The sequence below is a fragment of the Brachybacterium sp. J144 genome (assembly GCF_036321705.1).
Lineage (GTDB): Bacteria > Actinomycetota > Actinomycetes > Actinomycetales > Dermabacteraceae > Brachybacterium.
Window position 1 is genome coordinate 1 of sequence record NZ_JAZDCG010000001.1, and the last position, 229,108, is coordinate 229,108.

Annotated in this window: 201 protein-coding genes, 1 pseudogene and 1 riboswitch (1 of these 203 cut by a window edge); of the genes and pseudogenes, 125 read left to right on the forward strand and 77 right to left on the reverse strand. The window is 72.7% G+C overall.

Annotation, left to right across the window (positions count from 1 at the left end; all coding sequences use genetic code 11):
* Positions 1-49: 49 nt before the first annotated feature.
* From pyrH to V1260_RS00050, 10 genes are all read left to right on the forward strand, one after another.
* Entirely contained in the window at positions 50-805 is a 756-nt protein-coding gene (gene pyrH / locus V1260_RS00005; RefSeq protein ID WP_329744736.1) for a UMP kinase, read from the forward strand.
* Between the two features lie 121 nt (positions 806-926).
* Entirely contained in the window at positions 927-1,448 is a 522-nt protein-coding gene (gene frr / locus V1260_RS00010) for a ribosome recycling factor (RefSeq protein ID WP_329745080.1), read from the forward strand.
* A gap of 175 nt (positions 1,449-1,623) precedes the next feature.
* Positions 1,624-2,508: a phosphatidate cytidylyltransferase gene (locus tag V1260_RS00015; protein ID WP_329744737.1), complete on the forward strand. Its 885-nt coding sequence runs from the start codon at positions 1,624-1,626 to the stop codon at positions 2,506-2,508.
* The gene (gene rlmN / locus V1260_RS00020; RefSeq protein ID WP_329744738.1) at positions 2,505-3,785 is read left to right on the forward strand and encodes a 23S rRNA (adenine(2503)-C(2))-methyltransferase RlmN; all 1,281 of its coding nucleotides are present in this window, start codon (positions 2,505-2,507) and stop codon (positions 3,783-3,785) included. Before V1260_RS00015 ends, rlmN begins: the two co-directional genes overlap by 4 nt.
* A 66-nt stretch (positions 3,786-3,851) precedes the next feature.
* Positions 3,852-4,289, forward strand: a complete 438-nt coding sequence (locus tag V1260_RS00025; protein WP_329744739.1) for a DivIVA domain-containing protein — start codon at positions 3,852-3,854, stop codon at positions 4,287-4,289.
* An 86-nt stretch (positions 4,290-4,375) separates the two neighbouring features.
* Complete coding sequence (locus tag V1260_RS00030; protein ID WP_329744740.1) at positions 4,376-4,924, forward strand: DivIVA domain-containing protein; 549 nt, start codon at positions 4,376-4,378, stop codon at positions 4,922-4,924.
* Positions 4,921-6,126, forward strand: coding sequence for a 1-deoxy-D-xylulose-5-phosphate reductoisomerase (gene dxr, locus V1260_RS00035; RefSeq protein WP_329744741.1), 1,206 nt, complete (start codon positions 4,921-4,923; stop codon positions 6,124-6,126). The genes V1260_RS00030 and dxr overlap by 4 nt, the downstream gene beginning before the upstream one ends.
* Before the next feature lie 2 nt (positions 6,127-6,128).
* Positions 6,129-7,469: a M50 family metallopeptidase gene (locus tag V1260_RS00040; protein ID WP_329744742.1), complete on the forward strand. Its 1,341-nt coding sequence runs from the start codon at positions 6,129-6,131 to the stop codon at positions 7,467-7,469.
* Between the two features lie 134 nt (positions 7,470-7,603).
* The gene (gene ispG / locus V1260_RS00045; protein ID WP_329744743.1) at positions 7,604-8,761 is read left to right on the forward strand and encodes a flavodoxin-dependent (E)-4-hydroxy-3-methylbut-2-enyl-diphosphate synthase; all 1,158 of its coding nucleotides are present in this window, start codon (positions 7,604-7,606) and stop codon (positions 8,759-8,761) included.
* Positions 8,762-8,769: 8 nt separating this feature from the next.
* Complete coding sequence (locus tag V1260_RS00050; RefSeq protein ID WP_329744744.1) at positions 8,770-9,624, forward strand: GNAT family N-acetyltransferase; 855 nt, start codon at positions 8,770-8,772, stop codon at positions 9,622-9,624.
* A gap of 9 nt (positions 9,625-9,633) precedes the next feature.
* Here the strand turns inward: V1260_RS00050 and V1260_RS00055 are convergent, their stop codons facing one another.
* Complete coding sequence (locus V1260_RS00055) at positions 9,634-11,037, reverse strand: hypothetical protein (protein ID WP_329744745.1); 1,404 nt, start codon at positions 11,035-11,037, stop codon at positions 9,634-9,636.
* A gap of 109 nt (positions 11,038-11,146) precedes the next feature.
* Here V1260_RS00055 and V1260_RS00060 point away from each other — a divergent pair, with 109 nt between their 5' ends.
* Positions 11,147-12,931 (forward strand): proline--tRNA ligase, encoded by a 1,785-nt coding sequence (locus tag V1260_RS00060; RefSeq protein ID WP_329744746.1) that lies wholly within the window; start codon positions 11,147-11,149, stop codon positions 12,929-12,931.
* A 40-nt stretch (positions 12,932-12,971) separates the two neighbouring features.
* Here V1260_RS00060 and V1260_RS00065 read toward each other — a convergent pair whose 3' ends face one another.
* Complete coding sequence (locus tag V1260_RS00065; RefSeq protein WP_329744747.1) at positions 12,972-14,045, reverse strand: DUF4439 domain-containing protein; 1,074 nt, start codon at positions 14,043-14,045, stop codon at positions 12,972-12,974.
* Positions 14,046-14,170: 125 nt separating this feature from the next.
* On the opposite strand from V1260_RS00065, the gene rimP reads away from it, so the two are divergent.
* From rimP to truB, 7 genes are all read left to right on the forward strand, one after another.
* On the forward strand, positions 14,171-14,752 hold the full coding sequence (gene rimP / locus V1260_RS00070; protein WP_329744748.1) for a ribosome maturation factor RimP: 582 nt from the start codon (positions 14,171-14,173) through the stop codon (positions 14,750-14,752).
* A gap of 1 nt (position 14,753) precedes the next feature.
* Positions 14,754-15,740, forward strand: coding sequence for a transcription termination factor NusA (gene nusA / locus V1260_RS00075; protein WP_329744749.1), 987 nt, complete (start codon positions 14,754-14,756; stop codon positions 15,738-15,740).
* Positions 15,741-15,878: 138 nt separating this feature from the next.
* Complete coding sequence (locus tag V1260_RS00080; protein WP_329744750.1) at positions 15,879-16,205, forward strand: YlxR family protein; 327 nt, start codon at positions 15,879-15,881, stop codon at positions 16,203-16,205.
* 73 nt (positions 16,206-16,278) lie between these two features.
* Positions 16,279-19,197, forward strand: coding sequence for a translation initiation factor IF-2 (infB, locus tag V1260_RS00085; protein WP_329744751.1), 2,919 nt, complete (start codon positions 16,279-16,281; stop codon positions 19,195-19,197).
* A gap of 62 nt (positions 19,198-19,259) precedes the next feature.
* Positions 19,260-20,354 (forward strand): TRM11 family SAM-dependent methyltransferase, encoded by a 1,095-nt coding sequence (locus V1260_RS00090; protein WP_329744752.1) that lies wholly within the window; start codon positions 19,260-19,262, stop codon positions 20,352-20,354.
* A complete protein-coding gene (gene rbfA, locus V1260_RS00095) occupies positions 20,351-20,872 on the forward strand; it encodes a 30S ribosome-binding factor RbfA (RefSeq protein ID WP_329744753.1) in 522 nt (173 codons plus the stop codon). The genes V1260_RS00090 and rbfA overlap by 4 nt, the downstream gene beginning before the upstream one ends.
* Positions 20,869-21,855 (forward strand): tRNA pseudouridine(55) synthase TruB, encoded by a 987-nt coding sequence (gene truB, locus V1260_RS00100; protein WP_329744754.1) that lies wholly within the window; start codon positions 20,869-20,871, stop codon positions 21,853-21,855. Before rbfA ends, truB begins: the two co-directional genes overlap by 4 nt.
* A gap of 366 nt (positions 21,856-22,221) precedes the next feature.
* Here the strand turns inward: truB and V1260_RS00105 are convergent, their stop codons facing one another.
* Positions 22,222-23,733 (reverse strand): L,D-transpeptidase family protein, encoded by a 1,512-nt coding sequence (locus V1260_RS00105; protein ID WP_329744755.1) that lies wholly within the window; start codon positions 23,731-23,733, stop codon positions 22,222-22,224.
* A 249-nt stretch (positions 23,734-23,982) separates the two neighbouring features.
* Here V1260_RS00105 and V1260_RS00110 point away from each other — a divergent pair, with 249 nt between their 5' ends.
* The 6 genes from V1260_RS00110 (at position 23,983) to V1260_RS00135 (ending at position 30,724) form a co-directional block, all read left to right on the forward strand.
* Complete coding sequence (locus V1260_RS00110) at positions 23,983-24,999, forward strand: bifunctional riboflavin kinase/FAD synthetase (protein WP_329744756.1); 1,017 nt, start codon at positions 23,983-23,985, stop codon at positions 24,997-24,999.
* Positions 25,000-25,143: 144 nt separating this feature from the next.
* Positions 25,144-25,413, forward strand: coding sequence for a 30S ribosomal protein S15 (gene rpsO, locus V1260_RS00115; protein WP_329744757.1), 270 nt, complete (start codon positions 25,144-25,146; stop codon positions 25,411-25,413).
* Positions 25,414-25,636: 223 nt separating this feature from the next.
* Positions 25,637-27,907, forward strand: a complete 2,271-nt coding sequence (locus tag V1260_RS00120) for a polyribonucleotide nucleotidyltransferase (protein ID WP_329745081.1) — start codon at positions 25,637-25,639, stop codon at positions 27,905-27,907.
* A gap of 141 nt (positions 27,908-28,048) precedes the next feature.
* A complete protein-coding gene (locus V1260_RS00125; RefSeq protein WP_329744758.1) occupies positions 28,049-29,380 on the forward strand; it encodes a M16 family metallopeptidase in 1,332 nt (443 codons plus the stop codon).
* Positions 29,381-29,441: 61 nt separating this feature from the next.
* On the forward strand, positions 29,442-30,257 hold the full coding sequence (dapB, locus tag V1260_RS00130) for a 4-hydroxy-tetrahydrodipicolinate reductase (RefSeq protein WP_329744759.1): 816 nt from the start codon (positions 29,442-29,444) through the stop codon (positions 30,255-30,257).
* An 8-nt stretch (positions 30,258-30,265) separates the two neighbouring features.
* Positions 30,266-30,724, forward strand: a complete 459-nt coding sequence (locus V1260_RS00135; RefSeq protein ID WP_329744760.1) for a hypothetical protein — start codon at positions 30,266-30,268, stop codon at positions 30,722-30,724.
* 73 nt (positions 30,725-30,797) lie between these two features.
* Here V1260_RS00135 and V1260_RS00140 read toward each other — a convergent pair whose 3' ends face one another.
* Positions 30,798-31,112, reverse strand: coding sequence for an AzlD domain-containing protein (locus V1260_RS00140; protein WP_329744761.1), 315 nt, complete (start codon positions 31,110-31,112; stop codon positions 30,798-30,800).
* Positions 31,109-31,855 (reverse strand): AzlC family ABC transporter permease, encoded by a 747-nt coding sequence (locus V1260_RS00145; protein ID WP_329744762.1) that lies wholly within the window; start codon positions 31,853-31,855, stop codon positions 31,109-31,111. Before V1260_RS00145 ends, V1260_RS00140 begins: the two co-directional genes overlap by 4 nt.
* Positions 31,856-31,928: 73 nt before the next feature.
* Between V1260_RS00145 and V1260_RS00150 the strand changes: the two genes are divergently transcribed.
* The 11 genes from V1260_RS00150 (at position 31,929) to V1260_RS00200 (ending at position 44,983) form a co-directional block, all read left to right on the forward strand.
* Positions 31,929-32,654: an HAD-IA family hydrolase gene (locus V1260_RS00150; RefSeq protein WP_329744763.1), complete on the forward strand. Its 726-nt coding sequence runs from the start codon at positions 31,929-31,931 to the stop codon at positions 32,652-32,654.
* A gap of 125 nt (positions 32,655-32,779) precedes the next feature.
* Positions 32,780-35,407, forward strand: coding sequence for an asparagine synthase-related protein (locus tag V1260_RS00155; protein WP_329744764.1), 2,628 nt, complete (start codon positions 32,780-32,782; stop codon positions 35,405-35,407).
* Between the two features lie 52 nt (positions 35,408-35,459).
* Positions 35,460-36,389 (forward strand): 4-hydroxy-tetrahydrodipicolinate synthase, encoded by a 930-nt coding sequence (gene dapA / locus V1260_RS00160; protein ID WP_329744765.1) that lies wholly within the window; start codon positions 35,460-35,462, stop codon positions 36,387-36,389.
* Positions 36,386-38,086 (forward strand): ribonuclease J, encoded by a 1,701-nt coding sequence (locus V1260_RS00165; protein WP_329744766.1) that lies wholly within the window; start codon positions 36,386-36,388, stop codon positions 38,084-38,086. The genes dapA and V1260_RS00165 overlap by 4 nt, the downstream gene beginning before the upstream one ends.
* A 71-nt stretch (positions 38,087-38,157) precedes the next feature.
* Positions 38,158-41,040, forward strand: coding sequence for an FtsK/SpoIIIE family DNA translocase (locus V1260_RS00170; protein WP_329744767.1), 2,883 nt, complete (start codon positions 38,158-38,160; stop codon positions 41,038-41,040).
* Positions 41,041-41,105: 65 nt separating this feature from the next.
* Positions 41,106-41,699 carry a CDP-diacylglycerol--glycerol-3-phosphate 3-phosphatidyltransferase gene (gene pgsA, locus V1260_RS00175; RefSeq protein WP_329744768.1) on the forward strand — a complete coding sequence of 198 codons (594 nt, stop codon included), beginning with the start codon at positions 41,106-41,108 and terminating at the stop codon, positions 41,697-41,699.
* Positions 41,696-42,193 carry a CinA family protein gene (locus tag V1260_RS00180; protein ID WP_329744769.1) on the forward strand — a complete coding sequence of 166 codons (498 nt, stop codon included), beginning with the start codon at positions 41,696-41,698 and terminating at the stop codon, positions 42,191-42,193. Before pgsA ends, V1260_RS00180 begins: the two co-directional genes overlap by 4 nt.
* 263 nt (positions 42,194-42,456) lie before the next feature.
* The gene (locus tag V1260_RS00185) at positions 42,457-42,762 is read left to right on the forward strand and encodes a helix-turn-helix domain-containing protein (protein WP_329745082.1); all 306 of its coding nucleotides are present in this window, start codon (positions 42,457-42,459) and stop codon (positions 42,760-42,762) included.
* A 1-nt stretch (position 42,763) separates the two neighbouring features.
* Positions 42,764-42,988: a DUF3046 domain-containing protein gene (locus V1260_RS00190; protein WP_329744770.1), complete on the forward strand. Its 225-nt coding sequence runs from the start codon at positions 42,764-42,766 to the stop codon at positions 42,986-42,988.
* Positions 42,989-43,223: 235 nt separating this feature from the next.
* Positions 43,224-44,327 carry a recombinase RecA gene (recA, locus tag V1260_RS00195; RefSeq protein WP_329744771.1) on the forward strand — a complete coding sequence of 368 codons (1,104 nt, stop codon included), beginning with the start codon at positions 43,224-43,226 and terminating at the stop codon, positions 44,325-44,327.
* 2 nt (positions 44,328-44,329) lie between these two features.
* Positions 44,330-44,983: a regulatory protein RecX gene (locus V1260_RS00200; RefSeq protein WP_329744772.1), complete on the forward strand. Its 654-nt coding sequence runs from the start codon at positions 44,330-44,332 to the stop codon at positions 44,981-44,983.
* 27 nt (positions 44,984-45,010) lie between these two features.
* Here V1260_RS00200 and V1260_RS00205 read toward each other — a convergent pair whose 3' ends face one another.
* The 4 genes from V1260_RS00205 to V1260_RS00220 form a co-directional block, all read right to left on the reverse strand.
* Complete coding sequence (locus V1260_RS00205; RefSeq protein ID WP_329744773.1) at positions 45,011-45,877, reverse strand: amino acid ABC transporter permease; 867 nt, start codon at positions 45,875-45,877, stop codon at positions 45,011-45,013.
* Positions 45,874-46,521, reverse strand: a complete 648-nt coding sequence (locus V1260_RS00210) for an amino acid ABC transporter permease (RefSeq protein ID WP_329744774.1) — start codon at positions 46,519-46,521, stop codon at positions 45,874-45,876. The genes V1260_RS00205 and V1260_RS00210 overlap by 4 nt, the downstream gene beginning before the upstream one ends.
* A gap of 68 nt (positions 46,522-46,589) precedes the next feature.
* Positions 46,590-47,477, reverse strand: a complete 888-nt coding sequence (locus tag V1260_RS00215) for a glutamate ABC transporter substrate-binding protein (RefSeq protein ID WP_329744775.1) — start codon at positions 47,475-47,477, stop codon at positions 46,590-46,592.
* Positions 47,478-47,508: 31 nt separating this feature from the next.
* A complete protein-coding gene (locus tag V1260_RS00220; RefSeq protein ID WP_329744776.1) occupies positions 47,509-48,291 on the reverse strand; it encodes an amino acid ABC transporter ATP-binding protein in 783 nt (260 codons plus the stop codon).
* Positions 48,292-48,450: 159 nt separating this feature from the next.
* Between V1260_RS00220 and miaB the strand changes: the two genes are divergently transcribed.
* Entirely contained in the window at positions 48,451-50,061 is a 1,611-nt protein-coding gene (gene miaB / locus V1260_RS00225; RefSeq protein WP_329744777.1) for a tRNA (N6-isopentenyl adenosine(37)-C2)-methylthiotransferase MiaB, read from the forward strand.
* Between the two features lie 112 nt (positions 50,062-50,173).
* Here the strand turns inward: miaB and V1260_RS00230 are convergent, their stop codons facing one another.
* Positions 50,174-50,659 (reverse strand): YbjN domain-containing protein, encoded by a 486-nt coding sequence (locus tag V1260_RS00230; protein WP_329744778.1) that lies wholly within the window; start codon positions 50,657-50,659, stop codon positions 50,174-50,176.
* 199 nt (positions 50,660-50,858) lie between these two features.
* Between V1260_RS00230 and miaA the strand changes: the two genes are divergently transcribed.
* Together miaA and dapF are read left to right on the forward strand one after the other, a co-directional pair.
* Positions 50,859-51,821, forward strand: coding sequence for a tRNA (adenosine(37)-N6)-dimethylallyltransferase MiaA (gene miaA, locus V1260_RS00235; RefSeq protein WP_329744779.1), 963 nt, complete (start codon positions 50,859-50,861; stop codon positions 51,819-51,821).
* 9 nt (positions 51,822-51,830) lie between these two features.
* Positions 51,831-52,688: a diaminopimelate epimerase gene (dapF, locus tag V1260_RS00240; RefSeq protein WP_329744780.1), complete on the forward strand. Its 858-nt coding sequence runs from the start codon at positions 51,831-51,833 to the stop codon at positions 52,686-52,688.
* Between the two features lie 29 nt (positions 52,689-52,717).
* On the opposite strand, the gene V1260_RS00245 is transcribed toward dapF, so the two are convergent.
* Positions 52,718-53,332 carry a class I SAM-dependent methyltransferase gene (locus tag V1260_RS00245; RefSeq protein WP_329744781.1) on the reverse strand — a complete coding sequence of 205 codons (615 nt, stop codon included), beginning with the start codon at positions 53,330-53,332 and terminating at the stop codon, positions 52,718-52,720.
* Between the two features lie 156 nt (positions 53,333-53,488).
* On the opposite strand from V1260_RS00245, the gene hflX reads away from it, so the two are divergent.
* Both hflX and V1260_RS00255 read left to right on the forward strand, forming a co-directional pair.
* Positions 53,489-55,090, forward strand: coding sequence for a GTPase HflX (gene hflX, locus V1260_RS00250; RefSeq protein ID WP_329744782.1), 1,602 nt, complete (start codon positions 53,489-53,491; stop codon positions 55,088-55,090).
* Between the two features lie 35 nt (positions 55,091-55,125).
* On the forward strand, positions 55,126-57,162 hold the full coding sequence (locus V1260_RS00255) for an ATP-dependent DNA helicase (RefSeq protein ID WP_329744783.1): 2,037 nt from the start codon (positions 55,126-55,128) through the stop codon (positions 57,160-57,162).
* Positions 57,163-57,237: 75 nt separating this feature from the next.
* On the opposite strand, the gene lexA is transcribed toward V1260_RS00255, so the two are convergent.
* Positions 57,238-57,933: a transcriptional repressor LexA gene (gene lexA / locus V1260_RS00260; RefSeq protein ID WP_329744784.1), complete on the reverse strand. Its 696-nt coding sequence runs from the start codon at positions 57,931-57,933 to the stop codon at positions 57,238-57,240.
* Between the two features lie 175 nt (positions 57,934-58,108).
* On the opposite strand from lexA, the gene V1260_RS00265 reads away from it, so the two are divergent.
* Both V1260_RS00265 and nrdR read left to right on the forward strand, forming a co-directional pair.
* On the forward strand, positions 58,109-58,525 hold the full coding sequence (locus tag V1260_RS00265; RefSeq protein WP_329744785.1) for a peptidoglycan-binding protein LysM: 417 nt from the start codon (positions 58,109-58,111) through the stop codon (positions 58,523-58,525).
* Between the two features lie 28 nt (positions 58,526-58,553).
* Positions 58,554-59,012 carry a transcriptional regulator NrdR gene (gene nrdR, locus V1260_RS00270; RefSeq protein ID WP_329744786.1) on the forward strand — a complete coding sequence of 153 codons (459 nt, stop codon included), beginning with the start codon at positions 58,554-58,556 and terminating at the stop codon, positions 59,010-59,012.
* A gap of 212 nt (positions 59,013-59,224) precedes the next feature.
* On the opposite strand, the gene V1260_RS00275 is transcribed toward nrdR, so the two are convergent.
* Positions 59,225-61,474 (reverse strand): HelD family protein, encoded by a 2,250-nt coding sequence (locus V1260_RS00275; protein ID WP_329744787.1) that lies wholly within the window; start codon positions 61,472-61,474, stop codon positions 59,225-59,227.
* 138 nt (positions 61,475-61,612) lie between these two features.
* On the opposite strand from V1260_RS00275, the gene V1260_RS00280 reads away from it, so the two are divergent.
* Positions 61,613-62,584, forward strand: coding sequence for a proteasome assembly chaperone family protein (locus tag V1260_RS00280; RefSeq protein ID WP_329744788.1), 972 nt, complete (start codon positions 61,613-61,615; stop codon positions 62,582-62,584).
* Between the two features lie 272 nt (positions 62,585-62,856).
* The gene (locus V1260_RS00285) at positions 62,857-63,060 is read left to right on the forward strand and encodes a cold-shock protein (RefSeq protein ID WP_010551414.1); all 204 of its coding nucleotides are present in this window, start codon (positions 62,857-62,859) and stop codon (positions 63,058-63,060) included.
* 177 nt (positions 63,061-63,237) lie between these two features.
* Here V1260_RS00285 and V1260_RS00290 read toward each other — a convergent pair whose 3' ends face one another.
* A complete protein-coding gene (locus V1260_RS00290; protein WP_329744789.1) occupies positions 63,238-64,080 on the reverse strand; it encodes a spermidine synthase in 843 nt (280 codons plus the stop codon).
* A gap of 190 nt (positions 64,081-64,270) precedes the next feature.
* On the opposite strand from V1260_RS00290, the gene V1260_RS00295 reads away from it, so the two are divergent.
* From V1260_RS00295 to V1260_RS00360, 14 genes are all read left to right on the forward strand, one after another.
* The gene (locus V1260_RS00295; RefSeq protein WP_329744790.1) at positions 64,271-64,750 is read left to right on the forward strand and encodes an SAV_6107 family HEPN domain-containing protein; all 480 of its coding nucleotides are present in this window, start codon (positions 64,271-64,273) and stop codon (positions 64,748-64,750) included.
* A 72-nt stretch (positions 64,751-64,822) separates the two neighbouring features.
* The gene (gene dinB, locus V1260_RS00300; protein ID WP_329744791.1) at positions 64,823-66,112 is read left to right on the forward strand and encodes a DNA polymerase IV; all 1,290 of its coding nucleotides are present in this window, start codon (positions 64,823-64,825) and stop codon (positions 66,110-66,112) included.
* A gap of 142 nt (positions 66,113-66,254) precedes the next feature.
* Positions 66,255-66,659 carry a DUF3040 domain-containing protein gene (locus V1260_RS00305; RefSeq protein WP_329744792.1) on the forward strand — a complete coding sequence of 135 codons (405 nt, stop codon included), beginning with the start codon at positions 66,255-66,257 and terminating at the stop codon, positions 66,657-66,659.
* Between the two features lie 499 nt (positions 66,660-67,158).
* The gene (gene mraZ / locus V1260_RS00310) at positions 67,159-67,590 is read left to right on the forward strand and encodes a division/cell wall cluster transcriptional repressor MraZ (protein ID WP_329744793.1); all 432 of its coding nucleotides are present in this window, start codon (positions 67,159-67,161) and stop codon (positions 67,588-67,590) included.
* A gap of 188 nt (positions 67,591-67,778) precedes the next feature.
* Positions 67,779-68,774 (forward strand): 16S rRNA (cytosine(1402)-N(4))-methyltransferase RsmH, encoded by a 996-nt coding sequence (rsmH, locus tag V1260_RS00315; protein WP_329744794.1) that lies wholly within the window; start codon positions 67,779-67,781, stop codon positions 68,772-68,774.
* 1 nt (position 68,775) lies between these two features.
* Positions 68,776-69,291 carry a hypothetical protein gene (locus tag V1260_RS00320; RefSeq protein ID WP_329744795.1) on the forward strand — a complete coding sequence of 172 codons (516 nt, stop codon included), beginning with the start codon at positions 68,776-68,778 and terminating at the stop codon, positions 69,289-69,291.
* 2 nt (positions 69,292-69,293) lie between these two features.
* Entirely contained in the window at positions 69,294-71,093 is a 1,800-nt protein-coding gene (locus tag V1260_RS00325) for a peptidoglycan D,D-transpeptidase FtsI family protein (protein WP_329744796.1), read from the forward strand.
* A complete protein-coding gene (locus V1260_RS00330; protein WP_329744797.1) occupies positions 71,090-72,688 on the forward strand; it encodes a UDP-N-acetylmuramoyl-L-alanyl-D-glutamate--2,6-diaminopimelate ligase in 1,599 nt (532 codons plus the stop codon). The genes V1260_RS00325 and V1260_RS00330 overlap by 4 nt, the downstream gene beginning before the upstream one ends.
* Positions 72,689-72,690: 2 nt before the next feature.
* Complete coding sequence (locus tag V1260_RS00335) at positions 72,691-74,163, forward strand: UDP-N-acetylmuramoyl-tripeptide--D-alanyl-D-alanine ligase (protein ID WP_329744798.1); 1,473 nt, start codon at positions 72,691-72,693, stop codon at positions 74,161-74,163.
* A complete protein-coding gene (mraY, locus tag V1260_RS00340; RefSeq protein WP_329744799.1) occupies positions 74,160-75,305 on the forward strand; it encodes a phospho-N-acetylmuramoyl-pentapeptide-transferase in 1,146 nt (381 codons plus the stop codon). The genes V1260_RS00335 and mraY overlap by 4 nt, the downstream gene beginning before the upstream one ends.
* Positions 75,302-76,819, forward strand: coding sequence for a UDP-N-acetylmuramoyl-L-alanine--D-glutamate ligase (murD, locus tag V1260_RS00345; RefSeq protein WP_329744800.1), 1,518 nt, complete (start codon positions 75,302-75,304; stop codon positions 76,817-76,819). The genes mraY and murD overlap by 4 nt, the downstream gene beginning before the upstream one ends.
* A gap of 13 nt (positions 76,820-76,832) precedes the next feature.
* A complete protein-coding gene (gene ftsW, locus V1260_RS00350) occupies positions 76,833-78,218 on the forward strand; it encodes a putative lipid II flippase FtsW (RefSeq protein ID WP_329744801.1) in 1,386 nt (461 codons plus the stop codon).
* Position 78,219: 1 nt separating this feature from the next.
* Positions 78,220-79,311: a UDP-N-acetylglucosamine--N-acetylmuramyl-(pentapeptide) pyrophosphoryl-undecaprenol N-acetylglucosamine transferase gene (locus V1260_RS00355; protein ID WP_329744802.1), complete on the forward strand. Its 1,092-nt coding sequence runs from the start codon at positions 78,220-78,222 to the stop codon at positions 79,309-79,311.
* Between the two features lie 35 nt (positions 79,312-79,346).
* Positions 79,347-80,954, forward strand: a complete 1,608-nt coding sequence (locus V1260_RS00360; protein WP_329744803.1) for a UDP-N-acetylmuramate--L-alanine ligase — start codon at positions 79,347-79,349, stop codon at positions 80,952-80,954.
* A 76-nt stretch (positions 80,955-81,030) separates the two neighbouring features.
* Here V1260_RS00360 and V1260_RS00365 read toward each other — a convergent pair whose 3' ends face one another.
* Positions 81,031-81,261 carry a hypothetical protein gene (locus tag V1260_RS00365; RefSeq protein WP_329744804.1) on the reverse strand — a complete coding sequence of 77 codons (231 nt, stop codon included), beginning with the start codon at positions 81,259-81,261 and terminating at the stop codon, positions 81,031-81,033.
* Between the two features lie 10 nt (positions 81,262-81,271).
* On the opposite strand from V1260_RS00365, the gene V1260_RS00370 reads away from it, so the two are divergent.
* The 12 genes from V1260_RS00370 (at position 81,272) to V1260_RS00425 (ending at position 94,433) form a co-directional block, all read left to right on the forward strand.
* Positions 81,272-82,141 carry a cell division protein FtsQ/DivIB gene (locus V1260_RS00370; protein ID WP_329744805.1) on the forward strand — a complete coding sequence of 290 codons (870 nt, stop codon included), beginning with the start codon at positions 81,272-81,274 and terminating at the stop codon, positions 82,139-82,141.
* A gap of 210 nt (positions 82,142-82,351) precedes the next feature.
* Positions 82,352-83,662: a cell division protein FtsZ gene (ftsZ, locus tag V1260_RS00375; protein WP_329744806.1), complete on the forward strand. Its 1,311-nt coding sequence runs from the start codon at positions 82,352-82,354 to the stop codon at positions 83,660-83,662.
* Positions 83,659-84,393 carry a peptidoglycan editing factor PgeF gene (gene pgeF, locus V1260_RS00380; protein ID WP_329744807.1) on the forward strand — a complete coding sequence of 245 codons (735 nt, stop codon included), beginning with the start codon at positions 83,659-83,661 and terminating at the stop codon, positions 84,391-84,393. The genes ftsZ and pgeF overlap by 4 nt, the downstream gene beginning before the upstream one ends.
* A 188-nt stretch (positions 84,394-84,581) precedes the next feature.
* A complete protein-coding gene (locus V1260_RS00385) occupies positions 84,582-85,070 on the forward strand; it encodes a cell division protein SepF (protein WP_329744808.1) in 489 nt (162 codons plus the stop codon).
* A gap of 6 nt (positions 85,071-85,076) precedes the next feature.
* Positions 85,077-85,364, forward strand: a complete 288-nt coding sequence (locus tag V1260_RS00390; protein WP_329744809.1) for a YggT family protein — start codon at positions 85,077-85,079, stop codon at positions 85,362-85,364.
* Between the two features lie 134 nt (positions 85,365-85,498).
* Positions 85,499-86,185, forward strand: coding sequence for a DivIVA domain-containing protein (locus V1260_RS00395; RefSeq protein ID WP_329744810.1), 687 nt, complete (start codon positions 85,499-85,501; stop codon positions 86,183-86,185).
* An 86-nt stretch (positions 86,186-86,271) separates the two neighbouring features.
* On the forward strand, positions 86,272-86,787 hold the full coding sequence (gene lspA, locus V1260_RS00400) for a signal peptidase II (protein ID WP_329744811.1): 516 nt from the start codon (positions 86,272-86,274) through the stop codon (positions 86,785-86,787).
* Positions 86,784-87,710 (forward strand): RluA family pseudouridine synthase, encoded by a 927-nt coding sequence (locus V1260_RS00405; protein WP_329744812.1) that lies wholly within the window; start codon positions 86,784-86,786, stop codon positions 87,708-87,710. Before lspA ends, V1260_RS00405 begins: the two co-directional genes overlap by 4 nt.
* Before the next feature lie 66 nt (positions 87,711-87,776).
* Positions 87,777-88,508 carry a hypothetical protein gene (locus V1260_RS00410; RefSeq protein WP_329744813.1) on the forward strand — a complete coding sequence of 244 codons (732 nt, stop codon included), beginning with the start codon at positions 87,777-87,779 and terminating at the stop codon, positions 88,506-88,508.
* A 172-nt stretch (positions 88,509-88,680) separates the two neighbouring features.
* Positions 88,681-92,253 carry a DNA polymerase III subunit alpha gene (dnaE, locus tag V1260_RS00415; protein WP_329744814.1) on the forward strand — a complete coding sequence of 1,191 codons (3,573 nt, stop codon included), beginning with the start codon at positions 88,681-88,683 and terminating at the stop codon, positions 92,251-92,253.
* A gap of 20 nt (positions 92,254-92,273) precedes the next feature.
* Positions 92,274-93,188, forward strand: a complete 915-nt coding sequence (locus V1260_RS00420; RefSeq protein ID WP_329744815.1) for an endonuclease/exonuclease/phosphatase family protein — start codon at positions 92,274-92,276, stop codon at positions 93,186-93,188.
* 54 nt (positions 93,189-93,242) lie between these two features.
* The gene (locus tag V1260_RS00425; protein ID WP_329744816.1) at positions 93,243-94,433 is read left to right on the forward strand and encodes an acyl-CoA dehydrogenase family protein; all 1,191 of its coding nucleotides are present in this window, start codon (positions 93,243-93,245) and stop codon (positions 94,431-94,433) included.
* Positions 94,434-94,496: 63 nt separating this feature from the next.
* On the opposite strand, the gene V1260_RS00430 is transcribed toward V1260_RS00425, so the two are convergent.
* From V1260_RS00430 to V1260_RS00450, 5 genes are all read right to left on the reverse strand, one after another.
* Complete coding sequence (locus V1260_RS00430) at positions 94,497-95,525, reverse strand: ATP-dependent 6-phosphofructokinase (RefSeq protein ID WP_329744817.1); 1,029 nt, start codon at positions 95,523-95,525, stop codon at positions 94,497-94,499.
* Positions 95,526-95,751: 226 nt separating this feature from the next.
* Positions 95,752-97,326 (reverse strand): flotillin family protein, encoded by a 1,575-nt coding sequence (locus tag V1260_RS00435; RefSeq protein ID WP_329744818.1) that lies wholly within the window; start codon positions 97,324-97,326, stop codon positions 95,752-95,754.
* 145 nt (positions 97,327-97,471) lie between these two features.
* Positions 97,472-98,335, reverse strand: coding sequence for a carbohydrate ABC transporter permease (locus V1260_RS00440; RefSeq protein ID WP_329744819.1), 864 nt, complete (start codon positions 98,333-98,335; stop codon positions 97,472-97,474).
* 4 nt (positions 98,336-98,339) lie between these two features.
* Positions 98,340-99,254 carry a carbohydrate ABC transporter permease gene (locus V1260_RS00445; protein ID WP_329744820.1) on the reverse strand — a complete coding sequence of 305 codons (915 nt, stop codon included), beginning with the start codon at positions 99,252-99,254 and terminating at the stop codon, positions 98,340-98,342.
* Complete coding sequence (locus V1260_RS00450; protein ID WP_329744821.1) at positions 99,254-100,594, reverse strand: ABC transporter substrate-binding protein; 1,341 nt, start codon at positions 100,592-100,594, stop codon at positions 99,254-99,256. Before V1260_RS00450 ends, V1260_RS00445 begins: the two co-directional genes overlap by 1 nt.
* A 397-nt stretch (positions 100,595-100,991) precedes the next feature.
* Here V1260_RS00450 and V1260_RS00455 point away from each other — a divergent pair, with 397 nt between their 5' ends.
* Positions 100,992-102,308 (forward strand): MFS transporter, encoded by a 1,317-nt coding sequence (locus V1260_RS00455; RefSeq protein ID WP_442878102.1) that lies wholly within the window; start codon positions 100,992-100,994, stop codon positions 102,306-102,308.
* Positions 102,309-102,555: 247 nt separating this feature from the next.
* Here the strand turns inward: V1260_RS00455 and pgi are convergent, their stop codons facing one another.
* Positions 102,556-104,280, reverse strand: a complete 1,725-nt coding sequence (pgi, locus tag V1260_RS00460) for a glucose-6-phosphate isomerase (RefSeq protein ID WP_329744822.1) — start codon at positions 104,278-104,280, stop codon at positions 102,556-102,558.
* Positions 104,281-104,376: 96 nt separating this feature from the next.
* Here pgi and V1260_RS00465 point away from each other — a divergent pair, with 96 nt between their 5' ends.
* From V1260_RS00465 to V1260_RS00490, 6 genes are all read left to right on the forward strand, one after another.
* Positions 104,377-105,306, forward strand: coding sequence for an ABC transporter permease (locus V1260_RS00465; protein ID WP_329744823.1), 930 nt, complete (start codon positions 104,377-104,379; stop codon positions 105,304-105,306).
* Positions 105,296-106,252 carry an ABC transporter permease gene (locus tag V1260_RS00470; RefSeq protein ID WP_329744824.1) on the forward strand — a complete coding sequence of 319 codons (957 nt, stop codon included), beginning with the start codon at positions 105,296-105,298 and terminating at the stop codon, positions 106,250-106,252. Before V1260_RS00465 ends, V1260_RS00470 begins: the two co-directional genes overlap by 11 nt.
* A complete protein-coding gene (locus V1260_RS00475) occupies positions 106,249-108,123 on the forward strand; it encodes an ABC transporter ATP-binding protein (protein WP_329744825.1) in 1,875 nt (624 codons plus the stop codon). Before V1260_RS00470 ends, V1260_RS00475 begins: the two co-directional genes overlap by 4 nt.
* A gap of 336 nt (positions 108,124-108,459) precedes the next feature.
* Positions 108,460-110,382 carry a translational GTPase TypA gene (gene typA / locus V1260_RS00480; RefSeq protein ID WP_329744826.1) on the forward strand — a complete coding sequence of 641 codons (1,923 nt, stop codon included), beginning with the start codon at positions 108,460-108,462 and terminating at the stop codon, positions 110,380-110,382.
* 4 nt (positions 110,383-110,386) lie between these two features.
* Positions 110,387-110,812 carry a hypothetical protein gene (locus tag V1260_RS00485; protein WP_329744827.1) on the forward strand — a complete coding sequence of 142 codons (426 nt, stop codon included), beginning with the start codon at positions 110,387-110,389 and terminating at the stop codon, positions 110,810-110,812.
* Positions 110,809-111,387, forward strand: a complete 579-nt coding sequence (locus tag V1260_RS00490) for a CDP-alcohol phosphatidyltransferase family protein (protein ID WP_329744828.1) — start codon at positions 110,809-110,811, stop codon at positions 111,385-111,387. Before V1260_RS00485 ends, V1260_RS00490 begins: the two co-directional genes overlap by 4 nt.
* Here the strand turns inward: V1260_RS00490 and V1260_RS00495 are convergent.
* The gene (locus tag V1260_RS00495; RefSeq protein ID WP_329744829.1) at positions 111,326-111,598 is read right to left on the reverse strand and encodes an acetyltransferase; all 273 of its coding nucleotides are present in this window, start codon (positions 111,596-111,598) and stop codon (positions 111,326-111,328) included. The two genes, V1260_RS00490 and V1260_RS00495, sit on opposite strands and share 62 nt — an antisense overlap.
* 144 nt (positions 111,599-111,742) lie before the next feature.
* Between V1260_RS00495 and fdxA the strand changes: the two genes are divergently transcribed.
* The 6 genes and pseudogenes from fdxA to pflA all read left to right on the forward strand — a co-directional run bounded on the left by fdxA (position 111,743) and on the right by pflA (position 118,153).
* Positions 111,743-112,060 carry a ferredoxin gene (gene fdxA, locus V1260_RS00500; protein ID WP_329744830.1) on the forward strand — a complete coding sequence of 106 codons (318 nt, stop codon included), beginning with the start codon at positions 111,743-111,745 and terminating at the stop codon, positions 112,058-112,060.
* Between the two features lie 11 nt (positions 112,061-112,071).
* A complete protein-coding gene (dapC, locus tag V1260_RS00505) occupies positions 112,072-113,244 on the forward strand; it encodes a succinyldiaminopimelate transaminase (RefSeq protein ID WP_329744831.1) in 1,173 nt (390 codons plus the stop codon).
* 29 nt (positions 113,245-113,273) lie between these two features.
* Positions 113,274-114,671, forward strand: a complete 1,398-nt coding sequence (locus V1260_RS00510; protein WP_329744832.1) for a citrate synthase — start codon at positions 113,274-113,276, stop codon at positions 114,669-114,671.
* A 174-nt stretch (positions 114,672-114,845) separates the two neighbouring features.
* On the forward strand, positions 114,846-116,960 hold the full coding sequence (locus tag V1260_RS00515) for a pyruvate formate lyase family protein (protein ID WP_329744833.1): 2,115 nt from the start codon (positions 114,846-114,848) through the stop codon (positions 116,958-116,960).
* A 145-nt stretch (positions 116,961-117,105) separates the two neighbouring features.
* Positions 117,106-117,288 (forward strand): annotated as a pseudogene (locus tag V1260_RS00520) (glycine radical domain-containing protein); the annotation flags it as partial.
* 7 nt (positions 117,289-117,295) lie between these two features.
* Complete coding sequence (gene pflA, locus V1260_RS00525; RefSeq protein ID WP_329744835.1) at positions 117,296-118,153, forward strand: pyruvate formate-lyase-activating protein; 858 nt, start codon at positions 117,296-117,298, stop codon at positions 118,151-118,153.
* 32 nt (positions 118,154-118,185) lie between these two features.
* Here the strand turns inward: pflA and V1260_RS00530 are convergent, their stop codons facing one another.
* The 3 genes from V1260_RS00530 to V1260_RS00540 all read right to left on the reverse strand — a co-directional run bounded on the left by V1260_RS00530 (position 118,186) and on the right by V1260_RS00540 (position 121,187).
* Complete coding sequence (locus tag V1260_RS00530) at positions 118,186-119,061, reverse strand: hypothetical protein (RefSeq protein ID WP_442878104.1); 876 nt, start codon at positions 119,059-119,061, stop codon at positions 118,186-118,188.
* 94 nt (positions 119,062-119,155) lie between these two features.
* The gene (gene dapD / locus V1260_RS00535) at positions 119,156-120,148 is read right to left on the reverse strand and encodes a 2,3,4,5-tetrahydropyridine-2,6-dicarboxylate N-succinyltransferase (RefSeq protein ID WP_329744837.1); all 993 of its coding nucleotides are present in this window, start codon (positions 120,146-120,148) and stop codon (positions 119,156-119,158) included.
* Between the two features lie 124 nt (positions 120,149-120,272).
* Positions 120,273-121,187 (reverse strand): hypothetical protein, encoded by a 915-nt coding sequence (locus V1260_RS00540; RefSeq protein ID WP_329744838.1) that lies wholly within the window; start codon positions 121,185-121,187, stop codon positions 120,273-120,275.
* Between the two features lie 81 nt (positions 121,188-121,268).
* Between V1260_RS00540 and V1260_RS00545 the strand changes: the two genes are divergently transcribed.
* From V1260_RS00545 to V1260_RS00565, 5 genes are all read left to right on the forward strand, one after another.
* Positions 121,269-123,038 (forward strand): FAD/NAD(P)-binding protein, encoded by a 1,770-nt coding sequence (locus V1260_RS00545; protein WP_329744839.1) that lies wholly within the window; start codon positions 121,269-121,271, stop codon positions 123,036-123,038.
* An 83-nt stretch (positions 123,039-123,121) separates the two neighbouring features.
* Positions 123,122-124,252 carry a succinyl-diaminopimelate desuccinylase gene (gene dapE / locus V1260_RS00550; protein ID WP_329744840.1) on the forward strand — a complete coding sequence of 377 codons (1,131 nt, stop codon included), beginning with the start codon at positions 123,122-123,124 and terminating at the stop codon, positions 124,250-124,252.
* Positions 124,249-125,037, forward strand: coding sequence for a TIGR00730 family Rossman fold protein (locus V1260_RS00555; RefSeq protein WP_329744841.1), 789 nt, complete (start codon positions 124,249-124,251; stop codon positions 125,035-125,037). Before dapE ends, V1260_RS00555 begins: the two co-directional genes overlap by 4 nt.
* Entirely contained in the window at positions 125,034-125,195 is a 162-nt protein-coding gene (locus V1260_RS00560) for a hypothetical protein (RefSeq protein WP_329744842.1), read from the forward strand. The genes V1260_RS00555 and V1260_RS00560 overlap by 4 nt, the downstream gene beginning before the upstream one ends.
* 77 nt (positions 125,196-125,272) lie before the next feature.
* Positions 125,273-125,443 (forward strand): DUF3117 domain-containing protein, encoded by a 171-nt coding sequence (locus tag V1260_RS00565; protein ID WP_329744843.1) that lies wholly within the window; start codon positions 125,273-125,275, stop codon positions 125,441-125,443.
* A 314-nt stretch (positions 125,444-125,757) separates the two neighbouring features.
* On the opposite strand, the gene V1260_RS00570 is transcribed toward V1260_RS00565, so the two are convergent.
* A complete protein-coding gene (locus V1260_RS00570; protein ID WP_329744844.1) occupies positions 125,758-126,411 on the reverse strand; it encodes an O-methyltransferase in 654 nt (217 codons plus the stop codon).
* A 122-nt stretch (positions 126,412-126,533) separates the two neighbouring features.
* Here V1260_RS00570 and V1260_RS00575 point away from each other — a divergent pair, with 122 nt between their 5' ends.
* Positions 126,534-126,950: a twin-arginine translocase TatA/TatE family subunit gene (locus tag V1260_RS00575; protein ID WP_329744845.1), complete on the forward strand. Its 417-nt coding sequence runs from the start codon at positions 126,534-126,536 to the stop codon at positions 126,948-126,950.
* A 91-nt stretch (positions 126,951-127,041) separates the two neighbouring features.
* Here V1260_RS00575 and V1260_RS00580 read toward each other — a convergent pair whose 3' ends face one another.
* The 4 genes from V1260_RS00580 to V1260_RS00595 are packed head-to-tail and all read right to left on the reverse strand — an operon-like array spanning position 127,042 to position 131,769.
* Entirely contained in the window at positions 127,042-128,190 is a 1,149-nt protein-coding gene (locus V1260_RS00580; RefSeq protein ID WP_329744846.1) for an Mrp/NBP35 family ATP-binding protein, read from the reverse strand.
* Entirely contained in the window at positions 128,187-128,879 is a 693-nt protein-coding gene (locus tag V1260_RS00585; protein WP_329744847.1) for a DUF1003 domain-containing protein, read from the reverse strand. The genes V1260_RS00580 and V1260_RS00585 overlap by 4 nt, the downstream gene beginning before the upstream one ends.
* A complete protein-coding gene (locus tag V1260_RS00590; protein WP_329744848.1) occupies positions 128,879-130,210 on the reverse strand; it encodes a magnesium transporter MgtE N-terminal domain-containing protein in 1,332 nt (443 codons plus the stop codon). The genes V1260_RS00585 and V1260_RS00590 overlap by 1 nt, the downstream gene beginning before the upstream one ends.
* Entirely contained in the window at positions 130,207-131,769 is a 1,563-nt protein-coding gene (locus tag V1260_RS00595; protein WP_329744849.1) for an aminopeptidase P family protein, read from the reverse strand. Before V1260_RS00595 ends, V1260_RS00590 begins: the two co-directional genes overlap by 4 nt.
* 37 nt (positions 131,770-131,806) lie before the next feature.
* Between V1260_RS00595 and V1260_RS00600 the strand changes: the two genes are divergently transcribed.
* Complete coding sequence (locus tag V1260_RS00600) at positions 131,807-132,706, forward strand: PHP domain-containing protein (protein ID WP_329744850.1); 900 nt, start codon at positions 131,807-131,809, stop codon at positions 132,704-132,706.
* Entirely contained in the window at positions 132,688-133,317 is a 630-nt protein-coding gene (locus V1260_RS00605; protein ID WP_329744851.1) for a MarC family protein, read from the forward strand. The genes V1260_RS00600 and V1260_RS00605 overlap by 19 nt, the downstream gene beginning before the upstream one ends.
* Positions 133,318-133,481: 164 nt before the next feature.
* On the opposite strand, the gene V1260_RS00610 is transcribed toward V1260_RS00605, so the two are convergent.
* The 4 genes from V1260_RS00610 to V1260_RS00625 all read right to left on the reverse strand — a co-directional run bounded on the left by V1260_RS00610 (position 133,482) and on the right by V1260_RS00625 (position 137,953).
* A complete protein-coding gene (locus tag V1260_RS00610; RefSeq protein WP_329744852.1) occupies positions 133,482-135,290 on the reverse strand; it encodes a DEAD/DEAH box helicase in 1,809 nt (602 codons plus the stop codon).
* 68 nt (positions 135,291-135,358) lie between these two features.
* Positions 135,359-137,005, reverse strand: a complete 1,647-nt coding sequence (locus tag V1260_RS00615; RefSeq protein ID WP_329744853.1) for a metallophosphoesterase family protein — start codon at positions 137,003-137,005, stop codon at positions 135,359-135,361.
* Positions 137,006-137,012: 7 nt separating this feature from the next.
* A complete protein-coding gene (locus V1260_RS00620) occupies positions 137,013-137,234 on the reverse strand; it encodes a DUF3107 domain-containing protein (RefSeq protein WP_329744854.1) in 222 nt (73 codons plus the stop codon).
* A 65-nt stretch (positions 137,235-137,299) separates the two neighbouring features.
* On the reverse strand, positions 137,300-137,953 hold the full coding sequence (locus V1260_RS00625) for a TetR/AcrR family transcriptional regulator (RefSeq protein ID WP_329744855.1): 654 nt from the start codon (positions 137,951-137,953) through the stop codon (positions 137,300-137,302).
* 135 nt (positions 137,954-138,088) lie between these two features.
* On the opposite strand from V1260_RS00625, the gene V1260_RS00630 reads away from it, so the two are divergent.
* Complete coding sequence (locus V1260_RS00630) at positions 138,089-141,295, forward strand: PD-(D/E)XK nuclease family protein (RefSeq protein WP_329744856.1); 3,207 nt, start codon at positions 138,089-138,091, stop codon at positions 141,293-141,295.
* Entirely contained in the window at positions 141,292-144,639 is a 3,348-nt protein-coding gene (locus tag V1260_RS00635) for an ATP-dependent DNA helicase (RefSeq protein WP_329744857.1), read from the forward strand. The genes V1260_RS00630 and V1260_RS00635 overlap by 4 nt, the downstream gene beginning before the upstream one ends.
* A gap of 123 nt (positions 144,640-144,762) precedes the next feature.
* Here V1260_RS00635 and V1260_RS00640 read toward each other — a convergent pair whose 3' ends face one another.
* Positions 144,763-145,728 (reverse strand): phosphotransferase, encoded by a 966-nt coding sequence (locus V1260_RS00640; RefSeq protein WP_329744858.1) that lies wholly within the window; start codon positions 145,726-145,728, stop codon positions 144,763-144,765.
* Positions 145,729-145,777: 49 nt separating this feature from the next.
* Between V1260_RS00640 and nudC the strand changes: the two genes are divergently transcribed.
* The 3 genes from nudC (at position 145,778) to V1260_RS00655 (ending at position 149,535) form a co-directional block, all read left to right on the forward strand.
* Positions 145,778-146,689 (forward strand): NAD(+) diphosphatase, encoded by a 912-nt coding sequence (gene nudC, locus V1260_RS00645; protein ID WP_329744859.1) that lies wholly within the window; start codon positions 145,778-145,780, stop codon positions 146,687-146,689.
* Between the two features lie 102 nt (positions 146,690-146,791).
* On the forward strand, positions 146,792-148,942 hold the full coding sequence (locus V1260_RS00650; RefSeq protein WP_329744860.1) for an ATP-dependent DNA helicase UvrD2: 2,151 nt from the start codon (positions 146,792-146,794) through the stop codon (positions 148,940-148,942).
* Positions 148,943-149,232: 290 nt separating this feature from the next.
* Positions 149,233-149,535 carry a WhiB family transcriptional regulator gene (locus V1260_RS00655; RefSeq protein ID WP_329744861.1) on the forward strand — a complete coding sequence of 101 codons (303 nt, stop codon included), beginning with the start codon at positions 149,233-149,235 and terminating at the stop codon, positions 149,533-149,535.
* Positions 149,536-149,641: 106 nt separating this feature from the next.
* Here V1260_RS00655 and V1260_RS00660 read toward each other — a convergent pair whose 3' ends face one another.
* The gene (locus tag V1260_RS00660) at positions 149,642-149,800 is read right to left on the reverse strand and encodes a DUF5679 domain-containing protein (protein ID WP_010551122.1); all 159 of its coding nucleotides are present in this window, start codon (positions 149,798-149,800) and stop codon (positions 149,642-149,644) included.
* 530 nt (positions 149,801-150,330) lie between these two features.
* Here V1260_RS00660 and V1260_RS00665 point away from each other — a divergent pair.
* Positions 150,331-150,963, forward strand: coding sequence for a M48 metallopeptidase family protein (locus V1260_RS00665; RefSeq protein WP_329744862.1), 633 nt, complete (start codon positions 150,331-150,333; stop codon positions 150,961-150,963).
* An 80-nt stretch (positions 150,964-151,043) separates the two neighbouring features.
* On the opposite strand, the gene V1260_RS00670 is transcribed toward V1260_RS00665, so the two are convergent.
* Both V1260_RS00670 and V1260_RS00675 read right to left on the reverse strand, forming a co-directional pair.
* Positions 151,044-151,631: an NUDIX hydrolase gene (locus tag V1260_RS00670; RefSeq protein WP_329744863.1), complete on the reverse strand. Its 588-nt coding sequence runs from the start codon at positions 151,629-151,631 to the stop codon at positions 151,044-151,046.
* Positions 151,621-153,198: a zinc-dependent metalloprotease gene (locus tag V1260_RS00675; RefSeq protein WP_329744864.1), complete on the reverse strand. Its 1,578-nt coding sequence runs from the start codon at positions 153,196-153,198 to the stop codon at positions 151,621-151,623. The genes V1260_RS00670 and V1260_RS00675 overlap by 11 nt, the downstream gene beginning before the upstream one ends.
* 136 nt (positions 153,199-153,334) lie before the next feature.
* On the opposite strand from V1260_RS00675, the gene V1260_RS00680 reads away from it, so the two are divergent.
* From V1260_RS00680 to ettA, 4 genes are read left to right on the forward strand one after another with little or no spacing between them, the layout of a single operon-like run.
* Entirely contained in the window at positions 153,335-154,468 is a 1,134-nt protein-coding gene (locus V1260_RS00680; RefSeq protein ID WP_329744865.1) for a YlbL family protein, read from the forward strand.
* The gene (locus V1260_RS00685; protein WP_329744866.1) at positions 154,465-155,154 is read left to right on the forward strand and encodes an HAD family hydrolase; all 690 of its coding nucleotides are present in this window, start codon (positions 154,465-154,467) and stop codon (positions 155,152-155,154) included. Before V1260_RS00680 ends, V1260_RS00685 begins: the two co-directional genes overlap by 4 nt.
* 1 nt (position 155,155) lies before the next feature.
* Positions 155,156-156,004 carry a hypothetical protein gene (locus V1260_RS00690; RefSeq protein ID WP_329744867.1) on the forward strand — a complete coding sequence of 283 codons (849 nt, stop codon included), beginning with the start codon at positions 155,156-155,158 and terminating at the stop codon, positions 156,002-156,004.
* The gene (gene ettA, locus V1260_RS00695; protein WP_329744868.1) at positions 155,926-157,608 is read left to right on the forward strand and encodes an energy-dependent translational throttle protein EttA; all 1,683 of its coding nucleotides are present in this window, start codon (positions 155,926-155,928) and stop codon (positions 157,606-157,608) included. The genes V1260_RS00690 and ettA overlap by 79 nt, the downstream gene beginning before the upstream one ends.
* A gap of 93 nt (positions 157,609-157,701) precedes the next feature.
* On the opposite strand, the gene V1260_RS00700 is transcribed toward ettA, so the two are convergent.
* Positions 157,702-159,450 (reverse strand): hypothetical protein, encoded by a 1,749-nt coding sequence (locus V1260_RS00700; RefSeq protein ID WP_329744869.1) that lies wholly within the window; start codon positions 159,448-159,450, stop codon positions 157,702-157,704.
* Positions 159,451-159,739: 289 nt separating this feature from the next.
* Between V1260_RS00700 and glgP the strand changes: the two genes are divergently transcribed.
* Together glgP and V1260_RS00710 are read left to right on the forward strand one after the other, a co-directional pair.
* The gene (gene glgP, locus V1260_RS00705; RefSeq protein ID WP_329744870.1) at positions 159,740-162,298 is read left to right on the forward strand and encodes an alpha-glucan family phosphorylase; all 2,559 of its coding nucleotides are present in this window, start codon (positions 159,740-159,742) and stop codon (positions 162,296-162,298) included.
* 39 nt (positions 162,299-162,337) lie between these two features.
* Positions 162,338-163,654 carry an ABC transporter substrate-binding protein gene (locus V1260_RS00710; RefSeq protein ID WP_329744871.1) on the forward strand — a complete coding sequence of 439 codons (1,317 nt, stop codon included), beginning with the start codon at positions 162,338-162,340 and terminating at the stop codon, positions 163,652-163,654.
* Positions 163,655-163,667: 13 nt separating this feature from the next.
* Here the strand turns inward: V1260_RS00710 and V1260_RS00715 are convergent, their stop codons facing one another.
* Positions 163,668-164,600 carry an acyl-CoA thioesterase gene (locus V1260_RS00715; protein ID WP_329744872.1) on the reverse strand — a complete coding sequence of 311 codons (933 nt, stop codon included), beginning with the start codon at positions 164,598-164,600 and terminating at the stop codon, positions 163,668-163,670.
* Positions 164,601-164,632: 32 nt separating this feature from the next.
* Here V1260_RS00715 and V1260_RS00720 point away from each other — a divergent pair, with 32 nt between their 5' ends.
* A complete protein-coding gene (locus tag V1260_RS00720; RefSeq protein WP_329744873.1) occupies positions 164,633-165,148 on the forward strand; it encodes an acyl-CoA thioesterase in 516 nt (171 codons plus the stop codon).
* A gap of 48 nt (positions 165,149-165,196) precedes the next feature.
* On the opposite strand, the gene V1260_RS00725 is transcribed toward V1260_RS00720, so the two are convergent.
* From V1260_RS00725 to V1260_RS00750, 6 genes are all read right to left on the reverse strand, one after another.
* The gene (locus tag V1260_RS00725; protein WP_329744874.1) at positions 165,197-165,640 is read right to left on the reverse strand and encodes a globin; all 444 of its coding nucleotides are present in this window, start codon (positions 165,638-165,640) and stop codon (positions 165,197-165,199) included.
* Positions 165,641-165,705: 65 nt separating this feature from the next.
* Positions 165,706-166,647, reverse strand: a complete 942-nt coding sequence (locus V1260_RS00730) for a mechanosensitive ion channel family protein (protein WP_329744875.1) — start codon at positions 166,645-166,647, stop codon at positions 165,706-165,708.
* Between the two features lie 103 nt (positions 166,648-166,750).
* Positions 166,751-169,300, reverse strand: a complete 2,550-nt coding sequence (pepN, locus tag V1260_RS00735; protein ID WP_329744876.1) for an aminopeptidase N — start codon at positions 169,298-169,300, stop codon at positions 166,751-166,753.
* A gap of 66 nt (positions 169,301-169,366) precedes the next feature.
* Entirely contained in the window at positions 169,367-170,020 is a 654-nt protein-coding gene (locus V1260_RS00740) for a DUF402 domain-containing protein (protein ID WP_329744877.1), read from the reverse strand.
* 178 nt (positions 170,021-170,198) lie between these two features.
* Positions 170,199-171,293, reverse strand: a complete 1,095-nt coding sequence (locus V1260_RS00745; protein ID WP_329744878.1) for a fatty acid desaturase family protein — start codon at positions 171,291-171,293, stop codon at positions 170,199-170,201.
* A 63-nt stretch (positions 171,294-171,356) separates the two neighbouring features.
* On the reverse strand, positions 171,357-173,168 hold the full coding sequence (locus tag V1260_RS00750; RefSeq protein ID WP_329744879.1) for a sensor histidine kinase: 1,812 nt from the start codon (positions 173,166-173,168) through the stop codon (positions 171,357-171,359).
* 38 nt (positions 173,169-173,206) lie between these two features.
* On the opposite strand from V1260_RS00750, the gene V1260_RS00755 reads away from it, so the two are divergent.
* Positions 173,207-173,887, forward strand: coding sequence for a response regulator transcription factor (locus tag V1260_RS00755; RefSeq protein WP_329744880.1), 681 nt, complete (start codon positions 173,207-173,209; stop codon positions 173,885-173,887).
* Positions 173,888-173,903: 16 nt separating this feature from the next.
* Here V1260_RS00755 and V1260_RS00760 read toward each other — a convergent pair whose 3' ends face one another.
* Positions 173,904-175,220: a serine/threonine-protein kinase gene (locus V1260_RS00760; protein WP_329744881.1), complete on the reverse strand. Its 1,317-nt coding sequence runs from the start codon at positions 175,218-175,220 to the stop codon at positions 173,904-173,906.
* Positions 175,221-175,229: 9 nt separating this feature from the next.
* On the opposite strand from V1260_RS00760, the gene V1260_RS00765 reads away from it, so the two are divergent.
* Complete coding sequence (locus tag V1260_RS00765) at positions 175,230-176,597, forward strand: hypothetical protein (RefSeq protein ID WP_329744882.1); 1,368 nt, start codon at positions 175,230-175,232, stop codon at positions 176,595-176,597.
* Positions 176,598-176,629: 32 nt separating this feature from the next.
* Here V1260_RS00765 and V1260_RS00770 read toward each other — a convergent pair whose 3' ends face one another.
* Positions 176,630-178,510 (reverse strand): ABC transporter ATP-binding protein, encoded by a 1,881-nt coding sequence (locus tag V1260_RS00770; protein WP_329744883.1) that lies wholly within the window; start codon positions 178,508-178,510, stop codon positions 176,630-176,632.
* Positions 178,507-180,375, reverse strand: a complete 1,869-nt coding sequence (locus V1260_RS00775) for an ABC transporter ATP-binding protein (protein ID WP_329744884.1) — start codon at positions 180,373-180,375, stop codon at positions 178,507-178,509. Before V1260_RS00775 ends, V1260_RS00770 begins: the two co-directional genes overlap by 4 nt.
* Before the next feature lie 91 nt (positions 180,376-180,466).
* Here V1260_RS00775 and V1260_RS00780 point away from each other — a divergent pair, with 91 nt between their 5' ends.
* The 5 genes from V1260_RS00780 (at position 180,467) to V1260_RS00800 (ending at position 184,363) form a co-directional block, all read left to right on the forward strand.
* Positions 180,467-181,084 (forward strand): mycothiol-dependent nitroreductase Rv2466c family protein, encoded by a 618-nt coding sequence (locus V1260_RS00780; protein WP_329744885.1) that lies wholly within the window; start codon positions 180,467-180,469, stop codon positions 181,082-181,084.
* Between the two features lie 63 nt (positions 181,085-181,147).
* On the forward strand, positions 181,148-181,618 hold the full coding sequence (locus V1260_RS00785; RefSeq protein ID WP_329744886.1) for a ribose-5-phosphate isomerase: 471 nt from the start codon (positions 181,148-181,150) through the stop codon (positions 181,616-181,618).
* Positions 181,618-182,751, forward strand: coding sequence for an Fpg/Nei family DNA glycosylase (locus V1260_RS00790; protein ID WP_329744887.1), 1,134 nt, complete (start codon positions 181,618-181,620; stop codon positions 182,749-182,751). Before V1260_RS00785 ends, V1260_RS00790 begins: the two co-directional genes overlap by 1 nt.
* Complete coding sequence (locus V1260_RS00795) at positions 182,748-183,821, forward strand: alpha/beta fold hydrolase (protein WP_329744888.1); 1,074 nt, start codon at positions 182,748-182,750, stop codon at positions 183,819-183,821. The genes V1260_RS00790 and V1260_RS00795 overlap by 4 nt, the downstream gene beginning before the upstream one ends.
* A gap of 5 nt (positions 183,822-183,826) precedes the next feature.
* Positions 183,827-184,363: a GNAT family N-acetyltransferase gene (locus V1260_RS00800; protein ID WP_329744889.1), complete on the forward strand. Its 537-nt coding sequence runs from the start codon at positions 183,827-183,829 to the stop codon at positions 184,361-184,363.
* Positions 184,364-184,378: 15 nt separating this feature from the next.
* On the opposite strand, the gene V1260_RS00805 is transcribed toward V1260_RS00800, so the two are convergent.
* The 6 genes from V1260_RS00805 to V1260_RS00830 all read right to left on the reverse strand — a co-directional run bounded on the left by V1260_RS00805 (position 184,379) and on the right by V1260_RS00830 (position 191,454).
* A complete protein-coding gene (locus tag V1260_RS00805) occupies positions 184,379-184,813 on the reverse strand; it encodes an ankyrin repeat domain-containing protein (protein ID WP_329744890.1) in 435 nt (144 codons plus the stop codon).
* Positions 184,814-184,854: 41 nt separating this feature from the next.
* A complete protein-coding gene (locus V1260_RS00810) occupies positions 184,855-187,062 on the reverse strand; it encodes an ATP-binding cassette domain-containing protein (RefSeq protein ID WP_329744891.1) in 2,208 nt (735 codons plus the stop codon).
* Positions 187,063-187,069: 7 nt separating this feature from the next.
* Entirely contained in the window at positions 187,070-187,663 is a 594-nt protein-coding gene (locus V1260_RS00815; RefSeq protein ID WP_329744892.1) for an ECF transporter S component, read from the reverse strand.
* 46 nt (positions 187,664-187,709) lie between these two features.
* Positions 187,710-187,815: riboswitch (TPP riboswitch) on the reverse strand.
* 34 nt (positions 187,816-187,849) lie between these two features.
* Complete coding sequence (locus V1260_RS00820; protein WP_329744893.1) at positions 187,850-188,416, reverse strand: hypothetical protein; 567 nt, start codon at positions 188,414-188,416, stop codon at positions 187,850-187,852.
* Entirely contained in the window at positions 188,413-190,458 is a 2,046-nt protein-coding gene (locus V1260_RS00825) for a M13 family metallopeptidase (RefSeq protein WP_329744894.1), read from the reverse strand. The genes V1260_RS00820 and V1260_RS00825 overlap by 4 nt, the downstream gene beginning before the upstream one ends.
* A 174-nt stretch (positions 190,459-190,632) precedes the next feature.
* Complete coding sequence (locus V1260_RS00830) at positions 190,633-191,454, reverse strand: hypothetical protein (protein WP_329744895.1); 822 nt, start codon at positions 191,452-191,454, stop codon at positions 190,633-190,635.
* Between the two features lie 84 nt (positions 191,455-191,538).
* On the opposite strand from V1260_RS00830, the gene V1260_RS00835 reads away from it, so the two are divergent.
* Complete coding sequence (locus V1260_RS00835) at positions 191,539-192,618, forward strand: ADP-ribosylglycohydrolase family protein (RefSeq protein ID WP_329744896.1); 1,080 nt, start codon at positions 191,539-191,541, stop codon at positions 192,616-192,618.
* Positions 192,615-193,331: an endonuclease/exonuclease/phosphatase family protein gene (locus V1260_RS00840; RefSeq protein ID WP_329744897.1), complete on the forward strand. Its 717-nt coding sequence runs from the start codon at positions 192,615-192,617 to the stop codon at positions 193,329-193,331. The genes V1260_RS00835 and V1260_RS00840 overlap by 4 nt, the downstream gene beginning before the upstream one ends.
* A 36-nt stretch (positions 193,332-193,367) precedes the next feature.
* On the opposite strand, the gene V1260_RS00845 is transcribed toward V1260_RS00840, so the two are convergent.
* The gene (locus tag V1260_RS00845) at positions 193,368-194,162 is read right to left on the reverse strand and encodes a PIG-L family deacetylase (RefSeq protein ID WP_329744898.1); all 795 of its coding nucleotides are present in this window, start codon (positions 194,160-194,162) and stop codon (positions 193,368-193,370) included.
* A complete protein-coding gene (locus tag V1260_RS00850) occupies positions 194,159-195,373 on the reverse strand; it encodes a glycosyltransferase (RefSeq protein WP_329744899.1) in 1,215 nt (404 codons plus the stop codon). Before V1260_RS00850 ends, V1260_RS00845 begins: the two co-directional genes overlap by 4 nt.
* 150 nt (positions 195,374-195,523) lie before the next feature.
* Between V1260_RS00850 and V1260_RS00855 the strand changes: the two genes are divergently transcribed.
* Positions 195,524-196,123 carry a class I SAM-dependent methyltransferase gene (locus V1260_RS00855; protein WP_329744900.1) on the forward strand — a complete coding sequence of 200 codons (600 nt, stop codon included), beginning with the start codon at positions 195,524-195,526 and terminating at the stop codon, positions 196,121-196,123.
* A 21-nt stretch (positions 196,124-196,144) separates the two neighbouring features.
* Here V1260_RS00855 and V1260_RS00860 read toward each other — a convergent pair whose 3' ends face one another.
* The 3 genes from V1260_RS00860 to V1260_RS00870 form a co-directional block, all read right to left on the reverse strand.
* Positions 196,145-196,786 (reverse strand): response regulator transcription factor, encoded by a 642-nt coding sequence (locus V1260_RS00860; protein WP_329744901.1) that lies wholly within the window; start codon positions 196,784-196,786, stop codon positions 196,145-196,147.
* Positions 196,774-198,111, reverse strand: a complete 1,338-nt coding sequence (locus tag V1260_RS00865; protein ID WP_329744902.1) for a sensor histidine kinase — start codon at positions 198,109-198,111, stop codon at positions 196,774-196,776. Before V1260_RS00865 ends, V1260_RS00860 begins: the two co-directional genes overlap by 13 nt.
* 90 nt (positions 198,112-198,201) lie before the next feature.
* Positions 198,202-198,558 carry a hypothetical protein gene (locus V1260_RS00870; RefSeq protein ID WP_329744903.1) on the reverse strand — a complete coding sequence of 119 codons (357 nt, stop codon included), beginning with the start codon at positions 198,556-198,558 and terminating at the stop codon, positions 198,202-198,204.
* Positions 198,559-198,723: 165 nt separating this feature from the next.
* Here V1260_RS00870 and V1260_RS00875 point away from each other — a divergent pair, with 165 nt between their 5' ends.
* Positions 198,724-199,143, forward strand: a complete 420-nt coding sequence (locus tag V1260_RS00875; RefSeq protein WP_329744904.1) for a VOC family protein — start codon at positions 198,724-198,726, stop codon at positions 199,141-199,143.
* A 20-nt stretch (positions 199,144-199,163) separates the two neighbouring features.
* Here the strand turns inward: V1260_RS00875 and V1260_RS00880 are convergent, their stop codons facing one another.
* A complete protein-coding gene (locus V1260_RS00880; RefSeq protein WP_329744905.1) occupies positions 199,164-199,919 on the reverse strand; it encodes a phosphotransferase in 756 nt (251 codons plus the stop codon).
* A gap of 86 nt (positions 199,920-200,005) precedes the next feature.
* The gene (locus V1260_RS00885; protein WP_329744906.1) at positions 200,006-200,845 is read right to left on the reverse strand and encodes a spermidine synthase; all 840 of its coding nucleotides are present in this window, start codon (positions 200,843-200,845) and stop codon (positions 200,006-200,008) included.
* A gap of 36 nt (positions 200,846-200,881) precedes the next feature.
* Between V1260_RS00885 and V1260_RS00890 the strand changes: the two genes are divergently transcribed.
* Both V1260_RS00890 and V1260_RS00895 read left to right on the forward strand, forming a co-directional pair.
* Positions 200,882-201,469, forward strand: a complete 588-nt coding sequence (locus tag V1260_RS00890) for an AAA family ATPase (protein ID WP_329744907.1) — start codon at positions 200,882-200,884, stop codon at positions 201,467-201,469.
* Complete coding sequence (locus V1260_RS00895) at positions 201,466-202,188, forward strand: DNA alkylation repair protein (RefSeq protein ID WP_329744908.1); 723 nt, start codon at positions 201,466-201,468, stop codon at positions 202,186-202,188. The genes V1260_RS00890 and V1260_RS00895 overlap by 4 nt, the downstream gene beginning before the upstream one ends.
* Before the next feature lie 4 nt (positions 202,189-202,192).
* Here the strand turns inward: V1260_RS00895 and V1260_RS00900 are convergent, their stop codons facing one another.
* The 6 genes from V1260_RS00900 to V1260_RS00925 all read right to left on the reverse strand — a co-directional run bounded on the left by V1260_RS00900 (position 202,193) and on the right by V1260_RS00925 (position 208,879).
* Complete coding sequence (locus V1260_RS00900) at positions 202,193-203,209, reverse strand: endonuclease/exonuclease/phosphatase family protein (protein ID WP_329744909.1); 1,017 nt, start codon at positions 203,207-203,209, stop codon at positions 202,193-202,195.
* Positions 203,206-203,643: an MmcQ/YjbR family DNA-binding protein gene (locus tag V1260_RS00905; RefSeq protein WP_329744910.1), complete on the reverse strand. Its 438-nt coding sequence runs from the start codon at positions 203,641-203,643 to the stop codon at positions 203,206-203,208. The genes V1260_RS00900 and V1260_RS00905 overlap by 4 nt, the downstream gene beginning before the upstream one ends.
* A gap of 12 nt (positions 203,644-203,655) precedes the next feature.
* The gene (locus V1260_RS00910) at positions 203,656-204,426 is read right to left on the reverse strand and encodes a hypothetical protein (RefSeq protein WP_329744911.1); all 771 of its coding nucleotides are present in this window, start codon (positions 204,424-204,426) and stop codon (positions 203,656-203,658) included.
* Between the two features lie 408 nt (positions 204,427-204,834).
* Positions 204,835-205,146, reverse strand: coding sequence for a putative quinol monooxygenase (locus V1260_RS00915; protein ID WP_329744912.1), 312 nt, complete (start codon positions 205,144-205,146; stop codon positions 204,835-204,837).
* A gap of 7 nt (positions 205,147-205,153) precedes the next feature.
* Positions 205,154-205,702 (reverse strand): type 1 glutamine amidotransferase domain-containing protein, encoded by a 549-nt coding sequence (locus V1260_RS00920; protein ID WP_329744913.1) that lies wholly within the window; start codon positions 205,700-205,702, stop codon positions 205,154-205,156.
* Between the two features lie 498 nt (positions 205,703-206,200).
* A complete protein-coding gene (locus V1260_RS00925; protein WP_329744914.1) occupies positions 206,201-208,879 on the reverse strand; it encodes an excinuclease ABC subunit UvrA in 2,679 nt (892 codons plus the stop codon).
* Between the two features lie 224 nt (positions 208,880-209,103).
* On the opposite strand from V1260_RS00925, the gene V1260_RS00930 reads away from it, so the two are divergent.
* Positions 209,104-210,297 carry an alcohol dehydrogenase catalytic domain-containing protein gene (locus V1260_RS00930; RefSeq protein ID WP_329744915.1) on the forward strand — a complete coding sequence of 398 codons (1,194 nt, stop codon included), beginning with the start codon at positions 209,104-209,106 and terminating at the stop codon, positions 210,295-210,297.
* Positions 210,298-210,504: 207 nt separating this feature from the next.
* Here V1260_RS00930 and hxlA read toward each other — a convergent pair whose 3' ends face one another.
* Together hxlA and hxlB are read right to left on the reverse strand one after the other, a co-directional pair.
* On the reverse strand, positions 210,505-211,128 hold the full coding sequence (hxlA, locus tag V1260_RS00935; protein WP_329744916.1) for a 3-hexulose-6-phosphate synthase: 624 nt from the start codon (positions 211,126-211,128) through the stop codon (positions 210,505-210,507).
* Positions 211,129-211,181: 53 nt separating this feature from the next.
* Positions 211,182-211,754, reverse strand: a complete 573-nt coding sequence (gene hxlB / locus V1260_RS00940) for a 6-phospho-3-hexuloisomerase (RefSeq protein ID WP_329744917.1) — start codon at positions 211,752-211,754, stop codon at positions 211,182-211,184.
* Positions 211,755-211,846: 92 nt separating this feature from the next.
* On the opposite strand from hxlB, the gene V1260_RS00945 reads away from it, so the two are divergent.
* Positions 211,847-212,698: a helix-turn-helix transcriptional regulator gene (locus V1260_RS00945; protein ID WP_329744918.1), complete on the forward strand. Its 852-nt coding sequence runs from the start codon at positions 211,847-211,849 to the stop codon at positions 212,696-212,698.
* Positions 212,699-212,781: 83 nt separating this feature from the next.
* Here the strand turns inward: V1260_RS00945 and nhaA are convergent, their stop codons facing one another.
* Entirely contained in the window at positions 212,782-214,662 is a 1,881-nt protein-coding gene (gene nhaA, locus V1260_RS00950) for a Na+/H+ antiporter NhaA (protein WP_329744919.1), read from the reverse strand.
* Positions 214,663-215,247: 585 nt separating this feature from the next.
* Between nhaA and dnaK the strand changes: the two genes are divergently transcribed.
* The 4 genes from dnaK (at position 215,248) to V1260_RS00970 (ending at position 219,496) form a co-directional block, all read left to right on the forward strand.
* Positions 215,248-217,101, forward strand: coding sequence for a molecular chaperone DnaK (dnaK, locus tag V1260_RS00955; RefSeq protein ID WP_329744920.1), 1,854 nt, complete (start codon positions 215,248-215,250; stop codon positions 217,099-217,101).
* Complete coding sequence (locus V1260_RS00960) at positions 217,101-217,778, forward strand: nucleotide exchange factor GrpE (RefSeq protein ID WP_329744921.1); 678 nt, start codon at positions 217,101-217,103, stop codon at positions 217,776-217,778. Before dnaK ends, V1260_RS00960 begins: the two co-directional genes overlap by 1 nt.
* 208 nt (positions 217,779-217,986) lie before the next feature.
* Positions 217,987-218,979, forward strand: coding sequence for a DnaJ C-terminal domain-containing protein (locus V1260_RS00965; RefSeq protein ID WP_329744922.1), 993 nt, complete (start codon positions 217,987-217,989; stop codon positions 218,977-218,979).
* Between the two features lie 79 nt (positions 218,980-219,058).
* A complete protein-coding gene (locus tag V1260_RS00970; RefSeq protein ID WP_329744923.1) occupies positions 219,059-219,496 on the forward strand; it encodes a heat shock protein transcriptional repressor HspR in 438 nt (145 codons plus the stop codon).
* Here V1260_RS00970 and V1260_RS00975 read toward each other — a convergent pair.
* Genes V1260_RS00975 through V1260_RS00985 form a run of 3 tightly spaced genes read right to left on the reverse strand, consistent with a single transcriptional unit; the run spans position 219,414 to position 222,838 of the window.
* Positions 219,414-220,673, reverse strand: coding sequence for a glycosyltransferase (locus V1260_RS00975; RefSeq protein WP_329744924.1), 1,260 nt, complete (start codon positions 220,671-220,673; stop codon positions 219,414-219,416). The genes V1260_RS00970 and V1260_RS00975 overlap by 83 nt on opposite strands.
* Before the next feature lie 27 nt (positions 220,674-220,700).
* A complete protein-coding gene (locus V1260_RS00980) occupies positions 220,701-221,429 on the reverse strand; it encodes a TVP38/TMEM64 family protein (protein ID WP_329744925.1) in 729 nt (242 codons plus the stop codon).
* Positions 221,426-222,838, reverse strand: coding sequence for a glycosyltransferase family 4 protein (locus V1260_RS00985; protein ID WP_329744926.1), 1,413 nt, complete (start codon positions 222,836-222,838; stop codon positions 221,426-221,428). Before V1260_RS00985 ends, V1260_RS00980 begins: the two co-directional genes overlap by 4 nt.
* 264 nt (positions 222,839-223,102) lie before the next feature.
* Here V1260_RS00985 and V1260_RS00990 point away from each other — a divergent pair, with 264 nt between their 5' ends.
* Both V1260_RS00990 and V1260_RS00995 read left to right on the forward strand, forming a co-directional pair.
* Complete coding sequence (locus V1260_RS00990; protein WP_329744927.1) at positions 223,103-224,410, forward strand: carboxylate--amine ligase; 1,308 nt, start codon at positions 223,103-223,105, stop codon at positions 224,408-224,410.
* A 32-nt stretch (positions 224,411-224,442) separates the two neighbouring features.
* A complete protein-coding gene (locus tag V1260_RS00995) occupies positions 224,443-225,228 on the forward strand; it encodes an aspartate/glutamate racemase family protein (protein ID WP_329744928.1) in 786 nt (261 codons plus the stop codon).
* Between the two features lie 7 nt (positions 225,229-225,235).
* Here the strand turns inward: V1260_RS00995 and V1260_RS01000 are convergent, their stop codons facing one another.
* The 3 genes from V1260_RS01000 to V1260_RS01010 all read right to left on the reverse strand — a co-directional run.
* Positions 225,236-226,504: a carboxylate--amine ligase gene (locus tag V1260_RS01000; RefSeq protein ID WP_329744929.1), complete on the reverse strand. Its 1,269-nt coding sequence runs from the start codon at positions 226,502-226,504 to the stop codon at positions 225,236-225,238.
* 202 nt (positions 226,505-226,706) lie between these two features.
* Positions 226,707-228,377: a glycoside hydrolase family 13 protein gene (locus V1260_RS01005; RefSeq protein ID WP_329744930.1), complete on the reverse strand. Its 1,671-nt coding sequence runs from the start codon at positions 228,375-228,377 to the stop codon at positions 226,707-226,709.
* 88 nt (positions 228,378-228,465) lie between these two features.
* On the reverse strand, positions 228,466-229,108 hold the 3' portion of the coding sequence (locus V1260_RS01010; RefSeq protein ID WP_329744931.1) for a sugar ABC transporter permease. 257 nt of this gene lie beyond the right edge of the window; 643 of the gene's 900 nt are visible here — the last part of the coding sequence; its start codon lies beyond the right edge, outside the window; its stop codon occupies positions 228,466-228,468.

A 229,108-nucleotide genomic window follows, 5' to 3' on the forward strand; every position in this document is an offset into this window, starting at 1 on the left:
CCCCCCCGCGCCGGTATCATCGCCGAGGACCCCGCGCGGAAGGATCGACATGACCCAGACGATCACGTCACCGATACCCGTTCTCCCCCGGAAGCAGGACGGACGCCGCGTCCTCCTCAAGCTCTCCGGCGAGGCCTTCGGCGGAGGCGCCGTCGGCGTCGACCCCGATGTCGTCTCCCGCATCGCGGGCGAGATCGCCGAGGGGGTGGCCCAGGGGATCGAATGCGCGATCGTCGTCGGCGGCGGCAACTTCTTCCGCGGCGCCGAACTCTCCCAGCGCGGCATGGACCGCCGCCGCGCCGACTACATGGGCATGCTCGGCACCGTCATGAACTGTCTCGCCCTGCAGGACTTCCTCGAGCAGCGCGGCGTCACCACCCGCGTGCAGACCGCCATCGAGATGGGCCAGGTCGCCGAGCCGTACATCCCGCTGCGGGCCGTCCGCCACCTCGAGAAGGGCCGCGTGGTCATCTTCGGCGCCGGCGCTGGCATGCCCTACTTCTCCACCGACACCGTCGCCGTGCAGCGTGCGCTGGAGATCGGCTGCGAGGAGGTGCTGATGGCGAAGAACGGCGTCGACGGCGTCTACGACTCCGATCCCCGCAAGAACCCCGAGGCGAAGAAGCTCGAGCACGTCACCTACAACGAGGCGCTGCAGCAGGGCCTCAAGGTCGTGGACTCGACCGCCTTCAGCCTCTGCATGGACAACGCCCAGCAGATGATGGTCTTCGGCCTGGATGCCCCGGGCAACATCACCCGCGCCATGCGCGGCGACCGCATCGGCACCGTCGTCACCGCCGACTGACCCGGTCCTCCGTCCCGCGGCCCACCCGTGCGGGACAATGGACGCACGCACCATCCAGAAGAACACCGAGGAGCATCCCGTGAGCGACACCGCCACCATCCTGAAGGACGCCGAGGGCAAGATGTCCAAGGCCGTCGAGGCCACCAAGGAGGAGTTCAGCGCGATCCGCACCGGTCGGGCGAACGCCGCGATGTTCCAGGGCATCATGGTCGAGTACTACGGGGCGGCGACCCCGCTGAACCAGCTCGCCTCGCTGCAGTTCCCCGAGGCGCGCACCATCATCGTCACCCCCTACGACAAGTCCGCGATGGCGGCGGTCGAGACCGCCCTGCGCGAGTCGGACCTGGGCGTGAACCCCACGAACAACGGTGACACGCTGCGCGTCGTCCTCCCCGCGCTCACCGAGGAGCGCCGTAAGGAGTACGTCAAGCTCGCCAAGAACAAGGCCGAGGACGGCCGCGTCTCCGTGCGCGGCTCCCGCGGCAACGCCAAGAAGGCGATCGAGAAGCTGGTCAAGGACAAGGAGATCGGCGAGGACGAGGGCACCCGGGCCGAGAAGGAGCTCGAGGCGCTCACCAAGAAGTACATCGAGCAGGTCGACGAGGCGCTCGGCGCCAAGGAGACCGAGCTCGAGACCATCTGAGCCCTCTCCCGTGAGCATCGACCCGGCACCCCCGCCGCGCCCGGCCGCCCCGACCTCGGCCAGGATGGCGGAGGGGGTGTGGGTAGTGGAGGGAGGGGCGAGATGGAGATTGAAAATCGCTCCGCCCCCCCTTCCGCGCCCACCCGCCCCGTCTGTGGTCGAGGCGGCCGGCGGCGTGGTCGACGCGAGCCCGTCGGCCGACGGGCCGGCGGAGACCGGGCCGGTGACCACGGAGCCGGTGCACGCGAAGCGCCGCGGACCGGGCCGCAACCTCCCGGCCGCGATCGCCGTGGGACTGGCTCTGGCGGGCGTGCTGCTCGGTGCCCTGTTCCTGTTCCCGCCGGCCTTCCCGGTCCTGGTGGGCGTGATCATGGTGCTCGCGGTGCTCGAGCTGACCCGCGCCCTGGGGCACGGGGGTCTGCGGGTGCCGGCCGTGCCGCTGCTGGTGGGCGTGGTCGGGATGACCGTCTCCACGGTCGTCTTCGACCAGGAGGGCCTGCTGGTCTCGACCGCCGTCGCGGTCTGCGTGCTGATCCTCTGGCGGGTCACCGAGTCGATGGGCCTCAGCGCTCTGCGGGACGTGGCCGGGGGAGTCTTCTGCCTCGTCTGGATCGCCTTCCTGGGCAGTTTCACACTGCTGTTGCACGGCCGGGAGGACGGGGCGCTGCTGGTGCTGCTCGCCGTCCTCGGCCCGGTCGGCAACGACGTGGGCGGCTACATCACCGGCGTCCTCTTCGGCTCCCACCCGATGGCCCCGTCGATCAGCCCCAAGAAGAGCTGGGAGGGCTTCGCCGGCTCCCTGCTGCTGGGGACGACCGGGGTCGCGGCCCTCGGCCACCTCGTGCTCGACCTGCCGCTGTGGGTCGCGATCGCCCTCGGAGTCGTGCTCGTCGTCGTCTCCACCGCCGGTGATCTCGCCGAGTCGCTGCTCAAGCGCGACCTCGGCATCAAGGACATGGGGCATCTGCTGCCCGGCCACGGCGGTGTGCTGGACCGGGTGGACTCCATCCTGCTGGCCGCTCCCACCACCTACATCCTGCTGGAGGTCCTGCTGCCATGAGCACCCGCCCCACGCCCGATCCGACCGGCGACCTGCCCGACCTCTCGCGGGAGGCGGTGCCCGGCCAGAAGGTCGCGCTCGCCCCGGGCCAGCTGCAGCTGCGCCCCACCCGCCGCGGCAAGGCCCCCGCCCACCTCGCGGACCTCACACTCGCCGAGCGCATCGCCGCCGTCGAGGAGATGGGGCTGCCCGGATTCCGCGCCAAGCAGCTCTCGACCCACTACTTCGAGCACTTCACCACGGATCCGGAGGACCTCACCGACCTCCCCAAGGACCGTCGGCAGGAGCTCGTGGACCGCTTCTTCCCCGAGCTGCTCACGGTCGTCTCGCGCCAGTCCGCCGATCACGGCGCGACCCAGAAGTTCCTCTGGAAGCTCTACGACGGCTCGATGGTCGAGTCCGTGCTGATGCGCTACAGCGACCGCGTCACGCTGTGCATCTCCTCCGAGGCCGGCTGCGGCATGAACTGCCCCTTCTGCGCGACGGGCCAGATGGGGCTGACCCGCAACCTCTCCACCGCCGAGATCCTCGAGCAGGTGCGGATCGCGAACCGCATGCTCTCCCGCGGGGAGCTGCCCGGAGGCCCGGGCCGGGTCTCGAACATCGTGTTCATGGGGATGGGGGAGCCGCTGGCTAACTACCGCCCCGTCGCGACGACCTGCAAGCGGCTGAACGCCCCGGCGCCCGAGGGCTTCGGGATGGGCGCCCGCCACATCACCGTCTCCACCGTGGGCCTGGCCCCGGCCGTGCGCAAGCTGATCAAGGAGGAGATCCCGGTGACCCTCGCCGTCTCCCTCCACGCCCCCGACGATGCGCTGCGCGACGAGCTGGTCCCCATCAACACCCGCTTCGACGTGGACGAGATCCTCGACGCGGCCTGGGAGTACTTCGAGGCCACGGGTCGACGGGTGAGCATCGAGTACGCCCTGATCCGCGACATCAACGACCAGGCGCATCGCGCCCAGCTGCTCGCGGACCGGCTGATCTCCAAGGGCGGCGCCCACTGGGTGCACGTGAACCCGATCCCGCTGAACCCGGTGAAGGGCTCGAAGTGGACCGCCTCGGACCCGCGGGACGAGAAGCGCTTCGTCGAGATCCTGCGGGACAACGGGATCTCCGCGACCATCCGCGACACGCGCGGCAGCGACATCGACGGCGCCTGCGGGCAGCTCGCCGCGGAGGTCATCGAGTCCGACGCCCACCGTGCCGACCGCGAGGCGCGCGTGGCTCGGGTCGAGGCGGTCGCCGCGGCCGCCGCCCCGTCCGCGGACGACTGAGCTGCTGAGCCGCCGAACCGCCGAGCCGCGACGTCCGGGAGCCCCCGGCGCCCCCCACCCGAGGAGATGATCGCCCTGGACGTCCGCTTCGAGACCACCCGCTTCGGCGAGGGGTACGACCAGCAGGAGGTCGACGAATTCCTCGACCTCTGCGAGCGCGCCCTCGCGACCCGCGACGGCTCCGTCACCGCCCGCTCGGTCGTCCACCACCGGTTCACGACCACGCGCTTCCGCGAGGCCTACGACATGAACCAGGTGGACGTGTTCCTCGACGAGGAGCTCACGCCGCGCTTCGCCGCGCTCGAGCGGGGCGAGGAGCCGGAGCCGCTGCCGGGAGGCGACCCCGGCCGCGGCCCCGCCGGCGTCCGCGCGGACCGGCCCGTCGCGCCGCGCACGACTCCGCCCGCGCAGGATCGCGATCCGGCGACCGGGCGGCTGCTCGGCGGGGACGCGTCCGGGAGGCGGCCCGGCCTCCTCCACCGCCTCCTGGGCCGCGATCGCTGAGCCGCCCCGCGTCCCCGCGCCTCCCAGAACCATCCGGCACCCGCCGCTACAGTGGGTCACCGACAGCACCGAGGAAGGATCCACTGGTGAGCAATTCGTTCGAGCGCGTCTCGCGTCTCAGCGTCGGCTATGACATGCGCGAGGTCGACGAGTTCCTGGCGCGCGCCCGCACCGCCTACGAGGGGCGCGACGCCTCCTTCGGCGGGGCCGACATCACCTCGGCGAGCTTCGGCACCGAGCGCGGCGGCTACGACATGCGCGTGGTCGACGAGGCCCTCGACCGCCTGTCCGACGCCTTCGCGCTGCAGGCCCGCGACGATGCGATCGCCGAGCAGGGCGAGGAGGCGTGGGTGGCCCAGCTGACCCGTCGCGCCGAGGTGCTGCGCGAGCGGCTCGAGCGTCCCGCGGGGGATCGTTTCTCCCCGGCCGCCCAGGGGGAGCCCGCCTACGACAAGGCCGACGTCGACGCCCTCTGCGATCAGCTCGTCGCTTACTTCACCGACGGCCTGCCGATGAGCGTGGACGATGTCCGCCGCGCGGCCTTCCGCCGTCGCCGCGGCCCCGAGGGGTACCGTGAGGCCGTGGTCGACGTCTACCTCGACCACGTCGCGGACGTGATGGCCTCCGTCCCGTGACCGACGCGGGGGGCCGCCGCCTCGTCCTGCTGGGATCCACGGGGTCCATCGGCACCCAGACCCTCGAGGTCCTCACCCGCTACCCGGGTCTCGCCCGGGTGCACGGCCTCGCCGCGGGCGGTTCCCGCCCCGCGCTCGTCGCCGAGCAGGTCCTCGCCCATCGCCCCGAGCAGCTCGTGATCTCGAACCCCGAGCGCGCCGAGGACGTCGAACGGGCCGTGACCGCGGCCTGCGCCGCGGAGAGGATCGCGGCGCCGGCGTTCTCCGACGGCGCCGCCGAGGTCGAGCGCCTCGCCGGCTCCCTGGGCCCCGGTGACGCGGTGCTGAACGCGATCACCGGATCCGTCGGTCTCAAGCCCACCCTCGCGGCCCTCGCCTCCGGGGCCCGTCTCGCGCTCGCGAACAAGGAGTCCCTCGTCGTCGGCGGGGCGCTCGTCACCGGTGCCGCAGCCCCCGGACAGATCCTCCCGGTCGACTCCGAGCACACCGCGATCGCCCAGGCCCTCGCCGGGGTGCGACCGGACCAGGTCGACCACCTCGTGGTCACCGCCTCCGGCGGCCCCTTCCGCGGCCGCACCCGCGCCGAGCTCGCCGACGTCACCCCCGAGCAGGCCCTTGCGCACCCCACCTGGGCGATGGGCCCCGTGATCACCACGAACTCGGCGACCCTGGTCAACAAGGCGCTCGAGGTGATCGAGGCCTGCTTCCTCTTCGACCTGCCGGAGGACCGGGTGCGCGTGGTGGTCCACCCGCAGTCGATCGTCCACTCCATGGCGACCCTCGTGGACGGCTCGACCATCGCCCAGGCCAGCCCCCCGGACATGCGCCACGCGATCGGCTGGGCCCTCGCCCATCCCGAGAAGCTCCCCGGCCTCGCCCGCCCCCTCGACTTCACCACGGCGCAGTCGTGGACCTTCGAGCCCGTCGACGAGGACACCTTCGGCGCGATCCAGCTCGCCCGCGCGGCGCACCGCGCCGGGGAGGGTGCGATGGCCGTGCTCAACGCCGCGAACGAGGAGGCGGTCGACGCCTTCCTCGCGGGCCGCCTGTCCTTCCTCGGCATCACCGAGCTGCTGGCCGCGGTCCTCGAGGACCCCCGTCGGCCGCGGGCGACCCTCGCCGGCGGCGTGCCCGCCCTGCTCGAGGCCGAGGCGTGGGCCCGCACCGCAGCCCACGCGATCATCCGGTCCCGGGAGGGCTGACCATGCTGCTGTTCGCCCTCGGGGTGCTGATCATCGCGCTCGGTCTCGCGCTGTCCATCGCGCTGCACGAGGTGGGCCACCTGGTGCCCGCGAAACTGTTCGGCGTGCGGGTGACCCAGTACATGATCGGCTTCGGGCCGACGATCCTCTCCCGCACCCGGGGCGAGACCGAGTACGGCCTCAAGGCCTTCCCGCTCGGCGGTTACATCCGCATGATCGGCATGTTCCCGCCGCACCGCGGCGATCCCGAGGGGACGGTCCGGGAGGACTCCACCGGCCTCGTCCAGCAGCTGTCCAGCATGTCCCGGGAGGCGAAGGAGTACGAGTCCTCCCTGTACGGACCCGAGGACGCCCACCGCACCTTCGTCGCGCTGTCCGTGCCGAAGAAGCTCGTGGTCATGCTCGGCGGGCCCACCATGAACCTGCTCATCTCGCTCGTGCTGATGCTGGTGCTGGTCAGCGGGATCGGTCTGCCGGCCGTCACCCCGACGGTGCAGACCGTCTCCGAGTGCGTGGTCCCCGCCGACGCCCCGGCCGATGTCTCCTGCGAGGGGCGACCCGAGGCGCCGGCCCTGGCCGCCGGGATCCAGCCCGGGGACACGCTGCAGGTGATCGACGGGCACCAGATCGACACCTGGGCCGACGTCACCGAGGCCATCCGCGGGTCGGGGGACCGCACTGTCGACGTCGTTGTCGAGCGCGACGGGCAGCCCCTCACCCTGCAGGCCACCCCCATCGTCGACGCCCGCCCGGTGCTCGACGCGGAGGGGTCGGTGGTGTACGCCGCGGACGGCACGCTGCTCACCGAGGAGGTCGGCTTCCTCGGCGTCTCCGGGACGCCCGACCTCGTGCCGCAGTCGCCCACCGAGGTGCCGGCCATGGCCTGGAGCGCCTTCACCCAGACCGGCCGGCTGATCCTCACCCTGCCCGTGCGGCTGTACGAGGTGGCCCAGGCCGCCTTCGGCAGCGCCGAGCGCGACCCCGAGGGCCCCCTCGGTGTGGTCGGGGTCTCGCGCCTCGCGGGCGAGGTCGCCGCGGCCGACGAGCCCGGCTTCGAGCTGAAGGAGAAGACCGCGACCCTGGTCTCGATGCTCGCCTCGCTCAACATGGCGCTGTTCGTGTTCAACCTCGTCCCGCTGCTGCCGCTCGACGGCGGGCACGTGCTCGGCGCGCTGATCGAGGGGGTCCGACGGCTGATCGCCCGGCTGCGCGGCCGCCCCGATCCCGGCCCCGTGGACATGTCCCGGATGCTGCCGCTGACCAACGCGGTCGCGATCGTGTTCCTGCTCATGACCGTCCTGCTGCTGTACGCGGACATCGTCAAACCCATCACCCTGTTCTGACGCCCGCCCCGCTGCCGCGCCCGGCCGGCGCGCCCTGCTTCCGAGCGCGTCCCGCCGGTGCCCGTAATCGGGAGGTGCCGTGGAGGTGTCGCACCTCGCCCCCATGTCCGCGGGCGCGGGGCGATAATGGGTTGGTGACTTCCGTGAGCCTCGGCATCCCCTCCGTCAAGACCCCGCCCCCGGTCCTCGCCCCCCGGCGGAAGACCCGCAAGGTGAAGCTGGGCGACCTGTACGTGGGCGGCGACGCACCGATCACGGTGCAGTCGATGACCACCACGCCCACCCACGACATCAACGCGACCCTGCAGCAGATTGCGGAGCTGACCGCCGCCGGCTGCGACATCGTGCGCGTCGCCTGCCCCCGCCAGGAGGACGCCGACGCCCTCGTCGCGATCGCCGCGAAGTCCCCGATCCCGGTCATCGCCGACATCCACTTCCAGCCCAAGTACGTCTTCGCCGCGATCGAGGCGGGCTGCGCGGGGGTGCGCGTGAACCCCGGCAACATCCGTCGCTTCGACGACCAGATCAAGGACATCGCGAAGGCCGCGAAGGACCACGGCACCGCCCTGCGCATCGGGGTGAACGCGGGCAGCATCGACCCGCGCATGATGAAGGGCGACCGGGTGACCCCCGAGGCCCTCGTCGCCTCGGCGAAGTGGGAGGCGTCCCTCTTCGAGGAGCACGACTTCCACGACTTCGGCATCTCGGTGAAGCACAACGACCCGATCATCATGGTCGAGGCCTACCGTCAGCTCTCCGCGGAGGGCGACTGGCCGCTGCACCTCGGGGTCACCGAGGCGGGCCCGGCCTTCCAGGGCACGATCAAGTCCTCCGTCGCCTTCGGCATCCTGCTCGGCGAGGGCATCGGCGACACCATCCGTGTGTCCCTCTCCGCCCCGCCCGTGGAGGAGGTCAAGGTCGGCAACCAGATCCTGCAGTCCCTGAACCTCAAGCCGCGCAAGCTCGACATCGTCTCGTGCCCGTCTTGCGGTCGCGCCCAGGTGGACGTCTACACCCTCGCGGAGAAGGTCACCGAGGGGCTCAAGCACCTCGAGGTGCCGCTGCGCGTGGCCGTGATGGGGTGCGTCGTCAACGGCCCGGGCGAGGCGCGCGAGGCCGATCTCGGCGTCGCCTCCGGCAACGGGAAGGGCCAGATCTTCGTCAAGGGCGAGGTCATCAAGACCGTCCCCGAGGCCGAGATCGTCCAGACCCTGCTCGCCGAGGCCAACCGCATCGCCGCCGAGATGGGCGAGGACAGCGAGTCCGGTGCCCCGTCCGTCTCCGTGAGCTGAGAGACCGGATGTTCCGGCGCGGGGCACGCGTCCGTCCGCTCCGCCCCGGCGGCGCCGAGGCGGCGCTCGCCCTCGCCCTCCGCGACCCCGCGGTGAATGCGCTCGGCGGCGCGCGCCTGCGGGAGCTCAGCCGCAGCGCGTCGGTCGCCCACGAGTTCTCGGTGATCGGTGAGGACGCCGCCCCGAGCGCCCTGCTGTGGCATGGCGTGAACCTCTCCCCGCTCGGCGGGGACGCCGCGGCGCTCGCCGAGCTCGGCCGCCACATGGTGGGTCGTGCCCGGCGGGCGAGCAGCGTGGTGGGGGAGCGCCGGGCGGTCGAGGCCCTGTGGCACGAGCTCGCCCCGGCTTGGGGCGACGAGGTGCGCCAGCACCGCTGGAGCCAGCCGCTGCTGCTCGCGGCCGACGCGGGGGAGCTCCCGGCGCTGCCGGGTGCGGGGCTGCTGCGCCCGGCCCTGCCGGGGGAGGAGGGTGCGGTGTTCCCCGCCGCGGTCGCGATGTTCCGCGAGGAGGTGGGCATCGATCCGCTCTCCGGCGACGGCGGGCGCTCCTATCGGGCGCGGGTCACCGAGCTGATCCGACAGGGCCGCACCTACGTGGTCATGCAGGACGGGCTGGTGCTCTTCAAGGCCGACGTCGGCGCGCTCTTCGGACCCGTCGCGCAGATCCACGGCGTGTGGGTGCGACCCGAGCACCGCGGCCGCGGACTCGCGCGCGCCGCGATGACCGATCTCGTGCGCCAGGTCCGCCGGGACCACGCCTCCCAGGTCTCGCTCTACGTCAACGACTTCAACGAGCCGGCGCGGCGGGCCTATGCCGCCGCGGGCTTCCGGCAGATCGGCGAGCTGACCACGCTGCTGTTCTGAGGTGCCGGCTCAGGCGGCGTCGGATCCCGTCCCTGCCTGGGCGTCGCAGGCCAGCAGCACGTTCGCGGCGGTCCATGCGAGCGGGGCGAGGGCGGCGGGCCGGCCGTCGAAGAGCACCTTCTCCGGGAGCGAGCCGGCCTCGGTGCGATGCGCGGCGAGCCAGTCCAGGATCTCGCCGGCGGCCTCGTGCTCCCCGCGCCGGGCGAGCGCGAGGGCCAGCAGGCTGGTCGAGGGGGTCCAGCTGATCCCGTCCTGCTTCCAGGACGCCCCCGGGGCGATGCCGCCGGCCGGTCGGGCGAGCGCGCCGCGCAGGCCCAGCAGGTCCGTGCTCTGCAGCAGGTCGTGGTGCCCGGTCGCGTCGAGGAAGGCGGCCCCGGAGTCCGCGCCGCCGCCGCGCCGGTAGCGGCGCACCCCGCGCACCGCCACGTCCTCGCGCGTCAGCGCCGCGAAGGCCTCGGCGCCGTGGACGACCCGGTCCTCTTGGGTGAGTGTCGCCGCGGCGCGCAGCCCGGCGAGGGTCGCGGCCAGGATGCCCGCGGTCACCCGGCGCTCGCGCACCTCCCAGTAGTCGGGGCTCACGGGCGGGGGCCGCCGCCCGTCCGCGGTCTCCTCGAGCAGCAGGGCGGCGGAGGTGGTCACCAGCCGCGCGAGCCGGTCCAGCACTTCGCCGCGTCGCTCTCCGGCCACCTCGACCACCTCGGATACCGCCCACAGCACCAGACCGGTGCCGTCGAACTGGGGCGGTCGGTCATCGGGCGCCCGATCGGTGCCGGGCACGTAGCGCGCCTCGTACCATCCGGTGGCCGGCTGGATCCGCTGCAGGTGCTCGAGGGCGTCGAGGGCCCGGTCGAGATGGCCGACACGGGCCAGGGCGACGGCGGAGAAGGCGGTGTCCCGCGGCCAGATGTACCGCCACTTGGACGTCCAGCCCGCCACGGGAGCGACCAGCCCGTCCGAGAGGATCCACAGGTCCCACAGCGCGGAGTCGGCGAGCTCAGGGGCCGAGATCTTCGGGGCCGATCGGGACGGCGCGGAGAGGTCCGTCGACCCCGTTGGATCGGAGGCGCCCGTGATCCGGTCGCGCCAGGCGGCGGCCCCGGCCAGGAACTCCTCCGCGCGCCGCGCCGGAGCGGAGCCGGCGGGGACGTCCGCGAGCAGCCGGGTCCCCGGGTGGAGCGCCGCGGCACCGGCCTGCCCGCCCACCGGGACCCTCGTGCCGTCGGCGGCGAGCGCGACCGTCGCCGAGGACAGCGGCACCACGGTGCGGGGATCGTGGGGGAGGCCGAGCGCGCTCCCGAGCGCGTACCCGCCGCCCCCGAGCGCGGCGAGGGCGGCGAGGGCGCCCGTCCCGTGCAGCACACGTCGGCGGGAGGTGTCCCCTCCCGCTCCCGGATCCCGGTCGGCGCCCTGCATCGCCTCAGCGTACGTGGGGCCCGAGCATCCGGAGCGGCCAGTACGATGGGGGCCGCGCCGGCCATCGCCGGCTCCGGCGCGCATCCCTTGTCGTGAAAGGCCGCTGCCCATGATCCGTCTGTCGTCGTCGTTCGTCCGCACTCTGCGGGAGGACCCGGCCGACGCCGAGGTCGCGAGCCACCGCCTGCTGGTGCGCGCGGGATACATCCGCCGCAGCGCCGCCGGCGTGTACACCTGGCTGCCGCTGGGACTGAAGGTGCTGCGGAAGGTCGAGCAGATCGTCCGCGAGGAGCAGGACCGCATCGGCGCGCAGGAGATGCTGTTCTCCGCGCTGCAGCCGCGCGAGTCCTACGAGGCGACCGGCCGCTGGGAGGAGTACGGCCCGACCCTGTTCCGGCTCCAGGACCGTCGGCGCGACGACTACCTCCTCGCCCCCACCCACGAGGAGATCTTCACCCTCACCGTGAAGGACCTGTACTCCTCGTACAAGGACCTGCCGGCGATGCTGTACCAGATCCAGACCAAGTTCCGCGACGAGGCGCGGCCCCGTGCGGGCCTGCTGCGCACCCGCGAGTTCATCATGAAGGACGCCTACTCCTTCGACGTCGACGACGCCGGGCTCGACGTCTCCTACGAGAAGCAGCGGGGCGCCTACCAGCGCACCTTCGAGCGGCTCGGTCTGCCGGTGGTGATCTGCCAGGCCGACGCCGGTGCAATGGGCGGCTCCCGCTCCGAGGAGTTCCTCCACCCCACGGCCGTCGGCGAGGACACCTTCGTGGTCTCCGACGGCGGCTACGCCGCGAACGTCGAGGCGGTCACGACGCTGCCGCCCGCGGCGCTCGATCCGGCCGCCATCGCCGCGCTGCCCGCGATGCACGTCGAGGAGACCCCGGGTGCGAGCACCATCGCCGCGCTCACCGACTTCTCCAACGAGGCGTTCCCCGGGCAGGGTCCCGTCACGGAGGACGGCACGTGGACCCGCTACGAGATGCTCAAGCACCTCGTCTACCTGCTCACCAACCCGGACGGCTCCACCGAGCCACTGGTCATCGCGTTGCCCGGCGACCGGGAGGTCGACGAGAAGCGGCTCGAGGCCGCCCTCGCCCCCGCGGTCGCCGCCCCGTTCACCGAGGCGGACTTCGCCCAGCACCCGGTGCTCACCAAGGGCTACATCGGGCCGGCCGGTCTGGGCTCCGAGTCGGAGTCCGGGATCCGCTATCTCGTGGATCCGCGCGTGGTTCCCGGCTCCTCGTGGGTCGCGGGCGCCGGGGAGGCCGGCAAGCATGTGTACGACCTCGTCTACGGCCGCGACTTCACGGCCGACGGCACGATCGAGGCCGCCGAGGTGCGCGACGGCGATCCGGCACCCGACGGCTCCGGTCCGATGCGCCTCACCCGCGGCATGGAGATGGGGCACATCTTCCAGCTGGGCCGCAAGTATGCGGAGGCCCTCGACCTCAAAGTGCTCGACGAGAACGGGAAGGCCGTCGTCGTCACGATGGGCTCGTACGGGATCGGCGTGACCCGCGCGGTCGCCGCCATCGCCGAGCTGAACCACGATGAGAAGGGCCTCGCCTGGCCGCGCCAGGTCGCCCCGGCGGACGTACACGTCCTCGCCACCGGCAAGGAAGCGGCTGTCTTCGAGGAAGCCGAGCGGATCGCCGCCGAGCTCGAGGCCCGCGGGCTCGAGGTGCTCTACGACGACCGGCCCAAGGTCTCCCCGGGCGTGAAGTTCAAGGACGCCGAGCTGCTCGGCGTCCCCACCGCCGTGGTGATCGGCCGCGGTCTGGCCGACGGTGTGGTCGAGGTCCGCGACCGTGCGAGCGGCGAGCAGCAGGTCGTCCCCGTCGGCGAGGCCGTCGACCAGGTCCTCGCGGCCGTCCGCGGGGCCTGAGCTCGGCGCCGCCCGCAGATCGGGGTCCTGCCGGCGCGGCTCAGTCCGCGGGCGGCAGATCCTCCGTCTCGAGGCTCGGCAGCGGGGCGAGCGTGCTCACGATCGCGGCGAGCGACTGCGCCTCCTCGAGAGCGGCGACGACGGAGAGCGCGCGCCTGGCGAAGGGAGCGGCCCCCACGAGCGCCAGATGGTCCCCGAGCAGTCCCCGGGCGAGCAGACCGGGGAGGACCCCCTCGAGCTGCTCGTCGGGGATCTCCGCGGGCAGCGCGTAGACGGCCTGCCTGGCCACGACCGGCGCGCCGTCCTCCTCGGCGATCGCGGCGAGGGCGGCGGCCCGGTCGCGGTGGCGCTGGGAGAGGACCTGATGCTGCTCCCGGGCGGTGCCCTCCGCACGGGCGGCCAGCACCTCGTGCGCATAGCCGGCGTACCACTCCTCCTGCTGGGCCCGCTGCAGGCTCGAACGGTAGTCGGACTCCGCGCCGATCGACGGCGGATCGCTCGCGGGCACCTCCCTGGTGGCGACGAGGTCCGCGGCCACGGGCACGGCGGTCAGCGAGGACGTCCCGGCGGCGCCGTCGAGCCGGGTCGCAATCCATTCGGTGTGGGCCGCGAGCGCGGCGACCGGACGGGCGAGCGATCCGGAGATCTGCACCGAGGCCTGCACGGCCAGATCCCGCAGAGCGCCCAGCAGAGTGACGAGGGCGGGCAGGTCCTGCGGCACGTCGGTCGGTGCCGGGGTGGTGGTCGCCTCCGGATCGGGATCCGACTTCGCCTCCTGCTCCTTCTCGGCCTCCGCCCCGGTGAGCAGGGCGAGCCGCTGCTGGGGCAGCGCCGACTCGAGGACGCCGAGAGCGGCGGAGAGCTCCGGATCCTCCGCGGGCGCGCCCCCGGCGGCGGCGAGAACCGCCGCGGTCCCCGCCACGGCACGGTCCAGGAGCGTCAGCAGGTCCTCCCGGTAGAGGTCGTCGATCCCCGGCGGGGGCGGCGTGTACTCCTCCGGGGAGCCCACCAGGACCGGTCCGCACCCGGCGAGCAGCAGGGCGGCGCTGCCCAGCAGCAGCGCCCTGCGGGGCACAGGGCGGGCGGACGGTGGACGGGGGAGCGGTGCGGGCACGGGACGATTCTCGCATCGTGCGCCTCCCAGGAGGCGGTCGGACCGCGCGGGACACTATCCTGGAACCGCCCGCGGCGACCCCTCGCCCGGAGGCACCAGCAGCTGCAGGAGGAGGTGAGCGGATGATGAGCGCACCGGATGCGCACTCCGCTCTGCGGGAGACGGCCGAGCGGGTCCTGGCGGACCACGGACTGGTCCTCGAGGAGATCGAGGTCCGGGGCCCCCGCACCCTGCCGGAGATCCGCCTCGTGGTGGATCTGCCCGAGGACCAGCTGGGCAGCGCCGACCTCGACGCCGTCGCCGAGGCCTCCCGCGCCCTCAACGACCTGATCGACGCGGACGACGCGCTGCTGGGCCCCGACCCCGCCGTCCTCGAGGTGACGACCCCCGGGGTGGACCGGGCGCTGACCCTGGCCCGTCACTTCCGCCGCTCACGGGGTCGGCTCCTCGCGCTGACCACCCAGGACGGCACGGAGCTGCGCGCCCGCCTGCTCGCGGTCGGCGCGGACGACGGACTGCGTCTGCGTCAGGAGCCCGGCCGCGACGAGAAGGGTCGGCCCCGGAAGCTGCCCGCCGGCACTCCCGAGCATCTGCGCCTGCCCCTGTCGGAGGTGCTCGCCGCCCGCGTCGAGGTCGAGTTCGACCCGCCCGCGGACCTCGAGAAGCTGCTGGCCGACGCCGAAGACCCCGCCGAGAAGGAGAGCTGAGATGGACATCGACATGGGAGCGCTGCGCGCGCTCGAGCGCGAGCGGGACATCCGTCTGCCCGTGCTGCTGGACGCGATCCGCTCGGCCCTGCACGCGGCCTACCTGCACACCGATCACCCCGTCCGCGACTCCGAGGTCGTCATCGACGAGCGCACCGGCGAGGTCGCCGTGATCGCGCGCGAGCTCGCCGAGGACGGCACCGTCCTCGAAGAGTGGGACGACACCCCGGAGAACTTCGGCCGCGTCGCCGCCTCGACCGCCCGCCAGGTGATCTTCCAGCGCATCCGCGACCTCGAGGACGAGGCGGTGCTCGGCGAGTACGCGGACCGCGAGGACGACATCGTCTCCGGCATCATCCAGCAGGGTCGCGATCCGCGCCTGGTGATGGTGGACCTCGGCGAGGTCGAGGCGGTGCTCCCCCCGCACGAGCGCGTCCCCGGCGAGGACTACTCCCACGGGCGTCGCCTGCGCGCCTATGTCACCGAGGTCCGCCGCGGCCCCAAGGGTCCGCAGATCATCCTCTCCCGCTCGCATCCCAACCTGGTGCGACGGCTGTTCGCTCTCGAGGTGCCCGAGGTCGCCGACGGCTCCGTGGAGATCGCCGGCATGGCACGCGAGGCGGGGCACCGCACCAAGATGGCGGTGCGCGCCGTCCAGCCCGGCCTCAACGCCAAGGGCGCCTGCATCGGCCCGATGGGCGCCCGCGTCCGCGCGGTGATGAACGAGCTCGCCGGCGAGAAGATCGACATCGTCGACTTCGACGAAGACCCGGCGACCTACGTCCGCAACGCTCTCTCTCCGGCGAAGGTCACCTCGGTCACCGTGATCGACGAGGTCGGCCGGGCCGTGCGCGCGATCGTCCCCGAGGCGCAGTTCTCCCTCGCGATCGGCAAGGACGGGCAGAACGCCCGCCTCGCCGCGAAGCTGACGGGCTGGAAGATCGACATCCGCCCCGATGCCGCCCCTGCTGAGGACACCGGCGCCTGAGCCGATGTGTCCCACGCCTCGCCGGTGAGGGCGGCGGAGTCGCGGTCCGCTACACTGGGGAGGCTGTTCGCCCAGGAGGGGCGCGGGTCCGTCCCGCACCGCGACCGGGCGGACGCGATCGGGACGGAGGTGTGAGGCGTGACCGCACGCACCGCAGCACAGCGTCCCGAGCGCACGTGCGTCGGCTGCCGTCAGGTGGCACCGCGCGAGCAGCTGGTGCGTCTGGTCCGGGAGCCCGCTCCCGACGGTGCCGCCCCGCGAGTGCGCGTGGATCCCACAGGGTCCGCGCCCGGCCGCGGATCGTGGCTCCATCCCGAGGCATCATGTCTCGACCTCGCCCTGCGGCGAGGCGGCTTCGCCCGGTCCTTCCGCGGCGCGGTCGACACCGGGCTGGTCGCCCGGGATCTCGAGGCCTCCGACCCCACCCGAGTGGAACAGGTAGAAGAACCCATGGACATCCGATGAGTACTCGCAAATGAGCACCCTCAGGAAGTAATGGTCCGAGCCCTCTTGTCGGCCGGACCGAGACAGGAGAAATGTGGCTAAGGTCCGCGTCCACGAGCTCGCCAAGGAGCTCGGACACCCGAGCAAGGTCGTTCTGCAGAAGCTGCAGGACATGGGCGAGTTCGTCCGCTCCGCCTCGTCGACCATCGAGGCTCCCGTAGCCCGTCGCCTCCGCGACGAGCTGCCCCCCAAGAACAGCGCCAAGAGCGCCCCCCAGAACTCCGAGGGATCCCGCGGCCCCTCCGCGCCCCGCACCGGTGGTGCGCCGAAGCCCGGCGCCGCCCCCAAGCCCGGTGGCGCGCCGAAGCCCGGTGCCTCCCCGGCCCCCGCCGCGGAGTCCCCCGCGGCCCCGGCTGCGTCGGCTCCCGCGCCGTCGGCCCCGGCGGAGCGTCCGGCCCCCGCCGCGCAGAAGCCCGGCCCGCAGAAGCCCGCCGAGCGCACCCCGTCGGCCCCCGCGCCGAGCGAGCGTCCCGCGCCCGCGGCGGAGTCCGCGGCCGAGCGTCCGTCGGCGCCCAAGCCCGGTGGTGAGCGTCCCGCTCCCCGCCCCGGTGCGGCGCGCCCCGGCAACAACCCCTTCGCCTCCTCGCAGGGCATGCCCCGTCCGGGCCGCAAGCCCGGCCAGGGCGGCGGCCAGCAGGGCGGTCGTCCCGCCCGCGAGGGCGGCCCGCGTCCGGGCGGTCCCCGTCCCGGCAACAACCCCTTCGCGTCCTCGCAGGGCATGCCCCGTCCGGGCGGTCCGCGTCCCGCGCAGCGCGACGGTCAGGGCGGCGGCGCACCCCGTCCCGGTGGTGCTCCCCGTCCGGGTGGTGCCCCGCGTCCCGGTGGCGCGCCGCGCCCCGGCATGCCCACCCCGGGCGTGATGAACAAGCACGCCCACGGCGGTCTGCAGGAGGCCGGCAAGCCCGGTGAGGGCGGTCGCGGTCGCGGCGGTCGTCCCGGCGCGCCCGGCGGCGCCCGTCCGGGCGGTGCCGGCGGTGGCGCCGGCGGCGGCGGTCCTCGTGGCGGCCGTGGCGGTCGCGGCAGCACCCAGGGCGCCTTCGGGCGCGGCGGCAAGCCCGCTCGCTCGCGCAAGTCGAAGCGCGCGAAGCGCCAGGAATTCGAGCAGCAGCAGGCTCCCGCGCCCGGTGGCGTCTCGCTGCCGCGCGGCAACGGCCAGGTCGTGCGCCTGCGCCGCGGCGCCTCGCTGTCCGACTTCGCCGATCGCATTGACGTCAACCCCGCGTCGCTGATCACGGTGCTCTTCGCGATGGGCGAGATGGCCACCGCCACCCAGTCCCTCGACGAGGACACCTTCGATCTGCTGGGCGAGGAGCTCGGCTACAAGATCGAGATCGTCTCGCCGGAGGACGAGGAGCGCGAGCTGCTCGAGCAGTTCGACATCGACCTCGACGCCGAGCTGGCCGAGGAGGACGAGGAGGACCGTCTGCCGCGTCCCCCGGTCGTCACCGTCATGGGTCACGTCGACCACGGCAAGACCCGCCTGCTGGACACCATCCGCAGCGCGAAGGTCGGCGCGGGCGAGGCCGGCGGCATCACCCAGCACATCGGTGCGTACCAGGTCTCCGTCGAGCACGAGGGCGCCGAGCGTCAGCTCACCTTCATCGACACCCCGGGTCACGAGGCGTTCACCGCCATGCGTGCCCGTGGTGCGGACGTCACCGACATCGCGATCCTCGTGGTCGCCGCGGATGACGGCGTGATGCCCCAGACCATCGAGGCGCTCAACCACGCCCAGGCGGCGAACGTGCCGATCGTGGTCGCGGTCAACAAGATCGACAAGCCGGACGCGAATCCGCAGAAGATCCGCCAGCAGCTCACCGAGTACAACCTGGTGGCCGAGGAGTACGGCGGAGAGACCATGTTCGTCGACGTCTCCGCGCGGGAGAACCTGCACATCGACTCGCTGCTCGAGGCGGTCCTGCTCACCGCGGACGCCGCCCTCGAGCTCAGCGCCAACCCCGACAAGGACGCGCGCGGCGTGTCGATCGAGGCGAACCTGGACCGTGGCCGCGGTCCGGTCGCGACCGTGCTGGTCCAGCAGGGCACCCTGCGGGTCGGCGACGCGATCGTCTGCGGCACCGGCCACGGCCGTGTCCGCGCGATGCTCGACGAGAACGGCGCGAACATCACCGAGGCGGGCCCGTCCCGCCCCGTGCAGGTGCTCGGCCTGACCTCCGTCCCCGGCGCGGGTGACAGCTTCCTGGTCGCCCCTGACGAGCGCACCGCCCGTCAGATCGCCGAGAAGCGCGAGGCGGCCAAGCGCGCCGCGGCCCTGTCCAAGGCCCGCAAGCGCATCAGCCTCGAGGACATCAACAAGCACATGGCCGAGGGCAAGATCGAGACCCTCAACCTCATCCTCAAGGGTGATGCGGCCGGTGCCGTCGAGGCCCTCGAGGAGTCGCTGCTGGGCATCGAGGTCGGGGACGAGGTCCAGCTGCGGATCATCGACCGCGGCGTCGGCGCCATCACGATGAACAACATCAACCTGGCCGTCGCCTCGGATGCCGTCATCATCGGCTACAACGTGCGCGCCGAGGGCCAGAACGCGGAGTACGCCGACCGCGAGGGCGTCGAGATCAAGTACTACTCGGTGATCTACAACGCCATCGACGAGGTCGAGCAGGCCCTCAAGGGCATGCTCAAGCCGGAGTACGAGGAGGTCGAGCTGGGCTCGGCGGAGATCCGCGAGATCTTCCGCTCCTCGAAGTTCGGCAACATCGCCGGTTCGATCGTGCGCAGCGGCCTGATCAAGCGCGGCGCCAAGGCGCGCATCACCCGCAACGGCGTGGTGGTCTCCGAGAACGTGGAGATCGCCGGTCTGCGCCGCTTCAAGGACGATGTCACCGAGGTCCGCGAGGGCTTCGAGTGCGGCATCAACCTGGGCTCCTACAACGACCTGCAGCTCGAGGACGTCATCACGACGTACGAGATGCAGGAGAAGCCCCGCAGCTGATCCGGAGGGTCCGGGCGCCGTCACCGCGGCGCCCGGGCCCCACGATCGGGAGGTGACCCGAGATGACCCGTGCGGTGCTGGCACTGCGCGCCCCCTCGGCGAACCGCGTCTACACCGCCGCCGCCGGGCCGCTGGTGCTGGCCGAGGCCCGCTGGGTCCTCGGTGCGCACCTAGGGCCCGGCGTCGTCGTGCGCGAGCGGACCGTCGGCGGGATGCACGCCCTCGAGGTCCGGGCGGACGAGACTGTCGACGACGAGCGGCTCGACACCCTGCTCGGGCTGCTCTCGTCGACCTACGGCCTGTTCGAGATCGCGGGGGACGGGCTGCTGCGCCCCCTCGTGGCCTCCTCGCCGCTGCGCCACCCCGAGGATCTCGAGACCATCCTCAAGTACCCCGGCAAGACCAACGAGCAGTTCACCGCGCTGCTGGTGAATCTCGCCGCGTCCCTCTCCACCCGGCGCTCCGGGCTGCTCGACGGCACGCTATCGCTGCTCGACCCGATGTGCGGCCGGGGCACCACCCTGAACCGGGCCGTCCGCCTCGGCCTCAGCCCGATCGGCGCGGACATCGACCGCAAGGACGTCGAGGCCTACCGGACCTTCCTGACCACCTGGCTGCGCACCCACCGGTACAAGCACCAGATCTCGAGCGCCTCCCTCACCGTGCGGGGAGAGCACCTCGGCACCCGCACGCTCGCCGAGCTCGCCCCCGACAAAGCAGCCCAGCGGGCGGGGCTCGCCCAGCAGGTGACCGTGCTCGGCTGCGACACCGCGCGGCTCGGCGAGGTGCTCGCCGACCGCTCGGTCGACGCGATCGTCGCCGACCTCCCGTACGGCGTGCAGCATGGCGCGCACGGCGGCGGGGGCATGCAGCGTTCTCCGCTCGAGGTGCTGCGCCGCGCCGCCGGGACCTGGAGGTCGCTGCTGCGTGACGGGGGCGGGATCGCCCTCGCGGTGAACCGGCATACCCTCGATCACGACGCCGCCCGCGAGGCCCTCGCCGCGGCCGGCCTGACCGTCCTCACCAGCGACGGTGCCTTCCGGCACCGCGTGGACCAGTCCATCGACCGCGACGTCCTGCTCGCGGTGCCCTCGAACCACCCCCGCCTCGAGCAGCTCGCCGCACTCGACGCCCTCCAGGAGGAGACCCCCACATGAGCGACAACCCTCGCGCCCTCCGGCTCGCCGACCGCATCAAGGTCATCGTGGCCACGATGCTCGACACCCGGGTCAAGGACCCGCGGCTCGGCTTCGTGACCATCACCGACGTGCGCGTCTCCGGCGACCTGCAGCACGCGACCCTCTTCTACACCGTCTTCGGCACCGACGAGGAGCGGGAGGGTACCGCCGCCGCGCTTGCGAGCGCCACCGGCATGCTCCGCCGCGAGGTGGGCCGCCAGACCGGTGTGCGGCTCACTCCGACTCTCGAGTTCATCGCCGACGCGATCCCTGAGAACGCCCGCGTGATCGAGGACCTGCTCAGCGAGGCCCGGGGCCGCGACGCCGAGCTCGCGGCCGCGAAGGAGGGCGCCAGCTACGCCGGCGACGCCGACCCGTACCGCGTGCCGCGCGAGGAGCTCGAGGACGAGGACATGGACGACGCCGACGAGGCGGAGGCCGAGGACGACTCCGAGGACGAGGCGCGCGAGGACGAGCGGGGCCCGGAGCACCGGTGAGCGCGCCCCACGGCATCCTGCTGGTCGACAAGGCACCGGACCGCACCAGCCATGACGTGGTCGCCCGGGTCCGCTGGCTGCTGGGCACGAAGAAGGTGGGCCACGCCGGCACCCTCGACCCGATGGCGACCGGTCTGCTGGTGCTCGGCATCGGCCAGGGGACGCGGCTGCTGACCCACCTGGTGGGCCTGGACAAGACCTATCTCGCGACGATCCGCCTCGGCCTCTCGACGACGACCGACGACCGCGAGGGCGAGGCGCTCGGCGAGGCCCGCGAGGCGACCGGGATCGGTGCGGACCGCCTCGAGGCTGCGCTCGCGGACCTGCGCGGAGAGATCCAGCAGGTGCCCTCCACCGTCAGTGCGATCAAGGTCGACGGCAAGCGCGCCTACGCCCGCGCCCGGGCGGGGGAGGATGTCGAGCTGGCCGCCCGCTCGGTGACGATCTCTCGCTTCGAGATCACCGCTCGACGCGAGGAGGGACCGTTCCTCGACCTCGACGCGATCGTCACCTGCACCTCGGGGACCTATGTGCGGGCCCTGGCCCGGGACCTCGGTGCCGCGCTCGGCGTCGGCGGCCATCTCACCGCGCTGCGCCGCACGGCCGTCGGCCCCTTCACGGTCGAGGAGGGGGTGCACGTGCCCGCGCGCGGCGAGGGCGACGACGTCGACCTGCCGCTCGCCGGCCTGGGGGCGACCGCCGCCCGCGTCCTCCCGGTCATCGAGGTCGACGCCGACGGGGCGCGCGAGCTCGCGGACGGCCGTCCCGTCCCGCGGGGGGTGGAGGGGCAGGAACTGTCGTCTGCCGGTGCCGGTGCCGGTGCCGGTGCTGGTGCTGTTGCTGGTGCCGCCGACGTCGACGTCGACGCTGACGCCGCGGTGGTCGCGGCGGTCGGGCCGGCAGGGGAGCTGTGCGCGGTGGTCCGGCCCGACGGGACGCGCTGGAAGCCCGTCCTCGTCGTGCCCGTCGACGCCCGCAGCTGACGCCGCGGCGCTCGCGCGGCCCGAGCCGATCGCGACGCCCCACCATCGCTGGCCGCGCGGCGACTGCTGCATCTGGACCGTCACCTGAGTGCTCGGCGCGGCGACTGCTGCATCTGGACCGTCACCTGAGTGCTCGGCGCGGCGACTGCTGCATCTGGACCGCTTCCGGGGGCGGATGACGGTCCAGATGCAGCACGCGGCGGGGAGGACGGGCCCCTCGTCCCCGGCAGGCCGCCCGCTGGCCGCCACCCCCCCCGACCGCAGACGGCGACGGGCCCCGTCCGGAACTCGTCCGGACGGGGCCCGTCGTCAGGGCTGCGGGGGAGCGGCGTCAGCAGCGGCTCACGGTGCCTTCCCCGGCGCTGCTCAGTAGTGCACCTCGACCCGGGTGCCGATGCTCGCCCAGTCGTACAGCCACTTGGCCTCGTGCGGCGGCATGTTGATGCAGCCGTGCGAGCCGGAGTAGCCGAAGGACGAGCGCCAGGGCGCGCCGTGGAAGCCGTAGCCGTTGTGGAAGTACTGCACCCACGGGACGTCCTCCGTGTAGTAGTACTTCTCGTGGCCGACCGGGTAGCGGGAGGCGTTGGTCATGTCCTGCATGTCGTACCGGAGGTAGATCTCGTACGAGCCGGTCACCGTCTCGTAGCCCTCCTTGCCGTCGACCATCGAGCGCGGGCCCCACACCGGGGTCGAGCCGACGTAGGCGGTGACGGTCTTCGCGGTGAGGTCCACGTCGATCCACTTCTCCCCGGTCGGGGCGTTCGCGGGATCGGTGGTGTCGGTCTCCTCCTCGGTGGGGGCGTCGACCTTCTCCACCTTGGCCTCGACGGTCTGGGTCTCGAAGGCCGCCTCGAGCGGGGTGGTGCCGGTCAGGGAGGCGATGACCTCGTCGGCCACGGCCTCGGTGTTGGTGACCTCGAGGCCGTCCTCCTTCTCGGCGACGACCTTGACGGTGGTGCCCTCGGCGTCGACCTGCTCGATGCCGTCCTTGACCTCGACGGAGTCCTTCTCGGCGCGCTCGGCGACCCATTCGCGCACGGCGTCCTCGTCGACGGTCACGGCCAGCGCCTGGCCGGTCTCGTCGGGCGCGACCGACAGCCAGGAGCTGCGGCGCTCGGAGGAGATCTCGTGCGTCTCGCCCTCGGGGCCCTGGATCGACATGGGCTGCTCGAGGAGCGCGGTGATCTCGCCGAGGGTGCCCTCGGCCTCCTCGGTGGTGATCGCCGGGGCGATCTGCTCGATCGGCTGCTCGACGGAGAAGCTCTCGAGCGAGGCGGCCTGCTGGTTCACGGCGTCCAGGAGGGGCTGCGGGTCGATGCCGCGGCCGTCGGTGCCCGGCACCGCGCTCCACTCCTCGGTCTCCTCGTCGAAGACCACCTGGGCGTCGACCGGCTCGGTCTCGTCGGCGGGGACGAGGCCCGTGGCGTAGGCGGTCACGGCGGCCTCGTCCACGGTCACGAGCGGCGCGACGGCGCGCTCACCGGACCAGCTGGAGGCGAGGACGCCGGTGAAGGACTCGTCGTGCTCGACCGCGGCGCGGGCGGTGCCCTCCGCGTCGACGCTCACGCCGAGATCCGCGAGCGGGACCTCGTGGGTCTCCTCGCCCGCGGTGACCGTGACGGTCACGCCCTCGGCGCGCTCGGTCACCAGGGCGGCGATCTCCTCGGGGGTCTTCCCGGCCACGTCCTGACCCAGCACGGTGGTCCCGGGGAGGGCCTTGCCCTCGAACTGCTTGGCGTACGCGAAGGCGCCGCCGGTGAGGACCACCGCGATCACGGCGAGGATCGCCACGATGATCAGCGCGAGGCGGCGGCTCCCGCGACGGCCGGAAGGTCGCGCGGGGCCTCCCAGTGAGGCCGTATCGGTCACGTTCGTCATGGTCGGTTCCGTTCTCGGCGGCCGTCGTGGCAGCTTCCGCGGCGAGGGCGGAAGGGCACAGGGGTACCTCCCCGGCGCCGCCTAACCCCCTCAGCGTATCGTGGTATGCCCGCGCGGCCAGGGAGCGGGGCCCCGAGCTTCGTCACAGATTCGTCACGCCTCGACCGGGGCTACAGTGTCGTGCGGCGTTCCCGCACCGCCCTGCCCGCCGGGCAGTCGAGCCCCTGTCCCGGAAGGACCTCCCCCGTCGTGAGCCGCCCCCTGATCTGGCACCGCGTCCAGGACGTGCCCGCCGACCTCGGCCCCACCGCGGTCTCGATCGGGAACTACGACGGCGTGCACCGCGGGCACCGGGCCGTGATCGACCAGCTCGTGCACCATGCCGAGACCCGCTCCCTCGCCCCCGTCGCGGTGACCTTCTGGCCCCATCCGCGCCACGTGATGGGCACCCCGGGCGACCCGCCGCTGCTCACCGGGCACGAGGACCGCGACCGGCTGCTGCTGCTCGCCGGCGTGCACGGGGTGCTCGACCTCGAGTTCACGCGCGAGTTCGCCCAGCACTCGCCCGAGGACTTCGTGCGGATCTTCCTGGTGGAGGTGCTCGGCGCCCGCTGCGTGGTGCTCGGCGAGGACGCCCTCTTCGGCCGAGCCAACGCCGGCACCATCGACACCATGCGCGAGCTGGGGGAGCGGTACGGCTTCGAGGTCGTGACGGTCGCCGACCACGGCCCGGACGGCGCCGGGACCGGTCGCATCTCGTCCTCGACCCTGCGCGAGGCGCTGCTCCGCGGGGACGTGGCGGCCGCCGCGGCGGGCCTGGGGCGGGCCCACACGGTGACCGACACCGTGCACCACGGCTTCCAGCGCGGGCGCGAGCTGGGCTTCCCGACCGCCAACCTGGGCCCCGTGCCCGAGGGCCTGATCCCGGCCGACGGGGTCTACGCGGGCTGGCTCTCCGTCGTCGCCCAGGACCCCGCGCACCGGGGCACCCCGCCGCTCGCGGGGGCGCCGGCGACGATCTCGATCGGCACGAACCCCACCTTCGCGGACGACGGGGCGCCGCGGCGCACCGTCGAGGCCTACGTGCATGACGACCACACCCTGGACCTCTACGGTGACACCGTCCGCCTCGAGTTCGTGGACTTCCAGCGGCCCACGCTGAAGTTCGACTCCGTCGAGGCGCTCATCGCGCAGATGGCCCTCGACGTCGAGGTGACCCGCCGCACTCTCGACCGCGCTCCCTCCCGCTCCGCGAGCGGCGACTGATATCCTGCTCGGGCCGTGAATTCGGCCGCGGAGAGCCCCTGCGCACATCCCTCGCCCCTTCGGCGTCGGGACGCGCGAACGGCTCGTCCAGAGAGCTCGGGGCACACGGCCCCGGAGCGCCGCGCAACGACACCCAGGAGAGCCATGGCCTTCGATACCGCCACGAAGCAGCAGATCATCAAGGAGTACGGGACCAGCGAGGGCGACACCGGTTCGCCCGAGGTCCAGATCGCCCTCCTGAGCCACCGCATCAAGTACCTGACCGAGCACCTCAAGACCCACAAGCACGATCACCACACGCGCCGTGGTCTGATGCTCCTGGTCGGTCAGCGCAAGCGCCTCCTGCAGTACCTGCAGGGCGTCGACATCGAGCGCTACCGCGCGCTGATCCAGCGCCTCGGCATCCGCCGGTGACACATCCCGCCGCTCGCCCCCTGGGCGGGCGGCGGTTCCATGTGCCCGTCACCTGCGGCTGACGGGCCCAGCACGACCCGCACCTCCCTCATCCAGTCCAGCCCCCGACCGGTTCGGTCCTCGGCAGCCGCCTTCGGAACGGATCCAGCAGATCCCGTTCCGCGCGCGACCGGCGATGACCGCGCCCCGGGGGCACCCCGATCCAGAGGAGATCCCCATGGCCATGGAAGGCCCCGACATCACCGCGACCACCGCCGTCATCGACAACGGCGCCTTCGGACGTCGCGAGATCCGCTTCGAGACCGGTCGTCTCGCCCAGCAGGCCGCCGGAGCCGTCGCCGTCTACCTCGACGACGACACGATGGTGTTCTCGGCGACCGCCGTCTCGAACCGTCCCAAGGACCAGTTCGACTTCTTCCCGCTCACCGTCGACGTCGAGGAGCGGATGTACGCCGCGGGCCGCATCCCCGGCTCGTTCTTCCGCCGCGAGGGTCGCCCCGGCACCGACGCGATCCTCGCCGCCCGTCTCACCGACCGCCCGCTGCGCCCCGCCTTCGTGAAGGGCCTGCGCAACGAGGTCCAGGTCGTCCTGACCGTCATGGCCTGCGGCCCGGACGACGCGTACGACGTCGTCGGCATCAACGGCGCCTCCGCCTCCACCCAGATCTCCGGTCTGCCGTTCTCGGGTCCGATCGGCGCGGTGCGCATCGCCCTCATGCCGACCAACGAGGGTGGCCAGTGGGTCGCCTTCCCGACCTTCACCCAGCTCGACGAGGCCGTGTTCTCCATGGTCGTCGCCGGCCGCATCGTCGGTGACGACGTCGCGATCATGATGGTCGAGGCCGAGGCCACCGACAACTCCTGGACCCTCATCAAGGAGCAGGGCGCGATCGCCCCCACCGAGGAGGTCGTGGCCGAGGGCCTCGAGGCCGCCAAGGTGTTCATCCGCTCGCTGTGCGTCGCGCAGCAGGAGCTCGCCGCGACGGCCGCGAAGCCGGTCCGCGAGTTCCCGCTCTTCCTGGACTATCAGGAGGACGCCTTCGGCATCGTCGACGAGGCCGCCCGCGGCCGCCTCGCCGAGGTCATGTCCATCGCGGCGAAGCAGGAGCGCGAGGAGCGCACCGAGGAGCTGCTCGCCGAGGTGCTCGAGGAGCTCGGCGCCGAGGGCAAGCCGCTCGCGGGTCGCGAGAAGGAGATCAGCGGCGCCTTCCGCGCGCTGACCAAGAAGGTCGTGCGCCAGAAGGTACTCACCGACGGCGTCCGCATCGACGGTCGCGGCCTGCGCGACATCCGTGCGCTCTCCGCCGAGGTCGAGGTCCTGCCGCGCGTGCACGGTTCGGCCCTGTTCCAGCGCGGCGAGACCCAGATCCTGGGCGTCACCACGCTGAACATGCTCAAGATGGAGCAGCAGATCGACTCGCTCTCCCCGGTGCACCACAAGCGGTACATCCACCACTACAACTTCCCGCCCTACTCCACTGGTGAGACCGGTCGCGTGGGTTCCCCGAAGCGTCGCGAGATCGGGCACGGCATGCTCGCCGAGCGCGCTCTGGTGCCGGTGCTCCCGGGCCGCGAGGAGTTCCCCTACGCGATCCGCCAGGTGTCCGAGGCACTGGGCTCGAACGGTTCCACCTCGATGGGCTCCGTCTGCGCCTCGACCCTCGCCCTGCTGAACGCGGGTGTGCCGCTGCGCGCGCCCGTCGCCGGCATCGCCATGGGTCTCATCTCCGACACCGTCGAGGGGGAGACCAAGTACGCGGCGCTCACCGACATCCTCGGGGCCGAGGACGCCTTCGGCGACATGGACTTCAAGGTCGCCGGCACCTCGGAGTTCGTCACCGCCATCCAGCTGGACACCAAGCTCGACGGCATCCCCGCCTCGGTGCTCGCGGGCGCCCTGTCGCAGGCTCGCGAGGCGCGCCTGGCGATCCTGTCCGTGCTCAACGAGGCGATCGACACCCCCGACGAGATGAGCCCGTACGCCCCGCGCGTGCTCGCGGTCACCATCCCCGTCGACAAGATCGGCGCGGTCATCGGCCCGAAGGGCCAGATGATCAACCAGATCCAGGACGACACCGGCGCCGACATCACCATCGAGGACGACGGCACCGTCTACATCGGCGCGACCGACGGCCCCTCGGCCGAGGCGGCCCGCGCCGCGGTCAACGCGATCGCGAACCCGCAGGTCCCCGAGGTCGGCGAGCGCTACCTCGGCACCGTGGTGCGCGTGGTCGACTTCGGCGCCTTCGTGTCCCTCACCCCCGGCAAGGACGGCCTGCTCCACGTCACCCAGCTGCGCAAGCTGAACGACGGCAAGCGCGTGGACAACGTCGAGGACGTCGCCAAGGTGGGCCAGAAGATCGAGGTGGAGATCCGTGAGATCGACGCCCGCGGCAAGATCTCCCTCGCGGTGATCGACGACGAGGCGGAGGCAGCGGAGAAGGCCGCGGCCGCCGTGTCGGCGGAGTCCGCCGAGGAGCCCTCGGGCGAGTGATCCCGCGCCGGTGACCCCGTGTCGCCGGACACCGCCAGGGGCGGCACCCTTCCGAGGGTGCCGCCCCTGCGGCGTGTGCGGGGCCGCCGCTGTGAGCGAACGCTCGGCCGAGCGCCCCTCGCCCCGTGGAACAATCGATCGATGCCTCTCGACCTCACCTACGACGACCCCGCCTCCGATGTCGTGCTCGACGCCGCCGCGGGGGTGCGCCGCAGCATCCTCCCGGGCGGGGTGCGCCTGTTGACGCAGACCGACCGCAGCGTGCGCAGCGCGACCCTGGGGCTGTGGCTGCCCGTCGGCTCCCGGGACGAGCGGCCGGAGCACGCCGGATCGACCCATGTGCTCGAGCACCTGCTGTTCAAGGGCACGTCCCGCCGCAGCGCCCTGGACATCGCCGCCGCCTTCGACGAGGTCGGCGGGGACTCCAACGCGGTCACCGCCAAGGAGCACACTCTCTACTACGGCCGGGTCCGCTCGGCGGACCTGCCGATGGCGGCGGACGTCCTCACCGACATGATCACCGCGAGCCTGCTCGAGGAGGAGGCGCTGCGCACCGAGCGCGAGGTGATCCTCGAGGAACTCGCGATGGCCGAGGACGACCCGACGGACATCGGGTACGAGACCTTCCTTGCCGAGGTGCTGGGCCCGGAGACCGCCATCGGACGGCCCGTCGGCGGCACCGAGCAGACGGTGACCGCGCTCGCGATCGAGGACGTGCGCGAGCACTGGCGCGAGCACTACACCCCCGAGAACCTGGTGGTCACCGCTGTCGGCGACCTCGACCACGAGGAGCTCGCGGGGCTGCTCGTCGCCGGGCTCCGCCGCGGAGGCTGGGAGCTCGCCGACGGCGCCCTGCCCACCCGCGGCCGACGCGAGGGGGCACTCGCGCCCGAGTCCGCGGCCGCCCTCGACGTCGCGGCGATCGCGCCGCACCGGCTGGTGCGCCCCTCGGAGCAGAACCACATCTACCTCGGCGGCCAGGGCCTGAGCGCTCTCAGCGAGGACCGCCACGCGCTGTCCGTGCTGATGAGCGTGCTCGGCGGCGGCATGTCCTCGCGCCTCTTCCAGAACATCCGCGAGCAGCGCGGCCTCGCGTACTCGGTGTACTCCTTCTCCGCCGGATACCGCGACGCGGGGCTGTTCGGCCTCTACGCCGCCTGCCGCCCCGGCCGCACCGCCCAGGTGGTCGAGTTGCTCGCCGAAGAACTCGAGCAGATGGGCTCCGGGGGCATCACCGCGACCGAGCTGGAGCGGGCCAAGGGCCAGATCACCGGTTCCTTCGCGCTCGGCCTCGAGGACACCTCCAGCCGGATGGGCCGCCTCGGCACCCTCGAGCTGGTCCACGGCCGGTACACGAGCGTCGACGAGACCCTGCGGCGCATCGGGGAGGTCGACGTCCGCGCGGTGCAGGACCTCGCCGCGCGCCTCGCCGCCTCCTTCTCGACCCGGGTCGAGGTCGGCCCCGAGAGCTGATCCCCGCCCCGCGCCGATCGTCCCGTCCCGCAACCCGCCCGACCCCGTCCGAGGAGCCTTCATGACCCGCACCCCCGATCCCGAGACCACCGCCTCCGCGCTCCGCGTCGCCGTCCTGGGGGCGGAGGGACGCATGGGCGCCGAGGCCTGCCGGGCCGTCGAGGCCGCCGACGACCTCGAGCTCGTCGCCCGGATCGGGCGCGGTGACGATCTCGAGGCCATCGCCGCGGCCGGGGCGCAGGTCGCGGTCGACCTCACCGTTCCCGCGGTCACCGCGCAGAACGTCGACTGGCTCGTGGACCACGGCATCCACGCCGTCGTCGGGACGACGGGATGGACCGAGGAGTCGCTCGGCGCGCTGCGCGAGCGCCTCGCGGGCGCCCCCGGCGTGGGGGTGCTGATCGCCCCCAACTTCGCGATCGGCGCCGTGCTTGCGATGCGCTTCGCCGAGGTCGCCGCGCGGTACTACGAGAGCGCCGAGATCATCGAGATGCACCACCCCGACAAGCTCGATGCTCCCTCGGGGACCGCACGCCACACCGCGGCGGCGATCGCGCGCGGCCGGGCCGCCGGGGGGCTCGGTCCGGTGCCGGACGCGACCGAGAAGGACCCGCTGGGAGCACGCGGGGCCGTGGTCGACGGGGTGCACGTGCACGCCGTGCGGCAGCGGGGACTCGTCGCCCACGAGGTGGTCCAGTTCGGCGGCCCCGGCGAGCAGTTCCAGCTCCGTCACGACTCCTTCGACCGCGGCAGCTTCATGCCCGGGGTTCTGCTGGGGGTGCGTGAGGTGGCGTCCCATCCGGGGCTGACCGTGGGTCTCGACGGCTACCTTGACCTCGGCACCGGCGACGTCGCCGACGCCGCCGACCGGGGCTGAGCGCCGCCGTGAGACAGCAGCTCCTCGTCGGGGCCCTCCTCCTGATCAGTGCCGCCTACTGCTGGGGCCTGGGCTGGATCGCCTGGGGCTTCGTGCGGGCCGGCACACCGCTCGGCTTCGGCCTCGCCGCCGCGGTGGTGGTGCTCCTCGCCCTCACCGTCTGGGTGACCTGGCGGGAGGGGCTCTTCGGACTCGCCGCGGGCCGCCTCGCCGCGCGCTACGCCGCTGAGCTCGTCCACGGGACGGAGGGCGAGCGTCCGCTCGCCCCGGCTGAGGAAGCCGAGCGCGCACCGACCGACGAGGAACGACGCGCCGAGTTCGAGGTCGCGCGCACCGCGGTCCAGGAGGGCGCCCAGGACGACTGGCGCGCCTGGTTCCGCCTCGCCCTCGCCTACGACGGGCTGCGCGATCGCAAGCAGGCGCGCTTCGCGACCCGACGGGCCATCGACGCCTCCCGGCGCGGCTGAGTCTCCCGCGCGATCCGCCGACACGCGCAGGTGCTGGCAGGCGCCCGTCGGCGCCGGTCAGGGACTCAGCGCCTCAGCTCCAGCCCAGCGCCCGCAGCACCGCCGCGGTCGCCGCCGCCCCGATCACCACCACGAGGAAGGGCGCCCGCAGGAGCAGCAGCACCGCCGCCGCGAGGAGAGCCACGAGCCGGGCATCGGCGACCAGCACGGTGCCCGAGGTCGCCGCCTGCACCGTGACCAGGGCCCCGAGCAACGCGATCGGCAGCAGCGCGGTGATCCGCGAGACGCGCGGCCGATCCAGCGTCTCGGAGGGCACCTGGTAGCCGATCCACTTCTGTCCGAAGGACACGAGCGAGGCGAGGACCACCCCGATCCAGAGCGCGCTCATCCCCGCACCTCCGGGGAGCGCCGGGGGAGCAGCCCCGCGATCACGGCGACCAGTGCCGCGGCGAGCACGGGCAGCCCCGGGGGCAGCGCGGGGGTGGTCACCAGGGCGACGAAGGCCGCGGCCACGGCGACCGCCACGGCCTCCCCGGAGCGCAGCCGCGGCCACAGCAGCGCGAGGAAGGCCGCGGCCGCCGCGGCATCCAGGCCCCAGGCGCCGGGATCGGCCACGTGCTGCCCGGCCAGCGCCCCGACCAGGGTGAACAGGTTCCAGAAGACGTACACCCACACCCCGGCGGCCCAGAACCCGGTGCGCTTCTCCTCGGTGGTGGTGCCGGACGCGGCGAGCGCCGCGGACTCGTCGATGGTCAGATGCGCGCGCAGCGGACCGCGCCAGCCCCCGCGCGGCAGGGACGGCGCGAGGATCACTCCGTAGAGGGTGTTGCGGATCCCGAGCAGGGAGGCGGCGAGCGCCGCGCCGAGCGCCGATCCGCCCCCGCCGAGGACGCCGATGAACGCGAACTGGCTGCCGCCGGTGAACATCACCGCCGAGAGCACCATCGCCTGCCAGACGTCGAGCCCGGAGGCGGTCGCGAGGGCCCCGAAGGAGATGCCGTACAGGCCGGTGGCCACGCCGATCGAGAGCCCGGTGCGGCGCAGAGAGCGCAGGCGCTCCGAGGCGGCGACGGACGGGGGCTCGGAGGGGACGCCGGGCGGCGGCGAGGGCGCGGGAAGTGCAGTCGACATGATGCCCACCACCATACGTTCACCTGCGCGGATGCGTCCTCGCGGTCCGGCGCGACTGTGAGATCGTGGGGGTATGACCGCGACTCCGGATCCCTCTGCGACGCCAGCCCCCGAGGCGCTGCCGCTGCGCGCCCAGGCCCTCCTGCTCGACATGGACGGCACCCTCATCGACTCCGGTCCCTCGGTCGAGCGCGCATGGGACACGCTGCTGGCGGAGCTCGGCAGCGACCACCGCTTCGGGCATGCCGAGCACGGGCGTCCCGCGCGGCAGATCCTCGCCGAGATCCTGCCCGGGCTCACCGCGGAGGAGCTCGACCGGGCCCATGCGCGCATCGAGGAGCTCGAGATCGCGGACGTCGCCGGCATCAGGACCCTCCCCGGCACCGAGCGGCTGCTGCGCGAGCTCGACGCCGCGGCCGAGCAGCTCGGCCGCCCCACCTGGACCATTGTCACCTCCTGCACCCGGCCCCTGTTCGAGGCCCGTTGGGCCCGCACCGGCCTGCCCACCCCGGCGGGCCTCGTCACGGCCGACCAGGTCGCGCACGGGAAGCCGGATCCCGAGCCCTATCTCCTGGGCGCCGAGCGGGTGGGGGCGGACCTGGCGGAGACCATCGTGCTCGAGGACTCGGTGGGCGGCCTGCGCTCCGGATCCGCGGCCGGCGCGCGGACCGTCGCCGTGACCACCACCACGCCGGCCGCGGAGCTCGCCTCCCGAGCGGATGCTCTGGTCACCTCCCTCGACGACCTCGAGGTGAGCGTCGCGGACGGCGCGCTGCGCCTCGCCCGCCGCGGAGCCTGATCCCCGCCCCGCATCACGTCGCGCCTGAGGGGGCGGACGAGCGCCGATTGATACGCTCTGTCGGCCGCGTCCCGCGCTCGAGAGGGCACGTCGCGGAGCACAGACCCCGTCGAAAGGACCCGTTCATGAGCGCGATTCTCGGCAGCCTCGGACTCGGAGCCGAGGGGGAGGAGACTCTCCGCCGGATGCGCGCGGCGCAGACGGGCGAGTCCGTGCACGCGACCAGCGCCGACGGCCGTCGCACCCTGCTGCTCGACGCCGAGCTCCGCGATCGGTCCGAGCTGCGCGCCGCTCTCCGGGCCGCGGGCGTCGACGTCCCCGTCGACCCGGCGGCGCAGGACGGCCCGGCGGATCCCGCCGCCGATGCCGCGCTCGTCCTCGCGGCCTACGAGGCCTGGGGGAGCGAGGCCCTGGACCGCCTCGACGGCGGCTTCGCGCTCGCCCTCCACGATGCCGAGGCGGGCACCTGGACCCTCGCCCGGGACCCCTTCGGACTCCGCCCCCTGCACTACTGGGTCGAGGAGCACCCGGCGGGCGAGGGAGCGGCGGCGCTCCTCGCCTCCGAGGTGCGGACGCTGCTGGCCAGCGGACGGGTCGAGCGCAGCCTCGACGAGGCCGCCGTGCACCGCTTCCTGCTCGACGGTGTCCTCGAGGACGGTCCCCGGACCCTCGTCGCCGGGGTGCGACGGGTGCAGCCCGGCGAGCTCGTCACCCTCTCCGCCGACGGGGTGCGGACCGACCGCTTCTCCCATCTCCGGGAGGAGCTCGAGGCGATCGCCTCGCGGCCCGGCCGACCCCTCGACCAGGGCACCGCCGCCGAGGTGCGCCGCCTCCTCGCGGACGCGGTGCACCGCGCCCTTCCCGGGGACGGTCCCGTCTCGACGACCGCGACCGGCGACCTGGCCTCGGCCGCGCTCGCCGGCACCCTCGCGTCGGCGTCGGCAGCCACCTCGGGCTCCGGGGAGTCGGACCGCCCGCAGCCGCGCGCCGCCCTCCTGCCCGGCACCGACCCCGGCGCGGCCGAGCACCTCGACGCTCTCGCGGCGGCGACCGCGGGGCGCCTTGAGACCCGCCTGGTCGCGCTCGACCCGCAGCGTTTCCTCGCCGAGGTGCAGGACCTCGTGCTCCTCCTCGACGAGCCCGTCGCGGGCCCCGAGGCCTACGCCCGCTGGGCGGTGCTGCGCGGCGCCGCCCCCGGCGGTGTCGAGCTCAGCGCTCTCGGCGGCGACGAGGCGACGGGCGGCCTGCCCGAGCACCTCGCCGTCCACCTGCGCGCGCTGCGGTCCGGGCGCCGCCTCGGCACCCTCGCCCGCTCCGCCGTCGGCGCCCGGACCGCCCTGCGCGAGGCGGCCTCCGAGACCCTCGCCGCCCGCACCCCTGTGCCCGCCGCGGCCCTGCTGGACTCCGGCTTCGTCGCCGCCCACGAGCGGGTGCGCCCGTCCGCCGCCGCGCAGGACCTCTCGGCCCGCCTCGTCGGAGACGTCTTCGGCGATGCGCTGCGCACCCGGCTGCGCATCGAGGACCGCCTGTCCCGCGCCGCCGAGATCGAGAGCCGGGCTCCCTTCCTCGACCGTCGCCTGCTGACCCTGCTCCTCTCCCTCGAGGATTCCGCTCACATGGACGGCGGTCGCCCCCAGCGGATCCTCCGCGAGGCGGCCGCGGGCCTGCTGCCCGCCGCCGCTCTCGGGCGGAGCGGCGGCGGCGCCACGGTTCCCGCCGGTGCGTGGCTCGTCGCCCTCGCCCCGGCCGTGCGCGAGATCTTCGCCTCGGACGCCTTCGACGCCCGGCCCTTCACCGACTCCCGGTCCGTGCTGGCCCTGTTCGACGACGCGGTCGCTCATCCCGAGCACCATCGCACCGAGGTCCTGTGGCGGCTGCTGTGCCTCGAGCTGTGGCTGCGCGCCGTCCTGGACGACCCCGACGCCGCCCCCGTCGCCCAGACCCCGGTCGAGCAGGAGGACGAGCGGCCCAAGAGCGACTACGACGCCAACCCCGGCAAGCAGCTCGACCTCGTCTCTGAGGCCGACGGCATCACCTGGCGCCGCTTCCCGCTGCAGACCGCCCTGGTCGCCCGCGGGGACGACGTCGAGGCGATCGCCCGCGAGCGCGTCGAGGCCTTCGCCGGCGGACTCCCGGACGGCGCCCTGCCCGCCGGTGCCCCGTGGTACTTCGTGATCAGCGAGAAGATCATCGCGATCACGCAGGGCCGGTCGTGGTTCACCTGGGAGATCCACCCCCGCCCCGCCGCGAAGATCCTCAGCCGCTTCGTCACCCGCACCCCGGCCGGCATCGGCCTCGGCGACCCGACCACCATGGAGCTCGCCCTGCGGGAGGTCGGCCTGCCGCGCGTGGTGCTCGCCTCCGCCGCGGGCGCCGCCGGCAAGCTGCTCGGCCGACGGGGCGTGTTCTACGAGGTCGTCGGCGCGAACGTGCGCGCGATCGACGGCCCCACCCCGTACTCGGCCTTCCCCTCGAACGTCTCCGCGAAGCTGCCGCCGAAGGATCCAGATCAGGTCTCGGCGCGGATTTCCGCGGCGATCCGGGCCTCGGACCTGCCCGCCGCCGTGCGCGACGCCTTCGTCGGCACCGTGGTGATGGACGCGAACGACATCGGCCGCAACGTGCTCGGCACGGACGTGGACACCCCGCGCGAGCGCCTCGAGGCCACCTTCGCCGACAACCCCCTCGGCCAGGGTCGCCAGCGCACCCCGCTCGCGATCCTCGTCGACCTGGGCACCACGGATCCGCGCTGAGCGCACCGCTCCCGCTAGGATCCATGCAGCACAACCCTTCCTGGAGGAGACCATGAGCAGCAGCGGTACGCGGCCCTTCGGCGCAGTGGGGGTCGCGATGGTCACCCCGTTCACGACCGACGGTTCCGCCGTCGACCTCGACGCCGCCCAGGCGCTCGCGGTGCACCTCGTCGAGCACGGCAACGACCTGCTGGTCGTCTCCGGGACCACGGGGGAGGCGCCGACGCTGACCGACACCGAGAAGCTCGATCTCGCGCGCGCCGTCCGGGAGGCCGTCGGCCCCGGGACCACGGTGGTCGCGGGCGTCGGCACCTACGACACGGCGCATTCGGTGCAGGCCGCGCGCGATCACGCGGCCCTCGGCCTCGACGGCCTGCTCGTGGTCACGCCGTACTACTCCAAGCCCAGCCAGGCCGGGGTCATCGCCCACACCGAGGCGATCGCCAACGCCACCGACCTGCCGGTGATGCTCTACGACATCCCGGGTCGCTCCGGTATCCCGCTCGCCGAGGAGACGCTGCTCAGGCTCGCCGAGCACGAGCGGATCCTCGCCGTGAAGGACGCCAAGGGCGACCTGCACCAGGCCACCCGGGTGATGGACCGCACCGGCATCGCCTACTACTCCGGCGAGGACGCGCTGAACCTCCCGTGGCTCGCCGTCGGCGCCGTGGGCGTCGTCTCCGTGGTGGGGCAGGTCGCGGGCGAGCTCGAGCGCGCGATGCTCGAGGCGACCGATCGCGGCGATCTCACCGCAGCCCGCGCCGCCCACGTCGCTCTCGTCCCGCTCGTCGAGGCGATCATGAATCGCATGCCCGGGGCCGTCGCGGCGAAGGCCGCGCTGTACCTGCAGGGCGTGCTCCCGCACGCGGCGATGCGCGGCCCGCTCCTCCCGGCCGATGCCGACCAGCTGCGCGAGCTCGCGGCGGCCCTCGAGCAGGCCACCGGCATCCCCGCCCTCGACGGGGCCCGGAGGCCGGCATGACCGCGGGGACGGCGTTCACGGAGCGTCTGGCCGCCCCGCCCGCACTTGCCGCGGGCACGCTGCGCATCACCCCGCTCGGCGGGCTGGGCGACGTGGGGCGGAACATGTCGGTCCTCGAGTACGAGGGCCGCCTGCTGATCATCGACTGCGGGGTGCTCTTCCCCGAGGACGCCCAGCCGGGCGTGGACCTGATCCTCCCGGACTTCGACCTCATCGCGGACCGGCTCGACGACGTCGCCGCGATCGTCCTCACCCACGGCCACGAGGACCACATCGGCGCCGTCCCCTACCTGCTGCGGCAGAAGCCGGACATCCCGCTCGTCGGCAGCCAGCTGACCCTCGCCTTCATCGAGGCGAAGCTCCGCGAGCACCGCATCACGCCCTACACGCTCGCAGTGAAGGAGGGCCAGAAGGAGTCCTTCGGCCCCTTCGACTGCGAGTTCGTGGCCGTGAACCACTCGATCCCGGACGCGCTCGCCGTGCACGTGGCCACCCCGGCCGGCACCGTGCTGCACACCGGCGACTTCAAGATGGATCAGCTGCCGCTCGACGGCCGCATCACCGACCTGCGCGCCTTCGCCCGCCTCGGCGAGGCCGGCGTGGACCTGTTCATGACCGACTCCACCAACGCCGAGGTCCCCGGGTTCACCGTCGGCGAGCAGGAGATCGGCCCGGTCCTCGACGCCCTCTTCGCGAAGGCACGGCAGAAGATCGTCGTCGCCTCCTTCTCCAGCCACGTCCACCGCGTCCAGCAGGTGCTCGACGCCGCCGCCGCGCACGGCCGCCGGGTCGCCTTCGTGGGGCGCTCGATGGTGCGCAACATGGGGATCGCCGCGGACATGGGCTATCTCGACGTCCCCGCGAACACCCTCATCGACGTCAAGCGGATCGACAGCCTGCCGGATGACCAGGTGGTGCTGATGTGCACCGGCAGCCAGGGCGAGCCGATGGCGGCGCTGGGCCGCATCGCGAACCGTGACCACCGTGTGAGCGTGGGGCCCGGCGACGTCGTCATCCTCGCCTCCTCCCTCATCCCCGGCAACGAGAACGCGGTCTTCCGCGTGGTCAACGGGCTGATGGCGCTCGGCGCCGAGGTGGTCCACAAGGGCACCGCCAAGGTCCACACCTCGGGGCACGCGAGCGCCGGCGAGCTACTCTACTGCTACAACATCGTCCGGCCGAAGAACGTCATGCCGATCCACGGGGAGGTCCGCCACCTCATCGCCAACGGGCGCATCGCCGAGGCGACCGGCGTGCCGCGCGAGCGGATCATCCTCGCCAAGGACGGCCATGTCGTCGACCTGAAGGACGGCGTCGCGACGGTCGTCGGCGAGGTCCCCAACGGTTACGTGTACGTGGACGGCTCGAGCGTCGGCGAGATCTCCGAGGCGGACCTCAAGGACCGTCGGATACTCGGGGACGAGGGCTTCATCTCCCTCTTCGCGGTGGTGAACTCCGAGACCGGCGCCCTCATCGCCGGACCCGAGATCCACGCCCGGGGCGTGGCCGAGGACGACGAGGTGTTCGAGAGGATCCGCCCCGAGATCATCAAGGCCCTCGAGCAGGCCGTCGCCGACCAGTCCAACCGTCGGGACACCCATCAGCTGCAGCAGGTCATGCGCCGCGTGATCGGCCGCTACGTCTCCCAGCGCCTGCGCCGTCGGCCGATGATCATCCCGGTGGTCATCGAGGCCTGATCCCCGGCGTGTGATCACCGCCCGCCCGCGCCTCCCCGGTCCGGGAGGGGTCCGGCGGTACCCTGTCAGGCATGGCGACACGTACGTCTTCCCCCGCACGTGCGTCGAAAGGCTCGTCCCGGACCTCGTCCGCCGGTTCCTCGCGGACCGTCGCGGCCACGGCCCACGACCCGTCGACGCTCCCGCTGCCGGTGCGCGCTGTGCGCTCCGCCTATCTCGCGATCGCCCGCATGGTCGGTGGCCTGGTCCGCTCGATCGGCGTGGCCCGCTGGGAGGTGGCTCCCGAGCAGCGGCGTGACGGCTACGCCCTGCTGCTGATGCTCGTCGCGGTGATCGTCGCCGTGGTCGAGTGGTGGCAGTCCGCCGGGCCCGTCCTCGGGGCCGTGCACACCGTGGTCGCCGGCACCTTCGGCATCTCCTCGATGGTGATCCCGCTGCTGGCCGCCGGCTGGTCGCTGCGCATGTTCCGCCGCCCGGACCAGGTGCGCGCCAATACCCGCATCGCCTTCGCGATCACCATCCTGCTGGTCGCGATCTCCGCGATCGCGACGGTCTCGGCGCGCTTCCCCGCCCCGGCCGACGGGATCGACGCCCTCGCCCGCGGGGGCGGCGTGCTCGGCTATCTCGCCGCGGCGCCGCTGGCCGCCTTGCTGCCGCCGGTCGCCGTGGTGGTCATCCACGCGGCGCTCATCGCCTTCGGCGTGCTGGTCCTCACCGCGACCCCGATCGAGTCGATCCCCGCCCGTCTGCGGGGCGTCTACGACGTGCTCGTAGGCCGCAGCGATGAGGAGGAGGCCGAGCGGGCCGCCTTCGGGCTGCGCCCCCGCCGCGTCGATCCGGCCGTCCACGAGCAGGACACGACGGTCCAGCCCACGGCCAGGTCCCGCCGCCGCACCCGCAAGGAGAAGGCCGCCGAGGAGGCCGCCGCGAGGGACCATGAGGCCTTCGGCTACGTCGGGGACGAGGCTTTCGAGCAGGGGATCTCCGAGGAGGGCGCCCCCGAGGCCGCCGCCGGCGGGAAGAAGGCCCGTCGCGGAAGCGCCCGCCGCGGCGCCCCCGCCGATGCCGACGAGGTCTTCGACGTGATCGAGGACGAGAACCAGCGGGCGAAGTCCTTCCCCGCGGGCGGTGCCCGCGGTGCGGAGGACGCGACCGCGGCGCTGCCGTCGGCCGCCGCGAAGCCGGCGCCCACCCGCGCCGAGAAGTCCCCGGCGGCCGCCTCGCGTGCCGCCGCCGCTGCCGCTGCCGCGGCGGAGGAGGAGCCGGAGCTGGTGCACCCACCGATGGGCGACCTGCCCCGCGCGGGCGAGCAGCTCGAGCTCGCCGGCGACATCGTCTACACCCTCCCCGAGTCCTCGTTCCTGCTGGAGGGTCCGCCGCACCGCACGCGCTCCGAGGCCAACGACCGCGTGGTCCACGCGCTCGAGGAGGTCTTCGAGCAGTTCAACGTCAATGCGGAGGTCGTCGGCTTCACCCGCGGGCCGACGGTCACCCGGTACGAGGTCGAGCTGGCGCCCGGCACCAAGGTCGAGAAGGTCACGGCCCTGGACAAGAACATCTCCTATGCCGTGGCCAGCTCGGACGTGCGCATCCTCTCGCCCATCCCGGGCAAGAAGGCCATCGGCATCGAGATCCCGAACGCGGACCGTGAGACCGTCGCGCTCGGCGACGTGCTGCGCAGCCAGGTGGCCCGCCGCAACGAGCACCCGATGGTGATGGGCGTGGGCAAGGACGTGGAGGGCGGGTACGTCGTCGCGAACCTCGCCAAGATGCCGCACATGCTGGTCGCGGGCGCCACCGGTTCTGGCAAGTCGAGCCTGGTCAACGCGATGATCACCTCGATCCTCATGCGCGCCACCCCCGAGGAGGTGCGCATGGTGCTGGTCGACCCCAAGCGCGTCGAGCTCACCATCTACGAGGGCATCCCGCACCTGATCACCCCGATCATCACCAACCCCAAGAAGGCCGCCGAGGCGCTCGAGTGGGTCGTCAAGGAGATGGACGCCCGCTACGACGACCTCGCCGCCTTCGGGTTCAAGCACATCGACGACTTCAACAAGGCCGTCCGGGCCGGGGAGGTCGAGGTACCCGCAGGCAGCGAGCGCCGCCTCGCCCCGTATCCCTACCTGCTGGTGGTCGTCGACGAGCTCGCCGACCTGATGATGGTCGCCCCCCGGGACGTCGAGGCCTCGATCCAGCGCATCACGCAGCTCGCCCGCGCCGCCGGCATCCACTTGATCCTGGCGACGCAGCGGCCCTCGGTGGACGTGGTCACCGGCATCATCAAGGCGAATGTGCCCAGCCGTCTCGCCTTCGCGACCTCCTCGTTGCAGGACTCCCGCGTCATCCTGGACTCCCCGGGCGCCGAGAAGCTGATCGGTCAGGGCGACGCCCTGTTCCACCCGATGGGCAAGGCGAAGCCGCTGCGCGTCCAGGTGGCGTGGGTCAACGAGTCGGAGATCCACAAGGTCGTCGACCACGTCAAGACGCAGATGAAGCCCAACTACCGCGAGGACGTCGCGGTCGTCGCCGCCGCCAAGCAGATCGACGACGACATCGGCGACGACCTCGAGGTGCTGCTGCAGGCCGCGGAGCTGGTGGTCACCACCCAGTTCGGCTCCACGTCCATGCTGCAGCGCAAGCTGCGCGTCGGCTTCGCGAAGGCCGGTCGCCTCATGGACCTGCTCGAGTCCCGCGAGATCGTCGGGCCGTCCGAGGGGTCCAAGGCTCGCGACGTGCTCGTCCACCCCGACGATCTCGGGGAGGCGATCGCGCGCATCCGCGGGGAGGAGCCGCCGGCCCCGGCGGCCGCCCCCGCCGCGCCCGACGGGGGAGAGGACCGCTACGGCTCCGATCCGCTCGAGGACGACGGCTCCGAGCCCGCCGTCGATTACTACGACGACGACGTCGAGGACGCCGACAGCGAGGACGCCTGGAGCCTCACCGGCCGCTGAGCGTCCCCGTCCCCGAGCCGTCCCGGCTCCACCCCACCGCCCGCCTCGCAGATCCCGGAGCAGCCATGACCACCGACCGCACGGACCCCGTCCCGCTGTGGAACATCGCGAACATCCTCACCATGGTGCGTTGCGCGATGGTGCCCCTGTTCGTCGTGCTCGCGGTGCTCTACGCGGAGTCCGTCGGCGGGCGCCTGGTGATCACTGCGGTGTTCGTCCTCGCGATGATCACCGACTTTCTCGACGGGTACCTCGCCCGCAGCCGGAACCTGATCACCGACTTCGGCAAGATCGTGGACCCGATCGCCGACAAGGCGATGACCGGCGCGGCCTTCGTGATGCTCTCGGTGTGGGAGTACATCCCGTGGTGGATGACGATCCTGATCCTGGTGCGCGAGTTCGGCATCACGATCATGCGCTTCACGATCCTCAAGTACGGGGCCCTGCCGGCGAACATGGCCGGCAAGGCGAAGACGATGGTGCAGACCATCGCGATCACCTTCTGCCTGCTGCCCTTCGAGCTGTGGTGGTCCCCGGCTCGCTGGATCGGCTGGTCGCTCGTGCTGCTCGCCGTGGTGCTCACCGTGTGGTCCGGGCTCGTCAACCTCAAGGACGGACTGCGCCTGCGCCGAGAGGCCCTCGCCGGCGGCGCGTCGTGACCGGGTCGGCGCCGGTCGATCCCCGGGTCGTCATCGACGCCGCGCGCGCCGCGGGGCTGATGCTCGCGACCGCCGAGTCGCTCACCGCGGGGGCCGTGGTGGCGCGCCTCGTGGACGTCCCGGGTGCCTCCGCCGCGGTCGCCGGGGGCGCCGCCTGTTACTCGTACACGGCGAAGCAGCGGGTGCTGGGCGTGGACCGGGACCTGCTCGAGCGGACCGGGGCGGTCACCGAGGAGGTCGCCGCGGCGATGGCCGACGGGGCCCTGGCCCTCTACGACGCGGACTTCGCCGTCTCCACCACCGGGGTCGCGGGACCGGGCCCGGATGCGCGGGGCGTCCCCGCCGGCACGGTCGTCCTCGGCCTCGCCCGGCGCGGCGTGCCCACCCGCACCCGCGTCCTGCACCTCGAGGGCGATCGTGTCGCCCTCCGCGCCGCGACCGTCGACGCGGCGATCGCCGAGCTCGCCGCGGCGCTCGACGTCCTCCGCGACTGAGCGCGGGCGATGGAGGGCGGGCGACGGGCAGGGTCCCGGTCCGTCTTCTCGTCGGTCTCCTGAGCGTCCTCCGGGACCGGGTCCGGTGCTGTTCCCGGGGGTCTCTTCTCGCGATGCACATCTCACAGGCGTGTGGCGGCACCGGCCACTACACTCTGGGGAACACTTCGGCCCCCCGGTGCGTTGTGCTGTCCGTGATGATGACTCCGCACCGCACCTCCGAGGTGCACCACCCGTTCAACCAGAGGAAGGGAGGCAAGGCCATGGTCCTGTTCCGTCAGGAGCTCGGCGACGTCCTGCGCGACGCCCGTCGCTCTCAGGGGCGCACGCTGCGGCAGGTTTCCTCCGACGCCCGTGTGTCCCTGGGGTACCTCAGCGAGATCGAGCGAGGCCAGAAGGAAGCGTCGAGCGAGCTGCTGGTCTCCGTGACCGACGCCCTCGGTCTCCCGCTGTCCTTCGTCCTGCGCGAGGTGTCCGACCGCATCGCCGTGCAGGAGCACGTGACGATCCCCGACACCGTGCCCGAGGGCCTCGTCGACGGCACCGGCCCGCTGGTCGGCGCGCGCTGAGGTGCGCCGCAGCGAGTTCACGGAGCTCGCCGAGCACGTCTTCGGACCGGCTCTCGCGAGCACCTACACCCGCGACCTCGTGCTCGAGGCGGCCGGCGGCATGACCGCCGAGCAGGCCCTCGAGCGCGGGGTCGCCGTGCGTGCGGTGTGGACCGCGCTGTGCGATGCGATGGACGTGCCCGAGTCCCGTCGCTGGGAGATCCCGGACGCGCAGCGCCGCCGCTGAGCGGTGCACTGAGAGAAGTCGAGACACGCCGAGCCGGAGTTCCGCGTTCGAACGTCTGTTCGGTACACTCGGACTCGACGGTCTCCCCGGCACCACCGACCGATTCCGCCGTTCCTCCCCAACGCCGCGCCATCCACAGCGGCCGCAGGAGGGACTCGCGTGTCGGGGGCCGCGCCTAGTGTGGCCGCAAGGTCAAGACGTCGGCACCCCCGGCCCCCTGGAAGGAACGCAGCTCATGCCCGCACCGAAGTCCGCCGCGAAGGATCGCGGCTCCTCTCTCGAGAGCGCCCTCGCCCAGATCGACCGCCAGTTTGGCAAGGGATCGATCATGCGGCTCGGGGATGACACCCGCCCGCCGGTCGAGGTCATCCCCACCGGGTCTGTCGCGCTGGACGCCGCGCTCGGCATCGGCGGTCTGCCCCGCGGCCGCATCGTCGAGATCTACGGCCCGGAGTCCTCCGGCAAGACCACCGTCGCCCTGCACGCGGTGGCCAGCGCCCAGCGCAACGGCGGCATCGCCGCCTTCATCGACGCCGAGCACGCCCTGGACCCGGAGTACGCCAAGAAGCTCGGCGTGGACACCGACGCCCTCCTCGTCTCCCAGCCGGACACCGGCGAGCAGGCCCTCGAGATCGCGGACATGCTGATCCGCTCGGGTGCCCTGGACATCGTGGTCATCGACTCCGTCGCCGCACTCGTGCCCAAGGCCGAGATCGAGGGCGAGATGGGCGACTCCCATGTCGGCCTCCAGGCCCGCCTCATGTCGCAGGCGCTGCGCAAGCTCACCGGTGCGCTCTCCGCCTCCGGCACCACCGCGATCTTCATCAACCAGCTGCGCGAGAAGATCGGCGTGTTCTTCGGCAGCCCGGAGACCACTACCGGCGGCAAGGCTCTGAAGTTCTACGCCTCGGTGCGGATGGACATCCGCCGCATCGAGACCCTCAAGACCGGTACGGACGCGGTCGGCAACCGCACCCGCGTCAAGGTCGTCAAGAACAAGATGGCCCCGCCCTTCAAGCAGGCCGAGTTCGACATCCTCTACGGCGAGGGCATCTCGCGCGAGGGCGGTCTGATCGACCTCGGCGTCGAGCACGGTGTGGTGCGCAAGTCCGGTGCCTGGTTCACCTACGAGGGGGATCAGCTGGGCCAGGGCAAGGAGAACGCCCGCCAGTTCCTCAAGGACAACGTGGACCTCGCCGCGGAGATCGAGGAGAAGATCCTGCGCACCCTCGGCGTCGGCAAGTACGCCGCGGAGCAGGCCGCCCCGGAGGCGGAGGCAGCGCCCGAGGCGCTCGGCGAGGACGAGTTCCTCGACGAGGACGTCCCCGCGACCATCTAATCGTGGTGCAGCAGGTCCCCGGTGATGCCGGCGCCCGCACGGGCGTCGGCGTCGCCGCATCCGACCCGGACAGTCATCTCCGCGCTCGCCTCGAGGCCCGCACCCGGGACATCCTCGAGCGCCCCCGCGCGGAACCCGACCCGGAGCGGGCCGAGCAGGAGAAGGTCGTGGTCCGCGAGTGCCGCTATCTCCTGCGCCTGCTCTCCACGCGCCGCCGGTCCGAGGGGGAGATGCGGCAGCGGCTCGCGGAGCGGGAGGTGCCCGGCGCCCTCGTCCATGAGGTGATCGCGCGCATCGACCGTGCCGGGCTGCTCGACGATGCGGCCTTCGCCGCGGAGTGGGTGCGGCAGCGGCGCGAGCTGCGCGCCCTCGGCGACGAGGCACTGCGCCGTGAGCTCGAGCGCAAGCGGGTCTCCCCGGCGCACATCGAGGCGGCTCTTGCCGCCGGGGCGGATGATGAGGAGGAGCGCTGCCGCGAGCTGGTGCGCTCCCGCATCGCCGAGACGGACCGTCGGCGGCTGCGCGCGGAGCGGGACGGCGCGCACCGCCGGCGGCTCTCCCGCCGTCTCGATGCCCTCCTCACCCGCAAGGGCTATCCGGGCGACCTCGCGGTGCAGGTCATCTCCTCCGAGCTGCGGGAGGCCGCGCGCTCCTGAGCGGCGAGGAGCCGGTCGGTGCCGCGCTCAGGGGAGCGGCGGGGCGCCCGGGACCCGGGCCGGGGCCCGCCGCGCGAAGCTGCTGCGACGCTGCACCCACACCGCCACCCGGGACAGAGAGATGTTCAGCGTGATGTACACGGCGGCACCGACGGTCAGCAGCGGCAGCAGGTACTCGGCGTTGGTCAGGGCATCGGCGACGCGGGAGACGCTGCGCAGCAATTCCGCGTAGCCGACGATGTACCCGAGCGAGGAGTCCTTCACCAGCACGACGCCCTGCGCGATCAGCGAGGGGAGCATCATGCGCACCGCCTGCGGCAGCTGCACGTCGCGGTACGTGAGGAAGGGGCCCATGCCCAGGGACTCGGCCGCCTCCGTCTGGCCCTTCGGGAGCGCCGTGATCCCGGCGCGCAGGATCTCGGCGAACACCGCCGCGTTGTAGAGCACCAGCCCGAACACGACCGCGAAGAGCTGGGTCGCCCCGGGGAGCACGAGGATGCCGAAGAACATCACCAGCACCACCGGGAGACCGCGGAACACCTCGATCATCCCGGTGACCAGCCAGCGCACCGGAGCGATCGGCGAGGAGCGCAGGGACACCAGCAGCACGGCCAGCAGCGCCGCCAGGGGCAGGGCGATCACCGCGGCCAGGAGCGTGTTGCCGAGGCCCCGGGCCACGGCGAGCCACACGTGACGGGTCTCGTAGCCCGCGAAGTTCATGGGCACGTCCACCAGCACCAGCCAGCGGTCGTTGAACGCGCCGTTGCGGACGAGCAGCACGGCCACCGTCGCCGCCGCCGCGAGGAGCACGCCGCCGAGCACGAAGGAGATCAGCCGCTCCCGCCGCTTCTCCTCGGGGCCGGCGACGTCGTAGAGGACAGGTCCGCTGCTCATCGGGCGAACGCCACCTTCCGCTCGAGATGCCCGGCGAGCTGGCCGAGCGGGATGCAGATGATCAGATAGCACAGCGCCACCCCGATGAGGATCGCGATGACGTCCGCCGAGTAGACGTTGGTGAGTCGCCGCGACATGGCGAACAGCTCGAAGACGCTGAAGGCGCCGGCCACCGAGGTGTTCTTCACGAGAGCGATGAACACGCTGATCAGCGGGGGGATCGCGGTGCGGAACGCCTGGGGGAGGACCACGATGAACAGGTTCTGCCGGAAGGACATCCCCAGCGACCGCGCCGCCTCGGCCTGCCCCACGGCGACCGAGTTGATGCCCGAGCGCACCGCCTCCGCCACGAAGGCGGAGGTGTAGCAGCTCAGCGCGATCACCGCCGCGACGCGGTAGCTGAACGTGAATCCGATCGACGGCGTGACGAACACGTAGAAGAAGAACACGACCGTCAGCGGGGTGTTGCGCAGGAACTCGGTGTACGCCGTGGCGACGGAGCGCAGCGGCAGGTACGGGGAGACCCGCAACGCCGCGATGAGCGTGCCCAGCACGAGGGCGATCACGCCGGAGAGCGCGGCGAGCGTGAGCGTGGTGCTGAAGGCGTCCCACAGCATGTCGCGCTCGATGAGGAAGGTGTCCATGGCGGCTCCAGGCAGGGCGTCGGGCCGACTCCTGGAGCCGGCCCGACGGGGGAGGGCGGATCAGCGGATCAATAGCGGTCCACGGCCGGCGGCTCCGGGGTGGGCAGCACGGTCCCGGCCGTGGCCTCCCAGGCCTCCGCCCAGGCGCCGTCCTCGTAGGCCGCCTCGAGGGTGTCGTTGATGAAGGTGCGGAAGTCGTCGTCGCCCTTGGCGAGGCCGATGCCGTAGGGCTCCTCGGTGAAGGTCTCGCCGTCGCCCACGAGCTTCAGGTTCTCCTCGTCCGCGGCGACGAAGCCCGCGAGGATCACGTTGTCGGTGGTGACCACGTCGACCTGGCCGTTGATGAGGGCCGTGACGCAGTTCGAGTAGGTGTCGAAGGTCTGCAGCTCGGCATCGGGGTGGTTGTCGAGGATGTACTGCGCAGGGGTGGAGCCCTCGACCGAGGCGACCTTCTTGCCGGCCAGGGAGTCCTCGCCGGTGATGTCCTCGTTGTCGATCAGCACCATCAGCGCCTGTCCTGCGACGTAGTACGGGCCCGCGAAGTCGATGACCTCCTTGCGGGTGTCGTTGATGGTGTAGGTCGCCACGACGAGGTCGACCTGACCGTTCTCGATGAAGGGCTCGCGGTTGGCGGAGACGGTCTCCGTCCAGGTGATGTTGTCGGGGGAGATGCCGAGGGCGCCGGCGACGATCTTGCCGATCTCGACGTCGAAGCCGACGGGGGTGCCGTCGGGGCCGGCCTGGCCGAACAGGGGCTGGTCGAACTTGGTGCCGATGGTGATCGCTCCGGCCTCGGCGAGGGCCGCCATGGTGGAGCCCTCGGGGAAGTCGGCGGTGTCGACCTCGGCGACCTCGGGCTCATCGCCGCCGCCCCCGCCACAGGCGGCGAGGGTGGCCGCGGCGGCGGTGCCGAGCGAGGCGGAGAGGAAGAGGCGGCGGTTCAGCGGGTTCGTCATCGTGCGCTCCTGGGAGTGGGATCGGTCGGGGTCAGTGGTGGAGGATCTTGCCGAGGAAGTCCTTGGCCCGGTCTGTCTCGGGGGCGGAGAAGAAGTCCTCCGGGGCCCGCACCTCGACGATGCGGCCGGAGTCCATGAACACCACGCGGTCCGCGGTGCGCCGGGCGAAGCCCATCTCATGGGTGACCACGATCATGGTCATGCCGTCCTTCGCCAGGTCGGTCATCACCTCGATGACCTCGCTGATCATCTCGGGGTCGAGAGCGGAGGTCGGCTCGTCGAAGAGCATCACCTTGGGCTTCATGGCCAGCGAGCGGGCGATCGCGACGCGCTGCTGCTGCCCGCCCGAGAGCTGCGCGGGCAGCTTGTCGGCCTGGTTCGCCACGCCCACGCGCTCGAGCAGGGCCATGCCCTCCTCCTCGGCCTGCCGGCGGGGGACGCCCTTGACCTTGATCGGGGCGACGGTCACGTTCTGCAGCACCGTCTTGTGGGCGAAGAGGTTGAAGGACTGGAACACCATGCCCACCTCGGACCGCAGTCGGGCCAGTCCCGCACCGGAGGTCGGCAGCAGCTCGCCGTCGATCCGGATCTCTCCCTCGTCGATCGTCTCGAGGCGGTTGATCGTGCGGCACAGCGTGGACTTGCCCGAGCCGGAGGGACCGAGCACCACCACCACCTCGCCCGGCGCGACCTCGAGCTCGATGTCCGCGAGCACGTGCAGGTCCCCGAAGTGCTTCTGCACCCCGGTGAGCTGGACGAGGGGCTGCGAGGCCGGCCCGCCGGCAGGCGGACGAGCAGAAGTGGTCTGGGTCATAGGGGAAAGGTAGGCCAGGTCGCCCGGAGCCGCGGGCTGAACAGCGGACCGTCACCCAAGCGTGACCTCGCCGCCGCGGCGTGAGATGCCGCCGATCCGTCCGCGGCGGCGTGCCTCGGCCCCTCCCGTCGGCACCCCGCGCCGTACCCTGGAGGCACCATGACGACCCCCGCCGCCACCACGTCCCCCGCTGCCGCCGCGTCCCCTGCCGACCACCTCGACCCCGCCGCGCCCAGCGCCCGAGGTACCTATCAGGTGCGCACTTTCGGCTGCCAGATGAACGTCCACGACTCCGAGCGCCTCACCGGCCTGCTCGAGGAGGCCGGCTTCACCGCCGCCCCCGCCGACGCCGATGCCCGCCGCGGCGAGGTCGACGTAGTCGTCTTCAACACCTGCGCCGTGCGGGAGAACGCGGACAACAAGCTGTACGGCAACCTCGGGGCGCTGCGTCCCGCGAAGGACGCGAACCCCGGCATGCAGATCGCCGTCGGCGGCTGCCTCGCGCAGAAGGACCGCTCGACGATCGTCGAACGCGCCCCCTGGGTCGACGTCGTCTTCGGCACCCACAACATCGGCTCGCTGCCCGTGCTGCTGGACCGCGCCCGGCACAACGCCGAGGCGCAGGTCGAGATCGTCGAGTCGCTCGACGTCTTCCCCTCGACCCTGCCCACCCGCCGCGAGTCGTCCTATGCGGCGTGGGTGTCGATCTCGGTGGGCTGCAACAACACCTGCACCTTCTGCATCGTCCCGGCGCTGCGCGGCAAGGAGAAGGACCGCCGCCCCGGCGACATCCTCGCGGAGATCCGCGACGTGGTCGACCAGGGAGCGATCGAGGTGACCCTGCTGGGGCAGAACGTGAACTCCTACGGCGTCGAGTTCGGTGACCGCGGCGCCTTCGCGAAGCTCCTGCGCGCGTGCGGCGACATCGACGGGCTCGAGCGGGTGCGCTTCACCTCCCCGCACCCTGCGATGTTCACCGACGACGTGATCGACGCGATGGCGGAGACCGCGAACGTCATGCCGCAGCTGCACATGCCGCTGCAGTCCGGCTCCGATGACGTGCTGCGACGCATGAAGCGCTCCTACCGGGGGAAGAAGTTCCTCGGCATCCTCGACCGGGTGCGGGACCGCATCCCCGAGGCCGCGATCACCACCGACATCATCGTCGGCTTCCCGGGCGAGACCGAGGACGACTTCCAGCGCACCCTCGAGGTGGTCGAGGCCTCTCGCTTCGCGAGCGCCTTCACCTTCCAGTACTCGATCCGCCCCGGCACCCCCGCCGCGACGATGGCGGACCAGATCCCCAAGGAGGTCGTGCAGGAGCGCTTCGAGCGTCTCGTCGCCCTCCAGGACCGCATCACCCACGAGGAGAACCAGAAGATCGCCGGCCGCACCGTCGAGATCCTGGTCGCCGAGGGGGAGGGCGATCGCGACGCCGAGACGCACCGTCTCTCCGGCCGCTCCCGCGATCACCGCCTCGTGCACTTCTCGCTGCCGGGCGACCTCGAGGAGTCCGCGAGGCCCCGTCCGGGCGATCTGGTCACCGCGACCGTCACCCACGCGGCACCGCACTACCTGCTGGCCGACAGCGCCCGGGAGGCCCCGCTCGCCGGCCTCGCCCCCGAGCAGTTCTCGATCCGCCGCACCCGCTCCGGCGACGCCTGGGAGGCGGGGGTGACCGGTCTCGATGCCGGCTCCTCCTGCGGCACCGGCGCCCCGGCCGTCTCCGGGCCCGTCACCCTGGGGATGCCGAGCCTCCGTCGGCGCTGAGCCGCGGGCATCCGCCCCGTCGGACGCCGACGGGCCCGCCCTCCGCAGCGGAGGACGGGCCCGTCGATGGTCCTGGTGGACGTGGTCCCCTCGGGACCGCCTCGCGGGGAGATCAGCAGTCGAGCTCCTCGAGCTCGGCGCCGAGCCGCTCCTCGAGGCTGTGGAAGAAGGCGATCACGGTCGAGAGGCCGCAGCGGATCGCGTTGTCGATCTGGGAGTCGAGGGCGCCGGCGCGGAAGTCCGCGGCGAGCTCGCCGTACACGCCGAGCAGGCCCTCGGACTCGCGGCGCACGTACACCTTGGGCCAGATGCGGTTCATGTTCCACTCGTTGCAGAGCTTGATCATCCCCACCTTGCGGGAGATGTCCACCGAGTGGCTCCAGCGGCCGCGGGTCTGGAGGATGCCGTGGTCCTCGCCGGAGAGCATGAACTGGAAGCGGTAGTCGTCGAAGCGGGCCCGCAGGATGTCGGGGTGCTCCTCGTCCTCGACGAAGGCGTACCCCTGCAGGGAAAGGCGCTCGCCGATTCGCTGCAGGGACAGGGGGGCCAGTGCGTCGGCCGAGTCCGTCGTCGTGGGGGACTCGTTCGGTGCGGTCACGTCCAACCTCGGGATGTCGCGGGAGTCGAGGGCGCCGACCAGGCGGTCGGGCCGGCCCTCACCATACTCCCGCGCGATGGGAATGCCAGGGGAGCCGAGGGTGATCCCGCTGACCCCGCGGCGCACGGGCTCGGGAAGCCCGGCCCGGCCCGGTGCGGCCGGCCCGGCTCCGGACGGGGTCCCCGAGTACAGTGCGGGCATGCCCGAACCCGCCCCCGTCGCCCCGCTGCTCGCGGTGGTCGGCGCGACAGCGACCGGGAAGTCCGATCTCGCGATCGCGCTCGCGGAGCACCTCGACGGAGAGGTGGTCAACGCCGATGCGCTGCAGCTCTACCGCGGTATGGACATCGGCACCGCCAAGGTGACACTCGCCGAGCGGCGCGGCGTGCCCCACCACCTCCTCGACGTCCTCGACGTCACCGAGGAGGCGAGCGTCTCCGTGTACCGGGACGCCGCGCGCGCCGAGATCGCCGCGATCCGGGACCGCGGCCGCGTCCCGATCCTCGTCGGCGGCTCGGGGCTGTACGTGCGCGCGGTGCTGGACCGGATCGAATTCCCCCCGACGGACCCCGCGGTGCGCGCCGCCCTCGAGGCGCGCGCGGCGGCCGAGGGCGCCGCCGCCCTGCACGCGGAGCTCCTGGCCACCGACCCCGAGGCGGCGGCGATGATCGGACCCGGCGATGCGCGGCGGATAGTCCGCGCCCTCGAAGTGAGGCGGCTCACCGGCCGCCCGTTCAGCGCCTTCCTGCCCCGCCCCGACTACGCCGTACCGGAGGCGGTGCAGATCGGGCTGCGCACCGAGCGCGCCACCCTCCACGACCGCATCGCCCGGCGCGTCGGGCGCATGGTCGAGGCCGGTCTGCTCGAGGAGATCCGCGCCCTGCGCGAGCAGGGACTGGATCGGGGCCTCACCGCGCGCCGGGCCATCGGCTACGAGCAGGGGCTCGCCGTGCTCGACGGCACCCTCACCTGCGCCGAGGCGATCGAGGCCACGGTGGTCGGGACCCGACGGCTGGTCCGCAAGCAGGACACCTGGTTCCGTCGCGATACGCGGGTGCGCTGGATCGACGCGGATCCGGCCGGCGGCAGCGGCTCCGTCCTCGAGCAGGCGCTCCGGGTCCTCGCGACCCCGGTCACGGCCCCGGAGGGCCCCGCGGCTTAGGCTTCGCCCATGACCGAACCGCTGCGCTTCACCAAGGGACACGGCACCGAGAACGACTTCGTGATCCTCGACGACCCGGACGGGGAGCTCGCGCTCGACGCCGCCGCGGTCGCCGCGCTCGCCGATCGCCGGGCGGGCATCGGCGGGGACGGCGTGATCCGCGCGGTGCGGACCCGGCACGCGGGGATCGACGCCCCCAAGGACGCCCCCGAGTGGTTCATGGACTACCGCAACGGCGACGGCTCCCTCGCCGAGATGTGCGGCAACGGAGTGCGGGTCTTCGCCGCGCACCTGCAGCGCGCCGGGCACGTCCACGAGGACTCCTTCCCGATCTGGACCCGCGCCGGCGTGCGCACCATCGAGGTGCTCTCCCGTCCCGCGGCCGGCGACCCCGCCGTGTGGAGGGTCCGTGTCGGCATGGGGCGCAGCCGCAGCGAGCGCAGCGGACGCACCGTCGAGATCGCCGGGCATCGCCTCGACGTGCTCGACGTCGACATGGGCAACCCCCACGCCGTCGCCTTCCTCCCCGCGGGTCTCGCGCTGGAGGACCTCGACCTCACCCGCCGCCCGGCGCTCGATCCCGAACCGGCCGACGGGGCGAACATCGAGCTGGTCGCCGAACGCGGCGATCACCACGTGGCGATGCGTGTCCACGAGCGCGGAGTGGGGGAGACCCGCTCATGCGGCACCGGCGTCGCGGCGGTCGCCGTCGCGAGCGCTCTGCGCGCGGGGGACACCGACGCCCGACCGTGGATCGTCGACGTCCCCGGGGGACGCCTCGAGGTGAGCTGGGGGGTCGACGGCGAGGTGCTGCTCACCGGGGCGGCCGAGCTCGTCGCCGACGGGACGCTGCTGCCGCGACCCTGAAATCATGCTGCTCAGGTAGCTCAGCCAGCTCAGACGGAGGGGCCCACCTCGAGCACCCGGAAACCCTTCGCGCTCGCGACCTTCCGGACCTCCCGCTCGGGGAGCTGCTCGCCGAGCCAGCGGGCGAGCGGGTCGGCGCCGAGGTTCTTCCCGACCACGAGCGCCGCGGTGCCCTCCGGCGAGAGCCGAGCCGTCCACTGCAGCAGCAGGGCGTGCAGCGCCTCCTTGCCGATGCGGATCGGGGGGTTGGACCAGATCGCGTCGAAGCGCAGCTCTTCGGGGACGTCCTCGGGCGCTGCGACGACGAGGTTCGCGGCGCCGCTGCGGCGGGCATTCTCCGCCGTCAGCTCCCGGGCGCGCTCGCTGACGTCGATCGCCCACACCTCGGCCGAGGGATCCCGCAGCGCGGCGGTCAGGGCGATCGGACCCCAGCCGCAGCCGAGGTCGAGGATCCGCGCCCCCGCCGGCGGCTCAGCGATCTCGTCCAGCCGGTCCAGCAGCACCGCCGTGGCCTTGTCCAGCCCGTGCCCCGAGAACACCGAGGCGCTCGAGACCAGGTCCAGGTCCTGGCCCGCGAGCCGCACGCGCAGCGGCAAACGGCGGTCGGAGGTCCCGGTCGAGGCGGAGAAGTAATGCTCGGTCACCCGGGCAGGATACGGATCCTCCGCGTGATCCGGGATGCGCCGAGGGCAAAATCCCTCGACCCCCTCCCGTCGGCGTGGGATTCTGGGACGATCCCGCGGCCGGGACCTCCCGCCGCCGGGCGACCACAGCCCCCGCTTCCGAGGAGTTCGCCGATCGTGCCCATCGCCTTCCATCCCGACCCTGCCGACGCCGCCGTCGAGGGAGCCGACACGGGAGAGGCCGGCACCCCCGCACCCGCCCGGGACGAGCACGGAGCGAGCTCCGACCATGAGCAGCACCGCGCCGCTGGGACCCCCGAGCCCTCCGCTCCCGCTCGGCGCCGCGATCCGCTCACCGAGCGGATCCTCGCCCGCGGCGACGCCTCCGTCTCCTCGGTCACCTACGCCTCGGAGTCCGACGGCGAGCAGCTCGACCTCGCCGACCGCCAGGCTCTGCGCCGTGTGGCCGGCCTCTCCACCGAGCTCGAGGACATCACCGAGGTCGAGTACCGCCAGCTGCGCCTCGAGCGCGTGGTCCTCGCCGGCCTCTACACGAGCGGCAACATCGAGGAGGCCGAAGTCAGCCTGCGCGAGCTCGCCGCCCTCGCCGAGACCGCCGGCTCCGAGGTGCTCGACGGCGTCCTCCAGCGCCGTGCCCATCCCGACCCGGCGACCTTCCTCGGCAAGGGCAAGGCCGCCGAGCTCGCGGACATCGTCGCCGCGACCGGCGCCGACACCGTGATCGCCGACGGCGAGCTCGGGCCCAGCCAGCGGCGTGCCCTCGAGGACATCGTCAAGGTCAAGGTCGTCGATCGCACCGCCCTGATCCTCGACATCTTCGCGCAGCATGCGAAGTCCCGCGAGGGCAAGGCCCAGGTCGAGCTGGCGCAGCTCGAGTACCTCCTGCCGCGGCTGCGCGGCTGGGGCGAGTCGATGTCCCGTCAGGCCGGCGGCCGTGTCGCCGCGGGCGGTGCGGGCATGGGCTCGCGCGGTCCCGGTGAGACCAAGATCGAGCTGGACCGTCGACGGATCCGCGACCGCATGGCCAAGCTGCGCCGCGAGATCAAGGCGATGACGCCGGGGCGCGACGCCCAGCGCGCGGATCGCAAGCGTCATCAGGTGCCGTCGGTCGCGATCGCCGGATACACCAACGCCGGGAAGTCCTCGCTCCTGAACCGCCTCACGAGCGCCGGTGTGCTGGTCGAGAACGCTCTCTTCGCGACCCTCGACCCGACGGTGCGCCGGGCCACCACCCCGGACGGCCGCGAGTTCACCTACGCGGACACCGTCGGCTTCGTGCGCCATCTGCCCACGCAGCTGGTCGAGGCGTTCCGCTCGACGCTCGAGGAGGTCGCCGACGCGGACCTGCTGCTGCATGTCGTCGACGCCTCCCATCCGGACCCGGAAGGGCAGATCCGCGCGGTCCGCACCGTGCTCGGGGAGATCGACGGCTTCGACGTCCCCGAGGTGATCGTGCTCAACAAGGCGGACATCGCCGAGCCCGAGACGATCGCCCGCCTGCGCAGCCAGGTGGGCGACTCGGCAGTGGTCTCCGCCCGCACCGGCATGGGCCTCGAGGAGCTGCGCGAGCTGATCGCCGAGCGACTGCCCCGCCCGGCCGTCGAGGTCGACCTGGTCGTGCCCTACTCCCGCGGCGACCTGGTCTCGCGGGTCCACTCCACCGGCGAGGTGCTCGCCGAGGAGCACCTGATGGACGGCACCCGGCTGCACGCGCGGGTCGATGAGGCGCTCGCCGCAGAGCTCCACGGCGCGGCCTGACGGGGCGGCGGTGGCCGCGCGGATACCCTGATCCGATGACCACCGCCACCCACCCCGAGGCCGCTCCCGGAGCCGCCGGGATCGACCTGTCCACCCTCCTGGACGCGGCGGTCGGCGCGATCGGCGGGTCCCCGCGACCGGGTCAGCAGGCGATGGCCGAGGCGGTGGACACCGCCATGTCCGGCGGCCGCCACCTCCTGGTCCAGGCCGGGACCGGCACCGGCAAGTCCCTCGCCTATCTGGTCCCGGCGCTGCGCCATGCGCTCGTGAGCGGTCGGCCGGTGGTCATCTCGACAGCGACCATCGCGCTGCAGACCCAGATCGTGCGCAAGGACCTGCCCCGTCTGGTCGAGGCCCTCGCGCCGCATCTCCCGCGCACCCCGACCTTCGCGCTTCTCAAGGGGCGCGGGAACTACCTATGCCGGCACAAGATCGACGGCGGTTATCCGGTCGAGGATCCGGGGGCCCTCTTCTCCGGGGCCGCGGCGGGCGGGGACTCCGCCACCGGTGGCTCGGAGCGTCTCGGCGACCAGGTGCGCCGACTGCGCGCCTGGGCGGAGGAGACGGAGACCGGGGACCGCGACAGCCTCGACTCCGCGGTCTCCGACCGGGCCTGGCGACAGGTCTCGGTGCTCGGCAACCAGTGCCTGGGGCAGACCTGCCCGGTGGTCACCTCCTGCTTCGCCGAGCGCAGCCGCGAGATCGCCCGCGAGGTCGACGTGGTCGTCACCAACCACGCGCTGCTCGCGATCGACGCCTTCGACCGTCACGGGATCATTCCCGAGCATGACGTGGTCGTGTTCGACGAGGCCCATGAGCTGACCAGCCGCGTCACCGGGGCGGTCACCGAGGTGCTCACCCCGGGCATGGTGCGCGGCACCGTGCGCGATCTGCGCTCACTCGGCGTCGCGGCGACCGCCCTCGACGATGCAGGAGAGGAGCTCCGCGAGGCGCTCGCCCTCGTGTCCGACGGGAGGGTGATCGGGGACCTGCCCGAGCGGCTCGGCGACGCCGTGACCCAGGTGCGCATCGAAGCGCGCACCGCGCACTCCGACGCGAAGGATGCGGGGGAGGAGGCGGGGGCCAGCACCGCGGGCACGCGCAAGACGGTTCGGGCGACCCTGCAGGAGATCATCGACGTGTGCGAGCGGCTCGGCTCGCCCGGCGAGGACGATGTCGTCTCCGTCTCGCACTCCCCGGTGACGGGGCGATCCAGCCTCCAGGTCGCCCCGCTCAGCGTTGCGCTCGCGATGCGCTCGGCGATCCTCGAGGATCGCACCGCGATCCTGGCCTCGGCGACCCTCGCCCTCGGCGGCCGCTTCGAGCCGCCCGCCGGAGAGGTGGGCCTCGCGCGCGCGGCCCGTCTCGACCCCGCCGCGATCCCCCCGGCGCGCGACGCCGGGGCGTGGGCGGCGCTCGATGTCGGCAGCCCCTTCGACTACCCGCGCCAGGGGATCCTGTACACCGCCCGCCATCTTCCGCCCCCCGGGCGGGAGGGGCCCCAGGCCGCGATGCTCGACCACCTCACCGAGCTGGTGGAGGCCTCCCGCGGCGGGGCGCTGTGCCTGTTCTCCTCGCGACGGGGCGCCGAGCTCGCCGCCGAGCACGTCCGCGCCCGTCTGGACCTGCGGATCGAGGTGCAGGGGGAGGACTCGATGGCGAACCTCGTGCGCCACTTCCGCGAGGACGAGGACTCCTCGCTCTTCGGGACTCTCACGCTCTGGCAGGGGGTCGACGTGACGGGGCGCTCGCTGCGACTGGTCACCATCGACCGCATCCCCTTCCCGCGGCCCGACGATCCGCTCGCCTCGGCACGGCAGGAGCGCATCACCCAGCGCGGCGGGAACGGCTTCATGGCGGTCTCCGCCCAGCACGCGGCGCTGCTGCTGGCTCAGGGTGCCGGACGACTGATCCGCACGGTGGAGGACCGGGGAATGGTCGCGGTGCTCGATCCCCGCCTGTCCACGGCGCGCTATGGCGGGTTCCTGCGGGAGGCGATGCCCCCGCTCTGGCCGACGACCGATCCCCAGGTGGCCCTCGGGGCACTGCGGCGGCTCGCCGACGCGGGCTGAGGGCTCACCCCTCTGCGGGCGCTGCCGCCCCGATGCCCCCTCGCCCGGGCGTGCCGACGCGGAGAGCGGGGAGGCTCAGACCGCGCGCAGCACCGCGACGACCTTGCCGAGGATCTCGGCATGGTCGCCGAGGATCGGGGCGAAGGCCGGGTTGTGCGGCATGAGCCAGACGTGGTCGTCCCGCATGACGAGGGTCTTGACCGTCGCCTCGCCGTCGATCATGGCGGCGACGATCTCGCCCTTCTCGGCGGACTGCTGACTGCGCACGACCACCCAGTCGCCATCGCAGATCGCGGCGTCCACCATCGAGTCGCCGACCACCTGCAGCAGGAACAGCTCACCGCCGCCCACGAGCCGCTCCGGCAGCGTGAAGACGTCCTCGACCTGCTCCTCCGCGGTGATGGGGATGCCTGCGGCGATACGTCCCACGAGCGGGACCGAGACCGAGGCGGAGCCGATCTCCGGGGCGGGGGTGGGTGCGGGGGCGTCGTCCTCCTGCGGCATCACCACCTCCATCGCGCGGGGGCGCTTCGGATCCCGGCGCAGGAAGCCCTTGCGTTCGAGGGCCTGCAGCTGATGCGAGACCGAGGACGAGGAGGTCAGCCCGACGGCGTCACCGATCTCGCGCATGGTGGGCGGGTATCCGTGCGCGGCGATCGCGGACTGGATCGTCTCGAGCACGAGCCGCTGGCGACGGGTCAGGCCCGCCGTGGCCTCGTCGCCCGCGGCGTCGCCGCGCGAGGGGATGGGCTGATCGGCGGTCGGGATCATCTCTCGGGCCTCCTGGCTCGGGTCGTCTGTCGGACCCTCGCGGTTCCGTAGTCCTCGCAGCCCACAGTAGGCGGGCACGGAGCGGATTCCAAACAGGTGTTCGAGATTCCTCTTGCGTGTCGCGGCCGGATCGGGCTACAGTCGCACAGACATTCGATCGAACAGGAGTTCGGATATGAGCACCCAGTCGGCCACGGTCCTTCCCTTCCGCCCGACCACGCAGGTCGAGCGCACCCGACGCACGGCCCCTGCTCGTGCGGGCGTTCGACTCGAGGCGACCCGGCGCGGCCGCCGCCTCGCCGTCGCCCTCGCCTTCCTCCTCGGCCTGCTTGTGGCCGGCATCGCCCTCCTCGTCCTCGACGTGCCGGCGGCGCTCGCGGGCGCCGAGCCGCAGGATCGGGTGACGGTCACCGTCGAGGCGGGGGACACCCTCTGGGAGTACGCCGAGGAGTATGCCCCCGAGGGCGCCTCGCCAGAGGCGTACATCGCGGAGGTGCGCACGCTGAACTCGCTGCCCACCGGCCGCCTCACCGCGGGCCAGGAGATCGTGCTGCCCGTCGCGGGCTCGGCGGAAGCACCGCTCGATCGCTGACCCCCGGCAGGATCGGTATCCTGGGCGGATGCACTGCCCGTTCTGCCGACATCCCGACTCGCGTGTCGTGGACTCGCGCACGTCCGACGACGGCGCGACCATACGGCGTCGACGCCAGTGCCCCAACTGCTCGCGCCGCTTCTCCACCTCAGAGACCGCCTCGCTCTCGGTCCAGAAACGCTCCGGGGTGAGCGAGCCGTTCAGCCGCGCGAAGGTGATCTCCGGGGTGCGGAAGGCTTGCCAGGGCCGTCCCGTCACCGACGATCAGCTGGCGATGCTCGCCCAGCGTGTCGAGGAGGACATCCGCTCGAGCGGCGTCGCCGAGATCGACGCCCACCAGGTCGGGCTCGCGATCCTGCAGCCCCTGCAGGAGCTCGACGTCGTCGCCTATCTGCGCTTCGCGAGCGTGTACCAGGACTTCGAGTCCCTCGAGGACTTCGAGGCCGCGATCGAGCGGCTGCGCGCCGAGGCCGGCGCCGTCGGCTGACCCGCCTCCAGCCGCCGCTCGGGGTCCCGACGGGCTCGGCGCCCGCTCCGCACCAGCTGGACACCTGGGTAGTGCCTGGACGTTCGGTGAACATGGTCGGAAACACGCTCCGACTGTGCATAGGATGTCCCTCGTGCCCCGCGAGGGTGCACGCCGATCGGCGGTCGCGGAGGGGAAGCCGCGGCCGCCGATCCCTTTCCCCGCGCCCCTCCTCAGGACTCCGGGGCGATCCCCGCCGGCAGCGGCGCCGCGTGGACAACGCCCAGGTGGCGGGTGGTGCGGGTCATCGCCACGTACAGATCGCCGGCACCGTGCTCCGCGAGCACCTCGGCCGGCTCGAGGATCACCACGCCGTCGAACTCCAGGCCCTTGGCATCCTGCGCGGTCATCACCGCGATCTCGTCGTCCACGCCGGAGGAGCCCGCACCGATCGTCGGCAGGGCATCGAAGGTGCACAGGCTCGCGATGACGGCGTCGCGGCGGGACGAGCTCGTGATGACGGCGAGGCGCCCGATCCCTTCGGCGTGGAGAGCGGCGACCGACGCGGCGACGCGCTCCTCGAGCGCGGAAGCGTCGACCTGCTCCACGAGCGGATCGCGGTCGCCCTCGCGCACGGAGGTCACCGGGGTGACGGGGAGGTCATGGGCGCGCGCCATCGCGAGCGCGCGGTCCATGATCCGCGCCGGGGTGCGGTAGTTCACCGAGAGGTGCTCGATCTGCAGGCGATCCTGCACGTAGGGGGAGAGCGCCTGCTCCCACGAGGAGGAGCCGCCCGCGGAGGAGGTCTGCGCGACGTCGCCCACCACGGTGAAGGACTTGGTGGGGGCGCGGCGCATGAGGGCGCGCCAGCTCATCGCCGAGTGCTCCTGCGCCTCGTCCACCACCACGTGGCCGTAGGTCCAGCCCCGCTCCGAGGACGCGCGCTCGGCGAGGGTGCGCCCGTCGCGGATCCGGGTCACCTGATCGGCGAGGTCCTCGGCCCGGACGATGCCCGAGGTGTCGAAGTTCTCGATGACCTTCCGGGCGTAGTCGACGTCGGCCTCCCGTCGGCGCGCGGCCTCCTGGGCGCGGGCCTCGGCGGGCGCTGAGTCCTCGCCGAGCAGCTCAGCGACCTCGTCGAGCAGCGGCACGTCCTCGACCGTCCAGGGCGCGTCCTTGGGGCGGACCAGGAGATGCAGCCGGTCGGCGAGCGACCGCGGTGCGGCGCTGCGGAGACGATCCTCGCGCGACAGCAGGATCCGCAGGAACCCCTCGGGGGTGTACGGCAGCCAGGCGAGGTTCAGGGCGCGCCGGACATCGGGGTCGTGACGCAGATCGGCCAGCAGATCGGGCCGATCCTCGGGGATGATCGTCTGCCCCCGGGCTCGCAGCGCCTTCTCGTAGCTCTCCACGAGTCGGTCCATCGCGGCCCGCACGAAGATCGAGCGCGCGGCGTTGTGCGGCTTGTGCGTGGCGCGGGCCTCGCGGCGCGCGGACCGGATGGCGTCCCGGGTGAGGGTGATCGGGGTGCCGTCGATCCGGAAGCGGACGTCCTTCTCCGGCACCACCTGGCGCTGCTTGACGGCGCGCGCGAGTAGCTCGGCCATGGCGATGTCGCCCTTGACCCGGGCGGTCTCGTCGTCGTCGTGCACGAAGGTCTCCACGCCCGGGAACATCTCGCCGGGGGTCAGCATCACCACGCCGGACTCGCCGAGGCTCGGGAGCACCCGCTCGATGTACCGCAGGAAGCCGGGGGTCGGGGCCATGATCAGCACGCCGGTGTGCTCGAGGCGCCGGCGGTGCGTGTAGAGGAGGTAGGCGGCGCGGTGCAGGGCGACCGCCGTCTTCCCGGTGCCGGGCCCGCCCTGGACGACGAGCACACCGCGGTTGTCCGAACGGATGATGCGGTCCTGCTCCGACTGGATGGTCGCGACGATGTCGCCCATGCGTCCGGTGCGCTGCCCGGAGACGGCGGCCAGCAGCGCCCCCTCGCCGTGGAGGACGACGTCCTCGCCGGACTCCTCGAGGACGCTCTGGTCGAGGACGTCGTCCTCGAGGCCGACCACCGTCCGGCCCCGGCTGATCAGGTGCCGGCGCAGGCGCACCCCCTGGCGGTCGGTGCTGGTGGCCTCGTAGAAGGCGGCGGCTGCCGGGGCGCGCCAGTCGACCAGGAGCTGCTCGCGTTCCGCGGTGAACAGTCCGATGCGGCCGATGTAGTGGCGAGCGTGGTCGTCGGTGTCGAGCCGGCCGAACACGACGCTGCGGGCGACGGAGCGCAGAAGCGCGAGCCGGTCCTCGTACAGCGCCATGAAGGCGTCGCGCTCGGAGCGGTTCTGGTGGGTCGAGGCGTGCTGCGAGCCCTGGATCTCGTCGAGGTTGCGTTCGACCTGGGCGATGAGCTCGTCGAGACGGGCGTAGAGCCTGTCGGCGTAGCTCTGCTCCCGGGCGACTTCCTGAGCGAGCTTCTTCTCAGAATCGTCCACGGACCTGCTCCCCCTGACGGTTGACCGGACACCGCGCCGTGCCGAGCGGACCCGGGACCTCTCCGACGCGGTGGTCCATTATGGTGGACGGGCCTGGATGCGCGCGCCATCCGGGCGGTCGCGAGGGAGGAGACGGCGATGCGAGACCCGCGGGACCTCTACCGGTTCGAGTCCGCCGACGTGCTGGCAGCCGTCCCCCGGAACGGACTGACCCTCGTCACCGCGCTGCCGGGCCTCGTCGACGCCGGCAACGCCTGCCGCATCGCCGCCACCTACCTGCGCGATGAGCTGCGGCATCTGCCGCTGGTCACCTTCGACGCCGACGAGCTGCTGGACTTCCGCGGCTCGCGACCGCAGGCCGTGTTCGACGGCACCTCCTATACGCGGGTCGAGATCCCCGAGGTGACGCTCTCCCTCCTGTACGACGAGTCCGACCGGCCGTTCCTGCTACTCGACGGCCCCGAGCCGGATCTGCAGTGGAACCGCTTCGCCGAGGCGCTGATCGACCTCGTGGAGTTCTTCGAGGTCGAGCGGGTGGTGGGGATGCAGGCGGTGCCCATGGCCGTCCCGCACACCCGACCCATCGGACTGTTCACCCATGCCAACGATCCCGCGCTGCTGGGTGATCCGGGGGCGCGTGCGATCCCGGCTCCGGGCACCGATCCCTCCGGCGAGGAGGGGACCGAGATCGTGGTGCCCGCGAGCTTCGGGGCGCTCCTCGAGCTCCGGCTGGGCAAGGCCGATCATCCGGCGATGGGGTACGCCGCCCAGATCCCGCACTACCTCACCCGCACCGACTTCCCAGCCGGGGCCCTGGCTCTGCTGCGCCGCGTGAGCGAGGCGGCCGGTCTCGACCTCCCGCTCGTCAACCTCGGCGATCTCACCGATGCCGCGACGACCGCCCTCGAGGGGACGCTCGCGCAGAACGCCGAGGTGCGCCAGATCGTCGCCGCGCTCGAGGAGCAGTACGACTCCCTCGCCGAGAACGACGAGGGGTCCCCGATCGCGACCACCATGGACCTGCCCACCGCCGAGGAGCTCGGGGACCACTTCGAGCGGTTCCTCGCCGATCAGGGTGACGGAGACGGGAACGGGACCGCGGACCGCTGAGGCGGTCGCCGGAGCGGCGGCTGAGCGCCCGGGACGCCCGGTTCGTTATGTCTTCGTGACCGGCCGGGGACGAAGTCCGTGTGAAGCGGGCCACGCTCGTGTCATCATGGGGTCGTTGCGGTGATGCAGGTCCAGCAGGACAGTCCGTCGAAGGTGCCTCGGCACAGCGATACGGCTTGCACCTGACGCCACCCGCTCCGGCGGGGGACGGCACACGCGGCACCGCGGTCGCGTTCCGCGACCGTTGATGGACGACACAGAAGGTGACAGGAATGGCACAGGGCTCGGTCAAGTGGTTCAACGCCGAAAAGGGCTATGGATTCATCGAGATCGACGGAGGCGGCGCAGACGTCTTCGTGCATCACAGCAAGATCGACATGGACGGCTACCGCGCCCTCGACGAGGGTCAGCGCGTGGAGTTCGAGGTCAGCCAGGGCGACAAGGGGCCGCAGGCCGAGCAGGTTCGTCCCCTCTGATCGTCGGGCACCCCGAGATCTCACGGACCGGGCAGGAGCTGAGGCTCCTGCCCGGTCCGTCGTTCGTGCGCCACCGCAGCGCGGCAGGACGCGTCCCGAGCGCGGCGGGGAGTACGGGATCCGGACGAGCCAGGGCGCCGGTCCGCACGGGATGAGCCGACGGCGTCGAGCGGCCGCTCAGCGCGGGACGATCACGCTGCCGGTACGGGCGAGGGCACGGACCCGGTCCTCCGGGGCGAGCCGCACCGAGACGGCGTCCGAGCGCAGCGCCCGGTCGAGGCCCTCGGGCAGTGGGCGTTGCGAGGCGACCAGCACGCAGTTGCCGCGGCGCTTCCCGCTCAGATGGGACGGCTCGGCGATGACGCCGACGTGGGCGAAGGTCGCTGCGAGAGTCGCGACCTCGTCCGCGAGCAGGCTCGTGCCGGGGGGAGCGGCGCAGTTGGCCAGATAGAGGCCGTCCTCCCGGAGGACCCGATCGACCTGGCCCACGGCCGCGGCGTCGGTGAGGGCCCGCGGCGTCACGACTCCGGCGAAGACGTCGCGGATCACCACGTCGAAGCGGTCCTCCCGCCAGGAGTCCAGCGCCTCCCGGGCATCGCCGATGCGCAGTCGCAGCTGGGGGGACCGGGGGAGGTCGAACCAGGTCCGGACCCCGTCGGCGAGCAGCTCGTCGAGCTCGACCACGATCTGGCGGGAGCCGGGGTGGGCGGAGGCCACGGCGCGCGGCAGGGAGCAACCCCCGCCCCCGAGGTGCGCGAGCTGCGGCGCGGGGGCGTCCGTCCCGCGCTCGGCCAGGTGGAGGTCGATCACCAGCTGCATCCACCGCATGTACTCGAACACCAGGTGCTCGGGGTCGGGGTGCAGGTGCGAGGACGGCACCCCGTTGACCTGGAGAAGCACCGACCCGTCGTTCTCCCGGCTCAGCCGGGCGCTCCCGGTCGAGATGGGGAGCGGGACATCGAGGGCGGGAAGGTGCTCGAAGGGGAGGGAGCGGGAGCGCTCTCGCGCGCGGCGGGCCATCGGGCCACTCTAGAAGACGCGTGCGATCGTTCCTCCCCAGGGCGTCCTCGTCCCCAGCGCACCGGCACCGGCGTCATCCGTCGGACCCCCTCCCTAGCGTGGGATCACCACAGCACGACAGCACGACAGCCCGACAGCACTAGAGCACCGCGGCGCACCGCGCGGCGGCGAGGCACGGAGGAGGGACATGATGACGACCATGACAGGACGAGGCGCGAGGGCGATCCCCGCCGCCTCCGGTGCGCTCACCCTGCGACGCCGTCTGGCGCTGCTCGACCAGGACCAGGCGGATCTCGAGCGGGCCCGGCAGCTCCTGGCCCAGGCGCGGATCGCCGCGCCGCTCGCTCCGCGCGAGGCCTTCGAACTGGCGCATCGCTCCGCTCTCCGCGGTGCGGGGATCCTCGTCGCCCGGGCGAACCGGGAGCGCAAGCGGAAGCTGCCGCTGAACGTCTGGGCGGCGCTCGACAGGCTCGGACCGGTCGGCCGGGACCGCGCGGCGGCGCTCGCCCCGCTCGTCGCCGAGCGCGCGCGACTCGATCGCAACCTCGCGGCCCAGCCGGATCCGGGACTCCTGGAGCAGCATCTCGACGGGACCGCCGCACATCTGGATCTCGTCGCCGCGGCCCTGCTCGACGATCTGCCGCCGCACCTGACCGCGCTCGCGGGCTGAATTCTGCGCGGAGCCGGGCCGGCCGCGCCGCAGCACGGGACCGGTACAGTTCCGCCACGGAGGAGGTGTCGCGTGATCCGAGAGCAGGCGGCGGGGGACGAGGTCTCCGGGATCCTCCACCTCGACATGGATGCCTTCTTCGCCTCGGTGGAGATCCGCGACGACCCCTCGCTGCGGGGGCTGCCCGTGGTGGTCGGCGGAGCCGGAGCGCGCGGCGTGGTCGCCGCTGCGAGCTATCCCGCCCGCAGCCGGGGGATCCGCTCGGCGATGCCCATGTCCACCGCCCGGCGCCTGGCGCCCGACCTCGTGATCGTCCCGCCCCGCATCGACCACTACCGGCGCGTGTCCGCCCGGGTGATGGAGCTGCTGGGCACCGTGGTCGCGGACATCGAGCAGATCAGCGTCGACGAGGCCTTCCTCGATGCCCGCCCGGCCCGGCGTCTGTTCGGCGAACCCGCGCAGATCGCCTCCCGGCTGCGGCTCCTGATCCGGGAGGAGCTGGATCTGCCCTGTTCGGTCGGCGGCTCCGTCTCCCGGCCGGTCGCGAAGATCGCCTCGGCGCGGGCGAAGCCCGACGGGATGCTCATCGTCCCCGCCGCGGAGACGGCGGCCTTCCTTGCGCCCCTCCCCGTCGGAGCCATCTCGGGCATCGGACCCAAGGCGGTCGCCGCGCTCGAGAAGCTCGGGGTCGACACCATCGGCAGCCTGCGCGAGCTCCCTCCGTCGGTGCTCGCCCGGGTGCTCGGCCCGCGGGCCGCCGAGATCGCCCGCCTCGCCGACGGAACCGACCGCACCGGGCTCGGCCACCGCACCCGCGACCGCTCCCTCGGAACCGAGCGCACCTGGGACGAGGACCTCACCGATCCCGACGAAGTGCGCCGCCGGATCACCCAGATGGCTGACGACGTCGCCCGGCAGCTGCGCGGCAGCGGCTTCACGGCGCGCACCGTCGTGCTCAAGCTCCGGGCGCCGGACGGCACCACCCTCACACGCTCCTCGACCCTCGACCTGCCCACCGACTCGGGCGAGCGGATCCGCGAGCACGTGGTGGCGCTGTGGGAGAGAGAGCGCCCGCGGATGCCCCGCGTGCGGCTCGCCGGAGTGCGCGTCACGCAGATGCAGCCCGCCCGCGGCGGCCCCGCACAGCACGAGCTCGTGGGGCGGACCACCGGGTGGCAGGACCTCGAGGCCGCCATGGATCGCGCCTCCGCCCGGTTCGGGGTCGACTCGCTCCGCCGCGGGTCGACCCTCGCCCCGGGGTCGTCGGCAGCTCCCGGAGCGGCCGCGGCCGGGTCGTCCCCGCGAACCCCCGACGAGCCGCCCGAGGACTCCGGCCCCGCGGTCGCCCCGGGTCTGTGGTGAGGCGTGGCCCGGACTGTTCACAACACTCAGCGCGGGGATCTAGACTGTGCTGACCGCCGACGATGGCCGGGATCCTCTCCGGATCCGAGATCGGCGACAGTGCGCCCGACGGCGCGTGAGGACGGGGACAAGGAGCGGGATCATGCCGCTGTCTGAACACGAACAGAAGATGCTCGACGAGATGGAGCGCCAGCTCTTCGCGGACGACCCGCGACTCGCCCGGGCATTCGCACCCTCGCGCGGTCCGCGACGCAGCGGCCGCCGCATCCTGATCGGTCTCGCCGGAGTCGTCCTCGGACTCGGCGTGCTCGTCCTCGCCGTCTCGCTCAACCTGATCTGGCTGGGCGTCATCGCCTTCCTCGGGATGCTCGGCGGTGCCCTTTTCGCGATCACCGGACCCCGCTCCTCGGTCGACCCCGGCGGCGCGGTCCCCGGTGACGGTGACGGCGGCTCCCGACCGACCGCGCCGCGCGGTGGCGGCGACGACTTCCTGCGCAAGATGGAGGAGCGCTGGGAGCGGCGCTCGGGGGACGACCCCCGGGTCTGATCCCTCCCGGTCCGGGCCCCGACCCGAACTGCTGACCTGATGCCCCGGCTCCCGTGAGCCGGGGCATCGTCATGTCCGGACTCCGCCGCTGCGCTCCCGGGCGTTCCCCCGATCCGCCACTCCGCTCTCGGACCGTCCGCCACATCGCTCCCCGGGCATCCCCCACATCGCTCCACCGGCGCCCTCCTTCGCTCTCCACCGCCCTCCCCGTCGACCCTGCCCTCGCCTCCATCCCGCTCTGACCTGCGAGTTCCCCCTAGCGGATGCGGGGGAGGGGAGGGCGACCCCGGCGCCGGGGCGCTGCGGCGCGCCCGACGTCGCTCCCGGCACGCAGATTTCCCTCCACCTCACACCACCCCTGTGACCTGCGGACTCGCAACACTCACAGGGTGATCTGGCGCATTCTGAGGGCAATGGTGGGGAGTGGTGGGGTAAAGTGGAGCGTGTTGGGAGGAGATGGAGTCCGGATCGCGAGTCGTGGTGAGCGAAGGAGGTCGAGATGTTCCTCGGCACCTTCACGCCCAAGCTCGACGAGAAGGGCCGCCTGATCTTCCCGGCGAAGTTCCGCGACGAGCTCGCCTCGGGACTGGTCATGACTCGTGGGCAGGAGCACTGCATCGCCGTGTACCCGCTCGGAGAGTTCCGCCAGAAGCTCGAGGAGGCCCGTCGGGCGCCCACCACCGATCGGCGCACCCGCGACTACCTGCGTGTGCTGCTGTCCGGCGCGGAGGACGTCATCCCGGACAAGCAGGGCCGCATCACCATCCCGGGCCACCTGCGCACCTACGCGGGCCTGGACCGGGAATGCGCCGTCATCGGCGCGCTCGACCGGCTCGAGGTCTGGTCCCTCCCGGCGTGGGAGACCTACCTCGAGCAGAAGGAGGAGGGCTTCGCGGAGACCTCCGAGGAGGTGGTCCCCGGCCTCTTCTGAGCTCGGCTCCCCGGACCTCCGTCCTGTGAGACCTCTCGTCGTTCCCGCCCCGAGGCACCTTCCCCGGCGGCGGGTCGGGAACGACGGGGAATCTGGCAGGACGGGACCGCGCCCAGGGCGCACCCGGAGCCGCGCACGACGACAGCCGACAGCACACGGAGAACGCACGGACCCAGGGGAGGGGTGACATGGACGAGACGACCGACGCCAGGCCCGCCGAGGAGCGGCACCTGCCGGTGCTCCTGGCCACCTCCGTCGACCTCCTCGTCCCCGCGCTCCAGGAGCCGGGCTCGGTGTACCTGGATGCGACCCTCGGCATGGGCGGCCACGCCGCCGCCGTCCTGCAGGCCGCCCCGCAGGCCCGCCTGGTCGGCATCGACCGCGACCCCCAGGCCCTCGAGCTCGCCCGGCAGCGGCTGGACCGCGCCGGCGTCGGCGACCGCGCCACCCTGGTCCACGCGACCTATGACCGGATCCCCGAGGTGCTCGAGGAGCTCGGCCTCGCCGGCGTCCACGGCGTGATGATGGACCTGGGGCTCTCCAGCTTCCAGATCGACACCTCCGAGCGCGGCTTCTCCTACTCGGTCGACGCGCCGCTGGACATGCGCATGGACCCCTCCTCGGACGCTCCCTCCGCCGCGGACCTCCTGCGCGACCTGCCCGAGTCCGAGATCGCCCGCATCCTCCACGAGCTGGGGGACGAGCGCTTCTCCCGGCGGATCGCGCGACGCATCGTCGAACAGCGCGAGATCGCCCCGCTCACCCGCAGCGGCGAGCTGGTCGAGCTGCTGGACCGGGCGATCCCCGCGGCCTCCAAGGCGAGCGGCGGGCATCCCGCCAAGCGCACCTTCCAGGCGCTGCGGATCGCCGTCAACGAGGAGCTCGAGATCCTCGCCTCGGCGCTCGAATCCGCCCTCGACGCCCTGCTGGTGGACGGGCGGATCCTCGTGGAGTCCTATCACTCCGGCGAGGACCGCCTGGTGAAGACCGCCTTCGCGCGCCGCACCCGCTCCTCGGCCCCGCCCGGGCTGCCGGTCGAGCTGGAGGAGCACAGACCCACCTTCGCCCCGCTCGTGCGCGGGGCCCTCCAGGCCGATGAGGTCGAGCGGGAGGGCAATCCCCGCGCCGCCTCCGTCCGACTCCGTGCCCTGACCCGTACCCGACCCGCGAAGAGAGCTCACTGAGATGGCCAGCACCTCCGCCGTTCACGCGCCCGCGGTCCGTCCCGCCCGGGGGAAGCGGAACGCCGCCCCCCGTCCCCGACTGACGGTCGTCGCGTCCCCGCGCACCGCCCGCGGCCCGATGCCGTTCACTCTGCTGTGCACGCTGATCGTGGTCGCGACCCTCGCCGCCCTCCTGTACCTGAACATCCAGATGTCCGGGGCCAGCTACGAGATCACCCGACTGCAGAACCAGTCCCAGCGGCTCACCGAGGAGCAGCAGGCCCTCGCCGAGACCGACGAGCGCCTCGGCACCCCGCAGGAGCTCGAGCGCCAGGCCCGCGAGATCGGCATGGTGCCCGTCACGGATCCCGCATACATCGACCTCGACACGGGCGAGGTCATCGGCCAGACGGCGCCGGCGGCGCAGACTGAGGCCAACCCGGAGCTGGCGGCGGTCCCCGCAGAGGTGGCCGTGCCGCCGGCGCAGATCTACGAAGAGCCCACGACCTACCACGGCATGGGCAACGAGGGAGCCTGACCATGGCGCGGTCCCGCACCACGCGCACCCGCCGCCCCGCCCGGGGCGGTGCCCCCCGCGTCCCCCGCGCCCGCGTCGGCGCCCCCGCCGTCCGCCACCGCCTGCTGCTCTGTATGATCATGGTGGCGGTGCTGACGCTGTCCGGTCGCCTGATCTGGGTGCAGGGACTCGACGCGAGCGCCCGCGCCCAGGAGGCGGTCGAGCAACGCACCGTCACCCGCACCATCCCCGCCCTGCGCGGCGACATCCTCGACCGCAACGGCACCGCGCTGGCGAGCTCGGTCCAGCGCTACGACCTGTGGGTCGACCAGCGCCAGGTCGACGAGTACCTCAAGAACTCGACGTCCGCCGACGTCAAGGGCGTCGAGGCCGCCGCCCGGGACCTCGCGCCGGTGTTCGGCTGGACCGTCGAGGAGACCGAGGAGGCGCTGACCGGAGACAAGGGATTCAAGTACCTGGTCAAGAACGTCGAGCCGAAGGTCCGTGACGCGGCGCTCGCGCTGAAGATCCCCGGCGTCGGCTCCGACGCCGTCGCGGACCGCATCTACCCGGCGGGCTCCGTCGGCGGCAACGTCCTCGGCTTCGTGGGCGGCGAGGGCACGGCGCTCGCCGGCGTCGAGCTCTCCTTCGACGAGGAGCTCAGCGGCGCCGACGGGTCGACCACCTACGAGCGCGGCGCCGCCGGCCAGATCATCCCCACCGGCAAGCAGGAGACCACCGCCGCGGTCGACGGGCAGGACGTGGTCCTCACCCTCGATCGCGACTTGCAGTGGAAGTCCCAGCAGGTGATCGCCGCGGCAGTCGAGCAGTGGGGTGCCGAGGGCGGCAGCGCGATCACCTACAACGCGCGCACCGGCGAGGTGCTGGCCCTGGCCGAGTACCCGACCTACGACCCCAACGATTTCGCGAACACCGATCCCGAGGATCTGGGGAACCGGTCGATCTCGAACGTCTTCGAGCCGGGCTCCACCGGCAAGCTGTTCACCGTCGCCGCCGCCCTCGAGGAGGGCACGGTCTCGGTGGACGACCAGTTCGAGATCCCCTACGAGATGTACTTCGACGGGCACCGCATCAAGGACTCCCACGTCCACCCCGATCAGCAGCTGACCCTCGCCGGGGTGCTCAAGAACAGCTCGAACGTCGGCACGGTGCAGATCTCCGAGGAGCTCGACCCCGAGGTGCGCTACGACTACCTGCGCGCCTTCGGCATCGGCCAGCCCACGGGCATCGAGCTGCCGGGCGAGTCGGCGGGCGTGCTCCACCCTGCCGAGGACTGGAACGGGCGCACCCGCTACACGACCTCCTTCGGCCAGGGCTACAGCGTCAACGCGCTGCAGATAGTCGCCGCGATCGGCACCTTCGCGAACGACGGGGTGCGGGTCCAGCCCACCCTGATCGCCGGGGTGCAGGAGGCGGACGGCACGATCAGTCCGCTCGGCGAGCCCGAGCAGACCCGCGTCATCTCCTCGGAGACCGCCGCGACGATGCTGCAGCTGATGGACAACGACGTGGACGACGAGACGTCCGGCGCGGCCGTGACCGGCTACGCGGTCGCGGGCAAGACGGGCACCGCCCAGACGGCCGACGGCCAGTACACCGCCTCGTTCATCGGCTTCGCCCCGGCGGACGACCCGGAGATCGTCACCGGCGTCTTCATCTTCGGCCTGGACACCTTCATCTCCGGCGGCCGCGCCGCGGCACCGGCCTTCTCCGAGCTGACCACCTACACGCTGCAGAACCAGGGCATCGCCCCGACGGGCGTTCCCGGCCGTGAGCTCGAGAACGAGTGGGGCCAGGAGTGAGCGGCGCCGGCCCCCTCGCGGACCATCCCGCGGAGATCACCCCCGAGCCGGCCCGCCCGCGTCGCCCCCTCGGCGCGGACGCAGCGGACCTCGCCCGCGCCCTCGGAGCCCCCCTCCCCGAGGGCGCGGAGCGGGTGCGCGCCCAGGGCGTCACCCTGGACTCGCGCGGCGTCGCGCCCGGCGACCTGTGGTGCGCGCTGCCCGGCGCGAACGCCCATGGCGCGGACTTCGCCGCGCAGGCCGCCGGCCGCGGAGCAGTGCTCGCCCTCACCGATGCCGCGGGGGAGGAGCGCTGCCGCACCGCCGGACTGCCGGCGCTCGTCGTCGAGGATCCCCGCGCCGCGACCGCCCTCGCCGCCGCCGCGGTCTACGGGCATCCGGCGCGCCGCCTCAAGACCGTCGGCGTGACCGGCACCAACGGCAAGACCTCGATCACCACCGTGGTCACCGCCGCGCTCACCGCCCTGGGCCGATCCACTGGCGTCATCGGCACCTCCGGCACGAGCTACACGGGGGCCGACGGGACACCGCACCGCATCGCGACGGTCCGCACCACCCCCGAGTCGCCCGAGCTGCACGGCATCCTCGCCCGCATGGTCGAGGACGGCACGGAGGTCGCCGCGATGGAGATCTCGAGCCACGCCCTCGTGCTGCACCGCGCCGACGAGGTGGTCGTCGACGTCGCCTGCTTCACCAACCTCACGCAGGACCACCTGGACTTCCACGGCACCATGGAGGCCTACTTCGCGGCGAAGGCCCGGCTGTTCACCCCGGAGCACTCCGCGGCGAGCGTGATCTGCGTGGACGATGCCTGGGGGCGCCGGCTCGCCGCCGAGGCGAGCGTCCCGGTGATCACCTATGCCACGCGCGAGGGCGTCGACGCCGACCATCGGGCCCGCGACCTGCGCGCCGACGGCTACGGCACGACCTTCACCGTCGACGGCCCCGACGGGGAGCGCACCCTCCACGCCGCGCTGCCCGGCCGGCACTACGTCGCCAACACCCTCGCCGCCGAGCTGATCCTCGACCGTCTCGGACATCGCGGCCCCGCCGTGCGCGCCGCCCTGGCCGAGGCCGGGACCGTCCCCGGCCGGATGGAGCTCGTGGCCGAAGCCCCCGTGCGCGGCGTCGTCGACTACTCCCACACCGCCGACGCCCTCGAGCAGGCGCTCGTCACCCTGCGCGGCGTGCCCGGGACCCGTCGCCTCATCGCGGTGATGGGCGCGGGCGGCGACCGGGACCGGACCAAGCGCCCGGCGATGGGCGAGGTCGCCGCGCGCCTCGCGGACGTGGTGATCGTCACGGACGACAATCCGCGCTCCGAGGACCCCGCCGCGATCCGGCGCGAGGTCCGCTCCGGCATCCCGGCGGGCGCATCGGCGCAGGTCCACGAGGTCGACGGCCGGGCCGCGGCGATCGCCCTGGCCGCCCGGATCGCCGACGTGGCGGACACCATCCTGGTGGCGGGCAAGGGAGCCGAGACCGGACAGACGATCGGCGGTATCGTCCATCCGTTCGACGATCGCGAGCAGCTGCGCGAGGCCCTCGCGGCCGCGCACCGCCCGCACCCCGACCCGACCGACGGAGGACGCTGAGGATGCTGCAGACCACGGCCCGGGAGATCGCCGACCTCACCGGCGGCTCCCTAGTGGGGGGTGCGACCGGGGCGGAGACCGTGACGGGCGCCGCCCGCATCGACTCGCGCGCCGTCACCCCCGGTGACCTGTTCGCGGCCTTCGTCGGCGAGCACGCCGACGGGCACGACTTCGTCGCCCGCGCCCTCGAGGACGGCGCGGGGACGGTCCTCGTCTCCCGGGATCTCGGGCTCCCCGGGGTGCTCGTGGAGGACGTCCGCGAGGCGCTGTCCACTCTCGCCCGCGCCCAGCTCGAGCGCGCCCGCGCCGAGAACCCCGATCTCGTGGTCCTCGCCGTCACCGGCAGCGCCGGCAAGACCGGCACCAAGGACCTCCTCGGCCTCGTGCTCTCCGCCGCGGGGGAGACCATCGCCCCCGTCGGCAGCCTCAACAACGAGCTGGGCCTGCCGCTGACCGTGCTGGGTCTGCAGCCCACCACCCGCTTCCTGGTCCTCGAGATGGGCGCCCGGGGCATCGGTCACATCGCCCACCTCACGGCGATCGCCCGCCCCGACGTCTCCCTCGTCCTCAACGTCGGCAGCGCGCACCTCGGCGAGTTCGGCGGCGTCGACGCCATCGCGCGCGCCAAGGGCGAGCTCGTCGAGGCCCTCGCCCCCGAGGGGCGCGCCGTGCTGAACGCCGAGGACCGCCGGGTCGCCGCGATGGCCTCCCGCACCTCCGCCCCCGTCCTCGACTGGGGCTTCTGGTCCGGCACCCTCCGCGGCGAGGACCTCGACCTCGACGAGGACGCCCGACTCTCCTTCGCCCTCGTCGTGCCGGAGGGCCTCACGGCGCTCAGCGGCGCCCCGATCCCCGCCGGCCGCTTCCCGGTGCGCCCCGACCTCCTCGGGGAGCACCAGGCCGCGAACGTCCTGGCCGCGCTCACCGGCGCCCTCGCCGCCGGGGTCGACCCCGCCGCGGCGACTGCGGCACTCGACGGCGCGCGCCTCGCCTCCCGGCAGCGCATGGAGGTGCACCGCGCGGGCGGGGCCCTCGTCGTCGACGACGCCTACAACGCCAACCCGGACTCGATGCGCGACGCGCTCAAGACCCTCGCCCATCTCGGCCGGAGCCACCGCACGATCGCCGTCCTCGGCGAGATGCTCGAGCTCGGGGACGATGCCGTGCGCCTGCACGACGAGATCGGCCGCCTCGTGGTCCGCCTGAACATCGACCACCTGATCGTCGTCGGCGACGGCGCCGCGCCGATCCACCACGGGGCCAGCCTCGAGGGGAGCTTCGGCGGCGAGTCCGAGTTCGTCGACACCGTCGAGGAGGCGATCGCTGTGCTAGAACGTACGGTGATGCCCGGCGACGTGGTGCTCCTGAAGTCATCGCGCGACGCCGGACTGCGGCGGATCGCCCGACCGCTGGTCGCGCACCTCGAGCGAGCAGGAGAGCCCGACCCGCGGGCGGACGGAGGGGATCACGCATGATCGCGATCATCATCGCGGGAGCCGCGGCGCTGCTGCTGTCGATCCTCGGCACACCCCTGTTCATCAAGCTCCTGGTGAAGAAGGGGTACGGCCAGTTCATCCGGGATGACGGCCCCACCTCGCACGCGACCAAGCGCGGCACCCCCACCATGGGCGGCGTCGCGATCATCCTCTCCACGCTCCTCGCCTACGGCCTCACCCATCTGGTGCTGTGGACCAGTCCGAGCGTCTCGGTGCTCCTCGTGCTCTTCCTCATGGTCGGGCTCGGCGTGGTCGGCTTCCTCGACGACTACCTGAAGATCTCGCAGCAGCGCAGCCTGGGCCTGCGGCCGCGGGCGAAGCTTATCGGTCAGTTCCTCGTCGCGACGGTCTTCGCGGTGCTGGCGCTGCTCTTCCCGGACAGCGACGGCAACACTCCCGCGTCCACGAAGATCTCCGTGGTCCGCGACGTGGAGTGGCTGGACCTCTCCTTCCTCGCGGATCTGCTGCACTCCGCGGCCGGGATGAATCTCGCCGTGATCGGCTCGGCGCTCGGCTTCGTGCTCTTCGCCCTCTGGGCGAACTTCCTCGTCGCCGCGTGGTCCAACGGCGTGAACCTCACCGACGGCCTCGACGGACTCGCGAGCGGCGCGACCATCATCTTCACCACCGCGTACCTGATCATCTCCTTCTGGCAGTGGCGGCAGGTGTGCAGCGTCGACCTCGACGCCGGCGGGGTCGTCCAGTGCTACACCTCGCGGGACCCGCTCGACACCGCCGTGCTCTGCGCCGCGATCATCGGCGCCTGCGTCGGCTTCCTGTGGTGGAACACCTCGCCCGCGAAGATCTTCATGGGCGACACCGGATCGCTCGCCCTGGGCGGGGCGATCGCGGGCCTGACCATCGTCTCGCGCACCGAGGTGCTCGGCGCGATCATCGGCGGCCTGTTCGTGATCATCTCGCTGTCCGTGATCATCCAGGTCACGAGTTTCAAGCTGACCGGCAAGCGGGTGTTCCGGATGGCGCCCCTGCAGCACCACTTCGAGCTCAAGGGCTGGAACGAGGTGACGATCGTGGTCCGCTTCTGGATCGTGGCCGGGATCCTCGCCGGAGTGGGCCTCGGCATCTTCTACCTCGACGCCCTCCCGAGGCTCAGCTCATGACCTCCGCGGACGCAGCGGACCTGGTCCTGCCGGTCCAGCAGCGGCCCTGGCCCGGGCTCGACGTGACGGGCGTGCGCATCCTGGTCACCGGCTTCGGGGTGTCCGGGTACGCGGTGGCCGACCAGACCATGCAGCGCGGCGCTCGTGTGCTCGTCGTCGATGGGCAGGACACCCCCGAGCTGCGTGAGCGGGCGCAGATCCTCGAGGTGCTCGGGGTCGAGGTGCGCCTCGGCGCCGAGCACACCGCGGCCCTCCCCGCCGACCGCGAGATCGACCTCGTCGTCACCTCCCCGGGATGGCGCCCCACCCAGCCGCTCCTCGCCGAGGCGGCCGCGGCCGGCATCCCCGTGTGGGGCGAGGTCGAGCTCGCGCGCCGCATGCAGTCCGCCGACGGGCCCGCGTGGCTCGGCGTCACCGGCACCAACGGCAAGACCACCACGGTCACCATGCTCGAGTCCATCCTGCGGGCGGCCGGGCTGCGCGCCGTCGCGTGCGGGAACGTCGGGCTGCCCGTGATCGAGGCGGCGCTCGACCCGGAGGGCTACGACGTGCTCGCGCTCGAGCTGTCCAGCTTCCAGCTGCACTGGACCGAGCACCTGGACTGCGAGGCCGCGGCGGTGCTCAACGTGAGCGCCGACCACCTCGACTGGCACGGAGGGGCCGAGGAGTACGCGCGCGCCAAGGGCCGGATCTTCGAGGGCGTCCGCACCGCCTGTATCTACAACACCGCCGACGAGGTCACCCGCCGCCTCGTCGAGGAGGCCGACGTCGTCGAGGGCGCGCGTGCCGTCGGCCTGACGCTCGGGACGCCGGGCCCCTCGGAGCTGGGCCTGGTCGAGGACATCTTTGTCGACCGTGCGTTCCACCCGGACCGGCATCGTGCCGCGGCCGAGCTGGGTCGGCTCGAGGACCTCGCGCATCTCGGCGCCCGGGGCGCCGGCCCCCACGTCCTCCTCGACGCCCTCGCCGCGGCCGCCCTGGCACGCGCCCACGGGGTGCCCGCCGCCGCCGTCCGCGACGGGCTGCGCGCGTACCGGATGGGCGCCCACCGGGCGCAGGTCATCGCGACCGTCGACGGCGTGACCTTCGTGGACGACACCAAGGCCACCAACCCCGCGGCGGCCGAGGCGTCGCTGCGCGCCGCCGAGAGGATCGTGTGGATCGCCGGTGGGGACACCAAGGGGGCTGACGTCTCCGAGCTCATCGCCGCCTCCCGGGAGAGGCTCGTCGGCGCCGTGCTGCTGGGTCGGGATGCGACGCCCTTCACCGAGGCCTTCGCGCGACACGCTCCCGAGGTCCCCCTCCGACGCATCGATCCGGGCGAGACTGGCGATGCCGCCGGACGGTCCCGCCTCATGGAGGCCGCGGTGCAGGCCGCCCGCGACCTCGCCGCGGCGGGGGACGTGGTGCTGCTGGCACCCGCCGCCGCCTCGATCGACCAGTTCCGTGACTACGCGGAGCGGGGGGATCTGTTCGCGGCGGCCGTGACCCGACTGCCAGGAGCGAACGCATGACCAGGGAGAAGGCATGACCGTGGAGGAGACCCGACGGCGGTCCACCGGTGTCGTGCGCCCCGACGAGGAGCAGCCGCTGGGCAACATCTCCGGCCGCGTCCGCGACGGCGTCGGCTCCTGGCTGCGGTCCCCGGCCCTGGACTTCTACGCCCTCATCGTCCTGGGCACCCTGCTGATCGGCGTCGGACTGGTCATGGTGCTCTCCTCGTCCTCGGTGCTGAACATCGCCCGCGGCGAGTCGGGCTTCGCCGGCCTCTTCCGCCAGGGCACCTTCGCCGTGATGGGCCTCGTCCTGCTGGTGGTCGCCGCGATCCTCCCGCCCGGCTTCTACCGGAAGGCCGCCTGGCCCCTGTTCGGCCTGGGCATCGCGCTGCAGCTGCTCGTGCACACGCCGCTCGGCGTGGACGTGGCGGGCAACCGCAACTGGATCGAGATCGGCGGCCAGCGGCTGCAGCCCTCCGAGTTCCTCAAGCTCGCCCTCGCCGTCTGGCTCGGGGCGCTGCTCGCCACGAAGCGACCCCTGCTGAACCGGCCCGCGCACCTGCTCTTCCCGCTCGTCCCCGGGGTGGGTCTCGCACTGGGACTGGTGGTCCTCGGCCACGACCTCGGCACCACGCTGGTCATGTGCATGCTCGTCGCCGGGGCCGTGTGGGTCTCCGGTGCACCGCGCCGCTGGTTCGCCGCGGCGGCCACCGTCGGCCTCGCCGGGGTGATCGCGCTGACGGTCACGAGCTCGAACCGCATGGCGCGCATCGAGAACTGGCTGCAGGGAACCTGCGAGGGCGACTCCTGCTTCCAGTCCGACCAAGGGCTGATGGGGCTCGCCGAGGGCGGCTGGTGGGGTGTGGGCCTCGGCGAGTCTAGGCAGAAGTGGGGCCGTCTGCCGGCGGCCGAGGACGACTACATCTTCGCGATCATCGGCGAGGAGCTGGGGCTGATCGGCACCCTGGGCGTCCTCGCCCTGTTCACCTGTCTCGCGCTGGTGATGTTCCGGATGATCACCCGCATCGACGACCACTTCATGCAGATCACCATCGCGGGCCTGAGCGCCTGGCTGCTCGGTCAGGCCTTCGTGAACATGATGGTGGTCACCGGTCTGATGCCGGTGATCGGCGTCCCGCTGCCGTTCATCTCCGCGGGCGGCTCCGCGCTGCTGGCCTCGATGACGGCGCTCGGGGTGCTGATCTCCTTCGCCCGGCGCGAGCCCGGCGCCGCCGAGGCGATCAGCGCCCGGATGGGTGCTGTCCGCCGCTCGATCACCGTGCTGCCCGCACCTCGTGACGCCTCCGCGGGCAGGACCGGCGCCCCGAAGCGCGGCCGGTCCTCGTCCCTGACGCGGGGCTCGGGTCGGTCACGCAGCCGCACCGGTCGCAGCTCCCGCACCACCCGGAAGGGATGACATGACCACCACCACCCCGCCGCGGATCCTCCTCGCGGGCGGCGGCAGCGCGGGCCACGTCTCGCCGCTGCTGGCCACCGCGGACCGGCTCCGCACCCTCGCGCCCGGCGCCGAGATCGTCGTGCTCGGCACCCCCGAGGGCCTCGAGACCGATCTCGTGCCCGCCGCCGGCTTCGAGCTGGTCACGATCGACAAGGTCCCCTTCCCGCGTCGGCCGGACGGGGCGGCCCTGCGCTTCCCCGCGCGCTTCACCGGTACCCTGCGTGAGGTGCGGGCCCTGCTGCGGGAGCGCCGCATCGACGTGGTCGCGGGCTACGGCGGGTACGTCTGCCCGCCCGCCTATCTCGCCGCGGCCTCGGCGAAGGTGCCCTTCGTGGTGCACGAGGCGAATCGGCGGCCGGGCCTCGCCAACCGCCTCGGAGCCCGCCGCGCCGCCGCCGTGCTCACCGCCTTCGAGGGGTCGACCTTGCCCGGCGCCCGCCGCATCGGCATGCCCATGCGCCGCGCCGTCGCCGAGCTGGACCGCGCGGCGCGCCGCGACGCGGCGATCGCCGGCTTCGGCCTGGACCCGACCCGCCCCGTGCTGCTGACCACCGGCGGCTCCCTCGGGGCGCAGCGCCTCAACGCCGCCGTCGCCGCGGCCTCCGAGGACCTGCTCGCGGCCGGGGTGCAGATCCTCCAGGTCACCGGGCGCGGCAAGAACGAGGGCGTGACCCCCCGCCCCGGCCACGTCGTGCTCGAGTACGTCTCCGCGATGGAAGACGCCTACGCCGCCGCGGATCTCGCCCTGACCCGCTCCGGAGCCGGGACGGTCTGCGAGCTGAGCGCCGTGGGCCTGCCCGCCGTGCTGGTCCCGCTGCCGATCGGCAACGGCGAGCAGGCCCTCAACGGGGAACAGCTCGTCGCGGCCGGAGGCGCCCTGATGGTCGAGGACTCCCGCCTCGACGCGGACTGGCTGCGCGCGCACGTGCTGCCCCTGATCACCGACCCGGCGGCGCTCGCCCGGATGGCCGAGGCGTCCCGCACGGCGGGCATCACCGATGCCGCCGAGGTGATGGCGGAGGTCGTGATCGGCGTCGCACGCCGAGCCTGACCCGACGCGATCCGCGCCGAGGCTACCGTGGCCCCATGACCTCCCAGCCCGTTGCCTCCGCCCCGTCCGCCGCGCCGGAGCCGCGCACGATCCTGCGCCCGGGCGCGGTGATCACCCGCCCGGACTGGCCCGCGGAGGCGAAAATCCGTTCGCTCCACGTGGTCCGCATCGGCGGGGCCGGGATGTCCGCCGTCGCCCGGCTCGCGCTCGAAGCCGGTCTCACCGTGAGCGGTTCCGACTCGCAGGACGGGCAGTTCATCGCGCCGCTGCGCGCGGCCGGTGCGCGAATAGGCATCGGCTTCGACGCGGGCCTGCTGGCCGAGGACGTCGACCTGCTCGTCGTCTCCACCGCGGTCCGCGCCGACAACCCCGAGGTGATCGCCGCTCGCGAGCGGGGCATCCCCGTGATCCACCGGGCGGCCGCGCTCGCGGGCCTGCTCGGCGGGCGCTCGCTGATCGCCGTGGCCGGCACCCACGGCAAGACCTCCACCACCGGCCTCGCCGTCATGGCGCTGCGTGGCGCGGGCCTGGACCCGGCCTGGGCGCTCGGTGCCGCCGTCCCGGACCTCGGCCGCAATGCGGGCTTCGCCGCGGCGGATCCGACGGACCCTCTCGCAGCGGCCCCGGCGGAGGAGAGCGCCGTGGAGGGTGCCGCCGACGACTCGGGCGTCGCCCCCGCACTTCCGCAGGCCGGGGGGCTCGCCGTGGTCGAGGCAGACGAGTCCGACGGCTCCTTCCTCGCCTTCGCCCCGCAGTCGCTCGTGGTCACGAACCTCGAGCCCGATCACCTCGACTTCCACGGCGATGCGGAGACGCTGACCGCCGCCTTCGACGCCCTCACCGCACGTCTCGTGCCCGGCGGCACCCTCGTGGTCTGCGCTGACGACGCTGGGGCGGCCGCCCTCGGCGACCGGGCCGCGGAGCGCGGGCTCCCGGTGATCCGCTACGGCGTCGGGGCCGGGGCCGACTGGCGGGTGCTCGAGGAGCGCGGCGGCGCGACCGGTGCCCGCGTGCGCCTCGCCACGCCGCACGGGCCTCTGGACCTCTCCCTCGCCGTTGCCGGGCACCACAACGTGCTCAACGCCGTCGGTGCCCTCGTGGCCGTCCGCGCCGCCGTGCCGGAGGCCGACCCTGCGGCCCTCGCCGGTGGGCTCGCCCGCTTCACCGGCGCCTCGCGCCGCTTCGACGTCGCCGGGGAGGCCGGCGGGGTCACGGTCGTGGACGACTACGCGCACCATCCCCGGGAGGTCGCCGCGACCCTCTCCGCCGCTCGCGGCATCGTCGAGGCCCAGGACCGCGGCGGCCGCGTGCTGGTGGTCTTCCAGCCCCACCTCTACTCGCGCACGCGGCTGTTCGCCGAGGACTTCGCGACGGCGCTCACCGCCGCCGACCAGGCCTGGGTGCTGCCCGTCTACGGGGCGCGCGAGGACCCGGACCCGCAGATCACCGCCGCGACCATCACCGCCCACGCCCCGCTCGGCGTGCTCCCCGTGGCCGATGACGCGCCGGAGGGCGAGCTCGCCGCGGCCGTCGCCTCGACCGCGCGCCCCGGCGACCTCGTGCTCATGCTGGGGGCCGGCGATATCGTCGAGCTCACCCCGAGCGTCCTCGCGGCGCTCGGCGGGACGGGGGAGGGGGACTGATGGCGACCCGCCGCCCCGCCGCTCCGCGACCCCGGCCCCGCTCCGGCGAGTCGGCGAGCTCGGCGAGCTCCGCGGGTCAGACCGCGCGCCCGGTGCCGCGTCGCACCGCCGCCCCGTCGGCCTCCTCCACGACCCGCCGCTCCGCGGCCCCGGCACCCACGCGCCGGAGCGCCGGCACGTCCTCGACCTCTTCCTCGGTGAAGCCCGACGCGGCGGGGTCGGGAGCGTCGGCTGCGTCGGCGACGTCGTCGGGGTCCGCGAAGTCAGCCGCTCCGTCGGCGCCGTCCGCCGCCTCGGGGGTTCCCACGGCGTCCACCGTGTCCGCGGGCTCGGCCGCCTCGGCGTTCCCCGCCCCTGCGCGCGCGACGACGGCGCCGGGACGATCCCGCCGCGCCGTCGGCCGCCCCGCTCCGGCAGAGGATCCCGCCCCCGCCGCCGGGGAGGGACGGGTCGTCCAGGCCGCGGACCGCTTCCGTGCGTTGGTGGTCGGACGCCCCTGGCGTCGACGCCGTCGCGCGATCCTCGCCTCCCTCGCCGGGGTGCTGGCCCTGCTGCTCGTCGCCGCCGGCACCGCGATCTACCTCCCCGCCCTCCAGGTCGACCGGGTGGAGATCTCGGGCCTGGGCTATCTCGCGGAGGACCAGGTGCGCGCGGTCGTCGAGGAGCACGACGGCGACAGCGTGCTGCTGCTGCGCACCGGCCGGATCCAGCAGGAGCTGCTGGCGCTGCCCGGTGTCGCGAGCGCCGAGGTCGAGCGGTCCTGGCCCGACGGCGTCTCCGTGACGGTCACCGAGACCGCTCCTGTCGCGGTGCTCACCCGCGCCGACGGCAGCACCGCCGTGCTCGACGCGGCGGGGGAGGAGCTGCCGGCCGCCGCGGCGGAGGGCGCGACCCTGGTGCCGCTCTCCGTCGGCGCGGGCGCTTCCGACCCGGAGGGTGCCGCCGTCGCCATGAGCGAGGTGGTCGGCGCGATCCCCGAGCCGCTGCGGAGCTCGGTCCGCTCCGTGACCGCGACGACCCCGAGCGATGTCACCCTCGAGATCGCCCTCGAGGACGGCACCGTGAAGACGGTCATCTGGGGCGGCGCGGCCGACAGCGCCCTCAAGGCCGAGGTGGTGCAGGCACTCATCTCCCAGCCCGGCACCGTCATCGACGTCTCCTCGCCGGTCGCACCGGTCACGCGCTGAGCAGCGGGCCCGGACCCTCGATCCGCCCGGGTTCACGGCCGACACGCGCCGACGGTGTTTGCACGGGCGCGTCCTCGTCCCTAGCGTCGAGGGGAAGGAGAGGTGCCCCGAAGTCACAACCTGAAGTAGAGGTTGAGAGTTCGACCGGGTGTCGGGACCAGCCCGAGGCGGCCCCTCTCCGCAGGTGAACGACAAGAGCAAGGACCAAACGTGGCCGGAACCCAGATCTCCCTCGCAGTCATCAAGGTCGTCGGTGTCGGCGGCGGCGGTGTCAACGCTGTCAACCGCATGATCGAGTCGGGCCTCAAGGGGGTCGAGTTCATCGCGATCAACACTGACGCCCAGGCCCTCCTGATGTCCGACGCCGACGTCAAGCTCGACGTCGGCAAGGAGATCACCCGCGGTCTCGGCGCCGGTGCAGATCCCCAGGCTGGCAAAAAAGCCACCCCAGGACCCGCCGAGGAGATCGAGGAGGTCCTGCGCGGGGCCGACATGGTCTTCGTGACCGCCGGCGAGGGCGGCGGCACCGGCACCGGCGGCGCGCCCGTGGTCGCCAAGATCGCCCGCAGCCTCGGCGCCCTCACCATCGGCGTCGTGACCCGCCCCTTCACCTTCGAGGGGCGCCGTCGCTCCACCCAGGCGGAGTCCGGGATCGCGGCCCTGCAGGCCGAGGTCGACACCCTCATCGTGATCCCCAACGATCGCCTGCTCTCCATCGCGGACAAGCAGGTCTCGATGCTCGACGCCTTCAAGAGCGCGGACCAGGTCCTCCTCTCCGGTGTCCAGGGCATCACCGACCTGATCACCACCCCGGGCCTGATCAACCTCGACTTCGCCGACGTCAAGTCGGTCATGCAGGGCGCAGGCAGCGCCCTCATGGGCATCGGCTCGGCGCGCGGCGAGGACCGTGCGCTGCAGGCCGCCGAGCTCGCGGTCTCCAGCCCGCTGCTCGAGGCCTCGATCGACGGCGCCTACGGCGTGCTGCTCTCCATCCAGGGCGGCAGCGACCTCGGCCTGTACGAGGTCTCCGAGGCGGCGCGCCTGGTGCAGGAGGCCGCGCACCCGGACGCGAACATCATCTTCGGCTCGGTCATCGACGACGCCCTCGGCGACGAGGTGCGGGTCACGGTCATCGCCGCGGGCTTCGAGTCCGGCGGTCCCGCCCCCCGCACCGATCTCGCCGCGCGTCCCGCCCCGCGCCCCGAGCCGGTGCGCCCGGCCGAGCGCCCGGCGGCGAGCCGTCCGGCCGCGACCGGTGCCTCGGCGAACGCCGCTCCCGCCGCGAACGGCGCCTGGGGCCAGCCGCAGACCGCCTTCTCGCCCTCGCGGCCCAGCGCCGCGGAGCCCGAGACGGAGGTGCTCGACGCCGCCGAGGCCGAGGACCCCCGCCCCGTCGGCCAGCAGGTGCCGCCGCGTCCCGCTCCCCGCACCCCCGAGCAGCAGCAGCCCCCGCGGCCGCCGCACATCGAGGAGCCCCCGGCGGACGACGACGATCTCGACCTCCCGTCCTTCCTCAAGTGACGACCTCCCTCTCGGCACGGGCTCCGCAACTTCGCGGGGCCCGTGCCCTGTTCACGGGTCGCTCCGGCGGGGTCAGCACCGGGGACCACGCGAGCCTGAACCTCGCCCTGCACGTCGACGACGATCCGGCGGCGGTCGCGCGGAACCGGGACCTCCTCGCCGCCGAGGTGGGGGTGCGCGCCGTCTTCGTCGACCAGGTCCACTCCACCCTCGTGCACGTGCTACCGACGGCGGGGGACTCCCCGGTAGTGACCGCCGACGCGCTGGTGACGGACCGGCGGGACGCGGCGCTCGCGATCATGGTGGCCGACTGCCTGCCCGTGCTGCTCTCGGATCCGGTAGCAGGCGTGATCGGAGCGGCGCACGCGGGCCGGCGCGGCCTGCTCGACGGCGTACTCGAGGCGACCGTCGAGGCGATGACGGCGCTCGGAGCGCAGCCCGCCGACCTCACCGCCTCGATCGGCCCCGGGATCTGCGGCGCCTGCTACGAGGTGCCGGCAGAGATGCGCGAGGACGCGGCGGCGCAGCTGCCGGAGACGGCCGCGACCACGAGCTGGGGCACCCCCGCCCTCGACCTCCGGGCCGGGGCGGCGGCGATCCTCGCCCGGCTCGGCATCCCCTCCGGGGCGATCGACGCCGACCATCCCTGCACCCTCGAGGACGAGTCCTTCTTCTCCTACCGCCGCAGCGCCCAGACCGGCCGCTTCGCCGGGGTGATCCGGAGGGCCTGACGAGGTCCGACGAGGCCTGACGCCGTCCGGCACACCGCCCGGCATACCGTCCGACACGCCGACCGACACGCCGGGCGCCTCCCGGGGCGCCCTGCGACCCTGCGGTACTTTCGATGCACGGGCTCCCACGCACTCCCCGTGCTTCCCCGGAGCCCAGGTCAGCGCGAACAACACACGGGAGATCCACGATGGGCAACTGGCGCAACGCCATGGTCGCTCTCGGCCTCGCCAACGAGGTCGACGACGAGTACTACGAGGACGAGCGGGTCCGACAGGACGAGCCTGCCGCTCCGGCCCGACGCACCGAGCGCGGCCCCGAGCCCGCTCTCGAACGGGAGGCTCAGGTGACCCCCATCCGCCAGCGGTCCAACGTCGTGGCGATGGCCCCGGCAGTGGAGGACTCGATGCACCGCATCACCACGATCCATCCCCGTTCCTACAACGACGCCAAGGCGATCGGCGAGTCCTTCCGTGACGGCATCCCCGTCATCGTGAACCTCTCCGACATGCAGGACGGCGACGCCAAGCGCATGGTCGACTTCTCCGCGGGCCTCGTCTTCGGCCTGCGTGGCAGCATCGAGCGCGTCACCTCCAAGGTCTTCCTGCTCTCGCCCGAGTTCGTCCAGGTCGACGGGGACACCACCGCCGACGAGGGCAACTTCTACAACCAGAGCTGAGGTCCCGTGCAGCTCGTCGCCGGGGTGCTGTATCTCGCAGTGTTCCTGTACATGCTCCTGCTGCTCGCGCGGCTGGTGATCGACTGGATCCGCGGGTACGCCCGCGACTTCCGGCCGACGGGGCTCGTGCTGGTGCTCTTCGAGGTCGTGTTCACGCTGACGGACCCCCCGGTGACGTTCCTGCGCCGCCTCATCCCGCCGCTCCGCCTGGGGCCGGTGGCCCTCGACCTCAGCCTGATGCTGCTGCTCGTGGCCTGCTGGGTGCTCATGGCGGTGCTCTCCTCGCTCGCGTGAGCTCCGGTGAGCTCGCATGGGCTCCCCGGTGTCCGGCTGATCGGCCGGGACGTCCGGTGAGCGCGCCGGATCCGCTAGGCTGTCCGCACTGCGCCCGGCGCAGAGACCACCCCAGACTGACGAGAAGGTGACCCATGGCTCTGATGCCCGATGACCTGCTGCACAAGCGGTTCACACCGGTTCGGTTCTCCGAGGGCTATGACATGGACGAGGTGGACAACTACCTCGACAACGACATCCTGCCGCGCCTCCAAGAGCTGATCGACGAGAACAACCGCCTCACCAAGGAGCTGGAGGAGGCCCAGAACCGCATCGCGGAGCTGGAGTCGGCCCCGGCCGCGGCCGCCGCCGATGCGGCCCCGGTGGAGGACGACGCCGAGCTGATCGACGCCGCCCCCGTCGCCGAGGCGCCCGCCGCGGATGTCGACACCACGGCCCCGCAGGCCGTCGTCGAGCCCGAGGCCCCCGCCGAGCAGCCCGCGCCCGCCGCGGCCTCCTCCGCGCCGACAGACGCGGCCGGCATCATCGCCCTCGCGAACCGCCTGCACGACGAGTACGTCAAGAACGGCGAGGACGAGCGCGACCGCCTCATCGCCGAAGCGAACGACGAGCACAAGCGCATCGTGGGCGAGGCTGAGGAGAAGTCCCGCACGACCCTCGCGGAGCTCGAGTCGAAGAAGGCCGAGCTCGACAAGACCATCGAGGGCCTGCGTACGTTCGAGCGCGACTACCGCAACCGTCTGCGCAACTATCTCGAGAACCAGCTCCGCGATCTCGACACCAGCGAGACGCAGGACAAGCAGGCGAACTTCGGCCTGTGAGCCGCCACGCCACCACGTCGACGAGCGCCGGGCCCCAAGGGTCCGGCGCTCGTCGCCGTCTCCCCCTCCCCGGGATCCTCGGCATCATGGTCGTGCTCGGCGCGATCCTGCTCGTCCTCGACCAGATCACCAAGAACTGGGCCGAGGCGAACCTCGAGGAGCTCGTTCCCCAGCCGTTCCTCGGCGAGTTCCTGCAGCTGACGCTGCTGTACAACTCGGGCGCCGCCTGGGGCATGGGCTCCGGGATCACGCCCGTCGTCACGTGCCTGCAGATGCTGATCGTCGTAGGCGTCCTCGTCTTCGCCGTCACCACGGTGCGCTCGCCCTGGTACGCCCTGGCCCTCGGGATGATCCTCGGCGGCGCGCTCGGCAACATCCACGATCGGCTGTTGCGTCCGCCCGCCCCGTTCCGCGGGGAGGTCGTCGACTTCCTCGAGCTGCCCAACTGGCCGGTGTTCAACATCGCCGACATGGGCGTGGTGGGCGGCGCGATCCTCGTGGTGCTGCTCAGCGTGATCGGCCTGCACACCGATCCTTCCGCGGCCGAGGCGGAGAAGCCCGCGGCAGCCGAGACCGAAGCGCCGGAGGAGCGGAAGGCGTGAGCGGCCACCGCACCCTGATGGTCCCCGACGGCCTCGCGGGGGAGCGGGTCGACGCGGGCCTCTCGCGCCTGCTGGGCCTCTCCCGCACCCGCGTCGCCGATCTCGTGGACGACGGGCACGTGCAGATCGACGGTCGCGTCCCGGCCCGCTCGCAGCGACTCGAACCGGGCGCTCTGCTCAGCGTCGAGATCCCCGACGAGCGCCCCGCGACCCAGGTGCGGCCGCAGATCGCCGAGGGCATGAGTCTCGTCCACCAGGACGAGCACATCGTGGTCATCGACAAGCCCGTCGGCGTCGCCGCGCATCCCAGCGCCGGCTGGTCGGGGCCGACGGTCCTCGGCCATCTCGCGGCGGCGGGGGTGTCGATCCGCACCAGCGGCGACCCCGATCGGCAGGGCATCGTCTCCCGCCTCGACGTCGGCACGAGCGGGCTCATGGTGGTCGCCCGCACCGAGCTCGCCTACACCACGCTCAAGGACGCCTTCCGCGCCCGCGAGGTGGACAAGGTCTACCACGCCGTCTGCCAGGGGACCCCGGACCAGCCCGAGGGCACGATCGAGGCCCCGATCGGCCGGTCCCCGAACCACGACTACAAGTTCGCGGTGCGCAGCGACGGCAAGCACTCCGTCACCCACTACTCGACGCTCGAGGCGCTGCGCGGCGGGACCCTGCTGCGGGTCAAGCTCGAGACGGGCCGCACCCATCAGATCCGCGTGCACATGGCGGCGCTGAAGCACCCTCTCGTCGGCGATCCGCTGTACGGCGCGGACCCGACCCTCGCGGAGCGGGTCGGACTGATCCGGCAGTGGCTGCACGCGATGGAACTCGGCTTCATCCACCCCGCCACCGGGGAGCAGGTCACCTTCTCCTCGCAGTACCCGGCGGACCTGCAGCAGGCCCTGGACCGGCTCAGGGAGCGCTGAGCGGGCGCAGCAGGATCGGGGTGTCGGCGTGCATCGGCCCATCCTGTCAGGCGATACCGTCGAGCCATGACCGACGAGCATCTCCCCGGCGCCCTCACCCCCACCCGCTCCGCGGCCCTGTCGCGCCCCGATTTCCCCGTCGCCCGTGTCGCGCGCCGCCTGGGCCTGGACCCCGCGGGCGCCGAGGTGGCGCTGCGGAACGACGAGGCGATGCGGGCGGCGATCGCCCGCGCGGTGGAGGAGTTCCTCGCGGCCGACGACGAGCGCCGGTCCGGTCGCGCGTCCACCTCCGCCCTGGCCCAGGATCCCGACTTCCCGACGGGGGTGGGGATGGCGCTCGTCGGCGCCGCGGTGCTGTGGGAGGCACGGGAGCTGGTCCCGCGGGTCGCTCTGCGCGTCGCCACCGACCACTACGAGGACGGGGCTGACGAGCTCGCCGCGAGCTACGTCGCGCTGGTCCTCGAGTCCGTCGAGCCGGGGGAGGACCGGGACGACGACGCCCTCGCCTGGGCCGCCCAGTCCCTGCTCGTCGCCGTGCTGCAGCGCTCGGGCGAGCCGGCCCGCGCGGCAGAGATCGCCGCCGACCTCGCCGCCCACGCGATCCCCCTGGACCTGTGGCGCGACGAGGACCCGACCCTCCCGGACGACTCGCTGGCCTGGCACGGCGGCGCCTTCGTGGGCGGCATCCCGCCGCGCCGCGACGAGCGCTCCTTGAGCTACGAGGACGTCCACGACTACATGGACCGCCTCCTCGCCGACATGCGCCGAGAGCGCGAGGCGGAGGAGGACGGGGCGTGAGCGGTCCCGCCGAGCAACTGCTCACCCACGCCGGGGGCTCCGACCCCCGCTGAACAGCCGCGGCAACGTCCCGACGCGCCCCCGGATTCCCGACACGCCGGACGCGCCGGGGTGACCTCTCCGACCCCGCGCCGAGCCCCTCCGCGGGGCGTCCCGGACTACCCTGGAGCGCATGGCTTCTGCGGGCACCGATGACTTCGTCCACCTCCACGTCCACACCGATTACTCGCTCCTGGACGGGGCCGCGAAGATCGACAAGCTCGTCGCGGAGGCGGCGAACCTCGGGCAGAGCGCGGTCGCGATCACGGACCACGGGTACCTCTTCGGCGCCTACGAGTTCTACGCCGCGGCGACCAAGGCGGGCGTGAAGCCGATCATCGGCATCGAGGCGTACGTGACCCCGGGGACCAGCCGCCACGACCGCACCCGCGTCCAGTGGGGCACCAAGGAGCAGCAGGCCGCGGGCGACGACGTCTCCGCGCGCGGTGCCTACACCCACATGACCCTGCTGTCGAAGTCGACGGAGGGCATGCACAACCTCTTCCGCCTGGGCTCGGCCGCCTCGCTCGACGGGCAGATGGGCAAGTGGCCCCGCATGGACCGCGAGATCCTCGCGAAGTACGCGCCGGGCCTCATCGCCACCACCGGCTGCCCCTCCGGCGAGGTGCAGACCCGGCTCCGCCTGGGCCAGTTCGACGAGGCCGTGAAGGCCGCTGGCGAGTTCCAGGACATGTTCGGACGGGAGAACTACTTCATCGAGCTGATGGACCACGGACTGTCCATCGAGAAGCGGGTCACCAAGGACCTCCTCGAGGTCGCCAAGGCGATCGGCGCGCCGCTGGTCGCCACCAATGACCTCCACTACGTCACCGAGGAGGACGCCACCATCCAGGACGTCCTGCTGTGCATCAACTCCGGCTCGAAGCTGAACGACCCGGACCGTTTCAAGTTCGACGGCTCCGGCTACTTCCTGAAGTCCGCGCAGCAGATGCGGGAGCTGTTCCGCGAGTTCCCCGAGGCCTGCGACAACACGCTGCGCATCGCAGAGATGTGTGACGTCTCGTTCACCACCACGAACGAGGGCGCGAACTACATGCCGCACTTCCCGACCCCCGGCGGAGAGGACGAGGAGTCCTGGTTCGTCAAGCAGGTGCAGGACGGCCTGCACTACCGCTACCCCTCCGGCATCCCCGACGAGGTCCAGCAGCGCGCCGACTACGAGGTCGGGATCATCCTGCAGATGGGCTTCCCCGGCTACTTCCTCGTCGTCTCCGACTACATCAAGTGGGCCAAGGAGCAGGGCATCCGCGTGGGACCGGGCCGTGGCTCCGGCGCCGGCTCGATGGTCGCCTACGCGATGCGCATCACCGACCTCGACCCGATCGAGCACGGCCTGCTCTTCGAGCGATTCCTGAACCCCGACCGCGTCTCCATGCCCGACTTCGACGTCGACTTCGACGATCGCCGCCGCGGCGAGGTCATCGACTACGTCGAGCAGAAGTACGGCGACGACAAGGTCGCCCAGGTCGTCACCTACGGCGTCATGAAGACGAAGAACTCCCTCAAGGACGCCGCGCGCGTCCTGGACTACCCCTTCGCGATGGGCGACCGGATCACCAAGGCCCTGCCCCCGGCGGTCATGGGCAAGGACATCCCGATCAACGGCATCTTCGACCCCGAGCACAAGCGCTATGCGGAGGCCACCGAGTTCCGGCGGATGCACGACGAGGACCCGGACGTCCAGAAGGTCGTCGGCATCGCCAAGGGCGTCGAGGGCCTGACCCGCGGCTGGGGCGTCCACGCCTGCGCAGTCATCATGTCCAGCCACACGCTGACCGACATCATCCCGATGATGCGCCGGCCCTCCGACGGCCAGATCATCACTCAGTTCGAGTACCCGACCTGTGAGACCCTCGGCCTGCTGAAGATGGACTTCCTGGGGCTGCGGAACCTCACCGTGCTCTCGGACGCGGTCGAGAACATGACCCGCAACGGGAAGACCCCGCCGGATCTCGAGACCCTGCCGTTCGACGACCAGAAGACCTACGAGCTGCTGCAGCGCGGCGACACCCTCGGCGTGTTCCAGCTGGACGGCTCCGGCATGCGCACCCTGCTCCGCCAGATGAAGCCCGACCAGTTCGGTGACATCACCGCGGTCTCCGCGCTCTACCGCCCGGGCCCGATGGGCATGGGCTCGCACACCAACTACGCGCTGCGCAAGAACGGCCTGCAGCCGATCACCCCGATCCACCCGGAGCTCGAGGAGCCGCTCTCCGAGATCCTCGGCGAGACCTACGGCGTGCTCGTCTACCAGGAGCAGGTCATGCAGACCGCGCAGAAGGTCGCGGGCTACTCGCTCGGCGAGGCGGACATCCTCCGCCGCGCCATGGGCAAGAAGAAGAAGGCGGAGCTGGACAAGCAGTACGTCTCCTTCGAGGCGGGCATGAAGGGGAACGGCTACTCCGACGCCGCGGTCGCCGCCCTCTGGGAGACCCTGCTGCCCTTCGCCGACTACGCCTTCAACAAGTCGCACTCGGCCGCCTACGGCGTGGTCTCCTACTGGACCGCCTACCTCAAGGCCAACCATCCCACCGAGTACATGGCCGCGCTGCTCACCTCCACCCAGGAGAACCGCGACCGGCTCGGCCTGTACCTCGGCGACTGCCGCCACCGCGGCATCACCGTCCTCCCGCCCGACGTCAACGAGTCGGACCTCTACTTCTCCGCCGTCGGCGAGGACATCCGCTTCGGCCTCTCCGCGATCCGGAACGTCGGCGCCAACGTCGTCGAGGAGATCATCAAGGCGCGCGAGGAGAAGGGCGCCTTCACCTCCTTCACCGACTTCCTCGACAAGGTCCCCCTGACCGTCTGCAACAAGCGCACCATCGAGTCGCTCATCAAGGGCGGCGCCTTCGACTCCCTCGGCGCGAACCGGCGCTCCCTGGTGCTGGTCCACGAGGACGCCGTCGACTCCGTCGTGGACGTCAAGCGCAAGGAGGCCCAGGGCCAGTACGACCTCTTCGCCGACGTCTTCGCCGGGGTGGGGGAGGACGGCGAGACCATGGCCTCGGGCTCCGCCGCGACGATCACCATCCCCGACCTGCCCGAGTGGGACCGCAAGCAGAAGCTCGCCTTCGAGCGGAACATGCTGGGCCTGTACGTCTCGGACCACCCGCTCTACGGGCTCGAACACGTCATCGCCCAGAACTCCACCACCTCCATCAGCGCGCTCGCCGACGAGGGCGCGGTCGAGGACGGCCAGATGGTGACGATCGCGGGCCTGGTCACGACGCTGCAGCGCAAGACCACCAAGAAGGGCGACATGTGGGCGATCGCCACGGTCGAGGACCTCGAGGGCTCGATCGACTGCCTGCTCTTCCCCTCCACCTATCTCACGGTCGCCGGCGAGCTCGCCGAGGACCTGATCGTCTCCATGAAGGGACGGGTCGACACCTCCAAGGGCATGCCCGAGCTGCGGGTCATGGAGATGTCGATCCCCGAGACCGGGGGCGGGGCCGACGGGCCCGTCGTCATCGCCCTGCCCGCCCTGCGCGCCACGAACAAGGTGGCCGAGCAGCTCCGCGGCGTCCTCGAGGACAACCCCGGCTCGAGCGAGGTGCGGCTGCGTCTGCAGGAGCCGGGCCGCACCACCCTGATGCAGCTGGACAAGCGGCTCTCGGTCACCCCGTCCGCTGCCCTGTACGCCTCCCTCAAGGCACTGCTGGGACCGGGCTGCCTGCAGTGACGCCCCCGGCACCCGGCCCGGTGGCGGCCCCCTGGAGGGTCGCGACCTGGAACATCCGCCATGGGCTGGGGGCCGACGGGCGCGTGGACCTCGTGCGCACGGCGCGGGAGATCGCCGCGCTCGGGGCCGACGTGATCGGTCTGCAGGAGGTCGACGTCGCCTTCGGCGAGCGGTCCCGCGGGGAGGACCAGGCTGCGCGGCTCGCCGCGCAGCTCGGTCTGGAGGTCGCCTTTGGCGCCGCGCTCGAGCATCCGCCGACGACGGTGGGCGCACCGCCGCGCCGCTACGGCGTCGCTCTGCTGACCCGGCATCACCTCGAGACGGCGCAGCACCATCCGCTGCCCGACCATCCCGCCGCCGCCCCGGGAGAGCCCCGCGCGGTGCTCGTCGCGCGCGTCCGGCGAGCGGACGGGACCGCGCTCGACGTGCTGGTCACCCATCTGGATCACGCCGATCCGCGGCACCGCACCGCACAGGTGCAGGGGCTCGTGCGCCGCACCGACGAGCTCGATCCCGAGGTGCCCGCCGTGCTGATGGGGGACCTGAACGCCGACCCCGCCGCGCCCGAGCTCGCCGCCCTCGCCGCGACCGGCTGGCGGGAGGCCGCCGGCTCCGTGCGCGCGGCCGACGAGTCCCGACCGCCTGCCTCGCGTCGGCGCGACCTCCTCGCCCGCCGTGCCCGGACCGGGCGCGCTGCCCGGGTCGCCCGGTCGCTGGCGCGTCGTCTCGGGCTGGTCCTCCGCGGCGGCCTCCCCGGCGCCCGGACCGGCCGTCCCCCCGCCCCGGACGCCCCCACCCATCCGTCCCGTCTGCCCCTGCGCCGCCTCGACTCGATGTGGGTGCGCGGACCGATCGAGGTCCGCGCGGTGCGGGTCGGCCCGCGCGGATCCTCCGACCATCGCCCGGTGCTCGCCCTCCTCGCCCCGCGACGCTGAGACCCCGCTCTCGCCCCCAGCTCCCGTCGGCGGACGTGGACTAGCGTTGAGCCCATGAGCTTCGCAGAGGACCTGCTGCCCGATGACCTCCTCGAGACCTTCCGCGAGCGCGCGGCGGTCCACGACCGGGAGAACACCTTCCCCGAGCTGGACCTGGCCGACCTGCGCGAGCGCGGCTACCTGCGGTTGCTCGTGCCGACCGTGCTCGGCGGGCTCGGGGCGAGCCTGCTGGACGCCTCCCGGGTGCAGCGGCGCCTCGCCCAGGCCGCCCCGGCCACGGCCCTCGCCCTGAACATGCACCTCGTGGTCACCGGCGCGGCGCTGCACGCGCATCTCGTCGGCGCCGACGCGGGGGAGCGGGTCCTCGCCGGCGCCGCGGAGGACCTCCTGTTCGCCTTCGGCATCTCCGAGGCCGGCAACGATGCGATGCTCTTCGACGCCTCGACCCGCGCGGATGCCCGCGAGGACGGCGGGTACACCGTCACGGGGACCAAGATCTTCACCTCCCTCGCGCCGGTGTGGGACCGGCTCGTGGTCCACGGACGCCTCGCCGATGCCACCGAGGTCGACCCCCGCCTCGTGTTCGGACTGCTCGAGCGCACCGACGCGGTCGAGGTCCTCGACGACTGGGACACCCACGGCATGCGCGGCACCCAGTCCCGCACCACCCGCCTGCACGCCGCACCGATCGCCGCCCAGGACGTCCTCACCCTCACCCCCGTCGGACCGAACCCCGACCCGCTCGTGCGCGGGATCTTCGGTGCCTTCGAGCTGCTCATCGCCTCGGTCTACACCGGCATCGCGGAGCGGGCGCTCGCCGTGGGCGTGCAGGTCGCGACCACCCGCCGCTCCGTCACCCGCGGCATCGTCCACGCCGACGACCCCGACATCCGCCGCCGCCTCGCCGCCGCCGCGATCGGGATCGACGGGGCGATCCTGCAGATCGAGAAGGTCACCGCCGATCTGGACGCGCTCGGCACCGGCTCCACGGGGCCCGGGATCACCGACCACGGCGCCCGTTGGTTCCTCCACTTCTCCGGGGTGAAGTCCCGCGCGACCGAGGCCGCGATCGCGGCCGTGGACCAGGTGCTCCGCGCGAGCGGCGGCTCCCACTTCTTCCGCCGCAGCGAGCTCGAGCGGCTCTCCCGCGACGTCCGAGCGGGCCTCTATCACCCGTCCGACGAGGAGTCGGTCCACGCGTCCTACGGGAAGGCGCTGCTGGGCGAGGTCGGCTCCGCCGGCTGAGCGGGGCCGCGCGGGATCCCGTCAGCGTGCTCCGCCGGCTGAGCGGTGGGGCCCGTCGGCCTGTCAGCCGAAGAGGATCTCGACCTCGTCCCAGCGGGACTGCGGCACCTTCTTCGTGGAGTCGATCGCGTCGCTCAGCGGCACGTCGACGATCTCGGTGCCACGCAGCGAGACCATGCGCCCGTACTTGCTGCCGTGCACGAGGTCCACCGCGGCGGTGCCGAGGCGCGTCGCGAGGACGCGGTCGTAGCCCGTCGGCTCGCCGCCGCGCTGGATGTGGCCGAGCACGGTCGCACGGGCCTCCACGCCGAGCCGCTCCTCGATGATCGGGGCGAGGGCCGCGGCGACCCCGCCGAAGCGGGGACGGCCGAACTCGTCGAGGTCGTAGTCCATGAAGCCCTCGGGGGCGTCCTGCGGGATGAAGCCCTCGGCGACCACCACGAGCGGCGCCCGGCCGCGGTCGAAGGCGGACTTGACGTAGCCGCAGATCTCGTCGATGGTCAGCGGGAACTCGGGCAGGCAGATCACGTGGGCGCCCGCCGCCATGCCGGAGTGCAGCGCGATCCAGCCCACCGAGCGCCCCATCACCTCGGCGACCATGCAGCGGTGGTGGGAGTCGCCGGTCATCCGCAGCCGGTCCAGGGACTCGGTCGCGATCTCGACGGCCGTGTTGAAGCCGAAGGTGTAGTCGGTCGCGTCGAGGTCGTTGTCGACCGTCTTCGGGACGCCGACGACCGGGACGCCCGCCTCGTGGAGCCGGTTCGCGGTGTACAGGGTGCCGTCGCCGCCGATCGCGACGATCGCGTCGATGTCGTTCTCGTCCATCTGCCGCAGCACGATCTCCGCCCCGTCGGCCCCGTCGTGGAAGGGGTTCGCGCGGGAGGTTCCGAGGATCGTGCCGCCGATCCGGCCGATGCCGCGCACCTTGCGGCGGGGGAGCGTCATGAAGTCGTTCTCGATCACGCCGCGCCAGCCGTCGCGATAGCCGATGAACTCGTCCTCGAACAGCTTGTCGCCCTTGATCACGATGCCGCGGATGACGGCGTTCAGCCCGGGGCAGTCGCCCCCGGAGGTCAGGATGCCGATCTTCATGGGGGAGGACTCGCTTCTCTCGCCGGGACCAGGGGTGCTGCGACCCACTCTAGGACCACCCCGCGCCCCGTCGCCAAGCCCTCGGTCCCGCCACGGACAGCACATGACGTGCAGGTGAACGGCATCTTTCGACCGCCGACGCAGAACGGCGCCCCGCCCCCGCGATGCGGGGACGGGGCGCCGTTCGGGTCCGTCGGCTCCGGTCATCCGGTCCGACGGGAGAGGGTCACTCCGGGGTGTCGGCGGCGTCGTCGGCGTCGGTCGACGGTGCGGTGGGGGCCGCCGGGGCGGAGCCCGCCGCGGACCCTGCCTGCTCGGCCTGGGCGCGCACGGAGCGACCGCCCTCGGCGGCCCGCTGCAGGGTGTCCTGGAAGTCGACGCCGGTCGTGGACTTGACCATGTCGAGGACCTGGGCGAGTCCCACCGAGATGTTCTGCCCGATCTTCGCCTCGCCATCGGTGGAGAACACCGAGAGGTTGGAGATGTTCGAGTAGGGGGAGGCGAGCTCGTTCGCGACGGCCGGCAGCACGTCGAGCACCTGGGCGAGCACCGCGGCGTCGTTGAACTGCTTGTACGCCTCGGCGCGGGCCCGGGTGGTCTCCGCCTCGGCATCGCCCTTGGCGCGGATCGCCGCACCCTCGGCCTCGCCCTTGGCGCGGAGCGAGTCGGCTTCGGCCTGACCCTCGAGACGCACGGCCTCGGCGTCCTTCGAGCGGCGCTGCAGCTCGACCTCGGCCTCGGCCCGACCGCGGGCCTCGATCGCGTGCGCCTCGGCGTCCGCGGAGACCTTGCGGGCCTCGGCGCGGTTGCGCTCATCGGTCAGCTGCGCCTCCGAGTCGGCGACGCGGGCATACTTCTTCGAGTCCGCGTCCTGCTGCTCGGCGTAGCGCTTGGCCTCGGCCGGCTTGTGAACCTCGGCGATGAGCTGCTTCTCGCGCAGGTCGTTGTTGCGGACCGCGATGAGCTCCTCCTGCTCGATGATCCTCTGCTGCTGCGCGGCGCGGGCGAGGGGACCGGCGGCGTCGGCCACGGCCTGACGGGCGTCGGTCTCCTCCTTGATCTCGGCGTTGCGGATGTCGAAGGCCTGCTTCGACTCGGCCTCCTGCTGGAGGTTGAGGTTCTTCGCCTGGGTCGACTCGCGGTTCGCGTCGGACTCGGCGATCGCGGCGCGCTTGGCGACCAGCGCCGCCTCCGGGCGGCCCCAGTCCCGCAGGTAGGAGCCGTCGTCCTCGACGGCGGAGATCTGGAAGGTGTCGATGACCAGGCCCTGGTTGTTCATCGAGTGCTCGGCCTCGGCCTGCACCTGGCTCGCGAAGGACGCGCGGTCGCGGATGATCTGCTCGACGGTCAGCGTGCCGACCACCGCGCGCAGGGTGCCCGAGAGGATCTCCTGGGTGTAGTGGTCGATCTGCTGCTGCTGGTCGAGGAAGCGCTGGGAGGCCTTGCGGACGTCGTCGACGTTGCCGCCCACCTTGACCTGGGCGACGCCGCGCAGGCGCAGGAAGATGCCGTTCATCGAGTAGCCCTCGACCTCGACCGGGATCTGGCGCGAGGAGAGGCTGAGGACGAAGGCGCGGTCCACGATGGGGCGTACGATCGCGCGCCCGCCGATGACCACGCGGGCCCCGCCCGACTCGAGGTCGATGTCCCCGTTGGGGCTGGTCTTGGCGCTGCGTCCGGTGATGATGAGCGCTTCGTTCGGCGCTGCGATGCGGTAGCTGCGCAGCAGCACGAACAGCAGAATCAGCAGCACGAGCGCGACGACACCGGCCACCATGACGGTGGGTATCAGTAGTTCCATGGGTTCCCCTCAGACAGTGCAGACATGCCAGAGGAATTATCCCACCGATCGTGCGCCGCGCCCGCCGGTTCCGGGACCGGCGACGGCTTCGTGATCTCCGGTCCCGGGCCCGGCCCGGTCCGTTCAGCGGCCGGTGGGGTGGGGCTCACTTCATGCCGGTCGCTGCGATGCCCTGGACGATCTGCTTCTGGAACACCAGGAAGCAGATCAGCACCGGGATCATCGAGACCACCGACAGGGCGAGCACCAGGTTGAAGGGCACCACCTCCTGGCTGGCGAAGCGCTGCAGCGCCACCGGCAGGGTGCGGGTGCGCTCGTTGGTCACCACCAGCGGCCACAGGAAGTCGTTCCACCGCCACAGCACCGAGAAGATCGCCAACACGGCGAGCGCCGGTTTGCACAGCGGCAGCATCACGCGCCAGAAGATCCCGAACTCCCGGGCCCCATCCACGCGGGCGGAGTCGATCAGCTCGTCGGGGATGGTGAGCATGTACTGGCGCAGCAGGAACACCCCGGTGGGAGTGGCGATCGCCGGCAGGATCACGCCCCATAGGGAGTTGGTCAGTCCCAGCGAGGCGGTCACCTGGTAGACCGGGATCAGGATCACCTGCAGGGGCACCATGATCGTCGCCAGTGTCACCAGGAACAGCAGGTCCCGTCCCCGGAAGTTGTAGCGCGAGAGCGCATACGCGGCCATCGAGTTGATCGCCAGCGTCAGCGCCGTCGCGACCACCACCACGATCACGCTGTTGGTGAGGTAGCGCAGCATGTCGAAACCGGTCAGCGCCTCGACGTAATTGCCGGGCTGCCACTGCCCGGGCAGCAGCGTGGGCGGGCGCTGGGCGAGCTCGGTGGGGCTCTTGAAGGAGCCCAGCACCGTCCACAGCAGCGGGATCAGCACCAGCAGCGCGAGCGCCGTGAGGTTCACGGTGCGCACCACATCGCTCGGTCTCACCCGGGTGCGAGAAGTGGAGGTCCAGGTGGTGGGCTTGGCTGTCGTCGTCCTCATCGCCTCACACCGCCTCCGCGCGTCGGCCCAGCAACCAGTTAAGCAGGGTGAAGCCCATGACCACCGCGAACAGCACCACGGAGCCGGCCGCGGCCATTCCGTACTGCATCTGCGGGCCGAAGGCGTTGTCGTACACGTACTGCACCAGCAGCGTGGTGGCGCCGACAGGCCCGCCGCCGGTGAGGTTGTAGATGACGTCGAAGGCCTGGAAGCCGTGGATCGTGGACAGGATCAGCACCACCATCGTCGTCGGGGCCAGCATCGGCCAGGTGATGTTCCGGAACTGACGCACCGAGCCCGCCCCGTCGAGGCTCGCAGCCTCGTAGAGGTTGGGATCGATCGACTGGAGCCCCGCGAGCAGGATCATCGTGTAGAAGCCGACGTTCACCCACAGGCTCACCGCCACCACGGACAGTATCGCGAGCTCGGGGTCCACCAGCCAGGGCACCACCGGGATGCCGAGCGCCTCGAGGGCGGCGTTGACCAGGCCGCCATTGCGCTCCAGCAGCCAGCGCCACACGATGCCCACCACCACCGGACTCAGCAGCACTGGTAAGAAGAACACCGAGCGGAAGAAGGACTTGCCGATGTTCTGCGCGTTCAGCTGCACCGCCAGCAGGACCGAGATGATCACCGACAGCGCTACGAAGGCGAGGACGAACACGATCGTGTTGATCATCGCCCGAAAGAAGTCGTCGTCGGAGAAGATCCGCTCGTAGTTGCCCAGCCCCGCCCATTCGAAGGTGCGGCCGTTGCGGGAGCTGTACAGCGAGATGTTCAGACCGCTGAAGGCGGGGTAGATGGTGAACAGGCCGAAGATGACCATGTTCGGCAGCAGGAACAGGTAGGGAGCCGCCCTCAGCGACCACGGCACCCGCCGCTGCCGTGCTTTCTTCACGGGTGCCGCGGTCTGAGGCATCAGGCCTGCTCCACGATCTGGTCGATCGAGGCGCGCAGATCCTCCATCGCCGTGGCGAGGTCCTTGTTGCCGGCGACGACCTCCGCGAACTCCGAGATGAACTCCTGTGCGGCGGCATCGAAGTTGGGGTCGTAGCAGGCGGCGTAGGCCTCGGGCGGGGTCTCGCCCAGATCGGTCACGAACACGCCCATCTCCTCGTTCCGGACGGGGTATTCGACGCCAGCTTCGGTGAGATCGGCGCGGGTGGGCATGAAGGCGGAGGTGGTGATGAACTCCTCCTGTGATTCGGTCGAGTTCATGAACTGCAGGAACGTCGCTGCCAGCTGGTTCTCCGCGCCAGCGGTGAAGCCGACCATGAACTTGCCGCCGGGGAAGCCGCCGCCGGCGGTCTGGGTGGGGTTGGGCATGGTGGCCCAGGCGAACTCCGCGTTGGCGTCGAACTGGGCGACCTGCCAGTTGCCCGAGAGGTATACGGGCACCTGCTGGGCCAGGAACACCTCGTTGGCGCCCTGGTACTTGGTGCCCGAGTCCAGCCAGAAGTCGCTGGGGGAGGTGCCCTCCTCGATCATGTCCAGCAGCGGCTGCAGGGCGGTGGTCGCGGCGGCGGGATCCAGTGAGCTGGTGCCGTCCTGGACCAGGTAGGTGCCGCCCTGGGACAGGATCGTGGACAGGCGGTGACCGGACTTGTCCATCGCGAAGGCGAACTCGGTGCCGGTCGCCTCCTGCACCTGGGTGGCGAGGTCGACCATCTCCTCCCAGGTCCAGGACTCGGGCAGCTCCACACCGGCCTGCTCGAACAGGTCGGTGTTGACGAAGGGACCGTTCTGGGTGAGGTCCGACGCGACGGCGTGGATCTTTCCGTCCGCATCGGTCATGCCCACCTGCACGCCCTCGGAGAACTCCGAGAGGTACTCGGCGCCGAGGTAGTCGTCCAGCAGCAGCAGGTCTCCGGCGAAGGGGGCCGTGGCCGCGACCCGGGCGACATCCGGTGCCTGCCCGCCGGACAGCCGTGCCTGCAGCGTGGTGGTGATGTCCGAGAAGGGCACGATCTCGAGCTCGACGGTGACGTCGTACTCCGCTTCGAACGCCGCGATCAGATCACGGGTGGCCTGCTCGTCGGGCCCATCGGTGAAGTAGAGGTAGCTGAGGGTCTTGCCGGCGAGCTCGGAGGCGTCCTGCTCCGCGACGGGGGCGGCGTCCTCGCCGCCGCCACCGCCTCCGCCGGACCCGCCGGGGTTGCAAGCAGCGAGCGCCGTGGCAGCGAGCGCGGTGGTGCCGCCGAGGGCGACGGCACGACGGGTGGGGGTGAAGGTCTGACGGGAGACAGAGTGGCGAGACATGCGCGGTCCTCCTCGACTGCGACGATGTGCCCTCCCTCATCGGAGGGGCGGCCGCAATCGCGGCCGACGCACACATCGTGAGCGCATTCCTGCAGTATGGGTGTCGGTTGCCATCGATTGCCCGACGTGTTGCAGGACTGTGACCAGGGCATATGCAGGTAAGCGCTAACCGTGGACCGCAACAAGTCGGGAGGGTGGACAGCAGGTGAACTCCGAGCGCCGTACAGAGTTCCGTATGTCTCAGAGTGCGGCCAGCGGGTCCGAATGGTGGGACTGGGGGTCTAGTGTCGCCCGTCGAGAATACCGTGCAGCACCCCACCCCGCCCGACGCGCCGGCTTCGGCTCAGGCGCCCGCCGTCGCCCCGCCAACACCCGCGGGCGCATCATCACGGCCTCGATGGTCGGCACCACGATCGAGTTCTTCGACTTCTACGCCTACGCGACCGCGGCCTCGCTCGTCTTCCCGGCCCTGTTCTTCCCGACGCAGACCCCGGCGAACCAGCTGCTGAGCTCCTTCGCCGTCTTCGGCGTCGCCTTCGTGGCCCGCCCGCTCGGCTCGCTGATCTTCGGGCACTACGGAGACCGGGTGGGCCGCAAGACCACCCTCGTCGCGAGCCTGCTGGTGATTGGCATCGCGACCTTCCTCATCGGCGTGCTCCCCACCGCCTCCACGCCCGGCTTCGCCGTCATCGCCCCCGCGATCCTGGTGCTGCTGCGCTTCTGCCAGGGCATCGGCCTGGGCGGCGAATGGTCCGGCGCGGCGCTGCTGGCCACCGAGAACGCCCCTCCCGGCAAGCGGGCCCTGTACGGCACCTTCCCCCAGCTCGGCGCCCCGCTCGGGTTCATCCTCTCCAACCTGCTGTTCGTGCTGCTGAGCGTGCAGCTCACCCCCGAGCAGTTCACCTCCTGGGGGTGGCGCGTGCCCTTCCTGCTCTCCGCGGTGCTCGTGATCGTGGGCCTGTGGGTGCGGCTGAAGCTCATGGAGTCCCCGGCCTTCCAGAAGGTGCTGGACGAGCAGCGGGTCGCGGCCGTGCCGATCGCCCGCGTGTTCCGCACCGCTGCCAGGCCGCTGGTCCTCGCGACCCTCGCCATGGTCGCGACCTACGTGCTCTTCTACCTCATGACCGCCTTCCTCATGGTGGTCGGCACCACCGCGGCCGACGAGGCCTCCGCCCGCGCCGCCGCGGAGGCGGCGGGCAGGGCCTTCGACCCCACGAGCTTCGCCCCGGGCCTCGGCTACGAGCGCACCGACTTCCTCACCATGCTGATCATCGGCGTGGTCTTCTTCGGGATCTTCACCGTGGTCTCCGGCCCGCTCGCGGATCGCCTGGGTCGCAAGCGCCTGCTGCTCGCCGTGACCGCCGGGATCGGCGTCTTCGGCCTCCTGCTCGACCCGCTCATGCACGCCGGGACGGTCGGGGTGATGGCCGCGCTGATCCTCGGCTTCACCCTCATGGGCCTCACCTTCGGGCCGATGGCGGCGTTCCTGCCGGAGATGTTCCGGGCCGACGTGCGGTACACCGGCAGCGCCGTCAGCTACAACATGGCCTCGGTGATCGGGGCGGCCCCCGCGCCCTACGCCATGATCGCGCTGTGGCAGGCGCAGGGCGGCTCACTGCTCCTGGTCGGCGGCTACCTCACCCTCGCCGCGGTGATCACGATCCTCGCCCTCGTCGCGGGCGGCGAGACCCGGGACGTGGACTACCTGGCGTGACCTGAGCCCGCTGTTTCCGGCCGGCCCGGGCGGATCTGGCGTGTCCTCCCCGCGGGCACTGTCCATGAACGGGACGTGAGCGGCCCGAGACCTGTCATATGCAGGTCTTTGGCCTCTCCCATTCCCCCCGTGGTCCGAAGAAGGAAATCCCCCCCCCCCACCCCCCCCCCCTCTATTCTCTCCCCCCCCCCCACGTCCCGTCGGTGGACACAGCCTGGCCCGACAGAGACCGCCGGGACGAGGCCGGTCAGCCCTCGCGGTGCGCGCGGTAGTAGCGGATCAGCGCCGAGGTCGAGGAGTCCTCCGCGGCGATCGCCGCCTCATCGCCCGCGACGGCGCCGGCGAGATCCTTGGCCAGCTGCTTGCCGAGCTCGACGCCCCACTGGTCGAAGGAGTTGATGCCCCACACGGCGCCCTGCACGAAGGTGATGTGCTCGTACAGCGCGATCAGCTGACCCAGCACCGACGGGGTCAGCTGCGGCGCCATGATCGAGGTGGTCGGGCGGTCGCCCGAGAACTCGCGGGCGGGGACGAGGGAGCCCTCGGTGCCCTCCGCGCGGACCTCCTCGGCGGTCTTGCCGAAGGCCAGCGCCTTGGTCTGTGCGAAGAAGTTCGCCAGGAACAGCTCGTGGACGTCCTGGTCGCCGTCGCGCAGGGCGTGGTTCGGGGTGGCGAAGGCGATGAAGTCCGCGGGGATGGTGCGGGTGCCCTGGTGGATCAGCTGGTAGAAGGCGTGCTGGCCGTTGGTGCCGGGCTCGCCCCAGAACACCTCGCCGGTCTCCGTCGTGGCGAGGGAGCCGTCCCAGCGCACCGACTTGCCGTTGGACTCCATGGTCAGCTGCTGCAGGTAGGCGGGGAAGCGGTGGAGGTACTGGGAGTAGGGGAGGACCGCATGGGTCTCCGCCTCCTGGAAGTTCACGTTCCACACGTTCAGCAGGCCCATCAGCAGCGGCACGTTGGATGCCGCCGGGGCGGTCGCGAAGTGCTCGTCCATCGCGTGGAAGCCGGCGAGCAGCTCCTCGAAGACGTCCGGGCCGAGCACGGTCGCGAGGACGGTGCCGATCGCCGAGTCGACGCTGTAGCGGCCGCCCACCCAGTTCCAGAAGCCGAAGGCGTTCTCGGGGTCGATGCCGAACTCGGCGACCCTGTCGAGCGCGGTGGAGACGGCCACGAAGTGCTTCGCGACGGCCTCCGACTCCTGCTCGGCGGTCAGACCCGCGCCCTCGCGCAGCCCGGCCAGCAGCCAGTCGCGCACCAGGCGCGCGTTGGTGAGGGTCTCGAGGGTGGTGAAGGTCTTGCTCGCGACGATGACCAGGGTGGTCTCGGGGTCGAGATCGCGTGTCGTCTGGTAGGCGTCGGTGGGGTCGATGTTGGAGAGGAAGCGGGCGGTGAGGCCGTCCTGCGCGAGCGGCTTCAGCGCCTCGTAGATCATCACGGGGCCCAGGTCGCTGCCGCCGATGCCGATGTTCACGACGGTCTCGATGCGCTTGCCGGTCACGCCGGTCCACTCGCCCGAGCGCACCGAGTCCGCGAACTCGTAGACCCGGCGGAGGGTCTCGTGGACGTCCGCGTCGATCTGCTGGCCGTCGACCTCGAGGGCGGGGGAGGCGCCCTCGGGGCGGCGCAGCGCGGTGTGCAGCACGGCCCGGTCCTCGGTCGTGTTGATGTGGGCGCCCGCGAGCATGGCGTCGCGGCGGTCCTCGACGCCGACCTCGCGGGCGAGCTGGAGCAGCAGCTCGACGGTGCGGTCGGTGATCACGTTCTTGGACAGGTCCACGTGCAGGTCCGCGGCTTCGAAGCTCAGGCGCTCGGCGCGCTGCGGATCGGCGGCGAACATCTCGCGCAGGGATCCGGTGCGCTCGAGGTCGAGGGACTCGAGGGCGTCCCAGGCCTCGGTCGTGGTCGGATCGACGGGCTCGGCGGCGGGGGAGGGAACGAAGGGGACGGCGGAAGAGGTGCTCGACTCGGTCATGCCGCCATTGAACACCGTGGGAAGGGGGAGTGGGGCGCCCGGCCGGGACCGCCCCGCGGGCCCCCGGGCCCCTCTCCTCCATCGAAAGGGAACGACGTGCTCTGGTACATCGGGCGGCGCCTGCTGCAGATGATCCCCGTCTTCCTCGGCGCCACACTGATCGTGTACCTGCTCGCCTTCGCGGCGTCCGGCGATCCGATCCTCACCCTCGCCGGTGACAAGCCCATCTCCCCGGCGGTCGAGCAGCAGCTGCGCGAGCAGTACAACCTCGACAAGCCGGTGATCGTGCAGTGGCTCATCTTCCTGGGCAATGTGCTCACCTTCGACCTCGGCATCGGCTTCAACGGCCGCCCGCTGATCGACCAGATCGCCGCCGCCTTCCCGGTCACGATCAGGCTCGCGCTGATCGCCGTGGTCATCGAGGCGGCCTTCGGCATCGTCGCGGGCGTCATCTCCGGTCTCCGCAAGGGCACCTGGATCGACACGACGCTGCTGCTGGTCTCGCTGACCCTGATCGCGGTGCCGACCTTCGTGATCGGCTTCGTCGCGCAGTTCGTGCTCGGCGTGCAGCTCGGCATCGCCGAGATCAACGCGGGCCGCGACCCCAGCTTCCAGAACCTGCTGCTGCCCGGCGCCGTGCTCGGCGCGGTCTCCTTCGCCTACGTGCTGCGGCTGACCCGCACCTCGATCGCCGAGACCGCCACCGCGGACCACGTGCGCACCGCCACCGCGAAGGGCCTCTCCCGCGGCGGCGTCGTCTCCAAGCACATCCTGCGCAACTCGCTCATCCCCGTGGTGACCTTCATCGGTGCGGACCTCGGCGCGCTCATGGGCGGCGCCATCGTCACCGAGCGGATCTTCAACATCCACGGCGTCGGCTCCCTGCTCTTCGACTCGATCAACGCCGGCGAGGCGCCGATGATCGTGGCGCTGGTGACGCTGCTGGTGATCATCTTCCTGCTGTCCAACCTCATCGTGGACCTGCTCTACGCCGTGCTCGACCCGAGGATCCGCTATGCGAAGTGATGCTCAGACCCCCCGCCGCCCCCGTGCCGAGCACTGGGTCGCCCCGCTCGACGAGACCCCGCTGCAGGCCGTCGACGCCGCCGACACCACCAGCTCGCCGCGCTCGCTGTGGGCCGAGGCAGGCCACAACCTGGTCCGGAACCCCGTGTTCGTGCTCTCCGCGCTGCTGATCCTGTTCGTGCTCTTCGTCGCCGCGTTCCCCGGCGTCTTCACCGACCAGAATCCGCGCTTCGGCGAGATCTCCCAGGGCTCGAAGCCGCCGAGCGGCGAGCACGTCTTCGGCACCACGGTGCAGGGCTACGACATCCTCTCCCGCACCGTCTGGGGCACCCGCACCTCCGTGCTGATCGGCTTCCTCACGATGATCGGCTCGACCCTGATCGGCGGCACCATCGGGGCGCTCGCCGGCTACCTCGGCGGCTGGTTCGACGAGGTCATCTCCCGCGTCACCGACGTCTTCTTCGCGATCCCGATGATCCTCGGCGCGATCGTCATCGCCACCCGACTGGGCGAGATGAACATGTGGACCGTGGTGCTCGTGCTGAGCATCTTCGGCTGGACGAACGTGGCCCGCATCATGCGCGGCTCGGTGATCTCGACCAAGGCGCAGGACTTCGTCACCGCCTCCACCGCGCTCGGCGCCTCCAAGGGGACCGTGCTGCTCAAGCACGTCATCCCCAATGCGATCGCGCCGGTGATCGTCACCGCCACGGTGAACCTCGGCGTGTTCATCGTCGCCGAGGCGACGCTGTCCTTCCTCGGCGTGGGCCTGCCCTCGAGCTCCGTCTCCTGGGGTCGTGACATCTCCTCCGCGCAGAACGCGCTGCGCACCCAGCCGATGATGCTGTTCTACCCGTCCATGGCGCTCGCGATCACCGTGCTGAGCTTCATCATGCTCGGCGACGCCGTGCGCGACGCCCTGGACCCGAAGGCGAGGAAGCGATGACCGCGACCGCGAACCAGCCCCTGCTCGAGATCCGCGATCTCGAGATCACCTTCACCACCTCCACCGGTCCGGTGATGGGTGTGCGCACGGCGAACCTCGAGGTGTACCCCGGGGAGACCGTCGCGATCGTCGGCGAGTCCGGATCGGGCAAGTCCACCACCGCGATGAGCATCGCCCACCTGCTGCCCAAGAACGGCCGCATCACCGGCGGTCAGGTGCTCTTCGAGGGGCGTGACATCACGCACGCCTCCGAGAAGGAGATCCGGGCGCTCCGCGGCGACCGGGTGGGCCTGGTCCCGCAGGACCCGATGAGCAATCTCAACCCCATGTGGAAGGTCGGCACCCAGATCCAGGAGGCCCTCGCCGCCAACGGCGTGGCCTCCGGGGCCGAGGCGAAGCGGCGCACCGTGGAGCTGCTGGAGGAGGCGGGGCTGCCGGATGCGGAGCGCCGCTCGGGCCAGTACCCGCACGAGTTCTCCGGCGGCATGAAGCAGCGCGCGCTGATCGCCATGGGCCTCGCCGCCCGTCCCAAGCTGCTCATCGCCGACGAGCCGACCAGCGCCCTGGACGTCACCGTCCAGCAGCAGATCCTCGACCACCTCGACCACCTCACCGGGGAGCTCGGGGTCGCGGTGCTGCTGATCACCCACGACCTGGGCCTCGCCGCCGAGCGCGCCCAGCACCTCGTGGTGATGTACAAGGGGCAGGTCGTCGAGTCCGGTCCCGCGCTCGAGCTGCTGCAGTCTCCGCAGCATCCGTACACGAAGCGGCTCATCGCCTCGGCGCCCTCGCTGGCCTCGCGCCGGCTGGTCTCCGCGGCCAGGCGGCTCGAGGTGCGCGAGGCCGCCCGGGAGCACGCCCTGGAGAACGCCCACGAGGGCGCCGCCCTCGAGGGCGTCCCCGCCGCATCTCGCGGCGAGGTCGAGTTCTCGCCCGAGTTCGGGTACTCCGAGCCGGATCCCACGGCGGTCATCGAGGTCCAGAAGCTCACCAAGGAGTTCCCGATCCGGGGCAGCGTGCCGTGGCGGACCACGCCCTTCCGCGCGGTGGACGACGTCTCCTTCGCCCTCGAGCGCGGCACCACCACCGCGATCGTCGGCGAATCCGGCTCGGGCAAGTCGACGGTCGCCCAGATGGTGCTGAAGCTCCTCGAGCCCACCTCGGGCCGGGTCCTCTTCGAGGGCCAGGACATCACCACCATCCGGGGCCGGGCCCAGAAGACGCTGCGCCGCCGGGTGCAGCCGATCTTCCAGAACCCCTATGGAACCCTCGACCCGATGTACTCGATCTACCGCACGATCGAGGAGCCGCTGCGCCTGCACGGCATCGGGAACGCGAAGTCCCGGGAGGCGAAGGTCCGCGACCTGCTGGACAAGGTGTCGCTGCCCGCCGCGATGATGCAGCGCTATCCCAACGAGCTCTCCGGCGGCCAGCGTCAGCGCATCGCGATCGCGCGCGCCCTGGCCCTGGACCCCGAGGTCGTCATCTGCGACGAGGCCGTCTCGGCCCTCGACGTGCTGGTGCAGGCCCAGGTGCTCGAGCTGCTCAACGACCTGCAGGCCGAGCTGGGTCTCAGCTACCTGTTCATCACCCACGACCTCGCCGTGGTGCGGCAGATCGCCGACCGCACCCTGGTGATGGAGAAGGGCCGGGTCGTCGAGCAGGGCACCACCGACGAGGTGTTCCACTCGCCGCAGCAGGAGTACACCAAGCGCCTGCTCGCCGCGATCCCCGGCGGATCCATCCCGCTCGCGGGCGCGGAGACGATCGACGTCGAGGCCCAGGCGGCCCCGGTGGGCGAGGGCGATGCGTCCGGCGGCGACGGGCCCGACGACGTCATCGATCCCTTCGCGCAGGCCGGTCACGTCTGATCGGTGATCCCGCCGCGGGGCGGGGCCAGAGCGAGGCCGGGGAGGACGCCGCAGGCGGCGGTCCTCCCCGGCCTCCGGCATGTCGGCGCCCCGTCGGACCCCGGATCCTCCGTCGGCCGACGGATGGAGCTGTCGGACCCCGGACCGGCCCGTCGGCCTCCGGACGGAGCCGTCGGCGAACCGCCCCGCACCGCGTCGAACCTCTCATCCGCCCACCGGTGCGCGGGCGGCTGGGGCCGATAGAATCGGCGCGGCCCTGGAGCGGGTCGCACCGCGGTGCGACCGGGCGCTGCTCGGTCCACGCCCCGCCGCGCTATCTGAAACGAGCACCTGCGTATGACCATCCAGCACCGCAACGACCTGCGTAACGTCGCCATCGTCGCCCACGTCGACCACGGCAAGACCACCCTCGTGGACGCCATGCTCACCCAGGGCGGCGCCTTCGGGGAGCGCGACAAGCACGACGAGCGGGCGATGGACTCCGGCGAGCTCGAGCGCGAGAAGGGCATCACGATCCTCGCGAAGAACACGGCGATCCGGTACACCGGTCCCTCCGCCGCGGCGATCGGGGAGCCCGACGGCATCACCATCAACGTGATCGACACCCCGGGCCACGCGGACTTCGGCGGAGAGGTCGAGCGCGGCCTGTCCATGGTCGACGGCGTCGTCCTGCTGGTCGACTCCTCGGAGGGTCCGCTCCCGCAGACCCGCTTCGTGCTGCGCAAGGCGCTCGCCGCGAAGCTGCCCGTGATCCTCGTGGTCAACAAGGTCGACCGGCCCGACGCGCGCATCGACGAGGTCGTCGGCGAGGCCACCGACCTGCTCCTGGGCCTCGCCTCGGACCTCGCCGACGAGGTCGAGGACATCGACCTCGACGCCGTCCTCGACGTGCCCGTCGTCTACGCCTCCGGCAAGGCCGGCCGCGCCTCCCTCGACAAGCCCGCCGACGGCACCCTGCCCGAGGAGGAGACGGTCGAGGCGCTGTTCAAGACCATCCTCGAGAAGATCCCCGCACCGAGCTTCGACGACGAGATGCCGCTCCAGGCCCACGTCACCAACCTCGACGCCTCACCGTTCCTGGGCCGCCTCGCGCTGCTGCGCATCAAGAACGGCGAGCTGACCAAGGGCCAGCAGGTCGCCTGGTGCACCCAGGACGGCGCCACGAAGACCGTCAAGATCACCGAGCTGCTCGAGACCAAGGGCCTCTCCCGCGAGCCGATGACCCGCGCCGCCCGCCCGGGCGACATCGTCGCGGTCGCCGGCATCCCCGAGATCATGATCGGCGAGACCCTCACCGACGTCTCCGACCCGCGTCCGCTGCCGCTCATCGCGATCGACGACCCGGCGATCTCCATGACCATCGGCATCAACACCTCGCCGATCGCCGGCAAGAACGGCAAGGGCCACAAGCTCACCGCCCGCCAGGTGAAGGACCGCCTCGACTCCGAGCTGGTCGGCAACGTGTCCCTCAAGGTGCTCCCGACCGAGCGCCCCGACGCCTGGGAGGTGCAGGGCCGTGGTGAGCTGGCCCTGTCGATCCTCGTCGAGCAGATGCGCCGCGAGGGCTTCGAGCTCACCGTCGGCAAGCCCAAGGTGCTCACCCGCACCATCGACGGGAAGACCCACGAGCCCGTCGAGCGGATGACCATCGACGTGCCCGAGGAGTACCTCGGCACCGTCACCCAGCTGATGGCCTCGCGCAAGGGCCGCATGGAGACCATGAGCAACCACGGCTCCGGCTGGGTGCGCATGGAGTTCACCGTGCCTTCCCGCGGCCTGATCGGCTTCCGCACACGCTTCATGACCGAGACCCGCGGCAACGGCATCGCCTCGTCCTACGCCGACGGCTTCGAGCCGTGGATGGGCGACATCGAGTTCCGCAACACCGGGTCCCTCGTCGCGGACCGCCCCGGCGCCGTGACGCCGTACGCGATGATCAACCTCCAGGAGCGCGGCAGCTTCTTCGTCGAGCCCACCTCCGAGGTGTACACGGGCCAGATCGTCGGGGAGAACTCCCGCAACGAGGACATGGACGTGAACATCACCAAGGAGAAGAAGCTGACCAACATGCGCGCCGCCAGCGCGGACAGCTTCGAGAACCTGGTGCCGCCGCGGAAGCTCACCCTCGAGGAGTCCCTCGAGTTCGCGGGCGAGGACGAGTGCGTAGAGGTCACCCCCGAGATCGTCCGCATCCGCAAGGTGATTCTCGATCCCACCGAGCGTCGTCGCGCGGTTTCCCGGGCGCGTTCGGTCCAGTGATCCGGTGACGCCCCCGAACGGCCCGAGAACGGTCGACACCACCTCCGTCTCCGCCCGGGTCTCCCAGGCGGTGATGGCGGTGGTGATCGCCGTGATCTCGGTGCTGTTCCTGATCACCACGCATCGGATGCGGCTCGATCTCGGGTCGGTGCAGGTGCCGACGGGTCTGCTGCTGGGGCTGCTGTTCCAGGTCACGGCCTGCGTTTTCCTGGTCGCCTCGACCGGGGCCCGGCTGCCGCTGCTGCTCCTCGGTTCGCTGTGGGGGCTGATCGCCGGCCCGTTCCTCGGCAGAGGAGCGGGCGGCGGGGTGCTGGTCCCCGCCGTCGTCGCCGAGCAGACCCAGTACGCGGGCTGGATCGTGCAGGGCATCGGGATCCTGGTCCCCTTCGCGGCGGCGCTCGTGGTGACCCTGCGGCGGAGGCGGCGATGAGCTCACCCCGGCGCGACTGGGCGACCCTGCCCAACCTGGTCACCCTGCTGCGCTTCGTGCTGCTGCTCCCGGTGTGCCGCCTGCTGCTGGACGGCCCGGACACCCTCGCCGTGGTGCTGCTGCTGGTCTGGGCGAGCACCGACTGGGTCGACGGGCTCCTGGCCCGCACCCTGGACCAGACCAGCCGCGTCGGCGAGATCATCGACCCGATCGCGGACCGGCTGGGACTCGCCGCGATCGTCCTCACCCTCGCCCTCGCGGGCCTGCTGCCCTGGGCGGCGCTGGTGCTGATCCTGCTGATGGACGTGGCGATGGCGGCGCTCGCCACCCGCGCCGCGCTGGGCGGGCGCATCGCCGTCTCCCGGCTCGGGAAGGTCCGCACCTTCGTGCTGATGTCCTCCGTGTTCCTGCTGGTCGCAGCGGCCGCGTGGGCCCCCGGCCTGATCGGCGCGGTGCAGGTGCTGGTGTGGATCGGCGTGGTCCTGCACGTCGTCTCCGCGGCGGACTACATCCTCAGGGCGCGGCGTCCCGCACCCGACGCACCGGCGGCGGCGGGACCTCCTTCGTCGCGATGATCAGCACCCGGGGCACCCTCACCTCGCCGCGGCGCGTCATCACCGTCACCGACTCCTCATCGGTCGCGATCACGGTGCCCAGCGCATCGGTCATCGACTCGCCGTGCGGGGAACGGGAGCGGTCGATCGCGGAGCGGATCACGACGCGGCGCCCCTCCTGGAGGAAGGGCGCCCATCCGGCGCGGACCCGATCCGGGCTCTGCTCGTCCATCCCCCGAGGCTAGCGGTCCGGGGCCCGCGGCCGACGGGGTGTTCCTCGCATCACGTCCGCGCCGAGCGGCCGGGGACGGAGAGGGGTCGCGAGGCGGGGGAATGACAGAATGGACCCGGCTCGAGACCGGAAGGACGCCGCCCCATGACCTATGTGATCGCCCTGCCCTGCGTGGACGTGAAGGATCGCGCCTGCGTGGACGAGTGCCCGGTGGACTGCATCTACGAGGGCACCCGGTCGCTGTACATCCAGCCCGACGAGTGCGTGGACTGCGGCGCCTGCGAGCCGGTGTGCCCGGTCGAGGCGATCTACTACGAGGACGACGTCCCCGACCAGTGGGCCGAGTACTACGACGCGAACGTCCACTTCTTCGACGACCTCGGCGCCCCCGGCGGCGCGGCCAAGATGGGCGTCATCGACAAGGACCACCCCCTCATCGCGGCGCTGCCGCCGCAGAACTGAGCCGAGCCGCCATGACCGAGGAGACCCGCCCCGCCGGAGCCGCCCGGCGGTCGCTCGCCGGACGCCTGCCCGCCTTCCCCTGGGACGCCCTCACCGGTGCGAAGCAGCGGGCCGCCGCCCATCCGGAGGGCCTCGTGGACCTCTCGGTCGGCACCCCCGTCGACCCGACCCCGGCCTCCGTGCAGGCCGCGCTCGCGGCCGCCGCGGACAGCCCCGGCTACCCGCAGACCATCGGCACCCTCGCACTGCGCGCGGCGCTCGTCGACTTCCTGCGCCGCCGCCGCGGGGCGGGGGAGGACCTCACCGCCGACGCGGTGCTGCCCACCGTCGGCTCCAAGGAGCTGGTCGCGCACCTGCCCTTCCAGCTCGGTCTCGGGGCGGGCGATGCGGTGGCCTTCCCGCACATCGCCTATCCCACCTACGACATGGGTGTCCGGTTCGTCGGCGCCGAGCCGCTGCCCGTGGACGTGGCCGCCCTCGCCGCGCACGGCGATGCGGCGCTGCCGGATGCCGCGGCCGTCGACCGGATCCGTCTGCTCTGGCTGAACAGCCCCTCGAACCCGACGGGAGAGGTGCTCTCGGCCGCGCAGCTCGCCGCGGTGGTCGCCTGGGCGCGGGAGCGCGGGATCATCGTCGCCTCCGACGAGTGCTACGCCCTGCTGCCCTGGACCGTCGACGAGGTGCCCTCGGTGCTCGATCCGCGGGTCAACGGCGGCTCCCTCGACGGGCTGCTCTGCGTGTACTCGCTGTCCAAGCAGTCCAATCTCGCCGGCTACCGGGCCGCCTTCGTCGCGGGTGATCCCGCTCTCGTCGGCGAGCTCGTCGCGGTGCGCAAGCAGGCCGGGATGATGCTGCCCGGTCCGATGCAGATCGCCATGACCGCCGCCCTCGGCGACGATGCGGCCGCCGCCGCCCAGCACGAGGTCTACCGCGCCCGCCGCGCCCTCCTCGCCCCCGCGGTCGAGGCGGCGGGGGGCCGGATCCACGGCTCCGAGGCCGGTCTGTACCTGTGGACCACCTTCGGCGAGGAGTCGATGGCGAGCGTCGAACGCCTCGCCTCGGCCGGTGTGCTGGTCGCCCCCGGCATGTTCTATGGTGAGGGGGGAGGGACCTTCGTCCGCATCGCCCTCACCGCCACCGACGAGCGCATCGCCGCCGCCGCACAGCGCCTCGCGCGCCTCTGAACGATCCGACCACGCACAACGGAGAGCCCATGGATCAGCCCACGTCGACCGCCCGCCTCACCCTCGGGGAGAAGTCCCTGGACCTGCCGGTCGTCCCGTCGGTGGAGGGCAACTCCGGCGTCGGGATCGGCCCGCTGCGCAAGGAGACCGGGGACGTGACCTACGACCCCGGTTTCATGAACACCGCCAACGCCAAGTCGGCGATCACCTACATCGACGGCGATGAGGGGATCCTGCGCTACCGCGGCTACCCGATCGAGCAGCTGGCCGAGAGCTCGACCTTCCTCGAGGTGTCCTACCTCCTGATCCACGGCGAGCTGCCCACGCAGGGCCAGCTGGAGAACTTCGTGGCCCAGGTCGAGCGGCGCACCCTGCTCGACGAGCGCTTCCGGCGCATGTTCGACGGCTTCCCCCGCGATGCCCACCCGATGGCGGTGCTGCAGGCGGGCGTTTCGGGCCTGTCGACCTTCTACCAGGACTCGCTGAACCCCTTCGACGAGGAGCAGGTTCGCCTGTCCTCCGTGCGGCTGCTCGCCAAGGTGCCCACCATGGCCGCCTACGCGCACCGCATCGCGCAGGGCCACGCCCTCCTCTACCCGGACAACCGGCTCTCCCTGATCGAGAACTTCCTGCGCCTGACTTTCGGCTTCCCCGTCGAGGAGTACATCGCGGATCCGGTCGTGGTGCGGGCCATGGAGCAGCTGCTGATCCTCCACGCCGATCACGAGCAGAACTGCTCCACCTCGGCGGTGCGCCTGGTCGGCTCCGCGCAGGCGAACCTGTTCACCTCGATCTCCGCCGGCATCGGCGCCCTCTCCGGCCCCGCCCACGGCGGTGCGAACGCCGCCGTGATGGAGATGCTGAACACCATCCGCGACGAGGGCATGGACCCCCGCGACTTCATGGAGAAGGTGAAGAACAAGGAGGACGGCATCCGTCTGATGGGCTTCGGCCACCGGGTCTACAAGAACTACGACCCGCGTGCGAAGTTCGTCAAGAAGATCGCCGACGACGTCCTCGAGCGGCTCGGGGTCCACGACGAGCGCCTCGAGCTGGCGATGAAGCTCGAGGAGATCGCGCTGAAGGACGACTACTTCGTCGAGCGCAAGCTCTACCCGAACGTCGATTTCTACACCGGCATCATCTACAAGGCCATTGGGTTCCCCACCCACATGTTCACGGTCCTGTTCGCGATCGGCCGCCTGCCCGGCTGGATCGCGCAGTGGCAGGAGATGATCCACGATCCCGAGACGAAGATCGGGCGCCCCCGCCAGATCTACATCGGCGAGTCCGAGCGCGACTACGTGCCGATGGAGTCCCGCACCGGCACCACCGAGCTGCGTCTCGAGCAGCTCGCCTCCGAGGTCGAGGCCGAGCGCCGCGCGTACCAGGAGAAGCTCGCGCGCGAGCGTCGCCTGGACCACTGATCCGCTGACCCGACGGGCCCGTCGCATGTCCTGCGAGGACGTGACGGGCGCGACATCGCCGCAGGTCCTCCGCGGGACCAACTGCCCGGGGCGAGACCCTCCCGCGGGCCTACGGTGGAGACATCGCGGAGGGCATCGTCCCGACCGGCCCTCCCGCTCCCGAGGAGGATCGCCATGACGTCAGCCACCACCGATCGCGTCGCCGCCGAGGCCGCCGGAGGTGATGCCTGGGCGGGATTCACCCCCGGCCCGTGGCAGGACGGCATCGACGTGCGCGACTTCATCCAGCGCAACTACGCGCCCTACGAGGGCGATGCCTCCTTCCTCGCCGGCCCCACCGAGAAGACCCTCCGGCTCTGGGACCACCTCGAGCGGACCTATCTCTCGGAGGAGCGGCGGCGCCGCGTCTACGACGTCGACACCGAGACCCCCGCGGACATCGACGCCTTCCCCGCCGGGTACATCAGCGAGGACGACGACGTGATCGTCGGCCTGCAGACCGACGTGCCGCTGAAGCGCGCCATGATGCCCAGCGGCGGCTGGCGCATGGTCGAGACCGCGATCCGGGAGGCGGGCAAGGAACCCGATCCGCGGATCCGGGAGATCTTCACCAAGCACCGCAAGACCCACAACGACGGCGTCTTCGACATCTACACCCCGCGGATCCGCGCCGCCCGCTCGAGCCACATCATCACCGGCCTGCCGGACGCCTACGGCCGCGGCCGCATCATCGGCGACTACCGCCGCCTCGCCCTGTACGGCGCGGACGCCCTGATCGCGGAGAAGAAGACCGCGAAGGACGCCGTCGCGGACCAGGGCTTCTCCGAGCACTGGGCCCGCTACCGCGAGGAGCACTCCGAGCAGATCAAGGCGTTGCAGAAGCTGATCCGCCTCGGCGAGATCTACGGTCTGGACCTGCGTCGCCCCGCGGCGACCGCCCAGGAGGCCGTGCAGTGGACCTACATGGCGTACCTCGCCTCGGTGAAGAGCCAGGACGGCGCCGCGATGTCCATCGGTCGCCTCTCCGGCTTCCTCGACGTGTACTTCCAGCGGGATCTCGCAGCGGGCACCCTCACCGAGTCCGCGGCGCAGGAGATCATCGACGCGCTCGTGATCAAGCTGCGCATCGTCCGCTTCCTGCGCACCATCGACTACGACCAGATCTTCTCCGGCGACCCCTACTGGGCGACCTGGTCCGACGCCGGATTCGCCGAGGACGGTCGACCGCTGGTCACGAAGACGTCGTTCCGGCTGCTGCAGACCCTGCGCAACCTCGGCCCTGCCCCGGAGCCCAACATCACCATCTTCTGGGACCCTGCCCTGCCCGAGGGGTACAAGGAGTTCTGCTCCGCGATCTCCATCGAGACCTCCTCGATCCAGTACGAGTCCGACGCGCAGATCCGCGAGCGCTGGGGTGACGACGCCGCGATCGCCTGCTGCGTCTCCCCGATGCGGGTCGGCAAGCAGATGCAGTTCTTCGGTGCTCGCGTCAACGCCGGCAAGGCCCTGCTGTACGCCCTGAACGGCGGCCGCGACGAGGTCTCCGGCAAGCAGATCACCGAGCCCGGGCTGCACACCCCGATCACGGGCGAGGGACCGCTGGACTTCGACGAGGTCTGGCAGCGCTACGAGGAGATGCTCGACTGGGTGGTCGGCACCTACGTCGAGGCGCTGAACATCATCCACTACAGCCACGACCGCTACGCCTACGAGGCGATCGAGATGGCGCTGCACGACAGCGAGATCGTGCGCACCATGGGCTGCGGCATCGCGGGCCTGTCGATCGTCGCGGACTCCCTCTCCGCGATCCGCTACGCGCAGGTCACCCCGGTGCGGGACGAGACCGGACTGATCGTCGACTACGTGACCGAGGGCGAGTTCCCCCGCTACGGCAACGACGACGACCGCGCCGACGACATCGCGGCGACGATCGTGCACACCGTGATGCAGAAGATCAGCGCGATCCCGATGTACCGCGACGCGATCCCCACGCAGTCGGTGCTGACGATCACCTCGAACGTCGTCTACGGGAAGGCCACCGGGTCCTTCCCCTCGGGGCACCGGGCGGGGACGCCCTTCTCCCCGGGGGCGAACCCGGAGAACGGCGCCGACACCCACGGGATGGTCGCCTCGATGCTGTCGGTCGGCAAGCTCGACTACCAGGACGCCCTCGACGGCATCTCGCTGACCAACACCATCACCCCGCAGGGGCTCGGCCGCACCAAGGATGAGCAGGTCGCCAACCTCGTCGGCATCCTCGATGCTGGCTTCCTCATCGACCAGGACTGACGGATCCACCCGGACCGACGGGACCTCCCCATCGGCCGACCGCACCCACCACCCCGCACACCCCGAGGAGACACCGATGAGCACCCCCACCTTCGACAGCCGCCTGGCGTCCATGCGCGCGAACCGCGCCCGGAACAACGCCGAGTCCGGCCTGTTCCACGCCAACATCAACGTGCTCAACAAGGACACGCTGATCGACGCGATGGAGCACCCGGAGAACTACCCGAACCTGACCGTCCGCGTCTCCGGCTACGCGGTGAACTTCGTGAAGCTCACCCGCGAGCAGCAGCTCGACGTCCTGGACCGCACCTTCCACCAGGGGGCCTGACCCCGCCATGACCGACATCGCTCTCCCCGCGGTGCCCGCCCCGACCGTGCCCCGTCGCCACGGGGCCGGGCTCGACGGCGTGGCCGCCGCGGACCTCGACCGCGCCGAGCGCCTCCGGGCAATCCGCGCGGGAGAGGTCGCCTCGGTCCACTCCTGGGAGCTGGTCACCGCCGTCGACGGTCCCGGTACCCGGCTGACGGTGTTCTTCGCCGGCTGCCCGCTGCGCTGCGTCTACTGCCACAACCCCGACACCATGGAGCGGCGCCGCGGCGAGGAGGTCGAGGTCTCCGAGCTGATCCGCAAGGTCCGCCGCTACCGGCCCGTGTTCCGCTCCACCGGCGGGGGGATCACCCTCTCCGGCGGGGAGGTGCTGATGCAGCCCGCCGCCGCGGCGCGGGTGCTGCACGCGGCCCGCGAGATGGGGGTGCACACCGCGATCGACACCTCCGGCTATCTCGGCGCCGCCGCCTCCGACGCGATGCTCGAGGACGTCGACCTGGTGCTGCTGGACGTCAAGTCCGGCAGTGAGGAGGCGTACCGGGCGCTGACCGGCCGCTCCCTGCAGCCGACGATCGACTTCGGGGACCGGCTCGCCGCGCGCGGCACCGCCCGGGTGTGGATCCGCTTCGTGGTCGTCCCCGGATGGACCGACGACGTCGAGAACGTCGAGCGGGTCGCGGACATCGTCGAGCGCTGGTCCGCGGTCGTGGACCGCGTCGAGGTGCTGCCCTTCCACAACATGGGCCAGGACAAGTGGGACAGCCTCGGCATGGAGTACCGGCTCCGGGATGTCGCCCCGCCGTCCGCCGAGGTGGTCGAGCGGGTCCGCGAGCAGTTCCGTGACCGTGGGCTCACGGTCTTCTGAGCCCGGGGGCGCCCCGGACTGCTCCGGACGCCTCAGCCGCCGGCGACCAGCACCACCACTCGCTCGGTGTCGCCGCCGTCGGCGTCCGCCCATCGCGCGGCCTGCTCGCCCCGCACCGCGCGATCCCAGACCCGACCCTGAAAGCTGACCTGCACCACGGCGTCGTCGGCCGCGCGGGCCACGGCCCAGTTCGCGAGCGCCCAGCCGAGCGTCTCGTCGCCGCCGACGTCGATCACCAGCGCGGTGGACCCTGCCCCGCCGGGCACCTGCGGCGCCGACTCGGCCGCGCCCGCGAGAGCCGTCGTGATCCGGCCCGCGTCGGTCAGGCGCGGGAACTGCCGGGCGATCTCGGCACGGACCTGCTCGGGGGAGACGGTCGCCCCGACATCCTCGAGGGAGCAGACCAGGTTCGCCCCGGACTGCCCGGTGAGCGCGGAGGCGTACAGCCGCCCCTCGGTCTCGTGGTCCCGGTACGCCTCCGGGAAGCCGCTGCGCTGCACCTCCTGGGCCACGTCGTTGATGTCGCCCTGCGTATAGCCCTCGACCTGCTCGAGCGCGTCGTAGAAGGCGTTGGTGGAGTAGATCGGATCCATGATCTCCTCCTCCGAGCCCCACCCCTGCGAGGGCCGTTGCTGGAACAGCCCCAGCGAGTCGCGGTCGCCGTGGTCGATGTTCTGCAGGCGCGACTCCTGATAGGCCGTCGCGAGCGCGATCGACGCCGCGCGCGGCGGCATGCCCCGGTCCACGGCGATCGCGCTGATCAGCGCGGCGTTCGCGACGCGGTCGGTGGTGTAGCGGTGGCTGGTCCCGAGGCCGGTGGCGACGCAGGTCCCGGCGTGGGCGGGGGAGCCGTAGCGCTCGAGCGCGAGATAGGAGCCGCCGGCGATCCCGCCCAGCAGCAGCACCATCACCAGGGGGATCGCGAGGTGACGCGTCGCGGAGCGCGCGGGGCGGGCGCGATGCGTCACCTCGGATCCCTTCGGGTGGTGCGGGCGGGAACTGTCAGTTGGCGTGCAGCGCCTCGTTGAGGGCGACGGTCTGCCCGGCCCGGGCGACGACCTCGACCGCACCGGTCAGCGAGTTGCGGCGGAAGAGCAGGTTCGGCACGCCGGAGAGCTCACGGGCCTTGACCACGTGCGGCTCGACGCCGGCCTCGCCGACCACCGTGACCTTGGTGCCGGCGGTGACGTACAGCCCCGCCTCGACCACGCAGTCGTCGCCGAGGGCGATGCCGATCCCGGCCTCCGCGCCGATCAGCGAGCGGCGGCCGATGCGGACCCGCTCGGTGCCGCCGCCGGAGAGAGTGCCCATCGTGGAAGCGCCGCCGCCCACGTCGGAGCCGTCCTCGACAATGACGCCCTGGGAGATGCGGCCCTCGATCATCGAGGTGCCGAGGGTGCCGGCGTTGAAGTTCACGAAGCCCTCGTGCATCACCGTGGTGCCCTCGGCGAGGTGGGCGCCCAGGCGCACGCGGTCCGCGTCGCCGATGCGCACACCGGCGGGCAGCACGTAGTCGACCATGCGCGGGAACTTGTCGACCGAGAACACCGTCGGGGTGCGTCCCGCCGCGATCAGGCGCAGGCGGGTCTCCTCGAAGCCGGTCACCGCGCAGGGACCCTCGGAGGTCCACACCACGTTGGTGAGCGCTCCGAACAGGCCGTCGAGGTTCTGGGCGTTGGGCTGCACGAGCCGGTGGGAGAGCAGGTGCAGGCGCAGATAGGCGTCGGCCGCATCGGCCGGGGCGGCGGTGAGGTCGATCGCGCGGACCACGACTTCCTGGGTGGTGGCGCGCACCTCGTCCTGGGTCGCGGCGGCGGCGAGCTGCGCGTGGAGGGGGTGGGCCGCGGGATCCGCGGGCGCCTCGCCGAGCTGCGGAGCCGGGTACCAGGCGTCCAGGGTCGAGCCGTCGGCGGCCAGCGTGGCCAGACCGATGCCCCACGCGTGGGTGGCGGGAGCGGTCGTCGGGGCGGAGGTGTCCGTCGTCGAAGAAGTCATGGGGCGAGTCTACGGAGCGGTCCCGAGAAGGAGCCGGGGGAGTCCGACGGGCGGGGCGAAGGACACACGAGGGCCGGGGACATGGTGCACCGCGACGTGCCGGAGGTCGGCGCCGCCGCGCCGCTCACACCGCCGGCGTCGCACTGCCCGAGGTCGCGGAGCCGACCCACTCGATCGCGCGGGCCCGGCGCACGACCCGCTCGAGCCGTCGGCCGTTCAGATGGCTCCACAGCGCCGCGGCGGCGATGAGCACCGCTCCGCCGACGAGTGCGGCGAGGGAGGAGGTCAGCAGGTCGCTCTCGCCGACGGCGAGCAGCGCGATCAGCAGCACCGCCGCCCCGGCGACGAGGGCCAGCACCCCGGCCGCGAGCAGCAGCGCGGGGCCCAGAGCGCGCAGGATCGCCGGTCCGGCCGATTCGCGCTGCGGCCCGATCGCCATCGGCAGGCCGCGGCCCAGCTGGCCCGGACGGTCCACGGCCCAGTCCAGCAGCGCCCGGTCCCGGCGGCGGGTCGCCACCGACCCGACGACCGCGGCCACCAGCAGCGACAGCGCCGCCCCGCCGACGAGCCACGCCAGCTCCTCCGGGTACGCCGAGAGGGTGAGCGCCGACGCCCGGTCGCGGGGCCACGCATCGAGAACGGCGACGGACGCCAGGAGGCCGAGCGCCGTGAGCAGGAGCAGTCCCTCGAGGACCCGCCAGGGGGTCTGCCGCGCGGCACGCTGCGCCGCGGCGGCCAACTCCAGCTCCTCGACCAGCGCCTCGTGGTCCTCCTCGAGCGCGACCCGACGCTCATCGGCCAGGCGCTCCGCGAACTCCTCGGGCCCCGGTCCGCTGCGCAGGGAGCGGGCGTAGCGGGAGCGCTGCGCCGGGGTCAGCCAGGCCGTGAGCACGGCGGCATCGGCCAGCGCCCGCTCCTCCGGCAGCGGCGTCGACTCGGCGATCGCCCGGATCCGCGCGAGCTGACGGCCGCCCATCAGCCGCGGCATCTCCGAGGAGACGGCACGGGGCAGATGGCGGGGCGGCGGCGCGGTCGACATGCGTCCATGGTCCCAGAACCCGTCGGCCGACGGTGCCCGACACGAGTCGGACCACCGCACAGGGCATCGCATACTGGGAGGATGACCGATCGCTCCGAGCCCCTGCGCACCCTCGCCGTCGTCGGCGCCGGTCCCCGCGGCACGGCGATCGTCGAACGGCTCGTCGCCGCCTCCCGCACCGGGTCCTGGCAAGGGCCGCTCACCGTCCACGTGATCGATCCGCTCGTGGGGCGCGGGGGAGCGGTGTGGCGTCATGACCAGCCCGAGGTGCTGCTCATGAACACCACCACCTGCCAGACCACGCTCTACCCCGATGCGAGCTGCCATCCCCAGCTCCCCGCCGCGCACCGGGACACCCTCGCCGACCATCTCGCCGCCGAGGGATACGCCCCCACCGACTTCGCCTCGCGCGCCGCCCACGGGCGATACCTCGCCGCCGTCCTCGAGCGCGCGATCGCCGATGCCGACCCGGAGCGGCTGCGGATCGTCCCGCACGCCGCCGAGGCGGTCGACGTCACCGGGCCCGCCGACGGTCCCCAGCGGGTGCGGCTCGATGACGGGAGGGTGCTGCGCGTCGACGCCGTCGCCCTGGCGCTCGGCCACCTCGCGACCGCCCTCGGCCCCCGCTCCCAGCAGCTCGCCGACGCCGCCGAGCGCCACGGCCTGCTGCACCTCGGCCCCGCCAACCCGCTCGAGGTCGACTACGCCGCGATGCTCGGCCGCGGGGCCGTCGCGGTGCAGGGGATGGGGCTGAACTTCTACGACGCGATCGGCATGCTCACCTCCGTGGCGGGCGGCCGCTTCGTGCCGGACGACGAGGCTCCCTCGGGCCTCCGTTACCTGCCCGGCGGCGGCGAGCCGCTGCTCGTGGTCGGCTCCCGCTCGGGGATGGTCTACCGCCCGAAGCCCGATCTCGGCACCGAGCTGCCGGCCCCCTACGCGCCCGAGGTCCTCACCCCCGAGCGGGTGCTCGAGCTCGCCGTGCGCCCCGCCGGCGTGGACCACGAGCGCGAGGTCATGCCGCTGATCCTCGCCGAGCTGCGCCGCGCGCTCGCCGGGGCGGGATTCGCCGAGCTCGCCCGCGACGAGGCCCTGCTCCCGCTGCTGTTCCCCTTCGGCCGCCGCGGCGGGGACGCCCGCGCCGCCGAGGACGCGCACCGCCGCACCCGCGACGTGCTGCGGGAGGCGCTGCGCGCCGCAACCGCCCCGGACCCCGCGTGGGTGCTCGTATATCGCGTGCTGATCGCGATGCGGGTGCAGGTCAATCGGCTGATCGACCTCGGTGCCTATACGACCGAGTCGGTGCGCCGCGACATCGACGGCCACCTCCGCAACGCCTTCGCCTCCTGGGCCTCGGGACCGCCCGTGCTCCGCGCCCGCCAGGTGCTCGCCCTCGAGGAGGCGGGGCTCGTGCGCTTCGTCGGCCCGCGGATGCACCTCGACATCGACGAGGCCGCGGGACGCTACGCCGTGCGCGGCGCGGAGGGTGCGAGCCTGCTCTGCGACGGCGTGCTCGAGGCGCACCTGCCGCCCGTGGACCTCCCCGCCTACCGCAGCCCCCTGCTCGGCGCCTGGCGCGAGCGGGGCGAGGCGCAGAAGGACTCCTGGGCGTCCCGCGGCAGCCGCACCCGTATGCTCACCGGCTCGATCGCCGTCGACGGCCTGTACACCCCCGTCGGCACCGACGGCACCGTCTACGAACGGCGCCTCATGGTGGGCGTGCCCGTCTCCACCGCGCAGCCCGGATCCGCGATCACCGCCGAGCCGGGGACCTCCGCCCAGCTGCTGCGCCACGCCGAGGCGGTCGCGCTGCGCCTCGCCCGGGCCGGAGGTGCCTGGACCGCGGAGTGAGCGGTCGGGTGCGGGAGGGAGCCCGACGTGAGCGGCACCTGCCCGCCGCCGCGGCGCCCGTCGGCCGTGGCACCATGGCCGCCATGAGCACGAGCGACGCCCCCGCCCTGGACCCCACCGCCCCGATCGCGGATCTCACCGCCGCGATCGTCGACATCGAGTCGGTCTCCGGGAACGAGCGCGCCCTCGCCGACGCGATCGAGCAGACGCTCCTCCATCGCGCCCCGCACCTCGAGGTGCTCCGCGACGGCGACACCGTGATCGCCCGCACCGACCGCGGACTCCCGCAGCGCGTGCTGCTCGCCGGGCACCTCGACACCGTCCCCCTCGCCGGCAACCTCCCCTCCCGTCGCCGGGTGCGGGAGGGGCGCGAGGAGCTGTGGGGGCGCGGCAGCTGCGACATGAAGGGCGGGGTCGCCGTGCTGCTGGCCCTGGCCGTCGAGGCCGACGCCGCCCCCATGGATCTCACCTGGATCTTCTACGACCACGAGGAGGTCGCCGCGGCCGACAACTCCCTCACCCGCCTCGCGGCCGAGCGGCCCGAGCTGCTCGAGGCCGACTTCGCGATCCTCGGCGAGCCGACCTCCGCCGGCGTCGAGGGCGGCTGCAAGGGCACCATGAAGCTCGAGGTCACGGCGCGCGGCATCGCCGCCCACTCCGCCCGGGACTGGGTGGGGGACAACGCCATCCACCATCTCGCTCCCGTCCTCGAGCGGCTCGCCGCCTACGGGGCGCGCCGCGCCGTGATCGACGGGCTCGAGTACCGCGAGTGCCTGAACGCCGTCGCGATCAGCGGCGGCATCGCCGGGAACGTCATCCCGGACCGGGCGAGCGCCACCCTGAACTACCGCTTCGCCCCGGACACCTCCGTCGAGCAGGCCGAGGCGCACGTGCGTGAGGTCCTGGCCGGCCTCGACCTCGACATCGAGGTGACCGACGCCGCGCCCGGCGCCCTGCCCGGTCTCGACACCGCCCCGGCCCGCGCCTTCCTCGCCGCCCTCGGCGCGGACGTCCCGGTCGCTGCGAAGCAGGGCTGGACCGACGTCTCCCGCTTCGCCGCCCTCGGCACGCCCGCGGTCAACTTCGGCCCTGGGGACCCGCTGCTCGCCCACACCGACGACGAGCACGTCCCGGTCGCGGACCTCGAGGCGGCCCTCGCGGGATTGCGGAGGTTCCTCGCACCGTCGGCCCCGGCGACTACGCTCGACGCATGAGCACCCCGACGTCCTCGACCCCCGACAGCGCCGCCCCGACCCCGGACAGCGCCGCGCTGCGCGACCGCGAGCATCGCAAGGGGCCGGTCACCCTGCGCGGGGCCCAGCGCCCTACCCGCACCACCGACCAGCGCCTGCTCGAGGAGGACGGCCCCGGCGACTGGGTCCACTCCGACCCCTGGCGGGTGCTGCGCATTCAGTCCGAGTTCGTCGAAGGCTTCGGGGCTCTCGCCGAGCTGGGCCCGGCCGTGTCCATCTTCGGCTCCGCGCGTCTCCCCCCCGGGCACCCGCATTACGAGCTGGCCCGGGAGATCGCCGCCGGCATCGTGGAGATGGGCTACGCGGTGATCACCGGTGGCGGCCCCGGCATCATGGAGGCCGGGAACCGCGGCGCCAAGGAAGCGGGCGGCGTCTCCGTCGGCCTCGGCATCGAGCTGCCGCACGAGCAGGGGATGAACCAGTACGTCGACCTCGGCGTCGACTTCCGCTACTTCTTCGCCCGCAAGACCATGTTCGTCAAGTACTCCAGCGGCTTCGTCGTCATGCCCGGCGGTTACGGCACCTTCGACGAGCTCTTCGAGGCCCTGTGCCTCATGCAGACCCACAAGGTCGAGATGTTCCCCGTGGTGCTCGTCGGCCGCGCCTACTGGCAGGGGCTGCTCGACTGGCTGCGCAGCGCCGTGCTGGACGAGGCCACCATCAACCCCGAGGACATCGACCTGCTGCGCGTGGTGGACACCGCGGAGGAAGCCCTCGCGGTGCTGCGGGAGGCGGCGCAGCGGTGACCGCCGCGAGCCCGATGGTGCTCCTGCTGCTGCTCGTCGCAGTGGTCGTCGGCGTGGTCCTGGTGCTGGTCGCGCTGGGCCGGATCGGGGGCGGGATCGAGCTCCCGCGAAGGCGTCACCGGGCACGGCGCTCCAGAAGGTCCGAGGACCTGAGATAATGGACACCGTACCCGCGCTGTCCGAGGCCCCGTCCGGGGGAGCACCTCGGGGCAGCGACACATCAAGGAGGCACGCCATGGCCGCTATGAAGCCGCGCACCGGAGACGGTCCGCTCGAGGTCGTCGAGGAAGGTCGCAGCATCATCATGCGCGTCCCGCTCGAGGGGGGCGGCCGTCTGGTCGTCGAGATCTCGGCAGCGGAGGCCGAGGAGCTGCGTGACGCCCTCGGCGGCGTCATCAAGGCCTGATCCACGGCATCAGCCGCTCTCGGGGCCTCGCACCGCACGGTGCGAGGCCTCGTTGCTGTGTCGGGGTGGGGTGCGTCGCGGGCGGGGCGGGGCGGGGGTGCCGCGGGCAGGGGGCGCGCCCCAACCCGTCAGGTCACCGGAGAGTCGCGCCCGCCGCCATCTCCCGCCCGATCACGGGAAACCCCGCAGACTTGGGCTTATCGGCGCCGGATAAGCCCAAGTCTGTGGGGCTAACCGGAGGCGCGAGGGGGTGGCGACCTCGGGGCTGCGAGGGGAAAGGGGCGCGACGGGCGCGAGGGCGGGGGAAAGGGCCCTCAGGGGCGGAGCACGGCGGCGAGCACGCCGTCGCCGCTGCTGGTCAGCACGCTGACCAGGTCCTCGCACTCCGAGACGGCGCGGAGCAGCTCGCGGACCGCGCGCGTCGAGGCGTCGCGGGCCGCCGGATCCGCGACCCGGTCGTGGAAGAGGGCGTGCGGCACGACGAGCACGCCGCCAGGGCGCAGCAGCCGACGCGCATGCTGCAGCAGATCCAGGGAATGCGGTGCCTGGGCGGGGAAGCACACCAGGTCGTAGGCGTGGTCGGTCAGCCGGCCCACCACCTCGCGGGGCTGCCCCGCGATCGTGCGCACGCGGGGAGTGCGCACCCGGGCCTCGGAGAAGGCCTCCCGGGCGGCGCGCTGGTTCTCGACCTCGGGATCGATGGTGGTCAGCACCCCGTCGGGATGCATCCCGGAGAGCAGGTAGAGCGAGCCGACGCCGCTGCCGGTGCCGATCTCCACGGCGGTGCGGGCCTGCACCGCGGCGGCCAGCATGCGCATCAGCGCGCCCGCCCCGGGCAGGACGGGGGCGGCGCCGAGCTCGTTGCCGCGGTCGCGCGCCCGAGCGAGCACGCCCTCGTCGGCGAACAGGGACGCCTCGTCGAGGAACTCCTCGCCATGGGCCCAGCTGGCCACCTTTCCGGACGACATCCGCGCTCCCTCTCCGTCGCTGCTCCTGACCGGCCAACTGTACGACAGAGCCTGGGACCGGCCTACTGCTCCCGGTGCAATAATGGCACCGCTAATCGTCGGACCCGATCAACAGGTGGAGCATGGGCGGCACAGGATTCATGGGACTGGGCGGGTGGGAGCTCGTCATCCTGCTGATCGTGTTCCTGCTCTTCGTGGGTCCGCAACGGCTCCCCGAGGTCACACGGCAGCTCGTCACCTGGGTCCGCCAGGCCCGTCGCTGGGTCGACGACTCCCGAGCCACGGTCGAGGACGAGATGGGCATCGCCATCGACGACCTGCGCAAGTACGACCCGCGCCAGTACGATCCCCGCCGCATCATCCGCGAGGCCTGGGGCGATACCTCCCTCGAGGACATCGTGCCCAGCAAGGAGGCGCTCAGCGTCGCCGCCGGCGGTGCCGCCGCGGGCGCGGCCGCCTCCCGGTCCAAGAGCTCCACGAAGGACAAGAAGAAGGACGAGGGGCCCAAGCGCGCCCCCTTCGATCCCGAGGCCACCTGAGTCGGCCGACGCGCCTGAGCCCGTGGCCACCTGAGCCGGCCGACGACGCCGGTCTCCAGGGACCGTCCGTCGGGTCCGTCCGCCGGGACCGTCAGCTCCGGGTGACCGACAGTGGCAGCTTCATCCCGCCCAGTCCGCGCGGTGCCCGGGTGAGCGAGCGGGCGACCTCCCGCAACGCGGTCGCCGCGGGGGAGTCCGGATCCGAGACCACGAGCGGCACGCCCTGGTCCGCGCCCTCGCGGAGGGCGGGCTCGAGCGGGATCCGCCCCAGCACCTGCACGGGATGCTTCACGGCACCGGCGAGGGTCGCGGCGACCCGGTCCCCGCCGCCCGTACCGAAGACGTCCATCACGCTGCCGTCGGGCAGGGCGAGTCCGGCCATGTTCTCCACGACGCCGGCGACCTCCTGCTCGGTCGAGGTGGCGAGGGAGCCGACGCGCTCGGCGACCGAGGCCGCGGAATGCTGCGGGGTGGTCACCACCAGCATCTTCGCCCCGGGCAGCAGCTGCGCGACCGAGATCGCGACATCGCCCGTGCCGGGCGGCAGGTCCAGCAGCAGTACGTCGAGATCGCCCCAGAAGACATCGGAGGCGAACTGCTCGATCGCCCGGTGCATCTTCGGTCCGCGCCAGACGACGGCCTGGCCCTCCGGCACGAACATGCCGATGCTCATCACCGCGACGCCATGGGCCTGCGGCGGCATCAGCAGGTCGGAGACCTTCGTCGGCTGCTCGGTGATCCCGAACATCCCCGGCATCGAGAAGCCGTGGATGTCGGCGTCGATGACGCCGACGCGCAGACCGTCGGCGGCCATCGCCGCCGCGAGGTTCGCGGTCACCGTCGACTTCCCGACACCGCCCTTGCCGGAGGAGACGGCGTAGATGCGGGTGAGGTTCCCGGGCTGGTTGAAGGGGATCTGGCGTCGGCCCTGGCGCAGCCTCTCGGTCAGGGCGCGTCGCTGTTCCTCGGTCATCGCCGAGGTGGAGACCTCGACGCGGGTCAGCCCGGGAACGGTCGCGGTGGCCTCGGCGGTGTCCCGCTCGATGCGGTCCCGCATGGGGCAGCCCTCGATGGTCACGAGCACCTCGACGCGCGCGACGCCTTCGGCATCGACCGTCACCTCGTCGACCATGCCCAGCTCGGTGATGGGCCTGTGGATCTCGGGGTCGATCACCCCGGTGAGCGCCTCGTGGATCTGCGCGACCCGGGGGTCGACGTCCGCGTGCTCCGTGCTGGTCATCGGGTCTCGGGCTCCTCGGGGGCGGGGGTCGGGGTGGTGTCGGGGCTGACGGCGGAGCCGCCGCCCGCGAGCGCGGCGGCGAGCTCCTCGCGCACCATGGCGCGCAGCAGTTCCAGGTCGGGCGCGGCGAGGGCGGGCGTCTGCGTGTTCTCGCGGTCCGCCGCGGCACCCCGGCCGGAGGCACCGCTGCGGGCGCCGGGCTTCTCCTCGGGCTCGAGCTCCTCGAGCAGATCCCGCAGCTCGCCGCGCACGAAGTCGCGGGTCGCGACGTCGTTCAGGGCCAGGCGCAGGCCCGCGATCTCACGGGTGATGAAGTCGGTGGTGGCGTGATTGCGCTCGTTGGACTGTCGATCCTGCTCGACCTGCACGCGGTCGCGGTCGTCCTGGCGGTTCTGTGCGAGCAGCAGCAGCGGTGCGGCGTAGGAGGCCTGCAGGGACAGGATCAGCGTGAGCAGGGTGAAGTTCAGCGCCCGCGGATCGAACTGCGCCGACTCCGGCGCGAGCGAGTTCCAGGTGAGCCAGACGGCGCAGAAGACCGTCATCGCGACGAGGAAGGCGGGGGTGCCCATCGCGCGGGCGAAGGCCTCCGCCCCGCGACCGAAGGCGTCCCCGGAGAGGGGATTGCGCGGCAGCAGACGGCGGTTGCGGGGCGCCGGGTCGTCGAGGTTCCCCGAGGAGTGCTCGGCCATCATCCCTCCCCCTCCCGGCTGTCACGGGCGGTGGCCCGCGCGATCTCGGACAGGTCGATCTGCCCGGTGATGGGGCGCGGCTCGTCTTCCTCGCGCCAGTCCTCGGGCAGGACGTGGTCGAGCACGTCGTCGACCGTCACCGCGCCGAGCAGGCGCCCGTCGTCGTCGATCACGGGGATCGAGACCAGGTTGTAGGTCGCCATCTCGCGCGTGACCTCGGAGAGGTGGGCGGAGGGGGCGACCGCGACCTTGTCCGCGTCGAGCAGGTCGCCGACCGCGCGGTCGGGTCGCTCGCGCAGCAGCTGCTGGAAGTGGACGATGCCCAGCAGCTTCCCCGTCGGCGTCTCGAGCGGGGAGCGGCACACGTGCACCGTCGAGGCGAGCGCGGCGTGCAGCTGCTCGCGGCTGATCATCGCCAGGCAGGTCGCGACGGGCGTCTCGGGGGAGACGACCAGCGGCTCGGTGGTCATCATGCCGCCCGCGGTGTACTCGTCGTACGCCAGCAGGCGACGGACGTCCTCCGCCTCCTCGGGCTCCATCAGGTCCAGCAGCTCCGAGGCGACCTGCTCGGGCAGCTCCTGGACGAGGTCCGCGGCGTCGTCGGGGTCCATCACGTCGAGCACGTCGGCGGCGCGGGTCGCGTCCAGACCCGTGACCACCTCGACGCGCACGTCCTCCGGCAGCTCCTCGAGCACGTCGGCGAGGCGCTCGTCGGACAGCTCCGCGGCGAGCTCGATGCGCCGCTTCGCCTCGAGCTCCTGGATGACCTCGGCGAGGTCGGCGGGGTTCAGCTCCTGATAGGACGCGGCGAGCAGATGCGCGGACTGCTCGGCCTGCGTGCCGTACAGCCCGGTCACCTGATCCGGCCTGACCGTGAGGGTCGCGCCGCGGCTGACCAGTCGCGACAGGGAGCCTCCCTTGGCGCGGCGGCGGACGTGCAGGCGCGAGACCTCCCAGTCGCGATGACGGTTCTGGTCCAGCGCGATGTCCAGCACCGTCGACTCGCCGCTGCCGTCGGTCAGGGTCACCACGCGGTCCAGCAGGTCGCCGATCACGAGCAGCTCGCCGGCCCGCTTCTCGAAGCGGCGCACGTTGAGCACCCCGGTCGAGATCACCTGCCCGGGGGAGATGGAGGTGACGCGGGTGATGGGGAGGAACACGCGGCGCTTGGCCGCGACCTCGACGACGAATCCCACCGCGCGCGCCGGGGCCCGGTTCTGGGGCACCACGACGACGTCGCGCACGGTCGCCACCGCGTCCCCGATCGGGTCGAAGACGGAGGTGCCGGCGAGGCGGGCGGCGTAGAAGCGCGGCGTCTGGGTGGTGCTCACCTGCCCAGGGTAGCCATCCAGGCCTCCACGTCGTCGGCGCGGCGGGGCGCCGCGGCCGAGAGGTTCTCCACTCCGTCGGCGGTCACCAGCACGTCGTCCTCGATGCGCACGCCGATGCCGCGCAGCTCGTCGGGCACGAGCAGGTCGTTCTCCTTGAAGTAGAGGCCCGGCTCGATGGTGAAGACCATGCCCTCGACCAGCTCCGCGTCGAGGTACATCTCCCGCCGCGCCTGCGCGCAGTCGTGCACGTCCATGCCGAGGTGGTGGCTCGTGCCGTGCACCATCCAGCGGCGGTGCCACTGGCCTTCGGGGGCGAGGGACTCCGCGGCGGTGCCGGGCAGCAGGCCCCACTCCTCGAGGTGGCGGGCCACGACCTCCATCGCGGTCGCGTGCAGGTCGCGGAACTTCAGGCCGGGTCGGGCGACGGCGAAGACGGCGTCGGCCGCCTCGAGCACCGCCTCGTAGACCTTCCGCTGGGCGGGGGAGAAGGTGCCGGAGACCGGGAGGGTGCGGGTGACGTCGGCCGTGTACAGCGAGTCGACCTCGACCCCGGCGTCGACCAGGACCAGGTCCTCCGGGCGCACCTGCCCGTCATTGCGGATCCAGTGCAGGGTGCAGGCGTGGTCGCCCGCGGCGGCGATGGTGTCGTAGCCGACGCCGTTGCCGTCGGCCCGCGCGGTGTGGGCGAAGACGCCTTCGATGACCCGCTCGCCGCGCGCATGCGCGACGGCCTCGGGGAGATGCGCGACGACCTGCTCGAAGCCGCGGATCGTGGCGTCGACGGCGGCCCGCATCTGTTCGATCTCGTAGGCGTCCTTGACCAGGCGCTGCTCGCTCGCGGCCTCCTTCAGCGCGGAGTGCTCGGCCTGCGCCTCGTCCCCGCCGGGCAGCCCGTTCTGGGTGCGGATCTCCTCGACCATCGCCTCGACGGCCGCGTCGACACCGGGCATCACCGTGAGGGAGAGCTGGGCGCCGACGTCCTTCGCGAGGTGATCGCGCAGCTCGTCGATGTGGCGCACTTCGACGCCGAGACGACCGGAGGCCTCCTCGACGGTGAGGCGGCGCCCCACCCACATCTCCCCATAGCGGGAGTCCGCGTAGAACTCGCTCGAGTCGAAGCCCGCGCGGGGGCGGAAGAAGTAGGTCGCCCGGGCGGTGTCCGGATCCTCCGGCGAGGGTTCGACCACGAGTACGCTGTCGGGCTCCTCATCGGTGCCGAGGCCGCTGTAGTAGGCGAAGGCGGTGTCGGGGCGGAAGGGGTAGTCGGTGTCGTTCGAGCGCACCTTGAGCACCCCGGCGGGGAGCACCAGGCGGGTCGCTGGCAGGCGGCGCACGAGTGCATCGCGACGTGCCGGGGTGTGGGCCGACGCGGCCAGCGGCTCCGCCGCGGGGACCGTCTCGTCCCAGCCGGAGGCGATGAACTCGCGGAACGCCTCGTTGGTGGGGCGCTGCGAGCGCGAGTCACCGCGGGAGGAGAGGTCCTTGGCCGCGCTCCCGGAGGCCTCCGGGGTCGAGGGGTCCTGCGGGGTCGGGGTGTCCTGCGGGGTCGAGGTGTCCATCCCCCGATCGTCTCACGCGGCCCACTACGCTGGGTGCATGAGAGACAGGTCAGCCCTCGAGGACGCGGAGCGCATCGACCTGCACACCCACACCTCCTGGTCCGACGGCACCTGCACCGTCGCCGAGCTGCTCGCGCGGGCCGCGGAGGCGGGTCTGGGGACGATCGCGGTGACCGATCACGACACCGTCGGGTGCTGGGGCGAGATCCCGGCGGCCAGCGCGGCGAGCGGCGTCTCGGTGGTGCCCGGCATCGAGGTCTCCGCCGAGCACCAGGGGCTCAGCGTGCACGTGCTCGCCCTGCTCGTCGACCCCTCGCCGGACACCGAGCTCGCGCACGAGATGGCCCGCGCCCGCCGCAGCCGCGTCGAGCGGGCGCAGCGGATGGTCGAGCTGATCGGACGCGACCACCCCATCGCCTGGAAAGACGTCCGCGCGCAGGCGGCCGACGGGGACACGGTGATCGGTCGCCCCCACATCGCCGACGCCCTCGTCGCCCACGGCGTGCTCCCGGACCGCTCCGCGGCGTTCCGCGAGATCCTCCATCCGAGCGGCCCCTACTACGTGCCCTACTACGCACCCTCCCCGGCGACCGCGGTGCGGGCCATCCGCGAGGCGGGCGGGGTCGCGATCGCGGCGCATCCCGCGTCGGGGACAAGGGACGCCGAGGTGCCCGCGTCGGTGCTGGAGGACATGATCGGCGCCGGGCTCGCGGGCATCGAGGTCGATCACCGGGAGCACGACGAGCCGGAGCGGCGGCGACTGGGGGAGTTCGCCCGGTCTCAAGGGCTCCTCGTGACCGGCGGCAGCGATTACCATGGCGCGGGCAAACCCAACCGGCTCGGAGAGAACCTCACGCAGCCGGACGTCCTGGCCGCGATCATCCGTCGCGCCACGAGCAGCACCGAGGTCATCCGTCCATGGACCTGGTCGACCTGAGCTTCCTCGCGGGAGTCTTCGTCACCCTCTTCGTCATCATCGACCCTCCGGGGACGATCCCGATCTTCCTGTCGCTGACCGGCAGCATGACCGCGAAGCAGCGGTCCCGTGCCGCCCTGGTCGCCGTGGGCGTCGCGATGCTGATCATCAGCACCTTCGCGCTGTTCGGCCGATTCATCCTCGACTACATGCACATCTCGCTGCCGGCGCTGCAGTTCTCCGGCGGTCTCCTGCTGCTGATCATCGCGCTGCAGCTGCTGGCCGGCAAGGAGGGGGAGATGGCCGCGAGCGACGGCGTCAACGTCGCCCTCGTGCCGCTGGGGACGCCGCTGCTCGGCGGTCCCGGCGCGATCGTGGCGATGATGCTCTTCGTCGACCAGACCGGCGGCCGCTCCGACCGCATCGCGGCGCTCGTGATCGCGCTCGTGCTCATGGCCGTGGTCATGTACTCGGTGATGCGCTTCTCCGGCATCATCGCGCGGCTGCTCGGCAAGGGCGGCGTCACCCTCGTCACCCGGATCGCGGGCGTGCTGCTGGCCGCGATCTCGACGCAGATGATCTTCGACGCCGTCCACTCGTTCCTCATCGGCTGGGGCGTCGTCCCCGGCTGAACGATCGGGCAGGGTACGACACCCGCCGACGAGCGAGGGCCCGGGGCGCGTGATTTGTGGGTCGGGGGCTTTCGGGTCTTTTCTGGGGGGGGCCCGCAGGAGGGTGAGGTCAGGAACCGGGAGGGTCGTTCCCCGTGCCCTCGTGGATCTGCCGGGAGGCGGGGTCAGCCCTCGGAGGAGGACTGCTGCTCGCCGCCTCCGGTCGCCCCGTCGCCGCCGCGGCTCCGGCTGCGACTGCGGCCGCCGCGCGACCGACGCCGACGGGGACGCTCGCCGTCGGACTCGGGGCCGGAGCCCTCGCCGCCCGCGGCGCGCGAGGAACCCTCGACCGAGGCATCGCCCTGCTGCTCCACGACCTCGCCGTTCACGCGGCGGGTGCGGGAGCGGGAGCGGCTGCGACGCGGACGATCCTCACCCGTGGACTCGGCCGAGGCGGTGCCTCCCGTGCCGTCGGCGTCGGCGGGACGTGCGGAGTCCCGGGACTGCGAGCGCTCGGACCGGCCGCCGCGGCCGCCGGACCCCTCGCCGCGACCGGACCGTTCACCCCGGCCGGACCGCTCTCCGCGACCGGAGCGCTCGCCCCGCTCGCCGCGACCGGAACGCTCGCGCCGCGCCTCGGGACCGCCGAGGTCCTCGAGCTCCTCCGCCTCCAGACCCGCGCGCGTCCGCTTGTCCTTCGGCAGGGTGCCCTTGGCCTCGGTGGGGATGTCGAGATCGGTGAACAGATGCTCGGAGGTGGAGTAGGTCTCGACCGCCTCGGTCGACTCGAGCCCCAGCTGCCGCGCAATGAGAGCCCAGCGCGCCAGGTCCTCCCAGTCCACGAAAGTGATGGCGGTGCCCTTGCGGCCCGCACGACCGGTACGGCCGGTGCGGTGCAGATAGGTCTTGTCGTCGTCGGGGCAGTTCCAGTTCACGACGTGGGTGACGTCGTCGACGTCGATGCCGCGGGCGGCCACATCGGTCGCGACCAGCACGTCCACCTTGCCGTTGCGGAAGGCGCGCAGCGCCTGCTCGCGCGCCCCCTGGCCGAGGTCGCCGTGCAGCGGGGCGGCCGCGAAGCCGCGCTCGGCGAGATCCGCGGCGACGCGGTCGGCCTGGCGCTTGGTGCGCATGAAGATGATGGTCAGTCCACGGCCGCGCGCCTGCAGCACCCGGGCCATCACCTCGATCTTGTCGAGCTGGTGCGCCCGGTAGACGACCTGGGTGATGTCCGCCTTGGTGCGCGAGACGTCACCGGGATCATGCGCCCGGATGTGCGTGGGCTGGCGCATGAACCGGCGGGCGAGAGCCATGATCGGGCCCGGCATCGTGGCCGAGAACAGCATGGTCTGGCGGGTGGTGGGCACGGCCTGGAGCAGCTTCTCGATGTCCTCGAGGAAGCCCAGGTCGAGCATCTCGTCGGCCTCGTCGAGCACCGCGACCTTGACCTGCGAGAGGTCGAGGTACTTCTGGCGCATGAGGTCGATCAGGCGACCGGGGGTGCCGACCACCACCTCGACACCCTTCTCGAGGGCCTCGATCTGCGGCTCGTAGGCGCGGCCGCCGTAGACGGTGAGGATGCGGACGGGGCGCTTCGTGGACGCGGCCTGCAGATCTTCGGCCACCTGGACCGCGAGCTCGCGGGTGGGGAGCACGATGAGGGCCTGCGGGGCGCCGATGCGACGGTTCTCGGGGTTGTCCTCCCCGGGCGCCACCACGGACTGGAGGGCCGGGATGCCGAAGCCGAGCGTCTTGCCCGTGCCCGTCTTGGCCTGGCCGATGATGTCGCGGCCGCGCAGCGCGACCGGGAGGGTCAGCGACTGGATCGGGAAGGGATGGATGATCCCCTTGGCGGCGAGGGCCTCGACGATGTCGGGGCGGACCGCGAAGTCGGAGAAGGTCTGCGGGACCTCGACGACGGGGGTGCCGGAGCTCTGCTCGACGGCGGGGGAGGCCGACTCGGCCTCGTCGGTGTGCGGGATGGTTTCGGGCACCGTTCAACTCTCTGGATATCGGATGTGCCCTGCCATGGTAGCCCCCGGCCCCTGACGGGCCCCCGTGATCAACCCCCGCCGCCGTCGCTGACCGAGGGCAGGGGGCTCTCCGGGTCCGTCGGCGTGACGCGCTCCTCGTCGGGGAGCCCCTGGCCCGGTTCGACCTCCTGCTCGGACGGGATCGGCTCCGCGGGGGTCTCAGCACCCTCCGGGACCTCGAGCGCGGGAGTCTCCTCGGGCATCTGGGTGCGCTCGATCGAGACCGACACCAGGCCGAGGCCGCCCATGGTGATGTCGTCGTAGGCGAGGAGCCGGCCGGTGGTCGAGTCGAAGTACAGCATCCGCGCGGTCAGCTCGAGCGGCTCCTCGCCCTGCAGCACGGGGGACACGCCGCCCGAGGCGAGCGCACCGCCCGTGGAGCCGACGGTGAACCAGTCGGTGCCCGAGCCCTCGCGGTCCAGCTCCACCTTCGAGGTGTGCATGTGCCCGGAGAGCACCAGCGGCGCGCGGCCCAGCAGGCCGTCCGGCTCGGTGGGATCGTGGATCAGGGCGATGTCTACGGGGTCCTCGGGATGCGCCGCGTCGTAGGCGGTGATGGTCTCGCCGAGCTGGAAGCCGCTCGCCGAGACCGCGTCCTTGCCCTCGCGCCAGCCGCCGGCGTCGGAGTCGTCGTCCGCGGCGAAGCGCGGATCGCCGATGCCCGCGATGGTCAGCCCCTCGATCTCGACCACTTGGTTGTCCAGGACGGTCGCATTGGGCTGGGCGGCGATCATCTCGGCCGCGGCCTGCCCGTCGTGGTTGCCGCTGATGTACACGTAGGGCACGTCGAGGGTGCCGATCTCGCGCAGCAGCTCGTTCTCCCAGGGTGTGCCCCAGGAGACGATGTCGCCCGTGTCGATCACCAGGTCGATCGCGAACTGGGTGTGTAGCTGCTCGATGACGTCGTACGCCTGCGGGTTGTCGTGGATGTCGGAGACGTGCAGCACCGTGGTGACGTTCTCCGCGTCGAGCCCGACGGGCAGCGAGTCCGCGGCGATGTACAGCGCCGAGACCTGGCCGACGAACTCCGCGATCGTGTTCCGGTAGTTCGCGTAGTCCGCCGCGGTCGCCTCGCCGAGGTCCGCGACATAAGCGGCCTGGGAGAGCAGCCCCTCGAAGCGGGGCTGGCTGAGGGACTCCGGGGAGAAGGTCAGGCTCGTGGTCAGTGCCGAGGCGGCGACGACCGCGGCGGCGCCGCCGGCGGAGGCCACGGCGCGGCGCACCCGACGGAAGGTGAGGCCGACGGCGAGACCGGCGCCCGCGGCGCAGAACAGGGCGTTCAGCGCCGCGTTCACGGCGGCCGCGGAGGTGATCGCCTCCGGGGCGGTGCGGCTGAGCTCGGCGAGGCCGGCGTCGGAGGTGAAGAGGGCCTCGGCCGCGGCCACGTCGACGCTCTCCACACGCGCCTCGACCCGCACCGGTGCGCGGTGGGTGTCGAAGGCGACCTCGCCCACGGGCGGCAGGAGCAGGACGGTCTCGGCGTGCAGCGAGGGGCGCATGTGCACGCTCGCGGTGAGCGGGCCCACCTCGACCTTCGTCGCGGGGACCAGCAGGATCCCGACGATCGCGCCGAGCACCGCGATGAGGGCGGTCGTCGTCCCCTGGAGCAGACGACGGCGCCGCCGACGGCGCCTCGTGCGGAGCGCCGCGACCTCGTCGTCGACGGCAGCGGTCACGGCAGGGTCAGCCGAGGAAGCCGACGCGGCGGGGCTCCTCGGAGGAGAGCTCCACGTAGGCGACCTTCGCGCCGGGGACCAGCACGGTGCGACCCTTGTCGTCCACCAGGGTGACCGGGGTGCCGTCGCGCAGAGCGGCGGAGAGGCGCTCGAGAAGCTCCTCGGAGCCCTCCGCGGACTCGATCACGATCTCGCGGGCGGAGTGCTGGATGCCGAGGCGAATCTCCATGGTGGGTCCTTCCCTCCGCCGCGGGGGCGGGGTAGTCCGGTGCTGTGCGTGCGGGAGTCTAGCGGTCAGGGCTGGGCGGTGACGGGGGCGTCTCCCGCCCGGGAGGAGCCGTCGGCTGCGAGCACCGTCCCGGCCACCTGCGGATGCTCGAGCGGCGCGAAGCCGGTCAGGCCGTGCAGCATCGCGGAGGTCATCACCTCGAGGATCTCCTCCCGCTCGGGCTCGCCGGAGGCGGCGTGGAGCATCACGGCGGTGGATTGCGCGGCGGCGAGGATGCTGCGGCCCAGGATCCGCGCTCGCGCATCGGAGATCTCGCGGGTGACCATGAGCAGGCTCGCGAGCTCGATCGACAGGGAGTCCAGGACCTGTGTGACCCGCTCCTGCACGGTCGCGGGGACCGGCTCCGAGCCGGTGAACAGGCGCACCGCATTCTGCAGCGAGACGAAGCGGTAGAAGAGCTCGAGGCCGAAGCGGACCCGCTCCACCGAGCCGCCCTCGACCTCCCGCACGGTCTGGACCTCGCTCATCATGCGCTCGGCGATGATGTCCAGGACCTCCGCGTACAGCGTCTCCTTGGAGGTGAAGTGCTGGTAGAGCACGGGCTTGGTGACCCCCGCCGTGTGGGCGATGTCGTCCATCGAGGTGCGCTGGTACCCCTTCTCGCCGAAGACCCGGGTGGCCAGCTCGAGCAACTGGGCGCGGCGCTGCGCACGAGGCATGCGAGGGGTGGACGGCGAGGACATGACGGCCGCCTCCGATCCTGGATAGACCTGTCCGGGTGACCCGGATCATGGTACCGCCACGGGACGCGTCCCCCGGCGTCATCGGTCGGGGGGATGAGGTGCAATGGGGGCATGACGACGACCGCGAGCTCCGCACGCCGCCGCATCCGGCTGCTCGGGCCGGACCCGTCGGCCGTCGCCGCGGTCCTGCCCCCGGAGCGTCTCGACGTCGAGCAGCGGCGCGCTCTCGAGCTCGTCGAGGGCGGCGGGGACGTCCTGGTCCACGCCGGACCGGGCGCCGGGCGCACCGCGCTCGCGCTCGCGGCGGGCGCCCGGGTGGGCGAGGGGACGCTGCTGCTCGCCCCCCGGCGCGCCGCCGCCGGGCGGCTGCGGGACGCCCTCGCGGTGCACGGCGCCGCCGGGGTCCACGCCATGACGCCCCCCGCCCTCGGCCACGCGATCGTGCGCGCCGAGTCGGTCCGCGCGGGGCGCGGCGAGCCGACGCTGGTCACCGGGGCCGAGCAGGACGCCCTCCTCGCCGAGCTCATCGCCGAGCGCGGCACCTGGCATCTCGAGGTCGACGCGGCGGCGCGCACACTGCCCGGCTTCCGTGCGGAGCTGCGCGATCTGATCACCCGGGCGACGGAGCGGGGGCTCTCCCCGGCGGACCTCGACCGGCTGGGGGAGGAGCGGGCCCGTCCCGCGTGGCGCGATGCCGCCGCGCTGCTGCGCGACTACCTCGGCGTGCTCGATCTCGAAGCGGCCGCCGCCCTCGACGCGGGGCCGCGCCTGGACTCGGGGGGCCTCGTCCGACGGGCGGTGCGCCTGCTCGAGGACACCGCGCAGCCCGCGCCGTACTCCCTCGTGGTCGTCGACGACGCGCAGGACCTCACCAACGCCGGCGTCGACCTGGTGGCGGCGCTCGCCGGGGCCGGAGCGCGGCTGCTCGTGCTCTCCTGCCCCGATGCGGCCGTGGACACCTTCCGCGGGGCGCTGCCGGATGCGGCGGACCGGCTCCGCGGGCTCCTCCGCAGGCCGCTGTCGGAGATCGTCCTCCCCGGGGCCCACGGGCCGCGGGGCGGTGCGCTGCGCGTGCTCGACGGACTCCGCGGCCGTCTCCCGCTCGCGGGGGCGCCGGCCGCAGTGCGTCGTCCCCGGCACGCCTCGGACGGCCCGCGACCCGTGACCGTGCGCGCCCGGGACCCGCTCGAGGAGGCGCGGCTGATCGCCAGCGCACTCCGCGACCTCCATCATCGGGAGCAGGTGGAGTACGACGACATGGCGGTGGTATGCCGCTCCGGGGCGGCAGTGGCCGACGTCGCCGACCTCCTCTCGCGCTCCGGGCTGCCGGTGCGCGTGCCGCACCGGCCCCAGCCGCTGCGCGAGGTGCCGGCGGTCGCGGACCTGCTGACGGTGCTCGAGATCGCTCTGGCACCGGAGGGCTCCTCCGTGGATCCGCTGGTCGCCGACGCGCTGCTGCGGGGACCCTACGGGGACGCCGACTCGCTGCGACTGCGCCGCATCCGCCGCCTCCTGCTCGCCGCCCACCGCAGCGCCCGCCCCGAGGACGAGACCCCGAGCGACCAGCTGCTCTCCCGGGCGCTGCTCGAGATGGAGGCCCCCGGACTGCCGGGCGCCGAGGACCGGGACCGCACGGCGGCCCCCGTGCACCGGCTGCGGGACATGATCGCCGCCGTCCGCGCCCACCGCGAGGAGGACGCCCAGCAGGTGCTGTGGCACGCCTGGGACGCGGCGGGGCTCGCCGGGGGCTGGCGGCGGGCGGCCCTCGGCGCCCCGGGGGACGTGGACGGCGCCCGCGCCCGGCTCGCCGGGTCCCGGCTCGACGCCCTGTTAGAGCTGTTCGCGGCCGCCGAGCGGCTCACCGACCGGCGTCCCGGCGCGGGGCCCCTCGACCTCGTCGAGCAGGTCCGCGCCCAGGCCGTCGTCGAGGACACCCTCGCCCCGGCCGCCGCGCCCCGGGGCCGGGTCGCCGTGCTCACCCCCGCGCAGATCGCCGGCGAGCACCGGGACACCGTGGTCCTCGCCCGCCTGCAGGAGGGTGCCTGGCCGGACCTGCGCCTCCGCTCGACCCTCTTCGGTGCGGCGGAGCTGGCGCTGCTGACCGACTCCCGGGATCCCGGCGGGCTGCCCGCCGACCCCGAGTCCGTCCGCGCGATCCAGCGCGCCCAGGTCCTCGCCGATGAGCTGCGGCTCGCGGTCTCCGCCCTCGCCCGTGCCCGCTCACGGGTGCTCGTCACCGCCGTCGAGGACCCGGACTCGGACCCCTCCGCGCTCTTCGAGGCGCTCGAGCAGGGGGCCACCGCCGCAGCCGCGGACTCCCCGGACGAGCCCGACTGGCTCGATCTCGACGCGCTCCGACGGGACCCGGGCCCCGCCCCCGACGTGCGCGAGCTGGTCCCCGCCCTGCGACGACGGCTCCTCGACCCGGACCCGGCGCGTGCGGCCGACGCGGCCCGGGCCCTGCACGCGCTCGCCGCGGTGGGAGCTCCCGGCACCGCCCCGGAGCGCTGGTACCACCAGCGCCCGAGCAGCGACGCGCCGCTCGCCGACCCGGGCACGGAGATCCCCTTGTCCCCCTCGGCCCTCGAGCGCGCCGCCGACTGCCCGCAGGCCTGGCTGCTCGAGCGCTCCGGCGGCACCCGCTCGGGAGGGCCGGCGCAGCGCATCGGCACCGCCCTGCACCACCTCGCGCAGACCCATCCGCGCGGACCCGAGAACGGCGTCCAGAACCTGCTCGACGCCCTCCATGCCCAGCTCCGCACCATCCCCGGCACCGACACCTGGTCGGGGAGGCGCCGTGTGCGCCGGGCGGAGGACGCCGCTCGCCTGCTCGCCGAGCACCTCGCCGCCGCGGCCCCGCCGCTCGCCGTCGAGGCACCCTTCGAGGTGGTCCTGGGCCCGGTGCGGCTGCGCGGCTCGATCGACCGCCTCGAGGGGGACGAGACCGGGCTGCGGGTCGTCGACCTCAAGACCGGTCGCGCCGCGAAGTCCCGGGCCGCCGCGGAGGAGGACCTCCAGCTCGCCGCGTACCAGACCGCGGTGCGGGACGGGGCGCTCGCCGAGCAGCTGGGGGAGGATGCCCCCGAGCGGCTCAACGGCGCGCAGCTGGTCTACGTCGGCACCGGGGGGCGCAGCGCCGCCGTCCGCACCCAGACCGCACTCTCCCGCGCGGAGGATCCCGCCTGGTTCGACGACCTCGTGCGCCGCGTCGCCGCGGACGTCTCCGGAGCCGAGGTCGCCGCGCGGATCACCTCCCACTGCAGCCGCTGTGCGGTCCGCTCGAGCTGCGCCCTGCAACCCGAGGGGGAGCAGCTGTGACCCGCCCCGAACGCGACCAGCACGACGAGAACTCCGATCACCGCGAGCACGACGAGCGCCCCGCCCCGGCGCTCAGCGCGGCCCGGCTCGCCGTCCTGCTCGAGCAGCCGCCGCCGACCGCCGAGCAGACCGCCGTCATCGAGGCGCCGCTGCAGCCGCTGCTGGTCGTCGCCGGAGCCGGCTCCGGGAAGACCGAGACGATGGCCTCCCGGGTGGTCTGGCTGATCGCGAACGCCGTGGTCGAGCCGCGGCAGGTGCTGGGTCTGACCTTCACCCGCAAGGCGGCGCACGAGCTCTCCGCCCGCATCGCCCAGCGTCTGGCGACCCTCGCCGACGCGCTGCGCGCCGAGGGCCTGCCCCTCCCGGCCGGTCTCGAACGGGGCGGGGACGAGCTCGTCGGCCAGCGCCCCGCGGTCCGCACCTACAACGGGTTCGCCCTCGAACTGGTCCGCGAGCACGCCCTCGCCGTCGGCATCGATCCGGAGCTGACGATGATGTCCACCTCGGCGTCCTGGCAGCTCGCCCACACCCTCGTGGAGTCCTGGGACGACAGCCTCGACCTCGAGGCGTCCCCTGCGACCCTCACCGCCGCCCTGCTCTCGCTGACGTCCTCGCTCGCCGACCACCTGGTGGATCCCGCGCGGCTCGAGGCGCACCTGCGGGAGATCCACACGCACCTCTCCCAGATCCCGCTGCAGGTCGAGGGACGGCGCCGCACCACCCCGAAGGCTGTCGCCGGGGTGCTCACCGCCCTCGAGAACCGCCTCGCCCTGATCCCGCTGGTCGAGCGCTTCGCCGAGATCCGCGCCGAGAGCTCCGCTCTCGACTTCGCCGATCAGGTCTCCCTCGCCGCCCGCATCGCGCGCGAGGTGCCCGCCGCCGGAGCCCTCGCCCGCCGCCTGCACCGGGTCGTGCTGCTCGACGAGTTCCAGGACACCTCCGTCGCCCAGCTGCGGATGCTCACCGACCTCTTCGGCCCCGGGCACCCCGCGTGCGCCGTCGGCGATCCGCAGCAGGCGATCTACGGCTGGCGCGGTGCCTCGGCGGCCTCCCTCGCGGGCTTCGCGGAGGCCTTCGCGACCCCGGAGCGGCCGGTCCTGCAGCGCACCCTGTCCACCTCCTGGCGGAACGACGAGGCGGTCCTCGCCGTCGCGAACCGCCTCGCGGGACCGCTGCGCGCGGCCGGGGCCGGGGTGGAGATCCCCGAGCTGCACCCCCGCCCCGGCGCGGGGGAGGGCGCCGCCGAGATCCACGAGGCCGCCGACGAGGCCGGTGAGGCCCGCGCCATCGGCCGCTGGATCCGGGCCCGCCGCGCCGAGGACCCCGAGGAGGAGGTGCCGTCCGCGGCGGTCCTGGTGCGCGCGCGGCGTCAGATCCCCGCCCTCGTCGAGGGCCTCGAGGCCGAGGGACTGCCCGTGCACGTGGTGGGGCTCGGGGGGCTCCTGCACCGGCCGGAGGTGGCGGATGTCCGCGCCCTTCTCGAGGCCTCCCACGATCCGGGACGCGGCGATGCGCTCATGCGCCTGCTCACCGGACCGCGGGTGCGTCTCGGGGCGCGGGATCTCGCGGTCCTCGGTCGCTGGCGGGACCGGCTCGGGTCGCGTCTGCGGGCCGCCCGGCCGACGATGACCGACGGCGCGCCCGCCGCCCCCGACGAGGTCGAGGAGGTGTCGCTGCTCGACGCCGTGGACGACCTCCCGCCGCGGGGCTGGACCGATCCCTCCGGGCGCTCCCTCAGCGAGCGCGGTCGCGAGCGCCTCGAGCACGTCCAGCAGGTGCTGCGCGAGATGCGGCGGCTGCTGCCGCTCCCGCTCCCCGATCTGGTCACGGCCGCCGTGCGCCTGCTCGAGGTGGACCTGGTGCTGCGCGAGGCGGATCCGTCCACGCGGGCCCTCGGCGATCTCGAGGCGCTGCGCGAGCACGCCGCGGCCTTCGACCGCACCGCCCGGCGCGGCGGGCTCGCCGCATACCTGGACCTGCTCGAGATCAGCGAGGACGAGGAGGCCGCGCTGTCCGTCGGCGCGGCGGGGGAGGCGGAGGCCGAGAGCGATCCGGAGGCGGTCACCATCGTGACCATGCACTCCGCGAAGGGCCTCGAATGGGACCTGGTCGCCGTCGCTGGCCTCACCGAGGGATCGGTGCCCTCCTACGACCTGCGCCGGGCGAAGACCGACGAGGCCGGGCGGGTGCGGGTGCCCGGCGACGGGTGGCTCGGGAAGCTCGCCGGGGCCTCCGTCCCCACCGCCCTGCGCGGTGACGCCGACACCCTGCCCGAGCTCGCCTGGGCGGAGGCGGACACCCAGGTCGACGCCGAGGCGCTGATCCAGGAGTACCGGTTCGCTCAGGGGGAGGAATCGCTGCGCGAGGACCGTCGGCTGATGTACGTCGCGGTGACCCGCGCCCGTCGGCGCCTGCTGCTGACCTCCGCCGCCTGGCGCCAGGGCCTGACCACCGCGCGGCCCCGCTCCCGCTATCTCGCCGAGGCGGAGCCGCTGGTGCCCGAACCCTTCCGCCGCCGGGAGGACGTGCCCGAGCAGAACCCGCTCGAGTCCGTGCGCCGGTTCGCCACCTGGCCGCCAGCACCGGGAGAGCCCGAGCGCCGCCGGGATCTCGCCGAGGAGATGCTCGCCGCCGCCGAGGACCTCCCGCCCGCGGACCCCGAGCTCGCCGAGACCCTGCGCCGGGTGCTCGATGACCTGGAGCGCCAGGAAGGGCCGCCCGCCGTCCACTCCCCGGCGCGGCTGTCCGCCTCGCAGGTCGTGCAGCAGGCGCGCGACCCGCAAGGCGCCGCCCTCAACCTGGTGCGGCCCCTGCCGCGGCGGCCCTCCGCCGCGGCGGCCCGGGGCACCGCCTTCCACGCGTGGCTCGAGCACCGCTTCGGCGGGGCGACCCTGCTCGATCTCGAGGACCTCCCGGATCTGGGCGAGGACGAGGCGCCGCACCTCGACGACCTGGCCCTGCGCGAGGCCTTCGCCCGCTCCGAGTGGTCCGGCCGCACCCCGATCGCGGTCGAGACCCCGGTCCACACCCGGGTGGGCGCGGTGGCGGTGCGCGGCGTGATCGACGCCGTCTTCCCCGACCCGGACGCCGGGCACGCCGACGATCCCGACGATGCCGCGGGGGTGATCATCGTGGACTGGAAGACGGGGCGCATGCCGCGACTCGCGCAGCTGCGCGAACGCTCCCTCCAGCTCTCGCTGTATCGCCTGGCCTGGCACGAGAAGACCGGCCTGCCGCTGTCGCGGATCCGCACGGCCTTCCACTTCGTCGCCGAGGGCACGACGCACGAGGTGCGCCGCCATCCCTCCCGGGAGCGGATCGCGGAGATGCTCCTGGGGAGCTGACCGAGCTGACCGAGCTGATCGGGCTGACCGAGCTGATCGGGCTGACCGGGGTGGCCGGGGTGACCTGGGCGGCCGGGGTGACCTTGCTGACCGGGTTGCTCGGCGGTCGCGAGGGCGCGGGGCTCAGGCCTCCGCGGGCCGCTGCGCGCTCATCGCCTCGTAGGCGCGTTCGGCCTCTTCGCGGGCGAGCTGGGCGAGGTCGGCGTCGAGGTCCGCGATCATCGCCCGGGCGTCGGCGATGATCTCGGCGTCGCCGGCGTCCTGGCCGTGGATCAGCCAGGCGACCACCGCGAACTCGCCGAGGGCCTGCGCCCGCTCCATGAGCCGCGGATGCGTCGAGGTCGGCAGTTCCTCCCGGTAGCTCGTGTACAGCTCGTCGAAGCGCTCGGCGTCGAGGGCCGAGACCAGCCAGGCGAGATCGGCGGCGGGATCGGCGACTTTGGAGGAGGACCAGTCGCGGATCGCGCTGATCTGGTCGGCGGCGACGAAGAGGCTCTCCTCGGAGAGGTCCGCGTGCACGAACTGCGGGGTGAAGTCCCACAGCTCCTCGTCGGCCAGCAGCGACTCCCAGCGCTGGGCGACCGCTGCGGGGAGATGCCCGCCCTCCTGCGCTCGGGTGACCCGGTCCCGGTGCTCCGCCAGCAGTGCGGCGGGGGTGAAGGTCTCCACCCCCGCGGCCTCGGCGGCGTAGCGGGGCACCGTATGGATCCGTGCGAGCACCTGGCCCAGCGAGCGCGCGAGCGCGGGCGAGTCCTGCAGGTCCTGCAGCATCAGCGGGCGGCCGACGGGTGCCTCGGTCACTGCGGCCCGGCCTCCCTCGGCGAGCTTGACGACTCCGAGCACCGGAGGGATCACGCCGCGCAACGGCGTGCCCGTGAGCGCATCGGCGACGCGCAGGTCGCGCTCCAGGTGCACCCCGGCGGCCACCGAGGCGGGGGAGAGGATCATGACCCGGCGGCCGTCCTCGCCCACCACTCCTGCGACGTCGAGGTCCTCGACCGGGGTCGCGATCGGCGTGGTCTGCGCGGGGACCAGACCGGGGACCGCCGCCGCGGCGAGGGCTGCCAGGGAGTAGGAGTTGCGATGCACCCTCACACCGTACCCGGCCGCCCCTCCGCTCCCGCGTAGGCTGAGGACCATGGCGATGTTGCGCGGACCCCATCTGGACACCCCCCTGACCCTCGTCGGCAGCGATCGTGACGCCCTGCGTCGCGGCGAGGAGGGCGTGCTGGATCCCGGTCCCGACGCCCGCTACCTCGTGACCCGCGCCGGGGCGGTCGCCGTGGAGGAGACCGACGCCGGCCTGCGCGTGCTGCTCGAGGAGGCCGATCCGCGCGGCGGCCACGACAGCCTCGTGCTGCTCTCGTTCCGCGACGGGGTGCGGGTCCTGGGCGTGGAGCTGCCCGAGCCCAGTCCCGAGATCGATGATCCCGGCCGGGACCTGCGGGACCTGCGCCGCATCGCGGGGGATCTCACCCCGGAGGACGCCGATCTCGCCCTGACCGCCGTCGCGATGGGCGCCTGGCACCGCTCGATGAAGCACTGCCCGCTGTGCGGCGAGTTGCTCGAGGCGGAGATGGCCGGCTGGGTGCTGCGCTGCCGCGAGGACCGCTCCGAGCACTTCCCTCGCACCGACCCGGCCGTGATCATGGCCGTGCGCGATGACCGCGACCGGCTGCTGCTGGCCCGCAACGCGAGCTTCCGCGGTCGGTTCCACTCGGTGCTCGCCGGATTCGTCGAGCCGGGGGAGAGCCTCGAGAACGCGGTCGCCCGCGAGGTGGCCGAGGAGGTGGGCCTCACCGTCGCGGAGGTCGAGTACGTCGGCAGCCAGCCCTGGCCCTTCCCGCGCTCGCTCATGCTCGGCTACCGCGCATGGATCTCGGGCTCCGCCGAGCTGACCCTCCAGGACGAGGAGATCGCCGAGGCCCGCTGGTTCACCCGGGAGGAGTTCCACGCGGCCCTCGAGTCGGGGGACCTCGAGATCCCCGCCAACGCCTCCCTCGGCCGAGCCCTCATCGACGACTGGTCCCGCGAGCGCCCGGCGGGCTGATCCTCGCGGGCTGATCCCCGCGGCGTGATCCGTGCGCCGTGAGCGACGCCGCGTCCACACCGCCCGCTCGTCCGTCGGGCTCCGCTGGCAGGATGGTCCGCGATGACCGACGCCCCGCTCCCCGTCCCCGATCCCGAGGCGCTGCTCGCCGCGCTCGACCCCGAGCAGCGCGAGGCCGCCCGCAGCTTCGGCACGCCCGTCTGCGTCCTCGCCGGCGCGGGGACGGGCAAGACCCGCGCGATCACCCACCGCATCGCCTACGGCGTCGCGACCGGTCAGCTCAACCCGCGCCACGTCCTCGCCGTCACCTTCACGGCGAAGGCTGCGGCGGAGATGCGCTCGCGCCTGCGCGATCTGGGGGTCCCGGCGGTGCAGGCCCGCACCTTCCACTCGGCGGCGCTGCGTCAGCTGCGGCATTTCTGGCCGCGGGTGGTGGGCGGGCCGATGCCGGACATCATGGCGAGCAAGTACCCGGGAGTGGGGGAGGCTTGCCAGCGCCTGCACCTCTCGGTGGACCGTGCCGCGCTGCGCGACATCGTCGCCGAGGTGGAGTGGTCCCGCGTCTCGATGCTCACCCCCGAGGCGTACCCCGCCGCGGCCGAGGCCGCACGCCGGCCCGGGGCCGCCGGCTTCGACGCCCGCACCATCTCCCGCATCCTCACCCAGTACGAGGAGGTGAAGAAGGAGAAGGGCGTCATCGACTTCGAGGACGTGCTGCTGCACATGGTCGGCTTCCTCACCGAGCGGGCCGACGTCGCCCGGGAGGTGCGCTCCCAGTACAAGCACTTCGTGGTGGACGAGTACCAGGACGTCTCGGCGCTGCAGCACGCGCTGCTGCGCCTGTGGCTGGGCAGCTCCGACGATCTCTGCGTGGTGGGGGACGCGGCCCAGACCATCTACACCTTCGCGGGCGCCCGCGCCTCCTACCTGCTGGACTTCTCCCAGGAGTTCAAGCGCGCCCGCACCATCCGGCTCGAACGCAATTACCGCTCGACCCCGCAGATCGTGCGCCTGGCGAACACGGCGCTGGACGCCGCCCGGGGGCGCACCCGCGACCATCGCCTCACGCTCGTCGCGCAGCGGGAGGCGGGGGAACCGCCGACGATCGAGTCCTATCCCGACGACGTCGCCGAGTCCGAGGGCGTCGCCCAGCGAATCGCCGACCTCGTCGCCGAGGGCCGACCCGCCGCCGACATCGCGATCCTGTTCCGCACCAACAGCCAGTCCGAGGCCTTCGAGCAGGCGCTCACGGGCCGCGGCATCGGCTATCTGGTGCGCGGCGGGGACCGGTTCTTCGAGCGTCAGGAGGTCCGCCGGGCGATGGTCGCGCTGCGCGCCGCGGCCCGGCTCGAGCACGAGGAGCCCGCCCGGGTCGTGCGCGACGTCCTCGGCCAACAGGGATGGTCCGAGAAGGCGCCCGAGTCAACCGGGGCCGTGCGCGATCGATGGGACTCGCTGCAGGCTCTCGTCGGCCTCGCCGACACCGTGCTCGCCCGTCCCGGTGCCGCGCTCCCGGACCTCGTGCGCGAGCTCGAGGAGCGGGCCGAGGCGCAGTCCGCCCCGCTCGTGGACGGCGTCACCCTCGCCTCCATCCATGCCGCGAAGGGCCTCGAGTGGCCCGTCGTGTTCCTGGTCGGGGCGAGCGACGGGCTGCTGCCGATCTCCATGGCCTCCTCGGCGGCCGAGATCGAAGAGGAGCGGCGCCTGTTCTACGTCGCCCTCACGCGCGCTCGCGACCTGCTCACGGTCAGCTGGGCCGCGGCCCGCAGCGCCGGCGCGCGCGGCAGCCGCAAGCCCTCCCGCTTCCTCGACGGGATCCTCGACCATCCCGAGAACCGTCGGCCCGGGGGAGGCGGCCCGACCGCGCGGCGCACGGGGCGTCGCAGCGCGACCGTGCACACCGAGTGCCGGGTCTGCGGGCAGGCCCTCGTGGCCCCCGCCGAGCAGCGTCTGGGCCGCCACCCCGGCTGCCCCTCGCCCGCGAGCGGGGACCTGCTGCAGGACCTGCGCCGCTGGCGCAGGGACCGCGCGGCGGCCCTGGGCAGTCCTCCCTACGCCGTGCTGACCGATGCCGCGCTCGAGGCCGTCGCGGAGCGGATGCCCGCGACGGCCGAGGAGCTGCTGGCCGTCCCCGGGCTCGGCCCCGCCGCGGCGCAGCGCGTGGGGGAGGAGCTGCTCGAGCTCCTCGGCGCCCATCGCCGGAAGGTCGCAGGAACCGCGTCCCGGAAGGCATCGCCGCAGGTCAAAAAATAGATGTGCGATCTGTGACGGGTGTGTAGACTCAACTCGTCAATCGTCCGCATCGCGAACCGGGACACCGGTGAGCGCGCACAGAAAGGGGGTGGCCTCATGATCATCAGGAATATCGCGGAAGCAGGGCCGCACTCCTTCGGAGTGCCCGCTCTCCCGCAGCGGTATCGGGGTCGTATCCCCGCAGGTGCCCACCTGAGCTGACGAGGTCCTCCTCGCTGCCGGTGCGGCGCCGCCGCCGCACCCCGCCCCTGACAGGGCTCGTCCCCGACGATCTTCGAAGCAGCGAGACGATGACTATCACCACCTCCCTCAGCACGTTCCTGTCCCCCGACGCCGCCTCGGCGCATCTGCTGCCCTGCCACGACGCGGAGGCCGCGGACCTCTTCTTCTCCGAACGACCCGCTGACCTCGAGCAGGCCAAGATGCTGTGCGCCGACTGCCCGCTCATCGAGGACTGCCGGCGCGGTGCCCTCGAGCGCGAGGAACCGTGGGGCGTGTGGGGCGGCTCCATCTTCGAGTCGGGCCGCATCATCGCGGTGAAGCGCGGCCGGGGGCGTCCCCGCAAGGACCGTTCGGCGGTCAGCGCCGCCTGAGCCCTTCGCGCTCGGGTGCCGCACGACGAAGGGGGCGGAGCACCTCACGGTGCTCCGCCCCCTTCTTGGGCCCCAGGGCGTCCGAGGAGCGGCCCGGGAGCGGTCCTCAGGCCTTGCCGAGGATCCGGTTGAGCTTGGTGCCGCACTCGGGGCACACGGCCTTGGCCATGCGGCGACCGTTGGAGACGACGACGTTCCCCTCGGCCTCGCGCTTCTCGCGGCACTTGACGCAGTAGAACTCTCCGGCGTAGGTCTCGTCGGCCATATTCGCTCCTCGTGGGACTCGATGGTGATTCCGTTCCCCGGCACGATCGCTCAGGCGATGCACGCGGGATCGACCCACCATAGACGGGGACTCCCGGCGCGCACGAATCAGGCGCGCCGCGGACAGGGCGACGGCTCGCCGCGCGCTTCGGGTCGAGGGGGCTCCGCGAGGAGCCGAGGAAGTGCGCACGGCGAGCCGGCATCGTCCGCCCGGACCGGGCTGGACGCCGATCGGGCCGTAGGACCCCGGGGGCGCTCAGCACCACGCGCACCTTCCCCGTGTGCGTCCTGCTAGTTATCCCGGGGTCCCACGTGCAGGGAAACCTAGCCGGACTCGGGGCGGCGGTCAAAGGCGGGCCGGGGACCGACTGTGGACAACAGCCGCTGCACTGTGGACAGGGTGCGGACGGGCCGGGACTCGCTGTGGAGGGAAGATCGACGGTGCAGGTCACAGGCATGCTGTGGCCCATCTCGCCGTGCACACCTGTGGACGGAGAAAGTTTGTGCCGTTGCGCGTGCCAGGCTGGGTGCATGACCGAGACCGTCCTCCTCGAGCAGCAGCGCGGACCCCGCGGAGAGCGGGTCCTGGTGCGTCGCTCGCGCCGCCGCACCCGTTCCGTCGCGATCACCCGGCGGGACGGCGATCTGATCATCGCGATGCCGGCGGCCTTCTCCCGGCGGCAGGAGGAGCAGTGGGTGCGGCGCATGCTCGACCAGCTCGCCGCGAAGGAGAGCCGCACCACCTCCGCCCCGCGGGGTGATGCACACCTCCTGCAGCTCGCCACCGAGCTCAGCGAGCGCTACCTCGGGGGCCGCGCCCGTCCCGTCTCCGTCACCTGGTCCACCCGGCAGAAGCACCGCTGGGGCTCGTGCACCGCGGCCGAGGGCACGATCCGGCTCTCCACCCGGTTGCAGGGGATGCCGGACTACGTGGTGCACGCCGTGCTCGTGCACGAGCTCGCCCACCTGCTGGCCGACGACGGGCACGGCGCGCAGTTCCGTGCCCTGATGGCCCGCTATCCGGAGGTGGAGCGGGCGGAGGCCTTCCTCGCCGGCGTCGCCTGGGCGCGGGACTGGCCCGATCCGGGCGACGGGCAGCCCGCAGGCCCTGCCGCGGCCGAGGCGCGGGGGAGTGGTGTCGGAGACGACTCCGCGATCGACTGAGGACGCGCATCACCGGCCGGACCGGCCCGCACGGCAGACGCTCGCCAGAGACCACGAGCGGTTGAGGAGCCGGGAGCGGCTCAGGCGCCCTGCGCCGCCAGGTGCCGTCCGAGGCGCCGCAGGTTCGCTGCGAGGTCGGGCACCGTGCCCTCGGGCAGGGTCGCCGTCTCGGCGGCCTCCGGATCGTGCAGGGGCCACGGCACCCAGATCACCTCGGGGGACTCCTCGCTCGGCCGCAGTGGTTCCTCGGCCGCGGAGCGTCTCGTGCGCAGCAGGTACTGCACGTCCCAGTGCTCGTGGCAGGCGCCGAAGGCCGCGTCGAGTCCGTGACGGTTCAGCACGGCGGGGCCGTCACCGACCGCCTCGAGGTCTTCCAGCCCGGTCTCCTCGGCGACCTCGCGGCGCGCCGCGGCCTCGAAGGAGTTCTCGCCCGCCTCGAGGTGTCCGCCGGGCTGCACCCAGAAGCGGCCCTTGCGATGCCACACCAGCGCGACGTGCTCGCCGGGGGCGTCGACGACGATCGCGCTCGCCGTGAGATGCCGCGGGCCGCCGTCGCGGTGCAGCGCTCGCGGGTTCTCCCGCAGCAGGTCGCCGTACTCCGCCGCCAGCTCCGGCCCCGACGGCGCGGTGGCGGCCCGGGCGATCTCCGCGAGGGCCTCAGCGGTCATCGTCGGCGGACCCCTCGTCGGCGGAGCCGTCCGGACCCTCGTCGGAGGAGCCCCCGGGCCCGTCGGAGCCGTCCCGGTCGCCCGGCAGCACCCGGCCCTGCTCGTCCTCGCGGGGCGCGCTGCCGAGATCCTCACCGCGGAGGAGCCGCGCGAGCTCCGCATCGAAGTCCGAGGGGATCTCCACGCCGGCCAGCTCCCCGGACTCCTCGCCCTCGGGCGCCTCCTGCGGAGCCTGCGGTCGACCGGAGAGCATCTCGGCGCTGGGCAGCAGGTCCGGGTGGTCCCACTTGGCCTCGCGTGCCTGCTCTCCTTCGGTCGCGAGCACGCTGTCCCACCAGGCGAGGGCCTCGCGGGCCTGCCGCGGGCGCAGCTCGATGCCGACGGTGCTGGAGAGCATCTGCTCGGCGGGGCTGCCGGCCACGCGCCGTCGTCGCAGCACCTCCCGCAGCGCGTCCAGGTGCGGGATCTTGCCCTCCAGCGCCCGGGTGGTGACGTGGTCGACCCACCCCTCGACGAGGGCGAGGGTCGTGGCGAGCTCGTCGAGGGCGCGCTCCTGGGAGGCGCGCCGGGTGAAGACGAACATCTCCTCCGGCCGCCTCGCCTGCAGCGACTGCGGATTGGAGAGGTCCAGGCCGCTGACCATCTCGTCGAGGGCGTCGAGGTCCAGCGTGATGCCGCGGGCGTAGTCCTCGATCGCCGAGAACAGCGCCTTCCCCAGCCAGGGCGCGGCGGAGAACAGGGCGGTGTGCGCGATCTCGCGGGCGGCGAGGAAGATGCGCGCGGCGCCGGGGTCCAGCGAGTGCGCGGAGATGAGGTCCTCGACGTTCGCGGCGACCAGGGCGGGCTCGCCCTCCCGGCCGAGCGGCAGCGAGAGATCGGTGGTGCCGGACGCCTCCCGGGCGAGGGATCCGATCGCGTGACCGAACTGCACCCCGAACAGGGTGCCGCCGATCTGCTCCATCATCGCGGCGGGATCGCCGCCGGGCAGGCCCGCGGCAGCCACCCCGTCCATCCGGCCCATCTCGCCCATCTGCGCGGCGATCGCCTCGCCGATCGCGCCCGCCATGTATTTCGCGACCGGCTCGACGATGCCCTTCCAGTGCGGCAGGGTGCGCACCAGCCAGGTGCCGCGGCTGAACACCCCCAGCTCCGCGGAGGGCACGTCGATCGCGAGCACCGGGTCCAGCCACAGCCGAGCGACCTGCGCCGCCTGGCGCAGCTCGGCGACGGTCGCGGCGGAGGGCGTCGGGTCACCGGGGGAGCCGACGGGCTCCGGCAGCCCCGGCACGCCGGTCTGGCCCGCGGCGGTGCGCCGGGCGAGGTCCTCGGCCATCTGCCAGTTCACGGGGCCGTCGCCCTGCGAGGCGAAGAGATGCTGCATCTGCGCGGCGGCGGCGCGCAGCTGCGCCGGGTCCTGCGGCAGGTTCGCCTGCTGGGCGAGGGCCGAGAGGTCCACCCCGTCGAGCGCGCCGTCGGGCAGCGCGTCCCCGAAGGTCTCCTTCAGGAAGCGCTTCAGCGCCTCCTCGTCCATGTTCCCGGGGCCGCCCGGGATCGGGCCGTCGGTCATGGCCACCTCCTGCAGTGCGTGGGCGCTCAGCGTACCTAGCGGGGCTGGGGCCGGGCAGGGCGCGTCCGGCCGCTCCGCCCACAGCGCAATCGGCTCCCGCCCCGATCCCGCGCGGGCCCTGGGGCACAATGTCCGGGTGAGCTCCGACCCCTCCCGACCCACCCGACTCCGCCGGGCCCGCGCCCTCGGCGACCGCTGGCTCGAGGAGGCGCAGCTGGCCCGGCCGGGCTGGGCGATCGGTTCCCTCCTGCTGCTGTGCGCGATGATCGTCGGCGCCTCGGTGATCCCCGTGCCCTATGTCGTCGAGCGGCCCGGCCCCGCCGTCGACGTGCTCGGCGAGTACGAGGAGGAGCAGATCCTCGTGATCTCCGGGGCCGAGACCCACCCCACCGAGGGCGAGCTGATGATGACCACCGTCTCGGTCGACGGCGGTCCCGGCTACACCGTCACCCCCGTCGAGGTGATCCGAGCCTGGTTCGACCGCAGCCAGGCCGTGCTGCCGCGGGAGTCCGTCTTCCCCGAGGGACAGACCCGCGAGCAGACCGCGCTGACGAACACCGCCTCGATGAGCACCTCGCAGCAGGGTGCGGTCGCCGTCGCGCTCGACGCGCTCGACATCGAGTACGAGCCCGCCGTGCTCGTCGCCGGTGTCGAGGAGGAGGGCCCCGCCGACGGGACCCTCGAGCCCGGCGACGTGATCGTCTCCGTCGGCGGGGAGACCGCCGCGGACCTCGAGGGCTTCCGCACCCTGATCCGCGCCGCCGACCCCGACGGCCCGGTCGCGATGACCGTGCGCCGCGACGGTGAGGAGCTCGAGCTCGAGGTCCCCGCTGAAGAGGTCGACGGCACCGCTCGGCTCGGGATCGTCCTCTCCGACGGATACGAGTTCCCCTTCGAGGTGGACCTCGCCGTCGGCGATATCGGCGGCCCCAGCGCCGGGATGATCTTCTCCCTCGCCGTCTACGACGAGCTGACCCCGGGGGCGCTCACGGGCGGGGAGTCGATCGCCGGCACCGGCACCATCGCGGCCGACGGCGCCGTGGGCGCGATCGGTGGGATCCGCCAGAAGTTGGTCGGCGCCTCCGACACGGGTGCCGACTTCTTCCTCGCGCCGGCCGCGAACTGCCAGGAGGTCGTCGGCTACGAGCCGGACGGCCTCGAGGTCGTCGCCGTGGAGACCTTCGACCAGGCCGTCGAGGCCACCGAGACCATCGCCGAGACCGGCTCCACCGAGGGCCTGGTCACCTGTGAGGACGTGATCGAGAAGTGAGCAGGAACCGCCGCCGCACGCCGCCGAGCCCCACCGTCGTCTTCGACTTCGGGGGAGTGCTCTCCGCCGGGCACGACCCGGTCCCGGACCTCCACGAGCTGCTCGGCGGCGATCCCGCTGTCCTCGCCGAGGCGCTGTGGGCGCACCGCCCGGCCTACGACGAGGGCCGGACCAGCCCGGCGGAGTACTGGGGCGCGGTCGCCGCCGCCGTCGGCGTCGACTCGCTGACGGCCGCGGAGATCGAGGAGCTGCAGGACGCCGACAACCGCTACTTCCTGCGCCTGGACCCTGCCTCCCGCGAGCTGATCCACGACCTCGCCCGGGCGCGGGTGCGCCTGGTGCTGCTGTCGAACGCCTCCGCCTCCTTCGGCGAGGCAGTGCGCCGCACCGACTGGTTCGAGGCGTTCTCCTTCGCGGTGATCTCCGCGGAGGAGAAGGTGATGAAGCCCGATGCCGAGATCTACCGGATCCTGCTCGACGCCCTCGCGCACGAGACCGGCGGGGTGTCGATCCCCTCGGCCGTCGTGTTCTTCGACGACCGCGCCGACAACGTCGAGGCGGCCCGTGCGCTCGGCCTCCACGCCCACCGCTGGCCCCGCAACGGCGAGGAAACCGGCGAGGGCGGTGAGCACGGCACGGTGATCGCGCGGCGCATCCTCGCCGAGCGCGGCGTGCTGGTGGACTGAGATGAGCGGCCCGCCGGTCCCCCCTCCGTCCCGCCGGGTGCAGCACGGCGCCGTGCCGCCGCGCACCCTGCCGCACCCCGCACCGCCCGTCGGCCGCGCCTCGCTGGGCCCCGCCTCGTTGGGCCTCGCCGGGTGGCTGCAACTGCTCGCGACCGCTGCGGCGCTGGTGGGCGCCGTCCTCGCCCGCGCGACGTACGGTCCGGCCTTCGGATACGGCGTCTCGACCCTGCCCCGGATGTTGTTCGTCCTCGGGGTGCTGATCGGGATGCTCTCGCTGATGATCCTGCTGACGGCGAATCTGGTCCCCGATGCGGTCGAACGGAGCCATCGTCTGATCGCCGGGGTCGGGGGAGCGGTGCTCGCGGGAGCGCTGCTGGTCCTGCTGGCCGTGGTGGGCTTCTTCACGCTCGGGTCGCTGCTCGATCTCGGCGGGATCGTGCTGGCCGTCCCCGTGCTCGGGGCCGTCGGGGCCGGAGCAGCCCTCGCGCTCCTCGGCGGCTCGCACGGACGACGTCGGGCCGGTGCGCTCCTGCTCGCGGGCGGGGCCTCGGCCGCGGTGTGGTTCTTCGCGTCCTGGTGGGTCCTCAACACGCTCGCGGCGTTGCCCTCGCCGCGGGGCTCGAGCCCGCGGGAGCGCAGTAGGTCCCGGGGGGACCCGCTCCTGCGGCGGGACGGTAGAGTCGGGCACCGTGACGACTCCCGTGCGGCACCGCTCCGCGGCGCGCCGGTGAGACCCCCGCACCCCGACCACGCTTCGACAAGGACACCACATTGGCAGAGTTCATCTACACGATGTACAAGGCCCGCAAGGCCGTGGGCGACAAGGTCATCCTCGATGACGTCTCCATGAGCTTCTACCCGGGCGCGAAGATCGGCATGGTCGGCCCCAACGGCGCCGGCAAGTCGACAATCCTGAAGATCATGGCGGGCCTGGACCAGCCCTCCAACGGCGAGGCGCGGCTCAGCCCCGGCTACACCGTCGGCATCCTGCTGCAGGAGCCCCCGCTCGACGAGTCCAAGACCGTCCTGGAGAACGTCCAAGAGGGCATGGGCGACCTGTACCGGAAGGTGCAGCGCTTCAACGCGATCGGCGAGGAGATGGCGGAGCCCGATGCGGACTTCGACGCCCTCATGGAGGAGATGGGCAAGCTCCAGACCGAGATCGACGCCGCGAACGGCTGGGATCTCGACTCGCAGCTCGAGCAGGCGATGGACGCCCTGCGCTGCCCGCCCGGCGAGGAGGCGGTGACCCACCTCTCCGGTGGTGAGCGCCGCCGCGTGGCGCTGTGCAAGCTGCTGCTGGAGAAGCCCGACCTGCTGCTGCTGGACGAGCCCACCAACCACCTCGACGCCGAGAGCGTGCTCTGGCTCGAGCAGCACCTGCAGCAGTACGAGGGCGCCGTCATCGCCGTCACCCACGACCGCTACTTCCTCGACCACGTCGCCCAGTGGATCGCCGAGGTCGACCGCGGCCACCTCTACCCCTACGAGGGGAACTACTCCACCTACCTGGAGAAGAAGGAGGAGCGCCTGCAGGTCCAGGGCAAGAAGGACGCCAAGCTCGCCAAGCGCCTCAAGGAGGAGCTGGAGTGGGTGCGCTCCTCGGCGAAGGGTCGCCAGGCCAAGTCCAAGGCGCGCCTGGCCCGCTACGAGGAGATGGCCGTGGAGGCGGAGAAGACCCGCAAGCTCGACTTCGAGGAGATCACCATCCCGCCGGGCCCGCGCCTGGGCAACGTGGTGATCAACGCCAAGGACCTGCAGAAGGGCTTCGGCGACCGCACCCTCATCGACGGGCTCTCCTTCTCGCTCCCGCCGAACGGCATCGTGGGCGTCATCGGTCCCAACGGCGTCGGCAAGACCACGCTGTTCAAGACCATCGTCGGCCTCGAGCCGCTGGACGGCGGCGAGCTTCGGATCGGCGACACCGTCCAGATCAGCTACGTCGACCAGAACCGCGAGAACATCGACCCGGAGAAGAACCTCTGGGAGGTCGTCTCCGACGGGCTGGACTTCATCCAGGTCGGCAAGGTCGAGATCCCCTCGCGCGCCTACGTCTCCCAGTTCGGCTTCAAGGGGCCGGACCAGCAGAAGAAGGCCGGCGTCCTCTCGGGCGGCGAGCGCAACCGCCTCAATCTTGCGCTCACCCTCAAGCAGGGCGGTAACGTGCTGCTCCTCGACGAGCCGACCAACGACCTCGACGTGCAGACCCTCGGCTCGCTCGAGAACGCCCTGCTGGAGTTCCCCGGCTGCGCCGTGGTCGTCTCCCACGACCGCTGGTTCCTCGACCGCGTCGCGACGCACATCCTGGCCTACGAGGGCACCGAGGAGAACCCCTCGAACTGGTACTGGTACGAGGGCAACTTCGAGTCCTACCAGAAGAACAAGGTCGAGCGACTGGGCGAGGATGCGGCGCGACCGCACCGTGTCACCTATCGCCGCCTGACTCGCGACTGATCCGCACCGGGCCGCGGCCCGGAACGGAGGAGGGGCATCGCCGAGCGGCGGTGCCCCTCCGTCGTCCCCGGGGCAGGTCTCCGGGACGCCGGCTCAGTGCGCGGGGTCGAGGCTCGCCACGATCCGCTCGGACGGGGTGCCGGACATGTTCCGCGGCGACATCTCGCGCGTGACCAGGAGCCGCTCGACCCCCTGTTCCGCGGTCAGCTCGATCCTGCCGTCGGTCTGCAGCTCGAGCACGCCGAGGTCCTGCAGCGCCCCGTCCTGCTCGCCCCACAGCTGCAGCACCTCGCCGTCGTACCCGCGCACGCCCTCGGCGCGCAGGGCGAGCTCGGTGTCGGTGAGGACCGCCTGCCAGGTGCCGTTGTCGCTCACGCCCGGCACGAACCGAGCGCTCGGGTCCATGCTCTGCGCGGCCCAGGCGGCGCTGAACTCCTCCGTGCGGGCGAGATCGTCGCGGGCCCCGAGCAGCAGCAGGCCGAGCACGAGCGCGCCGATCAGTCCCAGCACCGCGAGGGTGCGCGAGATCCACGGCGCGCCGCGCGGGTGGCGGCGGGCGGCCCGCGCCTCGGCGCGTCGGCGTCGCCGGCTCCGGTCGTCCTGCGCGGATCCCGTGTAGGCGAAGGCGGGGGCGGCGGCCCCGGACTCCCCGCCGTCGGGGACAGCGCCCGGGGACGGCAGCGGAGTGGCGGGGGAGGCCAGCGACGCGGAGCCCAGCCGGGTCCCGGCCACAGCGGGCGGCCCCACCAGGCGGCGCTGGCTGTCGGTGCCCAGCACCGGTGTCGCATAGGAGCCGCGATAGGGCGCCTCCGGCCCCGGGGCGATCGCGGCTGACGGGACGGCGGGCGCAGGGTGGGCGGCGGACGCCGACGGCGCCGAGGGCGCGGTGCCGGCGGACGGGGTGGACGGGGCAGACGAGGCGGGGCCCGCGGACGAGACGGTGCCCGCGGACGGCGCGGTGCCCGCGGATGGGGCGGGGCCCGCGGCCGGGCCGGGACGCGCCGCGGGGACGGACCCCGTCGTCCCGTCGCGGCCGGTCGGGCCCGCGGGGCTCCCGAGGTGCGCCGCCGGAAAGCCCTCGAGGACGGGGACGCGCAGATCCCGGCTGGGCATCACGGCGGTCAGCAGCGTCAGCCGGGCCGCCGCCTCGATCGCCCGCCGATGGATCAGCACGGTCTCCCCGGAGGACGACAGGCGCGTCAGCTGCGCCTGCTCCTCCGACGTGGCGAGGGCGAGGGCGTCCAGGGCGGCGAGGGCCCGGGCAGCGCGTGACCCCGACTCGGGCTCGGCCAGCGGCCCCGAGGGCACCAGGCGCTCGAGCGCCTCGGCCAGGACCGTCGCGGCATCCTCCCGCTCGTTCGCCGTGTAGGGGAAGCGGCCCTGTGCGGCGGACTCCACCAGGGCGCGATCGGCAGGGGGCAGGGTCAGGAGGACCCGCTGCACCTCGATCTCCCGACGGTCGCGGGTGCGGTCTGCGGCGTCCTCCGGGGAGATCAGGGAGCGCACGGTGCCGCGCGGGGAGGTCGAGACCGCGGCGCGGCGCGCCCGATCGAGCACCGCCACCTCCCCGGGGAGCCCTCCCGTTGCGAGCTGCGCCGCATCGCGCAGGCACGAGCGCAGCACGGCGATCGAGATCCGCTCGGCACGGGCGGAGGACCCCGTGACCTGCACTGCGAGGCCGTGGACCCTGGGCGCCAGGAGGTCGACGAGGCCGCGGGCGGCGCGATGATCCCCGCCCGCGATGCGACGCAGCAGGGTGCGGACGGGATCCAGACGCTCGGAGAGGTCGATCGTGTCCTCGGGGATCTCGACGATCTCCCCCGTATTCGTCCCGATCCTCATCGGACGTCCTCCCTGACGGTGCCTGACGGGTCCCCACCCCTGATGCCTCGACCAGACATTGTGGCAGGCCGGAGACCTCCCCGGGGTGCGCGGTGGATGGAGAGGGTGGTCAGTCCGGACGAAGCCGCTGGAAAGAACTTGCAGAAATCTGGGCCGGAAGGAGCGTCGGCGGGGTGTGACGGGAGAACATCGTTGCAGGTGGACAGGCGTAACTCGCAGCTCGTGGCCGAGTTCGACGCTCCGCAAGATCAGTGCAAGCCGGCCCCGACTCCTCGGGTACTCTCGTGCCATGAAGCCGATCTCCACGATCACGGTGTCCTCCGCCCTCCCGAGCGTCCTCGAGCCCCTGCGCGACCTCGCGCTGAACCTGCGCTGGACCTGGCGCCGCCAGACCGTCGACCTCTTCCGCAGCCTCGACCCCGAGGCGTTCTCCGCGAGCGGCGGCAACCCCATCGCGATGCTCCCGCGGGTCCCCGCGGGCCGTCTTGACGAGGCCGCGCACGACGAGACCTTCCTCGCCCGCATGCGCGCGGAGTCCGGCGACCTGCGCACCTATCTCGACTCGGGCCGCTGGTTCCAGCGCACCGTGCCCGCGAACGGCGTCGGCACCCCGGCGATCGCGTACTTCTCGATGGAGTTCGGCATCACCCCGACCCTCCCGATCTACTCCGGCGGCCTCGGCATCCTCGCCGGCGACCACCTCAAGTCCGCCTCCGACCTCGGCGTGCCGCTGGTCGCGATCGGCCTGCTCTACCAGTGGGGCTACTTCTCGCAGTCCCTGGACCGCAGCGGCTGGCAGCAGGAGGAGTACAAGCTCAACGATCCCGCCGAGCTCCCCGTAAGCGAGGTCCGCGGCGCCGACGGCGAGCAGGTCACCGTCTCCGTCACCCTCCCCGGCGGTCGCGAGGTCGCCATCGCGCTCTGGGTCGCGCAGGTGGGTCGTATCCCGCTGCTCCTGCTCGACACGAACGTCGAGTCCAACGACGAGGAGGCGCGCCAGATCACCGACCGCCTCTACGGCGGCGACCACGAGCACCGCATCGTCCAGGAGATCGTCCTGGGCATCGGCGGCGTGCGCGCCGTCGCCGCCTTCGCCGCGGCGACCGGCCACCCCGCGCCCACTGTCTTCCACCTCAACGAGGGCCACGCCGGCTTCTCCGGCCTCGAGCGGGTCGGCCAGCTGATGCAGGCCGGCGCGAGCTTCGCCGAGGCCGTCGCCGAGGTGCGCGCCGGGACCGTCTTCACCACGCACACCCCCGTCCCCGCGGGCATCGACCGCTTCGCGGCCCAGGAGCTGCGCGGCTACCTCGACGCCGACGAGTCGGGGATCTCCCGCCTGATCCCGGCGCTCCCCGTCGAGGCGTCCCTTGCCCTCGGGACCGAGGAGGGCGGCGAGATCTTCAACATGGCGCACCTCGGCTTCCGCATCGCCCAGCGCTCCAACGGGGTCGCGAAGCTCCACGGCGCCGTCTCCCGCGGCATGTTCCAGGACCTCTACCCGGGCTTCGACGTGCCCGAGGTGCCGATCACCTCGGTGACCAACGGCGTGCACCGCCGTACCTGGACCTCGGCGCACATGGACGACCTCTACAAGAAGGCGCTCGGCGACGTCGACATCTCCGCGATGTCCGACTGGTCCGCGCTGTCGACCCTCACCGATCACGACCTCACCGATGCGCGGGACGCGCTGCGGGAGGAGCTCGTGGACATGGCCCGGGCCCATGTGAAGCGGGCCTGGCTACGCCGCGGAGCCGACGAGGCGGAACTCGCCTGGACCGAGTCGATCCTCGATCCGCGCGCCCTCACGATCGGCTTCGCCCGCCGTGTCTCCACCTACAAGCGCCTCACGCTGATGCTGAGCGATCCGGAGCGGCTGCGGCGCATCCTGCTGGACGAGGACCGCCCCGTCCAGTTCGTGATCGCCGGGAAGTCCCATCCCGCCGACCGCCCCGGCAAGGAGTTCCTCCAGCAGCTGGTGCAGTTCGCCGACGACCACGGCGTGCGTCACCGCATCGTCTTCCTCCCGGACTACGACATCCGCATGGCCTCGGTGCTGATCGCCGGCTCCGACGTGTGGCTGAACAACCCGATCCGCCCCGAGGAGGCCTCGGGCACCTCGGGCATGAAGGCGGTCCTCAACGGCGGTCTCACCTTCTCCATCTCCGACGGCTGGTGGGACGAGATGAAGGACGACACGGCCGGATGGACCATCCCCACCGCGGATCTGCCCGACCAGGGCGAGCGCAACCGCCTCGAGGCGGAGGCCCTCTACGAGATCCTCGAGAACCGCATCGTGCCGCTGTTCTACGAGCGCGACGCGCGCGGGCTGCAGCGCGGCTGGATGACCAAGGTCCGGGCCTCGCTGGTCTCGGTCGCCCCGCAGATCACCGCCGCCCGCATGGTCCGCGACTACGTCACCGATCTCTATCTGCCGGCAGCGCGCGCGGCCTCCGCCTTCCACGCCGATCCGGCGCTGGCCGGGTCGTTCACCGCGTGGAAGGACGCCGTGCAGGCCGCCTGGTCCCAGGTGGCGGTGCGCTCGGCGACGCTCGAGGGCGCGGGCTCCGGGGCGGTCACCACGGGCGCCGAGGTGACCCTCACGGCCGAGGTCGAGCTCGGCGGGCTGCGTGACGAGGACGTCCTCGTCGAGGCGGTCCTGGGACCGATCGGCGCCGAGGGTGAGATCATCGACCCGCAGCTGATCCCGCTGCAGCGCGCGGAGGACGGTCGACACACCGCCCGACTCGCGCTCGCCGTCCCCGGCGAGGTGGGCTTCACCGTGCGGGTCACCCCGCAGCATCCGGTGCTCGCCCATCGCGCCGAGCTCGGGCTGGTCGCTACCGCCTGAGCGCCGCCCGCAGCACCCCACCCGGAAGGTCCCGACCCCGTGCCGACCCGTCGCCAGTTCCTGCTCACCACCGCTGCGACGGGACTGGCCGGGGTCGGGGCGCTCTCCGCCTGTTCCCGGCCCGCTCCCGAGCTGGAGGAGGGGGACGCCCTCCGGATGCGGGTGTGGAGCGAGCAGGCGGCCTCGGCCTATGCCACCTCCTTCGCGGCGTTCACCGAGTCGACCGGCCTGACGGTCGAGGTCGAGGTGCTGACCTGGGACGACTACTGGAAGCAGATGCCGCTCGACGCCGCGGCCGGCACCCTTCCGGACGTGATCTGGATGAACACGGCGAACCTCGCCGCGGCGATCGAGGGGGATCATCTCCTCGAGGCGGGGCCGATGGTCGGCTCGGTGGTCGGTCAGTGGGATCAGATCGCCGCTGACCAGTACACCGTCGACGGTGCCCTGTGGGGCGTGCCGCAGTACTCCGACCAGTCGCTGCTCGTGGCGCACGACGATCTCGTCTCCGGTGCCGGGGGCGATGCCACCGCCCTCGGCGCGGAGCCGGGCGCGCCCTCCGACGCTCTCCGGGATCTCGCCCGGGCGATCACGGTCGACGGCGAGGGGCGCCACCCGGGCGACGAGGGATTCGATGCCGCCTCCCGCACCGCCTTCGGTTTCGGGGCGCACCTGGACCGAAGCGCCGTGCTGGGCCCGTTCGTGGCCGGACAGGGCGGGCGCTGGCAGGACGAGGAGGGTGCCTTCGCGCTCGACTCCGCCGAGGCGGTCGCCGCGATCCAGTACCTCGCCGATCTCACCACCTCGTTCCTCGCCCCCGACGGCACCGAGACCACCCAGGACCCCGCGCGCTGCCGGAACCTCTTCCTCGAGGGACGCCTGGGCCTGCTCCAGACCGGCACCTACGATCTCGGCACCCTGGGCGACGGGATCGCCCAGAGCTTCCCGTGGTCCGTCCATCCGGTGATCCCCGGCCCGCGCGGGGCGCGTCCGCTGGTCCACGCGGTCGCCGCCGTCGCGGTCGACCCGGACGACGAGGACCGCGAGGCGGCGATCGGCGAGCTGATGAGCTGGCTCGGCACGGTCGACGGCCAGCGGCCCTTGGCCGAGAACCGGATCGGCATCCCCGGTCATCGAGATCTGCGCAGCGCCTGGGAACAGGCCTGGTCCGAGCAGGGCGTGGACGTCAGCGCGATCGGCGCCCCCGAGGAGGTCGCCGCGCCCGAGCACGGGCTGCGCTCGGCCGAGGGCACCGCGGCGGCGCTCGGCGTGATCGCGGAGGTGTTCCGCGGGGAGGCCGCCGCCGCCGAGGCGATGCCCCGCGCGCAGGCGGCGGCCGAGGCGGCCGTCGGCTGATCCGCTCGCGGGATCAAGCGCCGCGAGCGCGGATCATGCCCTCCTGGGTGACCGTCGCGACCAGGTCGCCGGCCCGGTCGAAGACCTGACCGTGGGTGAGCCCGCGCCCGCCCGCGGCGCTGGGCGAGCGCTGCACGTAGAGCAGCCATTCGTCGGCCCGCACGTGCCGGTGCCACCAGATGGCGTGGTCGATGGTCGCCATCTTCAGTCCCGGGGTCATCCAGCTCAGCCCCTGCCGGCGCAGGATCGGCTCGAAGGGCGTGTAGTCGCTCGCGAAGGCGAGGATCGCATCGTGCACCAGGGCGTCGGCGGCGACGGGCGCGAGGGTGCGCATCCACACCATCTGCGTGTCCGTCGCGCCGCCGTTCGCGTCGGGCCGCAGGTAGATCGGGTCCGTCACGTGCCGGATGTCGATCGGGCGCTGCGTGGACCAGTAGCGGGCCACCGGGTGGTCGATGCCGGCGAGGACCTCCGCGGTCGTCGGCAGCCCGTCCGGGTCGGGGGCCTCGGGGGCGTGCTCGGAATGCTCCAGCCCGTCCTGCTCCTCCTGGAAGGAGGCGGTCATCGCGAGGATAGTGCGCTCGCCCTCGTCGGCCGTGCGGCCCGGCTGGGTGGCGAGAACGCGCCGCACCGAGAAGGAGCCGCCGTCGCGCAGCGCATCCACCTGGAAGCGGATCGGGTGCCGGGGGTCGCCGGGGGCGAGGAAGTAGGAGTACATCGAGTGGATCCGACGGCCCTCCGGGGCGGTGCGGCCCACCGCCGTGACCGCCTGCCCCATCACCTGCCCGCCGAACACGTGCCCGCCCGGCTGGGGGTTGGAGTCGCCCTCGAAGGCGGCGACGGTGGTCGGGGCCGAGAGGGCGGGGTCCACGTCGAGCGGGCGCAGGTCGAGCAGGTCGACGAGTCCGGCGACGACGGCGGAGGGATCCGGAACGGGGGTGCTCATGGGCCGATCGTACTGGTCATACGATGGACGGCATGGCTTCCTCCGCTGCGGCCCCCGCTGCCCCCGACACCGCCGTGGACGTCACCGTCCCCGTCCGCTGGACCGATCTGGACGCCTACGGGCACGTGAACAACGCCGCGATGGTGCGCCTGCTCGAGGAGGCCCGCATCGCGGCCTTCTGGCTCGCGCCCGCCGAGCAGATCGCCCTGGGCGCCCCGGCGGCGATCGCCCCGCTCCCGGGCGGCGGCACCGATGCGCCGGTCTCCACGGTGATCGCCTCGCAGCGCATCGAGTACACGCGCATGCTCGGGCACCGGCGCGACGGAGCCGTGGTGCGCCTGTGGATCTCCCGCCTCGGCGGGGCGTCGATCGCGGTCGACTACCTCGTGCTCACCCGCGACGATCCGGGCGGCACCTCGCCCTACGCGCGGGCCCGCACCGTCGTGGTGATGGTCGACGCGGTCAGCGGCCGGCCGGTGCGGCTCGATGCGGACTCCCGCGAACGCCTCGCGCCCTTCACCGGCGAGGGGCTCGTCTTCCGCGACTGAGCCGCGGGGCCGCGCGCGCGAGCCGCGACCGGCCCGGCGGTCGCCGGGTCAGGAGAGCTGATCGGGAACGACCTGGCCGGCCATCGGCGCCTCGCCGCCGTCGACGGTGTTCACCAGCGAGTGCGCGGCCCGTTCGAGGTAGTCCCACAGGGTCTCGCGGTGCAGGGGCGCCAGCTCGAGGGAGTCGACCGCGTCGCGCATGTGCCCGAGCCACGCGTCCCGGGCCGCCGGGGAGACGGGGAAGATGCCGTGGCGGATCCGCAGCCGCGGGTGGCCGCGCTCGGCGCCGTAGGTCTTCGGACCGCCCCAGTACTGGGCGAGGAAGGTCGCCAGGCGATGCTTCGCCCCGGTGAGGTCCTCCTCGGGGTACATCGGCCGCAGCAGCGGATCCTCCGCGACGCCCGCGTAGAAGCGGTCCACGAGGGCGAGGAAGGTGGGCTCGCCGCCCACCGCCTCGTAGAAGCTGATCTGTGCTGCGGGATCTCCGGTCATGGGGGTCCTCCGGGACTCTGGGGTGATGATGCGGGGCGGGACGGGGTGGAGCGGGCGGGGCGTGATCAGGCGGGCTTGACGGCGTCCACGAAGCGGGGCACCGCGAAGGCGATGTCGGCGCTCGCGAAGGCGGTGCGGATCCGGCCGCGCAGCTCCCGTTCGAGCGCCCACTGCTCGCCGGGGGCGGTCTGGACGATCACCCGGCGCTGGTAGCGGGTGCCGTCCACGCCCAGCATGCCGGAGACGTCTGCGGGGCCCAGGATCACGGGCTTCCACGTCTCGTCGGCCGCGAGCTCGGCGGTGACCTGCTCGAGCACGGCGGTGACCTGCTCGTCGTCGGCGCTGGCGTCGATGTCCAGGGTGACCACCGCGTTGGAGAAGCCGCGGGACCGGTTGCCGATGCGGATGATCTCGCCGTTGCGGACCGTCCACAGCGCGCCGTCCATGCCGCGCACCTGGGTGACGCGCAGATTGATGCCCTCGACGGTGCCCTCGGCGTACTCGAGGTCTACGTAGTCGCCGACCGCGACGATGTCCTCGAAGAGCATCACGATGCCGGCGACGATGTCCTTGATGATCGTCTGGGCGCCGATGCCGGCGGCGAGGCCGATCACGCCGAGGGAGGCGATGACCGGGGCGATGTTGACCCCCAGCTCGGACAGCACCATCACCAGGGCGACGGCCCAGATCACCATCCGGGCCACGTTCCGGGCGACGTTCGAGAGGGTCTCGGCGCGCTGCTCCCGACGGGCCTGCGCGGCCTTCTGCGCGCGGGCGTCCCGCCGGACCACGGCCCCGGTCACCGAGGACAGACGGGCCGAGGAGTCCGCCATGGTGCGGAAGAAGCGGCGCAGCAGCCAGGACACGACCCCGCTGACGACCGCGGCGGCGACGAGCACCACGATGATCCGCACGCCACTCGTGACGAGCCAGCGCAGCAGCGAGTCCATGACGGTCAGCGCCTCGTCGGCGCTCGGGGCGGAGAGCAGCGGGGTCAGATCAGGCATGCCGCCACGGTAGCGCCCGGCCCTGGCCGCTGTCCGTGTCGCAGGCCCGCCCCGAGACCGTGCGACTGCTCACGATCCCGGGGCGGGCCTGCGGGTCGCGGTGTCAGTCGCGGTCGGCGGCGCGGACCCGCTCCTGGCGGGCCACGGTGTCGCGGCCCTCGACGACGATGCGGCGCAGGCCGAAGGGGGCGTCCTCGTTCTCCTCGAGCCACGAGTCGGCGTCGTCGAGCACGGTCTGGCCACCGAACTCGGAGGGGAAGTAGCCCTGCGCGAGCCGGTTCGCGATCTCGTTGCTGCGCTCCGCCCAGATCTGGCGCAGCGCCGCGAAGTAGCGCCGACGGTAGGGGGCGACCAGCGACTCGTCGGCCACCCGGCGGAAGCCGAGCACCACGGCGGTGACCGACTCGTTGGCGAGCTCGTCCTGCTCCATCGTGGTCCGCCACGCCTCGGCCTTCGCCTCGGCGGTGGGGCGTGCGGCGCGGGCTGTGAGCGCGGACTTGCGGCCGGACTGGGTGTCGTCGGTCGCGAGGACCGCGTCGATCCCCGCCTCGTCGAGACCGCCGAGGGCCGCGAAGGCGATGACCAGCTTCCAACGCAGGTCGGTGTCGATGGTGCGACCCGGCAGCGTGCGCTCGCCGGAGAGCAGACCCGCGAGGACCTCCCGGTGCGCGTCCGTGCTCGCGAGGCGGGCGAAGGCCTCGAGGCACTGCAGCTGCGTGTCGGACCCGGGCTCGGCCTGCTCCGTGAGCTCCCACAGGGCGGACGCCGCGGCGGAGGTGCGTCCGGCCCGGTCCGCGGGGGCGGCGTAGGGACCCGCGACGGTCTCGAGCTGCTGGAGCAGGGTGCGGATCACGGAGGAGGACTGCTCGCCGGTGAGGTTCGCGAGCACGAGCTGCTGGAAGCGGCGGCTGGGCAGCTCGCCGTCGCGGACCATGTCCCAGGCGGCGGACCACAGCAGGGTGCGGGCCAGCGGGTCGGCGAGGTCGCGCAGGTGCTCCATGGCGACGGCGAGGGAGGCGGGGTCCAGGCGCACCTTCGCGTAGGCGAGATCGCCGTCGTTGATCAGCCACAGGTCGGCGCGCTTCCCGACGAGGGCGGGCACCTCCGTGAGGGCGCCGTCCACGTCGAGCTCGACGCTCTCGGTGCGCTCGAGCCGGCCGCCCGTGAGCGAGAAGCCGCCCACCTGCAGGCGGTGCGGACGCAGGGTGGGGTGCTCGGCGGGGGCGGTCTGCGCGATCGCGAAGCGGGTGAGGGTGCCGTCGGCGTCCTGCTCCAGGACGGGGGAGAGGGTGTTCACCCCGGCGGTCTGCAGCCACAGCGCCGCCCACGAGGAGAGGTCCCGGCCGGAGGTCGCCTCGAGCTCGACCAGCAGGTCGCGCAGCTCGGTGTTGCCCCAGGCGTGCTTCGCGAAGTAGGCGCGGACGCCCGCGAGGAACTCCTCGCGGCCCACGTAGGCGACGAGCTGGCGCAGCACCGAGGCGCCCTTGGCGTAGGTGATGCCGTCGAAGTTGGTCTCGACCGCCTCGAGGTCGACCATGTCGGCGACGATCGGGTGGGTCGAGGGCAGCTGGTCCTGGCGGTACGCCCAGCCCTTCTCCGAGACGGCGAAGGTGGTCCAGGAATCGGTCCAGTCGGTCGCCTCGGCCGAGGCGAGGGTCGAGGCGTACTCGGCGAAGGACTCGTTCAGCCACAGGTCGTCCCACCAGCGCATGGTGACGAGGTCGCCGAACCACATGTGCGCCAGCTCGTGCAGGATCGTGAGGTCGCGCCGCTCGCGGATCGCGTCGGACACCTCGGAGCGGAACACGTAGGACTCGACGTAGGTGACGGCGCCGGGGTTCTCCATCGCGCCCATGTTGTACTCCGGCACGAACACCTGGTCGTACTTGCGGAACGGGAAGTCCTGGTCGAAGGCCTCCTCGTAGAACTCGATGCCGCGACGGGTCACGTCGATGACGTAGTCCGCGTCGACGTGCTCGGCGAGCGAGGCGCGGGCGAAGACGCCCATCGGGATGGTGCGCCCGTCGCGGGTGGTGACCGCGCCCTCACCGCCGCGGTAGTCGCCCGCGATGAGCGCGACCAGATAGGTGGACATCCGCTCCGTCGGCTCGAAGGCCCAGGTCGCGGTGCCCTCTCCGGCGGGCGACGGCGCAGGGGTGGGGGCATTGGAGATGACCCGCCAGTGGGCGGGGGCGGTGACGGTCAGCGCGAAGGTCGCCTTGAGGTCGGGCTGCTCGAAGCAGGCGAACATGCGCCGCGCGTCGGAGACCTCGAACTGGGTGTAGAGGTACACCTCGTCGTCGACCGGGTCGACGAAGCGGTGCAGGCCCTCGCCGGTGTTCATGTAGCGCCCCTCGGCGAGGATCCGCACCGTGTTCTCGCCCTCGCGCACGGCGGGCAGCTGCACCCGGGCGCCGTCGAAGCGGGAGGCGGGATCCTCGAGCAGCTCGCCGTTGAGCTCGACCTCGGTCACCGCCTTCGCGAGCAGGTCGACGAAGGTCTCGCGGCTCTCGCTCGCGGTGAAGCGGATCGTGGTCTCGGTGCGGAACGTCTCCGGCCCGGTGGTGAGGTCCAGGCGGATGTCGTAGGCGTCGGTGGCGAGGAACGAGGCGCGGCTGCGGGCCTCGTCGCGGGTGAGGTTCTCGGAGGACATGGAGACATCCTGCCACTGACCGGGAGGTCACCCCTGGGTAATCGAGGGCGCATCAGCGCGGCCCGCTCACCGCCGAGTCAGGTCCAGCTCCCAGGTGTAGTGATCGGGGAGGGTGGGCAGGGGCCAGGACGGGTCCGGGAAGAAGTACTCGTAGCCAGCGGAGAACGGGTAGGCCCAGTCGGCGATGTGCCGCTCGGCGAGGCGCCCCGCCTCGCGGATCCCCTCCACCTCCTCGGCGGAGAAGTAGCCGGTGCGCTCGGCGCCCTCGAGCTCGTCCTCGTCCTTGTAGTGCCAGTCCCGGCGGGGCAGCACCACGAGGTCCAGCACGAGGTCGCGGGTGCGGATGCCCTCCTCGGTGCGCTCGTAGGGCGTCTCGAGGTTCACGTAGTAGCAGCCGAGCGAACCGTCATCCTTGTAGAACAGCCACACCGAGTACGGGGTGTCGGGCAGGCCAATCATGAGGATGCCGTTGCCGGTCCACAGTTGCTTGGACTGCACGCGGGGGGCGGTGAACATGCCCTCGTCGCCGGCGCGGCGCAGGGCCGCCCCGGACTGCAGCACGGGCAGCAGCACCTCGGTGCCGGGGGCGATCCACACCACCACGCCGCGGTCGTCGTCGAGCACGACGGTGCCGGGGCGAACGGTGCGTGTGGGGTGCTGAGGGGTGTAGTAGGTCCAGGTCACCTGGTCGCCGGGCGACCAGCGCGGGGTGGAAGACATGGTGGAGGTCCCGGCCGGATCGGCCTCCACGGACGCCCCGTACCGACCGGCCACCGGGCCGGGGCTGCGCTGCCCGTGAAGGGGTAGGCGTATGGGGCGACCATACCGCCTCCCGGGGAGCGGGGCGTCAGGCGCGCCGGTCTCGGCGCCGCGGACGCGCTGGCCCGGGCGGACCGGTTCAGGCCCGTCGCAGCTGGGCCGCGACCGGGCAGTCCATTGGGTCGGCGTAGCCGAGGCCCACCCGGTTGAGGTACCGGATGACGATGATGTACGAGCGCAGCAGGGACGTCTCGGTGTAGACGATGCCCTTCTCGGCGCAGAACTCCCGGACGATCGGCCGGACCCGGCGCAGGTGGCCGGACGGCATGCGCGGGAACAGGTGGTGCTCGATCTGCAGGTCGAGCCCGCCCATGGCCCAGGTCATCAGCCGCCCGCCGGTGATGTTGCGGGAGGTGAGCACCTGGCGGCGCAGGAAGTCGACCTCGAGATCCTCGGGCAGGATCGGCATGCCCTTGTGGTTCGGGGCGAAGGAGCCGCCCATGGTGATGCCGAAGACGGCCAGCTGCACCGCGAGGAAGCCCACCGCCCATCCCGGGGACATGGTCGCGAAGGCCAGCACGGGGAAGCCGAGGATCCGGATCCCGCAGAGCACGGCCTCGGCGAGGCGGTGCTTCATCTTCGTGTCGCGGAGGACGCTGGAGATCGCCTCGTAGTGGAGCACGAAGGCGAACAGGCTCAGCAGGGGCAGGAAGGCCCATCCCTGGCGCTTCGCCAGCCAGGCCATGAACCCGGAGCGGCCCTGCTCGTCGCCGGGGACGAACACGAGCACCCCGCCGGAGATGTCGCCGTCCTTGCCGATGGTGTTCGGGTGGGCGTGGTGCTTGCCGTGCTTGCGGTTCCACCAGGCGACGCTCAGGCCCACCACGAGGTTGCCGATGATCCGCGCGAACCACTGGTTGCGGCGGCCGGAGGCGAACACCTGCTGGTGCGCTCCGTCGTGCGCGAGGAAGGCGAACTGGGTGAAGAGCACGCCGAAGCCGGCGCCGAGCAGCAGCAGCCAGGGGGAGTCGGGGATCAGCGCCATGCCGGCGATCCCGGCGGCGAGGACCACGGTGAGCAGGGCGGTGCGCAGCACGTAGGTGCGCACGTCGCGCCCCATCAGGCCCGCGGCCTTCACCCGCTCGGTGAGCTCGAAGTAGTCGCGGTTGGCGGCGGCCCGGGGCCGGGAGGGGGTGCCGGGCGTCGGCTCCGGCAGCGTGTCGAGAGCGGTCATGGCCGCGACACTAAGGAGGTGGTCGCCCCGTGCGCGTCACCCGCGGGAGCGAACCTGCACCCCCTACCGGGGTAGGGGGTCGGCGATCGGGATCAGGGCCCGGACCGTGAAGCCGCCGTCCTCCCGCGGTCCCGCCGCGAAGGTGCCGCCGAGCGCCGCGACCCGCTGCCGCGCCCCGTCCAGTCCCAGCCCCGATCCCGGGATCGGGGCGTGATCGGCCCGCGGGGCGTCGTTGCCGACGTGGACCGCGAGCGCACCGTCCCCGGCGGTGACGCGCACCGTGATCGGGGCGCCCCGGGCATGGCGCAGCGCATTGGAGAGCGCCTCCTGCACCACGCGGAAGGCGGTCAGACCCACCGTCGGCGGGACCTCGACCGGGTCCAGCTCGGCGTCGATCCGCGCCCCCGTCGCCCGGCTCGCGTCGATCAGCTCCGGGAGGTCCGCGAGGCCCGGCTGGGGCAGGTCCTCGGGGCCCTCGTCGGTGCGCAGGGTCGCGAGCAGGGCGCGCATCTCGGCGAGGGCCTGGCGGGAGGAGGCGGCGATGTCCTCGAACTCCTGCTCGGTGCGGGCGTCGAGACCGCCGAGGCGGAAGCGAGCGGTGCCCGCCTGCACCGTGATGACCGACATCGAGTGCGCGACCACGTCGTGCAGCTCGCGGGCGATGCGGTGGCGCTCCTCGAGCTCGATGCGGCGCCGCATCTCCTCCGCGGTGACGGTCTGCGCCTCCTCGACCCGCTCGCTGACCAGCACCAGCTGGCGGACCGTGAGGCCCAGCAGCACAACCGCTCCGCTGATCGCGACCTGCACCACGGCATTGGTCGAGACCTGCCGCAGCACCGGTCCCGGCAGTTCGACCGGCAGGGTCCCGACGAGGGCGAGGAGCGTGAGCACCGCCCCTGCGGACCACCCGGCGAGCGACCAGTACCAGCGGTGCAGCACGGCGAGGACCGCCAGCACGAGGCAGTGCGCGATCAGCGCCGTGACCGGCCAGGGCCACGGTTCGAGGCCCTGGGCGGGAGCGGTGACGAGCATCGTTCCCGCCGCCACGAGGACCGACAGGGCGAGCCCCTCGCGGGGTCGGCCGACGGCGACCAGCGGTGCCGCGGACGCCGCGACCGCGACGAGCATGGCGAGCGCCGGATGCACCTCGTACAGCGCGGCGGTGACCGGCCAGCCGACGGCCAGCAGCACGACCCCCAGGAAGGCCACCGTCATCCGCGTCCACGCCTCCTCGTGGAGGACCGTCGCCGGGCCGGAGACGGCGGCACGTGGACCGGGAGCTGGGCGGGAGCCGGGCTCCTCCCCACCCAGCAGCGGCACCGTCACCAGCACATCGAGCCGGGCCAGCTGATGCACCACCGCCGGGAAGGAGAGGGCGAGGACGATCCCGAGGGCGAGCGCCACCGCCCATTGCCCGCCGAACGGCAGCGGCGCGGCGGGCAGGGCCCGTCCCCACGCCCAGAAGCTGAGCCCGCCCAGCGCCGCGCCCGCCCAGGCGACCGCCGCGCCCGCGGTAGCGGCCCGCACCGGCAGGGCGATCAGCGCCTCGAAGGCGAGGTCCAGCCAGCGTCGCGGATCCCCGAGCAGCGGCAGCAGGCCGCGCACCCCGCGGCCGCGCGGCCGGTAGTCCGGTGGGGCCACTCGGAGCCCCCAGCGCACCAGCCGGGCCCGATCCCAGCCGGCGATCATGGCCGCGAGCCCGAGGGTGACGGGGAGGAGCACCACGCCGACCCACACCACCGCGAGAGCGGCGGAGACGGCGCCCAGGGGCAGCAGCATGATCGCGGCGAGCAACGTCAGGCCGAGCCCGGTCATCACCAGGTCGAGGTCGTGGCCGAGGCGCCGTAGCGCCCGCCGGTCAGGGACGAGGGCCATCGCAGGTCCCTCCCGGGGACCGGCGGTACCGTGTCGCCATGCCCCCCGTCTCCCCGTCCGTGCTCCGCGTGCTGATCGTCGACGACCAGTCGATGATCCGGGCCGGCTTCGAGGCGCTCCTGGACGCGCAGGACGGCATCGCCGTGGTGGGCACCGCGGGGGACGGGGCCGGGATCACCGAGGTGGTGCGCCGCACGCGGCCCGATGTGGTGCTCATGGACATCCGCATGCCGCACGTCGGCGGGCTCGACGCGACCCGGGCGGTGCTCGCCATGCCCGGCACGCCTCCGCGGATCATCATGTTGACCACCTTCGACGCCGACGAGTACGTGTTCGCCGCCCTGCGCGCGGGGGCCAGCGGCTTCCTGCTCAAGGATTCCACACCGGAGGAGCTGGTCCACGCCGTGCGGGTGGTCGCCGCGGGGGAGTCCCTGCTCGCCCCGCGGGTGACCCGTTCCCTGATCGAGGACTACGTCTCCCGCCCGGAGCCGGCGGTGCGCACCTCTCCGCGGCTCGCCGATCTCACCGAACGGGAGCTCGAGGTGCTCCGCGGGGTCGCGCGCGGTCTCGCCAATCGGGAGATCGCCGCGGAGCTGGTGATGGCCGAGCAGACCGTGAAGAGCCACGTCTCGCGGATCCTCGCCAAGCTGGGCGCGCGGGATCGCACCCAGCTGGTGGTCACCGCCTACGAGACGGGCCTCGTGCGTCCCGGTGCCTGAGAGCTCGGGCTCGAGCTCAGAGGGCCGCCCAGAGCAGACCGCCAGAGCCCGCGAGCAGCACCGCGGCGAGCAGCAGCAGTCCGAGGCCCAGCCCCCGGCGGGAGCCGCGCGGGGTCGCGGCCGACGCCGGAGGACCGACGGGGAGGATAGACGGGCCGACAGCCGGAGCCGACCACCCGGTGCCGGGCGCGGGGAAGCCGGCCGAGGGCGCCGGGGAGCCGGCACCGGACGACGGCGAGCCGATCGCGGGCGCGGGGGAGCCGGCCGACGGGGCGACCGCGCCGGGCGCCGGGGGAGAGGCGATCGGATCCCGCGGAGTCGGCTTCCGGACGAACAGCTCGGTGGGGGAGTCTGGGCCGGAGCTCGCGGTCGAGCGCGCCGTCAGCCGCTCGTGCAGACCCGGCGCCAGGCCCGCGAGCGAGGCCGGCCCCTCGAGCGGCACCTCGGGGCGCCCGACGGTCCCCTCGACCCGGTCCGGCACCGTGACCCGGGCCCCGGAACGGGTGAGCGCCCAGTGCTCCGGGGGCGCCGTGAACAGCGGGATGGTCTCCCGCGCCTCCGCGGCGCTCGGGCGGTCGGCCGGATCGGCGCTCAGCATGGCGTGCAGCAGCGCGCCGAGCGGTCTCGCCGCCGGATCGGGGCTGCCGGCGAGCGCGGCGTCGAGGCGAGCGGGCAGCTGCCCCGCCGTCGGACGCTCCCGCGGCGCCGACGGGGCGAGGGCCTCGAGGGCGCAGGCCGCGGCGGCCCAGACGTCCTGCGCGGTGGAGGTGGTCTGCCCGGCGATCGCCTCGGGGGCCTGGAAGCCGGGCGTGCCCTGGACCAGGCCCGTCTCCGTGAGGCGGATGTCGGAGGTGTGCAGGGCGATGCCGAAGTCGGCGAGCAGCAGGTGCGGGGCGGCCGCGCCGGTCGCGGCGAGGAGGAGGTTCGCGGGTTTCACGTCGCGGTGCACCCAGCCGGACTCGTGCAGCGTCGCGAGGGCGTCGAGCAGCTGGCGCAGCAGGTGCGCGACCAGGGCGGGGGAGAGCGGGCCGTGCTCCGCCGTCAGCGAGGCCAGGGTGCCGCCGTGGACGAGGGGCATCACCAGCACGATCGTGTCGTCCTCGGCGACCCAGGTGTACGGGGGCAGCAGATGCGGGTGCCGGCCGAGGTCCTGCGCGGTGCCGACGCTCTGCTCGCGCACGAACCGCAGCACCTCGGCGCCGTCGCGCTGCCGCATCACCTTCGCGGCGCAGATCGCGCCGTAGCGGCGGTCGACCGCGCGCCACAGCGACCCTGAGGCGCCTCGGGCCAGGGGGTCGAGCAGCTCGATGCGGCCTGCGATGACATCGGACATGATGGGGCCATGCTAGGGCACCTCCTCCCCGTCCCGATCCGGTCCGCGCCGTCCCGTGGGGACCTCCGCGAGCCCGCGGGACGACCCCCGCGCATCGGGCGCCTCGCCCTGGGCGGGGCGCTCGCCGTGCTCCTCGCCGCGCTGGGCTCGCCGACGGCGCTCGCCGACCCCGCGTCGGCGGATGAGGTGCCGGAGCACGCCTACCGGGTCGAGGGCACGGAGGTCGCGGGCGGGGCCTCGCTCGCCCAGGCCCCGGAGATCGGCCCCGGCATCGTCCGGGACGTCCTCGAGGAGGGCGCGACCGGTGACTCCGCCGTGGGCACCGCGAAGTACTACCGGATCGGGGTCGCCGACGGGCAGCGGGTGCATGCGGCGGCGACGATCGCCGCGCCCCCGTACGCCGACGGCCTGCCCGAGGAGCGGGAGTCGCTCGACGTCGGCGTCGACCTCGTCACCGCGCAGGGGGCGGACTGCGTCGACGGCAGCACCCGCTCCGCGGGGGAGACCTTCGACGGTGACGGCCCGATCACCTCCGCCCGGGTCTCGGCCGAGGTCGGGCCCGACGGGTGCGCAGGCGAGGCCCTGTACCTGCGCGTCCAGCGCCTCGGGGCGCGGGACGCCGAGCGTCCCCTGCCCGTCGAGATCCAGGTCGCGATCCAGCCGGCGGGCCTCGGCGGCGGAGCCCCCGCCGTCGACGAGGAGATCGACGACGACGGGGCCTCGCCCGCCGCCCCCGCCGACACCGAGCCGATCACGCCGGGTCGCTCCTTCGCGACCGCGACCCGCGTCGAGCCGGGCTCGACCGTGCTCGAGCTGCAGCCGGGGGAGACCGCGCTGCTCGCCGTCGACGTGCAGGAGGGCCAGCGGCTGCGCTGGCGCACCGAGGTGACGGCCCTGCCGTCCGAGGGCAGCGCCGACATCGGGCTGCGCGTCTTCGACGCGGTCCGTGGACCGGTCGTCGTGGACGGCGGGATGTGGACGGTGCACAGTTCCGCGACCATCAGCGGCGGCGGCATGGTCGCGCCCGTCGACCTCGGCAATCGCAGCTCGGAGACGGAGTCGATCCGCTCCGCCTGGCTCCCGGGGACCTACACGGTGCAGCTGCAGCGCCGGCAGCTTCCCGAGGGCGCCCCTGCCGCGGCGGCCGAGCCGGTGCGCCTGATCCTCACCCTCGAGGTCGAGGGCGAGGTCGCGGAGGACGCCGCCGAGGGCGAGGTGCTCGAGCTCGGCGACGCCTCGCCGGCGACGCGCCGGGGCCCGCTCGGCGGGGACTGGACCGCCGGACGGATCGCCCTGCTGGCCGGGGCCGGGGTGCTCGGCGTGCTCGGCCTCGGGACCGGGCTCGCCGGCGTGCTCGTGCTGATCCGCCGCCGCTGATCCTCGCGCCGGGCCGGTTCAGCCGGACCGGTTCAGCCGGACCAGGCCTCCCACAGGCGCGCGTACACGCCGCCGCGATCCACCAGCTCCTGGTGCGGGCCCTGCTCGACCACGCGGCCGCCCTCCATCACCAGGATCCGGTCGGCGACCATCGCCTGCGAGAGGCGGTGCGCGACGATGATCGTCGTGCGCCCGCGCGCCACCTCGAAGGCGGCGCGCTCGAGGGTGCGCGCCCCCGAGGAGCCCTCGTCGGCCGTGGCCTCGTCGAGCACCAGCACCGCGGGGTCCTGGAGCACGATCCGGGCGAGGGCCAGCTGCTGGGACTGCTCGGCGGTGAGCCGCTCGCCCTTCTCGCCCACCTCGGTCTCCAGCCCCTGCGGCAGCGCGAGGGCCCAGGTCTCGGCGTCGACCAGGCGCAGCGCCGCGCGCAGCTCCTGATCGGTGGCATCGGGGCGGGCCAGGCGCAGATCCTCCGCGAGGGTCCCGCGGAAGACGTGCACGTCTTGGCTGACGATGCTGGAGTGGCGGCGGATCGCCTCGAGATCGGCGCGGGCGAGGTCGGCCCCGCCATGGCGCACCCGGCCGTGGCGCGGCTCGAGGGTCCCGGCGATGATCGCCGCGAGGGTCGACTTGCCGGCGCCCGAGGCGCCCACGAGCGAGACGGTCTCGCCGTCGGCGATCGTGAGGTCGATCGGATGCAGGACGGTCCGCTCGCGCCCCTCCTCGTCGGTGCCGTAGGCGTGGGAGACGCCCTCCAGCCGGATCGAGCCGTCGGAGGGGATCTGCTCGCCGGGGGAGGCGGCGGGGTCGATCGCCTCGATCACGCCGACCATGCGGGTGAGCGACGCGGCGGCGGACTGCACGTCGTCGAGGCTGAAGATGAGGTTCATCATCGGCCACAGCAGGGAGATCAGGTACAGCGCGGCGGCCGTCACCAGGCCCACGGGGGCGCCCGAGACGTTGACCATCACGTAGCCGAGCACGAGCACCAGGGCGATCGCGATGTTCTCGGGCCACACCATCACCTTGACCAGCTTGGTCACCAGGGTCATGACGCGCATGCCGAGCACGACGGCGGTCTCGGAGAGCACCGCGACGTGGCGGGTCTCGCGCCGCTCGATGCCGTAGGCGTGCACGGTGGGGATGCCGTGGATCGCGGAGAGCAGGCCCTGGGCGCGGGCGCCCATCGCGACCCGCTCGCGGCGGTAGATGGGCGCGGTGCGGCGCAGGTACCAGACCCCGGCGCCGACGTACATCGGCACCACCACGACCACCAGGATCAGCAGCCACGGCGAGAGGGTCGCCATGCCGATCAGGGTCACGACCACGTAGAAGCCCATCTGGATGATGTTGGGCACCACGTTGTTCACGGCGCGGGCGGTGACGTCCACGTCGTCGGCGACGCGCGAGAGGGCGTCGCCGATACCGGTGATCTCCATGGTCTGCGCGGGCAGGTCGAGGGCGCGGTCGATCACGTCCTCGCGCATCCCGGCGAGGACCCGTTGGCCGAGGCTCGACACGAGCGCCCAGCCGAGCGCGGCGAGGATCGCCTGCAGCACGCCGGCGAGCATGATCAGCCCGCCCTGGCGCCACAGGTCCGCGGAGCCCGCCCCGGATTGCACCAGGTCGACGGCCCCGCCGATCAGGCGCGGCATCCAGGCCGCGGCCGCGGCACCCGCGATGACCACCAGCAGGGTCAGCACGGTCATCCCGCCGAAGCGGCGCAGCCGCGCGCCGACATGGCGCACCGAGGTGGGGACGTCGGCGATCGGCAGGATCTGGGCGTGCTCGTCGAGCTGACGGCGCGCGGTCGCGTCGACCGCGAGCAGCTCCTCGGGGGAGGCGTCCCAGTCGATCAGGGTCAGATCGGCCACCGGGGCGGGGGCCGACGGGGGCGTGCTCGAGCGGGTCATCGCTGCACCATCTCCCGGTAGTCGTCGCGGTCCATGAGGTCGAGGTGGTCGCCCTGCGCGGCGAGGCTGCCGCCGCGCACGTAGACCACCTCGTCGGCGGCGCGCAGGAGGGCCGGTGAGCGGGTGACCAGCAGGGTCGCCCGGTCCTCGTCCCGACGCGCCGCGACGAGCGCCTCGGCGATGTGCTGCTCCGTCACGGCGTCCACCGCGGTGGTGGGGTCGTGGAGCACGAGCACCGGGGCGTCGGCCGCGACCGCCCGGGCGAGGGCGATGCGCTGGCGCTGGCCGCCGGAGAGGTTCGCGCCGCGGTCGAGGATGCGGGTGTCGTAGGACTCGGGCAGGATCCGCAGCAGGTCCTCGGCGCCCGCGGCGTGCAGGGCCCGCTCCTCCCAGCCCTCCTCGCTGCCCTCGGGCAGACGGGTCGCGAGCTGCTCGCGCAGGGTCCCGTCGAAGAGGTCCACCACGTGCGGCTCGACCAGCAGGTCCGCGCGGGTCGAGAAGCGGGTGCGGGTGGTGACCTCGAGGGAGGACCGCTCGGGATCCGCCGGATCGCCGAGGTGCACGCCCGTGCTCTCGCCCTTCCCGCCGACGGCGGCGATCACCGCGTCGGCGTCCCGCGGGTCGGCGCAGGCGAGCGCCACGATGCGACCGTCGGGGACGGTGAGATCGAGCCTCGTCGTGGCCGGCGCGCCGGCCACTACGTCGGCGCCGTCCTCATCGTCCCCGTCGGCCTCGCCCTCCGCAGCCGGCACGGCGCCGAGGGGGAGGTCCCGCAGGTGCAGGCCGCCCACCCCGGCGCGGCGCTCGCCGCGGCGGGCCTCGCCGCGATCGTCGCGGGCGCGGGCGAGGTGGTCGATGCTCAGCTCGGGGTCGTCGATGGTGCGGCCGAGGTCCGCCAGCAGGTCGCGCACGCGGCGGCCCGAGGTGGACATCGACGCCCACCACACGGGCAGGCCGGAGAGGCCCTGCAGCATGCCCATGTTGTTGCGGGCCACGCCGACGACGGCGATCAGGGTGCCGATGGTCATGTCGCCCGCGATCGTGCGCTGCGCGGCGATGATCACCACGGCCGCCATCATCGCGGCGGTGACCAGGGTGGTCAGGCCGCCCGCGACGCCGGAGAAGCGGGCGTTGATGAGCGCCGCGTCGAGCGCGATGCGGGAGCGTCGGCGGTACTGGGCGCGGGCCCTCGACTGCACGCCGAGGCCCTGCAGCACGCGCAGGCCGTGCACCAGGTCGGTCGCCGTCGCGGCGGCGTCGGCGGCCTTGGACTGCTGCGCGTCGTAGCGGGCGGAGAGGATCGGCGAGATCACCCGGATCACGAGGACCATCACCAGGATCCCGACGAGGGTCGCGACGCCGAGCCAGGGATCGAGGATCGCGAGCCAGGCACCGGCGGCGAGCACCACGGCGCCCGCGGGGAAGGCCCACGGCAGCATGTCCATGACGTCCGAGGCCTTGTCCGCGTCGGAGGTCGCGATCGAGAGCACCTCGCCCGAGGGCCGCTGGATCGGCCGGGACCGGGGGTCCAGGACCGCGCCGGTGACGGCGACGCGCAGACGGTGCCGCTCGAACATGCGCGCCTTCTGCGAGAGCGCGAACATGATGGTCCACGCCCAGGTGCTCAGCAGCCGCAGGACGAAGATGCCGGCGGCGCCGGCGAGCACGAGCGCCAGGTTCCCCTGGACGATGCCGGCGTCGATGATCAGGCCCACCAGCACGGGGACCAGCATGTCGACGCCCTCGACGAAGAAGGAGACGGCCATGATGCCGGGGATCCGGCGACGGTGGCCGCGCACGATCGACCGCATCACCGAGGGGGCGTCGGAGCGGGAGGGCGCGGAGGCGGGGGAGGCGGAGGACACCAGAGAATCCAACCTCGGTGGACGGACCGGCGCAACGGGATTTGCGCGATGACAGAATGGAGCGCATCACCCCCGAGCCCGAGGAGCCGAAATGACCGCCCGCCGTGTCGAGCTGTTCGTCGATCCCGCCTGTCCCTTCGCCTGGATGACCAGCCGCTGGCTGCTCAACGCCGCCCAGGTACGCGAGGTGGAGCCGGTGTTCTCCGTCATGTCCCTCTACGTGCTCAACGAGGGCAACGACCTCGATCCCGACTACCGCGCCTCCACGAACCAGACCATCGGTGCCGCGCGCCTCGCGATCGAGATCCGCCGCACCGAGGGCGCCGAGGCCTTCTCCCGCTGGTACACCGCCTGGGGCGAGCGCTACCACGTCGGCGGGAACAAGGACCGTCGCGCCGTCGCCGTCGAGGCGCTCGCGGCCGCCGAGCTGCCCGCCTCCCTGATCGACGTCTACGAGGACGTCTCCGGGGACGAGACCGATCAGGCGCTGCGCGCCTCCCACCAGGACGCGATCTCCCGCGTCGGCAGCGACGTGGGCACCCCGGTGATCTCCTTCGGCGAGGGCACCGCGTACTTCGGCCCCGTCCTCTCCCCGGCCCCGAAGGGCGAGGATGCCGGCCGCCTGCTCGACGCGCTCGCGACCATGTCCGAGCTGCCGGGCTTCTACGAGCTCAAGCGCCAGCGCACCGGCGGCATCGACTTCTCCTGAGCCGGGCGGGCCCGCCCGCTCACCCCATCCCCACCGACAGCTCCCCGAAGGAACCCCCTCTCCATGCGCGTGCACATCGGCACCGACCACGCCGGCTTCGAGCTCAAGAACCGCCTCGTCGCCAGCCTGCAGAACAAGGGCCACGAGGTCACCGACCACGGTGCCCACGAGTACGACGCCCTCGACGACTACCCGCCCTTCTGCACCGCCGTCGGCGAGGCCGTCGTCGCGGACCCGTCGGCGCTTGGCATCGTCATCGGCGGCTCGGGCAACGGCGAGCAGATCGCTGCGAACAAGGTCGACGGGGTGCGCGCGGCCCTCGTGTGGAACGAGGACACGGCGCGTCTCGCCCGTCAGCACAACGACGCCAACGTCATCTCGGTGGGCGCCCGCCAGCACGACGAGGAGGAGCTCGAGCACCTCATCGACGTCTTCCTCGCCGAGCCGTTCTCCGGCGAGGAGCGCCACCAGCGGCGCATCGAGCTGATGGCGCGCTACGAGCGGACCGGCGGGTACGAGGCGCCCGGCGCCTGATGCCCGAGGGACACACCGTCCATCGGCTCGCCGCAGCGCTGCGGCGTGGCTTCGGCGGGCGACGCGTGCTGGCGTCCAGCCCGCAGGGCCGCTTCCCGGAGGCGGCGGAGCTCTCGGGCTGGACCCTGCTCGAGGCGGAGGCGGCCGGCAAGCACCTGCTGCTGCATCTCGCGCCGGCCGCCGACGTCCCGCTCGGCGATCCCGTGGTGCGGATCGTGCACATCCACCTGGGGCTGTACGGCTCATGGACGTTCGCCGGCGACCCCGGCTTCGCGACCGCGCATGCGATCGGCGCGCCGCGGCTGCGGGTCGGCGAGCGGGAGGAGGTGCTCGCCGCCGACGGGTCGGATGCCGGAGCGGGTGACGAGGCGGACGACGCGGCCGACGGTGCCTGGCGCCACCTCGTGCCGCGCGAGACGGTGCGGCTGCGGCTCGTCGGCGAGCGCGGGCTCGCCGACCTCACCGGGCCGACCGCCTGCGAGATCTACGACGCCGCGCAACGCACCGCGCTGCTGGGTCGGCTCGGCCCCGACCCGCTCCGGACGGACGCGGACCCGGGCCGCTTCGTGGACCGGGTGCTGCGCTCCCGCACCGCGATCGGCACCCAGCTGATGGACCAGTCGGTGGTGGCCGGGATCGGCAACATCTACCGCGCCGAGCTGCTGTGGCGCGCCCGGCTCGACCCCTGGGTCCCCGGCCGGGAGCTCGGCCGCGGTCTGGTCGAGGGGCTCTGGGAGGACCTGGTGCCGCTGATCGCCTACGGCGCGCGGACCGGTCGCATCGTCACCACGCAGCCGGAGCACCGCGAGATCGAGGCGCAGATCCTCGAGCCCCGTCGGCGCACCCGGCAGAACGGGGACGAGGACCCGGACGTCATCCCGCGCGAGCAGTCCTTCTACGTCTACCACCGGCAGACCCTGCCCTGCCGGGTCTGCTCCACCGTCATCCGGAGCGCCGCGATGGCGGGCCGCACCGTGTACTGGTGCCCCCGCTGCCAGGGGATGCGCAGCCGTCGCGCCCCGTGGACCCGGCAGCATCCCGCCGCGCCCTGGGCGCTCGAGTCCTCTCCGCCGACCGCCGGGGACGGGATCAGCGCCGGGAACGGGATCCGCACGGGGGAGGGGACGCCGTGACCTCCGCCGCGGGCGAGGACCCGACGCTCCCGCCGCCGGCGCCGCTGCTGTCCCGGGGCCGGCTCCCCGTCGGCGAGGGCCACGAGATCGCCTTCGAGACCTCCGGCAGCGAGGGCGGGGTCCCCGCCCTGTACCTCCACGGTGGCCCGGGCGGGCGGCTCACGCCCGGCTACCGGCGCAACGTCCCCGCCGCGCGCACCCGTCTCGTCGGCCTCTCGCAGCGCGGGGCGGGCGAGAGCACCCCGCCCGCCGGAGCCCTCGGGGCCGTGGACCTCGGCGCCCAGACCACCGGTCACCTGATCGCCGATCTCGAGGCGCTGCGCGAGCACCTCGGGATCGAGGCGTGGATCCTCCAGGGCGTCTCCTGGGGGTCGACCCTCGCGCTCGCCTACGCTCAGAGCCACCCCGATCGGGTGCTCGGCATCGTGCTGATGGCGGTGACCAGCACCTCCCGCGCCGAGGTCGACTGGATCACCGAGCACGTCGGGGCGATCCATCCCGAGGTCTGGGACGAGCTGGCCGACCTCGCCGAGCGCCGCACCGCCTATCGGCGCGGCGGGCCGATGCGGCTGATCGAGGCGTACCGGCAGATGCTCACCGCCGCGGATCCCGCCCTCGTCGACGAGGCGGTGCGGGCCTGGACCGCCTGGGAGGACGAGCACATCCGCATCGGCACCGGCGCCACCGTGCGTTCCCACTCCGTCCCCGCCGACCAGACCGTGACCGAGCAGGCGAGGGGCTTCGCGCGGCTGGTCACCCACTACTGGGCCCATGACGGTTTCGTCGCCGATCACGCCGTGCCCTGGGGAGCCGAGCCCGGATCCGGGCTGCTCGGCGGCATGCCCCGCATCGCGCACCTTCCGGCCGTGCTGATCCACGGGCGCCGCGACGTCTCGGGACCGCTGCGCACCGCCTGGGAGCTGCACCGCGCCTGGCCCGCCTCCCGTCTCGAGGTCGTCGAGGAGGAAGGGCACGGCGGCCCCGCGATGGTCGCGGCCTGGCGGCGGGCGATGGAGGAGATGATCACCCGGGTCGAGACCGCTGCGGGCGGTGACCGCTCAGTACAGTGAGCGGCATGTCCGACCCCGTGATCCATCCCGCGGCCTCCGCCGCCGATCCCGCGACCGGTGCGGTGCTGCGTCGCGCCCCCGTCCGCGAGATCGACCCCCGCACGCTCTACCTCCTCGCGAAGCTCCGCCAGGACGTCTTCTCGATCGAGCAGGGCGCCACCGATCCCGACCTCGACGGCCGCGACCTCGAGCCCGGCACGATCCTGCTGTGGATCGAGGTGCCGGGACCGGACGCGGAGGCGGCGGGGCTCGAGAGGGAGCCCGCCGCCCACATCCGCATCATGCGCGAGGCCGACGGCACGTTGCGCATCGGCCGCCTCGCGGTGCGCGCCGCGAACCGCCGTGATGGGTTCGGCGGCCGCATCATGCGCGCCGCCCTCGACGTCACCCACGAGCTCGACCCGCGCGCCGAGGTGCACATCGACGCGCAGGCGTATCTCGAGCGGTGGTACCTGGGGATGGGCTACGAGACGGCCGGCGAGATGTTCCTCGAGGCCGGGATCGAGCACGTGCCGATGGTGTACCGCCACCCGCAGGACTGACCGGGGGGCAGAGCGTCAGGCGGCGTCCGGGCCGCCCACCTCATCGAGCAGCGCGACGATCTCGGCGCGCTCGAAGTAGCGGGCGGTCTCGCGCGCATCGGGCGTGCCGAGGCTCGGATCCGCGCCGGCCGCGAGCAGCGCCCGCGCCACGGCCGCATCGCCCTTGAACGCGGCGCCCGCGAGCGGGGACTGGCCGCGGTCGTTCAGCAGGTCGACATCCGCCCCGCGCGCCGCCAGCTCGGCGACGAGCTCTGAGTGCCCGTGGTAGGCGGCGAGCATCAGCGCCGAGTTCCCGGCGCCGTCGCGGAGGTTGACCGGAGCGCCCTGGTCGAGCAGCGGCAGCAGGGTCGCCGCATCGCCCTGCCGAGCGGCGTCCAGCATCGTGCGCGCCAGCTCGAGAACGGCCTCGTCCTCGGGGGTGGGGGTGGGGTTCAGCGTGTCATCGTCCATCGCCCCAGGCTACGGCCCTGCGGTCTGTCATGCGCGTCCGCTCAGCGCACCAGCAGCTCCGCCGCGGCCGGCCAGACGAGCAGCCACACGGCGAGGAGCAGGCCCAGCAGGTCGGCGCGGCTCAACGGGCTCGGCACCGACCAGGTGCGGTGCCGGGCCGTCGCGAAGCCGCGGGCATCCATCGCGAGCGCCTGCTGCTCGGCGCCGCGCAGGGTGTCGACCAGCAGCGACAGCGTCGCCCCGGCGAGCAGTCGCGGCGAGCGGGCAGTGCCGAGGCCCCGCAGGATCCGCGTGCGGACGATCAGGTGCCACTGCCGCTGCAGATGACCGACCCGCACGAGCGCCGCGACGGCGGCCGCGACCGGACGGCCGGGCCAGCGCAGCCGACCGCCGAGGGCGTCGCCGAGCGCGCTCGGATCCACGCTGCCGAGCGCGAGCACCCCCGGCGCGACGAACGTCGTCAGCCGCAGCGCCTCGGCGAGGCCCCGCCGCCAGCCCTCCGCGGAGAGTGCGGCCGCCTCGCCCAGCAGGGCCGTAGTCCAGGCGAGTCCCGCGGCGGCGAGCAGCACCGGCACGAGGCGCAGGAGACCGCCGCGGAGGCTGCGCACCGTGAGCGGGGCGAGCACCACGAGCGGCAGCAGGGCGAGGAGGCCGCCCTGCCAGGTGCTCACGGCGAACGACCCGATCGCGGCGAGGATCCCGATCAGGCACAGGGTCAGCGGGTTCAGGGCGTCGGCGGGGACGCGCCGCGGCGCGGGCGGACGGGCGGGCGCCGACGGGGCGGGCAGGTGGACGCGCGCGTCGGCCGCCGCGACGAGTGCCGGGTCATGCGTCGCGGCGAGCACGGCGCAGCCCTCGTCCGCCGCATGGTGCAGCAGGGCGAGCACGGCGCGGGAGCGGCCCGCGTCGAGGCCGACGGTCGGCTCGTCGAGCACGAGCAGCCGGGGCCGCTGGGCGAGGGCGGCGGCGAGGGCGAGCCGCCGCTGCTCCCCGCCGGAGAGCCGGTGCGGATGCACGTCGGCGAGCGGCGCGAGATCGGCGAGGCGCAGCAGCTCGCCCGCCCGCTCCGGATCCGCGAACGGGGACGCGGTCAGCTCCTCCCGCACCGTCGCGGCCACGACCCCGAGCGACGGGTCCTGGGGGACGGCCGCGATGCCGCCCGGTCTGGGCCGGTCGACGGCGCCCGGAGCGTCGGGCTCGTCGGGCGCGCGACGCGTCGGGGCGGTGCTTGGAGCGCGGGAGGGATCGAGGAGCAGGTCCAACAGGGTCGACTTCCCCGCGCCGCTCACTCCGGTCAGCACGGTCAGCTCGCCCGACCGGGCGACGAGGTCGACGGGGGTGCGCAGGCCCCGCGCGGGGACCCGCACCCCGCGCAGCGCCGCGACGACCTCGCCGCGGGACACCCCGGGCCGGGTCCCGGCGGTGGCGGACCCGTCGGCGGGATCGGGGGATCCCGCGGGCGGACGCGCCGACGGCGGCGGGACCTCGGCGCGCGGCAGCACGCCCGCCGCCTCGAGCACCTCGTGGTGCGTGGCGAGCACGGCGGCGGGGGAGCCGTCGGCGAGGATCCGGCCCTGCGCCCCGAGGACGACGAGGCGATCCACCCGGTCCGCCCAGGCGGCGACGTCGTGATCGGCGACGACGAGGGTCCGGCCGTCGGCGGCGCGCAGGATCTCGTCCCGCACCGCGGCGGCGGTCGCCGGGTCCAGCATGCTCGTCGGCTCGTCGAGCAGCAGCGCCCCCGGGTGCAGGGCGAGCGCCCCGGCGAGCGCGATCCGCTGCTGCTGCCCGCCCGAGCAGTCCAGGGGCGGGCGCCCCGCCTCGACGTCCACGCGGGCGGCCTCGAGCGCCGCGGCGACCCGCTCGTGGATCTCCTGCCGGGACAGGGCCGCGTTCTCGGGACCGAACGCAGCATCGCGGGCGACGGTCGCGCCGACCATCGCCTGCGACGGGTTCTGCAGCAGCAGCCCCCGCTGCCCGGCGCGCTCGGCGGGCCCGGGGGCGGTGCCGGCGAGCTCGCCGTCCTCCGGGTCGAGGAGGCCGGCGAGGGCTCGCAGCACCGTCGACTTGCCGCTCCCGCTCGGCCCCGCGAGGAGGACCCGCTGCCCGGCGGGGATCCGCAGGGTCAGGCCGTCGAGCGTCGGGTCGGGCCGGGTCCACGGTCGCCAGCGGAGCTCGCGCAGCACGAGCTCCTCCGGCGCGGCGCCCTCCTCGGCCCCGAGGACGACGGCGGGGCGAGCGGTCGTCATGGCGCCATCATCTCGTCGGCGCCGCGGCGGGCCGGCGTGCGTGCTCCCGACCCGCGGCGAGGGAGTCCACGGCACCGGTGGCGACGAGGGCGCGGGTCGCGAGCCAGCCGAGCGCCCCGGCGAGCAGCGCCCCCGAGATCAGGAAGAAGCCGAGCATGATCAGCGAGAACGGCCAGCTCATCTCCTGGTAGTAGACGAGCTTCTCCCAGCCCCATTCCGCGGCGGCGCCGAGCACTCCGCCCAGCATCGCGACGGGCAGGGTGTGCCGGCGATAGGCGGCGAGCAGGAACGCCAGCTCGACGCCGCCGCCCTGCACGAGGCCCGAGATGGCCGTGCTCCAGCCCCACTGGGAGCCCAGCAGCATGGACAGCACGGCGGCGACCATCTCGGCGAGCAGCGCCGCGCCCGGCTTGCGGACGATGAGCCCCGCGAGCACGGCCGGCAGCAGCCAGATCCCCGCGAGCAGCCCCTGCGCCGGCGCGAACGCCGAGGTGAGGGGGTCGATCAACGAGTACAGCAGTCCGTAGCCGATGAACGCGACCCCGAAGGCCGCGCCGATCAGGACGGTGACCAGCAGGTCGATGGTGCGATAACGGTTCATCACGTCTCCTTCCGATCCCGGAAGGGGCGTGCGGGACGCGGGGTCCCGCACGGAAATCCCGACTCCCTCCGCCGGTGTGACCCGGATCAGGTTCGAGGGTCTGCGCCTGCGCGCACTCTCAGCACCCCGGTGGTGCTCCCCTGTCAGTGGATGACCGACGGGCAGTCTACCGCGAGCCGGGGGTGCTCAGCGCCGCGCGCGGATCGCCTGCTCGATCGCCGCGGCGGTGGCCTCCACGTCGACGGGGGAGAGGAGGTAGTGTTCGCCCTCGCGAGAGATGATCTCCACCTGGGTGCCCGAGCGGGTCACCAGCAGCCGGTACCGCGCCTGCACCTCCCCGAGGGTGTACACCTTCAACTTGCCGACGGGGCGCACCTGCTCGGGGGTCGCGGCCATCGCGCGGCCGCGTCGCCAGCCGAAGCCGCCGACGGTGACCCCGACGCTCGAGGACGGGACCTCCCGCAGCTGCACGGTGCGGAAGTCGGCCAGCGGCCACGGGGCGCGCGGCAGGAACCCGCCGAGGCTCACGGTCACGCCGTGGCCGTCGACGATGAAGCGCGTCCACTGGCCCATCCAGGTCCACAGGGCCAGCAGCGCGAAGACGGCGCCGGCGGCGACGGCCACCGGCATCGGCAGCTGGCCGGCGACGAGCACGACCGCCACGACCCCGGCGACCAGGGTCAGGGCGATGCGGGTCCAGCCCACCGAGGAGGGGCGGGTGGTGCCGACGTAGAAGGGCGCCTCCGGCCTCACCAGATCCGCACCCGGTCCTCGGGCGCGAGGTACATCCCGTCGCCCGCCACGGTGCCGAAGGCCTCGTGGAAGGCGTCCAGGTGCGAGGCGACCGTGTTGCAGCGGAACTCCATGGGGGCGTGCGGGTCGATCGCGAGGCGGCGGATCGCCTCCTGCTCCCGGCTCTTGCCGCGCCACACCGTCGCCCAGGACAGGAAGAGCCGCTGCAGACCCGTGAACCCGTCGAGCTCGGCCGCCGCCTCCTCCTCCGGGCGGGTCGCGAGATAGGCGGACACGGCGATGGTGAGGCCGCCGAGGTCGCCGATGTTCTCCCCGATGGTCAGCCCGCCGTTGACGGTGCGGGAGTCGTCCAGATCGCGCGGGGAGAGGCCGTCGTACTGGGCGATGAGGCGGGCGGCGCGAGCCTCGAAGGCTTCGCGGTCCTCCTCGGTCCACCAGGAGACCAGCGCTCCGGTGCCGTCGTACTTCGAGCCCTGGTCGTCGAAGCCGTGGCCCACCTCGTGGCCGATCACGGCCCCGATCCCCCCGAAGTTCACCGCGTCGTCGGCCTCGGCGTCGAAGAAGGGCGGCTGCAGGATCGCGGCGGGGAAGACGATCTCGTTCGCGCCCGGGTTGTAGTAGGCGTTGACCGTCTGCGGGGTCATGTGCCACTCGGTGGGGTCGACGGGACCGGAGAGCTTCGCGAAGTCGTACTCGGCGTCGGCGCGACGCACCGCCCGGACGGTACTGACCAGGTCCCCGGGGACGATCTCGAGACCGGCGTAGTCCCGCCACACCTCGGGGTAGCCGATCTTGGTGGTGAAGGCGGAGAGCTTCTCGAGGGCCCGCTCGCGGGTCGCCTGGGTCATCCAGTCCAGGGTGGAGATCGAGCGGCGGTACGCCTCCAGGAGCGCCTCGACGAGCTGCTCCATGCGCTCCTTGTGCGCGGGCGGGAAGTGCCGCTCGACGTACTCGCGGCCCACGGCGAAGCCCACCGCGCCCTCGACGAGGCCCACGCCCCGCTTCCACCGCTCCCGCAGCTCCTGCGCGCCCGAGAGCACCGTGCCGGAGAACGCGAAGTCCTCGTCGACCAGCGCGGCGGGCAGGTAGGGCGCGTAGGAGGAGACGGCGTGCAGCGCGAGCCAGCTGCGCAGCACCGCGAGATCCTCCCCGGCCAGCAGCTCGGCCGCGGCGGCGACGTACTCGGGCTGGCCGACGTTCACGACCTCGACGGCGCTCGCCGGCGCTCCGGTCCCCTCGAGATAGGCGTCCCAGGGGAAGGCGGGGGCGAGCTCGGTCCGGGCAGCGGCGTCCATCGGGTTCGCGGACTTCTCCCGGTCGCGCAGGCGGACCACGTCGACGTGGCAGGCGGCGAGCCGGGTCTCGAGCCCCCAGACGGCGTCCGCGAGCGCCTCGGCATCGCCGTCCACGAGGCCGGGGCGTCCCGGCAGCTCCGCGAGCCGGGCGAGGTTCGCCAGGTGCCCGCGATAGGCCTCGCGGATCTCCGCGTCGTGCTCCTCGCGGTAGTACGACTCATCCGGGAGACCCAGACCGCCCTGGTGCAGGCGCACCTGGTAGCGACTGGGATCGTGGTCGTCGGTCCACACGTAGGTGAGCAGCGCGCTGGTCCCGGCATCGGGGGCGGCCATGGTGCGCACGATCGCGGGGAGGTCCGCCGCCTCGCCGATGGAGTCGAGCAGGGCGGTCAGCCCGCCGAGACCCGCCGCCTCGATCGCCTCGGTGTCCATGAAGAGGCGGTAGATCGCGCCGATCCGCTGGGCGTCGGTGGTGACGGGGGCTGCGGGGTCGAGGGCGTCGGCCGCCTCCTCGACGATCTCCCGCACCCGCTCCTCGGAGAGGTCCCGCAGCGCGTGGAAGGCGCCGTCGGTCGAGCGGTCGGCGGGGATCTCGTGACGCGCCAGCCAGCCGCCGTTGACATGGCCGAACAGGTCGTCCTGCACCCGGATCCCGGTGTCGACCGAGGACAGGTCGAGGCCGGAGGGAGCAGGGACTGCGGGGTCAGCGGAGTCAGTGGAGTTCACGGGCGGCGTCGCAGAGGTCATCATCGGCTCCTGGAGGTTCGGGGCGGGAAGCGGTGGGGGGGGGGGGGGGGGGGGGGGAGGAGGGGGGGGGGGGGGGGGGGGGGGGGGGGGAGGGGAGGGGATTCCGTCTTGGTCTTTGGGGGTTGGGGGAGGGGAGGTGGTGAGACGGCCCCGCCCGGCCCCGCCGCGGAGTGGTCACATCGGGGCGAGGCCCAGGGCGGCGAGGGCGAGGGTGAGCACGCCGATCGCGAGGGGGACGTAGGCCCACGGGGTGCGGGCGCGCTCGGCGGGCGGGCGGCGCTGCAGCACGAGGGTCGACAGGCCCGAGCCGACCGACAGCACGGCGGTGCCGATCACGAGCACGGGCGAGAGGATCACCAGCACGGTCGCACCGACCTGGAAGAGCACCACGCCGAGCACGTCCAGCAGGCGCATGATCACGGTCGAGCGGGCGCCGACGCGCTGCGCGAGCAGGGTCCCGACCGCCTCCGTGGACCACTCCGAGGGTCGCGCGATGCGGCGCCGTGTGGTGACCGTCTGCACGGTGGCGAGGGCGAGCCACACCAGCGCCGCGCCGGCCCCGATCCAGATGCCGAGCGCGGCGCGGAAGTCCCCGGGCCACAGCACGAGGGCGAGGAGGACCGCGGCGACGCGCAGCAGCTCCTCGACGGCGCTGCGCACCGCCAGCAGACCGGGGTTCACGGCCAGCTGGCGGCGGGTGCGGGCGACGAACAGGCTCGTCGCGACGAGGGAGGCGAGATGCGCGGCGCCCAGCAGGATGCCGATGAGCAGGGTCACCGGGCTGGTGGGCGCGAAGGGCAGGATCGCGAGCAGCAGCAGGACGCCGAGGAGCGGGATCAGCAGGGCCTGGATCGACAGGCCGCGGACGAGGTCCCGGACGAGGTCCGCGCCGGTGGGCGGATGGTCGTGACCGGTGTGGTCATGGGGGTCGTCGCAGTGCGGGTCGGCGGCGGGGGCCGACGCGGGGGTCCCGAGGGCGTCGGGGGTCTCGGTCATGGAGCTCCTTCGATATCCCCTCCAGGGTACCGGGATCAGGCATCACCCCAGGAAGCGCGGGAGAGGTGTGGAACGATGTGGCTCGTGAGAACCGATGCAGCCAGGACCGACAGCAGCGGGCTCGACCCCCGACAGCGTCGGCGCGCCGTCGGGACGGTGGTCGCCGCGGCGACCGGCGACGCCCTCGGAGCGCCCTACGAGTTCCAGGCCCCGGTGCTGGACTCGGAGGACATCGACATGATCGGCGGCGGCATACTCGGCTGGCAGCCGGGGGAGTGGACCGACGACACCTCGATGGCGATCGTGGTCCTGGAGGCCGCCGCCGCCGCCTCGGACGGCCACGACCTGCGGGTCGAGTCCGCCCAGGACCACATCGCCCGGGAGTGGTACTCCTGGTCGCTCGGCACCCCCGACATCGGCACCCTGACCTCGACCGTCGTGCGCCGCGCCGCGGACCACGCCCGGGCCGCGGGCCATTACGCGCCCCGCGCCGCCGACTTCCGGGCGGCGGCGCAGGCAGCCCACGAGGACCTCCCTGCGAATGCCGGCAACGGCTCGCTGATGCGCGTGCACGCGAGCGTGCTGCCGTACCTGCTCTCGCCGGACGAGGACCTCGCCGAGGCGATCGAGCTCGTGTGCGGTCTCACACATGTGCACGAGGACACTCTCGAGGCGTGCCTGCTGTGGGGCTTCGCCGTGCGTCACGCGATCCTCACCGGCGAACTGGACGTGCGCGTCGCCCTCCCGCAGCTGCCCGAGGAGCGCCGCGTCCTCTGGGCGGAGCGGATCGAGGAGGCCGAGCTGGCGCATCCGGCGCACTTCCGCCGCAACGGCTGGGTGGTCGGTGCCTTCCAGGCGGCGTGGTCGGCGATCACCCTCGCCGGGCCCATCCCCGAGGGGAAGTTCGCCCAGCGCGAGATGCTCGTGCGCGCGCTCGATGCGGCGGCCCGCGCCGGCTACGACACCGACACGGTCGCCTGCATCACCGGCTCCCTGGTGGGGGCGGCGCTCGGCGACAAGGCGGTCCCGCCCGAGTGGCGCCGGGTGCTCTTCGGCTGGCCCGGGTACGAGGTCGACGAGCTCGAGGGCCTCGTCGAGCGGGTAATCGCCCCGATGGTCGCCCCCGAGTCAGCGCCGGCAAGCGGCGAGGGGCGGGCGCGATGACCGGCCACGGCTGGGACCTGCGGATCATGGCCTGGAACCTCTGGGAGCTGCGCGGGGACCTCGTGGCACTGATCGAGGCCGTCGAGGATCTCGCGCCCGACGTGCTGCTCGTGCAGGAGGCCCCGCGCTTCGTGCTGCCGACCCTGCGCCTGCAGTGGCTCGCCCGCCGACTGGACCGGCGGATCCTGGTGGGCGGGGGTGGGGGCCGGGGTCTCGCGATCCTCGCCACCGACGCCGTCGCCGCCCAGGTGATCCGGCGGGGCGCCCATCCCGTCGCGCAGACCCTCTCGGACCTGAACTCGACCTACCCGCGCGGTGTCGCAGCGGTACGGCTGTCCGTGCCGGGCGGCGGAGCGGTCGTGGTCTCCTCGATCCACTTCGCGCTGCAGCAGGACAACCGCCTCGCCCACGCCGAGCACGTCGCGGCTCTGGTGCGCGGGGCGGGCGCTCCGGTGATCATCGGCGGCGATCTCAACGAGACGGCCGACGGCGCGGCGCGCACGCTGCTGGAGCCGCTGCTGCACGACCCCGCCGCGCAGAGCGAGTGGACCTTCCCGGCGGCCCGTCCGCAGCGTCGAATCGACGCGGTGCTCACCACGCCGGACGTGCGGGTGCGCGCGGCGCGCGCCGTGACGGCCACGACCCGGGTCCCCGCCGAGCGCCTCGCCGGCGCCTCGGATCACCTGCCGACGCTCCTCGACGTCACCCTCTGAGCGGCGCGGTGGGCTCGGTGGACCTGGTCGCCGCGGTCAGCAGCGCACGCGCAGGCCGGTGAGCATCCGCACCGCGTCGTCCTGGCCGCCGACGTGCCGGATCCGCAGCGTGCCGTCGCCCGACGGGTCCTCCCCGAGGACGGTGAACTGCGTGCCATAGGCCTCCGCCGCACGGCGCACCGACGCGGCGACCCCGGGGTGCTCCCTCCAGGAGAAGCCGGCGGCTCCCTCGTCGGCCGCGGACGGCTCCTCGCCGCTCGCGATCTCGAGCATCGGCAGCCCCGCTCGCGCGCAGGCGGCCGCGGTCACCCGGTGGGCGTGCACGTGATCGGGGTGCCCGTAGGTGCCGGCGTCGTCGTAGCCGATCACGACCTCGGGTCCTACGTGGTCGAGGAGGGCGAGGAGGTCCGCGACGGCGTCCTCCTCGGGGCGTCGGGTGAAGGCGTCCTCCCCGGAGCTCACGGCCGGGCCCGCGAGGCCCTCCCGGATCCAGCGCATCCCCGAATCGCGGTAGATCCGCGGGGCGGCGCCCGCGGCGAGGGCCGGGGCGGTGCCGAGCTGGTGCCGCTCGGGGATGCCGAGGGCGGAGGTCGCCGCGGCGATCTCGTCGTCCCGGATCTCGGCGAGGGGACGCGGATCGGAAGGGTCGACGGCGCCGGGCACGATCTCGCCCTCCTCGCCGCGGGTCGCGGTCAGCAGCACCACGCGCGTGCCGCGGGCGGCGAGGTCGGCGAGCAGCGCCCCGGTGGACAGGGTCTCGTCATCGGGATGGGCGTGGACGACCAGCACCGTGCGCGCAGCGTCCAGCAGCGCCCAGGGATCGGTGCTCATGCCGTCCCCTCCGGGCGCACGAGACCCTGGTACAGGGCGGAGAGCTGGGAGGCCGCGGCATCCCAGGTGCGGGTCGCCGCGAACTCGCGGGAGGCGGCGACGGCGCGCTCGTACCCCTCGGCGTCGCCGAGCAGGGTCTCCACGGACTCCGCCCAGACGTCGGGGTCGCGGGACTCGAGGACCACACCGCCCGGCCCCACCGCCTCCTTGACGCCACCGGCGCAGGACCAGGCGAGCACCGGGGTGCCCGAGGCCTGCGCCTCGAGGGCGACCAGGCCGAAGGTCTCGGACCAGCTGGTCAGCAGCAGGGCGCCCGCGCAGCGCATCGACTCGGCGAGCCGGTCGCGGTCCAGCGAGCCGACGAACTCGACGCGATCGGCGATCCCCAGATCCGCGGCGAGGCGCTCGAGCTCGTCGCGGTAGTCGCGGAAGTCCTCCGAGACCCCACCGGCCAGCAGCAGCCGGGCGTCGAGGGCCGGGTCGAGGCGGGCGAGCACCTCGAGCGCCAGATCGGGGGCCTTGAGCGGCTGGAGCCGCGCCGTGAACAGCAGCGTCGGCCGCTCGCGCCGGGAGGACAGATCGGGGCAGGGCCGGAAACGCTCGACGTCGACGCCCGGGCGGACCACGCTGAGCCGCTCCCCGGGCACGCCGTAGCGCTCGGCGACCGTGCGCGCCTCGGCCTCGGAGACCGCGACCACGAGGTCCGAGGCGGCGGCGGTGAGACGCTCCCCGGGGATGCGGCCCGCAGACTCCGCCGGTTCCCCGGCGTCGAGGGTCGTGGAACCGTCGGGCGCGGCGACCGAGTGGAAGGACTGCAGGTGCGGGAGCCCCAGCTCCTGCGCCACCGGCAGGGCGGCCACCCCGCTGAACCAGTGGTGGGAGTGGACGAGGTCATGGCCGCCGGCGCGGAGCGCCGCCTGCAGCGCCTCGCGGAACGGGGGGATCGCCTGCTCCATCGCGCTTTTCGCGAGCGGGGCGGCGGGGCCGGCGTCAAGATGGTGCAACCGCACCCCCGCGGCCACCTCGACGACGGCCGGGGCGTCGGGATCGCGGCGGCGGGTGAACAGGTCGACCTCGTGACCTCGCCGCGCGAGGGCGAGGGACTGCTCGAGGACCACCACGTTCATGCCGCCGGCGTCCGCACCACCGGGCTCCTCGAGCGGCGAGGTGTGCAGGGAGATCGCGGCGATCCGCGCAGGAGCGTCAGGCATGGCAGTCATAGTAGGCGGCGCCGCCCGACCCGATGTCGGGAAGCCGTGCGATGGGGGTTCGCGACGGGTTGTGTTCGCCTATGACGAAAACGGGGCGTCCTGGGTCACGAGAAGTTGAATAAGGAATCACGGTGGGACAGCCTGGCAGGCATGGATACGGCGCAGAAGGTGGACTGGGCGGCGCTGAACGCCCACGCGGCGGGTCGTCCTGCGCGCCGCCTGGTCTCGAGGGCGATCGCGACCGCTGGCGGCCAGCGCCATCCCGGGGTGGTGCTGGACCTCGGTGCCGGTGCCGGTGCCGACTCCCTGCAGTTCGCGCGGCACGGCTGGACCGTGCACGCCTACGACACCGATGACACCCTCGCCGCCCGGCTCGTCGAGAACGAGCGGATGTCCGGCTCGGTGCGCTTCCACCACGGGGACATCGCCGAGGTCGAGGAGTTCCCCGCCGCGCAGATCGTCTACTCGACGTACACGCTGTCCCTGCTGGGGCCCGAGGCGCTCGCGGTCACCTGGCAGCGCCTCGTGGACGCCCTGCCCCGCGGCGGGGTGATGGCGGTGGACGTCTTCGGCGTCAATGACACCTGGGCGGACCGACCGGACATCGCGACCCTCCCGCTCGAGCAGGTCGACGAGATGTTCCGCGACTTCCAGGTGATCGACCGCTCGATCCGCGACGAGGACGGCCGCTTCCTCGAGGACCGCAAGCACTGGCACGTCATCACGACGCTGGCGCGCAAGCTGCGCTGAGCCCGGCGTCGGGCCCGGTCCTCACCGCCCCAGGAGCGTCAGCACCGCGGTCACGCGGCGGTGCACCCCGGAGTCCTCGCTCAGCCCGAGCTTCGCGAAGAGGCGCTGGGTGTGCTTCTCGACCGCCCCGGTGCTGAGGAACAGACGCTGCGAGATGCCGGCGTTCGTGAGCCCCTCGCCCATCAGCTCGAGCACCTCCCGCTCGCGCGGGGTGAGGTCGTCGAGCGGGGTGCGCCGCCGGGAGGCGAGCACCTGGGCCACCACGTCGGGATCGATCGCGACGCCGCCCGCGGCTACCCGCTCGATCGACTCGAGGAAGCCGCGCAGGTCGAACACGCGATCCTTGAGCAAGTAGCCGGTCGCCCGCTCCCCGGACTCGATCAGCTCCGTCGCGTAGCCGACCACGACGTACTGGCTGAGCAGCACGATCGGCGCCTCGGGCCAGCTGGCACGGATCTCCTGCGCGGCCCGCAGCCCCTCGTCGCTGTGCGACGGCGGCATCCGGATGTCGGAGATGACCAGGTCCGGCCGCAGGTCCAGCGCCTTCACGACCAGTTCGGTGCCGGTCGCGGCGGTGCCCACCACCTCGTGGTCGGCCTCCTCGAGCAGGAGGCGCAGCCCCTCGCGCAGCAGCGCGGAGTCGTCGGCGATCAGGACCCGCACGGGATCACCGCCTCGATCCGGGTGCCGTGCCCGGCGGGGGACCGGACGTCGAGGCGCCCTTCGAGCGAGGCGACCCGCCCCGCGAGCCCGGCGAGCCCGCCGCCGGTGCGCAGCTCCGCCCCGCCGCGTCCGTCGTCCTCGATCCTCACGCGCACATCCTCCCCGATCCGCGCCACCTCCACCACGACCTCGGTGGCGCCGGAGTGCTTGGCGGCATTGGTCAGAGCCTCGGACACCACGTAGTAGAGGCCGATCTCGACGTGCTCGGGCAGATCGAGCTCGGGCACCTCGACCCGTGTGGGGAGGGGGGAGATCGCGGCGAGCTCCTGCAGCGCGGCGGGCAGCCCCCGGTCCACGAGGATCGGCGGGGCGATGCCGCGGGAGAGCCGACGCAGCTCGTCCAGGGTCGAGCCGAGCTGCTCGCGGGTCTCGCGCAGAACCTGCTGCGCTCGCTCCGGATCCTTGGCGGCGAGCGCCTCGACGCGCGCCAGATCCATCGAGGCGCGGACCAGCCGCTGCTGGGGTCCGTCGTGCAGGTCCCGCTCGAGCCGCCGCAGGGCGGTCGACTCGGCGGAGCGGCCCGCCGCCCGCGACTCCTCGGCGCGCACCAGGAGCTGCTGCTCCTCGTAGCGGGAGCTGAGCAGGCCGCGGCCGACGCTGCGGTGCAGCGCGGTCAGGCCCCTCGTCACGGGGCCGACGGTGAACAGGAAGAGCAGGCCTACGACGACCTGGAGCGTGATGTCGATGGTCAGTGCCAGGGGCCCGGTGAAGCCGAGCAGGTCCGCGAAGGCGCTGCGGTCGTCGGCGGGCAGCACGTTCTCGAGGATCAGGGTCGCGAGCGGTCCGCCGACGGTCCCGATCGCGCCGAGGACCCAGGCGAGCGCGAGGGGGAAGGTGATCAGCGAGAGCAGGAAGTTCACCAGCACCCACAGCGAGTCCAGCCAGCGCTGGGGGTCGGTGAGCGGGGTGACCGTCCGCCGCATCCAGCCGGCTCCGGCCGGTGACCGCTTCGGCAGCGGGGTCGGCAGGTGATGACCGAGGACGACGGACTGCAGTGCCCGTTCGGCGCTCGCGAAGCCGCGGGCCACGAACACGCCGCCCACCAGGATCGGCAGGCCGATCCACACCACCACGGTGCCGATGCCGGCCGCGAGCAGCGTGATCACGAGGGAGAAGCCCACGGTGCCGAGCACCACGGCGAGGAACGAGTAGGCGAGGAAGCGGCCGATCCGGGAGGCCCAGGCGCCCGGTGTCCACTGCGGGACGGGGCGCGCCGGCTGCGCGGCGGGGTCCGCCGACGGGTGGGGGAGGGTCATCGAGGTCATGGCTCCACTCTGGTGCCGGACGGCTCCGGCCCCCATCCTGCCACCGGGCCGGAGGATGTCGGGCTGGCCCGACACCGGCAGGGCCGGTGGTCAGCGCGGCGCGGGGCGATCCTGCCGCTCAGCGCGGCCCAGCGCCGCCAGCACGGTCCGCACCACGGCGGGGAGGGTCGCCGGCTCGTGCAGGTGGGCGCCGTCGGCCGTGGGAGCGGCGACCACCCAGCGCGCCACGCCCCGACGCCGCATCCGCCCGATCTCGATGCTGCGCCCCAGGGCGAGGGGGATGAGCAGGGCGCCGCTCGGCGAGACCTGCAGGCGACGGTGCAGATCCGGGCGGCTCTCGAGCAGCAGCGTGCGGATCCGCTCCCGCTCCGCCTGTGGGGAGGCGGGGCCGGTGGTGGGCCGGTGGGGGAGGACGGGGCGTGCGGGGGAAGGACGCGTGCGCGACATGCTCGCACCCTAGGGAGGGGGTCCGACGCCCGAGGGGGCGGTCGGAGGCCTCGACCTCCGACGCGCCGCCGGTCTCGCCGGGTCCCTTCCGCGGAGGATCCGCCGGGGCTACGGTGATCTCCTCGGACCCTGCACCGTGCACGGTCCCTGCCCCGGGAGGCCGCCGTGAGGCTGCGCTGGTACACCGTCGTCCTCGACAGCATCGACCCGACCGCCCAGGCCCGCTGGTGGGCGCAGGCGCTCGAGGGCGAGGTGGTCTTCGAGTCCGCCGAGGAGGCAGTGGTGATCCCCGGCGACCTCCCGCCCGAGATCCGGGAGCGGGAGTCGGTCCCTGCCGCGGAGTGGCATCAAACGCCGCCGGGGCTGTGCTTCGTCGCGGTGCCCGAGCGCAAGGCCGTGAAGAACCGGCTGCACCTCGATCTCGCCCCGCATCTCGAGGACGACCGGGAGGCGCAGATCGAGAGGCTGATTGCGCTCGGCGCCCGCCGGGTTGACGTGGGTCAGGACGAGGACGAGGTCACCTGGACCGTCCTCGCCGATCCCGAGGGCAACGAGTTCTGCGTCCTCTCCTCCCGGGACTCCTGACCCCTCCGGCCCGCTCGCGCTCAGCGTCGCAGCGCCCGGGCCCAGACCTCCCGGTGCCGGGCGACGTGTTCGGCCGCGGCGCGCCAGTGCGCGCCGTGCCCGGTGGTGAACATCGTCCCCCACGGCTCGCGACCCTCGGCATGGGACCGGCGCAGGAGCTCGTGCATCGCCGTGGTGCGCTCCGCCATCGCCGCCGGGAGCTCGGCGCGCAGCGCGGGGCCTGCGCCGTAGCCGTCGACCAGCGCGGCCAGGCGGGGCGCCGCCGAGTGGGGACTCTCCTCCACGTCGTTGAGGGTGAAGGCCTGGGCGGAATACGCGAGGTCCCACAGGCGCGTGCTCGGCGCCGCACCGTCCCAGTCGATGAACACCCAGCGCTCGCCGATCACCAGGTTCCAGGGGGCGAGATCCCCGTGGCACACCAGATCCGCGTCGGTCCCGGGCTGCGGGATCAGCGGGACCCAGCCCGGCTCCTCCGCGTGGCGGAACCCCTCGCAGGCGTCATGGATGGAGCGGATCATCGCCCCGACCCGCGTGAGCTCGCCCTCGGAAAGCCGCGGCCCTCCCAGGGCGAGGGTACCGGGGACGTACTCGAGGACCTGCCGGCCCTGCTCGTCCCGTCCGAGCGGTGCGGGGACGTCCACCCCTGCGGCCGCAACGGTGCGCAGGAGCTCGTGGACCGCGGGCGTGGCGTGCTCCCAGGGCTTGCGCACCGTCGCGCCGACGCGGACCACCCCGGCGGTCGCGTTCCCTCCCTCGAGCGGCTCCTCGTGCTCCATGGCGTCACCGTAGCGCGGGCGCTCGTCGGAGCCGGGCACAGCCTCTCCGCCCGCCGCGCAGTCCTGTCTCCTCGCGCCGCGGCTGATCAGGTGCGCGGGCGCCCCGCCCCGAAGGCGCGCTCGGTCTCCACAGGGTCCAGCACGGCCGCCGGATGAGGTCCCGCCGCGAGCCAGGCCGCACGCCACTCCTCAACCTCGGGGGAGGCGAGCGCCCCGCCCGCGAGCAGCACGACGTTGCCGTCGGCCGGGCGGCTCAGCAGCTGCGCGTCGGTGAGCGCCCACACCCCGGGCAGGCCCGCGCCCGCCGCCGCCTCCTCCAGCTCGCGCACCTGCGCCGCGAGGAAGCGCTGGCCGGCGTCGTCCCCGACGTTCACCAGCAGCAGACCGTCCGCATCCAGGTGCGCGAGCGCCTCGGCGTAGAACGCTGCGGTCGCCAGATGGGCGGGGGACTCCTCCCCGGAGAAGACGTCGAGCACGATCGCGTCGAAGCGCCTGTCCGTCCGGGTGGCGAGCTCCTCCCGTGCATCACCGATCACGACTACGAGATCGGTCCCCTCCGGCAGCGGCAGCGCCGCGGTGACGAGGCCGGGCAGCTCCCGCTCGATCTCGACCACCAGCTGCTCCGAGCCGGGCCGTGTCGCCTGCACATAGCGGACCAGGGTCAGCGCCCCGCCGCCGAGGTGCGCGATGCGCAGCGGTTCCCCGGCCGGCCGCACCGCGTCGAGCACGTTCCCCATCCGTCGCAGGTACTCGTGGACCAGGCGCGTCGGGTCCTCGAGATCCACATGGGACTGCTCCACCCCGCCGATCAGCAGGGCCCAGCCGCCCACGACCTCGTCGGCCACGATCCAGGCGGGCTGATCGGAGAAGGACAGCTGCGCCTGGCGCGGCGAGCCGGGGAAGGACGGGGCAGAGGAGGAGCTCATGGGGACATTGTGGTCGCGGTCGCGCAGAATGACGGGATGACAGCACTGGCCGGCGCAGTGAACGTCCCCGTCCTCCTGTTGCTCAACGGTGCCCCCGGCAGCGGCAAGTCCACCCTCGCCGCGCTCCTCGCGGCGCGGCGTCCCCTCGCGCTCGCCCTCGACGTCGACCAGCTGAAGCACTCCCTCGGGGATTGGGAGGAGGACCTCCCGGCCGCGGGCCTCCAGGCACGGCGCCTCGCGCTCGCCCTCGCCGGTCGACACCTCGCCGACGGGCACGACGTGCTGATCGGTCAGTATCTTGCGCGCACCGCGTTCCTCGACCAGCTCGAGGCGCTCGCCGAGGAGCACGGGGCGCGCTTCGTCGAGGCCGCGCTCGTGGCCGATCCGTCGACTCTCGCCGAGCGGCTGGCCGCCCGGCGGGCCGCGCCCGACCGGCCCGAGCAGGCCGCCAATGATCGTCACGTCGGACCGGCCGACGCCGCCGTCCACGCCACCGCGCTCGACAGGCTGCTCGCGGGCCGTCCCCGGGCGCATCGGCTCGAGGCGGCACGCCCCCGCGAGGAGCTGGTCACGGCGCTCAGCCGTATCCTGGATGCCCCCGAGATCCCGCAGGAGCACCCATGACCGCCGCCCCGCAGCGCACCGAGTCCGAGCTCGCCGCCGAGGTCGCCGCGCTCCACGAGGAGCTCGCCGCGCTCGCCGACGACCGCATGCGCGCGGTCAACGCGAAGCACGGTGACGACCACGCCGTGAACCTCACGAAGCTGCGCGCGGTCGCGAAGCGGTTGAAGACCCAGCCCGAGCTCGCCCGCGCCCTGTGGCAGACCCCCGCCGAGGACTCCACCCCGAAGCTGCTCGCCCTGCTGATCTCCCGGCCCACGCAGTACAGCGAGGCGGAGCTCGATGCGATGCTGCGCGAGGCACCCACCCCGAAGGTCCACGAGTGGCTCGTCAGCTACCTCGGGAAGAAGAGCCCGCACCGCGAGGCGCTGCGCGAGGCCTGGTTCGCCGACGCCGATCCCGTCGTCGCGAGCGCCGGCTGGGCGCTGACCAGCGACCGGGTGGCGAAAGCCCCCGCCGGCGAGGTGCCGGACGGCCTCGATCTCGACGCCCTCCTCGATCAGATCGAGGCGGAGATGAAGGACGCCCCCGAGCGCCTGCAGTGGGCGATGAACCAGTGCCTCGCCGAGATCGGCATCCACGATGCCTCCCGGCGCGGGCGCGCCATCGCGATCGGCGAGCGGCTCGAGGTGCTGAAGTACTACCCGACCCCGCCGAACTGCACCTCGCCCTTCGCCCCGATCTGGATCGACGAGATGGTGCGCCGCGCCGAGAGCGCCTGAACTGTCAGGAGACCGCGTCGGTCGCGGTGCCTCCGAGCGCCGGGGCAGCGCGCACCAGCAGGGCCCGGTGGTCGGTGCCCGGGACCGTCAGATAGGTCGGCACCGGGCCCGAGACGCCCTCCCCGGCCAGCGCATGGTCGATCCGCGCGAAGGGCGGCGCGGTGCGGCCGACGGGCCACGTCGGCTCCCACAGCCCCTCGCCCCGCCCGCGCCCTGCGACGGCGAGGCTATGCAGGGAACCGTCGGCCGTCAGCTCCCGCATCGTGTGATGCTGCTCGATCGCGTTGAAGTCCCCGACCAGCAGCAGGTTCTCCTGCGCGAACGGCGCGACCATCTCGCCGACGGCGGCGGCGTCCCGCGTCCAGGCCTCGGCGCCCAGCTGCGGCGGCGCGGTGTGGACCACGCCGAGGTGCCAGAGGCTGCCGTCGACGGTGGTGGTGGCGAGGAGGTTGTCGAAAACGGTGCCCTCGGTGCTGGCGACCAGGTCGACCGGGGTCCGGGAGAGCAGCATGGTCCCGCCGGCTCCCTCCCGGGAGGTGCCGACGCGGTGCGGGAAGGCTTCGAACATCCCGGCCGCGGCCAGGCTCGCCTCGAAGTCCGGGGTGATCTCCTGGATCGCGACGGCGTCCACCCCCTGCCGGGAGAGGCTGCGGAGCTCCTCCACGTCCGCACTGCCGTACTCGACATTGACGGAGAGCACGCTGAGGGTCCACGGCGTCGCGATCTCGGGGTAGGGCTCCCGTTCCGGTCCGGGCAGCATCGGCCAGGCGAGGGTCACGGCGAGCGCGAGGGTCAGCGCCGCGCCGAGCAGCCGCCACCACGAGCGGAGCACGAGCACCAGGCCGAGGCAGGCGAAAAGCAGCGGCGCCCACAGCAGCGGGATGAAGCTCGCTGCGGCGATCACGACCTGGTGGGCGGTGTGGAGCAGGGTGACCTGGCGCAGGAGCAGCAGGGTGGCGGTGCCGAGCAGGCCGAGGGTCAGGAGCACCCAGCCGGTGCCGCGGAGCGTGCGGCCGATCATGCCGCCGGCCCGTCGACCGGTGCGACGGGCCCGTCGGCCCGTGGGGAGCCGGGGACGCCGGCGAGGAAGGTCGCAGGGTCCACCGGCCGACGCGCTCTCGGCAGCGTCTCCACCACCAGCAGGTACGAGTCGGTCACCAGCTCCCGCACGAACTCCTCGGTGAGCGTGCCGCCCGGGTTCAGCGTGATCCAGTGCCGCTTGTTCATGTGATAGCCGGGGGTGATCTCCGGATGGGTCGCGCGCAGCACCTCCGCATCGCGCGGCTCCGCCTTCAGCACCACGACGGGGATCTCCTGGACCGGGATGAGCAGGAGGAACACCTTCCCCAGCACCTTCGCGACGTCGACCTCGGGGCCGAAGGGCCGCTCGAAGCCAGCGGCGGGCAGCTCCAGTGCCCGGGCCCGGGCGATCTCCTGCAGGTCGACCCCGTCCATCCGCGTCCCCTCTCAGGCCTGTTGCTGGATGATCCCGATCTTCTGCCACACCTTACGGGCCATGTCCGAGGTCAGCGCCTCGATCCCCTCGACCGCGTCGAGCACGTCGCCGTCGGTGGTGTGTTCCGCGAAGAGCGCCGCGCTCTTGCCCACGAGCGAGAGCATCTCGGTGCAGAAGTCGAGATAGCGGGTCAGCTCCGCGCGGTCCAGGTCCAGCCCGCCGTCCTCGCGCGAGCCGCGCTCGAGCCGCTCGGGCACCTTGGTCAGCTGGTGCATGTCGATCACGTGGGCCAGGGAGCGCAGACGGTGCAGGATCCGCAGCACGCGCGCCCGCTCCATCCTCTCCGGGATCCGCAGCAGGAAGAACACCGCGATCCCGGCGAAGACGAGGTCGTTGATGATCGTCTCGAGCAGCGGGAGCATGTCCAGCGGGCCCAGCACGTCACGCTCCGCGAACAGGTCCACCGCCGCGAGCGCGACCGCCCCGCCGAGGAACAGCGCGACCGCGAGCATCGCGAGCCGCGAGAGCAGCCGTGCGAGCCGCACCCGTCGGCGGCTGATGCCGGTGCCGGCGTTGATCTCGTCCACGAGCCCCACCACCTCCCGGCACACCTCCCACAGCGTGCGATCGGGGAAGCGGGTCATGATCCGGTGTTCGAGCGCCGCGGCCGAGCGGCGCACCGCCTGCCCGTCCAGGCGCTGGAAGCGGCTCGAGGAGGGCGGCTCGTCGGAGTGATCTTCAGGGCGGGGCGCGGGGGCCGACGGGTCGGTGGTCGGAGACATGCAGCGAGGCTAAGGGATCCGACGGGAACGGGAGTGCGTCGACCCCGAGCTCACCTGGGGACCCCTCGAGCGCCCGCAGGTCCGCGCCGGGACCGTCGGCCTCGGCGACGGCCATCGAGGGTGCGCGGCGCCACGGAGGCAGCACTGCCCTGCCGACCATCGAGGAGGGGCTGATGCGACAGCGGGGCGGCATGGCGGTCTGGGTGCCCCCTGAGGGGACCATCGGCCGCCAGCGGGCAGCGCACCTCGCACGGTCCTGGATCGGGACGCCCCGGGGATCGGGGGGGGAGGGGGGGGGGAGGGGGGGGGGGGGGGGGGGGGGGGGCAAAAGGGCTGGTAGCTAAAGAGCGGTGGCCACGGCTGTGGAGCCGATCGGGCCGCACCCCGATGTCCATCGAGGCTGATGCTTTAGGCGGTCTCGCCGGGCAGCTTGTACGCGATCACGTCGACGTTCTGGATGCTCGGCTCGGTGCTGAACAGATCAGCTCCCTGCGCAGCGAGTGCCTGGCCGACGCCACCGGAGAGGTGGGTCTGGCGGGCCTCGTCGTCGGGGAACACGTCGAAGATCCCGAAGGTGGATTCGTCGAACTGCAGGGCGAACCAGGCTCGCGTACCCTCCTCCTGCTCGACGATGGGGCGGGCGCCGCGGAGGAAGTCCGCGACGTCCTGCTCCTTCCCGGGCTTCGCGTGCACGACGACTGACAATGCAGTGTTGATCATGGTTTCCTCACTTGCCCTGGCTGAACAGCTCGACCATCGCGGCGTTGAAGGCCGGGAGATCCTCGGGCGAGCGGCTGGTGATCAGGTTCCCGTCGCGCGCCACCTCTTCGTCGACGACGTTCGCTCCGGCATTGCGCAGGTCGGTGCGGATGCTCGGGTACGAGGTCAGCGTCCGACCCTTCGCGACACCGGCCTCGATCAGAGTCCACGGTCCGTGGCAGATCGCGGCGACCGGCTTGTCGGCGACCATGATGTCGCGCACGAACCCGACGGCGTCGGTGTCCATCCGCAGCTGATCCGGGTTGACCGTACCGCCGGGAAGCAGCAGGGCGTCATACTCGTCGGCCGAGGCGGACTTCACCAGGGCATCGACCGAGAATGTCCCGGCCTCGTCCAGGTCGTTCTCGCGGGCCTTGATCTCGCCCTCGTGCAGCGAGAGCAGCACGGTCGTGGCCCCGGCGTCCTGAAGAGCCTGTCGCGGCTGCTCGAGCTCCACGCGCTCGACGCCGTCCGCGGCCAGGATCGCGATCCGTTTCCCTCGAAGGTCGTCTGCCATGTTGTGCTCCGTTCTGTGGGAGGTGACGGCCTGCCCGTGCGGGCGGGCCGCACGCTGTCCGTACCGGGCAACGTGGTTCGGGTGCAGGACGACTCGCGTGCAGTCGTCGTTGCGCTCATCGGAGTGCCGGCGGGTGTCGGCTGCCGACTCTCGGGCCGGGTCCCGGGAGACGGTGAAGAAGCTTCGGCCCGGAGGTCTTCGCTGACGTTCCGTCATCGACGGTGGGCCTTCTTCGCCGGGGCCTGGCCGAATATGAGCGCCTGCCCCTTCGCCAGTGTAGGCCTCGTACGTCAGGGACGGGGCGGACGGGGCCATCTCATCCGGGACTCCGGGACTCCGGGGCTCCGGGTTTCCGGGAAGCCGGGGGCACGAGGGCGTCGACGCCGCAGCAGGACGTCCGGTCAGCGTCGTTCGAGGGTCACCGATCAGGTGACGCAGCCTGCTCGTCCGATGCGCTCCCTGCGCGAGGTCATCGCCCTCGACGCAGCCGTACGACCCTCACGTCCGGGAAGCGGCCTCCCGGAGCGCGGCCTCGAGGTACGGTGCCGATGCACCGGCTCCGGACGAGGCGACCTGCGCGGGCGTGCCGGAGGCGATCACCGTGCCGCCATCGTCCCCCGCGCCGGGCCCGAGGTCGATGACATGGTCGGCCACGGCGACGATGCGCATGTCGAGCTCGACCGCGACGACGGTGTTGCCTGCGTCCACGAGGGTCTGGAGATGCGTCACGAGCCGGTCGGAATCGGCGCTGTGCAGCCCGGAGGTCGGCTCGTCCAGGACGTAGAGGGTGTCCCCGCGCTGGGATCGTTGGAGCTCGGAGGCGAGCTTCACCCGCTGCGCCTCACCTCCGGACAGCTCGGTGGCCGGCTGCCCGAGGCGGAGATATCCGAGGCCGACGTCGACCAGCGCCGCGAGTGACCGCATGATGTCGAACTCGCCGTGGAAGAAGTCGTGGGCCTCCTCGACGCTCATGGCGAGGATCTCCGCGATGTTGCGGCCGCGCCAGGCGATCTCCAACGTGCTGGACTGGTAGCGGGTGCCGTGGCAGTCAGGGCACTCGGTGTAGACCGAGGGGAGGAAGAGCAGCTCCACCATGACGGATCCTTCGCCCTTGCAGGTAGGGCAGCGTCCGCCGGTGACGTTGAAGGAGAATCTGCCCGCCTTGTACCCGCGAGCGCGAGCCTCGGGCGTCTCCGCGAACCTCCGCCTCACGTGGTCGAACAGTCCCGTATAGGTGGCGACGTTCGAGCGTGGGGTGCGACCGATGGGCTTCTGGTCGATGCTCACGACGCGGCGCACGCCGGCGACGTCGCCGCGGATCTCTCCCTCGAGCTCGTCGGGTTCGTCCGACAGCAGGAGCTCGTCCCCTTCGGCGGGGGCGGCGTCCTCCGTCTGGTCTGCTCGTCCCTGCCGTTCGCCGAGCAGCGCGGGCAGTGCCTGGCTGACCAGGCTGGACTTGCCTGATCCCGACACTCCGGTGACGGCGGTGAACACCCCGAGCGGGAAGGAGATCGACAGGTCGCGCAGGTTGTTGCGCGTGACGTGCTCGAGCCTCAGCCATCCCTTCGGTTCGCGAGGCGTCCGGCGGGGCAGGCCGCTGCCCCCGAAGACATAGCCGCGGGTGACGGACTCCTCCACCTCGGCGAGCCCTTCGAAGGGCCCGCTGTAGACGACACGCCCGCCGCGCTCACCCGCGCCGGGCCCGATGTCGACCAGCCAGTCCGCGTGCCGCATCACATCGATCGAATGCTCCACCACGAACAGGCTGTTGCCCCGGCGCTTGAGCCCGTCGAGGATGCCGAGCAGGGCGCTGACGTCCTGCGGATGGAGACCCGCGGACGGCTCATCGAGCACATAGACCACACCGAACAGCTCAGAGGTCAGCTGGGTCGCGAGCCGCAGCCGCTGCAGCTCGCCGCCGGAGAGGGTGGGGGTGGTGCGGCCCAGGGAGAGGTACCCCAGACCCAGATCGATGATCGGCCGCAGTCTGTTGACGAGTTCCGCGCCCAATCGCGCTGTCGCGGCCAGCTTCTCGACCGAGCGGTCAGGCGACATGCGCGCGTCCTCGAAGGCCGCGGGCGCGGATCCTCCGGCGTCGACCGGCTGCCCGGCGTCGCGCCGGTCAGCCCGGCCACCTGTGCGGCCCGCCGACTCGGCCCCGTCGAGAGCTCCGGCAGCTCGCTCGACCGCCTGGTCGATCAGCGTCGAGAGCTCCGCGAGCGGCAGCGCGGAGAGATCTGCGACGTCGAGACCCTCGAACGTCACGGACAGGGCCTCCGGCTTCAGCCGCTTCCCATGGCAGGCAGGGCAGGGAGCAACCGAGAGGAACTCCGCCACGCGTCGCTTCATCGACTCGCTCTTGGTGTTCGCGAACGTGTCGAGCACGTACCGACGCGCGCCGACGAAGGTGCCCGAGTAGCTCGGTTCGACGCCCGCCGCGGTTGCGGCCCGGGCCTCGGAGAGTGTGAGCCGCGAGTAGACCGGGACATACGGCGTCTCGTCCGTGTAGAGGATCCAGTCCCGATCCTCCTTCGGCAGATCCTTCCAGGACACATCGACGTCGTAGCCGAGCGCGACGAGGACATCGCGCAGCTGATGACCGTGCCAGGCCGTCGGCCAGGAGGCGATGGCCCGCTCGCGGATCGTCAAGGAAGGGTCCGGCACCATCATGTCCTCGGTGACCTCGTACACCCGGCCGATGCCGTGGCACTCCGGGCATGCGCCCTGCACGGTGTTGGCGGAGAAGTCCTCGGCGTAGAGCATCGGCTGATCATCGGGGTAGTGGCCGGCCCGGGAGAAGAGCATGCGCACCAGCGAGGAGAGCGTGGTGATGCTGCCCACCGAAGACCGCGCGCTGCGCCCCCCGCGCTGCTGCTGAAGAGCGACGGCCGGCGGCATGCCCGTGATGGAGTCGACGTCCGGGACGCCGGCCTGGTCGATGAGGCGACGGGCGTAGGGAGCGACGGACTCGAGGTAACGGCGCTGGGACTCCGCGAACAGGGTTCCGAAGGCCAGGGAGGACTTTCCCGAGCCGGAGACGCCGGTGAACACCACCAGAGCGTCGCGGGGGACCGTCAGGTCGATGTCCTGGAGGTTGTGCTCGCGAGCGCCGAGAACCTGCACGTCGGGCTGGACGGGTGTGGAGTCGGACGGCGCGGACCTGCGTGCTTCGGCCATGCCGGTGACACTAGCAACGCGTTTCACCGATCGGTCGGTGCATGCCCCAGTCCTCCACGGTCCACCTGCCCGTGGCGCCTGTCGCCGCAGCCAGGGCGGGCAGCTCGGTGGACGCGAGGTTCCGGCCGTCCTACGCTCGAAGAGAGCCGAGGTCGCGGGCGACGGGCATCCACATGACCGTGGCACTTCCGCGATCGGGCCATCCCCAACTGGAGGAGAACGTCATGGCAAGCAGCAACCGCGCCGTCGTGTTCCAGAACGTCAAGGACATGCGCGTCGAGACCCTCGACTTCCCGAAGCTCGAGATGCCGAACGGCAGGAGCGCCCCGCACGGTGTCATCCTCAAGATCGTCGCCACCAACATCTGCGGCTCCGACCTGCACATCTACCGCGGGTCCTTCCCCGTCCCCCAGGGCATGGTGATGGGGCACGAGATGACCGGCGAGGTCATCGAGGTCGGCCCCGACGTCGAGTTCCTCTCCGAGGGCGACCTGGTCTCCGTCCCCTTCAACGTCGCCTGCGGCCGATGCCGCAACTGCCGCGCCCGCCACACCGAGGCGTGCGAGACCGTGAACCCCGACGCGGCCTGCGGCGCTTACGGGTTCAACCTGGGTGATTTCCAGGGCGGGCAGGCGGAGTACCTGTTCGTCCCCTACGCCGACTTCCAGCTGCTCCGCTTCCCGGACAAGGACCAGGCCATGGAGAAGATCCGTGACCTCGCCCTTCTGTCTGACATCCTGCCCACCGCGTTCCACGGCCTCATGGAGGCCGGGGCCAAGCCCGGATCGACCGTCTACATCGCCGGCGCCGGACCTGTGGGACGCTGCGGCGCCGCGGCGGCCCGTCTCCTGGGCGCTTCCTGCATCATCGTCGGTGACTACCATCAGGACCGGCTGGACCTGGTGAAGAACAACGGCTGCGAGACCATCGACCTGAACCAGGACGTGCCGCTGACCGAGCAGATCGAGGCCATCCTCGGCGAACCCATGGTGGACTGCGCCGTCGACTACGTCGGCAACGAAGCCCACGGGATCGGCCGCGAGGCCGAGGACATGAATCTGGCCCACGCCATCAACCAGGTCATGGATGCCACCCGCGCAGGCGGTGCCACCGGCATCGTCGGCGTCTACGGCCCCGACCCGCTGGCCTCCTCCAAGGCCGAGCAGGAGGGCACCTTCTCGCTCGACTTCGGCAAGGCGTGGATCAAGTCGCCCCGGATCTCCGGCGGCCAGGCCCCGATCATGCACTACAACCGTGAGCTGATGATGTCGATCCTGTGGGACCGCATGCCGTACCTCAGCGACATGCTCAACACCAAGGTCATCAGCCTCGACGAGGCCCCCGACGCCTACGCGACGTTCGACACCGGGGTCTCGGAGAAGTTCATCATCGACCCGCATGGCATGATCCCCGCCTGATACAGGCATGTCATACAGCCGGCCCGCGATCGTCGCTCCAGCGACGGCCGCGGGCCGGCTGTCCCCGCATCGGGGAGGAGGATCACGTGGCGCTCTGAGCCACGCGGTGATCGACTGCGGCATCAGTCCACCGCATCCGGTGGGAGGGGGGCAGGGTCCGGGCGTGCCGTCACCTGCCCCCTCTCCACGGGATGCGGTGCGCGGTGGTCACCTGATGGCGGAGCGGATGGCGGCGGCCGCGGCGGCGACGTCCGATGCGCTGTAGATGGCGCTGCCCGCGACGGCCACGTCTGCTCCCGCCCGCTGGACGGCTTCGACCGAGTCCGCACTGACGCCGCCGGCGACGGAGAACGGGACCTCGGCGGCCTCGCCGGCGGCGAGCAGGGCGTCGAGGCTGTAGCCGTCCTCCGCCTGCTCGTCGAGGCCGGCGTGCATCTCCACGAACACGGCGCCGAGGGCGACGACCTCTCGGGCCCGTGCGACCTTGTCGGCCACCCCGATCAGATCGACGACGATGCCCTTGCCGTGCTTGGTCGCCGCGGCGACCGCGCCGGCGATCGTGCTGTCCCCGGCGACGCCGAGGACGGTGACCAGATCCGCTCCGGCGGAGAAGGCGATGTCAGCTTCCAGCTCGCCGGCATCCATGGTCTTGAGATCGGCGAAGACGGTCTTGTCGGGGTGGGCGGCCTTGACCGCCGTGATCGCCGCGAGGCCCTCGCTCTTGATCAGAGGGGTGCCGAGCTCGAGGATGTCGACGTAGGGGGCTGCCTTCGCGGCGAGGTCGAGGGCGGACTCGGTGGTGAGGGTGTCCATGGCGAACTGCAGTCGCATGTCAGAGTGTCTCTTTCTCGTGGGGGTGTCGATGGTGGAACGGGGAAGAACGGTCATTCGAGGTTGGCATGGCGGGGCCAGAGCGCATCCGCACTCTGACCGCTCTTCTGCCACAGGACGTCGAAGAGAGCGTCGCCGACGAGGACGAGGAGCTGCTCGAAGAGGCTGCCGGCGTACTGGGCCGACTGCTGCTCGGACCGGTCTGTCTTCGTCGCCGCACGGATGACCAGGACGGCGTGGGACAGCTGAGCAAGCGGTGACTCGGGGTCGGTCGTGATGCCGATGACGCGGGCACCGACGGATCGCGCCGTCTCAGCCGCGCTCACCACCCCCGAGGTCGTGCCGGAACCGCTGGCGGTCAGGAGCAGATCGCCCTCTCCGATCGCCGGGGTCGTCGTCTCACCGACGACGTGGACCTGCAGCCCGAGGTGCATGAGGCGCATGGCCGTCATCCGCAGCGCGAGACCGGAGCGTCCGGCGCCGTGGACGAAGACGCGCCGGGCGTACGCTGTCAGCTCGACGGCGGCCGCGAGCGCGGGCGCATCGGGCAGGGCAGCTGCCCCCTCGATCTCGTGGACGATACGCGTCAGCGAATCCTGGATTCCTCGTTCTTCCATGTCGACCATCTTGGGCCGGTCCGCGGCGGTGCACTGCTGCCCGATGAGCGGGGCGCCCCGTTCGATCGGGTGGGCCTCCCAGGTCGGGCTAGAGTGGCGGAGTGAGCGACCTCCCGACCCCGCTGGAACGTGCCCGCTCCCTGTCGCGGGACCGTGCCCTGACCGAGCAGGCTGATCAACATGCGATCACCCTCGAATCGATCCTCGCCGTGCTCCGCTCCGGCCGACTCGCGGATGCGGCCGCGCGCAGGGAGGCCACGGAGATCGCCTCCTCCGCACTCATCCGTGCTCGTTCGGTCCATGAGCAGCAGGAGAGCGTGCTCGAGCCGGTAGCCGAGGCATTCTCGCGCTTGCGCACCGAACTGCGTCCTCTGATCCGCTCCGGACCGCTGCAGGTCCAGTTCGCAGAGCCTCCTGCGCGAGGACGGGCGTTACCGGGCCCGGTCGCCAGGGAAGCCCGCGCCATCTCCCGCACGGCAGTGCTCTCGCTCATGGACCGCGCGGACGCTGCACGCGCCCGGATCGGCTGGGACTGCGATGGCCGCAACCTGCTGATGGAGGTCCGTGACGACGGCGGAACCGCGGTGACGGCGCACGACGACACGCTGCGTCCGATCGTGGAGCGAGTGGCGGCGCTCGACGGAACCATGGACGTGGAGACGACCCCGGGCTGGGGGACGACGCTGCGGATCGAGATCCCACTGGACCCACCCAGCGCAGCGCTCACCGTGGAGGGCGCCGAGGAACTCACCGACCGAGAGAAGCAGGTGCTGCGCCTGGTCGCGACCGGGATCTCGAACCAGCGCATCGGCGACCAGCTCGGGATCACGGCCAACACCGTGAAGTACCACGTGGCCAACTTGCTGCGGAAATACGGCGCCCGCACGCGCGCCGAGCTCGCAAGCATCGCTCACTCCCATGATGCGCACTCTCCGAGCGCCGAGACTCGATAGCGGGCCTCGGTCCGGACGTCGGCAGCGGTGATACGCGCCGGCACTGCCCACGTCCCACCGTGTTCCGGCTTCGCGGATCGCCCTCAGGCCTTCGCCGCCTGGGTGCGGCCCCCGCGACGGCTGGATTCCAGCATCTCGGTCAGTGAGCGCGCGTCATAGCTGCCCACCATCCGACAACCATCGATGAAGAACGTCGGGGTCATCTTGGCGCCGCTCGCCTCCGCGCTCGCGATGTCCCGCTGCACCCTCGCAGCGACCTCGTCGCTGTCGAGATCCTCGATGAACGCCTCGACATCGAGGCCCAGCTCAGCCGCGTAGCCGATGAGATCCTCCCTCTCCAGCGCGTGCTGCCGAGTGAAGACGAAGTCGAGCCACGGCCAGAACATCTCCTGCTTCGCGGCCGCCTCGGCGGCCCGTGCGGCGAGGGGGCCGTGAGGATGATGAGGCAGATGCCGCACGACGTAGCGCAGATCGTCACCGAAGCGCCCGTGAAGGTCTTCCCATGAGCCAGTGGCGTGCGCGCAGTACTCGCACTCGAAGTCCACGAACTCCACGAGGGTGAGCCGGGCGTCCTCGGGTCCGCGGATGTGATCCACCTCGGGGTCCACCGGGGAGTCGAGCGTCATCGGGAGATCCGCCGTCTCCTCTCCCCATCGACGGGCTGCGATCTTGAAGATCGACCAGCCCAGAACGGTGGCGAGCACCATCGCCACGAGCACGCCCAGCGTCGCCTGGCGCCCCAGATCCGAGGAGGAGTCGAAAGCGAGGCCGATGACCAGCAGCGACACGGTGAAACCGATGCCCGACAGCGCTGCCCCGCCGAACACGCTGCCCATTCCGACCCCCTCCGGCAGTCGGCCTGCGCCCATCCGAACGGCGAGGAGCGTCGCGATCCCGATTCCGAGGAGCTTGCCGAGCACGAGCCCCGCGATGACGCCCCACGTCACAGGCGAGCCCAGCGAGTCGGCCATCACCCCGCCGCGCAGGTCAATTCCGGCATTGGCCAGAGCGAAGATCGGCACGACCAGCAACGCCGTGGGGAGACGGAGGTACTCGTACAACCGCTCGTTGACCGACACGCCTTTGGACAGCCCCCGTCCGACGGCACGCGCCGAGGAAGCGCTCGGGGATTGCCAGAAGTCGCGGAACAGCTGCCGGGCGGCGACCACCTCCTGCCGCTGGGTCGGGTAGGCGGGGATTAGAAGACCGGCGATCATGCCCGTCAGCGAGGCGTGGATGCCGGAGGACAGAGTCGCCAGCCACAGCACGATGATGATCCCGACGTACGGAGCGGCACTCCACTGTCGGGAACGGCCCACCAGCCACAGGGCGACGAGGCAGCCGAGAGCGACCAGCAGTGGGACGGGTCGGATCTCGTCGCTGTAGAACACCCCGATGATCGACACCGCAAGGAAGTCGTCGACCACCGTGAGGGTCAGGAGGAAGACGCGCAGCTGCCCGGAAAGCCGGGGGCCGACGATCGCGAGAGCACCGAGCATGAACGCCGTGTCCGTTCCGACGACCGCCCCCCAGCCGCGAAGCCCCTCGCCACCGGATGCGCCGACGACCAGGACGTATATCAGCGCGGGCAACGCCACACCCGCGACGCCCGCGATCGCCGCCAGACGGGCGCGACTGCTGTCCCGCAGAGCCCCGTGTGCGAACTCCTGGCGCACCTCGAGACCCACGACGAAGAAGAACACGATCATCAGTCCGTCGTTGATCCAGTGGTGCAGATCCAGGTGCAGGCCGAACGGGCCGACGTCGATCCCGACGCTCTGTTGCCACAGCTCAACATAGGAGGAGGACAGCGGTGAGTTCGCCCAGAGGAGAGCGAAGGCCGTGACGACGATGAGCAGCACGGCCGAGCCCGACTCCGTGCGGAGTCTTCCGGCTATCCCGCGAGAGGGAGAGGTTGAGTGGGGCACTGCGCGATTCTGCCTGAACGTGCTGGCCGGCGCCACTGAGTCGGACCGGGTCCGATGCCGCTGCTGTTCGGGTCCGAGGGGTGGACGGGCGGCCGTGGGAGATCGATCCCCAGCTGCGCGCGAGGTGCGTGCGGCTCGTGCAAGAGCTCCCGCGAGAGTTCCCCTCCCACTTCGTCGCAGAGGTCGCGACGGCTCGGCACGACGGCGTCCCGTGGGGCCCGCGCAGCCAGCGATCCTGGCGTTCCTCGACGTTATGGCAGTCGAGGGCTGCGCGGAGCTGCCGAGCCTGGAGGCGTCCGGCCCGTATCGCAGCCCGCACCGTCATCGATGCCCTGGGCGAAGACGAGAGCCGTGATCCGGACACGTCGCTGACAGATCGGAGAGATCACTGCCACCTCGTCGAGAACCTGCGTATGTGGCCTCCGTCACGATCGGTCGCACCGGGAATGAACCTGATCGGATCAGAGTTGAGTCGGGTGTACTCAAGAACGGAGCTGCTGAGATTGACATCATCGATCTCGGGTTCTCTACTTGAGTCCGTACAGCTCAAGTCTCGTCGTCGGCCGTCGGCCGGTAGCGAAGATCCCGTGCGGCGAATCCGTCGCAGAAAGGCAGGCACCCATGTCCCGTGTCGTCGGAATCGATCTCGGCACCACCAACTCCGCCGTCGCCGTCCTCGAGGGCGGTCAGCCCACCGTCATCGCGAACGCCGAGGGCTCCCGCACCACCCCGTCGGTCGTCGCCTTCTCCAAGCAGGGCGAGGTCCTCGTCGGCGATGTCGCCAAGCGTCAGGCCGTCACCAACGTCGACCGCACCATCTCCTCCGTCAAGCGCCACATGGGCACCGACTGGAGCGTCGAGATCGACGGCAAGAAGTACACCGCGCAGGAGATCTCCGCGCGCACCCTCGGCAAGCTCAAGAAGGACGCCGAGTCCTACCTGGGCGAGACCGTGACCGACGCCGTCATCACCGTCCCCGCCTACTTCTCCGACTCGGAGCGCCAGGCCACCAAGGACGCCGGCACCATCGCGGGCCTCAACGTCCTGCGCATTATCAACGAGCCCACCGCCGCGGCCCTCGCCTACGGCCTCGAGAAGGGCAAGGACGACGAGCAGATCCTGGTCTTCGACCTCGGCGGCGGCACCTTCGACGTGTCCCTCCTCGAGGTGAGCAAGGACGAGGACGGCTCGACCATCCAGGTCCAGGCCACCGCGGGCGACAACCGCCTCGGCGGCGACGACTGGGACCAGAAGATCGTCGACTGGCTGATCACCCAGGTGAAGAACAAGGACGGCGTGGACCTCGGCAAGGACCGTATCGCTCTGCAGCGCCTCAAGGAGGCCGCCGAGCAGGCGAAGAAGGAGCTGTCCTCCTCGACCTCCACCTCGATCTCGCTGCAGTACCTGTCGATGACCGAGAACGGCCCGCTGCACCTCGACGAGAAGCTCACCCGCGCCCAGTTCGAGGACATGACCAAGGACCTCCTCGAGCGCACCAAGGCACCCTTCCACCAGGTCATCAAGGACGCCGGCATCAAGGTCTCCGACATCGACCATGTGGTCCTCGTCGGCGGCTCGACCCGCATGCCCGCCGTGACCGAGGTCGTCAAGGAGCTCACCGGTGGCAAGGAGCCCAACAAGTCCGTGAACCCGGACGAGGTCGTCGCCGTCGGCGCCGCCCTCCAGGCCGCGGTCATCAAGGGCGAGCGCAAGGACGTCCTGCTCATGGACGTCACCCCGCTCTCCCTCGGCATCGAGACCAAGGGCGGCGTGATGACCAAGCTCATCGAGCGCAACGCCGCCATCCCGACCAAGACCTCCGAGGTGTTCTCGACCGCGGACGACAACCAGCCGTCCGTGGCGATCCAGGTCTTCCAGGGCGAGCGCCAGTTCACCCGCGACAACAAGCTCCTCGGCACCTTCGAGCTGACCGGCATCGCCCCGGCCCCCCGAGGCATCCCGCAGATCGAGGTCACCTTCGACATCGACTCCAACGGCATCGTGCACGTCACCGCGAAGGACCGCGGCACCGGCAACGAGCAGTCCATCCAGATCACCGGCGGCTCCGCGCTGTCCGAAGAGGACATCGACCGCATGATCAAGGACGCCGAGGCGCACGCCGCCGAGGACGAGGAGCGCCGCAAGAACGCCGACGCCCGCAACACCCTCGAGCAGCTCGTCTACCAGGGCGAGAAGCTGCTCGCGGACAACGCGGACAAGATCTCGGACGGCGACAGGACCAAGGCCGAGGACGCCCTCAAGGAGGCGAAGGACGAGCTGGCCAAGGAGGACGCGGAGACCGCGGACCTCGAGGCCAAGCGCGACGCGCTGAACGAGGCGCTCCAGGCCGTCGGCACCGCGATCTACTCCCAGGCCCAGGCCGAGGGTGCCCCCGAGGGCACCGAGGCGCCGTCGTCCGATGACGACGACGTGGTCGACGCCGAGATCGTGGACGAGGACGAGGAGAAGAAGTGATGACCGAGGACCAGAGCACTCCCGACGACGCGCAGCGCCCCGAGGGCGAGCCGCGGTTCTCGTTCACCGACAAGCGGAAGGTGAACCCGGAGGACGGCACGGTCCGTCCCTCCGGGGACGCCCCCGCCCCCGAGGGCCAGGGCGCCCAGGGACCCGCCGACCCGATCGACGCCGAGGCGGCCGAGCTCTTCGAGCAGGCCGCACATGAGGGCGCCGACGCGTCGGCGCCCGCCGACGCGGGCCGCGTCGCCGAGCTCGAGGGCCAGGTCACCGAGCTCACCGAGCAGCTGCGCCGCGAGCAGGCCGAGTACGTCAACTCGCGCCGACGCATCGAGGCCTCCGCCGAGGCGGGCAAGGAGGCGGCGGCCGGCCGCATCCTCAGCTCGCTGATCGGCGTCCTCGACGACATCGAGCTGGGCCGTCAGCACGGCGACATCGTCGAGGGTACGCCCTTCCACTCGATCGCGCAGAAGCTCCAGGAGGCCCTCGCCTCCCAGGGGCTGACCCGCTTCGGGGAGGTGGGGGAGGAGTTCGACCCCACCCGCCACGAAGCGCTGATGCACGAGGACTCCGCGGAGGCGGAGACCACGACCATCACCCTGGTCATGCAGCCTGGCTACGCGCTGAAGGAGCGGATCCTCCGCCCCGCCCGCGTGGGCACCCGCGGCCCCGCCTGACCACCCCGGGGGGGGGGGGGGGGGGGGGGGGGGGGGAGGGTGTTGTTGCCCACCTCCCCCCCCCCCGTGCAAACCAGCCCCTTCCTCCGTACCCCCCCCCCCCCCCCCAACCCACTGTTCGGGTTCTCCCCCTCCCCCCCCCCCCCCCCCCCCCCGCCCCCGCACATCACCGCAGAAGCCCCTGATCCTCTCCCGGAAGGAGACGCCCATGTCCCAACAGGACTGGCTCGAGAAGGACTTCTACGCGGTCCTCGGCGTCTCCAAGGACGCCACCGCGCAGGAGATCAAGAAGGCCTACCGCAATCAGGCCAAGAAGCACCACCCCGACCGTCACCCCGATGATCCCCGCGCCGAGGAGCGCTTCAAGGAGATCGGGGAGGCGTACTCCGTCCTCTCCGACGCCGAGCAGCGCCAGCAGTACGACGCGATCCGCGCCATGGGCGCAGGCGGCGCCCGCTTCTCCGCGGGTGCCGGCGGAGCCGGCGGCGCGGGATTCGAGGACATCTTCTCCTCGATGTTCGGCGGCCAGGGCGGCTACTCGACCGCGGGTCCGGGCGGGCCCGCCCCCGACATCGACGACCTGCTGCGCATGTTCGGCGGCTCCGGCGGCGGATCCGGCTTCCCGACGGGCTTCGCCCCGAACGCCGCGCCCCAGAAGGGCCAGGACGTCTCCGCGCGCACACGCATCCCCTTCCGCGACGCCGCGCTCGGCGCCGAGGTGCGCCTGACCGTCGACGGCAAGCCCCTCACCGTCCGCATCCCCGCGGGCGTCCACGACGGGCAGAAGATCCGCCTGCGCGGCAAGGGACGCCCCGGCCCCGGCGGCGCCCCCGCCGGCGACCTGCTGCTCACCCTCGACGTCGAGCCGCACCCGCTGTGGTCGATGGACGGCGCGAACCTGCGCCTCACCGTCCCGCTCCGCTTCGACGAGGCGGTGCTCGGAACGACCCTCACCGTGCCCCTGCTCGAGGGCGGCACCGTGAACCTCAAGGTCGCGCCCGGCACCCCAAGCGGCCGCACCCTGCGCGCCCGCGGCAAGGGCGTCCGCACCGCGAAGGCGACCGGCGACCTGCTCGTCACCGTCGAGGTCGCCGTCCCCGCGCACGTCGAGGGCGCGGCGCGGAAGGCCGTCGAGGACTTCCGCGACGCCCTCGGCGACGAGGACCCGCGCGCCGGCCTGCTGGAGACCGCCGCCCGCTGAGGCGCGTCGGCACCCGTCGGCCGTGGCCCGGAGAACCGCATCGACCCGCAGACCCGCACCGCACGGAAGGAGACGTCCCATGGTCACCCCGCACCGCCTCGACGAGCGGGCGCCGGTCTTCGTCATCTCCGTCGCCGCGGAGCTCTCCGGCATGCACCCACAGACCCTCCGCCAGTACGACCGGCTGGGGCTGGTCTCCCCGCAGCGGACCCGCGGGCGCGGCCGGCGCTACAGCGCCCGCGACGTCGCGACCCTCCGGGAGGTGCAGCGCCTCTCGCAGGAGGAGGGCATCAACCTCGCCGGCATCAAGCGGATCCTCGAGCTGCAGGACGAGGTGACCGCACTCGCCGAGCAGCTCGACGCGGTGCGCGAGGCCCTCGAGTCCCTCAACCCGGCGCAGCGGCGGGTCTTCACCGCCGGCCGCGACGGGGAGATCAGCGCCCTGCGGCGAGGGGAGCGCCCGCGGCGTCCGGCCGGCGGAGCGCTGGTGCTGTGGCGGCCGAACCGCCGCCCCTGAGCCCGCCGCGCGGCCGACGATGCGGCTGCACCCCGGTCAGCAGGTAGATGTACCGCAGTCGCTGCGCGACCTGGCGCAGGTCGACCTCCTCGGCCGCGCGACGACCGGCTCCGGTGAGATCGGTGAGCCGCCCCGCGAGCAGGTCCTCGAGACGGGACGCGGCGCGGGCCGCGAAGCCCGGGTCGTCGCCGTCGACCTGATGGGTCAGCACCCCGTCGGGCATCCGGTCGCGGTACAGCTCGATGCCGCGCACCAGGGCAGGCACGCCGCAGGCGAGCGCCTCCCAGAGCACGATGCCCTCCGTCTCCTCCTTGGTCAGGAAGCAGAAGGCGTCCGCGCCGCAGTATGCCTCGCGGAGCTGGTCCGCCCGGAGGTAGCCGGGGAAGATCGCGTTCGACGGGGCAGTCGCGAGGGCCCGCTCGACCTCCGCCGTGAGCAGCCGCTCGTCCGTCCGGCCGTACCAGACGAAGGTCACCTCGGGCAGGCGCCGGGCCACCTCGACCCAGTCGAGGATCCCCTTGCGCACCAGCTGCATGCCGACGCTGATCACGACCTGCGCGTCAGGGGTGAGTCCGAGGCTCTCCCGCAGCCGGCCCCGCGCCGAGGGATCGGGGCGGAAGAAGGTCGTGTCCACGCCGTTGGAGAGCACGTGGATGGGGCGGGTGATCCCGTACTTCGGGGCGGACACGAGCGCCTTGGAGTAGTCGCTGGGCGTGATCACGGCGTCGCCCTGGCGGTACAGGTGGGCGATCCAGCGGCGGAAGGTGGGGGCCAGCGCGTTCGAGCCGGGGAAGGAGTCGCGGAAGTCGTCCTCCGTGGAGTGCGCCCACACGAGCACCGGCCGACGCCACAGCCGCGCCCAGCGGGCCAGCAGCGGCGTGTCCGGGAACGGGGTGTTCAGGTGCACCACGTCGAAGGGGCGCAGCGGATTGGTGACCACCACATGGCCCAGGGAGCGCACCACCGTCTCCTGATGGCGCATGGCGGCGCCGATCCCGGACTGGTGGGCGGCGCGGGCGAGACCGCGGGGCATCAGCACGCGCAGCGGCTCGTCCCCGCGCACGTCGCGACGGGGGTGGCGGCCGGGCAGCACGGTGTGCACCAGGCGGTCGGCCCAGCGCCGCAGCGGGTCGGGCGCAGGACGGGGGCGCCTCACGGCGCGGGATCTCATCAGCATCTCGGTCCTCCTCTCACCGGGACGGTCTCACCAGGGCAGGAAGCGCAGCAGCAGTGCGCTGACGCCCAGTCCGTACGCGAGCAGGGCCCACGGCTTGCACAGCAGGATGATCGCCGCGTAGGTCCGCCAGCGCATCCGGGTGGTCCCGGCGATGTAGCAGAGCAGATCGTCGGGGGCGACGGGCAGCACGATGGCGGTCGCGAAAGCGCGGGTGAAGTGGCGGTTGCGGGTCCAGCCGAGGAACTTCTCGACCGTGCGGGCCGGGAAGATCCGCTCGATGAGGGCGAGGCCCACGTGCCGGCCGATCGCGAAGTTCAGCATCGAGCCCGCGCTCACCGCGACGTAGTTGTAGAGCGTCCCCTCGATCGGCCCGAAGAGCACCGGCCCCGCGATCACCAACAGGCCGCCGGGCACGATCGGGAAGACCACCGAGGCCGCGGAGACGAGCAGGAAGGCGGCAGGTCCCCAGGCTCCGAGCGAGTCGATGAAGGCCTGCAGGTTCTCGAGGGACTGCAGCACCCCGGCCTCGAGGCCCCACCAGACCAGCCCGATGCTGAGGGCGAGGCCGAGCAGCGGGGAGAGCCGGGCGGCGGTGCGCAAGGGATCGCGTCGCGGTCGATCCTGCATCGAGGCGGTCTCGGTCGCGGAGGCGACGGACGTCGGATCCGGCCCGGCGGATGCGGGGCGCTGGGGGCGGCGGGGCCGGGACAGCGGGACCGCCCTCCCGGGGGGGACGGGACGCTCGACGATGCTCATGCGACGGCCCTCGCCGGCAGGGCGAGCACGCGCGGGGAGCGGCGGGCGCGGGCCTGCTGGTAGACGTCCAGCACGGACCGGCCGAACTCGCGGGCACCGCAGGTGGCCCCCGCGTGCGCGACGGACTGCGCGGCCATCGCCGCGCGGGCGGGGCGATCGCTCACCAGGGCATCGAGGTGGCGCGTGAACTCCGCGGCGGTCTCGTACTGCCAGCCGGTGCGGCCGTCGAGCACGACGCTCGCGATCGACGGGTCCCGACGGCACAGCAGCGGCAGGCCGCAGGCGAGCGCCTCGATGAAGGTCAGGCCCTGGGTCTCGCTGAGAGAGGCGGAGACGAAGACGTCGCCGATCCGGTACCAACGCTGCACCTCGCCCGGATCGACCACGCCCGTGAAGCGGACCCGGTCGGTGATGCCCAGCTGTTCCGCTCGCTCCTCGAGCTCTGCCCGGTACGGGCCGTCGCCGACGATCACCAGGACGGTGTCCGCGCGATCGGCCTCGGCGACCATGTCCAGCACCTCGTCGAGGTTCTTCTCCTTCGCCAGCCGGCACACGGAGACCAGCACCGTCGTGTCCGGGGCGATGCCGAGGTCGGCGCGGAGCCGGGCGGCGTCGGCGCGCTCGGCGGCGTCCTGTGCGGGGCGGAAGCGGTTCAGGTCCAGGCCTGTCGGGATCACGTGCACCGGTCGGCGCACCCCATAGCCGGAGAGCAGCCGGGCGACCTTCGCGGTGGGCACCACCACGGCATCGGTCCCCGCAAGCACCCGCCGCGAGAAGGAGGCGACGACCGCGCGTCCCATCGTGCGGCTCGGCGAGTAGTAATGGGTGTAGTCCTCGTAGATGGTGTGGTAGGTGTGCACCAGGGGGACGCCCAGGGTGCGGGCGATGCGCCGCGCCCAGACGTAGGTGGAGAATTCGCACTGGGAGTGGATCACGTCGGGCCGCCAGCGCAGGATGTCCCGCAGCACGCGGCGGCTCGCGGGCATGCCGATCCGGGCGCGGTCGTAGACCATCGCCGCGGAAACTGATCCGATGCGGTAGACGCCGGGCTCGCGCCGCGTGCGCAGACCCTGGGAGAGGGTCAGCACGCGCACGTCGCAGCCGAGCGCGATGAGCTCGCGGCGCAGGGTCGCGACGGAGGCGACGACGCCGTTGACGACCGGCTCCCACCAGTCGGTGGTCAGCAGCACCCGCAGCGGGCGGTGCTCGCCGCCGGGACGCTCGCCGGGGAGCCCCGGGCGGCCGACGAGGCGGTCGGCGGACGGGACGACGGGGCGCAGCGGGATCGCGGTCACGTCCCGAGCCTCGCACGGGCGGGGTCCGGTGGCGTCCTCCGAGCGGATGACCGCGATCAGACCCTGGTCTGATCTGTGGTCCTGTCCCGCGCCGGCGGCGTTCGTCGTGGTCATGCCTCGAGACTACGGTCGGCCCCGCGGGGCCTCGACGGGGCACGCCCGAGCCGTCGCGGAGATTTCCCCCCTTGTGCGCCCCCTGGACACCTGATAGAAGACCGGGAGCCGACTGTGACCTCGCGACGCGGCGGTCGCGCGCTCGCCGGGGCATCCATCGGAGCACGTGCCGGAGCGCTCGTCGGAGCGTTCGACGGAGCACACTCCGGCCCGTCCTCGCCCGGCCTCCCCGGTGCCCCCGGGCGCCGTCGATACACTGCCGCCATGCCTGACCAGAGCCCCAGCCCGCGCCGCGAGGCGTCCGCCGCCCGGCCGTTCACCCCGGTGATCGTGGGGGGCGACATCGGCGCGTACTCCCTCGCCCGCGCCTTCCACGAGGCCTACGGCCGGCGCAGCGTCGTCATCTCCCGCGCGGCCGGCTGGCACGTCGCGGACTCGGCGTTCATCACCAACGTCCCCTGTGCGGACCCCTTCGACCCCGCGGCGCTGGCGCCCGTGCTCGCCGAGGTCGCGAGTTCGCACCCGGGGGGAGCGCTGCTCCTGCTCGGCTCGGCCGATGCGACCGTCAAGGCCATCATCCGTGTGCGGGACGAGCTCGCCGCCCTCGGGGACCGCTGGATCGCTCCCTACGTGGACATGGACACCTTCCGGGCCGGCACGGAGAAGCAGAACTTCAGCGCCCTCTGCGAGGAGCTCGGCGTCGACCACCCCCTGACCCGGGTCGTCGACCTCGCCGAGGAGGTCGATCCCGCCCTCGAGGTGCCCTTCACTTATCCGGTGATCGCCAAGCCGGCGGAGGTCTCCGAGTGGAAGGATGTCGACTTCCCCGGCAAGCAGAAGGTGCACACGGTCGAGAGCCCGCAGGAGCTCGTCGCCCTGCTGCAGCGGATCCGCGCGGCGGGGTACCGCTCGAGCATCATCGTCCAGGACCGCATCCCGGGCGATGACCAGGAGATGCGCATCCTGACCTGCTACTGCGACGAGAACTCGGTGGTGCGCTTCGCGTCCTTCGGCCGCACCCTGCTCGAGGAGCACACGCCCGGTGCGATCGGGAACCCTGCCGCGATCCTCACCGACCACGACCCGCGCGCCGTCGAGCAGGCGCAGCGTCTGATCACCGCCCTGGGGTGGACCGGCTATGCGAACTTCGACCTCAAGCACGACCGCCGGGACGGCGCGACCAAGTTCTTCGAGCTCAACCCGCGGCTGGGCCGTTCCAACTACTACGTCACCGCGGGCGGCAACAACCCTGTCGAGTGGTACGTCCGTGACCTGCTCGAGCACTCGCTGCCCTCCGAGGGCCCAGGCTCCGGCGTGGGGGAGGACGGCATCCTGCAGCAGCAGCAGGAGGCGCTCTACACCGTCGTGCCCGTCGCCCTGGTGAAGAAGTACACCACCCAGCCGGACGCGAAGGAACAGCTGCGCCGTGCCCTGCGCGCGGGCGGCGCCCGCAACCCGCTGATCTACCCCGCGGTCGAGAGGCACCCGAAGCGTCTCGCGTACACGGCCGCGGCGCTGCTCAACTACGTGCGCAAGTTCCGGCGGTACTACCGGCCGGAGCGGGTCTCGTGACCGCGGCGGTCCCCGAACCCGCGGAGAGTCCGATGTCGGAGCGGCTCGGCGGCCGACTGGATCCCGCCTCCTGGGGCGGGCCGACCGTCGGCGTGCTCGGCGGGCTGGGGCCCGCTGCGACCGCGGTCTTCCTCGACGTGCTCGTGCGGGCGACCGCCGCGGACACCGATCAGGACCACCTGGACCTGCTGGTCTCGCAGCATTCCTCGACCCCGGATCGCACCGCCTCGATCCTCGACCCCGCCGCCCCGGACCCCGGACCGGTGCTCGCCCGCGATGCGGCGATGCTCGCGCGCACCGGGGTGGAGATCCTGGTGCTGCCGTGCAACACGGCCCACCACTTCGTGCACGAGGTCGAGCAGGCCGCGGCACGGACCGGCATCACCTTCGTGAACATCGTCGAGCGCACCGTGGCGACGGTCAGCGCGAGCCTCGCGGACCGCTCCCGGCCGGTGGCCGTCCTCGCCACCGCCGGGACCGTCCACGCGCGGGTCTACCAGGACGCGCTCGAGCGGGCCGGACTCGAGGCCCTGATCCCTGGGCCCGCGCTGCAGGCGGACCTCAACACCCTCATCTACGAGCAGGTCAAGGCCAACCGCCCCGTGGACCGGGCTCTGTACGCCTCGTGCCTGGCGCGGGTCGCGCAGCTCGGGGCAGGGGCGGCCGTGCTCGGATGCACCGAGCTGTCCGTGATCCACGATCGCTTCCGGGCGGACCCGGTCGAGGTCGAGGGCCTCGCCGTCGTCGACTCCCTCACCGAGCTCGCGACGGCCACCATCCGCGCCGCCGGCAAGCAGGTCGCCGCCGACTTCCGCTGAACGCGGCTCAGAACCCGTCGGCCGAGGGCTCCGGGTAGTGGCGGCGGAACTTCCGGATGTGGTTCAGCGGCACCGCGTACGAGTAGCCGCGCAGCCACAGCCCCTCCGCCCGGTACCGCCACGGGTTCACGGTGCGGGCGCGGGCGATGCGCTTGACCTGGGCGGCGAGCTGCGGATCGGTGATGTAGCGCAGCAGCAGGCGGAAGGGCACGATCGAGTACAGCACCTCGTCCAGGCCCACGCGCGGTTCGGGGTCGCGACCCTCGATCGCATCGGCCACCATCACCTCGGCGACGTTCGCACCGCCGCCGGTGACGTAGTAGCTGTTGCGGCCGATCCGCGGATTGATCTCGAGGAAGCGGGCGACCCCGTCGCGCGGGTCGACCTTGATGTCCGCATTGGCGAAGCCGACGTAGCCGACCTCGTCGAGGATCCGCCGCATCTGCGCGAACTGCTCCGGGAGGTCCTGCGTGATCATCGCCGCGGGACGGCCGAGCGCCTCCGGCGTGTGCTCCTCGAGCAGCACGCGGGCGCCGCCCATCAGGGTGATCGTGCCGGAGGCGGAGCGGTAGGCGGTCAGCGACAGCATAGAGGTGTCGTCGCCCGGGATCATCTCCTGCACCACGAAACGGTTGCGGAAGCCCGCGGCGTGCAGACGGGAGATCAGGTCGCGCAGCTCCTCAGGGCTGTGCAGCGGATAGATCTTCTTCTTGCCCGGCATCCTCACGTGCACGTGGGGCTCGGCCTGGGCGGGCTTGGCCACCACCGGGTAGTCGAACGGCAGCGCGGGCAGCTCGGGGAGGGTGCCATCGCGGAAGTCGATCACCTCGGTCGCGGGGATGTCGATGCCCAGCTCGGTGCACACCTCGGCGAAGGAGGCCTTGTCCGCGAGGCGCTCGACCACTTCGAGGGAGGGGTAGCGCAGCGCGTAGTGCTGCGAGAGCACCTCGGCGTTGCGGGCCACGAACTCGACGTTCCCGTCGCTGTTGCACAGCAGCACGGCGGGCCGGCCGGCCGGGCGCGCCTGCGCGAGCTCCACGAGGCGGGCGACGCGCGCGGCATCGTCGGCCCCCGCGGGGAGGTCCACCACGCGCGAGGTCACCGAGCGCCGCAGCGGCTCGGGCGCGTTCGCCGCGAGCACCGTGGCGACCGTGCCGTACGCCTCGTGGTACGCCCGGGTGAGGGCGTAGATGCCGAGCCCGGCGCCGATCGCGACGACGTCGAAGCCGGGATCGGAGGCGGCGCGGGCGGGCGCGGGTGCGGACGTGCCGGACATGCAGGGTCTCCTTCGCGGGACGGGCGCTGGAGCGGGAGGCGGGCCGAGGGCGACGGCGCGGGGCGAACGGGCCCGAGCGGGCGCGGGCGGGGCCTCACCGCAGCGCGCTCACGCTACCAGCCGCGACGTGATGCGCCCGCCCGCCACGCGCGGACTCGCCCGAGCTTCCTCCCGTGAGGGAGAGGCCCGTCCGCTCCACCCCTCAGGCGGTGCGGAGCCAGACGGCGGTGTCCGCCGGCAGCACACCCCGGGCGACCCCGGGACCCGAGGCGACCAGCAGGGTCGCCGCGGCGAGGGGAGCGGGCAGCTCGACCGCCGCGTCGCCGGTGTTCACCAGCACCCACACGCTCCCGCGGCGCACCGCGAGGACGCCCTCCGGGAGGCCGTCCGGGAACTCGACGCCCTCGACATGGCGCCCCAGGCCCAGCTCCCCGCGTAGGCGCAGCGCGAGCCGGTACATCTCCAGCGTGGAGTTGGGATCGCCGGCCTGCACGTCCGCCGCGAGCTCGGCGAAGACCGCCGGCTGGGGCAGCCAGGAGGCGCCGGTGGGGGAGAAGCCGTATGCCGGGGCGTCCTTCTCCCAGGGCAGCGGCACGCGGCACCCGTCGCGGCCCGGGACCCCGGCCCGGTGGTGCGAGGGGTCCTCGCGCAGCTCGTCGGGGATGTCGGCGACCTCGGGCAGACCCAACTCCTCGCCCTGGTACAGGTAGGCGGAGCCGGGCAGGGCGAGCATCAGCAGGGTCGCCGCGCGGGCGCGCCGCCGGCCGAGCTCCGTGTCGGGGACCTCCTCGCGGGAGAGGCCCTCGCCGAAGCGGTGCTCCGGCGGGAAGCCGTAGCGGGTCGCGTGGCGGATCACGTCGTGGTTGGAGAGCACCCAGGTGGTGGGGGCGCCGACGGCGTCGGCGAGCGCCAGCGGCTTCTCGATCGCGGCCCGCATCGTCGGAACGCCCCATCGGGCCTGCAGGAAGCCGAAGTTGAAGGACTGGTGCGCCTCCTCCGGGCCGATGTACAGCGGGAGGCGGTGCTCGGGGATCCATGCCTCGAGCACCATCATCCGATCGCCCGCGTAGGAGTCGACGATCGGCCGCCACTCGCGGTAGATGTCCAGCACCCCGTCGTTGTCGAAGTAGACCGGCACCTCGCCCTCGGGGATGTCGATGAGCCCCTCGGCGTTCACGGTCGCATCCGGCAGCCCCTCGGGCTTGACCATGCCGTGGGCCACGTCGACCCGGAAGCCGTCGGCCCCGCGGTCGAGCCAGAAGCGCAGCACGCCGCGGAACATCTCGTGCACGGCGGGATTGTCCCAGTTCCAGTCCGGCTGGGAGGTGTCGAAGATGTGCAGGTACCACTGGCCGGGGGTGCCGTCCGCCTCGGTCACGCGGGTCCAGGCCGGACCGTGGAAGATCGAGGTCCAGTTGTTCGGCGGCAGCTCGCCGTGCTCGCCGCGTCCCTCGCGGAAGACATACAGGTCCCGCTCGGGGGAGCCGGGGGCCGCCGCGAGCGCCTGCTGGAAGAGCACGTGCTCGCTCGAGGAGTGGTTCGGGACCAGGTCGACGACCACGCGCAGGCCGAGCTCGTGGGCGCGGGCTATCAGGGTGTCGGCGTCGGCGAGGCTGCCGAAGCGGGGGTCGACGTCGGTGTAGTCGGCGACGTCGTAGCCGCCGTCGTGCTGCGGGGAGGTGTAGAAGGGCGAGAGCCAGATCGCGTCCACCCCGAGATCGCGCAGGTACGGCAGGCGCGCCGTGACCCCGGGAAGGTCGCCCATGCCGTCGCCGTCCGAGTCGGCGAAGGAGCGGGGGTAGACCTGGTAGACCACGGCATCGCGCCACCACTGGTCGTGCTCGGTCGGGGTGGTCGTGCTCTGCGTGGTCATGCTGGGTCGGGATCCTTCCGGAGGGTGGGACAGGGGGAGGACGGACGGTCGGCGGCGGGGCCGGCCGCCCGTCCACGAGGAGGCGGGCTCAGCCCTTGACGGCGCCGGCGGTCGACCCGCCGACGATGTACCGCTGCAGGAACTGGTAGAGGATGATCACGGGCAGCATGACCATCACCGAGCCGGCGGCGAAGACGCCGAGGTTCGCCGAGCGGTCCGAGGCGAACATGCCGTACATGCCGACCGCGAGGGTCTTCTTCGAGTCGTCCGTGAGGAAGATCGAGCCGATGAGGAACTCGCTCATGGAGCCGACCAGGGCCAGCAGCAGGGTGGTGGCGAGGATCGGGGTCATCGAGGGCACGAGGATCCGGGAGAAGGTCTGCCAGTGCGTGGCGCCGTCGATGATGGCCGCCTCGTCGAGCTCCTTGGGGATGGTGTCGAAGAACCCCTTGATCAGCCAGACCTGGCCGAGGGAGCCGCCGAGCAGCACCGCGATGTAGCCCGCGAGGGTGTTCAGGCCCAGCATCGGCACCGCCTCGCCGAGCTGCGCGATCATCGTGTAGATCGCGATCATCGACAGGATCGACGGGAACATCATGATCAGCAGCACGGCGAGCATCCCGCCGCGGCGGCCGCGGAAGCGGAACCGGCTGAAGGCGTAGGCGGCGAGCAGGGAGAGGAAGACCTGCACGACGGCGACGACGCCGCAGACGATGATCGTGTTCAGGTAC

Coding starts and splice junctions, on each gene's coding strand:
- V1260_RS00150 (WP_329744763.1), top strand. CDS start 31,929: ATGACCGCGACTCCGGATCCCTCTGCGACGCCAGCCCCCGAGGCGCTG.
- ftsW (WP_329744801.1), top strand. CDS start 76,833: ATGACCGTGGAGGAGACCCGACGGCGGTCCACCGGTGTCGTGCGCCCC.
- V1260_RS00715 (WP_329744872.1), bottom strand. CDS start 164,600: ATGAGCACCCCCGTTCCGGATCCCTCCGCCGTCGTCGCCGGACTCGTC.
- V1260_RS00855 (WP_329744900.1), top strand. CDS start 195,524: ATGGATACGGCGCAGAAGGTGGACTGGGCGGCGCTGAACGCCCACGCG.
- V1260_RS00655 (WP_329744861.1), top strand. CDS start 149,233: ATGACTATCACCACCTCCCTCAGCACGTTCCTGTCCCCCGACGCCGCC.
- V1260_RS00410 (WP_329744813.1), top strand. CDS start 87,777: ATGACCGACGAGCATCTCCCCGGCGCCCTCACCCCCACCCGCTCCGCG.
- V1260_RS00565 (WP_329744843.1), top strand. CDS start 125,273: ATGGCCGCTATGAAGCCGCGCACCGGAGACGGTCCGCTCGAGGTCGTC.
- V1260_RS00670 (WP_329744863.1), bottom strand. CDS start 151,631: ATGACCGCTGAGGCCCTCGCGGAGATCGCCCGGGCCGCCACCGCGCCG.
- dapE (WP_329744840.1), top strand. CDS start 123,122: ATGAGCACGAGCGACGCCCCCGCCCTGGACCCCACCGCCCCGATCGCG.
- V1260_RS00595 (WP_329744849.1), bottom strand. CDS start 131,769: ATGGACACCTCGACCCCGCAGGACACCCCGACCCCGCAGGACCCCTCG.
- V1260_RS00530 (WP_442878104.1), bottom strand. CDS start 119,061: ATGGTGCTGCTGCTGGGCGGGATCGCCGGCGGCTCCTATCTCGCGCTC.
- V1260_RS00090 (WP_329744752.1), top strand. CDS start 19,260: ATGACCCGTGCGGTGCTGGCACTGCGCGCCCCCTCGGCGAACCGCGTC.
- V1260_RS00930 (WP_329744915.1), top strand. CDS start 209,104: ATGGCAAGCAGCAACCGCGCCGTCGTGTTCCAGAACGTCAAGGACATG.
- fdxA (WP_329744830.1), top strand. CDS start 111,743: ATGACCTATGTGATCGCCCTGCCCTGCGTGGACGTGAAGGATCGCGCC.
- V1260_RS00165 (WP_329744766.1), top strand. CDS start 36,386: ATGACCGCGGGGACGGCGTTCACGGAGCGTCTGGCCGCCCCGCCCGCA.
- V1260_RS00570 (WP_329744844.1), bottom strand. CDS start 126,411: ATGTCGTCCGGAAAGGTGGCCAGCTGGGCCCATGGCGAGGAGTTCCTC.
- hxlB (WP_329744917.1), bottom strand. CDS start 211,754: ATGGTCGACATGGAAGAACGAGGAATCCAGGATTCGCTGACGCGTATC.
- V1260_RS00295 (WP_329744790.1), top strand. CDS start 64,271: ATGACGACCATGACAGGACGAGGCGCGAGGGCGATCCCCGCCGCCTCC.
- V1260_RS00915 (WP_329744912.1), bottom strand. CDS start 205,146: ATGATCAACACTGCATTGTCAGTCGTCGTGCACGCGAAGCCCGGGAAG.
- lspA (WP_329744811.1), top strand. CDS start 86,272: ATGGTCGTGCTCGGCGCGATCCTGCTCGTCCTCGACCAGATCACCAAG.
- rimP (WP_329744748.1), top strand. CDS start 14,171: ATGAGCGCACCGGATGCGCACTCCGCTCTGCGGGAGACGGCCGAGCGG.
- V1260_RS00830 (WP_329744895.1), bottom strand. CDS start 191,454: ATGACCGAGACCCCCGACGCCCTCGGGACCCCCGCGTCGGCCCCCGCC.
- V1260_RS00895 (WP_329744908.1), top strand. CDS start 201,466: ATGACCGCCGCCCCGCAGCGCACCGAGTCCGAGCTCGCCGCCGAGGTC.
- V1260_RS00880 (WP_329744905.1), bottom strand. CDS start 199,919: ATGGAGCACGAGGAGCCGCTCGAGGGAGGGAACGCGACCGCCGGGGTG.
- V1260_RS00325 (WP_329744796.1), top strand. CDS start 69,294: ATGGCGCGGTCCCGCACCACGCGCACCCGCCGCCCCGCCCGGGGCGGT.
- V1260_RS00425 (WP_329744816.1), top strand. CDS start 93,243: ATGAGCTTCGCAGAGGACCTGCTGCCCGATGACCTCCTCGAGACCTTC.
- V1260_RS00745 (WP_329744878.1), bottom strand. CDS start 171,293: ATGACCGCTCTCGACACGCTGCCGGAGCCGACGCCCGGCACCCCCTCC.
- V1260_RS00510 (WP_329744832.1), top strand. CDS start 113,274: ATGGATCAGCCCACGTCGACCGCCCGCCTCACCCTCGGGGAGAAGTCC.
- pgsA (WP_329744768.1), top strand. CDS start 41,106: ATGACCACCGACCGCACGGACCCCGTCCCGCTGTGGAACATCGCGAAC.
- V1260_RS00185 (WP_329745082.1), top strand. CDS start 42,457: ATGGTCCTGTTCCGTCAGGAGCTCGGCGACGTCCTGCGCGACGCCCGT.
- V1260_RS00675 (WP_329744864.1), bottom strand. CDS start 153,198: ATGACCGACGGCCCGATCCCGGGCGGCCCCGGGAACATGGACGAGGAG.
- V1260_RS00970 (WP_329744923.1), top strand. CDS start 219,059: ATGGTCACCCCGCACCGCCTCGACGAGCGGGCGCCGGTCTTCGTCATC.
- V1260_RS00395 (WP_329744810.1), top strand. CDS start 85,499: ATGGCTCTGATGCCCGATGACCTGCTGCACAAGCGGTTCACACCGGTT.
- pyrH (WP_329744736.1), top strand. CDS start 50: ATGACCCAGACGATCACGTCACCGATACCCGTTCTCCCCCGGAAGCAG.
- V1260_RS00865 (WP_329744902.1), bottom strand. CDS start 198,111: ATGACCTCGATGACCCTCCCCCACCCGTCGGCGGACCCCGCCGCGCAG.
- V1260_RS00450 (WP_329744821.1), bottom strand. CDS start 100,594: ATGTCTCGCCACTCTGTCTCCCGTCAGACCTTCACCCCCACCCGTCGT.
- V1260_RS01005 (WP_329744930.1), bottom strand. CDS start 228,377: ATGACCACGCAGAGCACGACCACCCCGACCGAGCACGACCAGTGGTGG.
- V1260_RS00995 (WP_329744928.1), top strand. CDS start 224,443: ATGTCGGAGCGGCTCGGCGGCCGACTGGATCCCGCCTCCTGGGGCGGG.
- V1260_RS00980 (WP_329744925.1), bottom strand. CDS start 221,429: ATGAGCATCGTCGAGCGTCCCGTCCCCCCCGGGAGGGCGGTCCCGCTG.
- V1260_RS00985 (WP_329744926.1), bottom strand. CDS start 222,838: ATGACCACGACGAACGCCGCCGGCGCGGGACAGGACCACAGATCAGAC.
- dapF (WP_329744780.1), top strand. CDS start 51,831: ATGACCGAACCGCTGCGCTTCACCAAGGGACACGGCACCGAGAACGAC.
- V1260_RS00140 (WP_329744761.1), bottom strand. CDS start 31,112: ATGAGCGCGCTCTGGATCGGGGTGGTCCTCGCCTCGCTCGTGTCCTTC.
- V1260_RS00810 (WP_329744891.1), bottom strand. CDS start 187,062: ATGACGACCGCTCGCCCCGCCGTCGTCCTCGGGGCCGAGGAGGGCGCC.
- V1260_RS00555 (WP_329744841.1), top strand. CDS start 124,249: ATGAGCACCCCGACGTCCTCGACCCCCGACAGCGCCGCCCCGACCCCG.
- V1260_RS00475 (WP_329744825.1), top strand. CDS start 106,249: ATGACCGCGACCGCGAACCAGCCCCTGCTCGAGATCCGCGATCTCGAG.
- V1260_RS00385 (WP_329744808.1), top strand. CDS start 84,582: ATGGGCAACTGGCGCAACGCCATGGTCGCTCTCGGCCTCGCCAACGAG.
- murD (WP_329744800.1), top strand. CDS start 75,302: ATGACCTCCGCGGACGCAGCGGACCTGGTCCTGCCGGTCCAGCAGCGG.
- V1260_RS00145 (WP_329744762.1), bottom strand. CDS start 31,855: ATGTCGACTGCACTTCCCGCGCCCTCGCCGCCGCCCGGCGTCCCCTCC.
- V1260_RS00925 (WP_329744914.1), bottom strand. CDS start 208,879: ATGGCCGAAGCACGCAGGTCCGCGCCGTCCGACTCCACACCCGTCCAG.
- V1260_RS00470 (WP_329744824.1), top strand. CDS start 105,296: ATGCGAAGTGATGCTCAGACCCCCCGCCGCCCCCGTGCCGAGCACTGG.
- V1260_RS00435 (WP_329744818.1), bottom strand. CDS start 97,326: ATGGAACTACTGATACCCACCGTCATGGTGGCCGGTGTCGTCGCGCTC.
- V1260_RS00805 (WP_329744890.1), bottom strand. CDS start 184,813: ATGGACGATGACACGCTGAACCCCACCCCCACCCCCGAGGACGAGGCC.
- pflA (WP_329744835.1), top strand. CDS start 117,296: ATGACCGACATCGCTCTCCCCGCGGTGCCCGCCCCGACCGTGCCCCGT.
- V1260_RS00355 (WP_329744802.1), top strand. CDS start 78,220: ATGACCACCACCACCCCGCCGCGGATCCTCCTCGCGGGCGGCGGCAGC.
- V1260_RS00025 (WP_329744739.1), top strand. CDS start 3,852: ATGATCGCCCTGGACGTCCGCTTCGAGACCACCCGCTTCGGCGAGGGG.
- V1260_RS00765 (WP_329744882.1), top strand. CDS start 175,230: ATGCTAGGGCACCTCCTCCCCGTCCCGATCCGGTCCGCGCCGTCCCGT.
- V1260_RS00430 (WP_329744817.1), bottom strand. CDS start 95,525: ATGAAGATCGGCATCCTGACCTCCGGGGGCGACTGCCCCGGGCTGAAC.
- V1260_RS00280 (WP_329744788.1), top strand. CDS start 61,613: ATGCGAGACCCGCGGGACCTCTACCGGTTCGAGTCCGCCGACGTGCTG.
- V1260_RS00785 (WP_329744886.1), top strand. CDS start 181,148: ATGCGCGTGCACATCGGCACCGACCACGCCGGCTTCGAGCTCAAGAAC.
- V1260_RS00125 (WP_329744758.1), top strand. CDS start 28,049: ATGCCTCTCGACCTCACCTACGACGACCCCGCCTCCGATGTCGTGCTC.
- V1260_RS00720 (WP_329744873.1), top strand. CDS start 164,633: ATGGCTTCCTCCGCTGCGGCCCCCGCTGCCCCCGACACCGCCGTGGAC.
- recA (WP_329744771.1), top strand. CDS start 43,224: ATGCCCGCACCGAAGTCCGCCGCGAAGGATCGCGGCTCCTCTCTCGAG.
- dapD (WP_329744837.1), bottom strand. CDS start 120,148: ATGACTTCTTCGACGACGGACACCTCCGCCCCGACGACCGCTCCCGCC.
- V1260_RS00580 (WP_329744846.1), bottom strand. CDS start 128,190: ATGACCAGCACGGAGCACGCGGACGTCGACCCCCGGGTCGCGCAGATC.
- V1260_RS00455 (WP_442878102.1), top strand. CDS start 100,992: ATGGTCGGCACCACGATCGAGTTCTTCGACTTCTACGCCTACGCGACC.
- V1260_RS00815 (WP_329744892.1), bottom strand. CDS start 187,663: ATGAACCGTTATCGCACCATCGACCTGCTGGTCACCGTCCTGATCGGC.
- V1260_RS00780 (WP_329744885.1), top strand. CDS start 180,467: ATGACCGCCCGCCGTGTCGAGCTGTTCGTCGATCCCGCCTGTCCCTTC.
- V1260_RS00220 (WP_329744776.1), bottom strand. CDS start 48,291: ATGACCCAGACCACTTCTGCTCGTCCGCCTGCCGGCGGGCCGGCCTCG.
- V1260_RS00290 (WP_329744789.1), bottom strand. CDS start 64,080: ATGGCCCGCCGCGCGCGAGAGCGCTCCCGCTCCCTCCCCTTCGAGCAC.
- V1260_RS00215 (WP_329744775.1), bottom strand. CDS start 47,477: ATGACGAACCCGCTGAACCGCCGCCTCTTCCTCTCCGCCTCGCTCGGC.
- dapB (WP_329744759.1), top strand. CDS start 29,442: ATGACCCGCACCCCCGATCCCGAGACCACCGCCTCCGCGCTCCGCGTC.
- V1260_RS00495 (WP_329744829.1), bottom strand. CDS start 111,598: ATGGACGAGCAGAGCCCGGATCGGGTCCGCGCCGGATGGGCGCCCTTC.
- V1260_RS00210 (WP_329744774.1), bottom strand. CDS start 46,521: ATGGACACCTTCCTCATCGAGCGCGACATGCTGTGGGACGCCTTCAGC.
- V1260_RS00845 (WP_329744898.1), bottom strand. CDS start 194,162: ATGAGCACCGATCCCTGGGCGCTGCTGGACGCTGCGCGCACGGTGCTG.
- V1260_RS00690 (WP_329744867.1), top strand. CDS start 155,156: ATGAGCGGCCCGCCGGTCCCCCCTCCGTCCCGCCGGGTGCAGCACGGC.
- V1260_RS00960 (WP_329744921.1), top strand. CDS start 217,101: ATGACCGAGGACCAGAGCACTCCCGACGACGCGCAGCGCCCCGAGGGC.
- V1260_RS00320 (WP_329744795.1), top strand. CDS start 68,776: ATGGCCAGCACCTCCGCCGTTCACGCGCCCGCGGTCCGTCCCGCCCGG.
- dapC (WP_329744831.1), top strand. CDS start 112,072: ATGACCGAGGAGACCCGCCCCGCCGGAGCCGCCCGGCGGTCGCTCGCC.
- V1260_RS00665 (WP_329744862.1), top strand. CDS start 150,331: ATGACCGAGACCGTCCTCCTCGAGCAGCAGCGCGGACCCCGCGGAGAG.
- V1260_RS00650 (WP_329744860.1), top strand. CDS start 146,792: ATGACCGACGCCCCGCTCCCCGTCCCCGATCCCGAGGCGCTGCTCGCC.
- rsmH (WP_329744794.1), top strand. CDS start 67,779: ATGGACGAGACGACCGACGCCAGGCCCGCCGAGGAGCGGCACCTGCCG.
- pgi (WP_329744822.1), bottom strand. CDS start 104,280: ATGACCGAGTCGAGCACCTCTTCCGCCGTCCCCTTCGTTCCCTCCCCC.
- V1260_RS00445 (WP_329744820.1), bottom strand. CDS start 99,254: ATGCCTCAGACCGCGGCACCCGTGAAGAAAGCACGGCAGCGGCGGGTG.
- V1260_RS00205 (WP_329744773.1), bottom strand. CDS start 45,877: ATGAGCAGCGGACCTGTCCTCTACGACGTCGCCGGCCCCGAGGAGAAG.
- V1260_RS00730 (WP_329744875.1), bottom strand. CDS start 166,647: ATGCCTGATCTGACCCCGCTGCTCTCCGCCCCGAGCGCCGACGAGGCG.
- frr (WP_329745080.1), top strand. CDS start 927: ATGTCCAAGGCCGTCGAGGCCACCAAGGAGGAGTTCAGCGCGATCCGC.
- nrdR (WP_329744786.1), top strand. CDS start 58,554: ATGCACTGCCCGTTCTGCCGACATCCCGACTCGCGTGTCGTGGACTCG.
- V1260_RS00050 (WP_329744744.1), top strand. CDS start 8,770: ATGTTCCGGCGCGGGGCACGCGTCCGTCCGCTCCGCCCCGGCGGCGCC.
- V1260_RS00600 (WP_329744850.1), top strand. CDS start 131,807: ATGAGAGACAGGTCAGCCCTCGAGGACGCGGAGCGCATCGACCTGCAC.
- V1260_RS00760 (WP_329744881.1), bottom strand. CDS start 175,220: ATGTCCGATGTCATCGCAGGCCGCATCGAGCTGCTCGACCCCCTGGCC.
- V1260_RS00120 (WP_329745081.1), top strand. CDS start 25,637: ATGGAAGGCCCCGACATCACCGCGACCACCGCCGTCATCGACAACGGC.
- V1260_RS00725 (WP_329744874.1), bottom strand. CDS start 165,640: ATGACCGGAGATCCCGCAGCACAGATCAGCTTCTACGAGGCGGTGGGC.
- V1260_RS00170 (WP_329744767.1), top strand. CDS start 38,158: ATGGCGACACGTACGTCTTCCCCCGCACGTGCGTCGAAAGGCTCGTCC.
- V1260_RS00625 (WP_329744855.1), bottom strand. CDS start 137,953: ATGCCTCGTGCGCAGCGCCGCGCCCAGTTGCTCGAGCTGGCCACCCGG.
- V1260_RS00990 (WP_329744927.1), top strand. CDS start 223,103: ATGCCTGACCAGAGCCCCAGCCCGCGCCGCGAGGCGTCCGCCGCCCGG.
- dnaE (WP_329744814.1), top strand. CDS start 88,681: ATGGCTTCTGCGGGCACCGATGACTTCGTCCACCTCCACGTCCACACC.
- V1260_RS00285 (WP_010551414.1), top strand. CDS start 62,857: ATGGCACAGGGCTCGGTCAAGTGGTTCAACGCCGAAAAGGGCTATGGA.
- V1260_RS00870 (WP_329744903.1), bottom strand. CDS start 198,558: ATGTCGCGCACGCGTCCTTCCCCCGCACGCCCCGTCCTCCCCCACCGG.
- rlmN (WP_329744738.1), top strand. CDS start 2,505: ATGAGCACCCGCCCCACGCCCGATCCGACCGGCGACCTGCCCGACCTC.
- dapA (WP_329744765.1), top strand. CDS start 35,460: ATGAGCAGCAGCGGTACGCGGCCCTTCGGCGCAGTGGGGGTCGCGATG.
- V1260_RS00105 (WP_329744755.1), bottom strand. CDS start 23,733: ATGACGAACGTGACCGATACGGCCTCACTGGGAGGCCCCGCGCGACCT.
- rbfA (WP_329744753.1), top strand. CDS start 20,351: ATGAGCGACAACCCTCGCGCCCTCCGGCTCGCCGACCGCATCAAGGTC.
- V1260_RS00850 (WP_329744899.1), bottom strand. CDS start 195,373: ATGCCTGACGCTCCTGCGCGGATCGCCGCGATCTCCCTGCACACCTCG.
- V1260_RS00335 (WP_329744798.1), top strand. CDS start 72,691: ATGCTGCAGACCACGGCCCGGGAGATCGCCGACCTCACCGGCGGCTCC.
- V1260_RS00755 (WP_329744880.1), top strand. CDS start 173,207: ATGCCCCCCGTCTCCCCGTCCGTGCTCCGCGTGCTGATCGTCGACGAC.
- V1260_RS00305 (WP_329744792.1), top strand. CDS start 66,255: ATGCCGCTGTCTGAACACGAACAGAAGATGCTCGACGAGATGGAGCGC.
- nudC (WP_329744859.1), top strand. CDS start 145,778: ATGGCGATGTTGCGCGGACCCCATCTGGACACCCCCCTGACCCTCGTC.
- rpsO (WP_329744757.1), top strand. CDS start 25,144: ATGGCCTTCGATACCGCCACGAAGCAGCAGATCATCAAGGAGTACGGG.
- V1260_RS00155 (WP_329744764.1), top strand. CDS start 32,780: ATGAGCGCGATTCTCGGCAGCCTCGGACTCGGAGCCGAGGGGGAGGAG.
- dnaK (WP_329744920.1), top strand. CDS start 215,248: ATGTCCCGTGTCGTCGGAATCGATCTCGGCACCACCAACTCCGCCGTC.
- V1260_RS00905 (WP_329744910.1), bottom strand. CDS start 203,643: ATGGACGGGGTCGACCTGCAGGAGATCGCCCGGGCCCGGGCACTGGAG.
- V1260_RS00055 (WP_329744745.1), bottom strand. CDS start 11,037: ATGCAGGGCGCCGACCGGGATCCGGGAGCGGGAGGGGACACCTCCCGC.
- V1260_RS00975 (WP_329744924.1), bottom strand. CDS start 220,673: ATGCTGATGAGATCCCGCGCCGTGAGGCGCCCCCGTCCTGCGCCCGAC.
- V1260_RS00515 (WP_329744833.1), top strand. CDS start 114,846: ATGACGTCAGCCACCACCGATCGCGTCGCCGCCGAGGCCGCCGGAGGT.
- V1260_RS00490 (WP_329744828.1), top strand. CDS start 110,809: ATGAGCTCACCCCGGCGCGACTGGGCGACCCTGCCCAACCTGGTCACC.
- V1260_RS00585 (WP_329744847.1), bottom strand. CDS start 128,879: ATGGCCGAGCACTCCTCGGGGAACCTCGACGACCCGGCGCCCCGCAAC.
- V1260_RS00255 (WP_329744783.1), top strand. CDS start 55,126: ATGACCACCGCCACCCACCCCGAGGCCGCTCCCGGAGCCGCCGGGATC.
- V1260_RS00885 (WP_329744906.1), bottom strand. CDS start 200,845: ATGAGCTCCTCCTCTGCCCCGTCCTTCCCCGGCTCGCCGCGCCAGGCG.
- pepN (WP_329744876.1), bottom strand. CDS start 169,300: ATGTCCTCCGAGAACCTCACCCGCGACGAGGCCCGCAGCCGCGCCTCG.
- V1260_RS00575 (WP_329744845.1), top strand. CDS start 126,534: ATGGGCGGCACAGGATTCATGGGACTGGGCGGGTGGGAGCTCGTCATC.
- V1260_RS00605 (WP_329744851.1), top strand. CDS start 132,688: ATGGACCTGGTCGACCTGAGCTTCCTCGCGGGAGTCTTCGTCACCCTC.
- V1260_RS00740 (WP_329744877.1), bottom strand. CDS start 170,020: ATGTCTTCCACCCCGCGCTGGTCGCCCGGCGACCAGGTGACCTGGACC.
- miaA (WP_329744779.1), top strand. CDS start 50,859: ATGCCCGAACCCGCCCCCGTCGCCCCGCTGCTCGCGGTGGTCGGCGCG.
- V1260_RS00440 (WP_329744819.1), bottom strand. CDS start 98,335: ATGAGGACGACGACAGCCAAGCCCACCACCTGGACCTCCACTTCTCGC.
- V1260_RS00265 (WP_329744785.1), top strand. CDS start 58,109: ATGAGCACCCAGTCGGCCACGGTCCTTCCCTTCCGCCCGACCACGCAG.
- V1260_RS00360 (WP_329744803.1), top strand. CDS start 79,347: ATGACCTCCCAGCCCGTTGCCTCCGCCCCGTCCGCCGCGCCGGAGCCG.
- V1260_RS00965 (WP_329744922.1), top strand. CDS start 217,987: ATGTCCCAACAGGACTGGCTCGAGAAGGACTTCTACGCGGTCCTCGGC.
- V1260_RS00630 (WP_329744856.1), top strand. CDS start 138,089: ATGACGACGACCGCGAGCTCCGCACGCCGCCGCATCCGGCTGCTCGGG.
- V1260_RS00910 (WP_329744911.1), bottom strand. CDS start 204,426: ATGTCTCCGACCACCGACCCGTCGGCCCCCGCGCCCCGCCCTGAAGAT.
- V1260_RS00040 (WP_329744742.1), top strand. CDS start 6,129: ATGCTGCTGTTCGCCCTCGGGGTGCTGATCATCGCGCTCGGTCTCGCG.
- typA (WP_329744826.1), top strand. CDS start 108,460: ATGACCATCCAGCACCGCAACGACCTGCGTAACGTCGCCATCGTCGCC.
- V1260_RS00790 (WP_329744887.1), top strand. CDS start 181,618: ATGCCCGAGGGACACACCGTCCATCGGCTCGCCGCAGCGCTGCGGCGT.
- miaB (WP_329744777.1), top strand. CDS start 48,451: ATGACGACCCCCGCCGCCACCACGTCCCCCGCTGCCGCCGCGTCCCCT.
- V1260_RS00540 (WP_329744838.1), bottom strand. CDS start 121,187: ATGTCGACCGCGCCGCCGCCCCGCCATCTGCCCCGTGCCGTCTCCTCG.
- V1260_RS01000 (WP_329744929.1), bottom strand. CDS start 226,504: ATGTCCGGCACGTCCGCACCCGCGCCCGCCCGCGCCGCCTCCGATCCC.
- V1260_RS00825 (WP_329744894.1), bottom strand. CDS start 190,458: ATGACCTCTGCGACGCCGCCCGTGAACTCCACTGACTCCGCTGACCCC.
- V1260_RS00800 (WP_329744889.1), top strand. CDS start 183,827: ATGTCCGACCCCGTGATCCATCCCGCGGCCTCCGCCGCCGATCCCGCG.
- V1260_RS00660 (WP_010551122.1), bottom strand. CDS start 149,800: ATGGCCGACGAGACCTACGCCGGAGAGTTCTACTGCGTCAAGTGCCGC.
- mraZ (WP_329744793.1), top strand. CDS start 67,159: ATGTTCCTCGGCACCTTCACGCCCAAGCTCGACGAGAAGGGCCGCCTG.
- hxlA (WP_329744916.1), bottom strand. CDS start 211,128: ATGCGACTGCAGTTCGCCATGGACACCCTCACCACCGAGTCCGCCCTC.
- V1260_RS00620 (WP_329744854.1), bottom strand. CDS start 137,234: ATGGAGATTCGCCTCGGCATCCAGCACTCCGCCCGCGAGATCGTGATC.
- V1260_RS00770 (WP_329744883.1), bottom strand. CDS start 178,510: ATGACCCGCTCGAGCACGCCCCCGTCGGCCCCCGCCCCGGTGGCCGAT.
- nusA (WP_329744749.1), top strand. CDS start 14,754: ATGGACATCGACATGGGAGCGCTGCGCGCGCTCGAGCGCGAGCGGGAC.
- V1260_RS00900 (WP_329744909.1), bottom strand. CDS start 203,209: ATGATCGGCCGCACGCTCCGCGGCACCGGCTGGGTGCTCCTGACCCTC.
- V1260_RS00700 (WP_329744869.1), bottom strand. CDS start 159,450: ATGAGGATCGGGACGAATACGGGGGAGATCGTCGAGATCCCCGAGGAC.
- glgP (WP_329744870.1), top strand. CDS start 159,740: ATGAAGCCGATCTCCACGATCACGGTGTCCTCCGCCCTCCCGAGCGTC.
- V1260_RS00060 (WP_329744746.1), top strand. CDS start 11,147: ATGATCCGTCTGTCGTCGTCGTTCGTCCGCACTCTGCGGGAGGACCCG.
- V1260_RS00750 (WP_329744879.1), bottom strand. CDS start 173,168: ATGGCCCTCGTCCCTGACCGGCGGGCGCTACGGCGCCTCGGCCACGAC.
- V1260_RS00840 (WP_329744897.1), top strand. CDS start 192,615: ATGACCGGCCACGGCTGGGACCTGCGGATCATGGCCTGGAACCTCTGG.
- lexA (WP_329744784.1), bottom strand. CDS start 57,933: ATGATCCCGACCGCCGATCAGCCCATCCCCTCGCGCGGCGACGCCGCG.
- V1260_RS00890 (WP_329744907.1), top strand. CDS start 200,882: ATGACAGCACTGGCCGGCGCAGTGAACGTCCCCGTCCTCCTGTTGCTC.
- mraY (WP_329744799.1), top strand. CDS start 74,160: ATGATCGCGATCATCATCGCGGGAGCCGCGGCGCTGCTGCTGTCGATC.
- V1260_RS00545 (WP_329744839.1), top strand. CDS start 121,269: ATGACCGATCGCTCCGAGCCCCTGCGCACCCTCGCCGTCGTCGGCGCC.
- V1260_RS00920 (WP_329744913.1), bottom strand. CDS start 205,702: ATGGCAGACGACCTTCGAGGGAAACGGATCGCGATCCTGGCCGCGGAC.